This is a genomic window from Pseudomonas fluorescens (assembly GCF_000802965.1).
Taxonomy (GTDB): domain Bacteria; phylum Pseudomonadota; class Gammaproteobacteria; order Pseudomonadales; family Pseudomonadaceae; genus Aquipseudomonas; species Aquipseudomonas fluorescens_A.
Genome location: NZ_JSAK01000033.1, coordinates 1 through 204,079, shown reverse-complemented (window position 1 = coordinate 204,079; position 204,079 = coordinate 1). Strand labels below are relative to the sequence as shown.

Annotated in this window: 173 protein-coding genes, 1 tRNA gene and 4 pseudogenes; 108 read left to right on the top strand and 70 right to left on the bottom strand. The window is 59.0% G+C overall.

The window, feature by feature from the left end:
* Positions 1-143: 143 nt before the first annotated feature.
* The 4 genes from NL64_RS25660 to NL64_RS25645 are packed head-to-tail and all read right to left on the bottom strand — an operon-like array spanning position 144 to position 5,264.
* The gene (locus NL64_RS25660; protein WP_034150869.1) at positions 144-359 is read right to left on the bottom strand and encodes a formate dehydrogenase subunit delta; all 216 of its coding nucleotides are present in this window, start codon (positions 357-359) and stop codon (positions 144-146) included.
* Complete coding sequence (gene fdhF / locus NL64_RS25655; RefSeq protein WP_034150868.1) at positions 356-3,232, bottom strand: formate dehydrogenase subunit alpha; 2,877 nt, start codon at positions 3,230-3,232, stop codon at positions 356-358. Before fdhF ends, NL64_RS25660 begins: the two co-directional genes overlap by 4 nt.
* Entirely contained in the window at positions 3,229-4,788 is a 1,560-nt protein-coding gene (locus NL64_RS25650; protein ID WP_034150867.1) for a formate dehydrogenase beta subunit, read from the bottom strand. Before NL64_RS25650 ends, fdhF begins: the two co-directional genes overlap by 4 nt.
* Positions 4,788-5,264 carry a formate dehydrogenase subunit gamma gene (locus tag NL64_RS25645; RefSeq protein WP_034150866.1) on the bottom strand — a complete coding sequence of 159 codons (477 nt, stop codon included), beginning with the start codon at positions 5,262-5,264 and terminating at the stop codon, positions 4,788-4,790. The genes NL64_RS25650 and NL64_RS25645 overlap by 1 nt, the downstream gene beginning before the upstream one ends.
* An 848-nt stretch (positions 5,265-6,112) precedes the next feature.
* Here NL64_RS25645 and NL64_RS25635 point away from each other — a divergent pair.
* The 4 genes from NL64_RS25635 (at position 6,113) to NL64_RS29210 (ending at position 8,447) form a co-directional block, all read left to right on the top strand.
* Entirely contained in the window at positions 6,113-6,601 is a 489-nt protein-coding gene (locus tag NL64_RS25635; protein ID WP_034150864.1) for an Hcp family type VI secretion system effector, read from the top strand.
* Positions 6,602-6,608: 7 nt separating this feature from the next.
* Entirely contained in the window at positions 6,609-7,586 is a 978-nt protein-coding gene (locus NL64_RS25630) for a hypothetical protein (protein ID WP_034150863.1), read from the top strand.
* Positions 7,583-7,957: a hypothetical protein gene (locus NL64_RS25625; protein WP_034150862.1), complete on the top strand. Its 375-nt coding sequence runs from the start codon at positions 7,583-7,585 to the stop codon at positions 7,955-7,957. Before NL64_RS25630 ends, NL64_RS25625 begins: the two co-directional genes overlap by 4 nt.
* A gap of 124 nt (positions 7,958-8,081) precedes the next feature.
* Positions 8,082-8,447 (top strand): hypothetical protein, encoded by a 366-nt coding sequence (locus NL64_RS29210; protein WP_052321305.1) that lies wholly within the window; start codon positions 8,082-8,084, stop codon positions 8,445-8,447.
* 52 nt (positions 8,448-8,499) lie between these two features.
* Here NL64_RS29210 and NL64_RS25615 read toward each other — a convergent pair whose 3' ends face one another.
* The 6 genes from NL64_RS25615 to NL64_RS25590 form a co-directional block, all read right to left on the bottom strand.
* Positions 8,500-9,444, bottom strand: coding sequence for a PDR/VanB family oxidoreductase (locus NL64_RS25615; RefSeq protein WP_034150861.1), 945 nt, complete (start codon positions 9,442-9,444; stop codon positions 8,500-8,502).
* Positions 9,441-10,871, bottom strand: a complete 1,431-nt coding sequence (locus tag NL64_RS25610; protein WP_034150860.1) for an amidohydrolase family protein — start codon at positions 10,869-10,871, stop codon at positions 9,441-9,443. Before NL64_RS25610 ends, NL64_RS25615 begins: the two co-directional genes overlap by 4 nt.
* A gap of 40 nt (positions 10,872-10,911) precedes the next feature.
* The gene (locus NL64_RS25605) at positions 10,912-11,640 is read right to left on the bottom strand and encodes an ABC transporter permease (protein WP_172668708.1); all 729 of its coding nucleotides are present in this window, start codon (positions 11,638-11,640) and stop codon (positions 10,912-10,914) included.
* A gap of 96 nt (positions 11,641-11,736) precedes the next feature.
* The gene (locus NL64_RS25600) at positions 11,737-12,579 is read right to left on the bottom strand and encodes an ABC transporter ATP-binding protein (protein WP_034150858.1); all 843 of its coding nucleotides are present in this window, start codon (positions 12,577-12,579) and stop codon (positions 11,737-11,739) included.
* Between the two features lie 60 nt (positions 12,580-12,639).
* Positions 12,640-13,665: an aromatic ring-hydroxylating dioxygenase subunit alpha gene (locus tag NL64_RS25595; RefSeq protein WP_034150857.1), complete on the bottom strand. Its 1,026-nt coding sequence runs from the start codon at positions 13,663-13,665 to the stop codon at positions 12,640-12,642.
* 74 nt (positions 13,666-13,739) lie between these two features.
* Entirely contained in the window at positions 13,740-14,762 is a 1,023-nt protein-coding gene (locus NL64_RS25590; protein WP_034150856.1) for an ABC transporter substrate-binding protein, read from the bottom strand.
* 666 nt (positions 14,763-15,428) lie between these two features.
* Here NL64_RS25590 and NL64_RS25585 point away from each other — a divergent pair.
* Positions 15,429-16,241 (top strand): outer membrane protein OmpK, encoded by an 813-nt coding sequence (locus NL64_RS25585; protein WP_034150855.1) that lies wholly within the window; start codon positions 15,429-15,431, stop codon positions 16,239-16,241.
* Positions 16,242-16,426: 185 nt separating this feature from the next.
* Entirely contained in the window at positions 16,427-16,795 is a 369-nt protein-coding gene (locus tag NL64_RS25580) for a PH domain-containing protein (protein WP_034150854.1), read from the top strand.
* 279 nt (positions 16,796-17,074) lie between these two features.
* On the opposite strand, the gene NL64_RS25575 is transcribed toward NL64_RS25580, so the two are convergent.
* Entirely contained in the window at positions 17,075-17,386 is a 312-nt protein-coding gene (locus NL64_RS25575; RefSeq protein ID WP_034150853.1) for a DUF3077 domain-containing protein, read from the bottom strand.
* 593 nt (positions 17,387-17,979) lie between these two features.
* Between NL64_RS25575 and NL64_RS25570 the strand changes: the two genes are divergently transcribed.
* The 3 genes from NL64_RS25570 to NL64_RS30240 all read left to right on the top strand — a co-directional run bounded on the left by NL64_RS25570 (position 17,980) and on the right by NL64_RS30240 (position 20,870).
* A complete protein-coding gene (locus tag NL64_RS25570; RefSeq protein WP_052321304.1) occupies positions 17,980-19,044 on the top strand; it encodes a nucleoid-associated protein in 1,065 nt (354 codons plus the stop codon).
* Positions 19,037-20,371, top strand: a complete 1,335-nt coding sequence (locus NL64_RS25565) for a hypothetical protein (RefSeq protein ID WP_155292790.1) — start codon at positions 19,037-19,039, stop codon at positions 20,369-20,371. Before NL64_RS25570 ends, NL64_RS25565 begins: the two co-directional genes overlap by 8 nt.
* A 256-nt stretch (positions 20,372-20,627) precedes the next feature.
* Complete coding sequence (locus tag NL64_RS30240) at positions 20,628-20,870, top strand: hypothetical protein (RefSeq protein WP_155292789.1); 243 nt, start codon at positions 20,628-20,630, stop codon at positions 20,868-20,870.
* Positions 20,871-20,968: 98 nt separating this feature from the next.
* On the opposite strand, the gene NL64_RS25560 is transcribed toward NL64_RS30240, so the two are convergent.
* Positions 20,969-21,298, bottom strand: a complete 330-nt coding sequence (locus NL64_RS25560; RefSeq protein WP_034150851.1) for a hypothetical protein — start codon at positions 21,296-21,298, stop codon at positions 20,969-20,971.
* Between the two features lie 160 nt (positions 21,299-21,458).
* Positions 21,459-21,543: transfer RNA gene (locus NL64_RS25555), tRNA-Leu, on the bottom strand.
* Positions 21,544-21,648: 105 nt separating this feature from the next.
* On the opposite strand from NL64_RS25555, the gene queA reads away from it, so the two are divergent.
* From queA to NL64_RS25525, 6 genes are all read left to right on the top strand, one after another.
* The gene (gene queA, locus NL64_RS25550) at positions 21,649-22,713 is read left to right on the top strand and encodes a tRNA preQ1(34) S-adenosylmethionine ribosyltransferase-isomerase QueA (protein WP_034150850.1); all 1,065 of its coding nucleotides are present in this window, start codon (positions 21,649-21,651) and stop codon (positions 22,711-22,713) included.
* Positions 22,714-22,727: 14 nt separating this feature from the next.
* Positions 22,728-23,843: a tRNA guanosine(34) transglycosylase Tgt gene (gene tgt / locus NL64_RS25545; protein WP_162488928.1), complete on the top strand. Its 1,116-nt coding sequence runs from the start codon at positions 22,728-22,730 to the stop codon at positions 23,841-23,843.
* A 43-nt stretch (positions 23,844-23,886) separates the two neighbouring features.
* Positions 23,887-24,225, top strand: a complete 339-nt coding sequence (gene yajC, locus NL64_RS25540; protein ID WP_007916913.1) for a preprotein translocase subunit YajC — start codon at positions 23,887-23,889, stop codon at positions 24,223-24,225.
* A gap of 64 nt (positions 24,226-24,289) precedes the next feature.
* Positions 24,290-26,158, top strand: a complete 1,869-nt coding sequence (gene secD, locus NL64_RS25535; protein WP_034150848.1) for a protein translocase subunit SecD — start codon at positions 24,290-24,292, stop codon at positions 26,156-26,158.
* Positions 26,159-26,167: 9 nt separating this feature from the next.
* Entirely contained in the window at positions 26,168-27,082 is a 915-nt protein-coding gene (gene secF, locus NL64_RS25530) for a protein translocase subunit SecF (protein WP_034150847.1), read from the top strand.
* Positions 27,083-27,201: 119 nt separating this feature from the next.
* Positions 27,202-27,753, top strand: coding sequence for a glycine zipper 2TM domain-containing protein (locus NL64_RS25525; protein ID WP_034150846.1), 552 nt, complete (start codon positions 27,202-27,204; stop codon positions 27,751-27,753).
* Positions 27,754-28,003: 250 nt separating this feature from the next.
* Here the strand turns inward: NL64_RS25525 and suhB are convergent, their stop codons facing one another.
* A complete protein-coding gene (gene suhB / locus NL64_RS25520) occupies positions 28,004-28,822 on the bottom strand; it encodes a type III secretion system regulator SuhB (RefSeq protein WP_034150845.1) in 819 nt (272 codons plus the stop codon).
* Positions 28,823-28,968: 146 nt separating this feature from the next.
* Between suhB and trmJ the strand changes: the two genes are divergently transcribed.
* The 21 genes from trmJ (at position 28,969) to NL64_RS25415 (ending at position 47,967) form a co-directional block, all read left to right on the top strand.
* Entirely contained in the window at positions 28,969-29,739 is a 771-nt protein-coding gene (trmJ, locus tag NL64_RS25515) for a tRNA (cytosine(32)/uridine(32)-2'-O)-methyltransferase TrmJ (RefSeq protein ID WP_034150844.1), read from the top strand.
* Between the two features lie 2 nt (positions 29,740-29,741).
* Complete coding sequence (gene cysE, locus NL64_RS25510; protein WP_034150843.1) at positions 29,742-30,518, top strand: serine O-acetyltransferase; 777 nt, start codon at positions 29,742-29,744, stop codon at positions 30,516-30,518.
* Between the two features lie 238 nt (positions 30,519-30,756).
* Positions 30,757-31,248: a Fe-S cluster assembly transcriptional regulator IscR gene (gene iscR, locus NL64_RS25505; RefSeq protein ID WP_007903581.1), complete on the top strand. Its 492-nt coding sequence runs from the start codon at positions 30,757-30,759 to the stop codon at positions 31,246-31,248.
* A 51-nt stretch (positions 31,249-31,299) separates the two neighbouring features.
* Complete coding sequence (locus tag NL64_RS25500) at positions 31,300-32,514, top strand: IscS subfamily cysteine desulfurase (protein ID WP_034150842.1); 1,215 nt, start codon at positions 31,300-31,302, stop codon at positions 32,512-32,514.
* An 83-nt stretch (positions 32,515-32,597) separates the two neighbouring features.
* On the top strand, positions 32,598-32,984 hold the full coding sequence (gene iscU, locus NL64_RS25495; RefSeq protein ID WP_007916892.1) for a Fe-S cluster assembly scaffold IscU: 387 nt from the start codon (positions 32,598-32,600) through the stop codon (positions 32,982-32,984).
* A gap of 34 nt (positions 32,985-33,018) precedes the next feature.
* Positions 33,019-33,342, top strand: coding sequence for an iron-sulfur cluster assembly protein IscA (iscA, locus tag NL64_RS25490; RefSeq protein ID WP_034150841.1), 324 nt, complete (start codon positions 33,019-33,021; stop codon positions 33,340-33,342).
* 8 nt (positions 33,343-33,350) lie between these two features.
* Complete coding sequence (gene hscB, locus NL64_RS25485; RefSeq protein ID WP_034150840.1) at positions 33,351-33,872, top strand: co-chaperone HscB; 522 nt, start codon at positions 33,351-33,353, stop codon at positions 33,870-33,872.
* Positions 33,873-33,923: 51 nt separating this feature from the next.
* A complete protein-coding gene (hscA, locus tag NL64_RS25480) occupies positions 33,924-35,786 on the top strand; it encodes a Fe-S protein assembly chaperone HscA (RefSeq protein WP_034150839.1) in 1,863 nt (620 codons plus the stop codon).
* A 2-nt stretch (positions 35,787-35,788) separates the two neighbouring features.
* Positions 35,789-36,130 carry an ISC system 2Fe-2S type ferredoxin gene (gene fdx / locus NL64_RS25475; protein ID WP_034150838.1) on the top strand — a complete coding sequence of 114 codons (342 nt, stop codon included), beginning with the start codon at positions 35,789-35,791 and terminating at the stop codon, positions 36,128-36,130.
* A gap of 14 nt (positions 36,131-36,144) precedes the next feature.
* Positions 36,145-36,345, top strand: a complete 201-nt coding sequence (gene iscX / locus NL64_RS25470; protein WP_017123703.1) for a Fe-S cluster assembly protein IscX — start codon at positions 36,145-36,147, stop codon at positions 36,343-36,345.
* Between the two features lie 88 nt (positions 36,346-36,433).
* Entirely contained in the window at positions 36,434-36,859 is a 426-nt protein-coding gene (ndk, locus tag NL64_RS25465; RefSeq protein ID WP_007916882.1) for a nucleoside-diphosphate kinase, read from the top strand.
* Between the two features lie 28 nt (positions 36,860-36,887).
* Positions 36,888-38,030, top strand: coding sequence for a 23S rRNA (adenine(2503)-C(2))-methyltransferase RlmN (rlmN, locus tag NL64_RS25460; RefSeq protein ID WP_034150837.1), 1,143 nt, complete (start codon positions 36,888-36,890; stop codon positions 38,028-38,030).
* A gap of 16 nt (positions 38,031-38,046) precedes the next feature.
* Positions 38,047-38,805: a type IV pilus biogenesis/stability protein PilW gene (gene pilW / locus NL64_RS25455; RefSeq protein WP_034150836.1), complete on the top strand. Its 759-nt coding sequence runs from the start codon at positions 38,047-38,049 to the stop codon at positions 38,803-38,805.
* Complete coding sequence (locus tag NL64_RS25450) at positions 38,805-39,833, top strand: RodZ domain-containing protein (RefSeq protein ID WP_034150835.1); 1,029 nt, start codon at positions 38,805-38,807, stop codon at positions 39,831-39,833. The genes pilW and NL64_RS25450 overlap by 1 nt, the downstream gene beginning before the upstream one ends.
* 2 nt (positions 39,834-39,835) lie before the next feature.
* Positions 39,836-40,945, top strand: a complete 1,110-nt coding sequence (ispG, locus tag NL64_RS25445; protein ID WP_003185136.1) for a flavodoxin-dependent (E)-4-hydroxy-3-methylbut-2-enyl-diphosphate synthase — start codon at positions 39,836-39,838, stop codon at positions 40,943-40,945.
* Positions 40,946-40,982: 37 nt separating this feature from the next.
* A complete protein-coding gene (gene hisS / locus NL64_RS25440) occupies positions 40,983-42,272 on the top strand; it encodes a histidine--tRNA ligase (RefSeq protein WP_034150834.1) in 1,290 nt (429 codons plus the stop codon).
* Between the two features lie 42 nt (positions 42,273-42,314).
* Complete coding sequence (locus NL64_RS25435) at positions 42,315-42,956, top strand: tetratricopeptide repeat protein (protein WP_034150833.1); 642 nt, start codon at positions 42,315-42,317, stop codon at positions 42,954-42,956.
* Positions 42,949-44,100 (top strand): outer membrane protein assembly factor BamB, encoded by a 1,152-nt coding sequence (bamB, locus tag NL64_RS25430; RefSeq protein WP_034150832.1) that lies wholly within the window; start codon positions 42,949-42,951, stop codon positions 44,098-44,100. The genes NL64_RS25435 and bamB overlap by 8 nt, the downstream gene beginning before the upstream one ends.
* Positions 44,101-44,341: 241 nt before the next feature.
* Entirely contained in the window at positions 44,342-45,811 is a 1,470-nt protein-coding gene (gene der, locus NL64_RS25425; RefSeq protein WP_034150831.1) for a ribosome biogenesis GTPase Der, read from the top strand.
* A gap of 228 nt (positions 45,812-46,039) precedes the next feature.
* Positions 46,040-47,188 carry a pyridoxal phosphate-dependent aminotransferase gene (locus NL64_RS25420; RefSeq protein WP_034150830.1) on the top strand — a complete coding sequence of 383 codons (1,149 nt, stop codon included), beginning with the start codon at positions 46,040-46,042 and terminating at the stop codon, positions 47,186-47,188.
* Complete coding sequence (locus NL64_RS25415) at positions 47,176-47,967, top strand: amidohydrolase (RefSeq protein WP_034150829.1); 792 nt, start codon at positions 47,176-47,178, stop codon at positions 47,965-47,967. The genes NL64_RS25420 and NL64_RS25415 overlap by 13 nt, the downstream gene beginning before the upstream one ends.
* A gap of 204 nt (positions 47,968-48,171) precedes the next feature.
* On the opposite strand, the gene leuA is transcribed toward NL64_RS25415, so the two are convergent.
* Positions 48,172-49,851 (bottom strand): 2-isopropylmalate synthase, encoded by a 1,680-nt coding sequence (leuA, locus tag NL64_RS25410; protein ID WP_034150828.1) that lies wholly within the window; start codon positions 49,849-49,851, stop codon positions 48,172-48,174.
* Positions 49,852-50,240: 389 nt separating this feature from the next.
* Here leuA and NL64_RS25405 point away from each other — a divergent pair, with 389 nt between their 5' ends.
* Positions 50,241-50,597, top strand: a complete 357-nt coding sequence (locus tag NL64_RS25405) for a hypothetical protein (RefSeq protein WP_034150876.1) — start codon at positions 50,241-50,243, stop codon at positions 50,595-50,597.
* A gap of 131 nt (positions 50,598-50,728) precedes the next feature.
* On the opposite strand, the gene NL64_RS25400 is transcribed toward NL64_RS25405, so the two are convergent.
* Entirely contained in the window at positions 50,729-51,550 is an 822-nt protein-coding gene (locus NL64_RS25400; RefSeq protein WP_034150827.1) for a M23 family metallopeptidase, read from the bottom strand.
* Positions 51,551-51,553: 3 nt separating this feature from the next.
* Positions 51,554-52,933 (bottom strand): exodeoxyribonuclease VII large subunit, encoded by a 1,380-nt coding sequence (gene xseA / locus NL64_RS25395; RefSeq protein WP_034150875.1) that lies wholly within the window; start codon positions 52,931-52,933, stop codon positions 51,554-51,556.
* A 137-nt stretch (positions 52,934-53,070) separates the two neighbouring features.
* Here xseA and NL64_RS25390 point away from each other — a divergent pair, with 137 nt between their 5' ends.
* The gene (locus tag NL64_RS25390; protein ID WP_034150826.1) at positions 53,071-53,832 is read left to right on the top strand and encodes a sulfite exporter TauE/SafE family protein; all 762 of its coding nucleotides are present in this window, start codon (positions 53,071-53,073) and stop codon (positions 53,830-53,832) included.
* 162 nt (positions 53,833-53,994) lie between these two features.
* Here NL64_RS25390 and NL64_RS25385 read toward each other — a convergent pair whose 3' ends face one another.
* The 3 genes from NL64_RS25385 to NL64_RS25375 are packed head-to-tail and all read right to left on the bottom strand — an operon-like array spanning position 53,995 to position 56,378.
* Positions 53,995-54,390, bottom strand: a complete 396-nt coding sequence (locus NL64_RS25385; RefSeq protein WP_034150825.1) for a hypothetical protein — start codon at positions 54,388-54,390, stop codon at positions 53,995-53,997.
* Positions 54,391-54,398: 8 nt separating this feature from the next.
* The gene (locus NL64_RS25380; protein ID WP_034150824.1) at positions 54,399-54,827 is read right to left on the bottom strand and encodes a DNA polymerase III subunit chi; all 429 of its coding nucleotides are present in this window, start codon (positions 54,825-54,827) and stop codon (positions 54,399-54,401) included.
* A gap of 60 nt (positions 54,828-54,887) precedes the next feature.
* Positions 54,888-56,378, bottom strand: a complete 1,491-nt coding sequence (locus NL64_RS25375) for a leucyl aminopeptidase (RefSeq protein ID WP_034150823.1) — start codon at positions 56,376-56,378, stop codon at positions 54,888-54,890.
* 390 nt (positions 56,379-56,768) lie between these two features.
* On the opposite strand from NL64_RS25375, the gene lptF reads away from it, so the two are divergent.
* From lptF to pdxJ, 8 genes are all read left to right on the top strand, one after another.
* Positions 56,769-57,887 carry an LPS export ABC transporter permease LptF gene (gene lptF, locus NL64_RS25370; RefSeq protein WP_034150822.1) on the top strand — a complete coding sequence of 373 codons (1,119 nt, stop codon included), beginning with the start codon at positions 56,769-56,771 and terminating at the stop codon, positions 57,885-57,887.
* Complete coding sequence (lptG, locus tag NL64_RS25365; RefSeq protein WP_034150821.1) at positions 57,880-58,941, top strand: LPS export ABC transporter permease LptG; 1,062 nt, start codon at positions 57,880-57,882, stop codon at positions 58,939-58,941. Before lptF ends, lptG begins: the two co-directional genes overlap by 8 nt.
* A gap of 171 nt (positions 58,942-59,112) precedes the next feature.
* Positions 59,113-60,912, top strand: a complete 1,800-nt coding sequence (gene lepA / locus NL64_RS25360; RefSeq protein ID WP_034150820.1) for a translation elongation factor 4 — start codon at positions 59,113-59,115, stop codon at positions 60,910-60,912.
* 5 nt (positions 60,913-60,917) lie between these two features.
* Complete coding sequence (gene lepB / locus NL64_RS25355) at positions 60,918-61,772, top strand: signal peptidase I (RefSeq protein WP_034150819.1); 855 nt, start codon at positions 60,918-60,920, stop codon at positions 61,770-61,772.
* A gap of 184 nt (positions 61,773-61,956) precedes the next feature.
* The gene (rnc, locus tag NL64_RS25350) at positions 61,957-62,646 is read left to right on the top strand and encodes a ribonuclease III (protein WP_034150818.1); all 690 of its coding nucleotides are present in this window, start codon (positions 61,957-61,959) and stop codon (positions 62,644-62,646) included.
* The gene (era, locus tag NL64_RS25345; RefSeq protein ID WP_034150817.1) at positions 62,639-63,541 is read left to right on the top strand and encodes a GTPase Era; all 903 of its coding nucleotides are present in this window, start codon (positions 62,639-62,641) and stop codon (positions 63,539-63,541) included. Before rnc ends, era begins: the two co-directional genes overlap by 8 nt.
* Positions 63,542-63,661: 120 nt before the next feature.
* On the top strand, positions 63,662-64,351 hold the full coding sequence (gene recO / locus NL64_RS25340; RefSeq protein WP_034150874.1) for a DNA repair protein RecO: 690 nt from the start codon (positions 63,662-63,664) through the stop codon (positions 64,349-64,351).
* Positions 64,352-64,403: 52 nt separating this feature from the next.
* On the top strand, positions 64,404-65,150 hold the full coding sequence (gene pdxJ, locus NL64_RS25335) for a pyridoxine 5'-phosphate synthase (protein WP_034150816.1): 747 nt from the start codon (positions 64,404-64,406) through the stop codon (positions 65,148-65,150).
* A 208-nt stretch (positions 65,151-65,358) separates the two neighbouring features.
* On the opposite strand, the gene mltF is transcribed toward pdxJ, so the two are convergent.
* On the bottom strand, positions 65,359-66,819 hold the full coding sequence (gene mltF / locus NL64_RS25330) for a membrane-bound lytic murein transglycosylase MltF (protein WP_034150815.1): 1,461 nt from the start codon (positions 66,817-66,819) through the stop codon (positions 65,359-65,361).
* 285 nt (positions 66,820-67,104) lie between these two features.
* Between mltF and purL the strand changes: the two genes are divergently transcribed.
* Entirely contained in the window at positions 67,105-71,001 is a 3,897-nt protein-coding gene (gene purL / locus NL64_RS25325; protein ID WP_034150814.1) for a phosphoribosylformylglycinamidine synthase, read from the top strand.
* A 5-nt stretch (positions 71,002-71,006) separates the two neighbouring features.
* Complete coding sequence (locus NL64_RS25320; RefSeq protein ID WP_034150813.1) at positions 71,007-71,318, top strand: Nif3-like dinuclear metal center hexameric protein; 312 nt, start codon at positions 71,007-71,009, stop codon at positions 71,316-71,318.
* A 169-nt stretch (positions 71,319-71,487) separates the two neighbouring features.
* On the opposite strand, the gene NL64_RS25315 is transcribed toward NL64_RS25320, so the two are convergent.
* Together NL64_RS25315 and NL64_RS25310 are read right to left on the bottom strand one after the other, a co-directional pair.
* Positions 71,488-71,991, bottom strand: a complete 504-nt coding sequence (locus tag NL64_RS25315) for a L,D-transpeptidase family protein (protein WP_034150812.1) — start codon at positions 71,989-71,991, stop codon at positions 71,488-71,490.
* Positions 71,992-72,099: 108 nt separating this feature from the next.
* A complete protein-coding gene (locus NL64_RS25310; RefSeq protein ID WP_034150811.1) occupies positions 72,100-72,651 on the bottom strand; it encodes an NUDIX hydrolase in 552 nt (183 codons plus the stop codon).
* 147 nt (positions 72,652-72,798) lie between these two features.
* Between NL64_RS25310 and NL64_RS25305 the strand changes: the two genes are divergently transcribed.
* From NL64_RS25305 to guaA, 8 genes are all read left to right on the top strand, one after another.
* Positions 72,799-73,398 (top strand): CoA pyrophosphatase, encoded by a 600-nt coding sequence (locus tag NL64_RS25305; RefSeq protein WP_034150810.1) that lies wholly within the window; start codon positions 72,799-72,801, stop codon positions 73,396-73,398.
* A 55-nt stretch (positions 73,399-73,453) separates the two neighbouring features.
* Positions 73,454-73,978, top strand: a complete 525-nt coding sequence (locus NL64_RS25300; RefSeq protein WP_034150809.1) for a gamma carbonic anhydrase family protein — start codon at positions 73,454-73,456, stop codon at positions 73,976-73,978.
* Entirely contained in the window at positions 73,975-74,190 is a 216-nt protein-coding gene (locus NL64_RS25295) for a DUF1289 domain-containing protein (protein ID WP_034150808.1), read from the top strand. The genes NL64_RS25300 and NL64_RS25295 overlap by 4 nt, the downstream gene beginning before the upstream one ends.
* Positions 74,191-74,398: 208 nt before the next feature.
* Complete coding sequence (locus NL64_RS25290; RefSeq protein ID WP_034150807.1) at positions 74,399-74,866, top strand: VUT family protein; 468 nt, start codon at positions 74,399-74,401, stop codon at positions 74,864-74,866.
* Between the two features lie 87 nt (positions 74,867-74,953).
* A complete protein-coding gene (gene purT, locus NL64_RS25285) occupies positions 74,954-76,135 on the top strand; it encodes a formate-dependent phosphoribosylglycinamide formyltransferase (RefSeq protein ID WP_034150806.1) in 1,182 nt (393 codons plus the stop codon).
* A 115-nt stretch (positions 76,136-76,250) separates the two neighbouring features.
* Positions 76,251-76,799, top strand: a complete 549-nt coding sequence (locus tag NL64_RS25280) for a hypothetical protein (protein WP_034150873.1) — start codon at positions 76,251-76,253, stop codon at positions 76,797-76,799.
* A gap of 219 nt (positions 76,800-77,018) precedes the next feature.
* Positions 77,019-78,488 carry an IMP dehydrogenase gene (gene guaB, locus NL64_RS25275; protein WP_034150805.1) on the top strand — a complete coding sequence of 490 codons (1,470 nt, stop codon included), beginning with the start codon at positions 77,019-77,021 and terminating at the stop codon, positions 78,486-78,488.
* Positions 78,489-78,587: 99 nt separating this feature from the next.
* Entirely contained in the window at positions 78,588-80,165 is a 1,578-nt protein-coding gene (gene guaA, locus NL64_RS25270) for a glutamine-hydrolyzing GMP synthase (protein WP_034150804.1), read from the top strand.
* A gap of 84 nt (positions 80,166-80,249) precedes the next feature.
* Here the strand turns inward: guaA and NL64_RS25265 are convergent, their stop codons facing one another.
* The gene (locus NL64_RS25265; protein ID WP_034150803.1) at positions 80,250-84,986 is read right to left on the bottom strand and encodes a membrane-targeted effector domain-containing toxin; all 4,737 of its coding nucleotides are present in this window, start codon (positions 84,984-84,986) and stop codon (positions 80,250-80,252) included.
* Between the two features lie 189 nt (positions 84,987-85,175).
* Here NL64_RS25265 and NL64_RS25260 point away from each other — a divergent pair, with 189 nt between their 5' ends.
* Positions 85,176-86,552: a multicopper oxidase family protein gene (locus NL64_RS25260; protein ID WP_034150872.1), complete on the top strand. Its 1,377-nt coding sequence runs from the start codon at positions 85,176-85,178 to the stop codon at positions 86,550-86,552.
* Positions 86,552-87,049: a tRNA adenosine(34) deaminase TadA gene (tadA, locus tag NL64_RS25255; RefSeq protein ID WP_034150802.1), complete on the top strand. Its 498-nt coding sequence runs from the start codon at positions 86,552-86,554 to the stop codon at positions 87,047-87,049. The genes NL64_RS25260 and tadA overlap by 1 nt, the downstream gene beginning before the upstream one ends.
* Positions 87,050-87,184: 135 nt before the next feature.
* Here the strand turns inward: tadA and cmoB are convergent, their stop codons facing one another.
* The 7 genes from cmoB to NL64_RS25225 form a co-directional block, all read right to left on the bottom strand.
* Positions 87,185-88,141 (bottom strand): tRNA 5-methoxyuridine(34)/uridine 5-oxyacetic acid(34) synthase CmoB, encoded by a 957-nt coding sequence (gene cmoB / locus NL64_RS25250; RefSeq protein WP_034150801.1) that lies wholly within the window; start codon positions 88,139-88,141, stop codon positions 87,185-87,187.
* The gene (gene cmoA, locus NL64_RS25245; protein ID WP_172668706.1) at positions 88,138-88,917 is read right to left on the bottom strand and encodes a carboxy-S-adenosyl-L-methionine synthase CmoA; all 780 of its coding nucleotides are present in this window, start codon (positions 88,915-88,917) and stop codon (positions 88,138-88,140) included. Before cmoA ends, cmoB begins: the two co-directional genes overlap by 4 nt.
* Before the next feature lie 210 nt (positions 88,918-89,127).
* Positions 89,128-89,787: a hypothetical protein gene (locus tag NL64_RS30235; RefSeq protein WP_155292788.1), complete on the bottom strand. Its 660-nt coding sequence runs from the start codon at positions 89,785-89,787 to the stop codon at positions 89,128-89,130.
* 73 nt (positions 89,788-89,860) lie between these two features.
* Positions 89,861-90,529, bottom strand: coding sequence for a lysoplasmalogenase (locus NL64_RS25240; protein WP_034150799.1), 669 nt, complete (start codon positions 90,527-90,529; stop codon positions 89,861-89,863).
* 2 nt (positions 90,530-90,531) lie between these two features.
* The gene (locus NL64_RS25235; RefSeq protein ID WP_034150798.1) at positions 90,532-90,924 is read right to left on the bottom strand and encodes a protease inhibitor I42 family protein; all 393 of its coding nucleotides are present in this window, start codon (positions 90,922-90,924) and stop codon (positions 90,532-90,534) included.
* A gap of 284 nt (positions 90,925-91,208) precedes the next feature.
* The gene (gene lon, locus NL64_RS25230) at positions 91,209-93,626 is read right to left on the bottom strand and encodes an endopeptidase La (protein ID WP_034150797.1); all 2,418 of its coding nucleotides are present in this window, start codon (positions 93,624-93,626) and stop codon (positions 91,209-91,211) included.
* Between the two features lie 224 nt (positions 93,627-93,850).
* Positions 93,851-94,213, bottom strand: a complete 363-nt coding sequence (locus NL64_RS25225) for a DUF6124 family protein (RefSeq protein ID WP_034150796.1) — start codon at positions 94,211-94,213, stop codon at positions 93,851-93,853.
* Positions 94,214-94,246: 33 nt separating this feature from the next.
* On the opposite strand from NL64_RS25225, the gene NL64_RS30230 reads away from it, so the two are divergent.
* Positions 94,247-94,798, top strand: coding sequence for a hypothetical protein (locus NL64_RS30230; protein WP_155292787.1), 552 nt, complete (start codon positions 94,247-94,249; stop codon positions 94,796-94,798).
* Here NL64_RS30230 and NL64_RS25220 read toward each other — a convergent pair.
* Positions 94,768-97,179, bottom strand: a complete 2,412-nt coding sequence (locus NL64_RS25220; RefSeq protein ID WP_034150795.1) for a glucose/quinate/shikimate family membrane-bound PQQ-dependent dehydrogenase — start codon at positions 97,177-97,179, stop codon at positions 94,768-94,770. The two genes, NL64_RS30230 and NL64_RS25220, sit on opposite strands and share 31 nt — an antisense overlap.
* 189 nt (positions 97,180-97,368) lie before the next feature.
* The gene (locus tag NL64_RS25215; RefSeq protein ID WP_034150794.1) at positions 97,369-98,751 is read right to left on the bottom strand and encodes a carbohydrate porin; all 1,383 of its coding nucleotides are present in this window, start codon (positions 98,749-98,751) and stop codon (positions 97,369-97,371) included.
* Between the two features lie 344 nt (positions 98,752-99,095).
* Between NL64_RS25215 and NL64_RS25210 the strand changes: the two genes are divergently transcribed.
* Both NL64_RS25210 and NL64_RS25205 read left to right on the top strand, forming a co-directional pair.
* The gene (locus NL64_RS25210) at positions 99,096-99,326 is read left to right on the top strand and encodes a VF530 family DNA-binding protein (protein WP_034150793.1); all 231 of its coding nucleotides are present in this window, start codon (positions 99,096-99,098) and stop codon (positions 99,324-99,326) included.
* A gap of 2 nt (positions 99,327-99,328) precedes the next feature.
* Complete coding sequence (locus NL64_RS25205) at positions 99,329-99,982, top strand: Pr6Pr family membrane protein (RefSeq protein WP_034150792.1); 654 nt, start codon at positions 99,329-99,331, stop codon at positions 99,980-99,982.
* A gap of 160 nt (positions 99,983-100,142) precedes the next feature.
* On the opposite strand, the gene NL64_RS25200 is transcribed toward NL64_RS25205, so the two are convergent.
* Complete coding sequence (locus NL64_RS25200) at positions 100,143-100,928, bottom strand: siderophore-interacting protein (RefSeq protein WP_034150791.1); 786 nt, start codon at positions 100,926-100,928, stop codon at positions 100,143-100,145.
* Positions 100,925-101,500, bottom strand: a complete 576-nt coding sequence (locus NL64_RS25195; protein ID WP_034150790.1) for a PadR family transcriptional regulator — start codon at positions 101,498-101,500, stop codon at positions 100,925-100,927. The genes NL64_RS25200 and NL64_RS25195 overlap by 4 nt, the downstream gene beginning before the upstream one ends.
* Positions 101,501-102,005: 505 nt before the next feature.
* On the opposite strand from NL64_RS25195, the pseudogene NL64_RS25190 reads away from it, so the two are divergent.
* The 5 genes and pseudogenes from NL64_RS25190 to NL64_RS31015 all read left to right on the top strand — a co-directional run bounded on the left by NL64_RS25190 (position 102,006) and on the right by NL64_RS31015 (position 107,846).
* A pseudogene (locus tag NL64_RS25190) lies at positions 102,006-102,498 on the top strand (CS1 type fimbrial major subunit).
* Positions 102,499-102,606: 108 nt separating this feature from the next.
* Positions 102,607-105,129: a TcfC E-set like domain-containing protein gene (locus tag NL64_RS25185; RefSeq protein ID WP_034150789.1), complete on the top strand. Its 2,523-nt coding sequence runs from the start codon at positions 102,607-102,609 to the stop codon at positions 105,127-105,129.
* 112 nt (positions 105,130-105,241) lie between these two features.
* The gene (locus NL64_RS25180) at positions 105,242-105,982 is read left to right on the top strand and encodes a pilus assembly protein (protein WP_034150788.1); all 741 of its coding nucleotides are present in this window, start codon (positions 105,242-105,244) and stop codon (positions 105,980-105,982) included.
* Positions 105,983-106,051: 69 nt separating this feature from the next.
* The gene (locus tag NL64_RS25175; protein WP_034150787.1) at positions 106,052-106,540 is read left to right on the top strand and encodes a CS1 type fimbrial major subunit; all 489 of its coding nucleotides are present in this window, start codon (positions 106,052-106,054) and stop codon (positions 106,538-106,540) included.
* A 556-nt stretch (positions 106,541-107,096) separates the two neighbouring features.
* Positions 107,097-107,846 carry a hypothetical protein gene (locus tag NL64_RS31015; protein WP_367379624.1) on the top strand — a complete coding sequence of 250 codons (750 nt, stop codon included), beginning with the start codon at positions 107,097-107,099 and terminating at the stop codon, positions 107,844-107,846.
* 57 nt (positions 107,847-107,903) lie between these two features.
* Here NL64_RS31015 and NL64_RS25165 read toward each other — a convergent pair whose 3' ends face one another.
* The gene (locus NL64_RS25165; protein ID WP_034150785.1) at positions 107,904-112,553 is read right to left on the bottom strand and encodes a dermonecrotic toxin domain-containing protein; all 4,650 of its coding nucleotides are present in this window, start codon (positions 112,551-112,553) and stop codon (positions 107,904-107,906) included.
* Between the two features lie 153 nt (positions 112,554-112,706).
* Positions 112,707-115,826, bottom strand: a complete 3,120-nt coding sequence (locus tag NL64_RS25160; protein ID WP_034150784.1) for a transglycosylase domain-containing protein — start codon at positions 115,824-115,826, stop codon at positions 112,707-112,709.
* 582 nt (positions 115,827-116,408) lie between these two features.
* On the opposite strand from NL64_RS25160, the gene NL64_RS25155 reads away from it, so the two are divergent.
* Entirely contained in the window at positions 116,409-117,830 is a 1,422-nt protein-coding gene (locus tag NL64_RS25155) for an amino acid permease (RefSeq protein WP_034150783.1), read from the top strand.
* Positions 117,831-117,991: 161 nt separating this feature from the next.
* Here NL64_RS25155 and NL64_RS25150 read toward each other — a convergent pair whose 3' ends face one another.
* Positions 117,992-119,116, bottom strand: a complete 1,125-nt coding sequence (locus NL64_RS25150) for an OpgC family protein (RefSeq protein WP_034150782.1) — start codon at positions 119,114-119,116, stop codon at positions 117,992-117,994.
* 252 nt (positions 119,117-119,368) lie between these two features.
* On the opposite strand from NL64_RS25150, the gene NL64_RS25145 reads away from it, so the two are divergent.
* Genes NL64_RS25145 through NL64_RS25135 form a run of 3 tightly spaced genes read left to right on the top strand, consistent with a single transcriptional unit; the run spans position 119,369 to position 122,191 of the window.
* Positions 119,369-119,743, top strand: coding sequence for a GtrA family protein (locus tag NL64_RS25145; protein WP_034150781.1), 375 nt, complete (start codon positions 119,369-119,371; stop codon positions 119,741-119,743).
* On the top strand, positions 119,740-120,681 hold the full coding sequence (locus tag NL64_RS25140; protein ID WP_034150780.1) for a glycosyltransferase family 2 protein: 942 nt from the start codon (positions 119,740-119,742) through the stop codon (positions 120,679-120,681). The genes NL64_RS25145 and NL64_RS25140 overlap by 4 nt, the downstream gene beginning before the upstream one ends.
* Before the next feature lies 1 nt (position 120,682).
* Positions 120,683-122,191 carry a glucosyltransferase domain-containing protein gene (locus tag NL64_RS25135; RefSeq protein ID WP_034150779.1) on the top strand — a complete coding sequence of 503 codons (1,509 nt, stop codon included), beginning with the start codon at positions 120,683-120,685 and terminating at the stop codon, positions 122,189-122,191.
* A gap of 72 nt (positions 122,192-122,263) precedes the next feature.
* Here the strand turns inward: NL64_RS25135 and NL64_RS25130 are convergent, their stop codons facing one another.
* Entirely contained in the window at positions 122,264-123,883 is a 1,620-nt protein-coding gene (locus tag NL64_RS25130) for an FMN-binding glutamate synthase family protein (RefSeq protein ID WP_034150778.1), read from the bottom strand.
* Between the two features lie 164 nt (positions 123,884-124,047).
* Positions 124,048-124,173: pseudogene (locus NL64_RS30225) on the bottom strand (helix-turn-helix transcriptional regulator); the annotation flags it as partial.
* 96 nt (positions 124,174-124,269) lie between these two features.
* On the opposite strand from NL64_RS30225, the gene NL64_RS25120 reads away from it, so the two are divergent.
* From NL64_RS25120 to NL64_RS25110, 3 genes are read left to right on the top strand one after another with little or no spacing between them, the layout of a single operon-like run.
* Positions 124,270-124,683 carry an NUDIX hydrolase gene (locus NL64_RS25120; RefSeq protein WP_034150776.1) on the top strand — a complete coding sequence of 138 codons (414 nt, stop codon included), beginning with the start codon at positions 124,270-124,272 and terminating at the stop codon, positions 124,681-124,683.
* A 22-nt stretch (positions 124,684-124,705) separates the two neighbouring features.
* Positions 124,706-125,344, top strand: coding sequence for a LysE family translocator (locus NL64_RS25115; protein WP_034150775.1), 639 nt, complete (start codon positions 124,706-124,708; stop codon positions 125,342-125,344).
* 2 nt (positions 125,345-125,346) lie between these two features.
* The gene (locus NL64_RS25110) at positions 125,347-125,862 is read left to right on the top strand and encodes a GNAT family N-acetyltransferase (RefSeq protein WP_034150774.1); all 516 of its coding nucleotides are present in this window, start codon (positions 125,347-125,349) and stop codon (positions 125,860-125,862) included.
* A 159-nt stretch (positions 125,863-126,021) separates the two neighbouring features.
* Here NL64_RS25110 and metR read toward each other — a convergent pair whose 3' ends face one another.
* Complete coding sequence (gene metR / locus NL64_RS25105; protein ID WP_034150773.1) at positions 126,022-126,939, bottom strand: transcriptional regulator MetR; 918 nt, start codon at positions 126,937-126,939, stop codon at positions 126,022-126,024.
* Between the two features lie 108 nt (positions 126,940-127,047).
* On the opposite strand from metR, the gene metE reads away from it, so the two are divergent.
* A complete protein-coding gene (metE, locus tag NL64_RS25100) occupies positions 127,048-129,357 on the top strand; it encodes a 5-methyltetrahydropteroyltriglutamate--homocysteine S-methyltransferase (RefSeq protein WP_034150772.1) in 2,310 nt (769 codons plus the stop codon).
* Between the two features lie 106 nt (positions 129,358-129,463).
* On the opposite strand, the gene NL64_RS25095 is transcribed toward metE, so the two are convergent.
* Positions 129,464-134,680, bottom strand: a complete 5,217-nt coding sequence (locus NL64_RS25095) for a dermonecrotic toxin domain-containing protein (protein WP_034150771.1) — start codon at positions 134,678-134,680, stop codon at positions 129,464-129,466.
* A gap of 195 nt (positions 134,681-134,875) precedes the next feature.
* Here NL64_RS25095 and NL64_RS25090 point away from each other — a divergent pair, with 195 nt between their 5' ends.
* The 4 genes from NL64_RS25090 (at position 134,876) to NL64_RS25075 (ending at position 138,410) form a co-directional block, all read left to right on the top strand.
* On the top strand, positions 134,876-135,895 hold the full coding sequence (locus NL64_RS25090; RefSeq protein WP_034150770.1) for an alpha/beta fold hydrolase: 1,020 nt from the start codon (positions 134,876-134,878) through the stop codon (positions 135,893-135,895).
* Between the two features lie 151 nt (positions 135,896-136,046).
* Complete coding sequence (locus NL64_RS25085) at positions 136,047-136,712, top strand: DsbA family oxidoreductase (protein WP_034150769.1); 666 nt, start codon at positions 136,047-136,049, stop codon at positions 136,710-136,712.
* 97 nt (positions 136,713-136,809) lie between these two features.
* The gene (locus NL64_RS25080; RefSeq protein WP_034150768.1) at positions 136,810-137,505 is read left to right on the top strand and encodes a hypothetical protein; all 696 of its coding nucleotides are present in this window, start codon (positions 136,810-136,812) and stop codon (positions 137,503-137,505) included.
* Complete coding sequence (locus NL64_RS25075) at positions 137,502-138,410, top strand: hypothetical protein (protein WP_034150767.1); 909 nt, start codon at positions 137,502-137,504, stop codon at positions 138,408-138,410. Before NL64_RS25080 ends, NL64_RS25075 begins: the two co-directional genes overlap by 4 nt.
* Before the next feature lie 105 nt (positions 138,411-138,515).
* Here NL64_RS25075 and NL64_RS25070 read toward each other — a convergent pair whose 3' ends face one another.
* The 8 genes from NL64_RS25070 to NL64_RS25035 all read right to left on the bottom strand — a co-directional run bounded on the left by NL64_RS25070 (position 138,516) and on the right by NL64_RS25035 (position 147,565).
* A complete protein-coding gene (locus tag NL64_RS25070) occupies positions 138,516-138,854 on the bottom strand; it encodes a GlpM family protein (RefSeq protein ID WP_034150766.1) in 339 nt (112 codons plus the stop codon).
* A complete protein-coding gene (locus NL64_RS25065) occupies positions 138,854-140,182 on the bottom strand; it encodes a sigma-54-dependent transcriptional regulator (RefSeq protein WP_034150765.1) in 1,329 nt (442 codons plus the stop codon). Before NL64_RS25065 ends, NL64_RS25070 begins: the two co-directional genes overlap by 1 nt.
* A complete protein-coding gene (locus NL64_RS25060) occupies positions 140,179-142,083 on the bottom strand; it encodes a sensor histidine kinase (protein WP_034150764.1) in 1,905 nt (634 codons plus the stop codon). The genes NL64_RS25065 and NL64_RS25060 overlap by 4 nt, the downstream gene beginning before the upstream one ends.
* A 220-nt stretch (positions 142,084-142,303) precedes the next feature.
* Entirely contained in the window at positions 142,304-143,038 is a 735-nt protein-coding gene (locus NL64_RS25055; protein WP_007975082.1) for an amino acid ABC transporter ATP-binding protein, read from the bottom strand.
* Entirely contained in the window at positions 143,035-143,706 is a 672-nt protein-coding gene (locus NL64_RS25050; RefSeq protein ID WP_034150763.1) for an amino acid ABC transporter permease, read from the bottom strand. The genes NL64_RS25055 and NL64_RS25050 overlap by 4 nt, the downstream gene beginning before the upstream one ends.
* Positions 143,706-144,452, bottom strand: a complete 747-nt coding sequence (locus tag NL64_RS25045; protein ID WP_034150762.1) for an amino acid ABC transporter permease — start codon at positions 144,450-144,452, stop codon at positions 143,706-143,708. The genes NL64_RS25050 and NL64_RS25045 overlap by 1 nt, the downstream gene beginning before the upstream one ends.
* Before the next feature lie 195 nt (positions 144,453-144,647).
* The gene (locus NL64_RS25040) at positions 144,648-145,562 is read right to left on the bottom strand and encodes a glutamate/aspartate ABC transporter substrate-binding protein (RefSeq protein WP_034150761.1); all 915 of its coding nucleotides are present in this window, start codon (positions 145,560-145,562) and stop codon (positions 144,648-144,650) included.
* A gap of 377 nt (positions 145,563-145,939) precedes the next feature.
* The gene (locus NL64_RS25035; protein ID WP_034150760.1) at positions 145,940-147,565 is read right to left on the bottom strand and encodes a glucan biosynthesis protein D; all 1,626 of its coding nucleotides are present in this window, start codon (positions 147,563-147,565) and stop codon (positions 145,940-145,942) included.
* Between the two features lie 415 nt (positions 147,566-147,980).
* On the opposite strand from NL64_RS25035, the gene NL64_RS25030 reads away from it, so the two are divergent.
* Positions 147,981-148,166, top strand: coding sequence for a hypothetical protein (locus NL64_RS25030; protein WP_034150759.1), 186 nt, complete (start codon positions 147,981-147,983; stop codon positions 148,164-148,166).
* A 303-nt stretch (positions 148,167-148,469) separates the two neighbouring features.
* Here NL64_RS25030 and NL64_RS25025 read toward each other — a convergent pair whose 3' ends face one another.
* The 8 genes from NL64_RS25025 to NL64_RS24990 all read right to left on the bottom strand — a co-directional run bounded on the left by NL64_RS25025 (position 148,470) and on the right by NL64_RS24990 (position 158,682).
* Complete coding sequence (locus NL64_RS25025) at positions 148,470-149,954, bottom strand: APC family permease (RefSeq protein ID WP_034150758.1); 1,485 nt, start codon at positions 149,952-149,954, stop codon at positions 148,470-148,472.
* Between the two features lie 232 nt (positions 149,955-150,186).
* Positions 150,187-151,611 (bottom strand): gamma-aminobutyraldehyde dehydrogenase, encoded by a 1,425-nt coding sequence (locus NL64_RS25020; protein WP_034150757.1) that lies wholly within the window; start codon positions 151,609-151,611, stop codon positions 150,187-150,189.
* Between the two features lie 168 nt (positions 151,612-151,779).
* The gene (locus NL64_RS25015; protein WP_034150756.1) at positions 151,780-152,589 is read right to left on the bottom strand and encodes an ABC transporter permease; all 810 of its coding nucleotides are present in this window, start codon (positions 152,587-152,589) and stop codon (positions 151,780-151,782) included.
* Entirely contained in the window at positions 152,579-153,526 is a 948-nt protein-coding gene (locus NL64_RS25010; protein ID WP_034150755.1) for an ABC transporter permease, read from the bottom strand. The genes NL64_RS25015 and NL64_RS25010 overlap by 11 nt, the downstream gene beginning before the upstream one ends.
* Before the next feature lies 1 nt (position 153,527).
* A complete protein-coding gene (locus NL64_RS25005) occupies positions 153,528-154,565 on the bottom strand; it encodes an ABC transporter ATP-binding protein (protein ID WP_034150754.1) in 1,038 nt (345 codons plus the stop codon).
* A gap of 224 nt (positions 154,566-154,789) precedes the next feature.
* Positions 154,790-155,941, bottom strand: coding sequence for a putative ABC transporter substrate-binding protein YdcS (gene ydcS / locus NL64_RS25000; protein WP_034150753.1), 1,152 nt, complete (start codon positions 155,939-155,941; stop codon positions 154,790-154,792).
* Between the two features lie 223 nt (positions 155,942-156,164).
* Positions 156,165-157,622: a gamma-aminobutyraldehyde dehydrogenase gene (locus NL64_RS24995; RefSeq protein ID WP_034150752.1), complete on the bottom strand. Its 1,458-nt coding sequence runs from the start codon at positions 157,620-157,622 to the stop codon at positions 156,165-156,167.
* Positions 157,623-157,767: 145 nt separating this feature from the next.
* Entirely contained in the window at positions 157,768-158,682 is a 915-nt protein-coding gene (locus NL64_RS24990; RefSeq protein WP_034150751.1) for a LysR family transcriptional regulator, read from the bottom strand.
* Positions 158,683-158,879: 197 nt separating this feature from the next.
* Between NL64_RS24990 and NL64_RS24985 the strand changes: the two genes are divergently transcribed.
* The 16 genes from NL64_RS24985 to NL64_RS24905 all read left to right on the top strand — a co-directional run bounded on the left by NL64_RS24985 (position 158,880) and on the right by NL64_RS24905 (position 176,916).
* Positions 158,880-159,602: a tellurite resistance TerB family protein gene (locus tag NL64_RS24985; RefSeq protein WP_034150750.1), complete on the top strand. Its 723-nt coding sequence runs from the start codon at positions 158,880-158,882 to the stop codon at positions 159,600-159,602.
* A gap of 433 nt (positions 159,603-160,035) precedes the next feature.
* The gene (locus NL64_RS24980) at positions 160,036-161,163 is read left to right on the top strand and encodes an acyltransferase family protein (protein WP_080758124.1); all 1,128 of its coding nucleotides are present in this window, start codon (positions 160,036-160,038) and stop codon (positions 161,161-161,163) included.
* Positions 161,164-161,300: 137 nt separating this feature from the next.
* Positions 161,301-162,923 (top strand): methyl-accepting chemotaxis protein, encoded by a 1,623-nt coding sequence (locus NL64_RS24975; protein WP_034150749.1) that lies wholly within the window; start codon positions 161,301-161,303, stop codon positions 162,921-162,923.
* Positions 162,923-163,459, top strand: coding sequence for a chemotaxis protein CheW (locus tag NL64_RS24970; protein WP_034150748.1), 537 nt, complete (start codon positions 162,923-162,925; stop codon positions 163,457-163,459). Before NL64_RS24975 ends, NL64_RS24970 begins: the two co-directional genes overlap by 1 nt.
* Positions 163,456-164,727 (top strand): CheR family methyltransferase, encoded by a 1,272-nt coding sequence (locus NL64_RS24965; protein WP_034150747.1) that lies wholly within the window; start codon positions 163,456-163,458, stop codon positions 164,725-164,727. Before NL64_RS24970 ends, NL64_RS24965 begins: the two co-directional genes overlap by 4 nt.
* Complete coding sequence (locus tag NL64_RS24960) at positions 164,724-165,407, top strand: chemotaxis protein CheW (RefSeq protein ID WP_034150746.1); 684 nt, start codon at positions 164,724-164,726, stop codon at positions 165,405-165,407. The genes NL64_RS24965 and NL64_RS24960 overlap by 4 nt, the downstream gene beginning before the upstream one ends.
* Positions 165,404-167,692, top strand: a complete 2,289-nt coding sequence (locus NL64_RS24955) for a hybrid sensor histidine kinase/response regulator (RefSeq protein WP_034150745.1) — start codon at positions 165,404-165,406, stop codon at positions 167,690-167,692. Before NL64_RS24960 ends, NL64_RS24955 begins: the two co-directional genes overlap by 4 nt.
* Positions 167,689-168,699, top strand: coding sequence for a chemotaxis response regulator protein-glutamate methylesterase (locus NL64_RS24950; RefSeq protein ID WP_034150744.1), 1,011 nt, complete (start codon positions 167,689-167,691; stop codon positions 168,697-168,699). Before NL64_RS24955 ends, NL64_RS24950 begins: the two co-directional genes overlap by 4 nt.
* A 45-nt stretch (positions 168,700-168,744) precedes the next feature.
* Positions 168,745-169,746 (top strand): response regulator, encoded by a 1,002-nt coding sequence (locus tag NL64_RS24945; RefSeq protein WP_034150743.1) that lies wholly within the window; start codon positions 168,745-168,747, stop codon positions 169,744-169,746.
* Between the two features lie 214 nt (positions 169,747-169,960).
* Positions 169,961-171,056 (top strand): peptide chain release factor 2 gene (prfB, locus tag NL64_RS24935; RefSeq protein WP_155292786.1). Its coding sequence is split into 2 segments (ribosomal slippage): positions 169,961-170,032 and positions 170,034-171,056, totalling 1,095 coding nucleotides; the frame shifts between segments, so codons are not numbered across the junction.
* Between the two features lie 108 nt (positions 171,057-171,164).
* Positions 171,165-172,667 (top strand): lysine--tRNA ligase, encoded by a 1,503-nt coding sequence (gene lysS / locus NL64_RS24930; protein ID WP_034150741.1) that lies wholly within the window; start codon positions 171,165-171,167, stop codon positions 172,665-172,667.
* Between the two features lie 102 nt (positions 172,668-172,769).
* Positions 172,770-173,486, top strand: coding sequence for a TetR/AcrR family transcriptional regulator (locus tag NL64_RS24925; RefSeq protein WP_034150740.1), 717 nt, complete (start codon positions 172,770-172,772; stop codon positions 173,484-173,486).
* A 127-nt stretch (positions 173,487-173,613) separates the two neighbouring features.
* Entirely contained in the window at positions 173,614-174,168 is a 555-nt protein-coding gene (locus NL64_RS24920) for a hypothetical protein (protein ID WP_034150739.1), read from the top strand.
* Positions 174,169-174,202: 34 nt separating this feature from the next.
* Positions 174,203-175,480, top strand: a complete 1,278-nt coding sequence (locus tag NL64_RS24915) for a flavohemoglobin expression-modulating QEGLA motif protein (RefSeq protein WP_034150738.1) — start codon at positions 174,203-174,205, stop codon at positions 175,478-175,480.
* A 195-nt stretch (positions 175,481-175,675) separates the two neighbouring features.
* On the top strand, positions 175,676-176,590 hold the full coding sequence (locus NL64_RS24910; RefSeq protein WP_034150737.1) for an alpha/beta hydrolase: 915 nt from the start codon (positions 175,676-175,678) through the stop codon (positions 176,588-176,590).
* Entirely contained in the window at positions 176,587-176,916 is a 330-nt protein-coding gene (locus NL64_RS24905; RefSeq protein WP_034150736.1) for a hypothetical protein, read from the top strand. The genes NL64_RS24910 and NL64_RS24905 overlap by 4 nt, the downstream gene beginning before the upstream one ends.
* A 144-nt stretch (positions 176,917-177,060) precedes the next feature.
* Here NL64_RS24905 and NL64_RS24900 read toward each other — a convergent pair whose 3' ends face one another.
* The 3 genes from NL64_RS24900 to NL64_RS24890 all read right to left on the bottom strand — a co-directional run bounded on the left by NL64_RS24900 (position 177,061) and on the right by NL64_RS24890 (position 179,038).
* On the bottom strand, positions 177,061-177,858 hold the full coding sequence (locus tag NL64_RS24900) for an OmpA family protein (protein WP_034150735.1): 798 nt from the start codon (positions 177,856-177,858) through the stop codon (positions 177,061-177,063).
* Between the two features lie 47 nt (positions 177,859-177,905).
* Positions 177,906-178,319 carry a DUF4398 domain-containing protein gene (locus tag NL64_RS24895; RefSeq protein WP_034150734.1) on the bottom strand — a complete coding sequence of 138 codons (414 nt, stop codon included), beginning with the start codon at positions 178,317-178,319 and terminating at the stop codon, positions 177,906-177,908.
* A 374-nt stretch (positions 178,320-178,693) separates the two neighbouring features.
* A complete protein-coding gene (locus tag NL64_RS24890; RefSeq protein ID WP_034150733.1) occupies positions 178,694-179,038 on the bottom strand; it encodes a hypothetical protein in 345 nt (114 codons plus the stop codon).
* A gap of 202 nt (positions 179,039-179,240) precedes the next feature.
* On the opposite strand from NL64_RS24890, the gene ppc reads away from it, so the two are divergent.
* The 7 genes from ppc (at position 179,241) to NL64_RS24855 (ending at position 186,572) form a co-directional block, all read left to right on the top strand.
* A complete protein-coding gene (ppc, locus tag NL64_RS24885; protein WP_034150732.1) occupies positions 179,241-181,871 on the top strand; it encodes a phosphoenolpyruvate carboxylase in 2,631 nt (876 codons plus the stop codon).
* A 287-nt stretch (positions 181,872-182,158) separates the two neighbouring features.
* Positions 182,159-182,806 (top strand): adenylate kinase, encoded by a 648-nt coding sequence (gene adk, locus NL64_RS24880; protein WP_034150731.1) that lies wholly within the window; start codon positions 182,159-182,161, stop codon positions 182,804-182,806.
* A gap of 95 nt (positions 182,807-182,901) precedes the next feature.
* Positions 182,902-183,576: a tRNA (adenosine(37)-N6)-threonylcarbamoyltransferase complex dimerization subunit type 1 TsaB gene (tsaB, locus tag NL64_RS24875; RefSeq protein WP_034150730.1), complete on the top strand. Its 675-nt coding sequence runs from the start codon at positions 182,902-182,904 to the stop codon at positions 183,574-183,576.
* A 276-nt stretch (positions 183,577-183,852) separates the two neighbouring features.
* Complete coding sequence (locus tag NL64_RS24870; RefSeq protein ID WP_034150729.1) at positions 183,853-184,158, top strand: hypothetical protein; 306 nt, start codon at positions 183,853-183,855, stop codon at positions 184,156-184,158.
* The gene (locus tag NL64_RS24865) at positions 184,158-185,018 is read left to right on the top strand and encodes a DUF72 domain-containing protein (RefSeq protein ID WP_034150728.1); all 861 of its coding nucleotides are present in this window, start codon (positions 184,158-184,160) and stop codon (positions 185,016-185,018) included. Before NL64_RS24870 ends, NL64_RS24865 begins: the two co-directional genes overlap by 1 nt.
* A gap of 34 nt (positions 185,019-185,052) precedes the next feature.
* Positions 185,053-185,874, top strand: a complete 822-nt coding sequence (locus NL64_RS24860; RefSeq protein WP_034150727.1) for an isocitrate lyase/PEP mutase family protein — start codon at positions 185,053-185,055, stop codon at positions 185,872-185,874.
* A gap of 2 nt (positions 185,875-185,876) precedes the next feature.
* Positions 185,877-186,572, top strand: coding sequence for an extensin-like domain-containing protein (locus tag NL64_RS24855; RefSeq protein ID WP_034150726.1), 696 nt, complete (start codon positions 185,877-185,879; stop codon positions 186,570-186,572).
* 3 nt (positions 186,573-186,575) lie between these two features.
* Here the strand turns inward: NL64_RS24855 and NL64_RS24850 are convergent, their stop codons facing one another.
* The gene (locus NL64_RS24850; protein WP_034150725.1) at positions 186,576-187,196 is read right to left on the bottom strand and encodes a hypothetical protein; all 621 of its coding nucleotides are present in this window, start codon (positions 187,194-187,196) and stop codon (positions 186,576-186,578) included.
* A 93-nt stretch (positions 187,197-187,289) separates the two neighbouring features.
* Between NL64_RS24850 and NL64_RS24845 the strand changes: the two genes are divergently transcribed.
* Positions 187,290-188,072: a class I SAM-dependent methyltransferase gene (locus NL64_RS24845; protein ID WP_034150724.1), complete on the top strand. Its 783-nt coding sequence runs from the start codon at positions 187,290-187,292 to the stop codon at positions 188,070-188,072.
* A gap of 135 nt (positions 188,073-188,207) precedes the next feature.
* Here NL64_RS24845 and NL64_RS24840 read toward each other — a convergent pair whose 3' ends face one another.
* Complete coding sequence (locus NL64_RS24840) at positions 188,208-188,846, bottom strand: TetR/AcrR family transcriptional regulator (RefSeq protein ID WP_034150723.1); 639 nt, start codon at positions 188,844-188,846, stop codon at positions 188,208-188,210.
* 93 nt (positions 188,847-188,939) lie between these two features.
* Between NL64_RS24840 and NL64_RS24835 the strand changes: the two genes are divergently transcribed.
* Complete coding sequence (locus tag NL64_RS24835; protein WP_034150722.1) at positions 188,940-190,040, top strand: efflux RND transporter periplasmic adaptor subunit; 1,101 nt, start codon at positions 188,940-188,942, stop codon at positions 190,038-190,040.
* 6 nt (positions 190,041-190,046) lie between these two features.
* A complete protein-coding gene (locus NL64_RS24830; RefSeq protein ID WP_034150721.1) occupies positions 190,047-193,112 on the top strand; it encodes an efflux RND transporter permease subunit in 3,066 nt (1,021 codons plus the stop codon).
* Between the two features lie 113 nt (positions 193,113-193,225).
* Here the strand turns inward: NL64_RS24830 and NL64_RS24825 are convergent, their stop codons facing one another.
* The 3 genes from NL64_RS24825 to plsB form a co-directional block, all read right to left on the bottom strand.
* On the bottom strand, positions 193,226-193,915 hold the full coding sequence (locus NL64_RS24825) for a DUF4197 domain-containing protein (protein ID WP_034150720.1): 690 nt from the start codon (positions 193,913-193,915) through the stop codon (positions 193,226-193,228).
* A 137-nt stretch (positions 193,916-194,052) separates the two neighbouring features.
* On the bottom strand, positions 194,053-194,646 hold the full coding sequence (locus tag NL64_RS24820; RefSeq protein WP_034150719.1) for a hypothetical protein: 594 nt from the start codon (positions 194,644-194,646) through the stop codon (positions 194,053-194,055).
* Positions 194,647-194,737: 91 nt separating this feature from the next.
* The gene (plsB, locus tag NL64_RS24815; protein WP_034150718.1) at positions 194,738-197,245 is read right to left on the bottom strand and encodes a glycerol-3-phosphate 1-O-acyltransferase PlsB; all 2,508 of its coding nucleotides are present in this window, start codon (positions 197,243-197,245) and stop codon (positions 194,738-194,740) included.
* 234 nt (positions 197,246-197,479) lie between these two features.
* Between plsB and NL64_RS24810 the strand changes: the two genes are divergently transcribed.
* Positions 197,480-197,689, top strand: a complete 210-nt coding sequence (locus NL64_RS24810) for a cold-shock protein (RefSeq protein WP_017336686.1) — start codon at positions 197,480-197,482, stop codon at positions 197,687-197,689.
* A gap of 106 nt (positions 197,690-197,795) precedes the next feature.
* Here the strand turns inward: NL64_RS24810 and NL64_RS24805 are convergent, their stop codons facing one another.
* The 4 genes from NL64_RS24805 to NL64_RS24790 all read right to left on the bottom strand — a co-directional run bounded on the left by NL64_RS24805 (position 197,796) and on the right by NL64_RS24790 (position 202,992).
* The gene (locus tag NL64_RS24805) at positions 197,796-198,173 is read right to left on the bottom strand and encodes a hypothetical protein (protein WP_034150717.1); all 378 of its coding nucleotides are present in this window, start codon (positions 198,171-198,173) and stop codon (positions 197,796-197,798) included.
* A gap of 81 nt (positions 198,174-198,254) precedes the next feature.
* On the bottom strand, positions 198,255-199,064 hold the full coding sequence (locus tag NL64_RS24800; RefSeq protein WP_034150716.1) for a putative RNA methyltransferase: 810 nt from the start codon (positions 199,062-199,064) through the stop codon (positions 198,255-198,257).
* Positions 199,064-200,215 carry a succinyl-diaminopimelate desuccinylase gene (gene dapE, locus NL64_RS24795; protein WP_034150715.1) on the bottom strand — a complete coding sequence of 384 codons (1,152 nt, stop codon included), beginning with the start codon at positions 200,213-200,215 and terminating at the stop codon, positions 199,064-199,066. The genes NL64_RS24800 and dapE overlap by 1 nt, the downstream gene beginning before the upstream one ends.
* A 188-nt stretch (positions 200,216-200,403) precedes the next feature.
* A complete protein-coding gene (locus NL64_RS24790) occupies positions 200,404-202,992 on the bottom strand; it encodes a glycosyltransferase (RefSeq protein WP_034150714.1) in 2,589 nt (862 codons plus the stop codon).
* Between the two features lie 218 nt (positions 202,993-203,210).
* Here NL64_RS24790 and NL64_RS24785 point away from each other — a divergent pair.
* Positions 203,211-203,790 (top strand): annotated as a pseudogene (locus tag NL64_RS24785) (tRNA threonylcarbamoyladenosine dehydratase); the annotation flags it as partial.
* A 2-nt stretch (positions 203,791-203,792) separates the two neighbouring features.
* Positions 203,793-204,053 (top strand): annotated as a pseudogene (locus NL64_RS30715) (tRNA threonylcarbamoyladenosine dehydratase); the annotation flags it as partial.
* Positions 204,054-204,079 lie beyond the last annotated feature (26 nt).

Below are 204,079 nucleotides of genomic sequence, written 5' to 3'. Positions count from 1 at the left end.
TTGGCCCACCAAAAATAACGCCATGCGCAACCTGTAGGAGCCGGCTTGCTGGCGATTGCGGACATACAGTCGACACAGACGCCGCCTGACAAACCGCCATCGCCAGCAAGCCGGCTCCTACGTAATTTGCGTTTTTTCAGTCACTACCAACCCGCGCCACTCACCGCCGCCTGCACCAGCGGATGCAACTCCGCGCCCTTATGCTCCGTCTGCCAGGCCAACAACTCCTTGCGCATGCTCGGCGCCCAAAACATCTGCAGGTGATTGCGCACGCTGAGCACCGCCTGTTCCTGGTCCGGTTGACTGGCAAAATACTGGGCGATCTGGTTGGCCATCTTGATCAGGTTGTACGTACTCATTTGCGCACCTCGGCTTTCTCGGGGTGCCGACGTTCCTTCAGCAGGCGATGTTGTTCATCACTGAATTCCTGAAAGCGCTTCTGCCACTCCGAAGGGTGATACACGCGGCTGACCTCCACGGCCGTGACCTTGTACTCCGGACAGTTAGTAGCCCAGTCGGAGTTGTCGGTGGTGATCACGTTGGCGCCTGATTCCGGGAAGTGGAACGTGGTGTAAACCACACCCGGCGCAACCCGTTCGGTAATCCGCGCCCGCAACACCGTCTGCCCAGCCCGGCTGCCGATACCCACCCAATCACCTTCATTGATGCCACGGCTTTCAGCGTCAGTCGGGTGGATTTCCAGCCGGTCCTCATCATGCCAGGCAACGTTCTCGGTACGTCGTGTCTGAGCACCAACGTTGTACTGACTAAGAATGCGCCCGGTAGTCAGCAACAGCGGATAACGACTGTTGACCTTCTCCTCCGTCGGCACATACCCGGTGAGCATGAACCGCCCCTTACCACGCACGAATTCCTCAATGTGCATGGTCGGCGTACCGTCCGGCGCCGCCGCGTTGCACGGCCATTGCAGGCTGCCGTGACGCTCAAGTTCCGCGTAGCTGACATTGGTGAAAGTCGGCGTCAGGCTGGCGATTTCATCCATGATTTCTGATGGGTGCTGGTAGTGCATCGGATAGCCCAGCGCGTTGGCCAAAGCCACCGTGCCTTCCCAGTCAGCCTTGCCACCCAGCGGCTCCATCACCTTGCGCACCCGCGAGATCCGCCGCTCGGCATTGGTAAAAGTCCCGTCCTTCTCCAGAAACGAACTGCCCGGCAAAAACACATGAGCGAACTTGGCGGTTTCGTTGAGGAAAATGTCCTGCACCACGATGCATTCCATGGCCGACAGCGCCGCGGTGACGTGCTGGGTATTCGGATCGCTCTGGGCAATGTCCTCACCCTGGCAATACAAACCCTTGAAACTGCCGCCCAGCGCCGCCTCGAACATATTGGGAATGCGCAAACCCGGTTCAGGTTGCAGCGTGACGTTCCACGCCTGTTCAAACTGAGTCCGCACGACTTCGTTGGAGATGTGCCGGTAACCGGGCAACTCATGAGGGAACGAGCCCATGTCGCAGGAGCCCTGCACGTTGTTCTGCCCCCGCAACGGGTTCACGCCCACGCCTTCACGGCCGATGTTGCCGGTGGCCATGGCCAGGTTGGCAATGCCCATCACCGCCGTGCTGCCCTGGCTGTGCTCGGTGACACCGAGCCCGTAATAAATCGCCGCATTACCGCCAGTGGCATACAACCGCGCAGCGGCACGGATGGCCGCAGCGGGCACACCGCAGATCGCGCCGAGCACTTCCGGCGAGTTCTCCGGCTGGCTGACCAACTCGCTCCAACGGGCAAAATCAATGCCCTCGCAACGTGCATCAATAAAGGACTGATTGAGCAAACCTTCAGTGACAATCACATGCGCCAAAGCGTTAAGCATGGCGACGTTAGTCCCCGGCCGCAGGGCCAGGTGATATTCAGCGCGGGCGTGCACCGAGTCCACCAGATCAATGCGTCGCGGATCGATCACAATCAGCCGCGCACCTTCCCGCAGACGGCGTTTGAGCTGGGAGGCAAACACCGGGTGCGCATCGCTAGGGTTAGCGCCCATCACCAGAATCACGTCAGCCTGCATCACAGAATCAAAACTCTGAGTACCGGCAGATTCGCCCAACGTCTGCTTCAAACCATAGCCCGTCGGCGAGTGGCAAACCCGCGCACAGGTGTCGACGTTGTTGTTGCCGAACGCCGCGCGCACCAGTTTCTGCACCAGATAGGTTTCTTCATTGGTGCAACGGCTGGAAGTGATCCCACCGATGGAGTCGCGGCCGTATTTCTGCTGCAGTCGGCGGAATTCACTGGCGGCATAGGTCACCGCCTCATCCCAGCTGACTTCCTGCCACGGGTCGTTGATGTGCTGGCGGATCATCGGCTTGGTAATGCGATCCGGGTGGGTGGCGTAACCCCAGGCAAAGCGCCCCTTCACGCAGGAATGGCCATGGTTCGCCTGACCGTTCTTGTCCGGAACCATGCGCACCAACTGGTCGCCTTTCATCTCGGCGCGGAACGAACATCCCACACCGCAATAGGCACACGTAGTGATCACGCTACGCTCCGGCTGACCCAACTCAACCACGCTTTTTTCCATCAGCGTCGCGGTAGGGCAGGCCTGCACACAGGCGCCGCAAGACACGCATTCCGAATCGAGGAAGTTATCCCCACCGGCCGCCGCCACTCGGGATTCAAACCCGCGCCCGGTGATGGTCAGGGCAAACGTGCCTTGGGTTTCTTCACAGGCGCGCACGCAGCGGTTGCAGACGATGCACTTGCTTGGGTCGTAGTCGAAATAGGGGTTGGACGTGTCCTTCACGTCGGCCAGATGGTTGTCGCCTTCATAGCCGTAGCGCACCTCTCGCAGGCCAACCTGACCGGCCACGGTTTGCAGCTCGCAATTGCCGTTGGCCGAGCAGGTCAGGCAGTCCAGCGGGTGATCGGAAATGTACAGCTCCATGACATTGCGGCGCAGGGTCGCGAGCTTCGGCGTCTGGGTGTGCACGCTCATGCCTTCGCTGACCGGCGTGGTGCAGGACGCCGGGTAGCCGCGCATACCGTCGATCTCCACCAGGCACATGCGGCAGGAGCCGAAGGCTTCCAGGCTGTCGGTGGCGCAGAGTTTGGGGATGGTGGTGCCCAGTAGCGCGGCGGCGCGCATCACCGAGGTGCCTTCGGGCACGCTGATGCTGCGGCCGTCGATGTTCAGGGTGACTTGTACCTGGCTGTCGCGGTGCGGAGTGCCCAAGTCGATATCGGTTTTCGGGTCGAAGAGAGTAATCATTGCTCGGCCTCCGAGGCTTGCAGACCGAAGTCGGCAGGGAAGTACTTGAGGGCGCTGACCACCGGGAACGGGGCCATGCCGCCCAGCGCGCACAGCGAACCGTATTGCATCGTGTCGCACAGGTCCTTGAGGATGATCGCCTGCTCATCGCGACCGCGCGGGTCTTGCGCGGCCAGCATCCGGTCGATCACCTCCACACCCCGAGTCGAACCGATGCGGCACGGCGTGCACTTGCCACAGGACTCCTCGGCGCAGAACTGCAAGGCGAAGCGCGCCATGTGGGCCATGTCCAGCGTGTCGTCCGCCACCACCACACCACCGTGACCGAGCATTGCGCCGATGCCGGCGAAGGCTTCGTAATCCAGCGGCGTGTCGAATTGCGATGGCGGCACCCATGCACCGAGCGGGCCGCCCACCTGCGCAGCCTTCAGCGGTCGGCCACTGGCGGTCCCGCCGCCGTAGTCTTCCACCAGTTCTCGCAAGGTCAGGCCGAAGGCCCGTTCCACCAGGCCACCGCGACGGATATTGCCCGCCAGTTGGAAGGGCATCGTTCCGAGGGAACGGCCCATACCGTAGTCACGATAGAACTGCGCACCCTTGGCCAGAATCAGCGGCACCGAGGCCAGGGTCAGCACGTTGTGCACCAGGGTCGGCTGGCCGAACAATCCCTTCAACGCAGGAATCGGCGGCTTGGCGCGAACGATGCCGCGCTTACCTTCGAGGGAATCCAGCAGCGCGGTTTCTTCACCGCATATGTAAGCGCCGGCACCGACGCGTACTTCCATGTCGAAAGCCTGACGGCTGCCGCCGACATTGGCGCCCAAGTAACCGGCGGTTCGGGCGATGTTCAGCGCTGCGCGCAGTGTCGCCACAGCATCCGGATACTCCGAACGCACATAGATGTAGCCGTAGGTGGCGCCGACGGTGATGCCCGCGATCGCCATGCCTTCGATCAACAGGAAGGGATCGCCCTCCATCAGCATGCGATCGGCAAAGGTACCGGAGTCGCCTTCGTCGGCGTTGCACACGATGTACTTTTGCGCCGCTTCAGTCGCGCGCACCGTGCGCCATTTGATTCCGGCAGGGAAGGCCGCGCCGCCACGGCCACGCAGGCCTGAGTCGAACACCGCCGTCGCAGTTTGCTCGCCGCCAATGCTGACGGCCCTCGTCAAACCTTCGAAACCGCCATGGGCCCGGTAATCGTCCAGCGACAGCGGTCGAGTGATACCGGCGCGGGCGAACAGCAGGCGTTGTTGAGTCTTCAGATACGGCAACTCTTCCACCAGACCCAAGGCCAGGGGATGAGCGGATGGATCGCCTTTCAGCGCCTCAAGCACAGACGGCACATCAGCAGCCGTCAGCGGACCAAAGCCGATACGACCTTGCGGGCTGTCCACTTCCAGCAACGGCTCCAGCCAATACAACCCCCGCGAACTGGTGCGCTGCAATTCCAGTGGCAGATTGCGTTCGTGGGCCTGAGTGATCAGCGCCGTCGCTACCTCATCCGCCCCCACGGCGCGGGACAGCGAATCACAAGGCAGAAAGAGAGTCGGCATCACGCGTCCTCCCGGCAAGCATCAAGCAACGCATCCAACCGCTCGGCACTGAGCCGCGCATGCACCCGACCATCCAGCTCCAGCGCCGGCGAACAGGCGCAGGCACCCAGGCAATACACCGGTCGCAAACTGATGCTGCCATCGGCGCTGCTACCGTGATCATCCAGTTGCAGACGTTCACGCAACTGCGCGGCAAGCTGCTCGGCACCGCGACTCTTGCACGACTCAGCCCGGCACAGCCGCAGGATATGCCGCGCAGGTGGCGCAGTACGGAAGTCATGGTAAAAACTGATCACCCCACGAATCTCGGCCTGACTCTGATTGAGGGCGTGGGCAATCTCGGGGACGGCGGCATCGGGGATGTAACCGATGCGCTCCTGAATATCATGAAGAATGGGCAACAGCGCACCCGCAGAGCCCTTGTGGCGCTCCAGCAGACTGTTGACCACAGGCAGGTGCAACATCTCATCAGGCATTCAGCAATCCTCACGGTCACGGACAAACCAGATGGTTGTCGGTCGTCCGAAAGTGTCGGCTGCGGCACTCGTACCACGTCACGGCATCGTGGATTTTCAGGCCGTTGGCCAGGGCACCCTTGGCGGGCATCTTGTTGTGCCCGGCACGGTCTTCGCCGCACCTCTACTGGGCATAAAGGGCAGCTTGCCACGCCGCTATTGATCGACCTGCACCAAAGCGACGTGTTCGGTTCTGCCTACGACTATCCATTAAGTCTAGATGAGTGAGCCGGGGGCGTTCACTCACTGGCCTAATGCCCGGTGGGCTTGTCGATGATTGATGTATAGCAATCATTAAAGGTGAGAAGAAGCATCAGAACCGTGGGCAATTCTACGGAGCAGATGGGCTGATCGATTGCGCCGTAACCCAAAAGCCTTCCCCTCTGACCCAAACACAAAAAAAACCGAAAACCGCGAAGCCAATCCCAAATTCCAGCCACCCCACAATTCCCCCCGTGGGAGCCAGCCTGCTGGCGATAGCGCCAGCCAATCCACCACCAATACTGAAGCTGCCTTCCAAACCCACCCACACACCGCGGCCGAACAGTGCTCGAAAGCCCACCGCCATACCCTGTGGGAGCGGGCTCGCCCGCGATAGCGCCAGCCCAACCACCATCAACGCTGAAGATGCACCCAAAACTCACTCCAATGCCTGCTGCGTGGAAACGTCCTACATCCAGATGCCAAAACAGAATCGGAAGCATCTGATTCTGTTTTTTGACGATGGCTGAATGAGTCATCGCTGATCCCGAATGGCGTAGATTTTCTACTCCCTTAAATAGAACCAGCCACTGCCAAGGAGCGGTCTCATGGCGTTCGACGCTTTTATCAAAATCGAAGGTATTCCAGGCGAAGCGCTGGACGAAAAATACCGTAACTGGATCGAAGTGAGTGGCTACAGCTTTAGCACCTATCAAAGCACCTCAGCCACCGCCAGCTCTGCCGGTGGCGCTACCGCCGGCCGGACAACCCTGAGCCATTTCACTTTTACCAAATCGCTGGACAAATCGAGCTGCAAACTGATGGAAGCCAGTTGCGCCGGTGAGCACCTGAAAGAAGTCACCCTGGTGCTGAGCCGGGCGGGTACCGACAAGCTCAAGTACTACGAGATTGTGCTAGAGGAAGTCATCATCGCCGACTACACGCAAAATGCCGCAGCCGGCATTCCCGTTGAAATCGTGCAATTGAATTACGGCCGCATTAAAACCGTGTACACCCAGCAAAAACGCAGCGATGGTGCAGGCGGCGGCAACATAGCGGGTGGCTGGGATCGCATTAGCAATAAAAGATATTCGTGAGGTGTAGATGACAGAGCCTCTAGCGTTTATCAACTCCCGAACCCAGTCTTTCGAATCCCTCAAGGCCGAACTGCGACTGACCGGCATTGCAAGAAGCAAGTTTGATGCACTCAACAGCCATATCGCCAACACTGTGGTCTTGGCGGGTGAAGTGGTGATCATTGGCGATGTCACGACCTCATCCAGTACTCATCAAGAGGCGTACTTGATGAGCAAAGCCAGGGACATCCACATAGCCCTGCTGACTAATCAGGTCGACGCCGACGACTTCTTTCTCGACAACTTCGAACTGCTGCAGGAGGTTCTCGACTACGGCGCTATCGGCGCCGGGGCCGTCAGTGATGGGTGGAGCAAATACATGGTCGCGATCAAGGCCACGCTAGAGGAGATCGAACACGCCCATGAAAACTATCTGCGCAGCGGATCTATTGCCGCCAGAGACAAGTTCTACAGCGAGCGCGCCAGATTATTCATCAAGCTGGAAAAACAACTGGGCAATATTGCCTCTTACGGCTCGGGATTGCGTTCCCAAGGTTCGATCAAACGAATGTTGGGAATTTCGACCAAAAGCTACATGAGTACCGGCGAGATTACCGGTTACGCGCAGAAGGTCAGTGGCGTGGCCAGGGCGGCGAAGCTGATCAAGCGAGGAGTCTACATCGGTACTGCCCTGAGTGTTGCCTCTGCCGGGCTGAAGATCAAGCAGGCATGTGCGTTTGGACGGGAGGATGAGTGTACGACGGCGAAGTATGTTGAGGGTTCTTCTTTGGCGGTAAGCCTTGTTGGTGGAGCCGTTGGAGGAAGCCTTGGGGGGCACGCAACCACTTTTGCGTGCGTATTAGTGTTGGGTATCGCAAGTAGCGGGCCTGGTGCATTCGCGTGCGGCGTAGTTGGCGGCGCATTGGGTGGGATCGAAGGAGGGAAGATAGGCGAAATGGCAGGTGAATATATTGGTGAATATCTCTATGGAAAAATAGAGCAATGAATACCGATCACATCGGTTTGATATTTTTAATAATACTGAGTCCGCTTTTACTTGTGGCGGTATGGTTGATTTATGTTGTGCAAGCTCACACCGAAAAAGCGGAGGCGTTGTTGTGTAATAGTCATTTTGTAAGAGTTAACAAAGCCGCATTTTCTAATATGGGGGTTGTTGGAAGATTTATGCGCAGTGGGGTTCTCACTATGGTTTTGATTATGCCGGGGATTTCCGTGAAACGAGGTATAGTCAATGATGCTGAAGTCGAAAAATTTCCGAAAGTTTTAAAAAGAATGCTAGTTATCTCGTGGGGGTTGTTTTGGCTGTTAAGTCTTGTTTTTGTTATATTTGGGGTGTTTGTAAAGTATATTAAATGAATTGGGTGGGTGGCGGATATATGATGGCTGAGAATGGCTGGGGATGAAAATACCTATCGTTATCAATTTCTGTCGTATCGTATGCAAGATGGTCGGATATAATAATTTATGAGTTATTGCCCTAATGAGTGATATTGCTTTGGCAGGTGTCGCAATATTCATGATTTTTTCCTCTCTGGTGGTCTCTTGCTGGATATATGTGTTCTCTTATTTATTTACGGAGTTAATAGAAGGCTACTTAGATAGGAGTAAGTTTGTAGCAAGTAATCGTAAGGCTTTGTCTGGTTTGGGGTTGCTAGGTAAAGCGGTCAGAAATGGTTCGATAGCATTGATGTTTTTGTTTCCTGGGCTCTGTGAGAGACGTGGCCTAATAGAGAAGGGTGAGCTCCTAAATTTGCCGGTGCATCTGAAGTGGAAGTTGTTCGTGCCATGGATTATTGGTGTGTTCTTGTTTTTCGCAATGTTTATTTTTTGGCTTTTGGTCGTTTGATTTTATTATTGTTGATGCTGCATTCATTTCACAGGCTCCATGCCTGCCGGTTTCAGGCATCCAGCACCAACCGTTGGCCGCGACACCCGGACACACAGGCCGCGATCCATTCCCCGCTCTGGCGCTGAGCGTCACTCAGGCATTCATCCCGGTGCTCCGGTTCGCCTTCAAGCACCCGGCACACGCAAGCGCCGCACATGCCCATGCCGCAGGAAAATTCCAGATTGACCCCGGCCCGCGAAGCTGCCTGGATCAGGCTTTCCCCGGCTTGCACTTGCACCTCACAGCCACTGCGTCGCAGCTCCAGTGAAAAGCTCTGCGCCTCAGGGTTCGCGGGCTGCTGGGCCTGGAAGTGCTCGCGATACAGGGCTGAGGCCGGCCAGTTCGCCTTGAGCGCCGCCTGTTCGACGGTGTCCATGAAGCCGGTGGGGCCGCAGCAATACAAACCGGCTGCGCTTTGCCACGCGGGAAATTGCCTGGCCAACAGCTCGGCGATTTGCCCGGCGCGCAAGCCGCCGTACCACTGGACGTCGGCGCCCAGGCGCTGGATGAAAGGCGCCTGGCGTGTCTCCCGGGTGAAGTACAGCAAGCGCACGGGGCGGCCTTCGGCCAGGCATTGGCGATACATCGGCAGCAACGGCGTAATACCGATGCCCGCTGCCACCAGCGTCACCGGCCCGTTGCCCGGTTGCAGGGCAAACAGATTGCGTGGCGCACTGACTTCAATCTGCGCACCCAGGCGCAGTTGTTCGTGCAGCCAGCGCGAGCCACCCCGGGAGGTGGGCTCGCGCCTGATCCCCAGGTAAAGGTGACCATCTTCCGGCAGGCTCAGCAGCGAGTACTGGCGCACCGCGCCGTTGCCCAGGCGCAGGTCGACATGGGCGCCTGGGGTCCAAGTGAAGGGCAGGGGCGCGGCGTCGACGGGCGCCAGTTCAATACCCAGCACATCGTCGGCTTCCAGGCGCAGGCTGCGCACGTGCAGGGCAGACCAGCTCATGCGCGTACTCCTGCGGCCTGCTGCAAGCGGCGCACCGCGTCCCGGGCCTGGGCGCCGAGTTCGGCGAGGTCGAGGTCCGGCAACTGGTCGTTATCGACGGTCAACCGCCCGCCCACGAGCATGGCGCGCAAGGTCGGGCGTCCACCGCCTACCACCGGGCCGATCGCCGGGTCGTGCAGGCCGAAGTAGCGCGGCTGGTCGAGGCGGTAGATCGCGAGGTCGGCCGCCATGCCTACCTGCAGGCTGCCGACGGCGTCCAGGCCCAGCACCCTGGCCCCGCCGGCGGTCCCCCAGCGCACCACGTCTTCCACCTTGGCGGCGTGGGCGCCGCCTTCCTCGTCACCACCGGCATGACGCGGCCGGGTCCGTTCGCCGGCCTTGGCCCGCTGCATCAGCCAGGCGGCGTGGGTTTCGCTGATCATGTCGCAGGCCTCGTTGGAGGCGGCGCCGTCCACGCCGATCGACACCTGCATCCCGGCGGCTTCCATGGCCACCACATCGGCGATGCCGCTGCCCAGGCGGCCATTGCTTTGCGGGCAATGGGCGATGCCGGTGCCGCTGGCCCCGAGCATGCGGATTTCTTCGGCGTCGAGTTTCACCAGATGGGCGAACCACACGTCTGGCCCCAGCCACTCCTGCTCGGCACAGAACGCCACCGGTGACATGCCATGGCGTTGCTGGACCTCGTTCTGGTATTCGACGGTTTCGCTCAGGTGGCTGTGCAGGCGAATGCCCAGTCGCCGGGCGACCCGGGCGGTTTCGCGCAGATGTTCCGCCGGCATGGAGTAGGGCGGGCTGGTGGGCGCCATCACCACCCGGCGCCAGGCGTCGGCGGCCGGGTCGTGGTAACGCCGCACCAAGCGCTCAACGTCGTTCAGGTACTGCTCCAGAGTCTCCGGCCCGGCCACCGCGTTGCCTTCGGCTTGCCGCGCCTGCGTGGCGCCGCCACGGCACAGGACAAATCGCAGCCCCAGCCGTTCGGCTTCCTCGAACAGCACCTCGGCGCTGTCGAAGGCCATGCCCGGCAAATACAGGTAATGGTGGTCGGCGACGGTGGCGCAGCCGGAGCGGGCCAACTCGACCAGGCCAATGCGTGCGGCCAGACGAAAGCTCTGCTCGTCAAACAGGCCGCGATAGCGATAAGGCACGGCCCCCAGCCAGGCCCCCAGGCTCTGGTCGATACCTGCGGGAATGCCTTTGAGCAGCGACTGGAACAAGTGATGGTGGGTATTGACCCACGCCGGGTAGACCACGCAATCGGTGGCATCCAGAACGCGCTCCCCGGGCAGGGCTTGCAGCGCGCCGATGGCGGCGATGCGCCCGTCGGCGATGCGAATATCGGGCCCGGCATGGCGCGCCGCCGCGCCGGACAACCCGGTGAGAATGGCGCTGGCATTGCGCACCAGCCAGCTGTTTTGAAACGTCATGTGAGGCTCCATACGCCGCGCCTGCGGCGGACTCAAAGGGTTAGCCGATTTCGCTTTCGTGCCAGTTGCGCAGGCTCAACCGGGCCAGCACGGCCATCAGGCTGAACAATGCGACACCGGTCAGGGCGATCAACAGCAGGGCGGCGAACAGCCTTGGAATATTCAGTTGGAAACCGGCCTGGAGAATCTGGTACGCCAGCCCGGCGCCGGTGCCCCCGGTGCCCGCGACGAACTCCGCCACCACCGCGCCGATCAAAGCCAGCCCGCTGGCAATGCGCAGCCCGGCAAAAAAACACGGCAGGGCGCTGGGAATGCGCAGGCGCAGCAGTACCTGCCAGCGGCTCGCGCGGTTCAGGCGGAACAGATTGAGCAGGCCGGGGTTGACGCTGCGCAGGCCGAGTACGGTGTTGGCGATGATCGGGAAAATCGCCACCAGGGTCGCGCAAATCACCAACGCCAGCGTGGTGTTGCTGCACCAGATGATGATCAGCGGCGCCACCGCCACCACCGGCGTAACCTGCAACAGGATGGCGTAGGGAAACAGGCTGGCTTCCAGCACCCGGCTCTGCACGAAAACAAATGCCGCCAACGTGCCGATCAGCACCGCCAAGGCAAACGAGAAGAAGGTGATCTTCAAGGTCATCCATAACGCACCGAGCAACATCGGGCCATCGCTGATCAGGGTGCGGCCGATGTCGGCCGGGGAGGGCACCAAATACACCGGCACCTGCCAGGCCACGCAGGCCAGTTGCCACAGGCTCAGCAACACGGCGCCGAGCAGCAGCGGCGAGACGATGCGCAACACCGTGGGGTGACGCAACCAGGGAGTAAAGGATGGGCTCATGATTGGGCTCTCAAAGTGAAATCAGCAAGGGTCGCCATTGGCCTGGGCCAGCAGTCGGGACAGGCGTGCGCACTGCTCGATAAAGGCCGGGGAGGTGCGGTAGGCCTCGTCCCGCTCCAGGGGGCCGTCGATCTCGATGTCGGCGATCACCCGGCCCGGACGTGCGCCCATCACTACCACCCGCGACGACAGGTACACCGCCTCGAAAATGCTGTGGGTGACGAACACCACGGTCAGGTCGCGGCTGGCCCACAGCTGGCGCAAGTCGCTGTCGAGCTTGTTGCGGGTGAACTCGTCGAGGGCGCCGAAGGGCTCATCCATCAGCAGCAGATTCGGCTCCGTGGCCAGGGCCCGGGCGATGGATGCGCGCATTTGCATGCCGCCGGAGAGCTCTCGTGGATACACCTGGCTAAAGCGGTCCAGGCCGACCAGGGCCAGGGCCGCGTCGACCTTGGGCTGGCTCTGGGCCTTGGGCACACCGGCCAGATCCAGGGGCAGGCGCACGTTATCGCTGACCCGGGCCCAGGGCATCAGGGTCGCCTCCTGGAACACCATGGCCAGGCTTTGACCCTGCGTCGGGCTGGCCGGGCTGTCCTTGCCCCACCAGCGCACATGGCCGGCGGAGGGTTGTTCGAGGCCGGCGAACATCTTCAGCAAGGTGCTCTTGCCGCAGCCCGAAGGGCCGAGCAACGACACGAACTCGCCGCGCTGAATCGCCAGCTTCACCCGGCTCAAGGCCTGGGTGCCATTGCTGTAGGTTTTTTCCACCTGGTTGGCGAACAGCGGCGTTTGCACACCCACGCTGTCGGTGTCGGGCAATGCCTGTGGCCGGGCGTCGGCTGGAGTTATGGTTTGCATCAACATAGCGCTCTCCCCTGGGGTCATGAGCGACCGGATAAGCCCCGGCGTACCGGGGCGCTGAACTCAGTGGCTGAGGAACACTTCGCTTTCGCCATGGGCTTCGAGCAGGCCCAGCAGTTGCCGGCGAATCACCAGGCCAGGCTTGTCCGACGGCATGTGCAGTTCCACCCGGCGGCGAGTGTCGACACAGGCGTCGTAGTCGGTGGCTTCCAGAATGTCTCGGTCTTCGGCGGTGATCGCCGCGTCCCAGTCGATCAGCTCCTGGGTCGAGCATTGCTCCTCGCTGTCGTTGCGATACAGCCACTGGACCAGCATCAGGCGCCCGTCTTCCATGGGTGTCGCGCAGTTGTAGATGATGTGGTGGATGCCGCTGTCCGGGTACATGCAGCCAAAGCGCCGGGAGAAGGGCAGGTAATAACGGTTGATCAGGTGGCGCTGGGTGATCGGCTCGCGGGTGCCGGTGATGCGAAAGCTTTCCTCGGGGTTGCGGATCGGCACCCGGGTTTCGGCCTCGAAGCCGTAGTCGGTTTCGCGGAACTCGTAGCCGGCCGGCGCCGGCTGATCGAACAGGCCGAAGTTGGCCTTGTGGACGAAGGAAAAGTGGGAGTTGTCGAAGGAGTTTTCCATGACCCGCAGCGGGCTGGTTTTCCACTCTTCATAAAACTGGAAGATGCGCCGGTAGCCCGGGGCGCCGTCTTCGGGAAACTCAGGGATAGGCTGCAGCGGATCGTCGAGGGCGACCCAGGCGTAGCCGTATTTTTCCTGGCAGTGAAAGGCCTGGACCGAGGCGCCCGGCGGGATCATGCCCGCGGGGTTTTGCGGGATCTTCACGCAGGTGCCGGTGCAGTCGTATTCCCAGCCGTGATAGCCGCAAGCGATGTTGCCGTCCTCGCTGACAAAGCCTTTGGACAGTTTGGCAGTGCGGTGGCAGCAACGGTCGCGCATCGCCACCGGGGTGCCGTCGGGGCGCTTCCACAGCACCAGCGCCTCACCCAGCAGCGTGAAGGGCTGCGGGCCAGCGTCCAGCGCGGTCATGGGCAGCAGGGCATACCAGAAACGGCGCAGTACAGGTTGTTTGGTGACCAACATAAAAAGTGTCCTCACGGTATTCATTCAGCCGGCTCTTGGGCCCGGGCTTTGGGTTCAGCGTTGGGGCAATCGGCTTAGCGGCTGGCGGCCTGCTCGGCGGTAGGCAGCACCTTCAAATCCTGGACGAAGCGCGTGGTATAGGCCTTCTGCCAAGGCGCATCGGCACCGAGCAGGCCGGCCTCGACCATGAAATTGCGGGTGGCCTGCCAGCGCGCATCGCTCATCACGCCGATGCCCTGGGTGGCGGCATCACCACCGGTGACCAGGCGGTATTGCTTGAGGGTCGACAAACCCCAGGCGAGCAGTTCATCGCTCATGTTCGGGTTGTCGGCCTTGATCAGGTGGTTGGCGCTCGGGTTGTCCAGGTAGCGCTTCCAGCCCTCCATCGAGGCGCGAACAAAGCGCTGGACCCGGTCAGGGTGCTGATCAATCACGTCTTGGCGGGTGGCCAGGGTCGAGCCGTAAGGCGGGTAGCCGGCGTCGGCAAACAGGAAAAAGTTGGCTTTCTCGCCGGTCTTCAGCGCCTGGAACAACTCGGAACTGGCATAGGCCTGCTGCGTGGTGTTGGCGTCCGCGAGGAAGGGTTGCAGGTTGAAGGTGTAGGGCCGGGCCTGGCTGTCCTTGAGTTGGTACTTGCCCTTGAGCCACGGCCACCAGGTTTGCTGGCCCGAGGTGGACACCAGCACCTGCTTGTTCTGCAGGGCGTCCAGGCCACTGACATCACTATGGGTCAACAAGCCTTGGGGGTCGCCCTGAAACGGCGCGGCCACGGCCACCACCGGCAGGCCTTGCTCCACGCTCTTGAGGATCTGCAAGTCGTAGTTGACGATGAAGTCGGCCTGCTTGTTGACCAGCAACTGCATGCCATTGACCTGCGGCCCACCCATGCGAATGGTCACGTCCAAGCCTTCTTTCTCGTACAAGCCATCGGCCAGGGCCTGATAGAAACCACCCTGTTCCGCCTGGGCATACCAGGAAGTGAGCAGCACCACCTTGTCATTGGCCAAGGCCAGCGGAGACGCTATCAGGGAAGCGGGCACGAGGGCCATGGCCAGCAGCGAGCGAAGCGGTTGACCCAAGGCAAAGCGAATTTTCATGATGTGTTCTCCACAACGATTCGAAAACCGCCGCGCGCCAATCGGCACGCCAGCGAGGGACCGATTGGAGAGAACGTGGGAAGAGAGAGGGCGCCAAGGCGTATTCACGCGGCTAACACTTCTCTCTTGCCCGGGGCGTTGGCGCCGCGTTCAAGCATCCAATCGGACGTACGCCCATAGGGAAGGGCGCAAGAGCAATGCCCGGTGCCATGGCTGGCACTGACCGCTTCTACTCGGGAGGAGTCATAGCCAGAAGTGTGCCAAGTTGTTGCTACCGCGCTGTCAGGGGATTCGGCGTGTCAGGCACTTGGGGAGCAGTGGGGAGATGAATCGCGATGGTGCGAGTTTTTTGGGCGAGCCTCAAATTGGTGCGCAGCGCATTCGCGGATTGAGTGTGCAGTTTCAGGCGTGGATTGTGCTGAATGGGGCTTGCTGATTGTATTCGATCAGTTGGCACAACCCGTGCTAAGTCCCGTATCGAGTAGAAGCGGTCAGCACTGAGCGGCTCCAACAGGACCCAAGGTGCAGGGCATTGCTCTGGCGGCATTACGCCGCGTACCCGGCAAGGGGCGCCCCTCATTACGTTGAGGGCCAGAACAGTGGCTAACCCGCAGCTCGGGCATGCCTTGCCGGTGATATCCGCCAATCACCTGACAAGGGCAGCCCATGGAAACGTCTACATTACTTGCACCTCTTTTGCGCCGCAGCCTGCTGCCGCTGTTCGCCCTGGCCAGCGCCAGCGTCGAAGCCGGCCCGATGTTGTGGAACGACAACAGCCTGAGCTACCTCTACGGCCAGCACTTCAAAGTCGACGGCACCGGCGACGACACCCAGCAAACGGTGAGCTTCGAACACGCCAGCGGCTGGACCTGGGGCGACGTCTTCATGTTCGTTGACAACAAATGGTCCAACGGCCTCTCGGGTGACGGCGGCTATTCCTACTACGGCGAATTCTCCCCGCGCCTGTCCCTGGGCAAAATCAGCGACCGGTCCCTGAGCTACGGCATCGTCAAGGACGTGCTCATCGCCGCCACCTACGAACGCGGCAAAGACCGCAACCGCAAATATCTGCTCGGCCCCGCTGTCGACCTTGCCCTGCCGGGCGTTGATCGCTTCTCCCTGAACACCTACTACCGCAAACCCGACGGCATCACCGGCAAGGCCTCCGGCCAATGGCAGATCAACCCCACCTGGTCCATGACCCTCCCGCTGGGCCGCTCCGACATCCTCTTCGACGGCTACCTGGAGTGGTACGTCAACGACGTCGGCACCAAAGGCACCTCCGACTACGTGGCCAAGAGTTTGCACTTCAATCCACAGATCAAATACGACGTGGGCAAGGCGCTGGGGCAACGGCAGAAGCAGTTTTATGCGGGGATCGAGTGGGATTACTGGTCGAATAAATACGGGATTGAAGACACTTCAGGATTTGAAACAGACCAGAATGCGCTGAGCCTCTTGCTGAAGGTGCATTTCTGACGGGAAAGCGTGACGGGTAGGGCATTTGACCGGGGCGCGTAGTGCCCCGGTTTTACCCTGTCACAATTTTCGTCGCCGTTTTCTGTAGCGCTTGTGGGAGATTTCCCTGTCTTGATTCACCCCGATGCCCAGGTACGTCACGATCAGCCTGGATCTCACCGCCAGAAAACAGGGAAAAAAAGCAGATGATTGATTTCAACAACAAAGGCTTCTTCAAACTCAAGCAAAACGAAGAATACGCAGAACGCGTCAGTGCGCTGCTGCTGGACGGCGAGCAAGTGATCGACGCCTACAAATCCATGCGCGATGGCGTAGTGTTCACCAACAAACGCATCATCGCCGTCAACGTCCAGGGCATCACCGGCAGCAAAAAAGACTTCACCTCGCTGCCCTACAAAAACATCGTCGCCTACTCCGTAGAAACCTCCGGCACCTTCGACCTGGATTCGGAACTGGAAATCTACTTCTCGTCCCTGGGCAGAGTGAAATTCGAATTCACCGGCAGGACGTCCATGGTAGAAATCTCAAAACTCATCTCCCAACACCTGCTCTGACCCGCTCTAATCGAAACCCCTAAACCCAGGGCTGACGCGCACTCCCTGCTGATGCGCATCCCCCTGTGGGAGCTAGCCCTGCTGGCGATAGCGCCAGCCCAACCGCCCTCAATGCTGAGATGCACCGCAAACCCGCTCACACACCAGGGCCAACCGATGCCTGCCACTCACCACAACCCCTGTGGGAGCGGGCTTGCCCGCGATAGCGCCAGCCCAGCCAACACAAATGCTGAATCAGCGACCACCATCGCCAACAACCCACACCCCACAGGCCAAACACTAAGCCTCAGCTTTCTCTCCCGCCTTCTTGGGTACCGGCACACAAACCCGATCCCGCGTCAGCACCTTCACCGCATCATCCACCAACGCCTTACTCATCGAAGTCAGATAATGCGCAGCCCAGGCATGGCGGTCGGTGTCTCTGGCATAAGCCGCATCTTCAGTGAGCGTCTTGGCCAGGAACAGAAAATCGGAGGCCATGGACAAGGCATCGCCGAGAGGAGCGCCGCGAGTGACGTGGAACAGTGGTTGATCCGCGCAGTAGATGGCGGGTGTCAGGCCGATGGTTTTGAGTTCAGATTGTTCAGTCATTGGCCACCTCCGAGGATGGAGAGGCAATGGGGGAGGGGGCTACGCGATTGGGAATTGCGTAGAGGGGAAAGCCAAATTTCAAACGGATTGATACTGCGCATTATCCAACTCCTTGATATGAGGAGCTGCCACGTTCGTTACCACACGAATGGGTGACAGCTGTGCGCAGGGTGGTAAACCGGGTATCAAGGAAACCGGCACGCCCGAGGGCGTCCCACGCACAGCCGCCATAACTCACGCCGCAGGCATAAAAAAAGCGCCTGATGACGTGATTGGGGCGCTGTTGCGCCTTGAATAACTCGGGTTACCACACCCGGTCGCTGAATTGGCAGCGACAGGTGGGAGGGTAACGCGCAGATTTTCGTCTTGCAAGGGACTTTCTTTCGATATGTAGGCAAGTGGCTAAGCATAATCCGAGTTTGATCTGGGGGGCATGATGCAGGCGGTGTACTTCTAAGAACTTAAATGTGGACGGATCGACGACTTGATAGTAGCTTCGAGCCATTATTGCCCGGGTGCGCTACTCTGTTCTAGGCAATAGTTGTGTTTAGATTTAAAAAGACAGCTACATTCACTGGATTGATGGGGTATCTATGCAGATAGAAAAAGGACTTGAGGTAGTTAGGGATTTTGAGTTTGCTGCTGATGCCAATCTTGAGAGGATAATATTTCATATTGTTGGTCCCGACTTCCTATCCCCGAAAATATTACTTGAAGTCGAAGATCCTGGGAGTTTTTCCGATTTCTTTATCGCGCGTTTAAAGGAGACCTTGAAAGGTACGGCGTACCACTTTAATGCGGATGCCTGGGTAAAGCAGCAAGTGATTCAAGCATTAACTAGTGAGCATGCTTTTGTAGATGTTTCAGAACGGTTGGCGATTAAATTTCAAGAGTTATATGCTTCAGATAAACGGTTGGCTCCGGGTGTCCTAATGCTGCTTCAAGTGAAGAGTGGCAGTGATGTTTATGGCGCCATAATCAAGTATGATGATATGAGTGTTGTTTCATATAAAACGGAAGAGATGTCGGATGGGAAGGCTAAGCCAATACTGAGCCAGTTTTTGAATAATTTTGTTCAAGATAAAAAGGCTGTTCAAAAATCAGTTCTCATTAATACGATTGACTCAGAATTTTCAAAAGTCATATGTATAGATCGTAGTGGGGCACACGGCGATTTAACTGATAAATTTAAAGACTATCTAGAGGTGCATAGATCTTTTTCCACAGAAATGTTGACTGAGCGCCTTGTGGAAGCGTTAATTGAGGTAGGTAAAGCTCATGCTGGAATCATCCCGGCAGAAATAAGAAAAAAACTAACGGCTAGTGTTAATCAAGCGGTAAAGGATGTCGTAGATTTTGATCCTGAGAATCCTGAAAAACTCCTCGCTGCCGCTTTCGGAGAAGCACATGCTAATGCAGAATTGCAAAAGGCTTTTGAAGGTGCATTGAAGAAAAAGAAAATTTCAAATGAGAAGTTTTTGATATCTGTGGAAAGCCTAAAAATAGCGAAATCCAAGGTTAAGCAAACATTTGAAGGAATAAGGGTGATTTATAACAAAAAGCACGAAGATGAAAAATTTATCTCTTTTAGTACTGAGGGGGGAAGAAAGGTTATAAAAATCATTACGGATGACTACGTGGTTGATGATGATGAATAATCTATTCTCTAAACTGAAATTTAGAAGCGAGTCTATCGATTCGGCTGTATTCGAACCAATGGATGTGAGCGATGAATCTCTCCACTCAGATTTAAATTCTTTAGCTGCTACGGCTGAATTGAGTTTTAGTTTGGTGGCAACCGACGAAATTGGTGATGAAATTTCGTTTCCCGTGCACACTACCTTGGAGCTTCCCAAGTTAAGTCGAGTAATGTTTGTCAAGAAGAAGATAAAGGGAGTGGCGTTTTTCTTTTCACCCAGTGGCTTTTTGAGCTGTGCCTCGATTTCTGAGGTTTCCCAGTTTGGTGAGATTTATATTTTTGAACAGGATGTTTCATTTAGCTCTTTGCTTTGTGATTTTAAGAGTTGGGATTTTCCGGAGCCGCTGCATGCTTCTACCAAGAAATTGGTTGAAGAAGTCGATGCACGTAAAATAGTTAGGGATACGACTGGCGAAGTGGTGCACGCCCGACATGGATTCTGGATTGCACCAGTTATTCCTGATGTTAAAAATAAGCTATATGAAGAGTGGTTGAGGCTTGCAACGTTCAAAGCGTCAGCATTGTTGGCATCGGAAATATGGAGAAAAGATGAACAATTATTTTTAACGCTTAAAGGCGGGGGGAGCCTAGAAATTGGCTATGTGAATTCGGATGCTTCGTATAGCAGTGTAGATCTGCATCGGGTGCATATGGCGCTAGATTGGATTTATAGTCAATCTCGGGATGCGGAGGTGCGGCATACTCTAATATGTCAGCGGATTTCAACGCAGCGCCATAGAATTCGTGAAAGTTGGTTGGAATTTCTGCTGAGAACAGTGGCATGCTCTCACCAGTCGGCTAGAGAGGATTATCGAAGTCATATCCATATTAAGACAGTTGATTTGCTAAAGGCTGTAACAGATATAAGAAAAACGGTTTCTGAAGAGGTAAATAAGATTGTCGATAGGACTCAAACGTTAACCACTGGGCTTCTCCGGGATCTCAGTATCTCTTTCACTCTTATTGCGCTTCGACAAGTTTTGATGGCAAAAAATTTTCTATCGGGTGGAGAAACCAAGTTTTTGCTGTTGGCAAATATTTTTTGGTTGGTTGTTAGTGTTAGTCTCTCTGGTTATCAAAATAAGTTGTATTTTAGATCGCAGATAAAGTTTCGCTGCAATTGGAGTAAAAGGGTTATTGGACTTGTTTCTGCGGATGAGTTTTCAGCATTGTCTCGAAAGCCATTCAAGGACTCTATAAAGGCGTATAAGAATATAAAAAACATAGTTAATTTTATTTATGCTTTTTTGGTGATGATCTTACTCTTCATGATTGTTTTTAAGTGAGGGTGTGTTCACGTTTTTTTTGAAGGTTTCGTCTGGAACCTTGCCTGTAACCATGGCAATGTAAATTTGGCGTTAGCTTCACCGGTTTCGGGGTGGTTCGTAATCTGGAAACGCCGGTTTTGCTGCGTACCTGAGTACGAACTTTTCATGCCACCAGCTTCAAACCAATCATGCTTAAGCGCTGTAGAAAGGTTCGAGCATGCGAACCTGATCTTGTCTAATCTGAAAGGTTCATGAGATTTAAAGGCTGCATACCATGACCACGTATCGCCTGACGCAAGCAGGACACGATTTGAACTACGGCTATCGGCGTAATGCACGATTGGCTCTTGAGGCGCTTGGTCCTACCTTTACGGAGGGGGAGGCACTGAATGCACTACAACCACTTCAAGCATTGGGCCAGCTTGGTAAGGGTACCCCGAAAAGCTTCTGGCGCCGTTTCGCCACGTTGGGGGCGCATGCCAAAAGGAAAGCGTTCATTGAGCGGGCTGCTAGTTGATAGCGTTGATGAAGGGGCAGATTTTTATTGGGTAAGTCTGGAAGCAAACGTCGACTCGGCCAATTGGCGTTCCTGCATTTTATGCTGCTTACCTTCATTTACTGAATGTCTTTCAGGTAACCCTTGAGCGCAACGAGCGGTGCATCAAGCTGCTCCATCGCCCGAATCCTGGCAAACTCCCCCGCCAACCTCCCCAACTCCCGCCCCAACGGCTTATCCACACCCCCAACCGCCTCCAACGCCAACCCCACACACTCACCCACCTTCACCTGAATCGCCTCAACATCCCCCCGCCGCACCAGCAGCTCAAACACATCCCGCTGGTAATCACCCATGACCAGATCGTCACGCAAAATCGGGCTTGAATCTTCCGTTTCATAAGCCAGTTTGAGGGAGAAGAGGGCGACGGTTTCCAGGTGCAATTCCATGGGGGGAATCCTTGTGAAATGTTCCGGCGGTGCGGTTGGTGTGTAAGGGCAAGGGGCAAAAGCATCGCCAGCAGGCTGGCTCCCACAGGGTGTGTGGGGTGTCAGGGGCTTTATTGCGGGCGAAAAAAAAGGCCTTGCTAAGCAAGACCTTTCTTAATTTTGGTGCCCCGAGGGAGACTCGAACTCCCACTCCTTTCGAAAACGGATTTTGAATCCGCCGCGTCTACCAATTCCGCCATCAGGGCAATGGCCGCGGAGTATAGAGATGAGATAACCGCTGGTCAATCAGGTACATGGAGAATTTTTGATATTTCCGCTAGACTTCCCGGCCCTGCTAGACGAACCCCATCATGCGCGTTGCTGACTTTACTTTTGAGCTCCCTGATTCGCTGATCGCTCGCCACCCTTTGGCTGAGCGTCGCAACAGTCGCCTGTTGACCCTTGATGGGGTCAGCGGCGCCCTGGCACACCGTCAATTCACTGATTTGCTGGAGCATTTGCGCCCCGGCGATTTGATGGTGTTCAACAATACCCGGGTGATTCCGGCGCGGCTGTTTGGCCAGAAGGCTTCCGGCGGCAAGCTGGAAATCCTGGTGGAGCGGGTGCTCGACAGTCATCGTGTGCTGGCCCATGTGCGCTCCAGCAAGTCGCCCAAGCCTGGGTCGAAGATCCTCATCGACGGCGGTGGCGAGGCCGAGATGCTGGCGCGCCACGATGCGTTGTTCGAGCTGGGGTTTGCCGAAGAGGTGTTGCCGCTGCTCGACCGCGTCGGGCACATGCCGCTGCCTCCTTATATAGACCGCCCGGATGAAGGTGCCGACCGCGAGCGTTACCAGACCGTCTACGCCCAGCGTTTGGGTGCGGTGGCGGCACCGACGGCGGGGCTGCATTTCGATCAGGTGCTGATGGAGGCGATTGCCGCCAAGGGCGTCGAGACCGCGTTCGTGACCCTGCACGTGGGCGCCGGCACCTTCCAGCCGGTGCGCGTGGAGAAGCTCGAAGATCACCACATGCACACCGAATGGCTGGAAGTCGGCCAGGACGTGGTCGACGCCGTGGCTGCGTGCCGCGCTCGCGGTGGTCGCGTGGTGGCGGTGGGGACCACCAGCGTACGTTCTCTGGAAAGCGCCGCCCGCGATGGCGTGCTCAAGCCGTTCAGCGGCGATACAGATATTTTCATTTACCCTGGCCGGCCGTTTCATGTGGTCGATGCCCTGGTCACCAACTTCCATTTGCCCGAATCCACACTGTTGATGCTGGTTTCGGCGTTCGCCGGTTATCCCGAGACCATGGCGGCCTACAAGGCTGCGGTCGACAACGGGTACCGCTTTTTCAGCTACGGTGATGCGATGTTCATCACGCGTAATCCTGCGCCGACTGCCCCTAAAGAATCGGGCCCAGAGGAAACTGTATGAGTCGCACCTGTCGTATGTCTTTCGAGCTGCTGGCCACTGATGGCAAGGCTCGTCGCGGTCGTTTGACCTTCCCGCGCGGTACCGTCGAGACCCCGGCCTTCATGCCGGTGGGCACTTACGGCACGGTCAAGGGCATGCTGCCACGGGATATCGAGGCGACCGGCGCTGAAATCATTCTGGGCAACACCTTCCACCTGTGGCTGCGCCCGGGCACGGAAGTGATCAAGAAGCACGGCGACCTGCACGATTTCATGCAGTGGAAAGGCCCGATTTTGACCGACTCCGGCGGTTTCCAGGTGTTCAGCCTGGGCGCCATGCGCAAGATCAAGGAGGAGGGCGTGACCTTCGCTTCCCCGGTCGACGGCGCCAAGGTGTTCATGGGCCCGGAAGAGTCGATGCAGGTCCAGCGTGACCTGGGCTCCGACATCGTGATGATTTTCGACGAATGCACGCCGTACCCGGCTGATGAAGACGTCGCCCGTATTTCCATGGAATTGTCCCTGCGTTGGGCCAAACGTTCGAAAGAAGCCCATGGCGAGAACACGGCGGCGCTGTTCGGTATCGTTCAGGGCGGCATGCACCAGGACCTGCGCATGCGCTCCCTGGAAGGCCTCGACAAGATCGGCTTCGACGGCCTGGCCATCGGCGGTCTGTCGGTGGGCGAGCCGAAGCACGAAATGATCAAGGTGCTGGATTATCTGCCGGGCATGATGCCGGCTGACAAACCTCGTTACCTTATGGGCGTTGGCAAACCCGAAGACTTGGTTGAGGGTGTGCGCCGCGGTGTGGACATGTTCGATTGCGTGATGCCAACCCGTAATGCCCGCAATGGGCATCTGTTCATTGATACCGGCGTGCTGAAGATCCGAAACGCGTTCCATCGCCATGATGATTCGCCGCTCGATCCGACCTGCGATTGCTATACCTGCCAGAACTTCTCCCGCGCTTATCTGCATCACCTGGACAAGTGCGGCGAAATGCTGGGAAGCATGCTCAATACCATCCATAACTTGCGTCATTATCAAGTGCTTATGGCTGGTTTGCGCGAGGCTATTCAACAGGGTACATTGGCCGCCTTTGTCGATGCCTTCTACGCCAAACGCGGGTTACCTGTTCCGCCTTTGGACTGAGTTTTCTGACCCCAAGATTCAACATTTGCAACTGGAGTGCTAAATGAGCTTTTTTATCTCTAATGCCATGGCTGACGCTGCTGCACCTGCTGCTGCCGGCCCAATGGGTGGCGGTTTCGAGTGGATTTTCCTGGTCGGCTTCCTGGTCATCTTCTACCTGATGATCTGGCGTCCACAGGCCAAGCGCGCCAAAGAGCAGAAGAACCTGCTGAGCAGCCTGCAGAAAGGCGACGAAGTTGTGACCACTGGCGGCATCGCCGGCAAGATCACTAAAGTTGCAGACGATTTCGTTGTTCTGGAAGTTTCCGACACCGTCGAAATGAAATTCCAGAAAGGCGCCATCGCCGCCACGCTGCCAAAAGGCACGCTGAAAGCGATCTAAGTTTCAACTTCATATTCAATCGACGGGGCGCGCAAGGCGCCCCGCGTCATAAACGGGCGGCGTGATGCTGAACAAATACCCTCTGTGGAAATACATTCTGATCCTGGCGGTGCTGGCGGTCGGTCTGATTTATTCCGCTCCCAATCTTTATCCTGATGACCCGGCCATTCAGGTCAGCGGTGCAAGCACTGCGCTGCAGGTCAATCAGGCTGATCTGGACCGTATGAGCGCTGCGCTCAAAGAGGCCGGGATCAACGTCAAGGCAGCTTCGCTGACCGCTGGCGGCAAGGGCGGTCTGATTCGTCTGGTTAAAGCCGAAGACCAATTGCCTGCCAAAGATGTCGTGCGCAAGGCGTTGGGTGATGACTACGTCGTCGCGCTGAACCTGGCACAAACCACCCCGCAATGGCTGCGCAACCTCGGCGCGCACCCGATGAAGCTGGGTCTGGACTTGTCCGGTGGTGTGCACTTCCTGCTGGAAGTGGACATGGATAAAGCCCTCGACGCACGCCTGAAAGTCTACGAAGGCGACGTCAAGAGCCTGTTGCGTAAAGAGAAACTGCGCTATCGCAGCCTGCCGCAACTCAATGGCGCCATTCAGCTGGGCTTCGCTGATGAAGACAGCCGTGAACAGGCCCGTTCGATCATCCGCAAGAACTTCAACGATTTCGACATTGTTCCGGCCGACCTCAATGGTCAGGCGGTGCTGCGTCTGGCGATGACCCCAGCCAAGCTGGCGGAAATCCGCGAATACTCCATCAAGCAGAACTTGACCACGGTACGTAACCGCGTCAACGAGCTGGGTGTTGCCGAACCGATAGTCCAGCGTCAGGGCGCCAACCGCATCGTGGTTGAGCTGCCGGGCGTGCAGGACACCGCAGAAGCCAAGCGTATCCTCGGCAAGACGGCCAACCTCGAGTTCCGTCTGGCCGCTGAGCCTGGCGCTTCGAAAGCCACTTCCGAAGAATTCGAGTTCCGTGAAGGCAAGCGTCCTCCTGCGCTGATCGAGCGTGGCCTGATCATCACCGGTGACCAAGTCACTGACGCCAAGGCTGGCTTCGGCGAGCACGGCACGCCAGAAGTGAACATCCGTCTGGATGGTCACGGCGGCGAGCTGATGAGTCGTGCGACTCGCAGCAACGTCGGTCGCAGCATGGCGGTGATCTTCATCGAGCAGCGTCCTATTACCACTTACACCAAGCAAATGGTCAACGGCGTCGAGAAAGACGTCGCGGTTCAGACGTTTAAAGAAGAGAAGAAGATCATCAGCCTGGCGACCATTCAGTCGCCGCTGGGTGCTCAGTTCCGCATCACTGGTCTGAACGGCCAGGGCGAGTCGTCCGAACTGGCGCTGCTGCTGCGTGCCGGTGGTCTGGCTGCACCGATGTACTTCGCTGAAGAGCGCACCATTGGCCCGAGCCTGGGTGCGGATAACATCACCAAAGGTATCGATGCATCGCTGTGGGGCATGCTGTTCGTCTCGCTGTTCATCATCGCCATCTACCGCTTCTTCGGCATCATCGCCACCGTCGCACTGGCGGTGAACATGGTGCTGCTGCTGGCCCTGATGTCGCTGCTGGGTGCAACGCTGACCCTGCCGGGTATCGCCGGTATCGTATTGACCATGGGTATGGCGGTCGACGCCAACGTACTGATCTTCTCGCGTATCCGTGAAGAGATTGCGGCGGGCATGACCGTACAACGGGCAATCAACGAAGGCTTCGGCCGGGCATTCACCGCGATTCTCGACGCCAACCTGACAACACTGTTGGTCGGCGGGATTCTCTTTGCCATGGGCACAGGCCCGGTCAAGGGTTTCGCAGTGACCATGTCCCTCGGGATCTTTACCTCGATGTTCACGGCCATCATGGTGACCCGCGCGATGGTCAACCTGATCTTCGGCGGTCGTGACTTCAAGAAGTTGTGGATTTAAGGGGCTGCCATGTTACGTACAATCAACTTCATGGGCGTTCGCAACTTTGCGTTCGGCGTCACATTGTTCCTTACGGTCCTGGCACTGTTCAGTGTCTTCACCAAGGGCATGAACTGGGGCCTGGACTTCACCGGCGGTACGCTCATCGAGCTGACCTACGAGCGTCCGGCCGACGTCACCAAGGTGCGTGAGCAACTGGTGACTGCGGGTTATCACGAGGCGATCGTGCAGAGCTTCGGTGCGACTACCGATTTGCTGGTGCGCATGCCGGGTGAAGATCCGCAGCTAGGCCATCAAGTGGCAGAAGCGCTGTTGAAAGTCGGCGGCGAAAACCCGGCGACGGTCAAGCGCGTCGAGTTCGTCGGCCCGCAGGTGGGTGAAGAGCTGCGCGACCAGGGCGGCCTCGGCATGCTGATGGCGCTGGGCGGCATCCTGATCTACCTGGCTTTCCGCTTTCAGTGGAAGTTTGCGGTCGGTGCGATCGTTTCCCTGATCCACGACGTGATCGTGACCATCGGTATCCTGTCGTTCTTCCAGATCACCTTCGACCTGACGGTGTTGGCGGCGGTACTGGCGATCATCGGTTACTCGCTCAACGACACCATCGTGGTATTCGACCGGGTTCGTGAGAACTTCCGTGTGCTGCGCAAGGCCAACCTGATCGAGAACATCAACATCTCGACCACGCAAACCCTGCTGCGGACCATGGCGACGTCGATTTCCACCTTGCTGGCGATTGCCGCACTGCTGTTCTTCGGTGGCGACAACCTGTTCGGCTTCTCCATCGCCCTGTTCATCGGTGTTCTGGCGGGTACTTACTCGTCGATCTACATCGCGAACGTGGTGCTGATCTGGCTGAACCTGAGCACTGAAGACCTGATTCCTCCGGCGAATACCGATAAGGAAGTCGACGACCGTCCTTGAAGGAAGTTTCCTCCAGTGGCGTAGTCCAAAAAGGCGCGAGTTGAACTCGCGCCTTTTTTTATGCTCCAAGGCTGGGAGAAGCGCGGACATGTTCCGCATGTGATGGTCAGGAGGTTCATGTGAACAAGTCGATGCTGGTTGGTGCTGTATTGGGTGCTGTCGGTGTAACTGCCGGTGGTGCTGTGGCCACCTACAGCCTGGTTAAAGATAACGGCCCTGAGTACGCGCAAGTACTCGCCGTTGAGCCGGTCAAGACACAAATCAAGACTCCACGTGAAGTGTGCAAGGACGTCACGGTCACCCGGCAAGCGCCGGTGAAAGATCAACACCAGATCGCCGGTACAGTGGTAGGTGCGCTGGCAGGCGGTTTGCTGGGTAACCAGATCGGCGGCGGCACCGGCAAGAAGATTGCCACGGTTGCAGGCGCGGTCGGTGGTGGTTATGCCGGTAACAAGGTGCAGGAGGGCATGCAGGAGCGTGACACCTACACCACGACCCAGACCCGTTGTAATACGGTGAATGACATCAGTGACAAGGTCGTGGGTTACGACGTGCGTTATTCGCTGGATGGCAAGGAAGGCAAAGTGCGGATGGATCGTGATCCGGGCAACCAGATTCCGGTCGACAAGGAAGGCAAGTTGATCCTGTCTCAGAACGAACCGGCTCAATAATTAGCACCGCTTAAAAAGAAGCACCCTACGGGGTGCTTTTTTTTTGTGCCTGAAATACGGCTCCGAAAACACTGCAGAACCTGTGGGAGCGGGCTTGCCCGCGATGACGTATCACCTGCGCCAAATGCGGCGACTGACCCACCGCTATCGCGGGCAAGCCCGCTCCCACAGGGGGTCAGGGTGTTATCGAGGGTGAAATGCGGGCATAAAAAAAAAGCACCCGTAGGGTGCTTTTTCTGTCGCTGGAAGCTTAGCGCTTCAGCGAGGCCGGAAGGTGCGGCTGGATCGCCGTCAGCACTGCCTTGAAGCATTTGGTGTTGCCGGCAACAACGTGACCTTTCTCAAGGAAGTCGTGACCGCCGGTGAAGTCGCTCACCAAGCCGCCAGCTTCCTGGATCAGCAGGGCGCCTGCAGCCATGTCCCACTCGGACAGGCCCGACTCCCAGAAGGCGTCGAAACGGCCGGCAGCCACGTAGGCCAGGTCCAGGCTCGCCGAGCCAGCGCGGCGGATGCCGGCAGTCTGGCCTACCAGGGCGCGGAACATGCCCAGGTAGTTGTCGAGGTTATCCATCTGGTCGTCACGGAACGGGAAGCCGGTACCCAGCAGGGCGCCGTCCAGGCTGGTGCGGCCGCTAACGCGCAGGCGACGACCGTTCAGTTGAGCGCCGCGACCACGGCTGGCGGTGAATTCTTCCTGGCGAACCGGGTCCAGAACAACAGCGTGCTCAAGGCGACCGCGGTATTTGCAGGCGATGCTGACAGCGAAGTGAGGAATGCCGCGCAGGAAGTTGGTGGTGCCGTCCAGCGGATCGATGATCCACAGGTACTCTTCGCCTTCGATGCCAGAGCCGGCGTGCAGGCCAGTCTCTTCACCCAGGATCGAATGGTTCGGGTAAGCCTTGCGCAGCGCGTCGATGATTTTCTGTTCAGCGGCGCGATCTACCTCGGATACGTAATCCTTGGCGTCTTTTTCGTCGACCTTGATGGTATCCAGGCGCTCGATGGAGCGGAAGATCAATTCACTGGCGCTGCGGGCGGCGCGCAGCGCGATATTCAGCATGGGCTGCATGGATGTGTCACCTAAGGTTGTTAAAGAAAGCCGGGCATTCTATCAGAAAGTTTCTACAGGAGAAGGACGACGTTCGCTTTCATGGCTTAACGGTAGGATGAGCTGTAAGATTCTGCTCCCGATTATTGTGTTCGAGAGCGCCTCCCTTGCTGCAAAACATTCGTGTCGTCCTGGTCAATACCAGCCATCCGGGCAATATCGGCGGGGCTGCGCGTGCCATGAAGAACATGGGGCTGTCGCGGCTGGTGCTGGTCGAGCCTCGTGTGTTCCCGCATCACGAAGCCGATGCCCGTGCTTCCGGTGCCGGTGACATCCTTGAAAACGCGCAAGTCGTCGCCACCTTGGAAGATGCCTTGGTCGGCTGCAATCTGGTGCTCGGCACCAGCGCCCGCGACCGGCGGATTCCCTGGCCGCTGCTCGACCCCCGCGAATGCGGAACGAAAGTGGTCGAGGAAGCAGGGCAGGGTGCCGAAATCGCCCTGGTGTTCGGTCGTGAAGACTCCGGCCTGACCAACGAAGAGCTGCAGCGATGTCATTATCACGTGCACATCCCATCAGACCCTGAGTTCAGCTCGCTGAACCTTGGGGCCGCGGTGCAGGTGTTGAGCTATGAAGTGCGCATGTCCTGGTTGGCGGCCCAAGGTCAGCCAAGCAAGGTCGAGAAGGAAGAAGTGGCATCGGTCAAAAGCGCTGAGCTGGCGACCATGGATGAGCTTGAGCGATTCTATGAGCACCTGGAGCAAACCCTGGTGGCCATTGAATTCCTCGATCCGGAAAAGCCACGGCACTTGATGGCGCGCCTGCGCCGGTTGTACGGACGCAGCTCGGTCAGCCGGGCGGAAATGAATATATTGCGTGGCATCCTCACGGAAACCCAAAAAGCGGCCCGTGGTGAGCTTCTAAAGCGGAAGGATTAATGATGTTCGAGCGTTTGCGTGAAGATATCCAGAGTGTTTTCCATCGTGACCCGGCGGCGCGTAACGCTTTTGAAGTCCTGACTTGCTACCCCGGCATGCATGCCATCTGGATTCACCGTTTGTCGGCGATGCTGTGGCGCGCAGACCTGAAATGGCTGGCGCGGCTGGTGTCGAACTTCGGTCGCTGGTTGACCGGGATCGAGATCCATCCGGGTGCCAAGGTCGGTCGTCGTTTCTTCATTGACCATGGCATGGGCATCGTCATCGGTGAAACCGCTGAGATCGGCGATGACGTGACCATTTATCAGGGCGTGACCCTCGGTGGCACCAGCTGGAATAAAGGCAAGCGTCACCCGACGCTGGGTGACGGTGTGGTTGTCGGTGCCGGCGCCAAGGTGCTTGGTCCGTTCACTGTGGGGGCGGGTGCCAAGGTCGGCTCCAACGCCGTGGTGACTAAGGAAGTGCCACCGGGCGCCACGGTGGTGGGTATTCCGGGGCGGATCATCGTCAAACCCGACGAAGAGCAAGACGCCAAGCGCAAGGCCATGGCAGAGAAGATTGGTTTTGATGCGTACGGCGTGACTGAAGACATGCCGGACCCGGTGGCGCGCGCCATTAACCAGTTGCTCGATCATCTGCAGGCAGTTGATGGCCGTCTGGAGGGGATGTGCGGGGCGTTGAAGGATCTGGGCAGTAATTACTGTGCGAAAGATCTGCCTGAGTTGCGCGAAGAAGATTTCGCCTGTGTGAAGGACAAGGATCAGAGTCAGGCCGGCTAGACCGAGTTGGCCTTATCGCGAGCAGGCTCACTCCTACATTTGAAATGCGTACCCCTGTAGGAGTGAGCCTGCTCGCGATGAACGATGACTCGGTATTACTGGCTGTTCACCGCCAGCCTTTGCTATCATGCGCCCGCTCTTTTGCGGGTAAACCTGACTAAAGTACTAGGTCTTATAGTTGACTTAAATACTCGGGAATTGCATACTCGCCCCATTCCGAACTCCGTGGTAATTGTCCATGCGACTGACTACAAAAGGCCGATACGCCGTGACCGCCATGCTCGACCTGGCGTTGCACGCGCAGCACGGGCCCGTGTCCCTGGCCGATATCTCCGAGCGCCAAGGCATCTCCCTGTCCTACCTCGAACAGCTGTTTGCCAAATTGCGCCGTAGCAATCTGGTGTCCAGCGTCCGCGGTCCGGGCGGTGGCTACCAATTGTCCCGCGACATGCAGGGCATCCAGGTCGCCCAGGTGATCGATGCGGTGAACGAATCGGTCGATGCAACCAAATGCCAGGGCCAGGGTGATTGCCATCAAGGTGACACCTGTCTGACTCACCACTTGTGGTGCGATCTGAGCCTGCAGATTCACGAATTTCTGAGCGGTATCAGCTTGGCTGACCTTGTAACTCGCCGTGAGGTGCAAGAAGTAGCCCAGCGTCAGGATCAACGCCGTTGCAACAGCAAGGCGCCACGCCTGGACAAGATTGAAGCGTCCGCCGTCGAATGACAGCCAGAGAGCTAAGCGGCACGCCAGCCAGCCTGATTTAGGAGATAGTCCATGAAATTGCCGATTTACCTTGATTACTCTGCGACTACCCCGGTTGATCCGCGTGTCGCGCAAAAGATGAGTGAATGCCTGCTGGTCGACGGAAACTTCGGTAACCCGGCGTCCCGTTCCCACGTGTTTGGCTGGAAAGCTGAAGAGTCCGTCGAAAACGCCCGTCGTCAGGTCGCTGACCTGGTCAACGCCGACCCGCGTGAAATCGTCTGGACCTCCGGCGCCACCGAGTCCGACAACCTGGCAATCAAGGGTGCGGCACATTTCTACGCCACCAAAGGCAAGCACCTGATCACCACCAAGATTGAGCACAAGGCTGTCCTCGACACCATGCGCCAACTGGAGCGTGAAGGCTTCGAAGTCACCTACATCGAGCCTCGCACCGATGGTCTGGTCACTCCTGAGATGATCGAAGCCGAACTGCGCGACGACACCATCCTGGTTTCGGTCATGCACGTGAACAACGAAATCGGCACCGTCAACGACATCGCTGCGATCGGCGAACTGCTGCGTTCCAAGGGCATCCTGTTCCACGTCGACGCCGCTCAGTCCACCGGCAAGGTCGAAATCGACCTGCAGAAGCTGAAAGTCGACATGATGTCGTTCTCCGCCCACAAGACCTACGGTCCTAAAGGCATTGGCGCCCTGTACGTAAGCCGCAAGCCGCGCGTACGTATCGAAGCGACCATGCACGGCGGCGGTCACGAGCGCGGCATGCGTTCGGGCACCCTGGCCACTCACCAGATCGTTGGCATGGGTGAAGCTTTCCGCGTAGCCAAGGAAGACATGGCTGCCGAGAACGTGCGCATCAAAGCCTTGAGCGACCGTTTCTACAAGCAGGTCGAGCACCTGGAAGAGCTTTACGTCAACGGCAGCCTGACCGCCCGCGTCCCGCACAACCTGAACCTGAGCTTCAACTACGTTGAAGGCGAGTCGCTGATCATGGCGCTCAAGGATCTGGCGGTTTCGTCCGGTTCGGCTTGCACCTCGGCTTCGCTGGAGCCTTCGTACGTACTGCGCGCCCTGGGCCGCAACGACGAACTGGCACACAGCTCGATCCGCTTCACCTTCGGCCGTTTCACCACCGAAGAAGAAATCGACTACGCCGCGCAGAAAGTCTGCGAGGCCGTTACCAAGCTGCGCGCTCTGTCGCCGCTGTGGGACATGTACAAAGACGGTGTCGACATTTCGAAAATCGAGTGGGCGGCACACTGATTTCAAGTCGCCGCGAACCGGCCCCGCGCACGATAGTGACGGGGCTCAAAGAGCGACTCTCTGATGAGTGAGGATTAAGAATCATGGCTTACAGCGAAAAGGTCATCGACCACTACGAAAACCCGCGCAACGTCGGCAAGATGAACGCGGAAGATCCTGATGTCGGCACCGGCATGGTCGGCGCGCCGGCTTGCGGCGACGTCATGCGCCTGCAGATCAAAGTCAACGACGCCGGCATCATTGAGGATGCCAAGTTCAAGACCTACGGCTGCGGTTCGGCTATCGCTTCCAGCTCCCTCGCCACCGAGTGGATGAAGGGCAAGACCCTGGACGAAGCGGAAACCATCAAGAACACTCAGCTGGCTGAAGAACTGGCCCTGCCGCCAGTGAAAATTCACTGCTCCGTACTTGCTGAAGACGCTATCAAAGCGGCCGTTCGCGACTACAAGCAGAAGAAAGGCTTGATCTGACTTTCAAGATTTGGCGACGAGTAAGGAGTCACCGATGGCTATCAGCATGACAGAAGCGGCTGCTCGACACGTGCGGCGCTCCCTCGACGGGCGCGGCAAAGGTGAAGGGATTCGTCTGGGTGTTCGCACCACGGGCTGTTCCGGCCTTGCCTACGTGCTGGAGTTTGTCGACGAGGTGGTTGCAGACGATCAGGTGTTCGAAAGTCACGGCGAAAAAGTGATCATCGACCCGAAAAGCCTGGCCTACCTGGACGGCACCGAGCTCGATTTCGTCAAGGAAGGGTTGAACGAAGGCTTCAAGTTCAACAACCCCAACGTGCGCGGTGAATGTGGCTGCGGCGAAAGCTTCAACATCTGAGGCTTGTCGTGGGTACTCCTTGTCATTTCGCTTTATTTGAGCTGCAACCGAGTTTCAATCTGGACCTCGATCAGCTGGCTACGCGCTACCGTGAGTTGGCGCGCAGCGTTCATCCGGACCGCTTCGCTGACGCTTCCGAGCGTGAGCAGCGGCTGGCGCTAGAGCAATCCGCGAGCCTCAACGAGGCCTACCAGACGCTCAAGAGTCCACCCAAGCGCGCGCGTTACCTGCTCGCCTTGAATGGGGGCGAGCTGCCGCTGGAGGTCACGGTGCATGATCCGAAGTTTCTTCTGCAACAGATGGAGTTGCGTGAAGAGCTCGAAGACCTGCAGGACAGCGCAGACCTCAATGGCGTTGCCGTCTTCAAGCGTCGCCTGAAGGCTGCCCAGGATGAACTGAACCAAAGCTTCGCAGCTTGCTGGAACGATGCCGCGCACCGTGAACAGGCCGAACGCCTGATGCGGCGCATGCAGTTCCTCGACAAGCTCACCTACGAAGTGCGCCAGTTAGAAGAGCGCCTCGACGATTAACCCAGTGCCGCTCCGGTCGCACGCCTGATATACAGATAAGTCCTGATAACGATGGCCCTACTGCAGATCGCCGAACCCGGCCAAAGTCCTCAACCGCACCAGCGTCGTCTGGCTGTGGGGATCGACTTGGGCACTACCAATTCGCTGGTCGCTGCATTGCGCAGTGGTCTTTCCGAGCCTCTGGCCGACGCAGAAGGGCAGGTTATCCTGCCGTCTGCGGTGCGCTATCACGCTGATCGCGTCGAAGTGGGCGAATCCGCCAAGCTGGCTGCCGCAACCGATCCCTTGAACACCGTGCTGTCGGTCAAGCGCCTGATGGGTCGTGGTCTGTCCGACGTCAAGCAATTGGGTGATCAACTGCCATACCGCTTTGTCGGCGGCGAGTCGCACATGCCGTTCATCGACACGATCCAGGGCCCGAAAAGCCCGGTGGAAGTGTCCGCCGATATCCTCAAGGTTCTGCGTCAGCGCGCTGAAGCGACCTTGGGCGGCGAACTGGTGGGCGCGGTAATCACCGTTCCGGCCTATTTCGATGACGCTCAGCGTCAAGCCACCAAGGATGCGGCCAAACTGGCCGGTCTGAACGTGCTGCGTTTGCTCAATGAGCCGACGGCTGCCGCTGTGGCTTATGGTCTGGATCAACACGCCGAAGGCCTGGTCGCGATTTACGACCTGGGTGGCGGCACCTTCGATATTTCGATTCTGCGCCTGACCGGCGGTGTCTTCGAAGTCCTGGCTACCGGTGGCGACAGCGCCTTGGGCGGCGATGACTTCGACCACGCAATCGCTGGCTGGATCATTGAAAGCGCAGGCCTGTCTGCCGATCTCGATCCGGGTGCGCAGCGTCAACTGCTACAAACGGCCTGCGCTGCCAAAGAAGCGCTGACCAATGCCTCGTCGGTCGAAGTGGCTCACGGCGACTGGAAAGCCGAGCTGACCCGCGAAGCCTTTGATGCGTTGATCGAGCCGATGGTCGCGCGCAGCCTTAAAGCCTGCCGCCGCGCGGTGCGTGATTCCGGTGTTGAGCTGGAAGATGTGCATGCAGTGGTCATGGTTGGTGGTTCGACTCGCGTGCCGCGTGTTCGCGAAGCTGTCGCTGAAGCCTTCGGTCGCCAGCCGCTGACTGAAATCGATCCGGATCAAGTGGTGGCCATTGGTGCCGCGATCCAGGCCGATACCCTGGCCGGCAACAAGCGCGATGGCGATGAACTGCTGCTGCTCGACGTGATTCCGTTGTCCCTGGGGCTGGAAACCATGGGCGGCCTGATGGAGAAGGTGATTCCGCGTAACACCACCATCCCCGTCGCTCGCGCCCAGGACTTCACCACCTATAAAGACGGCCAGTCGGCCATGGCGATCCACGTATTGCAGGGTGAGCGCGAGCTAATCAGCGACTGCCGCTCCCTGGCACGTTTCGAATTGCGCGGCATTCCAGCGATGGTGGCCGGCGCGGCGAAAATTCGCGTGACCTTCCAGGTCGATGCTGACGGTCTGCTCAGTGTCTCGGCCCGTGAGTTGGGTTCGGGCGTTGAAGCCAGCATCCAGGTCAAGCCTTCCTACGGTCTGACCGACGGCGAAATCGCCAAAATGCTCAAGGATTCGTTCCAGCACGCCAATGACGACAAGGTTGCCCGCGTATTGCGTGAGCAGCAGGTCGATGCCCAGCGCCTGATCGAAGCGGTGCAGGCAGCTCTGGAGGCTGATGGCGAGCGTTTGCTCGACGCCGAAGAGCGCATGGTTATCGATGCGCAGGTGCAGGAACTCACCGAACTGATGAAAGGTACCGATGGTTTCGCCATCGAGCAGCAGACCAAGCGTCTGTCGCAAGTCACCGACGCCTTTGCTGCCCGCCGCCTGGACTCGACGGTGAAAGCCGCGCTGGCGGGGCGCAACCTGAATGAGATTGAGGAATAACGATGCCGCAGGTCATTTTTCTGCCACATGAAAAGTTTTGCCCGGACGGCATGGTCGTGGAAGCTGAGACGGGTGTTTCCATCCTCGAACTGGCACATGAACACCATATCGAGATGGAAAGTGCCTGCGGCGGCGTCTGTGCCTGCACCACTTGTCACTGCCTGATTCGCGAAGGGTTTGACTCGCTGGAAGAGGCTGACGAGCTGGAAGAGGACTATCTTGATCGGGCCTGGGGGCTGGAGCCTGTGTCCCGCCTGGGTTGCCAGGCCAAGGTCGGTACCGAAGACCTGACCGTCGAAATTCCGAAATACTCGCTCAACCACGCAGCCGAAGCGCCGCACTGATTCAAGGAATTGTCATGAGTCTCAAGTGGACTGATGTGCTGGAAATCGCGATCCAGCTGGCTGAAAGCAAGCCCGACGTGGACCCTATGTCGGTCAACTTCGTCGATCTGCGCAAATGGGTGATGGAACTGCCCGAGTTCGACGACAAGCCTGAGCATTGTGGCGAGAAGATCCTGGAGGCCATTCAGGCCCACTGGATCGAAGAACGCGACTGAGCCACGCTGCAGGTTAGGCAATACCCAAGAACCCGCGTATAATTCGCGGGTTTAATTTTTCGCAAATTACCGTTTCTGGAGTTACACCATGGCTGTTCAACGTACTTTCTCCATCATCAAGCCTGACGCTGTTGCAAAAAACGTTATCGGCGAGATCACCACTCGTTTCGAAAAAGCTGGCCTGCGCGTTGTAGCTTCGAAACTGAAGCAACTGTCCAAAGCTGAAGCTGAAGGCTTCTACGCTGAGCACAGCGCTCGTGGTTTCTTCGGCGACCTGGTTGCTTTCATGATCTCCGGTCCGGTTGTCGTTCAGGTTCTGGAAGGCGAAAACGCTATCGCTCTGAACCGTGAGCTGATGGGCGCTACCAACCCTAAAGAAGCTGCTGCCGGCACCATCCGCGCTGACTTCGCTGATTCCATCGACGCCAACGCTGTACACGGTTCGGACTCCGAAGCCGCTGCTGCTCGCGAAATCTCGTACTTCTTCGCAGCTACTGAAGTAACCACTCGCTAAGCATTGGCTTAAGAGTGAAGGTGAATCCATGACTACATCGACTGTAAAAACTAACCTGCTGGGTCTGACTCAGCTGGAAATGGAAAAATTCTTCGACTCAATCGGGGAGAAGCGTTTCCGTGCCGGTCAGGTAATGAAATGGATTCACCACTTTGGCGTCGATGATTTCGACGCCATGACGAACGTCAGCAAGGCCTTGCGCGAAAAGCTCAAGGCTGTTGCTGAGGTCCGTGGTCCGGAAGTGGTCAGCGAGGACATCTCCAGCGACGGCACCCGTAAGTGGGTGGTGCGCGTGGCGTCCGGCAGCTGCGTCGAGACCGTTTACATTCCCCAGGGCAAACGCGGCACCTTGTGCGTTTCGTCCCAGGCAGGCTGTGCCCTGGATTGCAGTTTCTGCTCCACCGGCAAGCAAGGCTTCAATAGCAACCTCACCGCCGCCGAAGTCATTGGCCAGGTGTGGATTGCCAACAAATCCTTTGGCAGCGTCCCGGCGACCGTCGACCGTGCCATCACCAACGTGGTGATGATGGGCATGGGTGAGCCGCTGCTGAACTTCGACAACGTCGTTGCGGCCATGCACCTGATGATGGACGACCTGGGCTACGGCATTTCCAAGCGCCGTGTGACCCTGTCTACTTCGGGCGTGGTGCCGATGATCGATGAGCTGTCCAAGCACATCGACGTCTCCCTGGCGTTGTCCCTGCACGCACCGAATGACGCATTGCGTAACCAATTGGTGCCGATCAACAAGAAGTATCCGCTTAAGATGCTGCTCGAGTCTTGCCAGCGCTACATGTCGTCCCTGGGCGAAAAGCGCGTGCTGACCATCGAGTACACCTTGCTCAAAGACATCAATGACAAGGTCGAGCACGCGGTCGAGATGATCGAGTTGCTGAAGAACATTCCGTGCAAGATCAACCTGATTCCGTTCAACCCGTTCCCGCATTCCGGTTACGAGCGTCCGAGCAACAACGCCATTCGTCGGTTCCAGGATCAGCTTCATCACGCCGGTTTCAACGTCACTGTCCGCACCACTCGTGGTGAAGACATCGACGCGGCCTGTGGTCAATTGGTAGGGCAGGTGCTGGATCGCACCCGTCGCAGCGAACGTTATATCGCCGTGCGTGAACTCAACGCTGACAACGATATAGCGCAGAACGCCGCGAAATAATTAAGAGAGGATCTCTATGTCCCTGCGCTTTGCGCTGCTTTTGCTGTTGGCCAGCCTGTGTTCCGGCTGCGTGCTTTCGGGTGATTACAACCCGATGAAGACCAGCAAGGGCCGTGACGAAGCGCGTGATGCGTACGTGCAGCTCGGGATCGGCTATCTGCAGCAAGGCATGACCGAGCGGGCAAAAGTGCCGTTGAAAAAAGCACTGGAGCTGGATGACGCAGATCCGGACGCCAATGCGGCACTGGGCTTGGTATTCCAGGCCGAAATGGAGCCGGAACTGGCTGACCAGCACTTCCGCAAGGCGCTGTCTTCTCGTCCCACCGATGCGCGCATCCTCAACAACTACGGCAGTTTTCTTTTCGATCAGAAACGTTACAAGGAAGCCTACGAGCGCTTCGAACAGGCCGCTGCCGATACCCTGTATCCTGAGCGTTCGCGAGTGTTCGAAAACCTCGGTATGACCGCTTCAATGCTCGGCCAGCGTGATTTGGCCCAGCAGCAACTCGAAAAAGCCCTGCGCTTGAATCGTCAACAACCTCGCGCCTTGCTGGAAATGGCTGAGTTGTCTTACGAAGACAGGCATTATGTGCCCGCGCGTGACTATTACGATCGTTTTAGCCTGCTTGCCGAGCAAAATGCACGTAGTCTATTGCTCGGCGTTCGGCTTGCAAAAGTGTTCGAAGATCGCGACAAGGCCGCCAGTGCAGGCCTGCAATTAAAACGACTTTATCCCGGTACGCCGGAATATCAGCAATACCTGTCGGAGCAATGATGAAAGCGGCGCATCCTGAAGTTGTAGCAGCGAATCGCGTAAATCCCGGTGAGACCTTGCGCCAGGCCCGCGAAAGCAATGGCTGGTCGCTGGCCGAAGTGGCCCTCAAGCTCAACCTTACCGTCAATTCCCTGAGTAATCTGGAAGCCGGCGCTTTCGACAAGCTGCCTGGGCACACCTTTGCTCGCGGCTACATCCGTGCCTACGCCAAATTGCTCGGTATGGACCAGGCCGTTCTGGTCCAGCAGTTCGACCAATCCACCGGTACCGATTCCAAAGGAAGCAGTGTCCATAGCCTGGGTCGTATCGAAGAACCGGTCCGGGTTTCCCACACGATTTTGCGAATTGTCAGCCTGCTGTTGCTGGTTGCTGTGATTGGTGGTGGTTTTGTCTGGTGGCAGGACCAGACTTCACTGCGCACCAAAGACCTGGTTAGCCTGAGTCCGGAACACGTCGAAGTCGAAGGCGCTGACGGCACCACCCAGATCCATCCGCTGGACGAGCCGGAAGATCAGGCCGTTGCCGAAGGTCAGGCTGAAGGTACAACCGCCCTGGCATTACCGCAGGCTGAAACCTCGACAGAAGCACCGGCCGCAGCTTCAGAAACGGCACCTGCCGTAGCGCCGACGGCTCCTGCTCCGGCAGCACCGACGCATAGCGCTGCTCCAGTTGTTGCTACCCCTGCGACCCCGGCTCCAGCTGCTCCTGCCGTTCCAGCCCCGGCTGTGACTGCACCGGTTGCTCCGACTGCTCCCGCACCGGCTGTGCCAGCTGCTCCGGTTGCCGGCCAAGGCCAGGTTCAACTGCAATTTACTGCCGATTGCTGGACACAAGTCACAGACGGCACCGGCAAGGTGCTGTTGAGCGGCCTCAAGCGCAAGGGCGACAGCGTTTCCGTCAGCGGCAAGCCGCCGTTCGCCGTTCGCCTGGGCTACGCCCGTGGCGCGCAGGTCAGTTACAACGGTCAGGCAGTCGATGTTGCTCCGTTCACCAGTGGCGAGACTGCTCGCCTGAAGTTGGGTCAATAGTCATGCACGGCGAATCTCCAATCAAACGTCGCGAATCGCGCAAGATCTGGGTCGGCAACGTACCGGTGGGCGGCGATGCGCCTATCGCTGTGCAGAGCATGACCAACAGCGACACCAATGATGTCGCAGCCACCGTCGCCCAGATCAATCGTCTGGAAGCGGCCGGCGTCGATATCGTGCGGGTTTCCGTCCCGGACATGGACGCTGCCGAAGCGTTCGGCAAGATCAAGCAACTGGTCAAGGTGCCGCTGGTTGCCGATATCCATTTCGACTACCGCATTGCATTGCGCGTAGCCGAGTTGGGCGTGGACTGCCTGCGGATCAACCCAGGCAATATCGGTCGTGAAGATCGCGTGCGTGCTGTAGTCGACGCTGCCCGTGACCGCGGTATTCCGATTCGCATCGGTGTCAACGCCGGTTCCCTGGAAAAAGACCTGCAGAAGAAATACGGCGAGCCGACGCCTGCCGCGCTGGTCGAGTCCGCGTTGCGCCACGTCGAGCACCTTGAACGCCTGAACTTCCAGGACTTCAAGGTCAGCGTGAAAGCCTCCGATGTGTTCATGGCCGTCGAAGCGTACCGCTTGCTGGCCAAGGAAATCGTCCAGCCGCTGCACCTTGGCATCACCGAAGCTGGTGGTTTGCGCTCCGGCACAGTGAAATCTGCCGTGGGCCTCGGTATGCTGCTCGCCGAAGGGATTGGCGATACTATCCGCATCTCGTTGGCGGCCGACCCGGTCGAGGAAGTGAAAGTCGGCTACGACATTCTCAAGTCCCTGCACCTGCGTTCCCGTGGCATCAACTTCATCGCCTGCCCGAGCTGCTCGCGGCAGAACTTCGATGTGGTCAAGACCATGAACGAGCTGGAAGGGCGCCTCGAAGACCTGCTGGTGCCGCTGGATGTTGCGGTGATCGGTTGCGTGGTCAACGGCCCGGGCGAAGCCAAGGAAGCCCATATCGGCTTGACCGGCGGCACGCCAAACCTGATTTACATCGACGGCAAGCCGTCGCAGAAACTGACGAATGACAATCTGGTGGATGAGCTCGAACGCTTGATCCGCCAGAAAGCGGCCGAAAAGGTCGAAGCTGACGCTGCCGTCATTGCGCGCGGTTGAGACTGACTGAAGAGCCGAACGAATTTAAGGATTTATTGTGAGCAAGTCTCTGCAAGCCATTCGTGGCATGAACGACATCCTGCCCGAACAGACTCCCCTGTGGCGTCATTTCGAGGGCACCGTTTCGCGTCTGCTGGATAACTACGGTTACAAGCAGATCCGCATGCCGATCGTCGAGTTCACCGAGCTGTTCAAGCGCTCCATCGGTGAAGTGACCGACATCGTCGAAAAAGAGATGTACACCTTCGACGACCGTAACGGTGATTCCCTGACCCTGCGCCCTGAAGGCACGGCGGCTTGCGTGCGTGCGGTGCTCGAGCACGGCATCACCGGCGGTGGCCAAGTGCAGAAACTCTGGTACATCGGTCCGATGTTCCGTCACGAGCGTCCGCAGAAAGGCCGTTATCGCCAGTTCCACCAGATCGGCGTCGAAGTGTTCAACCTCGACGGTCCGGACATCGACGCCGAGCTGATCGTGTTGACCTGGCGCCTGTGGGGCGAGCTGGGTATCCGCGATGCGGTCAAGCTCGAACTCAACAGCCTGGGCACCAGCGAATCCCGTGGTCGTTATCGCGAAGCTCTGGTCGAGTTCCTGTCCGGGCATCTGGACAAGCTGGACGAAGACAGCCAGCGCCGCCTGAAAACCAACCCGTTGCGGGTACTGGACACCAAGAACGCCGACACACAAGCGATCCTGGTCGACGCGCCGAAGATGGCCGACTACCTCGACGATGAATCCCGCGTGCACTTCGAGGGCCTCAAGGCTCGCCTGGACGCCGCCGGCATTCCTTATGTGATCAACCCGAAGCTGGTGCGCGGGCTCGATTACTACAGCAAGACCGTTTTCGAATGGGTCACCGACAAACTGGGCGCCCAGGGCACCGTGTGTGCCGGTGGTCGTTACGACGGCCTGGTCGAGCAGATGGGTGGCAAGCCCACCGCTGGCGTCGGTTTCGCCATGGGTATCGAGCGTCTGGTTCTGCTGCTGGAAACCCTGGAGCAGATCCCGGAAGAGATCTCCCGTCAGGTCGACGTTTACCTCTGTGCCTTCGGTGAAGCTGCCGAACTCGCCGGCCTGACCCTGGCGGAGCGCGTTCGTGATCAGTTGCCCAACCTGCGCCTGCAAGTGAATGCCGGCGCCGGCAGTTTCAAAAGCCAGTTCAAGAAAGCTGACAAGAGCGGCGCGCTGTATGCGCTGATCCTCGGTGACGACGAAATGGCCCAGCAAGTGGTAGGTTTCAAACCCCTGCGTGGCCAGGGCGAACAACAAAGCATTGCCTGGGATGCGCTTGCCGCTCACCTGGCCACCTGCGTCGTGCAGGGTTGAAGCTGTCTTAAACAGCCGATTTAGTGATTAAGGAGTATTGGGGTGTCGAGTACCGAAGACGAACAGCTGGCGGATTTGAAGGACTGGTGGTCACGCAACGGCAAGCCCCTGGTCACTGGCGGCCTGTTGGCGCTGGTTATCGTGTTCGGCTGGCAAGCCTTTCACAAGTATCAGAACAACCAGTCGCAAGGCGCCTCGGTGCTCTATCAGCAACTGCTGGAGACCACGCTGACGCCTGACGGCAAGCCTGATGCGGCCCGTGTCTCCGACCTGGCCGGCAAGCTCAACAGTGAGTTCGGCGGCAGTGCCTATGCGCAGTACGGCAGCCTGTTCGTAGCGAAAGTCGCTGTCGACAGTGGCAAGCTGGATGACGCAGTCACCGAGCTGAAAGCCATCGTCGCCAAACCTGCCAACCCGGCACTGGGCGAAATCGCCCGTCAGCGCCTGGCGCAGGTACTGGGCGCGCAGAACAAGGCCGATGAAGCCCTGAAACTGCTTGAAGGCGATGCCGACAAAGCGTTCCTGGCCACTCGCGAAGAACTTAAGGGCGACCTGCTGGTGCAGTTGGGTCGTACCGATGAAGCACACGCGGCGTATCAAAAAGCCAAGGCGGCACTGTCGGATGAAGCGGCGGTCGGTGGCCTACAAATCAAGCTGGACGATCTGGCCAAAGGGGATGCGTGACGTGATCCGTTGGAAACATGCAGCATTGCTGGCTCTGGCCGTTTTGGCCGCGGGTTGCAGCAGCAACAGCAAAAAAGAACTGCCGCCGGCCGAGTTGACCGACTTCAAAGAAGAAGTGGTTTTGCAAAAGCAGTGGAGCCGTTCGATCGGTGACGGTCAGGGCGATAGCTACAACATGCTGGTTCCGGCAATCGATGGCGATACCATCTATGCCGCCGACGTGACCGGTGTGGTGATGGCGATGGATCGCAGCAACGGCGACGTGAAATGGAAGAAAGATCTCGAACTGCCTGTTTCCGGCGCCGTTGGCGTGGGTTATGGTCTGCTGACGATCGGTACGATCAAGGGTGAAATCGTTGCCCTGGACACCATCAACGGCGAAGAGAAATGGCGCGCTCGCGTGTCCAGCGAAGTCCTCGCACCACCGGCCAACAATGGTGATGTGGTGGTGGTTCAGACTCAGGACGACCGTCTGATCGGTCTGGATGCCGCGACCGGCAACCAGCGCTGGTTGTATGACAGCACGCCTGCGGTCCTGACCCTGCGCGGTACCAGCGCACCGATCGTTACCAACCGCCTCGCTGTGGCTGGTTTTTCGACCGGTAAAGTGGTCGCTCTCGACATTTCCAACGGCGTGCCGGTGTGGGAGCAGCGTGTAGCAATCCCGCAAGGTCGTTCGGAACTGGAGCGCGTGGTCGACATCGACGGCGGCTTGCTGCTGTCCGGCGAAACGATTTACGTCGCCAGCTACCAGGGTCGCGTAGCGGCACTGGACCTGCAAAGCGGTCGTCAGCTCTGGCAGCGTGATGCTTCCAGCTATGCCGGTGTCGCCCAGGGTTTCGGCAGCGTCTACGTGAGCCTGTCTTCGGGCACCGTTGAAGGCGTCGACGAGCGTTCTACCTCAGCCTTGTGGAGCAACGATGCTTTGGCCCGCCGTGAACTGTCGGCTCCGGAAGTGTTCTCCAGCTACGTTGCAGTCGGTGACCTGGAAGGTTACCTGCACCTGCTGAGCCAGGTGGACGGTCGTTTCGTCGGCCGCGAGCGCATCGACAGCGACGGCCTGCGTGCCCGTCCGCTGGTGGTGGGTGACACGATTTATGTATATGGCAACAGCGGCAAACTGGAAGCCCTGACCATTAAGTAAAGGTTTGACTATGCTTGGGGTTAACCCCCCAGGCTGCTTCACTTGTGGGTATGAAATGTGGGAGCGAGCCTGCTCGCGATGGACGTCAACGATAACGTTTGCGGCCTGAATGAATGCGGTGCCTTTGCGTTTATCGCGAGCAGGCTCGCTCCCACAAAAACAGCCACGGTGATGCCCCGAGCACCAGCCGCTGCCTCGCAGCGGCTTTTGTATTTTCTGAAATAACGAAGTGGAGAGCCGCATGGTTCCCGTAATCGCCCTGGTGGGCCGACCGAACGTCGGCAAGTCCACCTTGTTCAACCGCCTGACCAGGACTCGCGACGCCATCGTCGGCGACTTGTCCGGTCTGACCCGTGATCGCCAATACGGTGAGGCCAAGTGGCAAGGGCGTTCCTACATTCTGGTCGACACCGGCGGTATCTCCGGTGACGAGCACGGTATGGACGAAAAAATGGCCGAGCAGTCGCTGCTGGCCATTGAAGAAGCGGATGTTGTGTTGTTCCTGGTAGATGCCAAGGCCGGTTTCACCGCCGCCGACCAGATGATCGCCGAGCATTTGCGCAAACGTAACAAGCGTTCCTACGTGGTGGCCAACAAAGTCGACAACATCGACCCTGAAATGGCCCGCGCCGAATTCGCTCCGTTGGGCATGGGCCACGCGATTCCGATCGCCGGTGCTCACGGCCGTGGCATCACCCAGATGCTGGAAATCGCCCTGAGCGACTTCCCGAAAGACGAAGAAGAGCCGGAAGAAGGCGAGGAAGAGATCGTTGCCGAAGGCGAGGAAGCCAAGCGCATTCCTGGCCCGAGCGAAAAAGACGGGATCAAGATCGCCATCATCGGCCGTCCGAACGTTGGCAAGTCGACCCTGGTCAACCGCATGCTCGGTGAAGACCGGGTTATCGTCTACGACCAACCCGGCACCACCCGCGACAGTATCTACATCCCGTTCGAACGGAATGAAGAGAAGTACACGCTGATCGACACCGCCGGTGTGCGCAAGCGCGGCAAGATCCACGAAGAAGTTGAAAAGTTCTCCGTGGTTAAAACCCTGCAAGCGATCAAAGACGCCAACGTGGTGATCTTCGTGATGGACGCCCGCGAAGGTGTGGTGGATCACGATCTCAACCTGCTGGGCTTCGCCATTGAGTCGGGTCGTGCACTGGTTATCGCGATCAACAAGTGGGACGGCATGACGCCGAGCGAGCGCGACTTCGTGAAGGTCGAGCTGCAGCGTCGCCTGTTCTTCGTTGACTACGCCGACATCCACTTCATCTCGGCGCTGCACGGCACTGGCGTGGGCAACCTCTACGCTTCCGTACAGAACTCGTTCAAGTCCGCGGTCACCCGCTGGCCAACCAACCGCCTCACCCAGATCCTGGAAGATGCGGTTGGCGAGCACGCGCCACCGATGGTCAACAACCGCCGGATCAAGCTGCGTTATGCCCACTTGGGTGGTGCTAACCCGCCGATCATCGTGATTCATGGTAACCAGATCGAGAAAGTGCCGAAGTCGTACGTTCGTTATCTGGAAAACACTTACCGTCGTGTGCTCAAGCTGGTCGGAACGCCGATCCGCATCGAGTTCAAGGGCGGCGAGAACCCGTACGAAGGCAACAAGAACTCGCTGACGGACCGTCAGGTCAACAAGAAGCGTCGCTTGATGTCGCACAACAAGAAGGCCGACAAGAAGCGCCGCGACAAGCGTTGATTCCTGAAGGCCGTCGTCCGCTCTTGTAGGAGCTGCCGCAGGCTGCGATCTTTTGATCTTGATCTTAAAAAAAACAAGATCAAAAGATCGCAGCCTGCGGCAGCTCCTACAGGGCTCGGTCATAAAAAGGGTGCTCACCAGAGCGCCCTTTTTTTATGGGCGCCGGATGGGCTATCCTCGGGCTCTCCCGCGCCGACGTAGAGCCGGGTGTAGAGCAGGGAATCACCAATGATCAGCAGTAAGCTGCCGAATGTCGGCATCACTATCTTCACTCAGATGTCTCAACTCGCGGCGCAGACCGGGGCAATCAACCTGTCCCAGGGTTTCCCCGATTTCGATGCCCCGCAGGCCCTGTGCGATGCAGTCGGCCGGCATATTGCCAGTGGCCACAACCAGTACTCACCGATGACCGGCCTGCCGGCGCTGCGTCAGCAGATTTCTGCGAAGATCGCGCGCAGCTATGGCGTCAACGTGGATGCCGACCATGAAGTGACGGTCACTCCTGGCGCCACTCAAGCGATCTTCTGTGCGATTCAGGCGGTTATCCACAACGGCGACGAAGTGATCGTGTTCGATCCTTGCTACGACAGTTACGAGCCCTCGGTGGAACTGGCCGGTGGTCGTTGCGTGCATGTGCAACTTGGGCTGAATGACTTCTCCATCGACTTCCAAAAGTTGGCTGACGCGATCACACCGCGCACGCGGATGATTGTGCTCAATACGCCGCACAACCCAAGCGGTGCGCTGATCAGCCGTGCCGAGCTGGATCAGTTGGCGGATTTGATCCGCGATCGCGAGATTTACATCGTCAGCGATGAAGTCTACGAACACCTGGTGTTCGACGGTGTGCCTCACGTCAGCGTGCTGAATCACGAAGAACTGTACCAGCGCGCGTTCGTAGTCAGTTCCTTCGGCAAGACTTACCACGTCACCGGATGGAAAACCGGCTATGTGGTCGCGCCGCCAGCCCTGACGGCGGAGCTGCGCAAGGTGCATCAATACGTCAGCTTCTGCGGCGTGACGCCGCTGCAATATGCTCTGGCTGATTTCATGGCCGAGCATCCGGAACACATCGATGAGCTGCCGGGTTTCTATCAGGCCAAGCGCGATCTTTTTTGCGATCTGCTAGCGCCTTCGCGTTTCAGTTTTACCCGGGTGACCGGCACGTATTTCCAGTTGGTCGATTATTCGCAGATCCGTCCGGACCTTAATGACGTGGAAATGGCGTTGTGGATGACCCGCGAACACGGCGTGGCAAGCATCCCGATCTCGGTGTTCTACCAGACGCCTCCCGAGGGCCAGCGCCTGGTGCGGCTGTGTTTTGCCAAACGCGAGGAGACGCTGCGTGAAGCAGCGGAAAAGCTATGCGTGATCTGAGTGCGCTGCCGAACCTGACCGTTGCGCTGATCCAGACCTCGCTGGCCTGGCATGACCGTCAGGCCAATCTGGAGCATTTCGAACCGTTGCTGGAACAGGCTCGGGGCGCTGATCTGATTATCCTGCCGGAGATGTTCACCACTGGATTTTCCATGGAGTCCGAGACCCTCGCCGAGCCGGAAAACGGTCCCACCAGCAAATGGCTGCGGGCTCAGGCAGCGAAGCTTGATGCGGTGATTACCGGCAGCGTCATCGTCCAGGCCGCCGACGGCAGCCATCGCAATCGTCTGTTGTGGGTTCGGCCGGATGGCGAGGTGTTGCACTACGACAAGCGCCATCTGTTCCGCATGGCCGGCGAACACAATCACTACACCCCCGGCGAGCGTCAGGTGCAGTTCGAACTCAAGGGCTGGCGCGTGCGGCCGTTGATTTGTTACGACCTGCGTTTCCCGGTGTGGAGTCGCGACGCCCAAGACACTGATTTACTGCTGTACACGGCGAACTGGCCGGGTGCACGGCGTCAGCACTGGAACCGCTTGCTGCCGGCTCGGGCGATTGAAAACCTCTGCTATGTGGCGGCGGTGAATCGCATTGGTACTGACGGTAAAGGCTTTGCGTATACCGGTGACAGTCAGGTACTGGATTTTCAGGGTGAAACGTTGCTCAGTGCGGGGGAGGCGGACGGGGTGTTCAAGGTAGTGCTGGATGCGGCGGAATTGGCGGCGTACCGCACAAGATTTCCGGCGAACCTGGATGCCGACACCTTCGAGTTCACCTGAGATTTTCGCTGCCTGACATGGCCTCATCGCGGGCAAGCCCGCTCCCACAGGGTATGTGGGTGTACATAAAACTTGTGTTCACAACGGTCAACTGTGGGAGCGGGCTTGCCCGCGATGGGGCCAGAACAGGCAACGCATAACCCGCAGACAAACAAAAAGGCCCCGAGATTCGCATCCCGGGGCCTTTTATATTTCTGCGAAGGCTTACGCCGCTTTCGCTTCCGGCTGGCTCAGCGAACGGTTCAGTGCGCTGAACAGCGCCTTGAAGCTGGCGGTGGTGATGTTTTCATCGATACCCACGCCGTGCACCGCACGTTCACCGTTCACACGCAGTTCAATGTAGGCCGCCGCCTTGGCATTGGTGCCCGCGCCGATGGCGTGTTCGTTGTAGTCCATGATTTCCACCGGGATCGGCAGGCCGGCCACCAGGGCCTCCAACGCGCCGTTGCCCTTGCCACGCCAGTGCAGGTTGGTTTCGCCCTGACCCTTGCTCGCCACTTCAACTTCGACGGCGCTGTTGCCGTTTTCTTCCTGCAGGCGATGGCTGACCAGCGCGTACGGGGTGTTGGCCTGCAGGTACTCGCTGATCAACAGCGAGTGAATCTGCTTGGCGGTCATTTCCAGGCCCAGGCGATCGGTTTCGCGCTGCACGACCTGGCTGAATTCGATCTGCATGCGACGCGGCAAGCTGATGCCGTATTCCTGTTCCAACAGGTAGGCGATACCGCCCTTGCCCGACTGGCTGTTGACGCGAATCACTGCCTCGTAGCTGCGGCCGATGTCGGCCGGGTCGATCGGCAAGTACGGCACTTCCCACAAGGCATCGGATTTCTGCTGGGCGAAGCCCTTGCGGATCGCATCCTGGTGGGAGCCGGAGAACGCGGTGTGCACCAGGTCGCCGACGTACGGGTGACGCGGGTGAACCTGGATCTGGTTGCACTCTTCGACGACTTTGCGCACGCCGTCGATGTCGGAAAAGTCCAGTTGAGGGTCGAGACCCTGGGTGTACATGTTCAGCGCCACGGTCACCAGGTCGACGTTACCGGTACGCTCGCCGTTGCCGAACAGGCAGCCTTCGACACGGTCCGCGCCAGCCATCAGGCCCAGCTCGGTGGCGGCCACGCCAGTGCCACGGTCGTTGTGGGTGTGCAGGCTGATGATCACGCTGTCACGACGGTTGATGTGACGGCCGAACCATTCGATCTGGTCGGCATAGATGTTCGGGGTCGCGCATTCCACGGTGGCCGGCAGGTTCAGAATCATCTTGTGCTCAGGCGTCGGGTTCCAGACCTCGATCACCGCGTCACAGACTTCCTTGGCGAATTCCAGCTCGGTAGCGCTGAAGGTTTCCGGCGAATATTCGAAGGTCCACTCGGTTTCAGGCTGCTGGGCCGCATATTTGACGAACAGCTTGGCTGCGCTGACAGCGATTTCCTTGATCCCGTCTTTGTCCTGGTTGAAGACAATGCGGCGGAAGGAAGGGGAGGTCGCGTTGTACAGGTGAACGATGGCTTTCTTCGCCCCGCGCAGGGATTCGAAAGTGCGCTCGATCAGGTCTTCACGGCCCTGGGTCAGCACCTGGATGGCGGTGTCGTCCGGGATGTGGCCGTCTTCGATCAGGGTGCGCACGAAGTCGAAGTCGGTTTGCGACGCGGCCGGGAACGAGGCTTCGATTTCTTTCACGCCGACCTGCACCAGGGTTTTCCAGAAGCGCAGCTTCTTGACGGCGTCCATCGGTTCGATCAGCGACTGGTTGCCATCACGCAGGTCGGAGCTGCACCAGATCGGCGCGGTGGTGATGGTTTTCGACGGCCAGGTACGGTCCGGGATATCGATGGTCGGGAACGCGCGGTATTTTGAAGACGGGTCTTTGAGCATGCTCATCGGGATAATCCTTATTGTGTGGGCCGAAAAAAGGCGGCCTGCCGGTGGATCAAAATGTTCTGGGGTGGAGCGTAAGACGAGGCGCTGCGATTCAGCCCGGCAGTCGTGCGCTGACTAGGCACAAACTGCGGTGCTGGCGAAGCTGAATGAGGGTGTGAGAGGTTTTCATGCCTTCAACCCTAACCGCGAGGGGGAAGGATGGCAAGCAGTCGAAAAAAATTGAGAGGAATACTCGTGACGCCGTATTTATCGAGATTTTATTGCTCTGGTTCATGGCGATCGTTCGGTTGTTTGCGCAAGGTTTGAGCGATGCGCAATCGAGGGTTTCGGCGCCGGACGGTGTCAGTGAAGCTATTCTTAAAGCCTCGATTGGCAAGCAGGAGTCGGTGATGAACGAGTCCGATTGGAAGCTCTATTGCGTGTTGCGCCCGTTGGCCCGTGAGCGGATGTGCGTGCGGATTCTGGCGGATGTGGAAAAAACGGTGCTGGACAAGAGCATTGCGCCCTACGAACGGATTGATGCCAGCGAGGAAACACTCAAGGCGGGGCAGAAGGAGCTGTATTGGGCGTTTGGCGTGTTCAGGTTTTCACGTCACGAAGCGCGTTCGCATCTGCTCGGGTTGTGTGCCCGGGAGTTGATCTCGGGTGAGGAATTGATGGGTTTCTCGCAGGAAACTCAGGAGTGGATCAAGCATTGCCTGGCGGATCGCGAGGTGCATGGGATTGAGGATTTGGAGGCGGAGTAAGTGCCTGTGCAATCGCCATCGCGGGCAAGCCCGCTCCCACAGTTGGCGATGGTGTTCATAACATTTATGTACGTCGCCGAACCTGTGGGAGCGGGCTTGCCCGCGATGGGGGAATCCGCTTCACCCAATAACTAAGGCTGAAACGCCCCGATAAAAATCGCCGGATCCACCCGCGCGTCATTCAGGCTGACATTCCAGTGCATATGAGGCCCGGTCGCCCGGCCGGTCGCGCCGACCTTGCCCACCACACCACCGCGAGCCAATTGCTGCCCGACCTTCACGTCGATTTTCGACATATGGCAAAACATGCTGATAAAGCCCTGGCCGTGATCGACAAACACCGTGTTGCCATTGAAGAAGTAGTTGCCGATCAGGATTACTTTGCCGGCGGCCGGGGTCTTGATTGGTGTGCCAGCGCCCACGGCGAAATCCAGGCCGGAGTGAGGATTGCGTTCTTCACCGTTGAAGAAGCGGCGCACACCGAACTTGCTCGACAGCGGGCCGTTGACCGGTTTGTCCAGCAACAGGTTGCTCGGGGTGTTCGGGCTGAAGGTGCGATAAGCGGCAATCTGTTCGGCCAGTTCACGCTCGATGCGCTTGAGGTTGTCCGGGTCCGGATTGACTTGCTGGGTGTTCTTCAGGGTAATGCGTTGTTCCGGATACTTCTTGTTGCCGACGGTGAAACTCAGGTTGCGGCCGCCGCTGCTAATGGACTGGGCACCCGGTTTGACCGTCAGCGGTACGCCGACAATCGCCAGCCAGTTGTTCTGCTCCTTGACCACCAACACCGGTTTGCCCTGATAACTGGCCTTCGGCGCTTGCGCGGAAGCGCCCAGGTCGACGACGACCACGCCGCCCGGCACCGGTTTATTCAACAGGCGGGTGATGTAGCTGTCGGCATGGGCGTTGAAAGTCAGGCACAGCAACAGCAGCGAAGCGAAAAAACGCGGCATGGATCAATCCAGTAAAGAAAGGGTGACAGGCGTCAGGTGATTGTCTTCGACCCGTACTTGCAGCTCGCCTTCGCCGAGTTTGGCTTTCAGGCGCTGGCCGGTATGAGTCTGCGCGGCGTTGCGGATCGCGTTGCCGCGCTCATCGAGCAAAATGCTGTAGCCACGGCCGAGGGTCGCCAGCGGGCTGACTACGTGCAACGTCTGCATCTGGCTTTGCAGTTGCAAGCGACGGCTTTTCAGTCCTTCGCGGATGGCGCGGGGCAGGCGTTCGGCGAGGCTGTCGAGGCGTTGGCGCAGCATCGCCAGTTGCCGACCGGGATGTTGCCCGGCCAAACGCGTCTCCAATCGGATCAATCGTTCGCGGCGGGTATTGAGACTGCGCTCGAAGGCGCGGCGCATGCGCATGTCCAGATCATCCAGACGCTGCGCTTGCTGGCGCAGGCGTTCGCCGGGATGGCGCAGGCGACGGGAGATGCCTTCCAGACGTAGCCGATCACGCATCAGGCGGTCGCGCATGCGCATCACCAAGCGGCGATGCAAGCTTTCGACCCGGCGCACCAGGTCGCTGGAATCCGGCGCGAGCAGTTCGGCAGCGGCGGACGGTGTCGGCGCGCGAACGTCGGCCACGAAATCGCTGATCGACACATCCGTTTCATGGCCGACGGCGCTGACGATCGGCGTCACGCACGCATCCACAGCGCGGGCCACGGCTTCTTCGTTGAAGCACCAGAGATCTTCCAGAGAGCCGCCGCCACGGGCCAGGATCAGCGCGTCGAAACCACGGGCATCCGACAGTTTCAGGGCGCGGACAATTTGCGCGGTAGCTTCACGGCCTTGCACGGCGGTGGGGATCAGCGTCAGTTGAATCTGCGGCGCACGGCGGCGGAACACGCTGATGATGTCGCGGATCACCGCGCCGGTCGGCGAACTGATGATGCCAATGCGTTGCGGATGGGCCGGCAAGGGCACTTTGCGCTCGGCGCTGAACAGGCCTTCGGCGCTGAGTTTTTCCTTCAAGGCATCGAAGGCCAGACGCAAGGCGCCATCACCGGCCGGCTCCACGGTGTCGAGGATCAACTGGTAATCGCCGCGCCCTTCGAACAGCGAGACCTTGCCGCGCACCTTGACTGCCAGACCGTCCTTCAGCGCCTGGCGGACTCGCGCGGCGTTCTGCCGGAACAGTGCGCAACGTACTTGGGCGCCGCTGTCCTTGAGGGTGAAGTACACGTGGCCGGACGCCGGGCGGGCGAGGTTGGAGATTTCGCCCTCGACCCAAATGTTGCTGAACACGTCTTCGAGCAACACCCGCGCACGGCCGTTGAGCTGGCTGACGGTCAGGACTTCGCGGTCGAGGCCGAGTCTTGCAAAGGGATCTTTAATCATGGGGCGCATGATAAAGGCATTCTCCAGCTGAATGCACGATCCCTTGTAGGAGCTGCCGAAGGCTGCGATCTTTTGATGTTCAAAGGGCAAGATCAAAAGATCGCAGCCTGCGGCAGCTCCTACAGGGATTGGGTGAAATGTTCGATTTGTTGGGTCAATGGAATTTTGGTGGGGTGGGCTGGCTGGTGATCGGGGCGGGGATCGCCCTGGCGTATATCGTGTTTGGCATTGCCGGTTTCGGCACGGCGTTGGTGGCCGGGCCGATTCTGATTCTGTTCATGCCGTTGTCGAAAATCGTACCGCTGCTGGTGTTGCTGGATTTCGTCGCGGCGTTCGGCAATCTGTTGCCCTCACGGCGCGATGTGGCCAAGCCGGAGTTGCTACGGTTGCTGCCCTGCATGGCGGTGGGTTGTACCTTGGGCGTGATTTTCCTGCTGAACCTGAAATCCGATCTGTTGCTGTTGTTGATGGGGCTGTTTATCAGCGCCTATGCGATTTACAGCTTGTGGATAAAAGTCCGGCCGGAGCAGTTGTCCGCAGCCTGGGCGGTGCCGATGGGAACAGTGGGTGGGATGTTCGGTGCGTTGTTTGGCAGTGGTGGGTTTTTGTATGCGATCTATCTGAACAGTCGTCTGCCAAAAGATGAGGCGAGGGCGACGCAAAGTGCGTTGATCAGCTGCAGCACGGTGGTGCGCTTGAGCTTGTTTGCGATAGCGGGCGTGTATGCCGAGTTGCCCTTGCTGGTGTTGGCGCTGTGCTTGTTGCCGGTGATGGCGCTGGGGCTGTGGGTCGGTCGGCGGCTGACGATGCGTTTGTCCCGGGAAGCGTTTGTGCGATTGGTGACGTGGTTGGTGTTGGCTAGCGGGATTGCCCTGATTGGCCGCTATCTGAGCGCTTGATCACCATCCCTGTGGCGAGGGAGCTTGCTCCCGCTGGGTCGCGTAGCGACCCCAAAAGGATTGATGCCGGATTTCAGAAAAAAATGGCTGACAGGTGATTGGGCTGCTGCGCAGCCCAGCGGGAGCAAGCTCCCTCGCCACAAAGATTTTTTCGCGCTTGGATCAGTCGTTGTACTGGCTCAACAACCGTTCCATCCGCGCACTGAGGCGGCGTTTGATTTCGGTTTCGATGTGCGGCGCGAAGTCGTCGATCACGTCTTGCATGATCAATTGCGCTGCGGCGCGCAGTTCGTTGTCGAGGTACAGCAGGGCGTCGGCGTTTTTGCTGGCGCTCGGTGCCGGTGCCGGTTCGGCAGCAGGCTTGGGGGGGGGCGGTGCGACAGTCGGCGCAGGTTCGCTGACGGTATCGAACAGCATTGGAATCTGTTCCTGGTCACCGTCCTCGACCGTGTCGGTCAGCAGCGGTGGTTGCAGGTTGTCATCGCCGAGCAATTGGCGGATCGACTCAAGGTCGTCCAGCAGGTGCGCGGAATCTTGCAGCGGTTTTGGAGTGTCCATCGGAATGCTCAGAGTCGCTGTAAACGGTGATCTTGCAGAGGATAGCCCTGTTCGCGGTAGAAACGGAAACTCTCCCGCGCGGCCTGGCGTATCACCGGATCTTCGACCACCACTTCCGCCACGCGGGCAAAGCGTTGGGCAAAGGCCGGCACTTTCAGGTCGAGGTTGACCAGCAGGTCCTGATGCTGACCGCAGTCATCGCCTAAACCCAGCACGATCAGGCTGTCCGGTTCGCTTTCAGCAGGAGCGTGGGGCACGAAGCTTTCACCTTTGAAGGTCCACAGGCGCGCATCGAGATCGTCGCGTTGAGCCGCATCACTGCAATGCAGGTAGACGCGGTGGCCCATGCGCCAGGCTTTCTCGGTGAGCTTGCAAGCAAAATCCAGACGTGCCGAAGGATCGGCGCTGGGCAGGATATAGAAGTCGACTTTGGTCATTGCGGTTCCTGAGCCTTTGGCGGCGTTACTCGAAAGCGACGCCGCCAAAGGTCATTGGTTTCAGGCTTTGGCGCGGTCCAGCAGGTATTGGGTCAGCAGTGGAACCGGACGGCCAGTGGCGCCCTTGTCCTTGCCACCGCTGGTCCAGGCAGTGCCTGCGATGTCCAGGTGCGCCCAGTTCAGGTTCTTGGTGAAGCGCGACAGGAAGCAGGCAGCGGTGATGGTGCCGGCTTTCGGGCCGCCGATGTTGGCGATGTCGGCGAACGGGCTGTCCAGTTGCTCCTGATACTCATCGAACAGCGGCAGTTGCCAGGCGCGGTCGTCGGCAGCCTTGCCGGCGCTCAGCAGCTGGCCGATCAATTCGTCGTTGTTGCCCAGCAGGCCGGAAGTGTGGGAGCCCAGTGCAACCACGCAGGCGCCGGTCAGGGTCGCAATGTCGATGACCGCTTGCGGTTTGAAGCGCTCGGAGTAGGTCAGGGCGTCGCACAGCACCAGACGGCCTTCGGCGTCGGTGTTGAGGATTTCCACGGTCTGGCCGCTCATGGTCGTGACGATGTCGCCCGGGCGCGAAGCGTTGCCGCTCGGCATGTTCTCGGCGCAGGCCAGGATGCACACCAGGTTGATTGGCAGCTTCAGCTCCAGCACGGCACGCAAGGTGCCGAATACGCTGGCAGCGCCGCCCATGTCGTACTTCATTTCATCCATGCCGGCGCCCGGTTTCAGGCTGATGCCGCCGGTGTCGAAGGTGATGCCTTTACCGACCAGCGCGTATGGCTTCTCGGATTTCTTGCCGCCGTTGTATTGCATGACGATCAGGCGCGGAGGCTGGGCGCTGCCCTGGCCAACGGCGTAGAACGAGCCCATGCCCAGCGCCTTGATTTTCTTCTCGTCGAGGACTTCGACTTTCAGGTCCTTGAACTCTTTGCCGAGGTCTTTGGCTTGCTCACCGAGGAAAGTCGGGTGGCAGATGTTCGGCGGCAGGTTGCCCAGGTTGCGGGTGAAAGCCATGCCGTTGGCGATCGCGGTCGCGTGGTTCACGGCGCGCTGCACTTCAGCCTGTGCAGCCTTGATGGTCACCAGGGTGATTTTCTTCAGGGCGCGCGGCTCGGCTTTCTGGCTCTTGAACTGATCGAACTGGTATTCGCCATCGACCAGGGTTTCGGCCAGCAGACGGGTCTTGCCGTAGCTGTCACGACCCTTGACCACCACTTCGTCCAGCGCCAGAACAGCATCGCTGCCGGCCAAGCCTTTCAGCGTGTTGAGCACGCCGGCGATGATTTTGCGGAAAGGGCGGTCGCCCAGTTCTTCATCCTTGCCTACGCCGACCAACAACACACGTTCGGCTTTCAGGTTCGGCAGGCTGTGCAGCAACAGGCTCTGGCCGACTTTGCCGGCCAGGTCACCGCGCTTGAGCACGGCGCTGATCGCACCACCGCTGAGTTCGTCGAGTTGTTTGGCAGCGGCACCGAGCTTGCGGCCTTCGCTAACGGCGACGACCAGCGTGGCGGTCTTCAACGTTTCCGGGTTAACGCTTTTTACAACCAGTTCCATGTCCGGGTCCCTGAATTGATGGTCATCACGCAAGCGCTCGACAAGTTAAAGGCGTCGCTTGCTTATAAATAGGAAGGCGCCAGTACCTGCCGGCGACAAAGGCCGCAGTTTGAACCTCGCCAGCGGCGCCTGACAACCCTCGGTTGTACGATTGTAGGAGCGAGCCTGCTCGCGAGAAACCTGAGGCCACCGTGGGGTTTCAGACTTCCCGCGTTATCGTTGACGACCATCTCGAGCAAGCTTGCTCCTACACCCCCGCACCAATGCGCAGTGACAGGCGCACTCAATCACAGGATAATGCGCCATCTTTTTCGGCGGCTCTGCCTTGCGGGCTGTCTGATGTGTTTGCTTGTTTGGCCGCCTTAGCCTGACAACCCTGGAGTGTCTGGTTTGATCGTCTTCCGTTATCTATCCCGCGAAGTCCTGTTGACCTTGAGCGCCGTCAGCGCCGTGCTGCTGGTCATCATCATGAGCGGGCGTTTCATCAAATACCTCGCCCAGGCGGCGTCGGGTCTGCTGGACCCGGGCTCGCTATTCCTGATCATGGGCTTCCGTCTGCCCGGTTTTCTTCAGCTGATCCTGCCGCTGGGGCTGTTTCTCGGGATCCTGCTGGCCTACGGTCGCTTGTACCTTGAAAGCGAAATGACTGTGCTGTCGGCCACCGGCATGAGCCAGCAACGCCTGTTCCGCATGACCCTATTCCCGGCCACGCTGGTGGCACTGGTCGTGGCCTGGTTGAGCCTGAGCCTGGCACCACAAGGTGCCAATCAGTTTCAACTGCTGCTGAACAAGCAAGATGCCCTGACCGAGTTCGATACCCTGGAGCCCGGCCGCTTCCAGGCCCTGCGCGACGGAACACGGGTGACGTATACCGAACAGCTGTCGGATGACCGTGTCAATCTGGGTGGCGTGTTCATCTCGCAAAAGAACGTCAATTCCGACAAGAAGGATCGCGGGATCTCCGTGCTGGTGGCCGAGAAGGGCCGTCAGGAAATCCGCCCTGACGGCAACCGCTACCTGATCCTCGACAATGGCTACCGCTACGACGGTAATCCCGGGCAAGCCGATTACCGCGCGATCAAGTACGAAGAATATGGCGTGTTGCTGCCAAAGCCTGATGTCAGCGACGAAGTGACCGACCGTGACGCGATGACCACCGCTTCCTTGCTGGGCAGTGACGACATCCGTTCCCGCACCGAGCTGCAATGGCGCCTGTCCTTGCCGTTGCTGGTGTTCATCGTCACCTTGATGGCGGTGCCGCTGTCACGGGTCAATCCGCGTCAGGGCCGTTTCCTCAAGCTGCTGCCGGCGATTCTCCTTTACATGGCTTACCTGACCATCCTGATTGCCGCTCGCGGCGCCCTGGAAAAGGGCAAGATCCCGCCGGCGTTGGGGTTGTGGTGGGTGCACGGGATCTTCCTGGTCATTGGCCTGGGCCTGCTCTATTGGGAACCTTTGCGCTTGAAGATGGCGAGTCGCCGTAGCGCGCAGGAGGTGGCCCGTGGTTAAGCTCGATCGCTACATTGGTAGCAGCGTATTCATGGCGATCCTGGCGGTACTGGGGATCATTCTCGGTCTGGCGACACTGTTCGCGTTCATCGACGAGATGAGCGAAGTCAGCGATACCTACACCTTGGTCGACGTGGCAAGTTACGTACTGCTGACCGCGCCGCGACGTCTGTACGACATGCTGCCGATGGCGGCATTGATCGGTTGCCTGATCGGCCTCGGCAGCCTGGCCAGTAACAGCGAGCTGACCATCATGCGTGCGGCTGGCGTCTCGATCGGACGGATCGTCTGGGCCGTGATGAAGCCGATGCTGATCCTGATGGTCGTTGGTGTCTTGATCGGTGAATACGTCGCGCCGGCCACCGAAGTGACTGCTCAGGCCAATCGTTCCCTGGCTCAGGGCGGGGGCGATGCACAAAGCGCCAAGCATGGTCTGTGGCACCGCCAGGGTGACGAGTTCATTCACGTCAACTCTGTCCAGCCTAATGGCCTGCTGTACGGCGTCACCCGTTATCGTTTCGATAATGAGCGTCATATGCTGTCCTCCAGCTTCGCCAAGCGGGCGCAGTTTGACCAGGATCACTGGCAGTTGAGCGACGTCACCACAACGCTGTTCCATGAGAAGAGCACCGAGGTGGTTTCCGCGCCTGTTGAGCGTTGGGATGTGGCTTTGAGCCCGCAACTGTTGAGTACGGTGGTGATGTCGCCGGACACGCTGTCGATCAGCGGCTTGTGGGGTTACATCCACTACCTGGCGGACCAGGGGTTGAGCAATGGCCGCTACTGGCTGGCATTTTGGGTCAAGGTGTTGCAGCCGTTGGTCACCGCTGCACTGGTACTGATGGCGATTTCATTCATCTTCGGTCCGTTGCGTTCGGTGACCCTTGGTCAGCGAGTGTTTACTGGCGTGCTGGTGGGCTTCACGTTCCGTATTGCCCAGGATTTGCTGGGGCCTTCGAGCCTGGTGTTTGGCTTCTCGCCGCTGTTTGCGGTGCTGGTGCCGGCCGGTATCTGTGCCTTGGCCGGATTCTGGTTATTGCGTCGCGCCGGTTAAGGGCGGGGCTTTCCCGACTTCACTGGTCATAAAAAACGCCCCTGTCGCAAGACCGGGGCGTTTTTGTACGTGCCGTCTGACCTGCGAACGTGACGCTTGCGCCGTGGATCAGGTACAATTCCCGGCTATTTTTCGGCGGGCTATGCCTGCAGCCTTTTTGAGTGTTGATCCGTGAGTGATTTGAGTCATATCCGCAATTTCTCCATCATCGCCCACATTGACCATGGCAAGTCGACGCTGGCCGACCGTTTCATTCAGATGTGTGGCGGCCTGGCCGAGCGCGAAATGGAAGCCCAGGTCCTCGACTCCATGGACCTTGAGCGGGAACGCGGCATCACCATCAAGGCGCATAGCGTTACCCTGTATTACAAAGCCCGTGATGGCGTCACCTATCAGCTGAACTTCATTGATACCCCCGGCCACGTTGACTTCACCTATGAAGTCAGCCGTTCGTTGGCGGCCTGTGAAGGCGCGCTGCTGGTGGTCGATGCCGGTCAGGGCGTTGAAGCCCAGTCCGTAGCCAACTGCTATACCGCGATCGAGCAGGGCCTGGAAGTGATGCCGGTGCTGAACAAGATCGACCTGCCACAGGCCGATCCGGACCGCGTCAAAGAAGAAATCGAAAAAATCATCGGCATCGATGCCACCGACGCGGTCACTTGCAGCGCCAAGACCGGTCTGGGCGTCGATGAAGTGCTGGAGCGCCTGGTTACCACCATTCCTGCGCCAACCGGCAACATCGAAGATCCGTTGCAAGCGTTGATCATCGACTCCTGGTTCGACAACTACCTGGGTGTTGTGTCCCTGGTTCGCGTGCGCCACGGCCGCGTGAAGAAGGGCGACAAGATCCTGGTCAAATCCACCGGCAAGATCCACCTGGTGGACAGCGTGGGTGTATTCAACCCGAAACACACCGCCACCGTTGACCTGAAGGCCGGCGAAGTGGGCTTCATCATCGCCGGTATCAAGGACATCCACGGTGCACCAGTCGGTGACACCCTGACCTTGAGCTCGACGCCAGATGTCGACGTCCTGCCAGGCTTCAAACGCATCCAGCCGCAGGTTTACGCCGGCCTGTTCCCGGTCAGCTCCGACGATTTCGAAGATTTCCGTGAAGCGCTGCAAAAGCTCACCCTGAACGATTCGTCGCTGCAGTACACCCCGGAAAGCTCCGACGCCCTGGGCTTCGGCTTCCGTTGCGGCTTCCTCGGCATGCTGCACATGGAGATCATCCAGGAGCGCCTCGAGCGCGAGTACGACCTGGACCTGATCACCACCGCGCCGACAGTAATCTTCGAGCTGCTGCTCAAGACCGGCGAGACGATCTACGTCGATAACCCGTCGAAACTGCCGGATCTGTCTTCCATCGAAGACATGCGTGAGCCGATCGTGCGGGCCAACATTCTTGTGCCGCAAGAGCACCTTGGCAACGTCATTACGCTGTGCATCGAAAAACGTGGTGTGCAGGTCGACATGCTGTTCCTCGGCACCCAGGTCCAGGTGACCTACGACTTGCCGATGAACGAAGTGGTCCTGGACTTCTTCGATCGCCTGAAGTCCACCAGCCGCGGCTATGCTTCGCTGGATTACCATTTCGATCGTTACCAATCGGCTAGTCTGGTGAAACTGGATGTGCTGATCAACGGCGACAAGGTCGACGCCCTGGCGCTGATCGTGCACCGTGACAACGCGCACTACAAAGGTCGCCAGTTGACCGAGAAGATGAAAGAACTGATTCCGCGGCAGATGTTCGACGTGGCAATCCAGGCCGCCATTGGCGGGCAGATTGTGGCGCGGACAACCGTCAAGGCGCTCAGAAAGAACGTATTGGCCAAATGCTACGGTGGTGACGTCAGCCGTAAGAAGAAACTGCTGGAGAAGCAAAAGGCCGGTAAAAAACGCATGAAGCAGGTCGGCAACGTGGAAATTCCACAAGAAGCCTTCCTTGCCGTGCTCAGGTTGGATAGTTAGGTCCTATGTCACTAAATTTCCCGCTGTTGCTGGTCATCGCCGTATTTGTCTGCGGCCTGTTGGCGTTGCTTGATCTGTTGATCCTGGCACCGCGTCGGCGTGCCGCCATCGCTTCCTATCAGGGCAGCGTCAGCCAGCCTGATGTGGTGGTGGTCGAGAAACTGAACAAAGAGCCGCTGCTGGTTGAATATGGCAAGTCGTTCTTCCCGGTGTTGTTCATCGTGCTGGTGCTGCGTTCGTTCCTGGTGGAACCGTTCCAGATTCCTTCCGGCTCGATGAAACCAACCCTGGACGTCGGCGACTTCATTCTGGTGAGCAAGTTTTCTTACGGGATCCGCCTGCCGGTGATCGACAAGAAAATCATCGAAGTCGGTGAGCCACAACGCGGTGATGTGATGGTGTTCCGCTATCCGAGCGACCCGAACGTCAACTACATCAAGCGTGTAGTGGGCTTGCCGGGTGATCAGGTTCGCTACACTGCTGACAAGCGTCTGTTCGTCAACGGCGAGTCGATTGCTGAAAAACTGGTCGGCTCCGAGCCGGGTACGCTGGGCAGCGCCGAGCTCTACAAGGAAAAACTCGGCGCTGCCGAGCACTTGATCCGCAAGGAAATGAGCCGCTACCGCGCAACGCCGGACCGTACATGGACCGTGCCGGCCGGGCACTATTTCATGATGGGCGACAACCGCGACAACTCCAACGACAGTCGCTACTGGGATGATCCGAGCATTCCCAAGGATCTGCTGGGCATGGTTCCCGACAAGAATATCGTCGGCAAGGCCTTCGCAGTCTGGATGAGCTGGCCGGAACCCAAACTCAGTCACCTGCCGAATTTCTCGCGGGTTGGCCTGATCCAGTAATCACACACGGCGCTGTTGAACACAGCGCCGAATGCATTTCTGGAACCGGCACATTCGGGACTGGAAGCATGAAGCCAATGATATTCAGGACGTTATTTTTGAACACAGCGTTAATTGTCCCAAGCCTGCGCCCAATCCCGGCGATGGCGGTGGAATCCAACCACGAACTCAGCGTGGGTAAACCGTGAGCGTCTCCTTAAGCCGTCTCGAGCGTCAGCTCGGTTACACCTTCAAGGATCAGGAACTGATGGTCCTGGCCCTGACTCACCGCAGCTTTGCCGGGCGTAACAACGAACGCCTGGAATTCCTCGGTGATGCCATTCTCAACTTCGTCGCCGGCGAGGCTTTGTTCGATCGCTTCCCGTTGGCTCGCGAAGGCCAATTGTCGCGTTTGCGCGCGCGCCTGGTGAAAGGTGAGACCCTGGCCGTACTGGCCCGTGGTTTCGATCTGGGCGAGTACTTGCGTTTGGGTTCCGGCGAATTGAAAAGCGGCGGGTTCCGTCGCGAGTCGATTCTGGCCGATGCCCTGGAAGCGCTGATTGGTGCGATCTATCTGGACGCCGGCATGGAAGTGGCGCGCGAACGCGTGCTGGCCTGGCTGGCCGGTGAGTTCGAAGGCCTGACACTGGTCGACACCAACAAGGATCCCAAGACCCGTTTGCAGGAACACCTGCAATCGCGCGGTTGCGATCTTCCTCGTTACGAGGTGGTGGACATCCAGGGTGAGCCGCACTGCCGGACCTTCTTCGTCGAATGCGAAGTTGTCTTACTGAATGAAAAAAGCCGAGGTCAGGGTGTGAGCCGTCGTATTGCCGAACAGGTAGCGGCCGCCGCAGCACTGATTGCCCTGGGCGTGGAGAATGGCAATGACTGATACAAACGCAACTCGCTGTGGCTACGTTGCCATCGTCGGCCGTCCCAACGTGGGCAAGTCCACACTGCTGAATCACATCCTCGGCCAGAAGCTCGCGATCACCTCACGCAAGCCACAGACCACTCGGCACAACATGCTCGGCATCAAGACCGAGGGTGCCGTGCAAGCGATCTACGTTGACACCCCTGGCATGCACAAGGGTGGCGAAAAGGCGCTGAACCGCTACATGAACAAGACCGCTTCGGCGGCGTTGAAAGACGTCGACGTGGTGATCTTCGTGGTGGATCGCACCAAGTGGACCGAAGAAGACCAGATGGTCCTCGAGCGCGTGCAATACGTGACCGGCCCGTTGATCGTGGCGCTGAACAAGACCGACCGCATCGAAGACAAGGCCGAGCTGATGCCGCACTTGTCCTGGTTGCAGGAACAGCTGCCGAACGCGCAGATCATCCCGATTTCGGCCCAGCACGGTCACAACCTCGACGCGCTGGAGCGCGTGATTGCCGAGCATCTGCCGGAAAACGATCACTTCTTCCCGGAAGACCAGATCACCGACCGCAGCAGCCGTTTCCTCGCCGCCGAACTGGTACGCGAGAAAATCATGCGCCAGATGGGCGCCGAGCTGCCGTACCAGATCACCGTCGAAATCGAAGAGTTCAAGCAGCAGGGCAAGACCCTGCACATCCATGCCTTGATCCTCGTCGAGCGTGACGGCCAGAAGAAAATCATCATTGGCGACAAGGGCGAGCGCATCAAGCGCATCGGCACCGAGGCGCGCAAGGACATGGAGTTGCTGTTCGACTCCAAGATCATGCTGAACCTGTGGGTCAAGGTTAAGGGTGGCTGGTCCGATGACGAGCGTGCGTTACGTTCGCTGGGTTATGGCGACCTGTAACTGATTCAAAGATCAAAAGATCGCAGCCTTCGGCAGCTCCTACATGGGTTTTGTGTTTACCTGTAGGAGCTGCCGAAGGCTGCGATCTTTTTGCAATTCCTGACAGGTAAATTCTTCACCATGTCGCAAACTCCGGCACTCGGCCAACCCGCCTACGTCCTCCATTCCCGCGCCTACCGCGAAAGCAGTGCGCTGGTGGACTTCCTCACGCCGCAAGGTCGGCTGCGGGCGGTGTTGCGCAGTGCGCGGGGCAAGGCCGGGACGCTGGCGCGGCCGTTTGTGCCGCTGGAAGTCGAGTTCCGCGGACGCGGCGAGCTGAAGAATGTCGGTCGTATGGAAAGTGCCGGCGTTTCCACCTGGCTCAATGGCGAGGCGCTGTTCAGTGGCCTGTATCTCAATGAATTACTGATTCGCCTGCTGCCTGCCGAAGACCCGCATCCCGCCGTGTTCGATCACTACGCCGCGACCTTGCTGGCCCTGGCCGAAGGGCGTGCGCTGGAGCCACTGCTGCGTTCGTTCGAGTGGCGGCTGCTGGATGATCTGGGCTACGGCTTTTCCATGAATACCGACATTCACGACGAGCCCATCGCACCTGACGGCCTCTATCGCTTGCAAGTGGACGCGGGGCTGGAGCGGGTTTACCTGCTGCAACCCGGCCTGTTCAACGGTACGGAATTACTGGCCATGGCCGATGCTGACTGGAGCGCTCCCGGTGCCTTGTCGGCGGCCAAGCGTTTGATGAGACAGGCGCTGGCCGTTCATCTGGGCGGTCGGCCGCTGGTTTCCCGAGAGTTGTTTCGAAAGCCGTAAATTCCCCGTGTATGCTGTGCACCGAACTTTCTCTTCTTCTGGAGCGCTTTCCGTGACCACCAGCACCCGTATTCTTCTTGGCGTGAACATCGACCACGTTGCCACCCTGCGTCAGGCCCGGGGCACTCGCTACCCGGATCCGGTCAAGGCAGCACTGGACGCGGAAGAGGCGGGCGCTGACGGCATCACCGTGCACCTGCGTGAAGACCGTCGGCACATCCAGGAACGCGATGTGCTGCTGCTCAAGGACGTGCTGCAAACCCGCATGAACTTCGAAATGGGCGTCACTGAAGAGATGATGCAGTTCGCCGAACGGATTCGTCCGGCGCATATTTGCCTGGTGCCGGAAACCCGTCAGGAGCTGACCACCGAAGGTGGCCTGGACGTGGCGGGGCAGGAAGCGCGGATCAAGGCCGCGGTGGAGCGCCTGTCGAAGATTGGCTCCGAAGTGTCGCTGTTCATTGACGCCGACGAGCGTCAGATCGAAGCGTCCCGTCGTGTCGGCGCCCCCGCCATCGAGTTGCACACTGGGCGTTATGCCGATGCCGAGACGCCGACTGAAGTGGCGGAAGAACTCAAGCGCGTGGCTGATGGCGTGGCGTTTGGTTTGGCCCAGGGTCTGATCGTCAATGCAGGCCACGGTCTGCACTATCACAACGTTGAGGCCGTGGCGGCGATCAAGGGCATCAACGAGCTGAATATTGGCCATGCACTGGTGGCTCATGCGTTGTTCGTCGGGTTCAAGTCGGCTGTTTCGGAGATGAAAGCGCTGATTCTGGCGGCGGCTTTGAAGGGTTAAGATCAAAAGATCGCAGCCTTCGGCAGCTCCTACAGGGGATCGCATTCCAATGTAGGAGCTGCCGCAGGCTGCGATTCTTGCTTTAAAGCGGCGTTGATTCTGGCGGCGGCTTTGAAGGGTTAAGATCAAAAGATCGCAGCCTTCGGCAGCTCCTACAAGGTGAACACAAATCCCCTGTAGGAGCTGCCGAAGGCTGCGATCTTTTGCTTTAAAGGGGAGCCGGTTCCTGCGCAGGCTTGCTCTTGTCGATCCCCGGCACGTGCAGGTTGCCCTCGGCGACCTGGTCGCCTTCAAGCTGCGGCTGCGTGACCCAGGTCAGGATGTCGTAGTAGCGGCGGATGTTCGCCACGAAATGCACTGGCTCGCCGCCACGGGCGTAGCCGTAACGGGTTTTGCTGTACCACTTCTTCTCGGACAGACGCGGCAGCATTTTCTTCACGTCCAGCCACTTGTCCGGATTCAGCCCTTCCTTGGCCGCCAGTTTGCGCGCGTCGTCCAGGTGACCGCTGCCGACGTTGTAGGCGGCGAGGGCAAACCAGGTGCGATCCGGCTCCTGGATCGAATCGTCCAGCTGTTCCTTCATATAGGCCAGGTACTTGGCGCCGCCCATGATGCTCTGCTTGGGGTCGAGGCGGTTGGACACGCCCATGGCCTGTGCGGTGTTCTGGGTCAGCATCATCAAGCCACGCACGCCGGTCTTGGACGTGACGGCCGGTTGCCACAGGGATTCCTGATAGCCGATCGCCGCCAGCAGGCGCCAGTCGACTTTTTCTTTCTTGGCGTACGCCTTGAAGTGCTGTTCGTACTTGGGCAGGCGCTGCTGCAAATGCTGGGCGAACGTGGTGGCGCCCATGTAGCCGAGGACGTCGACATGCCCGTAATAACGGTCTTTAAGGCGTTGCAGGGTGCCGTTTTTCTTGACCTTGTCGAGGTAGTCGTTGATCTCGTTGAGCAGGCTGTTGTCGTCACCGGGCGCCACCGCCCAACTCTGGTTGCTGGCGTCACCCAGGTCAAAGGCGACCCGGATGTTAGTGAAGTAGACCTGGTTCATCGCCACTTCATTGGAGTCGACCAGTGTCAGGTCGATCTGACCTTCGTCGACCATGCGCAACAGATCGACCACTTCAACCTGGTCGGACTCTTCATAATCAATGCCGGGAAATTTCTTTTTCAGCTCCGCCAGTTGTCCGGCGTGGGTGCTGCCCTTGAGTACCATGATCTTCTTGCCCACCAGATCCTTCGCATCGGTCGGCCGTGATTTGCCGTTGCGGTAGATGATCTGCGGGGTGACTTCCAGATAGGAGTGGGAAAAACGCACCTGCTTCTTGCGTTCTTCGCTGCTGACCAGGCCGGCGGCGGCCAGCACCGGGCCGTTGGGCTTGCCGACCTGATTGAACAGGTCGTCGAGGTTGTCGGCGGTCTCGATCTTCAGCTCGACTCCCAGATCGTCGGCAAAGCGCTTCACCAGCTCGTATTCGAAGCCGGTTTCACCGTTACGATCCTGAAAGTAGGTGGCGGGGCTGTTACGGGTGACCACCCGCAGCACACCATCCTCCTTTACGCGCTCCAGCGTGTTGGGTTTATCAACACAGCCACCGAGCATCAGGAAGAGTCCGGTTGCGATCAGCCATTTGGCGTACCGCGGACGCAAAGCCGTTGGGGAAAACATGTGCGCAGTATACGCAAAGGACCACGGGCGCCATATCTCGACAGCGAAGGGGTTGTCTGCTAGCGATCACAAAATCGGCCGAAACCCCGCAGGAATGGGCTTTGTCTGCATTTTGATACAGTAAAAATAAGCTGTTGTTATGTGCCCGTTTAACCTGACTTTCGAGGCAGAAACACAGATCGACACTCGAGTGCAACCGTGCGTAGCGTTTCGGGTGATGTCGCGGGCTGTTTAGGCTAGAATGCACGGCCTCAAAGCACACCCCTTCCCGAGGCTGTCCCGAAGATGTTGATCCTGCGCGGCGCTCCTGCCCTTTCTGCCTTTCGCCACAGCAAGCTCCTTGAGCAACTGAGCCAGAAGGTTCCGGCTGTCAGCGGCCTGTATGCTGAATTCGCTCACTTCGCCGAAGTTACCGGCGTCCTGACCGGCGACGAACAGCAGGTGCTCGCGCGCCTTCTGAAGTACGGTCCAAGCGTTCCGGTACAAGAGCCGACCGGTCGTCTGTTCCTGGTGTTGCCGCGTTTCGGCACCATCTCGCCATGGTCGAGCAAGGCCAGCGACATCGCTCGCAATTGCGGTCTGACCAAGATCCAGCGCCTGGAGCGCGGCATCGCCTTCTACGTTGCCGGCCAGTTCAGCGATGCTGAAGCACAGCTGATTGCTGATGCGCTGCACGACCGCATGACCCAGATCGTCCTGGGCAACCTCGAACAGGCTGCCGGCCTGTTCAGCCACGCCGAACCCAAGCCCCTGACCGCGATCGACGTGTTGGGTGGCGGCCGCGCCGCGCTGGAAAAAGCCAACACCGAGCTGGGCCTGGCCCTGGCTGAAGACGAGATCGATTACCTGGTCAACGCCTTCGTCGGCTTGAAGCGCAACCCGCACGACATCGAACTGATGATGTTCGCCCAGGCGAACTCCGAGCACTGCCGTCACAAGATCTTCAACGCCAGTTGGGACATCGACGGCGAGAGCCAGGAAAAAAGCCTGTTCGGCATGATCAAGAACACCTACGTGATGCACAGCGAAGGCGTTCTGTCAGCTTATAAGGACAACGCTTCGGTGATCGTCGGCTCGGTAGCCGGTCGTTTCTTCCCGGACCCTGAAACTCGCCAGTACGGCGCGGTGCAGGAGCCGGTGCACATCCTGATGAAAGTCGAGACTCACAACCACCCGACCGCGATTGCCCCGTTCCCGGGCGCATCCACCGGTTCCGGTGGCGAGATCCGCGACGAAGGCGCTACCGGTCGCGGTGCCAAGCCTAAGGCTGGCCTGACCGGTTTCACCGTGTCCAACCTGCAGATCCCAGGTTTCGAGCAGCCGTGGGAAGTGCCGTACGGCAAGCCCGAGCGCATCGTGACCGCGCTGGACATCATGATCGAAGGCCCGCTGGGCGGCGCCGCGTTCAACAACGAATTCGGCCGTCCGGCCCTGACTGGCTACTTCCGTACCTTCGAACAATCGATCACCACCCCGCACGGTGACGAAGTTCGCGGTTACCACAAGCCAATCATGCTGGCTGGCGGCATGGGCAACATCCGTGAAGAGCACGTCAAGAAAGGCGAGATCCTGGTCGGCTCCAAGCTGATCGTGCTCGGCGGCCCGGCGATGTTGATCGGCCTGGGCGGCGGCGCGGCTTCCTCCATGGCCACCGGTACCAGCTCGGCAGACCTGGACTTCGCTTCCGTACAGCGTGAAAACCCTGAGATGGAGCGTCGCTGCCAGGAAGTCATCGACCGTTGCTGGCAGCTGGGCGACAAGAACCCGATCAGCTTCATCCACGACGTGGGTGCAGGCGGTCTGTCCAACGCCTTCCCGGAACTGGTCAACGACGGCGACCGCGGTGGCCGTTTCGAACTGCGCAACATTCCAAACGACGAGCCGGGCATGGCCCCGCACGAAATCTGGTCCAACGAATCCCAGGAACGTTACGTTCTGGCGGTCGGTCCGGCTGACTTCGAGCGCTTCAAGGCGATCTGCGAACGTGAGCGTTGCCCGTTTGCCGTCGTCGGCGAAGCCACTGCCGAACCGCAGCTTACTGTCACGGATAGCCACTTCGGCAACAGCCCGGTGGACATGCCGCTGGAAGTGTTGCTGGGCAAAGCCCCGCGCATGCACCGTTCGGTGGTTCGTGAAAACGAGCTAGGCGACGATTTCGATCCGTCTACCCTGGACATCGGCGAGTGCGTCGAGCGCGTGCTGCATCACCCGGCCGTGGCGAGCAAGAGCTTCCTGATCACCATCGGCGACCGCACCATCACCGGCCTGGTGGCCCGTGACCAAATGGTCGGTCCGTGGCAGGTTCCGGTGGCCGACGTTGCCGTCACCGCCACCAGTTTCGACGTCTACACCGGCGAAGCCATGGCCATGGGTGAGCGTACTCCGCTGGCGCTGCTGGACGCTCCGGCGTCGGGTCGCATGGCCATCGGCGAAACCCTGACCAACATCGCGGCCTCGCGCATCGGCAAGATCTCCGACATCAAGTTGTCGGCGAACTGGATGTCCGCTGCCGGTCACCCGGGTGAAGACGCACGTCTGTACGACACCGTGAAAGCGGTCGGCATGGAACTGTGCCCTGAGCTGGGCATCACCATTCCGGTGGGCAAGGACTCGATGTCCATGGCTACGCGCTGGAACGATGAAGGCGTCGACAAATCCGTCACGTCGCCAATGTCGCTGATCGTGACCGGTTTCGCGCCAGTGACTGACATCCGTCAGACCCTGATCCCGCAACTGCGCATGGACAAGGGCACCACCGACCTGATCCTGATCGACCTCGGCCGTGGCCAGAACCGCATGGGCGCCTCGATCCTGGCCCAGGTTCACGGCAAGCTCGGCAAACAGGCTCCGGACGTCGATGACGCCGAAGACCTGAAAGCCTTCTTCGCCGTGATCCAGGGCCTCAACGCCGACGGTCACCTGCTGGCTTACCACGACCGTTCCGACGGTGGTCTGCTGACCAGCGCCGTGGAAATGGCCTTCGCCGGTCATTGCGGCCTGAGCCTAAACCTCGACGGTCTGGCTGAAACCTCCGCTGACATCGCCGCGATCCTGTTCAACGAAGAACTGGGTGCCGTGATCCAGGTTCGCCAGGACGCTACGCCGGACATCCTCGCGCAGTTCAGCGCTGCCGGTCTGGGCGAGTGCGTGTCGGTGATCGGTCAGCCGATCAACAACGGCCAGATCAACATCACCTTCAACGGTGACACCGTGTTCGAAGGCCAGCGTCGTCTGATGCAGCGCCAGTGGGCGGAGACCAGCTACCAGATCCAGCGTCTGCGTGACAACGCCGACTGCGCCGATCAAGAGTTCGACGTGTTGCTGGAAGAAGACAATCCGGGCCTGAGCGTCAAGCTCAGCTACGACGTCAACCAGGACATCGCTGCGCCTTACATCAAGAAAGGCATCCGTCCACAGGTTGCCGTGCTGCGTGAGCAGGGCGTCAACGGTCAGGTGGAAATGGCAGCGGCGTTCGACCGCGCCGGTTTCAACGCGATCGACGTGCACATGAGCGACATTCTGGCCGGCCGTGTCGACCTGAACGAGTTCAAGGGCCTGGTTGCTTGCGGCGGTTTCTCCTACGGCGACGTATTGGGTGCCGGTGAAGGCTGGGCGAAATCCGCGCTGTTCAACAGCCGTGCCCGCGATGCGTTCCAGGGCTTCTTCGAACGTAACGACAGCTTCACCCTCGGCGTGTGCAACGGTTGCCAGATGATGTCCAACCTCCACGAGCTGATCCCGGGCAGCGAGTTCTGGCCGCACTTCGTGCGTAACCGCTCCGAGCAATTCGAAGCGCGCGTAGCAATGGTGCAGATCCAGGAATCGAACTCGATCTTCCTGCAGGGCATGGCCGGTTCGCGTATGCCAATCGCCATTGCTCACGGTGAAGGTCATGCCGAGTTCGCCAGCGAAGAAGCTCTGCTGGAAGCCGATCTGTCCGGTTGCGTGGCGATGCGTTTTGTCGACAACCACGGCAAGGTCACCGAAACCTACCCGGCCAACCCGAACGGCTCACCGCGCGGGATCACCGGTTTGACCAGCCGCGACGGTCGCGTAACGATCATGATGCCGCACCCGGAGCGTGTGTTCCGCGCCGTGCAGAACTCGTGGCGTTCGGAAGACTGGAACGAAGACGCACCTTGGATGCGCATGTTCCGTAATGCCCGCGTCTGGGTTAACTGATAGCTGTGTACAAGCTCAGCTTTTTCGTTCCTGACAGTCATGTCGAGGTGGTCAAGAGCGCCGTATTCGCTGCCGGTGGCGGGCGGATCGGGGCTTATGACCATTGCGCCTGGCAGGTGTTGGGCCAAGGCCAGTTTCGTCCGTTGGATGGCAGTTCGCCGTTCATTGGCGAAGCGGGGCAGGTCGAGCAGGTCGAGGAATGGAAAGTTGAGCTTGTGGTAGCGGATGAGTTGATTCGTTCGGTGGTGGCGGCTTTGAAACAGAGTCACCCCTACGAGACACCAGCTTATGAAGTGTGGCGGTTGGAGGATTTCTGATCTTCTCGTCGCTTAAACAAAAAACCCGCTGAAAGCGATTTCAGCGGGTTTTTTATTGCCTTTAACGCACCCCCTGTAGGAGCTGCCGAAGGCTGCGATCTTTTGATCTTAAAAAATCAAGATCAAAAGATCGCAGCCTGCGGCAGCTCCTACAGGGTGCGTGTCGAACTTATGGGCGGATTTCGATCATCGTGCCATCCGGCACCAGGTTCCAGATTTCGCGCATGTCCATGTTGCGCATGGCGATGCAGCCATCGGTCCAGTCCAGGGTGTGGAACAGGTCTTCCGGAGTGTCTTCGGTGTCCGGGGTGCCGTGGATCATGATCATGCCACCAGGCTCGACGCCTTCGCGGCGGGCGCGGGCGGAATCGCTGATGTTCGGGTAGGAGATGTGCATCGCCAGGTTGAAGCGGTCACTGACTTTGCGCCAGTCGACCCAATAGAAACCCTCCGGCGTGCGCTTGTCACCCTCCATCAGCTTCGGCCCCTTGGGGCGTTTGCCCAGGGAAATGCGATAGGTCTTCAGCGGCTTGCCGTCATTGATCAATTGCAATTGATGAGAGGACTTGAGAACCAGAATTTTCTCGATGGGCTTGCCGTTGAGCGTTTCCACGGCGGAAGCCTGGGACAGCGCTACAAACGACAAGCAAAACAGGGCAAGCAACCAGCGCATTGAAACGATTCCCCAAGAGGTGTCGCGACTATTTAGTTATAGATGTTTTTGCAAGGAGCTGCCGCAGGCAGCAATCTTTAAGCGCCTGCGACGGTGCCGAATTTGTAATCAAATAATTGCAGGCTGAGCCAGCGGCGGGATCGATTCTGACCGCACGGGGTAGACCTCGGTCCGACGGTCAGCGAAGAAGCATTCTAAGGTACGGCCCACCGTGCGGAAAGCCAACTCGGACCAAGGAATGTCGGCTTCGTCGAATAGTTGCACTTCCAGGCTCTCCGGACCGGCAGAAAAGTCCAGGTCCGCCAGTTCGGCGCGGAAAAACACGTGCACCTGGCTGATGTGCGGCACGTCGATCAGCGTATAGATGCTCAGGTTGCGCACCCGGGCGCAGGCTTCCTCGGCGGTTTCGCGGATGGCCGCCTGCTCGATGGTCTCGCCGTTCTCCATGAAACCGGCGGGCAGGGTCCAGTAGCCGAGGCGCGGCTCGATGGCGCGTCGGCACAGCAACACCTTGGAGCCCCAGGTCGCCACGCACCCGGCGACGATATTGGGGTTCTGGTAATGAATGACGTGACAGCTGTCGCAGACGAAACGCAGGCGCGAATCGCCTTCTGGAATGCGCTGGGTCACCGGGTTGCCGCACTGACTGCAAAATTTCATGCTTGGGTTCCTGAATGCTGCGCCTATCTTGGCGTGCGGCGGTGTCTGACGGCAAGTTGTCGTTTCGCGACACGCCGCCATTCGGGGGGTTGGGCGACCGATGCGATTGGTGCATGATGCAGGGTAAGGTACAGATCGAGAACACTCATGCTGGACGAGCTACTGCATCGGGTAAGTAACCACACACCGCGAACGCTGGAGACCGACCGACGTTTCCCCGAGGCCGCCGTCCTGGTGCCCATCACTCGCAGTGATGAGCCGGAGTTGGTATTGACCCTGCGTGCCAGCGGACTCTCGACCCATGGCGGCGAAGTCGCTTTTCCCGGCGGCCGACGCGACCCCGAAGACCCGGACCTGATTTTCACTGCCCTGCGCGAAGCCGAAGAAGAGATCGGCCTGCCGCCCGGATTGGTCGAGGTGATCGGCCCGTTGAGCCCGCTGATTTCCCTGCACGGCATCAAGGTCACCCCTTATGTTGGGGTGATTCCGGACTTCGTCGAGTACCAGGCCAATGATGCCGAGATCGCCGCGGTTTTCAGCGTGCCGCTGGAATTCTTCCGCAAGGACCCGCGTGAACACACCCACCGCATCGATTATCAAGGCCGCAGTTGGTACGTGCCGAGCTATCGCTATGGCGAGTACAAGATCTGGGGCCTGACAGCGATCATGATCGTCGAGTTGATCAACCTGCTCTATGACGCGAAAATCAGCCTGCACCAACCCCCGAAAAGCTTTATCAATACTTGAAGCCATCATTCGAATGGCCTGAACACGCCGCTGCCTGAGCCTTGAGGACAACACGATGAAATACCGCCTGGGCGACGCCCGTGTCGAGACCCACCCACAGAGCTGGGTCGCACCCAACGCCGTGCTCGTGGGCAAGGTCAAGCTGGAAGAGGGCGCCAACGTCTGGTTCAACGCCGTGCTGCGCGGCGACAACGAGTTGATCCTGATCGGCAAGAACAGCAACGTCCAGGACGGCACCGTGATGCACACCGACATGGGCTACCCGCTGACCATCGGCACCGGCGTGACCATCGGCCACAATGCCATGCTCCATGGCTGCACTGTTGGGGATTACAGCCTGATCGGGATCAACGCTGTCATTCTCAACGGCGCGAAAATCGGCAAGAACTGCATCATCGGCGCCAATTCGCTGATCGGCGAAGGCAAGGAAATTCCCGACGGCTCGCTGGTGATGGGTTCGCCCGGCAAGGTTGTGCGCGAGTTGACCGAACAGCAGAAGAAGATGCTGGAAGCCAGTGCCGCTCACTACGTGCATAACTCCCAGCGTTATGCCCGTGATCTGGCCGAGCAAGAACAATGACCGCTACCGAACGCCCAGTGGCATCGCCCTGCGTGAACATCTGTGCGCTGGACGACGATGACATCTGCACCGGTTGCCAGCGTACGGTAGAAGAAATCACCCGTTGGAGCCGGATGGACAACGAGGAGCGCCGCAAGGTGCTGGGGTTGTGTCATGAGCGGGCGAAAGCCAGTGGGTTGATCTGGATGTTGCCGACCAAATCCAATAATTGAATAGAGCGGGCTTTTGTGGCGAGGGAGCTTGCTCCCGCTGGGCTGCGAAGCAGCCCCAATCTGGTCAAGGTCATACATTTGACACACCGCGTCTTCCGGTTTTGGGACCGCTTCGCGCTCCAGCGGGAGCAAGCTCCCTCGCCACAGGTTATTTGTGTCCGAAGATGAAGTAATCTGTGCGCAAAATTGACAGGTGTTCCCACGCCCCATGCTCTTCCTGATCGCCTACATCAGCAGCGTCGTGCTGATCAACTACGCCTTCTCCACAGCCCCGCACCTGGACATCATCTGGTCGGCCTGGGGCGGGTTGGTGTTCATCCTGCGCGACATGGTGCAAACCCGTTTCGGCCACGGTGCCATCGCGGCGATGCTGGCGGCGCTGGTGCTGTCTTATGTCACGTCTGATCCGTCCATCGCCCTGGCCAGCGCCACGGCGTTCGCAGTCTCCGAGTGCATCGACTGGCTGGTGTTCAGCATCACCAAACGTCCTTTGCACGATCGCCTGTGGATAAGTTCAGCCCTGAGCATTCCCCTCGACACCTTTATCTTTTTCGGCATGATCGATGCGCTGACTCCCGGCGTGATCCTCACCGCCCTGGGCTCGAAGTTCGCCGGTGTGACTGCCGTGTGGCTGATCATGGCGTGGCGCCTGCGCAAACAGGCTGTCGTCGGCTGAAGTTCATGTAAAATGCCGCGCTTTCTCCCCATGGGAAGCGCGCATGGCGACGCATCCCTCGATGATCCGCTTCTTGAGGACCTGCAGATGACCCGTATCGGAACTCCATTGTCGCCGACCGCGACCCGCGTATTGATGTGTGGCTGTGGCGAGTTGGGCAAGGAAGTGGTGATCGAGCTGCAACGCCTGGGCGTTGAAGTGATTGCCGTGGACCGCTACGCCAACGCGCCGGCCATGCAGGTTGCGCACCGCAGCCACGTCATCAACATGCTCGACGGCGCCGCCCTGCGTGCCGTGATCGAAGCCGAGAAGCCGCACTTCATCGTGCCGGAAATCGAAGCCATCGCCACCGCGACCCTGGTCGAACTGGAAGCCGAAGGCTTCACCGTGATCCCGACCGCGCGCGCCGCGCAGTTGACCATGAACCGCGAAGGCATCCGTCGCCTGGCCGCCGAAGAGCTGGACCTGCCGACCTCGCCGTACCACTTCGCCGACACCTTCGAGGACTACAGCAAGGCTGTCGAAGACCTCGGTTTCCCGTGTGTGGTCAAGCCGGTGATGAGCTCGTCGGGCAAGGGCCAGAGCCTGCTGCGCAGCGTCGATGACGTCAAAACAGCCTGGGACTACGCGCAAGAAGGCGGCCGCGCCGGTAAAGGTCGGGTGATCATCGAAGGCTTCATCGATTTCGACTACGAAATCACCCTGCTGACCGTGCGTCACGTCGGCGGCACTACCTTCTGCGCGCCGGTCGGCCACCGTCAGGAGAAGGGCGACTACCAGGAATCCTGGCAGCCTCAAGCCATGAGCCCGATTGCCTTGGCTGAATCCGAGCGTGTTGCCAAAGCGGTGACTGAAGCGTTGGGCGGCCGTGGTCTGTTTGGTGTTGAGTTGTTCATCAAGGGTGATCAGGTGTGGTTCAGCGAAGTCTCGCCGCGCCCGCACGACACCGGCCTGGTGACCCTGATTTCCCAGGACCTGTCGCAATTCGCCCTGCATGCACGCGCTATTCTCGGTTTGCCGATCCCATTGATCCGTCAGTTCGGACCATCCGCTTCGGCGGTGATCCTGGTGGAAGGGCAGTCGACTCAGACCGCTTTCGCCAACCTCGGTGCTGCGTTGAGCGAGCCGGATACCGCGCTGCGCCTGTTCGGTAAGCCTGAAGTCAACGGTCAGCGCCGCATGGGTGTTGCATTGGCGCGTGACGAGTCGATCGAAGCTGCTCGCGCCAAGGCGACGCGTGCTTCGCAGGCGGTTGTCGTCGAGCTGTAAAAACCTTTTCGCGGGCAAGCCCGCTCCCACAGGTTCCGTGTCCGACCCGGCTTTACGGGTCCGCCTATAATTTGTGGATGCTGAAAATCCCTACTTCAACGCTCCGGGCCTGAACATGAATTCGCAAAGCATCATCGTCCCGAAAATCTCCACGCTGCCGGTGCACGAGCCCCGAGCCCGGGCGATCGTGCGGTGGCTGGTGCGCAAGAACATCATCGAGGAAGAGCTGACCACCTGCGGCCGCACCGGCAATCGCATGGCCCACGCCATCGCCGATGGCGCCCGCGCGGTGGTGCTGCACCCGGAAGCCTTGCCGTTTGGCGAGCCGGTCAATGGCCTGGAAATCGTCACCAAGCGCTGCATCTATACGCCGGCCAAGGGGTTCCTTGAGGAAGCGGGCTGCGCCGAGTGCCGCAAGGAAATTGGCGAAGCGCTGTTCGAAAGCCTCGAAGACTGGATGCCGGGGCGCACCGACAACTTCACTTGCCCGGAATGCGGGCATGAAGATGACATCAACGGCTTCTTGTATCTGCAGGAATGCGGCTTTTCCAACCTGGGCTTCATTTTCAACAACTGGGCCGAAGCCGGGTTCAAGCAGAGCTTTCTCGACGAGTTTGCCGACTGGCTGGATCAACCCGTCAGTTGGGTAAAGGTCGAACTCTAAAAAACGCCGCATCCCCCTGTAGGAGCTGCCGCAGGCTGCGATCTTTTGACCTTGATGTTCAAAAACAAGATCAAAAGATCGCAGCCTGCGGCAGCTCCTACAGGAAGCGAAATTCCCGTATATCTGTAACATCGATAATAGACAGAGTTTTACATTGAACCCGAGGGGGTGTCTGACTATAATGGCGCGCTTCCATTTTCCCGCTCGGGAGCCCCCGCGATGCTGCGTATCAGCCAAGAAGCTCTGACATTCGACGACATTCTCCTAGTGCCCGGTTATTCCGAGGTGCTTCCTAACGAAGTCAGTCTCAAGACCCGCCTTACCCGTGGCATCGAGCTGAATATTCCACTGGTTTCCGCTGCCATGGACACCGTCACTGAAGCCCGTCTGGCAATCGCCATGGCTCAGGAAGGTGGCATCGGCATCATCCACAAGAACATGACCATCGAGCAGCAAGCTGCCGAAGTCCGCAAGGTCAAGCGTTACGAAGCCGGTGTGGTCAAGGACCCGATCACCATCGACGCCGACGCTACCGTGCGCGAGTTGTTCGAACTGACCCGCATGCACAACATCTCCGGCGTCCCGGTGCTGCACAATGGCGACCTGGTCGGCATTGTCACTTCCCGTGACGTGCGTTTCGAAAATCGTCTGGAAGCCACTGTCCGTGAAGTCATGACGCCGAAAGAGCGTCTGGTCACGGTCAAGGAAGGCGCCGACAAGAACGACGTTCGCGAGTTGCTGCACAAGCACCGCATCGAACGCGTGCTGATCGTCGACGACAAATTCGCCCTCAAAGGCATGATGACCGTCAACGACATCGAAAAAGCCAAGGCTTACCCGCTGGCCAGCAAGGACGATCAAGGTCGTCTGCGCGTTGGCGCCGCCGTCGGGACCGGTAAAGACACCGGTGACCGCGTCGCTGCCCTGGTCAACGCCGGCGTTGACGTGGTGGTGGTCGACACCGCCCACGGTCACTCCAAAGGCGTGATCGACCGCGTTCGCTGGGTCAAACAGAATTTCCCTGAAGTGCAGGTCATCGGCGGCAACATCGCCACCGGCGCTGCCGCCAAGGCTCTGGCCGAAGCTGGCGCTGACGCGGTCAAGGTCGGTATCGGCCCGGGCTCGATCTGCACCACTCGTATCGTCGCCGGTGTCGGCGTCCCGCAAATCAGTGCCATCGCCAACGTTGCCGCTGCCCTTGAAGGCACTGGCGTTCCGTTGATCGCCGACGGCGGCATCCGTTTCTCCGGTGACCTGTCCAAGGCCATCGTAGCCGGTGCTTCCTGCGTGATGATGGGCTCGATGTTCGCCGGTACTGAAGAAGCACCGGGCGAGATCGAACTGTTCCAGGGCCGTTCGTACAAGGCTTATCGCGGCATGGGTTCGCTGGGCGCCATGTCCCAGGCTCAAGGCTCCTCCGACCGTTACTTCCAGGACTCCTCGGCAGGCGCCGAGAAACTGGTTCCGGAAGGCATCGAAGGGCGTGTTCCTTACAAGGGCACCCTGAGCGCGATCATCCACCAGTTGATGGGCGGCCTGCGTTCCTCGATGGGTTACACCGGCAGTGCCGACATCGAAGAAATGCGCACCAAGCCTGAGTTCGTGCGGATCACCGGCGCTGGCATGGCCGAGTCCCACGTTCACGACGTGCAGATCACCAAAGAAGCGCCAAACTACCGCGTAGGTTGAGCCTTCAAGCAACAAGCTAAGCAACCGGGGCTGTTTTATTCAGCCCCGAGTTGTTTCTGAATCACGACTGTTTCTGAATGACTTAGACGAGACTGAATCATGGCCCTCGATATTCACGCTCACCGCATCCTGATCCTCGACTTCGGTTCCCAGTACACCCAACTGATCGCCCGCCGCGTGCGTGAAATCGGCGTGTACTGCGAACTGCATCCATTCGATATGGACGAAGATGCGATCCGCGAATTCGCTCCTAAAGGCGTCATCCTCGCTGGCGGCCCAGAGTCGGTCCACGAAGCCAACAGCCCTCGCTGCCCGCAAGCCGTGTTTGACCTGGGCGTTCCGGTCTTCGGTATCTGCTACGGCATGCAGACCATGGCCGAACAACTGGGCGGCAAGGTTGAAGGTTCCGAGCTGCGTGAGTTCGGTTATGCCCGCGTAGACGTGGTCGGCAAGAGCCGCCTGCTCGACGGCATCGAAGACCACATCGACGCTGACGGCCTGTTTGGCCTCGACGTATGGATGAGCCACGGTGACAAGGTCACCAAGATGCCGGAAGACTTCCACATCCTGGCCAGCACCCCGAGCTGCCCGATTGCCGGCATGTTCAGCGACGAGCGTCGTTACTACGGCGTGCAGTTCCACCCGGAAGTGACCCACACCAAGCAGGGCGGTCGCATCCTGTCGCGCTTCATCCTCGACATCTGCGAGTGTGAAGCCCTGTGGACGCCGTCGAAGATCGCTGAGGACGCCATTGCCCAGGTTCGCGCCCAGGTTGGCACCGACAACGTCCTGCTCGGTCTGTCCGGCGGTGTGGATTCGTCCGTGGTTGCCGCGCTGCTGCACAAAGCCATCGGCGACCAGCTGACTTGCGTGTTCGTCGACAACGGCCTGCTGCGCTTGCACGAAGGCGAGCAAGTGATGGCCATGTTCGCCGAGAACATGGGCGTCAAGGTGATTCGCGCCAACGCCGAGGACCAATTCCTCAACAACCTGGCCGGCGAAGCCGACCCGGAGAAGAAGCGCAAGATCATCGGTCGTACCTTCATCGACGTATTCGATGCCCAGTCCAACAAACTGGACAACATCAAGTACCTGGCGCAAGGCACCATCTATCCAGACGTGATCGAGTCGGCTGGCGCGAAAAGCGGCAAGGCCCACGTGATCAAGTCGCACCACAACGTGGGCGGCTTGCCGGAAGAAATGAACCTGAAACTGGTTGAACCGCTGCGTGAGCTGTTTAAGGACGAAGTCCGTCGTCTGGGCCTGGAACTGGGCCTGCCGTACGACATGGTCTACCGTCACCCGTTCCCGGGCCCGGGCCTGGGCGTGCGGATCCTCGGTGAAGTGAAGAAAGAATACGCCGACCTGCTGCGTCGCGCCGACCACATCTTCATCGAAGAACTGCGCAAGGCCGACTGGTACCACAAGGTCAGCCAGGCATTCGTGGTATTCCAGCCGGTGAAATCGGTTGGCGTGGTCGGCGATGGCCGCCGTTACGCTTGGGTTGTGGCCCTGCGTGCCGTGGAAACCATCGACTTCATGACCGCGCGTTGGGCACACCTGCCTTACGAACTGCTGGAAACTGTCAGCGGCCGCATCATCAATGAAATCGAAGGCATCTCCCGCGTCACCTACGACGTGTCGAGCAAGCCGCCGGCGACCATTGAGTGGGAATGATCCTGCACAAGCTTTGATGGCTAGATCGCAGTCACAACAAAAGCCGTGTGAAATCAGATTTCACACGGCTTTTTTGTCGGCGGGTTACAGCGGTTTCGACCAGCCGCCCAGCCTCAGGCCCATGTTGTCGAGGCCCTGTAGCAGTTCTTTGATGCTGTCATAGCGTTTTTCATTCACCGATGGCCAGTTCGGGCGCTCGATGTAGTAACGACCTGCATCGTCAATCTCGATGAGCGTACGCACGAGGGCTTTGGTGCGACTGCGATGCACCAGAAACAACAGCCCGGGTTGTTGCTTTAAGGTGTACATGCCGTAGCGCGGTAGCAGGGTTTCGATTTCCGACATGGATTGCGCCGTCCAGGGTGTTTCCATTTGCAGGCGCAAGTCTCCTTTGACCAGGGCAGCCTTACCGCTGAGGTTATCGCCAAAGTGCAGGACCTTGCCCGGATCGGGTTCGATCCCCGTGGAGGAGCCTTCGGCGACGTCTTCAACGCGAATACCAATGGCTTCTTCCAGCTCGCTGACGCCGGCAATGTTTTTGAAGGTGTTGGAGTGGGAGTTGCCCATCAGGGCCACCCATTTGTGAGCGCCGCGCATTGCCTGGTCGCTGCGAATGGTGGATCTGGCAAAGAAGTTCATCATTTTCTGCCGCGCTGTTTCATCGATGATGCTTTGCGCGCCGTTGGTGATCTCCATGCCCGTGACCCTGTAACTCGCCATGCAGTCGATGGCTTGCACGTTGACTCCCTGTTTTGCAGCTTCCCTGACCAGTTCAGTAAACGTGTAGCGTCCCAGCGGATCCGTCATGTTCCCGGCGTCGAGCGTCTTGAGGTAGCTTTGCAGTTCCCTGGACATCACCCCTGTTTTGAAGAGCGAATTCAGCGCGGCCTGATGGAAGTCGGTCAACAGGTGTTCCATGTACAGCGTCTTCACGTTTTTACTGGCCAGCAGCTCCATGTTTTCGATCAGCCATTGTTTGCTGCCGATACCAGCATGGCTTTCACCGATGATCAATCCGCGGGCATGTTCCAGACTCTTCTCGATGATTTCCTCGGCGCTGGCTTCGGGATTCAATGTCGGGGTGGGTGGGCGCTCGGGCAGTTTGAGTTCTGCATAAAAACTCACGGCGTCCTGATACAGGCGCTTTCTGATGACCTTGAAATCCCTGTGGGCGTCGACCTCGTTCATGTTGTCGTAAAAATCCCGCAGCGAGTCATCGTCCAAACCCACCGCGCTTCTTTCAAGTTCCGGTTTCAATGGCTCGGGGACGTCATATTCCGAGGCCGGCAGTGGCCGCCTCGTGGGGCGCTCCGGCCAGCGTGGTGCGCTCGTGCCCGCCGTCGCGGTTGACTTGCCTCCACCCTGGAGACCATTGCGCGGCAGGGTTTCCCATTCACCCTTGGCGTTCAGGCGTACCGGAATCGAGTTGGTGAAGCTGTTCGGGTTTTCAGGGTCGATGATGGCCCAATGTCCTGCGCCATTGAGATCGCTCTCAAAGCGAACGTAGTACGCAAGATCGTTCATCAAAATAGCGGATGATGGGTTCGAATCGAGTTGATAAATGCCCTGGAATTTTCCGGCGTCACTGATCGGCGTTCGACCCTCCAGCACTTCATTAGCTTGCCAGTGGCTCGGTACTTCGATGCGTGGTGAGGTTTCTGACACGGCTGAATCGAGTTCACCCGCCAGTTCGCTGGGCCAGCCCATGGGCTTCATGCCCTTTGCGATCAATGCCTCTTTCAATTCGTCGAGGCTATTCACCGTCATGGACTCGTAGGCGGGCCGAAGCGGGGTATCCAGGTTGAGTCTTCCGCCGGGCGTCATCCTGATGACGCTGTCCGCCATTCGACCTTCGGCGTTGCGATAAACCACCAGAATGCTGCTTCTGTAGCGCTGGAAGGTGAACATCCCGGGTTCGGGCAATAGTTGCTTCAGGTCTCGTGGGGTTCGGTACGCCCACGGGGTTTCCATCTGAACGCGCCAGTCACCTTTGATCAGATCATGAATGCTGTCGAAGTCGGTCCCTTCCGACACGTCATAAACGGGGGAGTCCGGGTAGTCTGCGTATTCCACCGCTAACCCCGGGTCGGCTCCAATGGATCGCGCCTGTCCTGGTGCCACGTCGTCAATGCGGATGCTCAAGGCGTCGGTCTGTTCGCTGATGCCTTGATAGCCTCTGAACGTCGCCATGTTCTCTTGATTGACCAGGCCCACCCATTTAGCCGGCGCTTTTAACGCCTCATTGAATTGAACGACCTCGCGCGCAAAAAAGCTCCGCGACGACTGATAATCCGACTCCCAGGCGAATGCGTCTTTATTAATGTTATAGGTCGTCGACGTATCGATGGCTTGAACCCGGATGCGCTGGGCATTGGCGGCTTTCACCAAAGCCATCAGGTTGAATTTGCCAGTTGGATCGTTGCCGGCCTTGATATCGAGTCGCTGCAGGTAGTTCTTCAACTCGGCGGGCATTTCACCGGTTCGCGCGAAGGCGTCCAGTTCGGGTTGATTGACGTTCACCAGCAGTTCCTGCAAGTAAAGCGTCTTGACGCCACGTTGAGCGAGCGCGGGCATGTTCTCGATCAGAAACTGTTTGCTACCGATACTGCCTTGGCTTTCGCCGATGACCAGCCCCGGCTTTTGCGCAAACGCCGTTTCAAGCAATTCGCTGGGCGACGCAATCGACTGCGCAGACGAAACCGGCAGGCGGGGTATCGGCGGGTGAGCGTCGTACCATGCCTTTGCATCACTGACGAGGTTTCGGCGAGGTTCTTCCTGAGCTATCTCGAACTCGCTGAAGCTGGTTTCCTCTTCCACGACTGGAAGCCTGAGCAAACTCTGGATGTTTGCCCTGACTTCAGGCCCCACGATGCTCTCGACGTCGATTCCGCCAACCGACCATACTCGTCTGAATGGGCTGCGTACGTCGGCTCCCCCGAGTGCCCATTCCCTCATCGCCGGGTCTTCAAGGCCCGGCAGATGAATGCCAGGCGATTGTGCCCATTCTTCAACAGCAGGCCCACCGCTTGCACCTTCGGCAATCTCGATGGGGGCCTCCATGCCTCCTTTCAGACCCAACTTGGGAACGACCTCCCATTCCTCAGTGGCAGTCAAAAATCGCACTGGAATCGAACCTGAGAAGGAGTCCGGGTTGGCCGGGTCGATGATTGCCCAGTGACCACGGCCACTGAGGTTGTTTTCGTAGCGCACGTAATAGCCATTGCCCTTGAGTTTGATCGCACTTGAAGGGTTGGACGCGAGGCGATGGATACCCTGGAATTTGCCCGGTTCACGGACCATTGTTGCATCGTCTACAGCCACATCGACCTTGTAGGCTTCGGGTATCGATGACGGTGAAGGGCTTGGTCCGGTGTTGTCGGGCGTGCCCGTTGCAGGCTCAGATGGTTCCGGCGACTGCGCCGGTTCGCTGTCTGACTCGCTGCTCTCGTCCGGCGTTAATGCTTCACGATACTCGGCCATCTCACTCGCTTCGGCAGCATCGATCTCGGGACCGACTTCTTCCATCGAGCCAGGTCCCGCGAGAACGAGCAAGTTGAACAGCAAATCAATGCTGGCGAACACCGCGCCAAGGACACCGGCCTTGCGCTCTTCGGCGGTCTTGGCGTTTTGCGCCTGATCGATATTCAAGCCGAGGTTGGCGATACTCGCCCCGACCACGGGCAGCGCAATCGGCCAGCCGACGACCGCCATCGGCCCGAACACTTTGACCCCGGCGCTGAGGTAGCCGATCCAGAGTTTTTTGCGCAGGTCGCCATTGGACGTCAGCGAGAGATCGGCCTCGGCGAACATCACGTCTTTGGTGGAATCGCGCATCCAACTGAAGGCGTCGCCGCTGATGATCCGGTTTGTCTTGTTGATCAGGTGATGGTCGTACTTGCCCCAAGTGCTGACCAAGCGGTTCATCAGGTCGGTAATGTTCTCGGCGATGGTCTGGCGATCGACCATGGAAAAGTGCGTCATGAACGCCTGGCGTGCAGCGTCCTTGTTCAACTGCAGCAGTATCCAGTAGTGCATGTCCGTCTCGGTTTCCAGCACCTTGAAGGCAACCGGTTCACCGGGCAGGTAAACAATCTGCCGGCCTTTGGGCGCCGCAAAACGAAGGATGTTGGTGGCGACGTAGCCGTCGACATCCAGCGCCCGAACGATATCGACGCAAGGGTGCTGCGCTTGCAGCAACTGCAGGTTGACGGGCCAGGTGATCGGGCCAATGACGGCGTTGGTGATGAGCTGGAAATCGTCGTCGCTCAATTGGCGCTTGTCTCGGGCCTTCACAGCCGCAATGAGGAAATTGCACTTGGCCAACGTACGGAAGTCGTCGGCGGATGTTTCCCAGTAGCTGGTCAGGCGCTCGCGGTACATCGAGCTGAAATCGATGCTCCAGAACTCCTTTAGCACTTCGTTGCCATGCAGGCGTACTTCGTTGGTTTCGTTGAAGGTCCCGGCGTTCGGGCCGGCGGTATAGAAGCCGGCATAGACGTCCAGCAGGTCAGCGTTGTCCTGATCGCTGGCGCGAAAACGGTGGATGACCAACTGGGTCAGGGTCATGGAGGACGTCGGCGTGGCGTTGACATGCTCCCAGCCGGTAAAGGTTTTCGAGCTGCTTTGCGAGGTGTCGAAACGATGGAAGTACACCTTGTCCGGATCGAGGCCGGTAATGCCGGTTTTTTTCAGCAGGTCACTGGCTACCTCGTGCGCAGTACCTTGCAGGCTGGGGCAGGTCTGGATGACGCTTTTGGCGATGTCCTTGAGCGCGGCTTTGTCGGCGGCGTTGGGCAGTGGACGTGTTTCGTGCGGGTTCATGCACTCTCTCTCCTTGAGAAGAACGGGATGTCGAGCATGGCCCGTTCGTGCAAGGCCTGTGCACTACATAGTTATACCTGGGCTGATGTGCGGCCACAGGTCGCCCTTACCGTTTCGCAGTTGCAGGTGTATCGTATTCGCCTTTTGCAGGCTCCAGGCCTGACGCTGATTCGTGAGGTAGTTGAGTTCATGTCCTTTTCCCGTCGACAAATACTCGGTGGTCTGGCCGGTCTTGTGGTGGTTGGCGTGGGGGCGGGCGGCGCGTCGCGGTACTGGCTGGGCAAGATGGCCGACGCGGATGCCGGTCACGACTATGAACTGATTGCCGCACCGCTGGACGTCGAATTGGTGCCAGGACACAAGACAGAAGCCTGGGCATTCGGCCCTTCGGCGCCGGGCACCGAGCTGCGCGTGCGCCAGGGCGAATGGCTGCGGGTGCGCTTCATCAATCACCTGCCGGTCGCCACCACCATTCACTGGCACGGCATCCGCCTGCCGCTGGAAATGGACGGCGTGCCGTACGTCTCGCAGCTGCCGGTGCTGCCGGGTGAATACTTCGATTACAAATTCCGCGTGCCTGATGCTGGCAGCTACTGGTATCACCCGCACGTGAGCAGCAGCGAAGAACTCGGTCGCGGACTGGTCGGCCCGCTGATCGTCGAAGAGCGCGAACCCACCGGTTTCAAATACGAAAAAACCTTGAGCCTGAAGAACTGGCACATCGATGAGCAGGGCGCTTTCGTCGACTTCAGTATTCCTCGGGAGGCGGCCCGTGGCGGCACGGCGGGGCGTCTGTCGACCATCAACGGCGTCCCGCAAGCGGTGATTGAATTGCCTGCCGGGCAGATCACTCGCGTGCGTTTGCTTAACCTCGACAACACCCTGACTTATCGCCTGAACATTCCCGGCGTTGAAGCGCAAATCTATGCGCTGGACGGCAACCCTATCGAGCCGCGTCCGCTCGGCAAGGAATACTGGCTCGGCCCCGGCATGCGCATTTGCCTGGCGATCAAGGCGCCGCCGGCCGGTGAAGAATTGTCCCTGCGCAACGGCCCGGTGCGTTTGGGTACATTGCGCTCGGTGGCCAATAGCGACGCCCCGACCGAATGGCCACCCGCGCTGCCCGCCAACCCGGTGGCCGAGCCGGACCTGGCCAATGCCGAGAAACTCAACTTCAATTTCGAATGGGTCGGTTCGGTGTCGGTGAACGTCGACAACGGCAAACCGCCGAGTCTGTGGCAGATCAACGGCCAGGCCTGGGACATTACCGACAAGACCTGCGCCGACCGCCCGATCGCCAAGCTGGAAAAGGGCAAGAGCTACATTTTCGAGTTGAAAAACATGACTCAGTATCAGCACCCGATTCATCTGCACGGCATGAGCTTCAAGGTCATCGCCTCGAACCGGCACAAGGTGATTCCGTACTTCACCGACACTTACCTGTTGGGCAAGAACGAGCGCGCGCAAGTGGCGCTGGTGGCGGATAACCCGGGTGTGTGGATGTTCCATTGCCATGTGATCGACCACATGGAAACCGGCCTGATGGCCGCAATCGAGGTGGCGTAATGCGTCAGATCCGACCCGCGGCCATTATCGACCGCAGCCGTGATCGCGACTTCATGCACGAAGCGCTGGCGCTGGCCGCCCAAGGTGCACGACTCGGCGAAGTGCCGGTGGGCGCGGTGCTGGTGCAGGACGGTGAAATCATCGGCCGCGGCTTCAATTGCCCGATCAGCGGCAACGACCCCAGCGCCCATGCCGAGATGGTCGCGATTCGCGCGGCGGCCCAGGCTGTCAGCAACTACCGGCTACCCGGCAGCACGCTCTACGTCACGCTGGAGCCGTGCAGCATGTGCGCCGGGCTGATCGTGCATTCACGAATTGCCCGGGTGGTGTATGGCGCGCTGGAGCCGAAGGCGGGGATTGTGCAAAGTCAGGGGCAGTTTTTTACCCAGGGTTTTTTGAATCACCGGGTGTTGTATGAAGGGGGGGTGTTGGCGGAGGAGTGTGGGGCGGTGTTGAGCGAGTTCTTCAAGGCCCGGCGCGCAAAACCAACAATCTAAACAACTACATCAATCCCTGTGGGAGCTGGCTTGCCAGCGATAGCGGCGGTTCAGTCGACATAAATGTTTGATGTGCCGCCGCCTTCGCTGGCAAGCCAGCTCCCACAGGTTTTTGCAGTGTCTTGAAGTGATCAATTACTTCTTCGCCACAATCACCGCCCGCATCGGCGCCGGCAGCCCTTCAATCGTCTTGCTGTGATCTTCCGGATCGAGGAAGTCACTGAGCGACTGATACTTCATCCACTCCGTCCCACGCTGTTCCTCGACCGTGGTCACGCTGACATCCACGCACTTCACATCGGTGAAGCCGGCCCGCCGCAACCACAACTCCAGCGCTGGCACCGACGGCAGGAACCACACGTTGCGCATCTGCGCGTAACGGTCTTCCGGCACCAGCACCTGATGTTTGTCGCCTTCGACCACCAGGGTCTCCAACACCAGTTCACCGCCCTTGACCAGGCAATCCTTCAGTGCCAGCAAATGCTCGATGGGCGAGCGACGGTGGTAGAACACGCCCATGGAAAACACCGTGTCGAACCCTTCGAGATTCGGCGGCAGGTCTTCGAACGGGAAGGGCAAGTGCCAGGCGTTGGGCTCTGACAAGTAACGTTGCACAGCCTGGAACTGGCAAAAGAACAGCCAGTTCGGATCGACACCGATGACACTGTTGGCACCGGCGCCAAGCATGCGCCACATGTAGTAGCCATTGCCGCAGCCGACATCGAGGATGCGTTTGCCCTTGAGGTCCAAGTGCGGTGACACCCGCGACCATTTCCAGTCCGAGCGCCATTCGGTGTCGACGTGCACGCCGAACAGGTCGAACGGGCCTTTGCGCCACGGCGACAAGCCCATTAGTGCACTACGCATTTGCGCGCGGGTTGCGTCGTCGCAATCGGTATCGAGCTTTAGGCCGTTGAGCAAATCGACTTCGCTCGGCTGAATCTTCGGCAGAGCATCCAGCGCACTCTGCCAACGCTCCAGGTCGCCGTGACCCTTTTCCATTTTCTTGTCGAGTTGCGCTTGCAGGGTGTTGGCCCATTCGGCCAGTGGAGTACCGGCCAGACGGCGGGCGAGGGGGGACAGATCAATCATGGCAAGGCAATCAACGAGGCAAAGTTAAGACACTGGAACCACGGCACGACTTTCGAGAACCCGGCGGCCAGCAGGCGTTCGCGGTGTTCTTCGAGACTGTCGGGCTTCATGACGTTTTCGATGGCGCTGCGCTTCTGGGCGATTTCCAGTTCGCTGTAGCCGTTGGCGCGTTTGAAGGCGATGTGCAGGTCGGTGAGCAGCGCGTGTTCCTGCTCGTCTTCGAAGCGCAGTTTTTCCGAGAGAATCAGCGCACCACCCGGCAACAGCGACTGACGGATGCGCGACAGCAATGCCGTGCGTTGCTCCGGGGCGATGAATTGCAGGGTGAAGTTCAGCGCCACCACCGAGGCTGGCTGGAAGTCGAGGGCGAGGATGTCGCCTTCGATCACTTCCACCGGCAGCAACTCCTGGAACATCGAATCCTGACCGTTGAGGTACTCGCGGCAGCGCTCGACCATGGCCGCTGAGTTATCCACAGCGATCACCCGGCAACCGTCGGTGCGTACGTGACGGCGCAGGGCCTGGGTCACGGCGCCCAGCGACGAGCCCAGGTCGTAAAGCACGCTGCCAGGCTGGGCGAACTGTGCGGCGAGCACGCCGAGGTTCTCGACGATGGTCGGATAACCCGGCACCGAACGCTTGATCATGTCCGGGAACACCCGCACCACGTCCTCGTTGAAGGCGAAGTCAGGCACCTGGGCCAAAGGCTGGGCGAAAAGGCGATCGGGTTCTTTGCTCACGGCGGTTCCAGCGGTGTAGGTGGAAAAGGCCGGCATTTTAGCCAAGTTGACGCGGGGATGCGCGGGTTGTCTGATAAAGAGGCAGGTCAGGAAACTTCGCCGTCAGTGATAGTGCTATCACGAACAGGCTCGCTCCCACAGGTTGATCACCGTCTCCTGTGGAAGCGAGCCTGCTCGCGATGCCGTAATGCCCCGCTACCTCCATAGCCGAGAGATAAAAAACAGCGCAATAACCTGGTGAGTACTTTATGGAAAGTAGGCAGGATGAGTGGATTGGGTCCAATCTGAAATGTATTCGCCAAATTCTCCCCATGTTTGTCTTATCTTCAAGGTGTAAATACCTCTACTTAAACTCCAGTTTGTAACTATCCTCCAGTCAAGACCCCATTCTCCCGAATTCGTGACACCGGACCCTAAGTGGACTTGGTTTGGCGTATGTTCATGGAATGCTTCAATTTCGATAATGGAATTGGCAAGTGCTTTACCTGCGAACTGCTGATATCTGTCAAAAATAGGAGCCTCGTTAATGGGCGTATATATAAAGGGTGGGGAGGCATAAACGCTGTATGTTACTGAGTTGGAGAACTCATCTGACCCAAGATGGCGTGCACGAATGGTGAGTGCAGGGTGAGGGAAACCGTCTATTTTTCCACTCCAGTTTCCTGAGGGGTCAACATCGGCAGCCCAATGCCATATACCCGGATCGATAGATCTTTCGATATATACAGCTTTTCCAGGTGTGCCGCCTGTTCCAGCCCAATAGACGTCTTCATCACCAATGGATTCGTTATGTTTTGGCGAAGTTATAGTTAGCGCAGAAATACCGGTGGGTTTGTCTTTTGTTGGAATAACGTCGTCGAAACCCTTAATGGGCTTTCGGCCTTTTTTGTTAGATAGAAATTCCATAATTATTAACTCCGTTTTTACTGGAGTCATTAAGCTAGCAAAGAGAGTGAGGGGTTCTTAACTGGTATAAATACTAGTTCCGACAGGTGGTGTAAGGGTCATGGGGTGAGCGAACGCTTGGGGTGAATGCCGAGGCAGTAATTCCCCACTGTCCAATCCAATAGCTGAGGATAATCACATAAGGCGCGGCATCGAACGGCATTACAAACCGACTGATTCCAATCACGCTATCAGAAAACACAAACGCCACTGCGCCAGCGGCAGCCAGCAATGCCGAACGCTTGGGCACGTCGGTGCCGAGTCGCGCCAGCGCACGCCAGAGCATGGCGCTGATCGCCAGACCATAGACAATCACCGGGATCAACAACGGCCCGAGTCCGTGGGAGATCAGAATCCCCAGCAACACCGCGCCGACACCGAGGGCCAGGATCAGGGGCAGCGCAGCCAACCGCCGGCAATCGCTCAAGTACGCTTTCAAATACGCCAGATGCGCCACCAGAAACGCCCCCAGCCCAAACACAAACAAATCCCCCGGCCACGCCAGCAACACATCGCCGAGCAGGGAGAAAATCAATCCGAGGCTGATCCAGCGCCGATATTCGCTGGGCGGTGCATCGTGCAGCCAGCCGAGCAGGGCCAGCACGGGCAGCGGCTTGACCAAAAGGCACAGCAGCGCGGCGTGCACGCTCAGGCCATAAAGAAAGGTCACCGCGCCCATCAGCGCCAGAATCAGCCAGCCCACGGTCAGTTGACCGAGATGTTGCAGTCGAAAGAATCCACCGGCAGCACTTCCGGCGCCCATGGTTGTTGTGAAGTCAGGCGCAAACGCCCGGTTCCGGCCGCGAAGGCTTGAAAGCGCCAGGTCGAGACCCCGGCCGCGCCGACGATGCCGGCATCTTCCGGGTTGCGGTAAACCTCTGGCCCCAAGGCGTGCAACACGCCACCGGCCGAATCCTGAATGGCCCAGCGATAGCCTGTGGTCGGATTGCTCGGCAGGGTCAGAATCAGGTTTTGCCCGTTGGTGAGTTTCACCGGGCATTCGCTTTGTTTTTCCACGGTCACATTGTGCTTCGGTTGCGTGGCGCAAGCGGCCAGCAGCGCGAGGGCGAGGGGGATAAACAGGCGAGTGGGGGACATAAGATCAGTGGCTCCGGCGGTCACGACGAACGGCGAGCATAACCGAGATGAGACAAAGTGTGACAGCCGTGGAGGCGGCGTTGTCAGTGCCGACGCCATCGCTGGCATGCCAGCTCCCACAGTGGTTGGGGGTGTGAACAAAATTTGTGTTCACTGCAAATCTGTTGGTGTTGGCAAGCCAGCCTCCACAGTGGTTGTGTGTCGATCGAAAAATATGTGAACGACGCATACTCTGTGGGAGCTGGCTTGCCAGCGATAACGGCGGTGCAGCCGCTACAAAAAGGTCAGAACAACACCTTCGCCACATCCGCAAAACGCTTGGCAAAATGCACGGTAATGCCTTCCTTCAGATACTCCGGCAACTCCTCGAAATTCCCCCGGTTAGCCTCCGGCAAAATCAGCTCGAAAATCTTCTGCCGCCGCGCTGCAATCACTTTCTCGCGCACCCCGCCAATCGGCAGCACATGCCCGGTCAGCGTCAGTTCGCCGGTCATGGCCACGCCTTTTTTCGGCGGCTGGTTGCGCGCGAGCGAGAGCAGGGCGCTGGCCATGGTCACGCCGGCGCTCGGGCCGTCTTTCGGAGTGGCGCCTTCCGGTACGTGCAAGTGCACGAAGGCTTCGTCGAAGAACTTCGGATCACCGCCAAACGACTTCAGGTTGGAGCTGACGTAGCTGTAGGCGATTTCTGCGGATTCCTTCATCACATCACCCAATTGCCCGGTGAGCTTGAAGCCACGGTTGAGCGTATGGATGCGTGTCGCTTCGATCGGCAGGGTCGCGCCGCCCATGCTGGTCCAGGCCAGGCCGGTGATCACGCCCGTTCCCGAGAGCACTTGCTCGTTGCGGAACACCGGTTTGCCGAGTGACGGTTCGAGGTCTTTCGGGCCAAGCTTGATCACCGCGCCCGGGTCGTCGAGCAGTTTCATCACTGCTTTGCGCACCAGTTTGCCGAGGTTTTTTTCCAGCTGACGCACGCCGGCTTCACGGGCATAACCGTCGATCAAGGCTTTGAGCGCGCTGTCGCTGATGCTCAGGTTGCCTTTCGAGACGCCGGCCTTCTCAAGCTGTTTCGGCCACAGGTGACGCTTGGCGATGGCGACTTTTTCTTCGGTGATGTAGCCCGACAGGCGAATGATTTCCATCCGGTCCAGCAACGGGCCGGGAATCGAATCCAGGGTGTTGGCGGTGCAGATGAACAGCACTTTCGACAGGTCCATGCGCAAGTCGAGGTAGTGGTCGAGGAATTCGACGTTCTGCTCCGGATCGAGGGTTTCCAGCAGCGCCGAGGCCGGGTCGCCCTGGTAGCTTTGGCCCATCTTGTCGATCTCGTCGAGCATGATTACCGGGTTCATCACTTCGACGTCTTTCAACGCCTGCACCAGTTTGCCCGGCTGCGCGCCGATGTAAGTGCGACGGTGGCCCTTGATCTCTGCTTCGTCGCGCATGCCGCCGAGACTGAAGCGATAGAACGGCCGCCCGAGGGATTCGGCGATGGATTTGCCGACGCTGGTTTTACCCACGCCCGGCGGCCCCACCAGCAATACGATGGAACCGCTGATCTCGCCTTTGTAGGCACCGACCGCAAGGAATTCGAGGATGCGGTCCTTGATGTCGTCGAGGCCGGCGTGGTGGTTGTCCAGCACCTTGCGCGCATGCTTGAGGTCGAGTTTGTCCTCGCCGTACACGCCCCACGGCACCGAGGTCGCCCAGTCGATGTAGTTGCGGGTCACCGCATACTCCGGCGAACCGGTCTCGAGGATCGACAGTTTGTTCATTTCTTCTTCGAGGCGCTTCTGCACCTGCGCCGGCAGGACTTTGCCCTCCAGCCGCTGTTCGAATTGTTCGAGGTCGGCGCTGCGATCGTCCTTGGTCAGCCCCAGCTCCTGCTGGATGACCTTGAGCTGTTCCTTGAGGAAGAACTCGCGCTGATGTTCGCCGATCTTGCGGTTTACTTCGGCGGAGATCTCTTTCTGCAGGCGCGCGACTTCGACTTCCTTGCGCAGCATCGGCAGGACTTTTTCCATGCGCTTGAGCATCGGCACGCAGTCGAGCACTTCCTGCAACTCGCTGCCGGTGGCCGAGGTGAGCGCGGCGGCAAAATCGGTCAGCGGCGACGGATCGTTGGGGCTGAAGCGGTTGAGGTAGTTCTTCAACTCTTCGCTGTACAACGGATTAAGCGGCAGCAGTTCCTTGATCGCATTGATCAGCGCCATGCCGTAGGCCTTGACCTCGTCGGTGGGCTCGGTGGGCTGGTGCGGGTATTCGACTTCCACCAGGTACGGCGGGCGATGGTGCTTGAGCCAGGTTTTCAGGCGGACGCGGGTCAGACCCTGGGCAACGAATTGCAATTTGCCGTTTTCGCGGCTGGCGTGGTGCACCTTGACCAGCGTGCCGTACAGCGGCAGGGCCGAGGTGTCGAAATGACGCGGGTCTTCCTGGGGCGTGTCCATGTAGAACAGGGCCAGGGAGTGGTGATCGGACTTGCTGACCAGGTCGAGGGTCTCGGCCCACGGTTCTTCGTTGACGATGACCGGCAGCACTTGGGCCGGGAAGAAGGGTCGGTTGTGGATCGGGATGATGTAGACCTTGTCCGGCAGGTTCTGGCCGGGCAGGGCGAGGCCTTTGCCGGTGGAGTGGTGTGTGGCGCTTTCCGGGTCGGCGTATTCACTCGGGTCTTCGGGGAATTCTTGCTGGTCGCTCATTTGGGCACCTGCGCAATGGGTATGGGTCTTAGATGGGGCAGGTTGGCGGTGGTTTCAATGATGCCTTGGCGTTAATGGATCATTCGAAGGTGTGTTCAGCAGGGATTCAGGTTAGCTGGATCTTGAGGCGCTGTAGGCGCCGGCTTGCTGGCGATGGTGTGTCAGCTGCGGTGATGTCGCCTGAAACACCATCGCCAGCAAGCCGGCTCCTACAGGGGCAACGTCTACGCCGGGGGATCGATTTGATCCAGCACCCGGTTCGCCGTGATCTCGGCCAGCATGATGCTGTTGGAAATACCCAGCAAAGCATTACGCGACCCACCGTCGAGATGGTCCACCAGGTGATGGACCATGACATCGACCGAGGCCAGCGTCTCGACCAGATAAACCACGAGGGTTTCGGTCGTGGCCTCTGGGTCCACGGTGAACAGCGTGCTGGGGGTGCGCGGGGTGGCTTTGATGTCGGCAATCGATGTGAAGTGGAAATCGAGGGCGCGTTCGGCGGCTTCGTTGAGTTTGTTCGAATCGGCGGATTCGTAGGGGGAAACGTCGTCGGTTTCGGGGGGATTCGGTGACTGTTTGAACATGGTGAAGCTCCATTCGAGGACAGGGAGTTCGCCATGACTGCGACCAAGCAGTTGGGTGGCGAACCGTACGCAGGTTGGTCGACCAGGGAATGGAACCCGGCAGGGCCGAAGCCCTCCCACGCACAGCTCGCCATGAAGCAAGCACGAAAAGTGCGCCATTCTAAACCTGGGCGACCAAACCCGGTCGCTGAATTTGCAGCGACCCCGAAAGCCTATCGTTTCGGCTTCCGACGCGACAACCGCCAGAACTTGTCGGAATCCTCCCTCGGAACTGCCAAATCTGTAGGACGTTCGCAGAGTTTTCCAGACCAGCCGAGATCAAAACGTGGGAGCCTGCTCGCGATGGCTGCGCAAAGTCTGCAACCGATCAAGGTCACTGTGGGAGCGCGGCTTGCCCGCGATGAGGCCAGCACATTCAACAATGACGCTGGCAGGCAGGCCGCCATCGCTGGCAAGCCAGCTCCCACAGGAGTATGTGGTGCGGGCGGTCAGTCCAAAGAAAAAAAAGGCGACGCCTGTGAGGGCGTCGCCTTTTGTTTTACTGCCGTTACAACTTACTCGGACAGTTTGTACGCAATCACATAGTCACCCTGTTTGGTGCCCAGCGAGCCGTGACCGCCGGCGACGACGAGCACGTATTGCTTGCCGTCCTTGCCGGTGTAGGTCATTGGCGTGGTTTGCGCGCCGGCCGGCAGGCGGCCTTCCCACAGTTGCTTGCCGTTTTTCACATCGTAGGCACGCAGGTACTGGTCGAGGGTACCGCTGAGGAAACCGACGCCACCGGCGGTGGTGAAGGTGCCGCCCAGGCTAGGTACGCCCATGCTCAGCGGGATCGGAACCGGCGAGCTGTCGCGCACGGTGCCGTTCTTGTGCTTCCAGAGCACTTGGTGAGTGGTCAGATCGACCGCCGCCACGTAGCCCCAGGCTGGCGCCTGGCACGGCAGGCCCATGGGCGACAGCAGCGCTTCGAGGACGACGCCGTACGGCGCGCCTTTGTTCGGCTGCACGCCTTCGGTTTCGCTTTTGCGCGGGCCTTGGGCAGCGATTTCGGCGGCCGGGATCATTTTCGATTTGAACGCCATGTAGCTCGGGTTCACGAAAGCGATCTGACGCACCGGGTCAACCGAGATACCGCCCCAGTCGAACACGCCGAAGTTGCCCGGATAAACGATCGAACCTTGCAGCGACGGCGGGGTGAACGGACCGTCGTAGCGCATGGATTTGAAGTCGATCCGGCAGATCAACTGGTCGAACGGCGTGACGCCCCACATGTCGCGCTCTTGCAGCGGCGGCGGCATCAGGTTGAGGTCGGACTTCGGTTGAGTTGGCGAGGTGTGGTCGCCTTCCACCGCGCCTTGCGGCACCGGGATTTCATTGATTGGCACGATGGCCTGGCCGGTGCTGCGGTCCAGCACGTAGATGCTGCCTTGCTTGGTGGACGCAAGAACCGCTGGCTTCACGCCGTCAGCGGTTTTCAGGTCCATCAGGGTTGGCTGGCCGCCCACGTCCATGTCCCACAGGTCATGGTGGGTGAACTGGAAGTGCCAGCGCACTTGACCGGTGGCGATGTCCAGGGCGGTCAGGCCGGCGGCGTGCAGCTCCGACTCAGGGGTGCGAGCGCCACCGAACTGGTCCGGCGTCTGGTTGCCCATCGGCAGGTAAAGCATGCCGAGTTTTTCGTCGACGGCGAACATGGACCACATGTTCGGCGAGTTGCGGGTGTAGACCTTGCCCTCAGCGATCGGCGTGGTGTCGTCCGGGTTGCCGCTGTCCCAGTTCCACACCAGTTTGCCGGTATGCACGTCGAACGCGCGGATTACGCCGCTTGGCTCGTCGGTGGAGACGTTGTCGGTGACGTGGCCGCCGATGACCACCAGGTCCTTGGTGACTGCAGGTGGCGAGGTGGAGTAGTAACCACCGGCGGTGAAGCCGCCGATGTTGGCGCGCAGGTCGACCTGGCCTTTGTCGCCGAAGTCTTCGCACATCTTGCCGGTGTCGGCGTCGAGGGCGATCAGGCGGGTATCGGCGGTCGGCAGGAAGATCCGGCGCGGGCAGACGCTGCTGACAGGGGCCGGGCTGGCGCTGCCGGTCGGGCTCTGCTCGGAGGCGTAGACGGCGTCATCGTGATAGGTCACGCCACGGCAGGTCATGTGCGCCCAACCCTTGAAGTTCGCCGCGTTTTGCGTCGAGAGCTTCGGATCGAACCGCCAGATTTCCTTGCCGGTGTCCGGGTCCAGCGCGATCACCTGGCTGTGCGGCGTGCACACGTAGAGCATGCCGTTGACTTTCAGCGGGGTGTTTTCGGCAGTGGTTTCGCCCGGGTCGTTCGGCCCTGGCAGGTCGCCGGTGCGGTAGGTCCAGGCCGGAACCAGTTTGTTGACGTTCTGCGGGGTGATCTGCGCCAGCGGCGAGTAACGATCGCCATGGGCGCTGCGGCCGTAGGAGTTCCAGTCACCGTCCGGCATGGCGGGGGCGGTGTTGGTCATGCCCGGCACGCTGTCGCGGTCCAGTTGGCCTTTGATCTCACCCGGATTGGTGAACTGGCTGGCCAGTGCGGCAACGCCGGCAATGACCACGGCCACGCTCAGCGCGCCAGTGCCCATCGGTGCTGCGCCATCACGCAGCAGCGGACGACGGAACCAGGGCAGCAGCATCACCAGGCCCAGCGCAAACAGCATCGCCAGGCGCGGCACCAGTTGCCACCAGTCGAGGCCGACTTCCCACAGGGCCCATACGGTACTGGCGAACAGTACCAGTGCGTACAGGCCCAGCGCTGCGCGGCGGGCGGCAATCAGCAAGACGCCGGTCAGCGCCAGGCCGATACCGGCCAGCAGGTAATACAGCGAGCCGCCCAGCATGCTCAGCTTGATCCCCCCGGCCAGCATGGCCAGGCCCATCAGCAGAAGCAGAATGCCGAGCAGGCTCGGCAATAGACGGCTTCGACTCAAGGCACCATCAGTGCTCATAGTGTGATTCTCCGTGACGTTTCAAGTAGTCCCGCGCAAGTTCACTGTAGATGACGATCCTGTGCGGGCAGGGTTCAGATAAAACCGATTGGGTTAATGCCTGCCCTGTGGGAGCTGGCTTGCCAGCGATGGCGATCTCTCGGACGCCATCGCTGGCAAGCCAGCTCCCACAGGGTTTTATGGTGTCGTTTAGAACGATGACTGGATCTTGATCCCGCCAATCAGCGCGTCATCGACCTCGTTCACGCCACCGGGGTGGCGGATGTATTGCAGGTTCGGGCGCACGGTCAGCCAGTTGGTGACGTGCACGCCGTAATAGAGTTCGGCGCTGTATTCGGTGTCTTGCGGCGGCAGGAAGGCCGGGTCGTCGTAGTCGAAAACCGCGTGGGCCTGATTAGTCGCCTCGGCGTTTTTGCGATAGGCCGGGTTGACGTGCACGCGGGCCATGGCGAAGCCGATATCGTCTTTGGCGCGGGCATCAAACAGGCCTTTGTAAACGACGCCAGCCTGGACATAGTTGTCGATGGCGTTGGTTTTCTTGTCGTGCATCGTGCCGTTGGCAAACACGCTCAAACCGCGACTGTTATCGCTGGCGACGCTGGTGATTTGCTGCTGAATCCCCAGCCACACACCGTGTTTGCTCGACGCACTGCGATAGGCCTCGCCACTCAGGGCAGCGGGTTGGCCGTTGCTGTCCTTGTAGGCATCGGTGGCGTTGGCGTTGCTGTAGTAGTAACCGGCACGGTACTCGCCCGGCAGGCCATTGAGCTTGGGCGTCCACACCAGTTCCACCGGCAAAATCGCACCTTGCGTACCGCTGCCGCTGAGCTTGAAGCCGTTGTCGCGATCAAGGTTCGACGGGTTCTGTTCATACACGCCGACCTGCGCGTACAGCTCTGGCGTCAGGTGATACTTGACCCGCATCGCCCACTGGCTGACCGGCCAGTTGTACCAGATGCCACCCACCCAGTTGCCGACCTGGGAGCCGCAGAACGCCAGGTTCTGGAAGTCGCAAGGGAAACTGTTGAAGTCTTCGCCTTCGCCGAAGCGGCCGACCTTGATGTCGAGTTTCTGATCGAAGAATTTCTGCTGATACCACATCTGCGTCAGGCGCCAGGTCTGGCCACGGCCCCAGACTTCCTGGGCCGAAGTGAAGCCGCCGACACGCGGGTCATTGATGCGGTCGTTGCTGATGTTGTTGCCGCTGCGTTCGGTGACGGTCAGCTGAAATTCGGCATCGTTCCAGCCGAGGATTTTCTGCAAGTCCAGATGTGTGCCGAGGGCAAACTGATCGCTGTAGCGCGCGGTGCGGTCGTGATCGTAACCACCGTGCAGATTGCTGCCCATTTCGCCGGTGTAATCGACTTTGAAATCGTAGCCTTTTTCCGCAAGTTCTGTGCGAGTGCCGTTCCAGTCGCCGAGCATCCATGGGGAGTCGCTGTCGAAGGCCGGGGCGGCGTGGGCGCAGGTGGCAAGGCTCAGCGCGGCATAGCCGCCAAGGACTTTCAGGGCTTTTCGGCAGGCGATCGACATAGAGACAGCGCTGTCTTGCAAAAATGGTAAATCAGGCATAGAAGGAAATTCTTGATCTTTTTCTGGGGGATGAACGTGAGCAGCAGGCGTGAACCGGGTTGGCAGAAGCGTTTCAGCTGAATCGGGCTCAAGGATAATGTTCTGTTACAAATAGAGAAAGGACTTTTCCTGACATGCATCCTTTCAGTTTCTGTAACAGTGACAAAAGATCGCAGCCTTCGGCAGCGCCTACATTGAAATGCGTATTCCTGCAGGAGCTGCCGAAGGCTGCGATCTTTTCTGTTTCACCTACATTTAATCGAGAGCACACAGATCGCTTCCCCCCAACGAAGCCCTCGGCTAAGGTGCGCGGCTTCCCAACCCTCTTCGTTCAAAGGCCCGGCATGACCGAACAGAACACTGACCCGCTGCACGGCGTAACGCTGGAGCAAATCCTCAACGCCCTGGTTGAACACTACGAATGGTCGGGGCTGGCCGAGCGCATCGATATCCGTTGCTTCAAGAGTGATCCGAGCATCAAGTCGAGCCTGACGTTTTTGCGTAAAACGCCTTGGGCGCGGGAGAAGGTCGAACGCCTTTATGTGAAGCTGATGCGCACCAAGCGTCCGCTCTGAACATGCTCAATCCATCGACGTCAGCAGCTGCTACGCGGCGTCGTTTTGTTGCCGTGGCGGCTGTTCTCGGCTGGGCTGGATTGAGCATTCAGCTGTACTTGATTTTCTATTCGCGCTGGACGCTGGAAGCCAGTCTGATCGGCGGGCTGGTGAGCTTCTTCAGCTACTTCACGGTGCTGAGCAATACCCTCGTGGCGACGGTGCTGACCTGTGAACTGACGTCCCGCGAGTCGGCGACGCGACGCTGGTTTTTGCAACCGTGGGTCAGCAGCGGCATTGCCGTGAGCATTGCGATAGTCGGCCTGGCCTACAACTTGTTGTTGCGCCATTTGTGGCATCCCGAAGGCTGGCAATGGCTGGCCGATGAGCTGCTGCATGACGTCATGCCGCTGCTGTTTCTGGGCTATTGGTGGTGCTGCGTGCCGAAGGGTACTTTGCGATGGCGGCACATCGGGTTGTGGGTGATTTATCCGCTGGTGTACTTCGCCTATTCGCTGCTGCGCGGACATTTGCTGGCGGCGTATCCGTATCCATTCATTGATGTGGATAAGCTGGGTTATCCACAGGTGTTTATCAATGCCGGGGGATTGTTGGCGGGGTTTGTACTGATTTCATTGGTGTTGATCGGGTTGGATCGGTGGCGTGCCCGAATCTGAACGTTGATGAGCGCTTCTGTGGCGAGGGAGCTTGCTCCCGCTGCGCTGCTCAGCAGTGCTAAAACCTGCGACCGGGTTGTGTCTGGATAACTTCGGTTGCTGATTTTGCGACTGCTTTGCAGTCGAGCGGGAGCAAGCTCCCTCGCCACAGGTGCGGTGGTTACTCCTCGTCGGTGTCGTCCAGCCGCCAGTAGCCCACAGCTTTGACGAACTGCTCATCCAGCCCATGCTCATCGAGCAACACCCGGCGAATCTGCCGCGACACTTTGCTCTCGGTCGCGACCCAGGCATACAGATTGCCGGCAGGCACTTGCACCTGCTTCACAGTGTTCAGCAAATGATCCTTGCCACCCTCGCGCAGCACCCAGATCACATTGACCTCGGCCGCGCTCTCCAGCACCTGCTGCTCCTTGCCGTTCTCCACTTCGATAATCACCAATGCACGGCGATTGGCCGCCAGGCCTTCGAGTCGCCGGGCGATAGCGGGCAGGGCGGTTTCGTCGCCGATCAGCAGGTAGCTGTCGAACATGTCCGGCGCGATCATCGAGCCCCGTGGCCCACCGATGTGCAGGAACTGTCCTGGCTTGGCCTGTTCCGCCCAGGTCGAGGCAGGGCCGTCGCCGTGCAACACGAAATCGATGTCCAGCTCCAGAGCATCGAGGTCGTAGCGGCGTGGCGTGTAATCGCGCATGGCCGGCTTCGGGCCGTCGTCCTTGCCGGCGCCGAGCTTCATGGTTTCCATCGCCGCTTGTTCCGCCGCGTTCTGCGGGAACATCAGCTTGACGTGGTCGTCGGTGCCGAGGCTGACGAAACCTGCCAGCTCTGGCCCGCCCAAGGTAATTCGGCGCATGCGCGGGGTCAGGTCGACGACCCGCAACACTTGCAGACGACGGCGTTTGATTTCGTGCATGACACGGTGAATGGATTGCGTGATCACTTCAGTCATTCGGCTTTCTCCTGGGCAGCTTGAACGGCGGGGCCGTCGACGATGGCTTTGGCGGTGTCGTTGAGCAGGGCGGCGACGCGCTGGATTTCTTCGGCGCTCCAGCGGCCGTGGTGCAGTTGCAGGGCATGACGCAGGTTATGCACCGCTTCGTGAATTTCCGGCGGCCGATCATGGCCACGCAGTGAGCGTTTGCTCACATCGATGCGCACCCGCACGCCTTCAAGGGCGACGGCTTGTTCGGTCAGCGACTGGCGCCCGGCGTCGGTCACGCTGTAGCGCTTTTTCCCGCCTTCGGCATCGCCCTGAATCATTTCGCTTTCTTCGAGAAAGGTCAGGGTCGGGTAGATCACGCCGGGACTCGGGCTGTAGGCGCCGTCGAACATGCCTTCGATCTGGCGGATCAAGTCATAGCCGTGGCAGGGCTGTTCCGCGATCAACGCCAGCAACAGCAGTTTCAGGTCGCCGGGGGCGAATACCCGTGGACCGCGACCACCGCGTTCGCGGCCGGGGCGTTTCTCGAAGCCGTCGCGACCGTCGCTGTGTTCGCGGTGGGGGGAATGATGGTCTCTCATTTTTCCTTCTCTCTGTCGTGTTTAGATACAACTTAAGATATATCTTATGGTGAAGGCAAGACCACCCGACCAGCGGACGTCCCCAGGCGCCCCCCCAAAAAAACACGTCAGATCGAAAAAAAAGTGATTTTTAATGCGGGTTAAAAGTGCGAAATTAGTGTTAACTCTCTAATGTTGTGTTTTCGTCCATTGATTGCTGAACATGTAGTATTGGTCTTACAGAAGTCACTTCGTTAGTATCTGCTTCTCATTGCTTATTGCGTGCGGTTTGTAGTCTGTCTCTTACAGTCAAACATTGATTTTGATCTTTTTTCACGTTTTTTCTTTCCGGGGCGATAGCACTTTGGCTACGCGCTTGCAGGAACTTGCCTGCTTACTTTCCAGATAAATTGGTCGATCATCTTCCGGCGTTGAAAGTTCAGCTGAGTAAATAACTGCTCGTGACTGTTTTTACTCATCAGGAACTTTCAACTCTTCGACCATTTAAAAAAACAGGTACTGAAAGATGTTCAAGAAAATCGCGTTCGCTGCACCTTTGGCTGTTCTGGCACTGAGCTCCTCGATGGCGTTTGCTGTGGAAGAATCGCGCACTTCCATCAATATCAGCGCCACCATTCCCAAGCAAGGTATTTCACGCCCAGCCACGGGATCCAAACTTTGGTAAAGACGAAAAGATGGCTTATGTTTTGGGGGCTGGTACCTTGACTCCTTTGCGTGCTACCTACGATGTTCAGCACACCAATGGCTCGGTTGGCGCTTACGTAGAGGGAGGTCCGCAGCCGTTGTCCAATGGCAATAGCACTATTCCACTAACCTACACTTTTAATGGGAAAACTCTCTCGGGTATCTCACAGGAAGTGGTCGGTGATACCGAGTCGAACGGCGGCATGCAGGCGGACCTGGTGATCGCAGCAGCCAAACCGGCTGACGGTCAGAACGGTCTGTTTACCGCCACGCCAGTGGTTATATTTGACGCAATTCCTAGAATTACTCAGTAATACTGGTTATTAATTAAGGTTAATCCTTTTTTGATAATAGCTTCCGGTCGGCAGGAGGGGATCCTGTCGATCGGGGTCTTGTGTATTTATATCTAGAGTATTTTTTTCATGTTCACGATGACTCCCATCGCGACGGCACTTGCATTTTTTTTCTGTGTGTCGTCTTTGGCCGTGGCGGCGGATGGTCGCTATACACCTCGAAGTTTATTGGCGCAGGCTGAAGGTTTGCCGGGTGAATTTGAAGCGCACTTTTTTGATGTGCCATTGGCGGTGCGGATGGAACTTGACCAACAGTTTTTAGGTGAAGCATTGGTGGTATTAACCCGCGACGATCGCATCACCCTTGTTGATTTTTCTGATGTCAGCGACAGCACGATCAAAGCCAGCGACCGGGATACTTGGTCAAATTATCTGAAACAGGGTGTAGCACTCGGCGGCTGTCAGTCTAAATGCCCTGAACAACTACTGGCCGTGCACTACAGCCTTGAAAACTCTTCGGTCTCGATCATCACGGAAAACGCTGAACGTGATGACCAGGCGCAGCTTTACTATGCGCTGCCTGAAGGTGGCAGCACTGGGCTGATAGTGCGTAACCAGTTGAATCTCAACGGTGGCCAGAACCAGGACCTTGGTGGGCGCTATGGTCTTGAGGCCAGCAGCAGTTTGGGTAACTGGACTCAAGCAATCAATATTCAGTTGTCTCGCTTGGGTGGCATAGATAACACGCTCTATCACTCAGTGAATGAGTTTTACACTCAGCGCGAACTGGAGGGCAGCTTCCTTCGCCTCGGTCTTTTCACACCCTCGTCCGAAGGGTTGACTCGTCAGCCGCGGGCTTTCGGTACCAGTCCAGACACTGCGATAGGCGCCATGTACGGCAGCTCCGACAGTCTGGCCATCAATAATCCGAAACCGGCGGTCTATCCGATCTACGTTACAGCCAATCGCCAAGGCTCAGTGGAGATCTATCGCGATGGCTTGTTGATTAATACCCAGGCAATGCCGGCAGGATTGCAGACCCTCGATACCCGGCAGTTGCCAGGAGGGATCTATGAAGTAGAGGTACGCCTGATCGAAGATGGTCAGATCACCTCCAGCACCCAGGAACTGGTCTATAAGCCCAGCAATTGGCGCAATCACGACGAGCGTTGGCGCTACAACCTGTTTGCCGGCCGTGAATCCAAGGTACTCAGCAACTGGGATGAACAGGACGATGGCGACATGACCGCCGGCGCGGCGTTCAATTACCTATTGCATCCACGGGTCATACTCGGCTTGAGCGGGCGGCAGGTACGAGACACCTTACAATACGGTACCTCGATTGATTGGACGATCGTCAACAATGCCAGCCTGTTTGCCAACGTTTATCAAACTGAAGACTACGGCACCGGTCTCGACATACAGGGGCTTTATTCCTACGGCAGCGGCAGCATCGTCGCCAGCCATAACCGCAGCTGGCTCGACACAACCCGCCTCTATGACACCCTGCCCGATGGTACGCGAGTGCGGCAGCGTAATGTCTTTGTCGGTCAAACAAGTAACTCTTCGCTGTCGTTCAATCATCGGCTGACCAGCAAAAGCTCGATCAATGCCAGGGTTTCCCACAGCGAAGGCAACGCCGAAGGTACGGGAATTGACCTTGGCTGGACCCAGCGAACCCAACTGTTTGGCAGCGACGCTAACTGGCGATTGGCACTGTTTGACCGGCCAGGGAGTTTCAGTTCGGGTGACGACAGAAATCGAGGCATCGACCTCAGCGTCAACATTGCCTTGGGCGGTCCGGGCGAACAGATATCCGGCAGCATCGGCACCCGTACAGCCCGTGATGGTGGACGGGATAACAATGCGTCAATTACCTATCGCAAAGACCTTCAGAGCCACTTGCTGCAAAGTGTCTCTGCTACAGCGATTACAGATACCTTCGGCGTTGGTTTGAATGCCATGGCAACAATGCAATCGGAAGTGGTGAACGGCGACGGTTTTGTTCAGCGTTCTTCTTACAACAACGATCTCACCGGCGGTCTCAACCTGGAAAGTACGGTAGCCGTCGGCGCGCGCAGGATGGTCATGACCAGTCAATACCACCGTAATGGTGCCGGCATGATCATCGATGTGGAATCGGATATCGATGGCATCGTCCTGCGCGCCGATGACTTGAGTGGCGGCGACGCGGTACTGCGTCCGGGGCGTAACTTCGTGCCCATCACCGCTTACAAAAGCAGTTCGGTGAGCTTCGATTTCGAAGGCAATCATGTGCCTGCCGCGACCATACAGCCGCCTCGTTACAGCTATCACTTGAATAAGGGCGGTGTGGAGTACCGCAAGATCACCGTCAGCAAAACCGTCACAGTGCTCGGTCGGTTGCTCGACCCCGAGGGCAAGCCGCTCAAGGGGCATCACATCATCAACCACGCTAGTCGTGGCGTGAGTGAAGTCGATGGTTTTTTCTCCATGGAGATGAACGCCGGTTCACCCACCCTGGAGGTTCGTTCCGGCAATCAATTGCTCTGCCAGTTCCGCCTCGACCCGAACAATACCCGTCGGGAAAACGATGTCCTGATGATTGGCGATTTGCGCTGTTCGCCGGATACGTTGGCGGATGCGGCTAGCAATGTTGAGACGGCTGGTTGAGGGAAGATTCAGAAATTTACACGGACGATGTCACGGCGATCTGGCATCCGGAATTTTGAATCTTGTTCATTTTGTCCGATTCGTCTGTTTTAAAAAAATGAGGTGGTACGTAATGAAACGCCTGTTGGCACTGTTTGGTTTTTCTCTGTTTTCCCAAGTTACTTTGGCCGGGCCGCAAATCAATGTTGGTGTTGTTTACGATTATCTGGATGGCAATAAAAGTTCTTATTTGAAACGCTTATTCAACGGCGGTGAGAGCACGGCGTTCGTAAAGATCAATATTCTCGAAATTATCTATGACACCGATGGCACGACCCGGGAGGTTCCGTTGGAGAGCCAGTCCGATGGCACTTCCCGCAATGGCCTGATGGCCAGCCCGGCACGATTGATCGTGCCTGCCAATGGCATGCAGGGTTCGCGTTTGCTGTTCATGGGCGAACGGGAGAAAGAACGTTACTTCCGTGTGCGTTATGTGCCCGTAGTGCCAGAGAAGGAAGATGAGTTTGCCGTGTCAGCCGAAGAGCGTGAAGATTACAAAAAGAACCTGTCGGCCGGAGTCAACGTGCTTGCCGGTTATGGCACGGTGTTTTTCGTGCGCCCGAAAGAGACTCGTTTCGACAGTGTGGTCGAGAACGACGCCAGCCAATACCGGATCCGCAACAACGGCAACAGTGTGGTAGTGGTCGATGAGTTTAAGGACTGTTCGCTGAAGCACGAACAGGAGTGCCAACCGACCACTAAACATCACATCTTGGCTGGTCGTACTTTCAAGTTCGATAAGCAGATTGGCCGTGAATACCGTTTTACCTTGGTTGAAGGTTCAAAAATCACGAAGCTGGACGTAAAGGGTTAGTCCTGGGTGGAAGTTGTATTTAGACTTTTCATTTTATCTATTGCGTGCAGCGCCTTAGTAGGTGACACCATGTTTAAATCATCAATGGCCGGAATTTCGATGATGTTGCTGACGTTGGCAAGCGTCTGTGCACATGCCGTCGTAGAGCGTGCGATATTTGAAGTCAGAGTTACCATCCCGACGGCGGACTTTTATGTATTGCCGACCGATCCGGACTGGATTGGACGAGAGCAGAAATTGAACTGGGATTTGACTGCGCAGGAACTAAGCCCGCTGCGCAAACACTTCGATGTCAAGAATAGTAATGGCGGTATCACGGCACGATTGAATGAAGAGCCATATTTGAGCAATGGCAGAGCTGTAGACAATATTGCTTTGGATGTTCAGTTCAACCGGATAAAGCTCAGGGTAAATGATGCATCCGTCATTTCGGAAATAGATGGCAAAACCGGTAAACGCGTGGAACTGGTGATTTCTGCAGTCAAGCCAAATGACGGTTATAAGCCTGGTGAGTACTACGGTAGCGTACATATGATTTTTGAGGCGGTGGTTCCCTGATCCCATTTAGTGGGTGTTTTCGTTGTTTGTAATTTTAGGTTGAACAATGATGAAACTGTTTTTTTCGTCCAGAGCGATTGCAACGTTTTCCCTCGCGGGAAGTATATTATTGGGGGGGTATGCCCCATCCTCCAAAGCGGTAGTTCAGGAAATTCGGGCGGAGTTTGTGCCTGATCCGGCGAATCCGATGCTCAACAGGTTTATTAATACGACACCGGAAAGTGGTGTGTGTGTTAGTTGGATTACTGCTCGATGCAGGAGTCTAGGTATTTTCAGTCTGAGGATACCCGAACTACGATTCAATTCGTCGCAACCTATTCTTGGTGATCATGCTGACCCCAGAAAGGGCGCAACTTTTAGTGTTCCCTCCAGTTGGCGGAGTTTGGAGGTCTTCCACAGTCGCACAGGCGAGAGTGAGACTGTTCAGATGCGAATCGCAGGAATTGGTGGTGGCTGGAATATTGCGAGACCTCCGGGAGTCAGCGCATGGGCTCGACCAGGTGTCGGTTGGTTTAGTCAGTGGAAGAACGCTCCGGCCCCGTGTACAGGTGTGAACGTGGGGGTTGCCGGTGTCGCTTGGTCGCCCTTTTTCTGGCTGGTACCCGAAGGTGCGGGGGCTTGTGGTAGAACACCTTCGGTCGACATTCCTTGGTTTAATTACAGTGCGGTTGAATATGTCTACGAACTGAGGACGCCCAATCCCCTGAGGATGTCATCAGGAGAATACAAAGGTTCACTGACCTACACCGCAGGTCCGGGAATGGACTTCGATATGGGCGATGTTCTGATCCCCAACGACAACTCCATTACGCTCAATTTCACCCTGGATGTCATGCATGCGCTAAAAGTCGACATCCCGCCGGGGGGGAATCGCATTGAGCTCGTGCCTCAGGGCGGTTGGCAGGCATGGCTGAGTCAAGGGCGCAGGCCGGTGCGGCTGTACCGGGACCAGACGTTCAATGTCTCGGCTTCTTCGCGGTTCAAGATGCAGCTCGAATGTCAGCATTCTGCCGGCAATAGCTGTGCGTTACGCGACGCTGCCTCCGCTGATCTTGTTCCCTTAAATATAAGCGTGACGCTGCCCAACGGCCTGACGGATGGGACAGGGCAGCCAGTTCATCGTCGTCCTCTCCGCCTCGATGGCAGTGGTACCGAGTTGTTTCAACCCGGCTTTTATGTCGAACGCAAGCCTGGAATCATGCACTTTGAAGTGGCTAAGGAACACGTCGAACAGATGTTACGTGACGGTGTTTCAAAAACCTATTCGGGGGATGTCACGGTGATTTGGGATTCGGAAGTAGGTTGAAGGACTACCCCTGAAGTTCCTATCGAGCATTCAGGGGTAGTGCTGTGTGTCGCGCAGTTACAGGCTAGCTTTTTTCAGTGCCTCACTGGTCAGTCTTCGCGACAATTCTCTTTCGTCATACCCAAGATCGTTGAGCAGTCTGTCGTGAAATTCATCACTCATTGGTTCTTCTGTAAAGATCACAGTCTCCGGAATCGGCAAATCGTTCATCAGTTCTTTGAGCCTGTTTTTAAGGTCGGTGCGTTGAGCCTCCGTTAATTGGGTCGAGTTGGTCCACTCGTGCTGAGTGGTTCGCAACGTCTCAAGTCGTTCGAATTTACGCAAGTAAAGTGTTTTGTTTTCTTCGAACTGCGAAAGGTATGTTTCACGGAGAAAATGCTCCCAGAAGTTGAGTTCAAGCATTTTGTTAACCAGACCATCGCCATTTTCCCTCGACAAAACCGTCTCGTATGCATCGTCGATCATGGCATCGGTAACACCGGAGACTGGCCTGTAAAGCATGCCCTCGGATTGCCATGGCAGACTCAAGCGTTTTGCTAAACCAGTCTGATAAGCCAAGTAAACCTCAACTTCGTCCGGGTTGCCTTCTCGGCTACTCATGTCAGCCCTAGCGATATCATTGACCAGTTCCAAGCGTGCCGAACCTTTGGTCAGCGTTACCAATTTAATTTCGAGCTGCGCAGGATCGGTGGCACTGGAATATGCCTCGAAGGCGAGTACTTCGATACCCATGTTGTTGAACAATTGCGCACCAGCATCGGCACATCTCACTGGATCCGCCGCCATAGCGAAAAGTTTTTCTCTGAGGCGAGTATCGATACTGGCAGCATCAAGTATGCGCCAGAGGCGCTCTAATAGATTTGTCCGTGCTTCGCCACCAGCCCGATAGTCGGCGAAGCCCGGTGCTCCATTTATGAATGACATAAAAGGCTCAGAGTTGGGTTCGAGTTTCAATTCCTCCCAACGTTTAATCCGTTCGGAGTCCAATCCTTGCACAATGCCCCATATTAATGTTCCGGATGTAGCGTCGGTTGGAAGCGGCCCGCCAATTTCATTGGGAAGGCCGACTCGCTGACGGATTTCATTGAGAATAAATCGATTAATAGTCGATAAGTTTTCGATATCGAGGCGTGCTCGACCTATTGTCAATGCTTCAGAAGGACTAAGACGCATAGTCGGCACCCTATCGATTGAGTTGCCCCGCATATCCAAAACAAAATTCTGAGGTCTGTCTACGGCTAAAATTCCTATGGGCCAACTAGTGATTCTGGTATTTCTAAGACCTAGGAACTTTAGTCTAGGCATGGCCGCAATATCGGGCGGTATGGTCAGTGGGTTGTCGTCTAATTCAATTACTTCCAGATAGGTCAGGCTACTCAGTCTCCTAATACTTCTGTTGTTCAAGGTAATCGAGTTTGAATTCAACCGGAGGTGCTCTAGACGATGCATCTTTTCGATGTCGGTGGGCAGGTAACTCAGCTCACAACGGTTGGCGTTAAGTTCCCGCAGATTTGGAAAATCGCGCAATACCCCGGCTTCGGGTGAAAATCTTGTGTTATCGAGTTTAAGAGTCGTCACCTTGTTGAGATGTTTTCTTAACGTCCTCTGGTTTGGCCACCAAGTTTCCAAGTTTATAGGCAAAAACTCTCTTGAGAGATCAAGCGAGTAGGATGATGGATCCGTGCGGCTTCCGAATTCTGTGTTTTTTCGCTCGAAACAGTCACTTAGGCGTTTGATGATGTGACTTCCTCCACCGCCTTGGAATCCATTGCTATCCGAAACTGGGGTAAAGGGTTGTTGCCGCTCCCACTCGTCCAGCAACCCCCGTAACTCAACCAGATCCTTTTCATGTTCCTCCATAGCCTTGAGTGGCTCATCTCTAGCGCTCAAAGCATCAGCAAATGAATCAACCTCGGCCTCGCTGAAGTGAGGATGAAGATCCTGAATGCGCTCGTGCAGTGTTTTTCCTTCCTTGCTGAGTCCGCCTCCACGAACCAATAACATCGTTTCATGCTCGGCAACCGCGCGAACAGGTGGCGTGGCAAGCACTGTTCGACGCTCACTGGGTGGAGCTGACTTGGCAATCACCCATTGCCTGAACCACTCGCCATTCCCCGGCCTGTAGCCCAGCGCATTTCGTCCGTTCCTTTGCGTGGCATGGATCAGGGCTTCGAAAAAACCATCCGGCTCATGAATCGGCTGATCCATACCATCACGCACCTCATATTTCCCTGTATCGTCCCGAATCAATACCCGCACCTGCGTCGCATCTTCGGGTCCGGCGCTGCAACGCAGTTCGCCATCGAATGCACCCTGACGGATTTCCAGGCGCAGGTTGCCGAAGGTGTCGGTGTTGATACGCAATGCGCCCAAGGTCAGGCGCTCGGTGTCGATGTTGCTCAAGGCATCGTTGTACAGACCTTGGGCCGCACGGACTGATTGCACCTCGAACTGAAGCTCTCGCGCCTGGGTTTTGAGACGTAAGGGGAGGCGAAGTTTTCGCGAAATATATTGATGCTCCGAGGGTGTTGCGCCAGCCATGATGTTTTCCATAACTCGGGCAGGGAGTTCAGGGAAATCGCTGAACAGTAAGGTGATTTCCGGGGACAGCGCGACCGGGGTGATTTCCGCTGTGCCGAGACGTTGCAGGGTGTCGGTCAGCAGCACCGGAGGAGGGGTATTCTCGACATGCACCCGGCGCAATTCGGCGTCTTGGGTGCCACTGATCTGACGAACCTGTTCGAGCTGTCGGTCGCTGAAACCATCGGTGGTGTGGCCGATGCGCCTCATCAATGTCGAGCCTTCCCACTCCCGCGGGTTTTCCGTTTCGCTGACCCAGGCGCCCTGGCCGTTGTGTCGCAGGCTCGGCGCATAGGCATCGGCACGCTGTGGATGCTGGATGCGGTACTGCCCGGTGGCGGCGTCTTCTGTCACTTTGAAATGCTGGTTTTCCAGTCGCAGAATGGGTTGGCCCTGATGCTGGTAAATACCGAGTTCGTTGGGCCTGGCGTCGGCTGGCAGGGTAAGGCCCGGCTGTTGGTACGGCGTCAGGTCGGGGTTCCACAAATGTGTTCTGCCATCGGCCAATTGCACCGGTATCAAGCCTTCGAAAAATGGCGGCAGCTTCGCTACTGCGGCGCTGCCCAGCGAAGCGCCCGCCGCGAAAATGCCCAACTGCACGATACTTTCCAGCACGCCGATCGCCTGTGCGCCCGCTTCGAGCAAATGGCCTTCGGCAAGGTCGACAATCCCCTCGACCACCTCGTCGGTCACTTGATACGCGGTATACGCCAGCATCAACACACCCAGTTCGGGCACGAACGGAATCGCCACCAGCAAGGCAATATTGAAGATGTCCGAGAGCATTTTTTCCAGGTTGTCCCACCAGGCCCAACGGGCCATGCGGTCGGCGTATTCGGTGGAAATGGCTATTTCCCGAGCGTCGTTGAGAATCTTGTTGAGTTTTTGCTGGTAGAGGTAGAGCCACAGGTCACCGGTAAAGCGGGTCTCACGGTCGTCCTGAATCCTCGATACACGGAATTGCAGGTTGGGGTTATCCACAGGTGTTTCGCGCCAGCTCGGCAAGTCGGTGCCCGGTGGTACCGGTTGCCATTTCACCTGGGTAAGACGGTCATTGAGCCGCGCAAAAAAATAGCCTCGTTGTTGATGGGGCACGAATTGGCTGAAGTACCGTTGATACGAAGCGTCGGGTTGGTTGTCGCGCAGTTGGCGAGTCAGCTCGGCCATGAGCTCCAGTGACGACGGGTACTGCTTGAGTGGGTGCTCCGGGTCATGGGGAACGTAGGCAATCACCGGGAGGGGGCGAGTGGCGGTGGTGAAGTCTGCGCTGATCAGGACAATGCCCGTCAGGGTCGTGTCCATCATTGCCAGGTTGTAATAGCTGACGACCTGACCGTTCCAGCGTACTTGGACGCGATCTTCGAGCATCCCCTGAACGGCATCGAAAGCATGCTGGTCGATGTCTTTTTTTTGCAGGGCCATATGCGCTGAAACACGTAGTGCCTGCTTCTGGCTTTCAACAACCTTGATGCGCAGGTAATTACTGGCCACGGGATTTTGCGAAAGCAAAAACTTTTTCAGGTGCTGCTGATAGCGAGCCCCGATGTCCAGTTCACGGCACAACGACTTGAACTGATTGATGCTGATTTTGTGCTTGAGATGTTTCACGTCGAAGTGCCCGCGGAAATCGGGGCGGGTGATGAACCCGGAGTCAGCCGTGAATGCTTCGTTATGTGAAAAGTTATGCAACGCGGCATCGAGCAAGGAAACCGTTCGGCTCTGCGTCCCCTTGGCGAAATCATGCACCCACCACGAGGTTTTGACCGGCATGTACAGTCGCAACCAGGTGTCTTCGACGTCATCGTCGACACCGTATTGGTCTTTCAGCGCCTGTTGCAGCAATGGCTTGGCGAAGGTGTAGACATCCTGCAATTCGCTCAACGCCTTATCGACGTCGTTCTGCGCGGTCCAGGCCAGTTGCATCTGGTTTTTCAGTTGTTGATGGGTGCTCGGTGAAGCGCTGCGGTGCCAGTCGGGCAACGTCAGCGGGACGCTTTTCAACGCTTTGACCCGTGACGGCGAGGCGGTCAGCAGCCAGGAAGGGATGGCCTTTTTGACCAACTCATAATGAACACTTTTATCGGCAGACTGCTCTGGCCGATGAAGCGTCAGGGGAGGATTGGGCATGGTTCGATCGTCCATTGATCAAGAGTGGAGCACCCAGACTAGGGACGCGCCTTGCCCAAAAAAAGCTCAAAAATGTGTTTGAAAGGCAGCGTGTTTCGCCTCGAACCTCGCAAAATTCGAAGGTGAAAAATACATAGTTACCGCCACTCTCCATTAACGTTCAGCAGCCGCCAAAGTAGGTTGGCACATCGTGTGAGTACCCGGTTGCAGGTACGGCGTCAGAATCGGCGCCATGCCCTTGAGCACCTGCACCGGCAGCGCCGAGGTGAAGGTGAAATTCTCGGCCGAGCGACCCGGCACGAAAGCGGTCAGGGTGCCGAAATGGTTATCGCCGATGTAGAACACGAACGTCGCCGTGCGGTTGAGCGACTTGGAGCTCAGAATCCGTCCGCCGGAACCGACGGCTTCGATGCGGTTGTCGCCCGTACCGGTCTTGCCGCCCATGGCCAGCGGGGTGCCGTCCGGCAGTTTGAAGCTGCCGGCCACGCGCTTGGCGGTCCCGGCATCCACGACTTGTGACAGGGCTTCGCGCATCGCGGTAGCCACTTCGGAAGGCATCACCCGTTTACCGGCATCCGGGTCATTGTTCAACTTGGTTTCATAAGGCGTATTCGCCGCAAAATGCAAACTGTCGATGCGCAAGGTCGGCATCCGCACACCATCGTTGAGGATGGTCCCGATCAATTCGGCCAATGCCGCCGGGCGGTCGCCGGAGCTGCCAATGGCGGTCGCCAGCGATGGCACCAAATGGTCGAACGGATAGCCGACTTTCTGCCAGCGCTGGTGAATATCGAGGAACGCTTCGATTTCCAGGATGGTGCGAATACGGCTATCACGGGCGCCCTTGTGACGACTTTTGAACAGCCAGCTGTAAACCTCCTGGCGCTCGAACTGACTGGCCTTGACGATATCCTTGAACGTGGCGTCCGGATGCTTGAGCAGGTAACCCATCATCCACAGGTCCAGCGGGTGGACCTTGGCGATGAAGCCTTGGTCAGGCAGGTCGTATGCGCCGGGGCCGTAACTTTCGTAGAGCCGTTTCAGGCGTTCGTCCGTGAGTTTCTCGGTGAGTTTTTCGTTGGTCAGGTGCGAGCGCACGAACGTGTTGAAGCTCTCCTGACTGGCGTGCGGCAGCAGGTAACGGTGCACGGCGGCCATGCGGATCGGCGTCGGGCGCATGCTGTCGAGGAAGGTTTCAAGGCGCGCCTGGGTGTCCTTGTTCTTGTACTTTTTCCAGAACTTGAGCAGGAACGAAGTGCCTTCGCGATCGGCGAACGAGGCCAGGTATTCCTGACGCCTTGGGTCGCGGTCGTCCTTGAGCAGTTCAGAGCTGTTGTTGGGGCCGGAATAGGTGGTGTAGCGCACCAGGTCGCGCATCAGGCGGATGAACGGCAAGTTGATCGACTCACGCAGAGAGTCGCGCAAGGTGGGATTGCGACCGTTGTCTTCCTTGCGGAAGTTATGGAACGTGTGCAACCCGCCACCGGTGAAAAACGCTTCACCGGGGCTGGCCGAGTACTTGCGGTCCAGCGCAGCACCGAGCAGGGGCGGCAGGCTGCGGTCTTTGTTCTCGATCAAGTAATCGACGACCCAGCGGCTCAGGCGATCCTGTTCCGGCACCTCGAGTTTCTTCAGTTCCGGGATGCTCAGGGCGGCATATTTATCGTGAATCTCGGCAATGATCTGCAGGTAAGTGGTCAGCACGCGCATCTTCGCGGTGGAGCCCAGTTCCAGTTTGCTGCCTTCATTGATGTCGAACGGCTGGTCGGTGCTGTCGGTCTGCACCCGCACCCTCGAACCATCCGGGGTCAACTCGAACAAGGTAAAGCTGTAGCGCACCTGGGTGGTGCTGGTGGGGGTCAACAGGCGTTCGCCGAGCAGGCCGATTTCTGCGGCATAGGCCGGGTCGGCGAGTTTTTTCAGGTACGCCGTGGCCTGGGTTTGCAGGTCGCCTTGCAGGGTGCTGGTGGCCGAGAGATCGAGGCGGTCGAGGTCGTACAGCGGCCGATTGAGCAAACCGCCCAGGCGGCTGCGCGCGACGCTGATGCCTTTGTTGGTTTCGATCGGTTGAATGGTCGGTTGAGTGGCCCAGTCGCGGTACGTCACCTTGCTGGCCAACGCAGCGGCGGCGAACGGTGCATCGATCACGCCATTCTGCGCCAACAGGCGAATGTGGCTGTCGGTGAGTTCGGCCAATTCATCGCGGCCCTTGGTCAGGTAATGGGAAGGGCGGCGCTGAGCGATCATCAACGACAGCATCTCACGCAGGGCCAGGCCTTTGTCCGCAAGGCTTTTTGGATCCGTGGCGTCGCTCGCCAGCGTCGTGTTGGCCTGATTGAAATCGGCGCCGTACCACACGCGCAAACCTTCGGCCATGCCATGCACTTCACCGTGGCCGGGCACGGCCGACAGGGGCACGCTGTTGAGGTAGTCGCGCACCACGTTTTGCCGGGCCTTGAGTGTTTCCGGCCCGTCCTGATAGGCCCGCACGCTGGCGGAGATCATCTGGCGGATCTTTTCCCCGCCCGACACGGTCAAGCCATCGGGCGAGTGCCGGTACTTCTCAAGTTGCGTCGCCAGGGTACTGCCGCCCGCCGATTGGCCGGGCAGGTGCAGCAGTTTGGCGACTTGCGTATAGGCCGCCATGCCGAACCGCGGCCAGTCCACGGCAGGGTTGGCCAAGGGTTGGCGAGGGTCGAGCAAAAAGCGGTTTTCGATGAACAGCAAACTGCTGACCACCACCGGCGGAATCGCCTCGAAGCTGGCATAGAGCTGTTGCGGATATTTGAACTGGTACAACGGCGCCGCGCGGCAATCGGTGATCGACAACCCGGCCTGGATTTTCTCCGAGTAGGGCACGAAAAAGCCCTTGTCGGTGTAGCTCATCAGCGCCGGAGAAAAGCGGGTTTGTTCAGAAATCACGTAATCGCGCTTGATCAGCCGTGGCAGAAAGTCACCCAGCGAGCTGTAGCCCAGGCGCAGGTCGAACGGGCCGGCGCCAGGATAGCGAATCGAGTCGCTGGGACCGGAGTGCAGTTCATAGCTCAGGGTTTTGGCGAACTTGCTGGCTTCGCGGGCTTGAAACCTCGACGTGCGCATTTCCTTGGACGCCGCCAGCCCCACGACAATCGCAATGATCACCAGCAGCAACCAGAACGCCTTCCACCCGTGCTTCACGCGAGTGCGACGGGGTTTTTCAGGTGTAGGCGCTTCATCCACTCGTTCAGTCGGGACCACGGTTTTACTCGAATCGGTTTGCCATAAAGCGCCCATAGTCGACTGATCCATTCACGCAGATTGATCGGACTTGTCTGAAGCTTAGACGGTGGTTGGCGTTGGTGAAAAAATTGTGAGGATCCAAAAGGGTGATTTGGGGTATCGGTTTGTGTACATATCCATTTCTGCGGTAACGGCCGCTTAAAGATCGCAGCCTTCGGCAGCTCCTACAGTAAATCGTGCGCAAAGGGGAACATGCGTTCGCCCATCGAAACGGCATCCGAAACCACCGATTTAGAGCCATCGCAAGCAAAAATAAGACCTACGTCGGGGCATGACGACGCACCAATACCGTGCAATACTCGCCACCGCTTCAAAAGCGAAAAATCCTACAAAACCCAGACAATCCATCTCCGCGAGTAGCGGTTTTACCGGGATTTACGCCTGATTTTTGTGATTTATAGAGTGAAAAACTCTGACGCGAGCTTTTTATACTGCACGCCCCGCTGATCTTGCAGGTTTTACCCGGCAAGACGGTCCCGCCCACGAAGCAGGCCCGGTTTCGCGAAGCACTGGCTTATCGGTCGGCACTTCGACACTCGGTGGTCATATCCAATAACAAGACGAGGTTGTACCCCCATGTCCGTAGGCAATCATCTGCCCCACGGCGAAACCGCTCAGGGCGGTCCGCTCAAACGCGAACTCGGCGAACGGCATATTCGCTTGATGGCACTCGGTGCCTGTATCGGCGTCGGTCTGTTTCTCGGTTCGGCCAAGGCCATTGAAATGGCGGGGCCGGCGATCATGCTGTCCTACATCATCGGCGGTCTGGCGATCCTGGTGATCATGCGCGCCCTCGGTGAAATGGCCGTGCACAACCCGGTGGCCGGCTCGTTCAGCCGTTATGCCCAAGACTACCTCGGCCCGCTGGCGGGCTTCCTGACCGGCTGGAACTACTGGTTCCTGTGGCTGGTGACCTGTGTCGCCGAAATCACCGCTGTGGCGGTGTATATGGGCGTCTGGTTCCCCGATGTGCCGCGCTGGATCTGGGCGCTGTCGGCATTGGTCAGCATGGGCACCATCAACCTGATCGCCGTGAAGGCGTTCGGTGAATTCGAATTCTGGTTCGCCCTGATCAAGATCGTCACCATCATCGCCATGGTGCTCGGCGGTGTCGGCATCATCGCTTTCGGTTTCGGCAACGACGGCGTGGCCTTGGGGATTTCCAATCTCTGGACCCATGGCGGCTTCATGCCCAACGGCGTGCAAGGCGTGTTGATGTCGCTGCAAATGGTCATGTTCGCCTACCTCGGTGTCGAGATGATCGGCCTGACCGCCGGTGAAGCGAAGAACCCGCAGAAGACCATTCCCGATGCGATCGGCTCGGTGTTCTGGCGGATTCTGTTGTTCTACGTGGGTGCGCTGTTCGTGATCCTGTCGATCTACCCGTGGAACGAAATCGGCACCCAGGGCAGCCCTTTCGTGATGACCTTTGAGCGTCTGGGTATCAAGACGGCCGCCGGTATCATCAACTTCGTGGTGATCACTGCGGCGCTTTCGTCCTGCAACGGCGGCATCTTCAGCACCGGGCGCATGCTCTACAGCCTGGCGCAGAATGGCCAGGCTCCGGCCGGTTTCGCCAAGACCTCGAGCAACGGCGTGCCGCGCCGCGCGTTGCTGTTGTCGATGGGCGCCTTGTTGCTGGGCGTGTTGCTCAACTACCTGGTGCCGGAAAAAGTCTTCGTCTGGGTGACCGCGATTGCCACTTTCGGCGCGATCTGGACCTGGGTGATGATCCTGCTGGCCCAACTCAAGTTCCGCAAAAGCCTGAGCGCCAGCGAACGTGCCGGCCTGAAATACCGCATGTGGCTGTACCCGGTCAGTTCGTATCTGGCGCTGGCGTTCCTGGTGCTGGTGGTCGGCCTGATGGCCTACTTCCCGGATACCCGCGTGGCGCTGTATGTCGGCCCGGCGTTCCTGGTTCTGCTGACGGTGTTGTTCTATGTGTTCAAGCTGCAACCGACCAATGTGACGCAGGGTGCGGTGCATTCGGCGTCGTAAGTCTTAACGCCTGAAACGAGAAAGCCCCGGTCCATTTGGCCGGGGCTTTTTCATGTGACCCTTGTGGCGAGCGAGCTTGCTCGCGCTGGACTGCGCAGCAGTCCCGTTTTTGGGGCCGCTTCGCGACCCAGCGGGAGCAAGCTCCCTCGCCACAAAAGCGCTCAGGCGGGCGCGACTTGAGGCGAACGATTCAAACGCTTGTTGAACTCCAGCCAAACTGCCAGCAACGCCATCACTCCAGCCCCCACCAACGCCGTAAACACCTGCATGGTGAACGCATCGTCGGTCAGCGCATTGATCATGTCCGCCAGTGGCGCCAGCAACACGCCGAGGCAGAAGATCTCCAGGGAAAAACGCCCCATGCGACAGCTTTGCTGCGCCAGCCAGTTTTGCGTCCAGCCGGTATCGGGCAGCAGTTTCGCGGTGACGTAGGCCAATGCCAGGAAGTGAATCAGGCGCACGGGCGAAAGGTCGGTTTTGCTGATCGGGTACAGCCATTCGCTCAGGCTGGCCGGCATCAGTGCGTCGTGGATGTGCGGCCAGCGCCACGCGACGGTAATCACCCCGGCAGCCACTACGTACAGCGCCGCACCGACAAACAATGGCTGGCGCATCAGTGGACGGGTTTCCGGCAATCGCGGCCGCTGACTGTGAATCGCCGCCGCACCACCGAGTATAAATAGCAGCTGCCAGGCCACGGGGTTGAAGTACCACACGCCGTCCTTGATCGCGGCCAGGTTCCAGCCAAACAACGGCACGGTCAGGTACAGCGCAAAGGACACCGCCACCACCGCCCAGGCCTTGCGCACCAGCATCGGCAACACCAGCGGCAAACCCGCCAGCAGCACGATGTACAGCGGCAACGGGTCCATCAGGTTCGGCTTGAAGCGCAGCAGCAGCTCATCGATCAAGGCCTGCTGTGGGTCGCTGATGAAATGGTGCATGCCCATTTCTTCCACCAGATCGCGGGTTTCCACGTGGCTGTTGGCGAAGAACACAATGCCCATCAGCATCGCCAGCAGGAAGATATGCACCACGTACAGCACCCAGGCGCGCCGGAGGATTTTCACGCAGGCGATCAGAAAGCCTTCTCGCGCAAGGATTTTGCCGTAGGCCAGCACGGCGGCATAACCGGCCAGGAACACGAAGATTTCGGCCGCATCGCTGAAGCCGAAGTTACGCAGGGTGATTTGACCCAGCGGGTTGTGGGGCACGTGATCCCAGAAAATGAAGATCAGTGCCAAGCCACGAAAAAAGTCGATCCGGTGATCGCGCGCTAACGTCATGACGGCAGGCTCGTAAACGGTTGTTGAACAAAGGAGTCGTCGACAGCGCAAAGAGTGGCGCGCCGCTCATCGGCGGCGCGCAGGGTGGCCCGATTCGCCGGCAATTGCAAAGTCGGGATATTACGGAATGTCTCCTCGCATTGTCGTCGCGTTTAACCGCTGGTCTGAAAGGCTGGTGAATCTGCGATTTCTGACAGTAGACAAGCTCAAATGCTTAGGGAAGAGGACGCGTTCTAACCCGGGAGCTTCAGCATGAGGCGGTTGTGGAAAGGGTTGTCCAGTTACACGGTGATCGGGGTCGCCAACACCCTTATTCACTGGCAGATTTTTTTCCTGCTGAGTGTGGCGGCGGGTTGGCGTCAGGCTGTCAGCAACCTGGCAGCCTTCTGCGTCGCAGCCTCGTTTTCCTTCTATATGAATGCGCTGTACACGTTTGACGGTAAGTTGTCGGTCGGCGGGTATTTGCTGTTCATGGCGGCGATGGGGGCGCTGAGTTATGGCGTCGGCTATCTGGGCGACGTATGGCGCCTGCATGGTTTGCTGACCGTTGCGCTGTTTTCGGCGTTGAGCCTGGTGCTCGGCTTTCTGTTTTCCAAATACGTGGTGTTTCGCGAGCGTGACGCATGAAAGTCTCGCTGATCGTTCCGGTGTTCAACGAAGAACAGGCGGTCGAGCTGTTTTATCGGGCTGTGCGACGTGAGTTGACGCTCGATGGCGTCGAATTCGAAATCGTCTTCATCAACGACGGCAGCACCGACCGCACGGCGGAACAAGTCACGGCGCTGGCGCAGGCAGACGAGCTGGTCACGCTGATCAATTTTTCGCGCAACTTCGGCAAGGAACCCGCGCTGTTCGCGGGCCTGGAATACGCCACTGGCGACGCTGTGATTCCGATGGATGTCGACCTGCAAGACCCGATCAACGTCATCCCCCTGTTGATCGAACAATGGCAAAAAGGCGCCGACGTGGTGTTGGCCAAGCGCCGCAACCGTAGTGCCGACGGTTATTTGAAACGCCACAGTGCGGCGCTGTTTTATCACCTGTTGAATCGAATTTCCTATACACGGATCGAGGAAAACGTCGGGGATTTTCGCCTGATGGATCGCAAGGTGGTGGATGTGATTCGCGCGTTGCCCGAGCATCAGTTGTTCATGAAAGGCGTGCTGTCGTGGGCCGGTTTCAACAGCGTGGTGGTGGAGTACGAACGGGCCAGGCGGGTCGCGGGGAGCAGCAAGTTCAACGGCTGGAAACTGTGGAACCTGGCGCTCGAAGGTGTGACTTCGTTCAGCACGGTGCCCCTGCGTTTATGGACGTACGTCGGCGGGTGTGTGTCGATCTTCGCCGTGTTGTATGCGGTGTACATGGTGCTGGACAAAGTCTTCTTTGGTAACAGCGTGCCCGGTTATCCGTCGTTGATGACCGCCATTCTGTTTCTCGGCGGCGTGCAACTGATCGGCATCGGCATCCTCGGCGAGTACATCGGGCGTATCTATATTGAAGCCAAGCACCGCCCGCGCTATGTGGTCAAAGACATCGTCGGCGGCAAAGCCCGGCACGAGCTTTAGCATGGGGCGGTTCAGCGATTTCTTCATCAAGGAGCTCGGGCGCCGTCAGGTTTGGTTGTTTTTCCTGCCGGCGACCCTGGTGTATGTCCTGCCGCTGATCCTCGCGGACTATCCCTACATCGATGACAACTGGCGCTCGCTGTCGGCCGGCATGGCTTGGGCCAAGGAAGGGCGGTTGTTCGCCGAGCTGTTCTACAACGCACTGACCTTCAGTAATGCCGCGCCGGACATCTTTCCATTGCCGTTGTTGATCGCCACTTTAGCGATGTCCTGGGCACTGGCCAGCCTGACCTTTCATTACTTCCGTGAGCCCACCATCGCTTGTTGCCTGGTGCTGTTGCCGCTCTGGTACAACCCGTTCTTCCTGCAAAACCTGTCGTATCAATACGACGGTCCCGTCATGACCCTGAGTGTGGTGGCGGTGATCTATGCGATCACCTTTCGTCACCCTTCGCGCAGCGTGCAATGGCTGGTGCCGGCGTTCCTGATAGCGCTGGCGCTGGGGCTTTATCAGGTCAGCATCAATGTGTTTCTGGGCCTGTGTTGTCTGGACTTGCTCAGGGCCGCCAATGACAAAGCGCCCTGGCCGCAGTGGGGCGTTTTGATCGGAAGGAGAATCGCGCAGATCGTGCTGGGCTGGTTGATTTACTGCGTCACGGCCTATCCGTTCATGGGCGAGGGCCGCACGCTGTTGCTGGATTGGTCGGCGCAGCCTTGGCTGCAAATCGACATCAACCTTGCGCGAGTGCTGGAGAAAATCCTGCTGTTGTTTCACGGCGGATTCGCTTGGGTGTTTGCCGGGTTGTTGCTGTGCGCCATTGTGGGTGCTGTTCGCCTGGGTTTAAACGTCGTTAAGCACAAGGATGGTCGGGCGAGGCAATGGTTGATCGGCCTGATGTGCCTGCTGACAGTGCCGGTGGTGATGCTGTTGGTGTCTGGTGTCGCGTTGTTTTTCCGCGACTTCAACGAAGGCGCCAGAACCTTGATGGGATTTGCGGTGCTGCTGGTGCTGCTGTTCTATTTGAGCTATCTGGCGCTGGCACCGCTGCATGAACGACTGCCGCTGCTGTTGCTGGTACCGCTGCTGGCGATGCTGTCGCTGTCGTTTGCTTACGGGCGCGTGCTGACGGTGCAGAAAACCTTCGCGACCAGCGCGTTGTTCAGCCTTGAACGCGACATTACCAGCCATCAAGCACTGCGCGAGGCCAAGCGCATTTACCTGTCGGTGACCTATTCCGATCACTGGCTGGTGGGGGCGGCGGGGTCGTTCAAGCAGATGCCGGTGTTGCACTATCTGTTGAACATCGACTTTTACATGCTGGCCGAAAACCTGCCCAAGGTGGGCATCACCAACGTCGTCGCGGAGAAGGAGCGGCGCAATGCGACGCGGGTGGGTTATCAGCAATATCCGGCGTTGGTGGAGAACCAGTTCTACCGGATTTATCTGATTGGCGATTACGGTTTTATCGTCATCAAGGAACCCGCCCCGATCAAAGCACTGCGTTGGTGAAGATCAAAAGATCGCAGCCTGCGATGCGATCCATGTAGGAGCTGCCGCAGGCTGCGATCTCTTGATCTTTGATCAGGCCGCCGCTACTTCATTAGGCTCAAAACTGTCGGCCCGCGCCATCTGCCACATCCGTGAGTAGAACTCGCCATTCACTTCACCGGTCAGCAACTCACCCGGTTTCAGGAACACATGCAGCTGCGAGAACAGCTTGATTTCGGTCGCCGACATCCGTCGCACCAAATGCTTGGCCGACAACTGCGACGGATGTTCGAGGCCGGCGGCGGCGAGCATCTCCGCCAGGCCTTTCAGGGTGTTGCGGTGGAAGTTGTAGACGCGCTGAGCTTTGTCCGGCACCACCAGCGCGCGCTGGCGCAGGGTGTCCTGGGTGGCGACGCCGGTCGGGCATTTGTTGGTGTGGCAGCTTTGCGACTGGATGCAGCCGATGGCGAACATGAAGCCGCGCGCCGAGTTGGCCCAGTCGGCGCCGATGGCCAGGACACTGGCGATGTCGAAGGCACTGACAATCTTGCCGCTGGCGCCGAGTTTGATCTTGTCCCGCAGATTCAGCCCAATCAGCGTGTTGTGCACAAACAGCAGACCTTCACGCATCGGCACGCCGATGTGGTCGGTGAACTCCACGGGTGCCGCGCCGGTGCCGCCTTCCTTGCCGTCGACCACGATGAAGTCCGGAAGGATGCCGGTTTCGAGCATGGCTTTGGCGATGCCCATGAATTCCCACGGATGACCGAGGCAGAACTTGAAACCCACCGGTTTGCCGCCAGACAGTTCACGCAGTTGCTGGATGAAATGCATCAGTTCAATCGGCGTGGAAAACGCACTGTGGCGTGAGGGCGAGATGCAGTCTTCACCCATCAAAATGCCGCGGGTGTCGGCGATTTCCCGGGTCACTTTGTGCTTGGGCAGGATACCGCCATGACCGGGTTTGGCGCCTTGCGACATCTTGATTTCGATCATCCGCACTTGCGGCGTCCGGGCTTGCGCGGCGAAGCGTTCCGGGTCGAAACGGCCGTCGCTGGTGCGGCAACCAAAATAGCCGCTGCCCAGTTCCCAGGTCAGGTCGCCACCGTGTTCGCGGTGATAGGCGCTGATGCTGCCTTCGCCGGTGTCATGGGCGAAGTTGCCAAGTTTGGCGCCCTGGTTCAATGCGCGAATGGCGTTGGCGCTGAGCGAGCCGAAGCTCATGGCCGAGATGTTGAACACCGAGGCTGAATAGGGCTGAGCGCATTGCGGGCCGCCGACCGTCACGCGGAAACCGCTAGGGTCGCTCAATGGCGCCGGGCGCATGGAATGACCGATGAATTCGAACCCCGACTGATACACGTCGATGAGCGTGCCGAACGGTTTGTCGGCGCTTTCGTTCTTGGCCCGGGAGTAGACCAGCGAGCGCTGGGCGCGGGAGAAGGGCAGGGCGTCGCTGTCGGATTCGAGCAGGTACTGGCGGATTTCCGGGCGGATGGCTTCGACCAGATAGCGGATGTTGCCCAGGATCGGATAGTTGCGCCGCACCGCGTGGGGGCTTTGCAGCAGATCGAAAATGCCGATCAGGCTCAGAACGCCGGTGACGGCGGTGATCGGCCAGAGCCAGTCGTGTTCGAGGAAGGGCAGGCTGGCGAGGGTGAAAATTACGCAGACGGCAAAGAAGGCGTAGCGGCTCAGGAGGGACAGGCTCATACGGTTTCCTTGGGTTCGGACTCAATGGTTCGGTGCAGATAGCTTTTGTGGCGAGGGAGCTTGCTCCCGCTCGGTTGCGAAGCAGCCGCGAAACCTGCGGGCGGATTTGGCCTGACTGAACGCGGTGCTTGTTGTGGGACCGCTTCGCGGTCCAGCGGGAGCAAGCTCCCTCGCCACAGGCACAATGTGCGGTCGCCTTCGAGCTGACAATTAAACTGGATTTTGTCGGCCACGACATTCACACGAAAGTATCGTTGATAGTACACGGTGAGAATGAAATGTTCGGTGGCTCGATAACCTGCGAGGCTGCTCCTGCACACCGCGGTTTTGATCATCCGCGAAAGACATGTGATCCTTGCAGCCTTTGAGTCAAAGGCCTTTTGTTTATGTCGACACTTATCCACATCGCCGCCGCCCTGCTGATCGGCCCCGACGGTCGAACCCTGCTGGTGCGCAAGCGCGGCACCACGGCCTTCATGCAACCGGGCGGCAAGATCGAAGCCCATGAGCAACCGGTGCATGCCCTGGCCCGAGAACTGGAAGAAGAGTTGGGACTGGTTATCGACCCGGCGCACGCCACCTTCCTTGGCCAGTTCTCGGCCCCCGCCGCCAACGAACCGGGTTTTGTCGTACAGGCCGAAATCTTTCTGCTAACCATTGATGCAGACGTCACCCCGGCAGCCGAGATCGAAGAAGTGCTCTGGATCGATCCGGCCACCGACGGCGATGTCACGCTGGCGCCATTGACACGCGACCTGATCCTGCCGTTTTATCGAGCTTCGCTGACCGCGACCGCCTGATCATTCACGCAAAGGACCCGCCATGATCCCGCTTCAAGACTTGCTGATTTTCGCCGCTGCCGCGTTGCTGATGGTCCTGACGCCGGGGCCGAACATGATCTACCTGATCTCCCGTTCGATTTGCCAGGGGCGCAAGGCTGGCGTGACGTCGTTGCTCGGTGTGGTCGCGGGTTTTTTCGTCCACCTGTTCGCCGCGGCGGCCGGTTTGACCGCGGTGTTCCTTGCGGTGCCGATGGCCTATGAAGTGTTGAAGTGGGCCGGTGCGCTGTATCTTTTGTGGCTGGCCTGGCAGGCGGTGAAACCCGGGGCGCGTTCGCCGTTCGAAGCCCAGCAGTTGCCGCCGGATTCGTCACGCAAACTGATCACCATGGGGTTTCTGACCAGCGCCCTGAACCCGAAAATCGCCGTGTTTTATCTATCGGTGTTTCCGCAATTCATCAGCCCCGAGCACGGTTCGGTGTTCACCCAAAGTATTGTGTTGGGCCTGACCCAGATCAGCGTCAGTTTCTGCGTCAATCTGCTGATCGCCCTGTTTGCTGCGGGCATCGCCTCGTGGTTCGTCAACAACCCGACCTGGCTGGCGCTGCAGCGCTATTTCATGGGGTTCGTGTTGGGTGGCCTGGCGCTGCGCTTGATGCTTGAGCAACGCAGGACCGCGTGAGCATGTGGATCGAGCGGCTGGATGCCAGTCACGCCCTGGCTTACCGGGAATTAATGCTGGAAGCCTATGACCGTCACCCGCAGGCGTTCACCTCCAGCGTGCGCGAACGGGCGGCCATGCCGCTGAGTTGGTGGGAGTCGCGCCTGACCAGCAAGCTGGATGCAGTGTTTGGCGCGTTCGAAGAGGGCAGGTTGGCCGGCATCGTTGGCCTGGCCTTCGAACCTCGGGAAAAGGCACGGCACAAGGCGACGCTGTTTGGCATGTACGTGTCCGCCAACGTCCGGCAGCGCGGGCTGGGTTATCAGCTGGTGCAGGCGGTTTTGACCGAGGCGCAGGCGCATCAAGGGTTGCGGTTGATCAAGTTGACCGTAACCGCCGGCAATGATGCGGCGTTCAAGCTCTACCAGCGCTGCGGCTTCATCCAGTTCGGCCTTGAGCCGATGGCGGTGCGAGTGGGCGAGGAATACTTCGACAAAATCCATATGTGCCGCGAAATCACCGCTGATCCTCAGGCATAAGGCATTTTGTGGCGAGGGAGCTTGCTCCCGCTGGGCTGCGCAGCAGCCCCAAATCCGGCAACCATTTTTCTTCGGATACACCGCATGCGCAGATTTTACGACTGCTGCGCAGCCGAGCGGGAGCAAGCTCCCTCGCCACATGCTGTAGCGTTTGGGCTATCAGCGAACGGCACCAACCCCATCCAGGGTCGAAAACGACGTGTCTTTCGCCGTCAGCAAGAAGTCGCGCATATACGGCGCATCCAGCATGTCTGCCCGAATCGCCGCATACAGCGTCGCAAACAATCCTTTCTCACCGAGTCGCTTGGCCTTCACATAACCCCGTGAGCTGTACTCATGCAGCGCCCAATGGGGCATGCCACACACGCCGCGTCCGCTGGCCACCAGTTGCATCATCATCACCGTCAGTTCCGAGGTGCGGACCTGGGCCGGTTCGATGTCGGCGGGTTCGAGGAAACGAGTGAAGATGTCCAGCCGATCACGTTCCACCGGGTAAGTGATCAAGGTTTCCGTGAGCAGATCTTCCGGGACGATGTAGGCCTTGCTCGCCAGTTTGTGCTGGTTGGCCACGGCAAGCATCGCTTCGTAGGTGAATAGCGGCACATAGGTGATGCCAACCAGTTCCACCGGATCGGAGGTCACCACCAAATCAAGATCGCCACGCGCCAATGCCGGCAGCGGCGCAAAAGAGAAACCCGACGCCAGGTCCAGTTCGACTTCCGGCCAGGCATCACGGAACTGGTCGATGGTCGGCATCAGCCACTGGAAGCAACTGTGGCACTCGATCGCCATGTGCAAACGCCCGGCGGTGCCGCCGGCCAGCCGCGCGATGTCGCGTTCGGCGGCGCGCAGCAGCGGCAGGGTGGCGTCGGCCAGTTGCAGCAAGCGCAGACCGGCGCTGGTGAAACGCACCGGTTTGGTCTTGCGCACGAACAATGGCATGCCCATGCGCTCTTCCAGTTCCTTGAACTGGTGGGACAGCGCCGATTGGGTCAAGTGCAGGCGATCGGCCGCGTCCACCAGGCTATCGGCTTCGCGCAAGGCGTGCAGTGTCTTCAAGTGACGGATTTCAAGCACCGTGGGGCTCCATGAGGAAAACTTGTGATCAACACGAAAAGGTTGAGTTTGTCTCATGTTGCCTTGGCTGTCGACAATAGCGCCATCTTTTACAGGAGCACATTCGACATGGCCGTGGCCCACACCCTTGGTTTCCCGCGCATCGGCGCCGACCGCGAACTGAAAAAAGCCCTCGAAGCCTACTGGAAGGGCGACATCGATCAGGCCGCGTTGAACAGTGTCGGCCGCCAATTGCGCGCCACCCACTGGCAATTGCAGAAAGACGCCGGTATCGACTTGTTGCCGGTCGGCGACTTTGCCTGGTACGACCAGGTGCTGACCCATTCCCTGACCTTCGGCGTGATCCCCGAGCGTTTCGACAGCGCCAGGGATGCCAACGGCCTGCCGACCCTCGACACGCTTTTTGCCATGGCCCGTGGCGCCACCGCGAGCTGCTGCGGCGAGCATGGTCAGGCGCAATACGCTCAAGAGCTGACCAAGTGGTTCGACACAAATTACCATTACCTGGTCCCGGAATTCAGCTCGGATCAACAGTTCAAGCTGAGCTGGGAACAGCTGTTCGATGAAGTCGACGAAGCCCTCGCCCTCGGTCACAACGTTAAGCCGGTGATCATCGGCCCGCTGACTTACCTGTGGCTGGGCAAGGCTAAAGGCAACGACTTCGACAAGCTCGACCTGCTGGAACGCCTGCTGCCGGTCTATAACGAAATCCTCGGTCGCCTCGCCGCCCAAGGCGTGGAGTGGGTGCAGATCGACGAACCGATCCTGACGCTCGACCTTCCACAATCGTGGAAAAGCGCATTCGAACGCGCTTATCACATCCTTCAGTACTCGCCGCTGAAAAAGCTCGTGGCGACCTACTTCAGCGGTCTGCAAGACAACCTCGGCCTCGCAGTCGGCCTGCCGGTACAAGGCCTGCACATCGACGCGGTACGGGCGCCCGACCAATTGCTGCACGTGCTCGATCGCTTGCCGACCTACAAGATTCTTTCGGTGGGTCTGGTCAACGGCCGCAACGTCTGGCGCTGCGAACTGGAGCCGGTGCTCGCGCAACTGCAACTGGCCCAGGAACGCTTTGGCGACAACTTGTGGGTCAGCAGTTCCTGTTCGCTGCTGCACAGCCCGGTGGATCTGGAGCGCGAAGACAAACTCGACCCGGAACTGAAAAGCTGGCTGGCGTTCGCCGTGCAAAAGTGTGGTGAGATCGCCGTACTGCGCGATGCCCTGAACGATCCGCAAGCGCCCAAGGTGCAAGCGGCCCTGGCCGAAAGCCGCGCGATTCAGATCAGTCGCGCCGAGTCGCCGCGCATTCACAAAACCGACGTGCAAGCCCGAATCAATGCGATTGGGCCGACGGACAGCCAACGCCAATCGCCCTTTGCCAAACGCATCGAGCAACAGCGCGCACGCCTGAAACTACCGGCGTTCCCGACCACCACCATCGGCTCGTTCCCGCAGACCGGATCGATCCGTCTGGCGCGCCAGGCCTACAAGCAAGGCAAGCTGTCGGCCAACGACTACACCGACGCCATGCACCACGAAATCCGCCACGCCGTACAGATTCAGGAACGCCTCGGGCTGGACGTGCTGGTGCACGGTGAAGCCGAGCGCAACGACATGGTCGAGTACTTCGCCGAGCAGCTTGATGGTTATGCTTTCACCCGTTTCGGCTGGGTGCAGAGTTACGGTTCGCGCTGCGTGAAACCGGCGATCATTTACGGCGACCTGAGCCGTCCGAAAGCCATGACTGTCGATTGGATCAGCTATGCACAGAGCCAGACCGACAAGGTCATGAAAGGCATGCTCACCGGTCCCGTGACCATGCTGATGTGGTCGTTCCCCCGTGAAGACGTGTCGCGCAAAGTCCAGGCGCAACAACTGGCCCTGGCCCTGCGTGACGAAGTGGTGGATCTGGAAGCCGCCGGGATCAAGATTGTGCAAATCGACGAAGCTGCCCTCCGCGAAGGCCTGCCGCTACGCCGGGCGCAATGGCAGGAATATCTGGACTGGGCGGTGCAAGCGTTCCGCCTGAGTGCCAGCGGTGTGCGGGACGAAACCCAGATCCACACCCACATGTGCTACAGCGAATTCAACGACGTGATCGAAGCCATCGCAGCGATGGATGCCGATGTGATCACTATTGAAACTTCGCGTTCGGACATGGAACTGCTGGAGGCTTTCGAAGCGTTCGATTACCCGAACGACATCGGCCCGGGCGTCTACGACATCCACTCGCCACGGGTGCCGGACACTGCCGAAATGGTCAAGTTAATGAGCAAAGCGGCGAAGCGCATTCCCGCCGAACGCTTGTGGGTCAACCCCGATTGCGGCCTGAAAACCCGTGCCTGGCCGGAGACCGAAGCGGCGCTGGTGAACATGGTCGCGGCGGCCCGTCAGTTGCGCAGTCAACTGGCCTGAGGTGTAGGAGCCGGCTTGCTGGCGATCGCGCGGGTACAGGCGAAACGTGTGTTGCCTGACACACCGCCATCGCCAGCAAGCCGGCTCCTACAGGGTTTTGTATTTTTCAGAGCTCGGAGAAGTGTTTGACCCCCAGCGGTTTGCCGATGTCGCCGCGCCAGATCGGTTGTACATGGGCACCACTGGCAGCCTGAGCCTGTTGCCATTGCAGCCCCAGGTTGCGTTGCTCCGGCAGTTTCAGATGACCTTTGACGAAGTCGTTGAATGCAGGCTTGGCCGAGGTGTAGTGGAAGTGTGCGTACCACAAGGTTCGCGCATGCTCTTGGGTCAGATCGCGCACTTCGTACTCTTGCAGAAAATCCCTGCGTCCATCCGGGCGTTTACCCAAGTCCCGTAGGCCGCCTTCCTTGCGGATGTCCACTACATTCTGCTCAAGCAGATAATCCAGATAACCTTCGGAAGGGGTTTTGCTGTTCAGGGTCTGGTCAATCCTCAGCGTACGGCCGGCGCGCAACAGTTCAGCCGCGCGATTGCGCAATTGCACAGCGACCGGCTCCGTGGGCGACAGCCGTTCGATGGCCTGGGCACGCATGTTCAGTTCCGCTGCCTCGCTACTCATCATGTGCTCAAGGTCGACCGGCAGCATGTCTCGTCGGGTGTGACCTTCAACTTTGCTTTGGTAGGCGTCGACGGTACCGAGTCGTTTCCTGGCCTCCACCAGCATCGGCGTGACATCGGTTGGAAGCGGTGTTTGTGCGGCAGCCACGGGTTCACTGAGGTGATATTTGCCGCTTGAGGAACGGGGTAGCCAGGTTTCCGTATGACCATCGACACCCTCGATGGTGAAGCGTTTTTGCCGGGTCACGGCATCGTTACTGGCGACACCGATGAGCAGTTGGTTGTCTTCGGTCTCGAACAGTTGCTTCCTTGAACGTCCCGCGTTCGGCGTGGTGGAGGGGCGTGTCTTGATGGCATGGCGAGCGAACTCTTCCACTTTTTCCAGGTTGTCGAGAAACGCAGCGACTTGCTCCAGATCCAGATGCTGCGGATAGCCCAACGACCAGGCGCCAAGATTGCGGCGAAACTCGGCATACGTCGCCAGACAGTCTTGCAGCACCTTGTTGCGCTGGGTAAAAATGGCCTGTACTTCAGGCAAATGATGCTGGGTCAGCAAGGCACGCCCGAGCTTGTTGCGGGCCTGTTTCAACTGCACGTGAAAGTAAACCCAGGACTGGTCGGTGACGGCGGTGTAGTGGGTGATGATCTCCAGCTCATGCGCCGCTTTTAGGTAGTAATGATTGGTGTCGCTGAACTTTTCATTGACGGTGGCCAGGTCCGGGGCCATCTTCGATTTTTGCGCACGATTGGTGATTCTGCCATTCCATCGATTCGCTGCGGCGACGTGCGAGTGAAGCAGATCAAAGTCCTTGAGAAAGTCTTTTCGTATTTCCTTGCGTTGCGCCATCAGTTGCACATGTGTGGCGGTATCGCTGAACGGCGTGGCATCCGAACGGGCAACCAAATGATCGATACGGTCGAGATGTTCCACTAGACGCTCCTTGGCCAAACCGATCCGCCGCACGGTGCGATCGACAACGATCCAGGCGCAGCGACTTTGAATGTCTTCGATCATCACGCGTTTTCGGCCATGACTGAACAGCATCAGTTCCTCAAGGTTCAGGTATTGGGCCTGTGCAAGATCGATGTCGTTGGCGCAAGCGATGTCGGCATTGGCACGAAGGGGCTGACGCTGGTTCGGTTCGAGACCGAAATAATGTTCAAGGGTCGCGTTGGAGCTGTTGGTCTGGGTTTCGAGTCGTCGGGTGTAGGCATCGGCGGTGTTGGTCAGGGTCATTTGCCGACGCAAGGCGCGATCCGTCCACCAGCGCGGCAGCCAGCGGCGAATCGCGGCGGGCCAGAGTGGGTCGAGGCCGTCGGCCATATGACCGAGCACCGCGCCGCCGCCGACACCACCTCCTGCCGTCACGGTGCCGTACACGGCGTAATGGGTGTTCCAGTGGCCGGCTTCATCGAGGGCGACAGGTTGTTTGTAGGTTCGCGTGCTCGTTGCGCTCAAACGCCATTGCGGCGGATTGTTGGCCAGTTCGATACGGTAGATGCGACCCTGGCTGAGCATGAAGTCGCCGTCGGCGTGTCGATACACATTGCGATAAATGCCTTCGGTGCCCGGTTGCAGGCCGGCAAGGGAAATCTCCTGTTCATACTCATAACCCTTAAAGCGTTCCAGGGTCCGCCGGGCCTGCCGTTGCGTTGAAGTTTGCAAACCGCCCGGGCTTTTGGTCGCGGCTTTCAAGTGGCGCAAACGTGTGAGAGAACGCGCTCCGCCGGACGTGGCAGCAACGCTGGGAAGAATGTCCATCGCCGCATCAATGAAAGACAACAACACCGCTTCCATCTCGGCCAGGCCATGGCCGACATCACCACGCAGAAAACCCGCGACCGCGAGGTTGGCACTGTTCCAGGCGTCATACAGCGAAATGGCGGAACCGACGAAGGGCACCATGCCCAGCGCCATCTTCAGGTAGTTGAACAACGCGCCGGATTTCAACGCGACACCCTCCAGGTACAACGCATCGTTGGAGCGTGATGTCCCCCGATGCGCTTCCAGCAATCGACCCATATGTACATTGAGCAAGTGGGTCGCCAGGGAGGTGGTTGCCGGCCAGGCCGTACCCGCGCCAATGAGGGCGTCGAAATTCTTCAACAGCGCCTGATTGATCCGGCTGACGTGACGGGAGAAATCCCCGTTCAAGGCTCGGTCAGCCAGGTAGTTGACCGTTCGGGTGTGCAGGCACTGGTTGTACAGCGCCATGCGCGCCTCTTCCAGGTTGTCGTACTGACGCAGGAATGTTCCGTCAGGGCTGTCGGGCAGGTAGAGCAGGGTCAAGCCGCTGATTTGTTCTTCAATGAACGTGACACCGGCGAGGGTGGTCGGTCCCTGATGTTGCGTGTCCTCACCACCCACCGTCAGGTTCGCCGGCAATAACACGATACGTTTGCCATTGGCCGCGTAGGCGTCGCGGCTATTGGCGTCGATGGCGATCTCCAGTACTTGCTGGCCGTCAGCCTTGATGTCCCGTTGCAACAGGGCGAACTCGCCTTGCAGTTTGAGCATCAGGCGCCACGGTTCGCTCAGGCATTCCCGGCGGTAGGCGTTTTTGAACGCGGACTCGCCCGACGGCCCGAGGAACGTCTCGCGGATCAGCGTTTCATACTTCCCGGCCAGATCCAGTTCAGTGATCACTTTGCGCAGCCAGGCTTGCTTGATGCCGTTTTTCACCTTCTGGCTCTGTGCTTCATCGCCGCCACTGACCTCAACCTGCATCAACGACAATCGCCACCACATCGCCTGGTTGATGTTGCTTTGCGCCAGTTCGGCGAGAGAAAGCTTGCTCCATTGCGCGCTGGCGATCAGCGTATTTTGCTGGGGTGTGCCGGGCGCAGCGCCCTCGGTAACCACTTTGCGCCATGTCGTGGAGTCGGGAACATCAAGCATGACCTCAACGTTCTGCGTGAGGCCGAACTCCTGACGCAGGTGCGCGTCGATGGCCTTTTGGCTGAAGGCGTCACGGTGAGGCAGTTCGCGTTCCAGCATTTCATTGGATCGTTTCATCGCTTTGATGTACGACGTGAACAGCGACTTGAGGCGATTGCGTTTGTCCTCGGTCAGAGCGCTCAACGTCGACGGCAGTCGGCTTGCCAGTGCGGCACTGTGGTTTTGCTCGACGACCTGCGCGTAAGCCAGTTCCCGGGCTGTGACGATGGGGACGGTCAGGCGGGCGAGGGTCAGTTCGCGCAGCTTTTCCAGTTCCACCGCGCGTTGGCGGGTGTGAGAAGGCACGGGATTGGCGGTGAGCAGCCGGGTTGCCAGTTGTTCACAGGTATAGAGCTGGGTTTGCAAGGTGTATTCGAAGGGGTTACCGCGCAGCGGCAAGAGGTGCAAGGCTTGCGTAGTGTCGTTGGCCGGGAGTTTGAACAGCGTTTGTTCCAGTGCCTGGCGCGAGGCGAACCGTTGCAGGCCGCCGAAACGTCCGGGCCAGTAGAGCAACAGACTTCGGGTCGAGGACGCCAGCAACGCGTCGGGATGGGCAAACAGCAATACACCGTCCAGTTCATGGGTTTGAGTCCGGAGAGTGTCGCCCTCGGTCTCCGTCGCCGACAGCATCAGCCGGGCGACGACCACATCGGCCGGCCGGGGTTGATCAGGTGCATCCAGTGCGGTTTTGAGCCATTGATGTTCATCGCTGCTGATCTGGCTCAGGCTCAATTGCAGCTCGGCTTCGGCAAGCAAACCGTTCTGGCGAGCCTGGTAAAGGGCGGTGTAATGCGGATTCGGCAGGCGACGCAGCTCCAGCATTTGGTCGGTCTGCAGAAGCGCTGTCGCGGCATTGTTGCTGGCTTGTTCGGCGGCCGTGAGGGCATCAAGTTGTTGTTGCAACCGTAGCAGGCGCGGATCGTTGTGATCGCCCTGGAAGTCTTTGCCGAGCAGGTTCTCCAGCGCTGTTTGTTGTTGCGCCAACGCACTGAGCCGAAGGCCCAATGGGATATCAGGGGTCAGTTGGCCGAACGGGGCGGGGCTGTCATGTGCATCTGCCATCGGCAGGTCGGGTGGCGCGGCAAACACAGCGTCGTTGGCATGCCGATCCGCAGGGGCAATGGACAGTCGGGACCGCAGGGATTCGGCACTTGTCTGCAGCGCAGGATCGCGTGGAACGGTGTAGTCGACGCTAATGGTGTTTGCTTGAAGTCGCGGCTGATCGAACAGTGGGGGCTGCTGTTCGATCAGCCAGCGTTCCAGATCATTACGTTTTTCAAAGGTCATCCACGGCGATGGTCGAGACGGCAGATACAGCAATTGAGTGACCGGTTGATCGGTATTCAGGGTGATGACCAGCGCGCCGGATAGTTCGACATAGAGGCCGTTGTTGCCCTTGAGCTTGAGTTGTTCGACATACACCTGAAACTCGGGCGTTGTTGCCGGATTGACGAGTGCATGTAACGCGTTCATCTGCTCGACACTCAAGCCGCCCTGGGCAAACGTCCACTGGCTGGACGCCTCGAAATGTTGGCGATACAGGCGGATGGCCTGTGCCTTGCGGGAAACATCCGTACCGCGCGCACGAGCGCTCCACCAGTCTGCATCGAGTGGCGATTGCGGGTTCTGCGCCATAAGGTCGAGCCACTGATCGCGACAATCATTCCAGTGCGCCGAGGCACTCAGGTTGAGGTTTTCGTCCAGTTTTTGCGCCAGTGAGTGGCTCAAGCCGAAGTCGGCGGGCGGTGTGGTGGGGGCTTCGAGCATGAAGTGAAGGACTCCAATGGGTGAGTGAGTCGGGCCATTAGAGATCAGTCGATAGTGGGGTTGGTGGTACATAGTTATCGCGTCCGAATGACCGCCCGGCGCTCTTCATCAAACTGTCATGGAACTGTGGCAGCGCGCTTGAACAAACTTCATCAGACTCGCGCTCTACTGGGGTTCTGCGTTTCGGTGTTTTTCATGCGTGTATTTTTTCTTCTGGCCGCGTTGTTATTCGGCCTGCCGTCGTTGGCGGCGTCTCGGTGTGACGTCAATGTTCCGACCGAACGGGTCGATCTGGCGCAGGTGAGCCTGGCGTATCAGAGCATCGGCCGCGCGTCTGACCCGGCGTTGTTGCTGGTGATGGGCCTGGGTGGCCAGTTGATTCACTGGCCTGACGAGGTGGTGGTCGCGCTGTGTCAGCAAGGCTTTCGAGTGATTCGTTATGACAATCGCGATGTCGGCCTGTCGACGTGGCGGCAAATGCCGGTGGAGGCCAACCTGACCTTCGAAGTGCTGCGTTACAAACTCGGCTTGCCGGTGTCGGCGCCGTATTCGCTGACCGATATGGCCGAAGATGGCCTCGGGCTGATGGATGCCCTGCACATCGAGCAATTCCACGTGCTGGGCGCGAGCATGGGCGGAATGATCGCCCAGCACATGGCGGCCATGGCCCCGCAACGGGTCGAGAGCCTGACCCTGATCATGACCAGTTCCGGGGCCGAAGGCTTGCCGGCGCCGAGTGCCGCGTTGGTGCAATTGCTCGCGCGTCGTGGCGCGCCCAATCGCGAAATTGCCCTGGAACAACAAGCTGATTTGTTAGCGGCGTTGGGCAGTCCGACGGTGACGGATGATCGCCAGGCATTGCTGCATCAGGCGGCGCTGTCCTATGACCGAGCGTTCAATCCCGAAGGCGTGAAGCGCCAGATCATGGCAATCCTCGCTGAGCCGAGCCGAGTGTCGCTACTTAACCAGTTGCGCGTGCCGGCGCTGGTGGTGCATGGCACCGCCGATCCGTTATTGCCGGTGATGCATGGCGTGCACCTGGCGGCGCATTTGCGCGGTAGTCAGTTGAAGTTGATTCCGGGACTGGCCCACCGTTTTCAGGAGGAATTCAAGGCGCCGTTGCTGGCAGCGGTATTGCCATATTTGCGCGAGCACCGCGAAGACACGTCCCATTGGGCGCAGATCGAGCCGGTGGCCGACCACAATCTCCTCTAACCCCCAATCCCCTGTAGGAGCTGGCTTGCCAGCGATGGCGGCTTGCACGATATACCGTGTTGTCTGGTTCGCCAGCAAGCCGGCTGCTACAGAGTGAGCTACAGGTGTATCGTTCGGACTTTGCGACGCATTTCAGTCAGCGAGGTGTGTAATGAGTACCCCTTTGAAAATCGATTTCGTCAGCGATGTGTCTTGCCCCTGGTGCGTCGTGGGTTTGTATGGCCTGACCAGGGCGTTGGATATCTTGCGTGATGAAGTACAGGCCGAGATCCGTTTCCAGCCGTTCGAACTGAACCCGAAGATGGGCGCCGAAGGGCAGAACATCACCGAGCACATCACCGAAAAGTACGGTTCGACGCCCGAGCAGTCACAGAAGAATCGCGAGGCGATCCGCGCCCGCGGTGCCGAGGTCGGATTCGCGTTTCGCACCGACGGCAACAGCCGCATCTACAACACTTTCGATGCTCACCGCTTGCTCTATTGGGCCGGACTGGAAGGGTTGCAACTGCAACTGAAGGAAGCGCTGTTCAAGGCGTATTTCACCGACGGCGGCAACCCTTCCGACCCTGCTCAGTTGGCGCAAATCGCTGAAAGCGTCGGCCTGGAGCGGCAGCGGGCCGAGGCGATTCTGGCCTCGGATGAGTTCGCCAAAGAGGTTCGCGAAGAAGAACAGTTGTGGCTGTCGCGCGGGGTGAGTTCGGTGCCGACCGTGGTTTTCAACGGCCAGTACGCGGTCACGGGCGGGCAACCGGTGGAAACTTTTGTCGGGGCCATCCGGCAAATCATGAGTGAAGCAAAGGGTGGAACCGTCAGCTAACGGGTAACAGCGGTAAAAAATATATCAATGTGCCACTATTGTTTGCGCCGTCGCTGTCGATACAGACAGCGACTTTCAAATCATAGGGACTTGATCCATGTCTTTTCACGCTTTACGCACTCTTGCTGCACTGACTTTGCTCGCCTGCCTCACCCTTACCGGCTGCGCCAACGTACAACCTCCCGTACCGCTGGACCAACAATTCTGGGATGCCAAGGAGCCGACCATCGGCGTCGCGATCAGCGAATTGCCGCCGCCGGTACTGGCGTTGACCGGTAACCAGGGAATTCTCGACTACGCGATAAACGCGGGCGTCAACAGCAAGCTCAGTGACAACGTCAAAACCTGGCAAGTACGCGATTTCGACACCCTGCCGGACGTGATCGTCGCCAAGTTGCAAGCCAAGGGCTACAAAGCCAAGCGCATCGACGAGAAGGTTGACCTGAAGACCTACAAGGAAACCAAATTCCGCGAAGGCTACACCATCAAAGACCTGACCCCGATGAAGACCAAATACGGCGTCGATCGCCTGTTGCTGGTGTATGTCACCGCCACCGGTGCGACCCGCAGCTACTACAGCATCGTGCCGACCAGTGTGCCGATGGCGCAGGTGGGCGGGCAGGGCATGGTGGTTGATCTGGCCGACAACAAACTGCTGTGGTTCCAGCCTTTTGTTGCGGTCCAGGCCGCGCAGGGCGAGTGGGATGAGCCGACCTACACCAACCTGTCCAACGCGTTCTACCAGGCTGTGGATAACAGCCGTCAGCAAATGATCACCCCGTTCGCCAAATGAAGCGTGCAATCGTAGCGGCCAGTGCGCTGGCCCTGCTGATGGTGGCTGGCTGCGCGCAGAAACCGGCTCCTGAAGCCGGTTTCAAGGATCAGGGGGCATTGCCTTACGTTCAGGCCCACGGGCTCAAGGTTGATGTGCAAGTGCCACAAGCGTTCGTCGGCGCCAGCACGGTGATCGATAGCAAGGACGCCTTGAAGGCTGCCTCATCCAGTCAGGCTCTGCTGCTGAACTCGGGCACCAGTGCCGGGTTGGCCGGAGTGTTGGTGGCCAGTCTGGTCAACACCCAGATGGGCAGTGGCACCTTGCAGCGCGATGCGGAAAAAGCCGCCGTCAAAGACTCTCGACCGATGGCCGATCTGCTTGGTGGCGTGCCGTTGCAGGAGCGCTTGCAGCAGCGCTATCAACAGGCGTCGCAAAGTGCCGGGCTGAAGCAGGGCGAGGGTCAGGTCACGGCGCGTTTGTTGATCGAGCCGAAGCTGATGCTGACTCCGGATCGCGGCAGTTTTGTGCTGATCAATCAGGTGCAGGTTCAGGACATCGCCGGTTCGCCGCTGTACCGCATGCGCATCGAGGTGGCCAGCCAGCCGGTTCGCCGCTGTGGTCAGCAGTGCATTGATGACGGCGGTCTGGAATTGGCCAAGGTCACCGCCGTACTCGACGAGTGCATCGACGAATCCATGCGCGTATTGGCCACCGATCTGATGCAACCGACACCGCCGCCGGCCGCTCAGGAAACCTTGCGGTATGTGCTCGATGGTCAGCGCGTGGTCGAGCGCGGTTATCAACTGACCAACAACGGCAACTATTGGCGCTACCGCAACCTCTACGGCGCGGTGAAGTCGGTGCCGGTGCCGTTTGAGGATGCGTTGACCCAGGCGCAGCTCGAAAAAGTGTACGGACGCTAACGCAAAACCTGTAGGAGCCGGCTTGCTGGCGATGGCGGTGGATCAATCAACATTGATGTGACTGACACACCGCTATCGCCAGCAAGCCGGCTCCTACGGTGTTGGTCAGGCGTGCAGGCGAACCCACACGCTGACCAACACCGTCGCCGCCATCAACCACGCGACCGTCGCCACGGCCAGCGACGCCTCCAGGCGCATCCGGTCGACCATCACGTACAACGTCGCCAAATAGATGAAGTAGGGAATGATCGACCACATGCCAAACACGATGGTGGTCTTCAGGTCATCCACCGAACGGCCCTTTCCGACGATGTAATGGGCAATCAGCGCAAAGGTCGGAAACAGCGGCACCAGCCCGGCGATGTAGTAGTTTTTGGTCTTGGCCAGCATCGCGAGAATCACCACCACGCCCGCGCCGAGAATTGCTTTGAGAAACAGGTCCATCAATGGCTCAGTCCGTACTTTTTCACTTTGTCGAACAGCGTGGTCTTGGCCATGCCTAGTTCCTGGCTGGCCTGGGTCAGGTTGCCGCCGCTGCGCTGCAAGGCGTCGTTCAACAGGTTGCGTTCGAACGCTTCCACGGCTTCGGCGAACGCCAGGCCTTGCGCGCTGCCCCCCGCGCCGGGTTTCTTGAACGCCGGCAGGCCCAGGGCAAAGCGTTCGGCGACGTTGCGCAGTTCGCGCACATTGCCCGGCCAGTCGTGGCTCATCAGGTTCGATACGGTCTGGTTGTCCAGTTCCGGCGCGATCCGGTCGAAGCGCAAGGACGACTGCTGCAAGAAGTATTCGAACAGTTGCAGGATGTCTTCGCGGCGCTCACGCAACGGCGGTAGTTCGAGGGTCACCACGTTCAGCCGGTAATACAGGTCGCTGCGAAACTCGCCGGCCTTGCTCGACTCGTCGAGGTCAGACTTGGTCGCGGCGATTACTCGGCAATCCACCGCCACACTCTGGTTCGAGCCGAGGCGTTCGAGGGTGCGCTCCTGCAAGACCCGCAGCAATTTGATCTGCAAGGGCAGGGGCATGCTTTCCACTTCGTCAAGGAACAGCGTGCCGCCGTCGGCGTGTTCGATCTTGCCGATGCGCCGCTTGCCGGCGCCGGTGAAGGCGTTGGCTTCGTGGCCGAAAATTTCGCTTTCGAACAGGTTCTCCGGCAGACCGCCACAGTTCAGCGCCACGAACTGCTTGGTATGGCGACGGCTGAAATCGTGCAGGCAACGGGCGACGAGTTCCTTGCCGGTGCCGGTTTCCCCTTCGATCAGCACGTTAGCTGAAGTGTCGGCGACATTGGCGATCAGTTCGCGCAAGTTCTGCATGGCCGGCGAACGACCGATGATTCGTCCTTCAAGGGAATCGCGTTCAGCCAGTTGCCGCCGCAACGACGAGACTTCCCGCGCCAGGCTGCGTTGCTCCAGGGCACGCCGTGCCACGTCCACCAGACGCTCCGGGGAGAACGGTTTCTCCATGAAGTCGTAGGCGCCTTTCTGCATCGCGCCGACAGCCATGGAAATGTCGCCGTGACCGGTAATTAGCACCACCGGCAGGCTGCGGTCGCGGGCCTTGAGCCGGGTCAGCAGTTCCAGGCCGTCGATGCCCGGCAGGCGAATATCGCTGATGACGATGCCGGCAAAGTTGTCGCCGACCCGTTCCAAAGCCTCTTCGGCACTGCCCACGCCGATGCAGGGAATGTCTTCCAGGGTCAGCGCCTGTTGGCAGCCGAGCAGCACATGGGGGTCGTCTTCGACGATCAAAACACTAAGGTCGTTGTTCATATTGGCTCGGCGGGAGTGGGGCTTACCAACGGTAAACTGAGGACGAAAGCGGTACCACCGCTGGCCGGGTGCTCGACACCCAAGTGGCCGCCAGTGGCGGCGGCCAGGCTCGCGGAAAGGGTCAGGCCAAGGCCCAGGCCCTGCTCACCGGGTTTGGTGGTGAAGAACGGTTCGAACAGGTGCTTGCGCGCTTCGGCGTCGATGCCGTGGCCGTTGTCCCGGACGCGCAAGCGATATTTGCCGTCGACCACTTCGCCTTCCAGCCACAACTCCGGTTGCGGCTGCGCCTGCATGGCATCGAGGGCGTTGCCGATCAGGTTGACCAGAATCTGTTCGAGGCGGGTCTGGTCGATCTGCACCTGTACATCGTCAAAGTGGCGGTGCAGTTGCAAATGGGCGTTTTCCATTCTTGCGCCGAGCAACTGCAAGGCCGCATCCACGCCTTTACCGAGACAGGCCTGGCCTTTGTCGTCACCACGGCGGGCGAACGAGCGCAGGCTGGCGGTGATCCGGCCCATGCGGTCGATCAATTCGTTGATGGTCTTGAGGTTGGTACTGGCCACGTCCAGCTGACCGCGCTCCAGGAAGCGCACAGTATTGCCGGACAGCGTGCGCAGTGCCGCCAGTGGCTGATTCAATTCGTGGGCGATGCTGGTGGACATCTGGCCTATTGCGGCGAGTTTTCCGGCCTGTACCAGTTCATCCTGGGCGCGACGCAAGGTCTCTTCGGCGTGACGCCGTTCGCGGATCTGACCCTTGAGCCGTTCGTTGCTGGCGCGCAGGTCGACGGTGCGTTCGGTAATCCGACGCTCCAGTTGATTGTTGGCTTCCTGCAAGGCTTCCCGCGCGGCGAGGCGGGTGGCAATGACCTTGCGCCGCTCGTTCCAGGCGATCAACAGGAACGCGACGAGGGCAAACGCCACGGCCACGAGCATCCCCTGATTGATCGCTTCGCGGCGCAAATCCTGCAACGGCGTGAGCAGGGTGAAATTCCACGGGGTATCGCTCAACGGGCGGGTCTGTGCCAGGTAGCTGATGTTTTCATCGTCGTCGGACGCCAGTTCGCTGTTGGCCGGGAACGTGAGTTTCTCCACGCCCTCGGACAGGGTTTCCCGGGCCAGCGGCTGCAGTTCGTTCAGCGGGAACCAGTAATACTGCAGGCTGCGGGCGAGTTTTTCCTTGGTCTCTTCGCTCAGCGGCACCACTGATTTCAGGCGCCGAGCCGGATCGCTGGAGAGAATGATGATGCCGTTTTCGTCGCTGACAAACGCTTCGAGACGCGCCCGCTGCCAGCGTTCTTCCATGGCTTCGAGGCGCACTTTGACCACTGCGACGCCGATGATCTTGCCGTGTTCTTCCAGGCCATGGGCCAGGTAGTAACCGGGTTCGCCGTTGGTGCTGCCAATGCCGTAGAAACGCCCCGGCTGGCCGCGCACGGCGTTCTGGAAATAGGCGCGGAAGGACAGGTCTTCACCGAGGTAACTGTCGACATCGCGCCAGTTGCTGGTGGCCATGACGCGCCCGGTGGTGTCCATCACATAAATGGCCCGACTGCGACTGCGCCGGTTCAGGCCTTCAAGGTAATCATTGACCGTTTGCCGGTGCTCCGGCGACGGATCGGCCAGCAGCTTCGAAACACTGGTTTCGAGCTCCAGCAGGCTGGGCAGGTAGGTGTATTTGCTGATTTCGCTTTCGACGGCACGGGCGTGCAATTCGAGCTGGCGCTGGCCGTTTTCGCTGAGGCTGCGAATGCCGTAGTGCTCACTGACCCAAAAGCCGATGTAACCCAGTCCGATCATCAACGCGATGATCAGCGGCGGCAGGAACAGATGGCGAATCAGACGGGGTTTCACGGCGAGTGATGGCGGTGCGGCGCGATAGAGAGAGGAGTCGCATTTCATCACAGATGCCTTGGGTCAACCAGCGTGGCAATGGGCTTGCTCTGGTTTCCAGTGGAGCGCGGAACCTGTGGCGAGGGAGCTTGCTCCCGCTCGGCTGCGAAGCAGTCGTAAAACCGGAAAGTGCGGTGTGTCAGAAAAATTGCATTTTCCGGTTTCGGGGCCGCTGCGCGACCCAGCGGGAGCAAGCTCCCTCGCCACAAGGGACGTAATCAGTTGCTTATCAGTGCTGCAGAATCTTGTTGAGGAAGTGCTGCGTACGCTCGGCGCGGTGGCTGATGTCGCCGAAGAACTCTTCCTTCTTGCAGTCTTCGATGATCTTGCCGGCGTCCATGAAGATCACGCGGTCGGCCACTTTACGGGCGAAGCCCATTTCGTGGGTCACGCACATCATGGTCATGCCCTCGTGGGCCAGTTGCACCATCACGTCGAGCACTTCGTTGACCATTTCCGGGTCGAGCGCCGAGGTCGGTTCGTCGAACAGCATGACGATCGGGTCCATCGCCAGCGCACGGGCAATCGCCACGCGCTGTTGCTGACCACCGGACAGTTGGCCCGGGTGCTTGTGGGCATGGGCCGAGAGGCCTACACGCTCAAGCAATTGCAGGCCTTTTTTGGTGGCCTCTTCCTTGCTGCGGCCCAGCACCTTGATCTGCGCGATGGTCAGGTTTTCGGTGATGGTCAGGTGCGGGAACAGCTCGAAATGCTGGAACACCATGCCCACGCGCGAACGCAGTTTCGGCAGGTTGGTCTTCGGGTCGGCAATGGAGGTGCCATCGACCACGATGTCGCCTTTCTGGAACGGTTCCAGGGCGTTGACGCATTTGATCAGGGTCGACTTGCCGGAACCCGAGGGCCCGCACACCACGATCACTTCGCCTTTTTTGACCTCGGTGCTGCAATCAGTCAGTACCTGGAAGTCCCCATACCACTTGTTGATGCTTTTGATAGAGATCATACGGCGAACCTTTTTTGCAGACGCTTGACCAGCTGAGAGGCGGCAAAGCTGATGATGAAGTACACGAGACCCGCGAAAATCAGGAACTCATTGGAGCGGCCAATGATGTCGCCACTGGCGCGCGAAGCATTGAGGAAGTCCACCAGACCGACGGCATAAACCAGCGAGGTGTCCTGAAACAGGATGATGCTCTGTTGCAGCAGCAACGGCGTCATCTTGCGGAACGCTTGCGGCAGGATGATCAGGCGCATCATCTGGCCGTAGGTCATGCCCAATGCCTGGGCAGCGCCCATCTGGCCCTTGGGAATCGACTGCACACCGGCACGGACGATTTCGCAAAAATACGCCGCTTCGAACATCATGAAAGCCACGATGCACGAGGCAAACGCACCGATCGGCGTGTCTTCGCCGGTGATCCAGCGCAATACGAACGGTACCGCCAGGTAGAACCAGGTGATCACCAGCAGCAGCGGGATCGAGCGGAAGTAATTGACGTAGGCACCGGCCAGGTTGGACAGCAGTTTGTTGTGCGACAGACGGCACAGCGCCAGGATGGTGCCGAGGATGATCCCGCCGATCACGCCCATGACCATCAGCTTGAGGGTCATGACCATGCCGTTCCACAGGCCGGGAATGGCCGGGACGATGCCCGAGAAGTCGAATTCCATCATTTACCCCCTACGGAAATCAGACCCGGTACGGCGACTTTCTTCTCGACCAGACGCATCAGCAACATCAGGCTCATGTTCAGGGTGAAGTAGATCAGCGTGGCCAGGGTGAAGGCTTCGAACAGGTTGGCGGAGAACTCGGCGGTCTGTTTGGTCTGCGCGAGCAATTCCATCAAACCGATCAGCGAGGCCACGGAGGTGTTCTTGAAGACGTTCAAAAATTCCGAGGTGAGCGGCGGAATGATGATCCGGTAAGCCTGGGGCAGCAGCACGTTCCAGTAGATCTGCGGCAGCTTGAAACCCATGGCGCGGGCCGCGGATTCCTGGCCTTTTGGCAGCGCCTGGATACCGGTGCGCACCTGTTCGCAAACACGGGCGGTGGTGAACAGGCCGAGGCAGACGACGACGCTGATGAAGGCCGACGTGGTCGGGTTCAGGTCCTGCTTGTACCACTCTTGCAGGTCCGCTGGCAGCAGGTCGGGCACCAGGAAGTACCAAATGAACAGTTGCACCAGCAGCGGCACGTTACGGAAGAGTTCGACGTAGCAGGTGGCGATGCCCGATACGATGCGGTTCGGCACGGTGCGCATGACGCCCAGGATCGAGCCCAGTGTCAGGGCGATGATCCAGGCCGCGATGGCGATGCCGATGGTCCAGGCCAGACCGGACACGTACCAGTCGAGATACGTCTCGCTGCCCACGCCGGTGGACTTGAAGAACACGCCCCAGTCCCAGTTGTAATTCATTAGGGTCTCCCCTCGGATTCGATCGATGTACAAGTACCCGCTTGGGGGAAGCTCCGTTCCCGCCCGAACCTTGACGGTCAGGCACACACGAACGGCTCGACAGCCACCGGTTCGAGTGTTTCCAAAAGTGCCAGCAGGGAGTGACAACCTCCTGAAAGGGCCGAAGCCCTCTCAGGAGATAAGGTTAGTCAGAAATCAGGATTTCTTGTCGTCAGCCGCTTTGTCGGTCGGATTGGCGATCAGGGCCTTGAGTTCGTCGCTCATCGGGAAGTTCAGGTTCAGGCCTTTAGGCGGGATTGGCGCCATGAACCATTTTTCGTAGATCTTGTTGATCTCGCCCGACGCGTAGGTGGCCTTGATGGCGTCATCCACAGCCTTTTTGAACGGCTCGTCGCCTTTGCGCACCATGCAGCCGTAGATTTCGTAGGACTGTGGAGTACCGGTCACGGCCCAGTCAGTAGCCTTCTTGGCTTTGGCGGCTTCGCCGGCCAGCAGCGCGTCGTCCATCATGAAGGCAACGGCACGGCCCGATTCCAGCATCTGGAAGGATTCGCCGTGGTCTTTGGCGGAGATGACGTTCATGCCCATTTGCTTGTCGGCGTTCATCGCCTTGAGGATGCGCTCGGACGTGGTACCAGCGGTGGTCACGACGTTCTTGCCGGCCAGGTCCGGGAAATCCTTGTACTTGGAATCTGCCTTGGACAGCAGGCGAGTACCGATTTCGAAGATGCCGACGGAGAAGTCAACTTGCTGCTGACGCTCGACGTTGTTGGTGGTGGAGCCGCACTCGAGGTCCACGGTGCCGTTCTGCACCAGCGGGATACGAGTCTGCGAGGTGACCAGGTTGTATTTGACCTGCAGGTTCGGCAAGTCCAGGTCTTTTTTGATGGCTTCGACGACTTTCAGCTGGATGTCGTGGGAGTAGCCGACCGGTTTGCCGGAAGCGTCCGCGATGTAGGAGAAAGGAATGGAAGCGTCACGATGCCCGAGGGTGATGACACCGGACTCTTTGATCTTCTTCAGGGTGCCGGTGAGTTCGGCGGCGAAAACTGGCGTGCTGATCAGAGCGGCAGCAATGGCTGCGCCCAGGATATGGGGAACGATGCGCATCAAATTTTCCTCGACATTGTTTTTTTTATGGAGCCAGTTTATCGGCCCTTTTGTGCTTCGAATGCCTGACGGCTCCTGAAGTGTTGGCGCAACAGGCATTCGTCGAAGAAGTGTAGAGCATGACTCGTGCCAGGCCAGGCTTGATGAATCAAGTAGTTGATTTATAAGGGAATTAAATATTTATGGCGAGTTCTGTACCACCGAATAATCCGGTTAACCGAACCGACCGTCAGGTCGCGTTCGGAAAACCGAATGGTGGGTTAATTCTCATCGTCATTTGTAGGAGCCGGCTTGCTGGCGATAGCGGTGTATCAGTCAAATCAAGCTGACTGACAGATCGCTATCGCCAGCAAGCCGGCGCCTACAGTGAGGGTATGTCAGGGATATTTGCGCTTGTCCGGTGCCGGTGGGAAGTATTGGTACAACCAGGTTTCACTCAGCGTCCGGTCGTTAGTGCGGATGAACAAGCGCAGCTCAACCGGCTCGACGCTGTCATTGGTCGGGTACCAGTCAAACAGGATGCGATAGCCCTTGATGTCATCGAGCTTGAGCACGCTGAAATCCTTGACCTCACCGTTTGAGCACGTGACCACCGGCTCGATACCCGTGCCTTCAGGCAAACGGTCCAGGCCGCCACCGGTGAAGTCTACGGCGAAGCGACGGGCCCAGACTTGCGGATAATGCTCGCCCGGTGCCCAGCCCTCGATAAAGCCGCCCATGCCTGAACGTGTCGCGTTGACCCGCGCCAGCGGTGTGCCAACCGGCGGCAGGGCGCTCCAGTAGAGTTTGTAGCCGTAGTTCAGCGAATCGCCGGCCGCGACTGGTTTTTTCGGCGTCCAGAAGGCGACGATGTTATCCAGCGTTTCGCCGGTGGTAGGGATTTCCAACAGATCGATCGAGCCTTCGCCCCACGCCGTGGTCGGTTCGACCCACAGGCTCGGGCGGCGGCTGTACCAGTCGACGGTGTCTTGGTAATTGGCGAACTCGTGGTCGGTCTGCACCAGGCCGAAACCTTTCGGATCCTTGTCAGTGAAGGCGTTGAATTGCAGAGTGGCCGGGTTGTTCAGCGGGCGGCAGATCCACTCGCCGTTGCCACGCCACATCGCCAGGCGATCCGAATCGTGGATTTGCGGGTGAATGGTGTCGCACATCCGGCGTTCGTGGGTGCCGCAACTGAACATGCTGGTCATCGGTGCGATGCCCAATTGTTCGATGGCGGTACGCGCGTTGACGTGGGCGTCGATTTCCATCACCACGCGCTCGGCCTGACAATCGATGTCAAAACGGTAGGCACCGGTGGCGCTTGGCGAATCGAGCAGGGCGTAGACCACGAAGCGGGTGCTGTCCTTGTCCGGCGTCTCGAACCAGAACTTGGTGAAGTCGGGGAATTCTTCGCGCTTTTTGGCGTAGGTGTCGATGGCCAGGCCGCGAGCCGACAGGCCGTACTGGCCGGTGGCGTCCACTGCGCGGAAGTAGCTGGCGCCGAGGAACGACACCACGTCGTGTTTATCCAGCTCGGGCGCCTTGAACAGCTTGAACCCGGAAAACCCCAGGTCGCCGGTGAGCTGCTTGGTGTCGACCGTGGTTTTTTCATAATTGAACAGCGACGGGCGGAAATGTACCTCGCGCGACATCCGCGTCTTGGGATCGACGCTGTACATACGCACCGGCTGCTTGAAACCCATGCCGACATGGAAAAACTGCACATCCAGCTGACCTTTGAGTTCCTTCCACAACGAATGGTCGCCGTCATAGCGGATCGCGTTGAAATTCTGCGGAGTCATGGTCGCCAGGGTCGGCGGCAACACTTGCTTGGTGTCCTGATAGCGACTGCTGGCGAGCTGCTTGGCCTGAATCTTCAATGCATCGAAATCGAAGGCCTGGGCTTCACCATCAGCGGCTCCGGTGGCGGCCCAGGCACGGGCGGCGAGCAGGCCGGTGGCGGATAAACCGGTGTAGGCAGCGATGGCCATGGAGGCTTTGAGCAAATTCCTGCGATGCATAAGTACAACCTGTCGTGAACGATCCCGCGCCGTTCCTGGCACGTGCTGGATCAGAAATAACGGTTCGGACATGCCTTCGGCCAAACGTGACGGACTTTAAACAGATGCCGGATAGCTTAAACCGTTCGGTTGCAGAGCAAAATTGATTGATGGCACCGCGCTAGTTCGGCAATGAAACAAGACATGTCGGGAAACAATTCCGACAGCGCTTTCTGATTTACAGGGCATTTCTGCTTTTTTCGACTAATTACTCTAAAAACCGCTTTTCAGCGGCCGGATAGTTTCTATTCTGTGGGCATGACCGGTTTATGCCCTTCGGGCCGGTGCGGTTCAGTGAGCACCAGACAGCTGCTGAAAAAAGGTTAGGGCGATGCGGTTTCTGAAGTTTTCTTTGACGTAGAGAAGGACATCGTCCATGTCGAAAGTACAAGGCATCACCGAAATACTGGGAATCTTTCCGTGCCTGGCTACAGGGCGACGCAGGCGTCGGCTCAATTCGGAGGAAATGAAACTGTTGGAGCGCTATCGGGAGTTGTCGGAGAGCGACCGGATTGCGATGAGGTATCTGGTGGACGCGATGCGGAGTGTTTCGCGGTTTTGAGCAGGGCTGGTTACCGTGGGAGCCATGGCTTTCACGGTGGCCAGACTGCTCAATTTGCCTGCATCGGGCGTTGGGCGAAACAGGTGTAAACCTGTTTCAGGACTAGACGGTTTTCACTAATTTGGAGGGCACTTGATTTTCGCGCGCTGGCTATCAATGGCCGTCTGCGGGCTCATGTATGAGCGCGTTTCCCTGTGAGAGCTGCCGCAGGCTGCGATCTTTTGATCTTGTTTTTTAAAATCAAAAGATTGCAGCCTGCGGCAGCTCCTACAGGTTTTGCGTTCGATCAAAAGACAAATACCCTTACCGACTAACCTTCCACGCATCCCCCGCAGGCGCCGTCCCGTGGTCATACGGCTTGGCAATCCACATATAGAGCAAGCCCAAGCCAATCACGATCGCAGTGCTCAGCACCATCGCATAGTTGATGTACCACGCCGCATCAGGTGTACGCGGCCAGGCCATGTTGATGATCGCACTGACACCGTAGGCCAGCGCGCCGATGTTGACCGGCCAGCCCCAGGCGCCGAGGGTGAATTTGCCGCTGGGTTTCCAGCCCTTCATGCGGGCGTAGAGAGCGGCGAGGACGATCATCTGGAAGGCCAGGTAGATGCCGATTGCGGCGAAGCTGACGATGGTGGCGACGGCGTCCTGCAGGAAGAAGCCGAGGATGATGATCAGTGCCGGCAGGACGCCGGAGACGAACAGCGCGGCAACCGGAACCTGGGTCGTAGGAGAAATCTTTTTCAGCAGTCGGCTGCCGATGACCATTTCGTCACGAGCGTAGGAATACAGCAGACGACTTGCCGCTGCTTGCAGGCTGATGACGCAGGAGATGAAGGAAATCATCACCACGCCCATCACCATTTTCGAACCGACCGGGCCGAAGGCGTTGTTGAGGATGGTGCCGACCGGGTCCTTGTCGGTGCCGTCGATCACGGCTTGCATGTCCGGCACGGCGAGGATCAGCGCCAGGCAGGCGAACATCGCCGCGATGCCGCCGATGTAGATGGTCATGCGCATGGCAATCGGGATCTGCTTGCTCGGGTTCGGGGTTTCTTCGGCCACGTCGCCGCAGGCCTCGAAGCCGTAGTACAGGAACATCCCCGCCAATGAAGCGGTCAAGAAGGCCGGCAGATACGAGCCGTTGACGCTGATATCGAAGGTGTTGAACAACACGCTGATCGGTTGATGACGCTCGAAGACCAGCAGGTAAACGCCGACGATCACCGCGCCGACCAGCTCGCAGAGGAAGCCGAACATGGCGATGCGCGCCAGCACCTTGGTGCCGCTGAGGTTGACCAGCGTGGCGAACAGCGTCAGCACCAGGGCGATGACAATGTTGGTGTTGTTACTGGGCTCAAAGCCGAGCATTGCAGCGAGGTAAGGTCCGGCACCCACCGCAACGGCAGCGATGGTCACGCACAGGGCGATGGAGTAAATCCAGCCGACCATCCACGCCCAGCGTTTGCCCACCAGGCGACGGGCCCACGGGTATACGCCACCGGAAATCGGGAACTGAGAAACCACTTCACCGAAGATCAGGCACACGAGTAATTGGCCGCAACCGACCAGCAAGTAGGCCCAGAACATCGGTGGCCCACCAGCGGCGAGGCACAGGCCGAAGAGGGTATAAACCCCTACGACCGGGGAGAGGTAGGTGAAGCCCAGGGCGAAGTTTTCCCACAGGCTCATGCTGCGGTTGAAGTTTGAGGTGTAACCCAGTTTGCGCAGCTGCTCGGCGTCGCTGTCGGCAACGGCTGCTGAGAGATCGGGTGATGCACTCATGTGTGTTTGCTCCATGAAATCGGCAGATTTCGGGTGTCCGAAACCGTGGCGGGGCTTTGGGAGCGCCGTCCGGATCGGTGGTTATTGTTTTGACTTCTATGGTCTGGAACCTGGTGGTGCCTAATGCCAGTTTCGGCCTTGAAACCGAGGTGACACCATCGCTGGCAAGCCAGCTCCCACAGGGACTGCGGAAATCATGTGGGAGCTGGCTTGCCAGCGATGCTTTTGCTTTTTAATGCTTGAACATCACATGCCGCACAATGGTGTAATCCTCCAATCCATACATCGACATGTCCTTCCCGTACCCGGACAATTTCTGACCGCCGTGAGGCATTTCGCTGACAAGCATGAAGTGCGTATTCACCCAGGTGCAGCCGTACTGCAACCGCGCGGACAGGCGATGGGCGCGGCCCACGTCGGCAGTCCACACCGATGACGCCAGGCCGTAGTCCGAATCGTTGGCCCAGCTCAGCACCTGCGCTTCATCAGTGAATTTGGTCACTGACACCACCGGGCCGAACACTTCGCGACGGACGATTTCGTCGTCTTGCTGCGCATCGGCCAACACGGTCGGTTCGAAGAAGAAGCCGTCGCCGTCCACCGCTTTACCGCCGGTGATCAAACGGATGTGCGACTGCGCCACGGCACGCTCGACGAACCCGGCCACGCGGTCGCGGTGTTGTGCGGTGATCAGCGGGCCGAGCTCAGTCGCCGGATCATCCTGCAAGCCGTACTTGATGCTGCTGACCGCCGCGCCGAGCTTCTCCACGAATTTGTCGTAGATGCCTTCCTGCGCGTAGATGCGGCAGGCGGCGGTGCAGTCCTGGCCGGCGTTGTAGAAGCCGAAGGTACGGATGCCTTCGACGGCGGCGTCAATGTCGGCATCGTCGAAGATGATCACCGGGGCCTTGCCGCCCAGTTCCATGTGCATGCGTTTGACGGTGTCGGCGGTGCTGGAAATGATGTTCGAACCGGTGGCGATCGAGCCGGTCAGCGACACCATGCGTACTTTCGGGTGCGTGACCAATGGGCTGCCGACCGTAGGGCCACGGCCGAACACCAGATTGAGCACGCCGGCCGGGAAAATCTCCGACGCCAATTGCGCCAGGCGCAGGGCGGTCAGCGGTGTTTGTTCCGACGGCTTGAGCACCACGGTATTACCAGCGGCGAGCGCCGGGGCGATTTTCCAGGCGACCATCATCAGCGGGTAGTTCCACGGCGCAATGGAGGCGATCACGCCCACTGGGTCGCGGCGGATCATCGAGGTATGGCCGGGCAGGTACTCGCCACCGGCCGAGCCGCTCATGCAGCGGCTGGCGCCGGCGAAGAAACGGAACACGTCGGCAATCGCCGGGATCTCGTCGTTCAGCGCGGCGCTGTAGGGTTTGCCGCAGTTGTCCGATTCCAGTTTGGCCAGCTCTTCACCGTGGGCTTCGATGGCGTCGGCGAGTTTGAGCAGCAGCAGCGAACGTTCTTTCGGCGGAGTCTGCGACCAGCCGTCGAACGCGGCATCGGCGGCGCGCACGGCGGCATCGACCTGGGCTTCGCTGGCTTCGTTGATTTCCACCAGCACACGGCCCAGCGCCGGGTTGAACACCGGTTGGGCGGGGCCTTCACCGTTCTGCAGTTGGCCGTTGATCAAGAGTTGGGTTTGCATGGCATGTGTCCTCTTCGAAGCTGTTTATTTTTATCTGTAGAAACCGATCATCTGTAGGAGCCGGATTGCTGGCGATTGCGATGGGTCAGTCAACCTGATCGTTGAATGTGAACCCGCATCGCCAGCAAGCCGGCTCCTACAGGTTCGGTTTCTTCAGTGGATATTTGGTTATTTCCCGCCACTCCCCGCCACGCTCTCACCGCCCCGCGTCAGGTAATAAGCGCCAAGGATCGGCAGCATGGTCACGATCATCACCAGCATCGCGACGACGTTGGTCACCGGCACATCCCGTGGGCGGCTGAGCTGGTTGAGCAGCCACAGCGGCAGGGTGCGTTCATGGCCGGCGGTGAAGGTGGTGACAATGATTTCGTCGAACGACAGTGCGAACGCCAACATGCCGCCGGCCAGCAGCGCCGAGCCGAGGTTGGGCAGGATGATGTAGCGGAAGGTCTGCCAACCGTCGGCGCCGAGGTCCATCGAGGCCTCGATCAAACTGTGCGAGGTGCGGCGCAACCGGGCGATGACGTTGTTGTAGACGATCACCACGCAGAAGGTTGCGTGGCCGACGATGATGGTGAACATCCCCGGTTCGATCCCCAGTGTCTTGAAGGTCGCCAGCAAGGCGATCCCGGTGATGATCCCCGGCAGGGCAATCGGCAGGATCAGCATCAGTGAGATGCCTTGCTTGCCGAAGAAGTCCCGGCGGTACAACGCCGCCGACGCCAGCGTGCCGAGGACCATGGCAATCAGGGTGGCAATCGAGGCGATCTGCAACGACAGCTTGATCGCTTCCAGCACGTCCGGCCGCGAGAACGCCACGCCGATCCATTTCAGGGTGAAGCCCTTGGGCGGAAAGCTGAACGCTGCGTCTTCGGTGTTGAAGGCGTACAGGAAGATGATCAGGATCGGGAAGTGCAGGAACACCAACCCGCCCCAGGCTGCGATTTTCAGGCCAAAAGAGGCTTTCTCAGAGTGCATCGAAGGCCCCCAGACGTTTGACGATGGACAGGTAAATGGCGATCAACACAATCGGCACCAGCGTGAACGCGGCCGCCATCGGCATGTTGCCGATCGCACCTTGTTGGGCATACACCATGCTGCCAACGAAGTAGCCCGGCGGGCCCACCAGTTGCGGCACGATGAAGTCGCCCAGCGTCAGTGAAAATGTAAAGATCGAGCCGGCGGCAATCCCCGGAATCGACAGCGGCAGAATCACTTGCATGAACGTCTGGCGCGGCTTGGCACCGAGGTCGGCAGAGGCTTGCAGCAGCGATGGCGGCAAGCGTTCCAGCGAAGCCTGGATCGGCAGGATCATGAACGGCAGCCAGATGTAGACGAACACCATGAAGCGTCCCAGGTGCGAGGTCGACAAGGTGCTGCCGCCAACGCCCGGAATGCCCAGCACTAACTGCAATACTGGCTCCAGCCCCAGATGCTGCACGAACCACTGCGCCACGCCGCCCTTGGCCAGCAGCAACGTCCAGGCGTAGGCCTTGACGATGTAGCTGGCCCACATCGGCATCATCACCGCGATGTAGAAAAACGCCTTGGTCTTGCCGGTGGTGTAGCGCGCCATGTAGTAGGCAATCGGGAACGCGACGATGGCGCTGGCGATCGACACGACGATGGCCATGCTCAGGGTGCGCAGGATGATGTCGAAGTTCGACGGCTGGAACAGCGCGGCAAAATTCGCCAGGGTCAGGTCCGGCGTGACCGCCATGGTGAAGTCATCGAACGTGTAGAAACCTTGCCACAACAAGGTCAGCAGCGAACCCAGATAGATTGCGCCGAACCACAGCAGCGGCGGCACCAAGAGCATCGACAGATAAAGGTTAGGCCGGCGATACAACAGGTTGGAAAACCTGCGCAACGGCGAGCCGTTGGCCGGGGTGTGAGGGATAGCCACGCTGGTCATGTCACACCCCACCGACGATGGTGTCGTGCAACGGGATCATCGCTTCGCGCGCCCAGCGTGCGCTGAGGCGTTGCCCGGTCTGATGTTGCGCGCTGCTGTCGATCCACTGGTTATTGGCCTGGCTGATGTTCAAGGTCTGGCCGTTTTCCAGTTTCAGTTCATAGCGCGTGGCACTGCCCTGGTACTGGATGTCATGCAGCAAACCGCTGACTTCGATCTCGTGTGCAGCCAGCGGGCCTTCGCCGAAACGCACGTGTTCCGGACGAATCGAAAATGGTTGTGGATTACCGCTCAACTGCTTCGCCAGATCACCGCGAATCACGTTGGAAGTGCCAACGAATTCCGCGACGAATGTGGTCGCCGGTTTCATGTACAGATTGCGCGGGGTGTCGACCTGTTCGATGCGGCCCTTGTTGAACACCGCCACGCGGTCGGACATCGACAGCGCTTCGGTCTGGTCGTGGGTGACAAAAATGAAGGTGATGCCGAGTTGGCGTTGCAGTTTCTTCAGCTCGCTTTGCATTTGTTCGCGCAACTTCAGGTCCAGCGCGCCGAGTGGTTCGTCGAGCAGCAACACACGCGGGCGATTAACCAGTGCGCGAGCCAGGGCCACACGCTGACGCTGACCACCGGAGAGCTGCACCGGTTTGCGCTCGCCGTAGCCGCCGAGAGCGACCATGTCGAGGGCTTCTTCGGCGCGTTTGTGGCGTTCGGCTTTGCCGACGCCTTTGACTTTCAAACCATAGGCGATGTTGTCACGAACGTTCATGTGCGGGAACAGCGCGTAATCCTGGAACACGGTGTTCACGTCACGCTGATAGGGCGGCAGCCCGGCGGCCTCTTCGCCATGAATACGGATCGAGCCCGCGCTCGGTTGTTCGAAACCGGCGATCAGGCGCAGACAAGTGGTTTTGCCCGAGCCGGAAGGCCCCAGCATGGAGAAAAACTCGCCGTCCTGGATGTCGATGGAAACCCGGTCTACGGCTTTCACTTCGCCGAAAAGACGGGAAACGTTGGTGAACTGGACTGCAAGCGTCATGGTGCGGTGCTCCCAAAAGGCGAGGGCCGTCGCAGCGGCCCCGCCTGGACTTCTGAAAAATCTGAATCAAAGTGCTGTTGTGGCGAGGGAGCTTGCTCCCGCTGGAGAGCGAAGCTCTCCCAAAAAGGGTTGATGCGGTTTACCTGTCAGACCGCATTGACTGGTTTTGGGGTGGCTTCGCCACCCAGCGGGAGCAAGCTCCCTCGCCACAGGTGAGCGGTGTGTTACCTGCCGCCCATGATCGCGATGTAATCCTGGGTCCAGCGGCTGTACGGCACGAACTTGCCGCCTTCAGCCTGCGGGGTTTTCCAGAAGGCGATCTTGTCGAACTGGTCGAAACCATTGGTCTTGCAGCCTTCGGCGCCGAGCAATTCGCTGCCGGTGCAGGCTGCCGGTACGGCTGGCAGCGAACCAAACCATGCCGCCACGTCACCCTGGACTTTCGGTTGCAGCGACCAATCCATCCACTTGTAGGCGCAGTTCGGGTGCTTGGCTTCGGCGTGCAGCATGGTGGTGTCGGCCCAACCGGTGGCACCTTCTTTCGGGATGGTCGAAGCGATCGGCTGTTTCTCGTTGACCAGACCGTTGACCTGATACGGCCAGGCGCCGGACGCGACCACGCCTTCGTTTTTGAAGTCACTCATTTGCACGGTAGTGTCGTGCCAGTAGCGGTGGATCAACGGCTGCTGGGCGCGCAACAGATCGAGCACGGCCTTGTATTGCGCTTCGGTCAATTCGTAGGGGTTCTGGATGCCCAGTTCCGGCTTGGCGGACTTGAGGTACAGCGCCGCGTCGGCGATGTAGATCGGGCCGTCGTAAGCCTGCACACGCCCCTTGTTCGGCTTGCCGTCCGGGAGGTTTTGCGCATTGAACAACACGCCCCAACTGTCGGGTGCAGTCTTGAACACGTTGGTGTTGTACATCAGCACGTTCGGCCCCCACTGGTACGGGGTGCCGTAGGTTTGTTTGTTGACCACGTACCACGGCGCATCGTTGAGGCGCGGGTCGAGGTTCTTCCAGTTCGGGATCAACGCGGTGTTGATCGGCTGCACACGCTTGCCGACGATCAGGCGCAGGGAGGCGTCGCCGGATGCGGTCACCAGATCGTAACCACCCTTGGCCATCAGGCTGACCATCTCATCGGAGGTCGCAGCGGTTTTCACGTTGACCTTGCAGCCGGTTTCCTTCTCGAAACCGGTGACCCAGTCGTAGGCCTTGTCGCTTTCGCCACGTTCGATGTAGCCAGGCCACGCCACAATATCCAATTGGCCTTCGCCCGCCCCGACAGCTTTCAGCGGCTCGGCGGCCTGGACACTGGCACTGGCCAGCAGCGCGGTGGTGATTGCACTGAGCAGTGCGGTCTTGTGCACGAACATGGGATTTCCCTCTTTTTTAAATTATGGTCGGGGCAGTTTTTGAACGTGGGTTTCAACGTTGCAAGCACGATCCTGTAGGAACCGGCTTGCTGGCGAAGATGCCTTCAAGCCTTGCGTTGTCATTGCTGACGTCTTCGCCGGCAAGCCAGCGCCTACAAGGGGCGCGGTGTTCTAACGTTTCAACTTCAATGCCTTTACGGCTAATTGTTAGCGTAGTGCTCTTTTATAAATGCTGTCCGTGGCGCGCCATGATGTGCCGCACCACGCTGTAGTCCTGAAGCGAATCGCTGGACAGGTCCTTGCCATAGCCCGAACGCTTGAGGCCGCCGTGGGGCATTTCGCTGACCAGCATGAAATGGCTGTTGATCCAGGTGCAGCCGTACTGCAACCGCGCGGCGACCTGCATCGCCTTGTCGAGATTTTGAGTCCACACCGAAGACGCCAGGCCGTATTCCGAATCGTTGGCCCAGTCCACCGCTTGTTCGAGTTCATTGAAACGGGTCACGGTGACGACCGGCCCGAACACTTCGCGCTGGACGATTTCATCGTTCTGTTTGCAACCGGCCAGCAGGGTCGGCTGGTAATAGAAACCGGCACCGGAATGCACCGCTGCGCCGGTCACTCGTTCGATGTGCGGCTGGCCGAGGGCGCGCTCGACAAAACTGGCCACGCGGTCGCGTTGGCGGGTGCTGATCAGTGGCCCGATTTCGTTGTCCGCATCGCGCTTGCCAGCGAAACGCAAACTGCTGACCGCCGCGCCGAGTTCGGCCACCAGACGATCGTGAATCCCGGCTTGTGCATAAACCCGGCACGCGGCGGTGCAATCCTGGCCGGCGTTGTAATAGCCGTAGGTGCGCACGCCTTCGACCACCGCTTGAATGTCCGCGTCGTTGCACACGATCACCGGTGCTTTGCCGCCGAGTTCGAGGTGAGTGCGCTTGAGGGTTTTCGCGGCGGCCTGGAGGATTTTCTGCCCGGTGACGATATCGCCGGTCAACGACACCATCCGCACTTTTGGGTGGCTGACCAGATGACTGCCGACGCCTTCACCGCCACCACAGATGATGTTGATCACGCCACGTGGCAGGATTTCGGCGAGCGCTGGCGCGAGGGCCAGAATCGACAACGGTGTGTGCTCGGAAGGCTTGAATACCAGGGTGTTGCCAGCAGCCAGGGCCGGGGCGATTTTCCACGCGGCCATCATGATCGGGTAGTTCCACGGCGCAATCGATGCCACCACGCCAATCGGGTCGCGGCGGACCATGCTGGTGTAGCCCGGCAGGTATTCGCCGCTGAGCTGGCCGTTCTGGCAGCGCACGGCGCCAGCGAAGAAGCGGAACACGTCAACGGTGGCGGTCAAATCGTCCTGGCGGGCCAGGTGCAACGGCTTGCCGCAGTTGAGTGCTTCGAGGCGGGCGAGATGATCGGCGTTTTTTTCGATGGCGTTGGCGATGTCCAGCAGCAGGTTCGAGCGTTGCTGTGGCGTGGTCCGTGACCAACCGGCGAAGGCGCGGTGGGCGGCAAGGATGGCGGCTTCGACTTGCTCGGTGCTGGCTTCGGCGATCTGCGTCAGGATTTCGCCCGTAGCCGGGTTGAGGATCGGTTCGACAAAACCCTGACCGGCGACCAATTCTCCATCGATCAACAACGCGGTGAACAACGGGGTCTGCGCGCCAGCCATTTTTCGGATTCTCTTTTTTTGTGTGGCGTCTTGTAACGACATAGCGGCACTCCCTGTGACTGGGGCCCGCGTCTTATATAGATGCAACAAGACTAGTGCGCGGACCCGAGGTCGACAAATTCTAAATACTGAAGGTGGCGTTCGATTAAATAGATGGCTTGCGCCCGCCATGGGGTTGTTCCCGGGCAACGGTCAAAAACGGATCCACCAGCACCGGTCGCGCGGTGCCGCGTCGCCAGGCCAGACCGACATCGAGGGTCTGGCTCAAGTCGGCAATTGGCCGCGCTTCGATGATGTCGCCCTCCAGTGACCACGGGCGATAGGTCATGTCGGGCTGGATCGACACGCCCAGTCCGGCGGCCACCAGGCTTCGCACCGCTTCGGTCGAGGCGGTGCGCAAGGTAATGCGCGGTTGCAGGCCCGCGCCGGTCCACAGGCGCTGGGCATTGCGATCCATTTCATCGACGTTAAGTTGAATCAGCGGCTCGCGGGCTACGTCGGCGAGGTTGATGCTGTCGTGTTCCAGCAACGGATGCTGGGCCGGCAGCCATAGACGGTGGGGCGAGTGGGTCAGCACTTCGGTCTGCAAGGCGTGACGGTCTTCGAGGTTGGAGAGGATCAGCACACCGACATCGATTTCGCCACTGACCAGTAGATGCTCGATGTACGGGCGCTCGTCTTCCATCACGCGAATTTCGACGTTGGGGTAGGCGCGCTGGAAACGGGTGAGCAAATCCGCCAGGTAATAACCGGCCACCAGGCTGGTCACCCCGATAATCAACTGCCCGGCGACCTGATCGGTGCTCTGTTGCAGGCTGCGTTTGGCATTGTCCACGGTGGCCAGGATCAGGTGCGCTTGACGCAAGAACTGATGACCCTGATGGGTCAGGGTCATGCCCTTGGCGTGGCGGCTGAACAGGCTGACACCGATTTCCTCCTCCAATTGCTGGATCGCCAGGGTGAGGGTGGATTGGGAAATGAAAGCGGTTTGCGCGGCGGCGGAGATTGAGCCGGTCTCGGCCACGGCGATGAAATGACGGATCTGACGCAAGGTCATCATGGGAAGCGTATCCGGTGGGCGGTTTTTATCGATTGGTTCGAGTGTATATCGGAATTTTAGAAGGAGGCTGTGAGCTTCAAGCTTTAAGTAAAAGCAGGAGCAACATCTGGAAGCACTCTCGTCGGCAGGCCTTGGGCACTTTCGATCTAGGCTGGAGGCCTTATGGTCCGATTGAACCCTTTTTGTGGAGGCGGAAAATGAACACCCGTGGATTGCTCGATCAGCTACTCAAGTCTGGCCAGGACATGTTGCAGAACAAGGCGGGCGGGTCGCAGAACAAATCCTCCGGCGCAGGATTGGGCGGATTGCTCGGCGGTAGCGGTGGCTCGGGAGGCCTTGGCGGTTTGCTCTCTGGCGCGAGCGGCGGTGCATTGGCGGCCGGTGCCATGGGCCTGTTGCTGGGCAGCAAGAAGGCGCGCTCGGTCGGCGGCAAAGTCGCGGTCTATGGCGGCCTCGCCGCGTTGGGTGTGCTGGCCTACAAGGCCTACGGAAACTGGCAGGCCCAGCAGGGCACGGCGCCTAGGACTGAGCCGCAAACCCTCGATCGCTTGCCCGCAGCCCAAGTCGAGCAACACAGCCAGGCGATTCTCAAGGCGTTGGTGGCTGCGGCCAAGGCTGATGGTCATATAGACGAACGCGAACGCGAGCTGATCGAAGGTGAGTTCACCAAGCTCGACAATGATCAGGAGTTGCAACACTGGCTGCATGCCGAACTCAACAAACCGCTGGACCCAAGCGACGTCGCCCGTGCTGCCACCACGCCGGAAATGGCTGCGGAGATGTACATCGCCAGTGTGATGCTGGTGGACGAGGAGAGCTTTATGGAGAAGTCCTACCTTGATGAACTGGCGCGGCAGCTCAAACTTGAGCCGGGGCTGAAGGCAGAGTTGGAGAAGCAGGTGCGACAAACTTTCCTGTAATTTTTCATATCATCACGGTGTCAATGGCGACAAGTCATTGACCTTCGCGAGTGTGATGCTCGTTGGCTACTCAGGGTTTGCATCCCTGAGTAGTCGTGCCCGGTTCGGGGCCTGATATTCATTGCGAGCCGGTCAGCGACTGGTGTCTCGCGCTACGTCCTAGAAACCTGAGACCGAGGGATAAATCCTCAGGTAAACTTTCTGCGATTTTTTGGGTTCATCAGAATAATAAAATTTGCCAACTCAGTTCGCGGAGTAATTATCCATTGGAGAGAAAACTTGCAGGCAGTCCGATTAGTACTACGCTCGTCCTCTCAACGATGGGTTGTTTCCTGATAGAGAAACAGCGGAGCCCGGTCATCGTCGATGATCATTGGGGCTTGAGCCCATTGAAAACGTTACCCTTCGCATGTATCTACTCAGGACTTGCCGCATGACTTCACAAGGCCGGCTGGCGCATCTGGATGTCCTGAGAGGCATCGCAGCGATGATGGTCGTTTTGGCACACTTCATCGAAAGAACGCCACTCAAGGATAATGTTTTCTTTACCTTCGTGAACCTTGGGCAAATAGGTGTTGTGTTGTTCTTTTTGCTAAGCGGGATGGTAATACCGTATAGCCTGAAAGAGGGAAAACATGCACTAGCCGCTTTTGCAATCTCTCGATTTTTCAGGCTGTATCCGGCCTACTGGTTTTCTATTGCATTGGCGGTTATAAGTTCGTATTGGTTTTTATCGACGGGTGTATCGCTTAAAGTGCTCGCTGCTAATCTAACGATGTTTCAGGCGGTATTCAGAGTTCCGGATTTGTTTGGGGTCTATTGGACCCTGATTATAGAGATGTTCTTTTACATTTTGTGCGCGGGGCTTTTTGGTTTTGGTTTGCTCAGTCGAGCTTCTGTGCGGTTTAAAGCAGCTGTCGGGTTGCTGGTTTTAGCCTTAATATTTTCAGTGGCAAGATATTATTTGGCAAAAAAAATCCCCGTGGCAGTGCCGTTGTGTATGTCAATCATGTTTTTCGGCAGTTTCTGGCGAGAGGCCAGTTTGGGATATGCGAGCAAAGAAGTTCGTCGGTATATTTATATTTGGATGGCGTTGTTCGTTGTTTTTCTGCCGCTTATCTGTTTGCTCTCTTACAGTAATAATTACGGGTACAACGAGAATCCTTATGCCTATTTTGTTAGCTATGCGATAGGCATGATGTTTGGTGTTGTTATGACACTGTACTTTCGACTATCAATAAAAATTCTGAGCTATTTGGGTGCTATTAGTTACTCGACTTATTTGATACATCCCTTCTTTCTGGAATGGGCTGCGCATTGGGTGGACTTGAGTGCAGAGTTTAACGTTGGCGTTTTTTTGATTTACATCCTGGCGACGCTTACGCTATCGAGTATTAGTTATTCATTGATAGAGAAACCCTGTGTAAGTCTTGGGCGGAGACTCAATCTACGACTTCAGGCCGGTTTCGAGAATGAGTTGGAACTGAGACAAGAGCCCGCCGACGCGGAGGCCTCCGTTTCTGATGGAGGACGGCTGCCGCAGCTTCACAAGCGACTTTGATCCATTGGGCAAAAACACGGTGCCACAGCGGGGTCTGGGTTTTTTTTGCGAAGGAAAAGTAGTGCTCTGTGTCTTATAAATGAAACACCGCCCTCGGCTATACTCCCCGCATTTCGAAACAAGCCCGAGGATTGACTGTGAAGAACTGGACGTTGCGCCAACGCATTTTGGCGAGCTTTGCGGTAATCATCGCCATCATGCTGTTGATGGTGGTCGTCTCGTATTCCCGGCTGTTGAAGATCGAAACCAGCGAAGCCAGCATGCGCGACGACGCGCTCCCAGGCGTTTATTACAGCTCGATGATTCGCGGCGCGTGGTCCGACAGCTATCTACGAATCCAGGAAATGCTCGGCCTGAAAGAAGGGCAGGGTTTCAGCGCCGAGGACGAGAACAACTTCAAGGCCTATGCCGCTCGCCTGCAAGAGCAGATCGGTCATTACCGCGAGACCATCACGACGGACGAGGATAAGGTCGAATACTCAGCCTTCGACGAAATCCACAAAGAATACGACCGGATTCTGGCGACAGTTATCGACTTGCATAAACGCAACCAGGAAGTCGAAGCGATCAAGATGTTCAACGAACAACTGACGCCGACCTGGACCGAAGGCCGCAAGAAGATCAACGACATCCTGGTTCACAACAAATCAGTGGCCGACGCGGCAGTAGCCGCCATCGATGACGCCGTCGTCACCGCCAAAGTCATCATGGGCATTTCCCTGATATTTGCCGTACTCGCCGCCGGCCTCTGCGGCCTGCTGCTGATGCGCGCGATCATGGCGCCGATGAATCGCATCGTGCATATCCTCGAAGTCATGCGTACAGGCGACCTCAGCCGTCGCCTGAACCTGGAACGCAAGGACGAGTTCGGCGCCGTGGAAACCGGCTTTAACGACATGATGGCTGAGCTGACATCCCTGGTGTCCCAGGCCCAGCGTTCCTCGGTGCAGGTCACCACATCGGTCACCGAGATCGCCGCGACCTCCAAGCAACAGCAAGCCACCGCCACCGAAACGGCTGCCACCACTACGGAAATCGGCGCGACATCCCGCGAAATCGCGGCAACATCCCGTGATCTGGTGCGCACCATGACTGAAGTGTCCACCGCTGCCGATCAGGCTTCGGTGGCTGCCGGTTCCGGGCAGCAAGGCCTGGCGCGCATGGAAGAAACCATGCACTCGGTGATGGGCGCGGCCGATCTGGTCAACGCCAAACTGGCGATCCTCAACGAGAAGGCCGGCAACATCAACCAAGTGGTGGTGACCATCGTCAAGGTCGCTGACCAGACCAACCTGCTGTCGCTCAACGCCGCGATCGAAGCCGAGAAGGCCGGGGAGTACGGTCGCGGTTTTGCCGTGGTTGCCACTGAAGTACGACGCCTGGCGGACCAGACTGCCGTCGCCACCTACGACATCGAACAGATGGTGCGCGAGATTCAATCGGCGGTGTCGGCCGGTGTGATGGGCATGGACAAGTTTTCCGAAGAAGTGCGCCGGGGCATGTCCGAAGTGCAGCAGGTCGGCGAGCAGTTGTCGCAGATCATCCATCAGGTTCAGGCGCTGGCGCCGCGGGTATTGATGGTCAATGAAGGCATGCAGGCCCAGGCCACCGGCGCCGAACAGATCAACCACGCGCTGGTGCAATTGGGCGATGCCAGCAGCCAGACCGTGGAATCCCTGCGCCAGGCCAGTTTCGCCATCGACGAGCTAAGCCAGGTGGCCGTCGGGCTGCGCAGTGGCGTTTCGCGATTCAAAGTCTGATGAGCGAACTCACGGCCAAACGCACTGCGGTGAAGCAGGCGTTGCACGCGTTGTTTCTGGTGTTCCGCATCGGCAGCGAGCGTTATGCCTTGCAGGCCATCGAAGTCGCGGAAGTGCTGCCGCGTGTGCCCCTGAAGCCGATTCCCCACGCGCCCGATTGGGTCGCCGGGGTTTTCGCCTATCGCGGTGCGGTGGTGCCAGTGATCGACCTGTGCGCGTTGACCTTTGGTACGCCTGCGCAAGCGCGTACCAGCACTCGGTTGGTACTCGTCCATTACCGTGCGGAGGAAAGTGCAGACGTGAAATTGCTCGGGTTGATTCTGGAGCAGGCCACCGACACCTTGCGCTGCAATCCGACGGATTTTAAGCCCTATGGCTTGGACAATCGTCAGGCGCCATACCTCGGGCCTGTTCGTGAAGATGCCCAGGGCTTGCTGCAATGGGTGCGGGTCGCCGATCTGCTGGATGAGCGAGTTCGCGCACTGTTGTTTCCAACTCCGCCGCTGGATCTGGCATTGCTTGAGGAGCAGCGATGAACAGCGATCAGCGGTTTTTCGATTTTCTCAAGGAGCGCATCGGCCTCGACGTGACCTCGGTGGGCCCGGCGATCATCGAGCGGGCGGTGCGCCAGCGCAGTGCCGCGTCGAATGCGCAGACGGCCGACGAATACTGGCGCACCTTGCAAGGATCAAGCGACGAGCAACAAGCGCTGATCGAAGCGGTGATCGTCCCGGAAACCTGGTTTTTCCGTTACCCGGAATCCTTCTTCACCTTGGCGAAACTGGCGAGTAAACGCCTGGCCGACATCAACCACATGCGCGCCCTGCGGATCCTCAGTCTGCCGTGCTCCACCGGTGAAGAGCCGTACTCGATTGCGATGGCGCTGCTGGATGCCGGGTTCAAGCCGCATCAGTTCAAGGTCGAAGGCATGGATGTCAGCCCGCTGTCAGTGGAAAAGGCCCGGCGTGCGCTGTACGGCAAGAACTCCTTTCGCGGCCAGGACCTTAGCTTTCGTGACCGGCATTTCATTGCCGAACATGAGGCTTATCGACTCAGCGGCCGGGTCCAGGAGCAAGTGCGTTTGCAGGTCGGTAACCTGCTCGATCCGACATTGCTGGCCAACGAGCCCGCCTATGACTTCGTGTTCTGCCGCAACCTGCTGATTTATTTCGACCTGCCGACGCAAAAACAGGTGTTCGAGGTGCTCAAGCGCCTGACCCATGTCGATGGCGTGCTGTTTATCGGTCCGGCCGAGGGCAGTTTGCTGGGGCGTTTGGGCATGCGCTCGATTGGCATCGCGCAATCCTTTGCCTTCAGTCGCCAAAGCGCGCCAGAGCCCGAACCTCTGCCGGCATTCGTTCCCACACCATTGCCAACGCCACAACCCGTGCGCAAGATCGCACCAGTACCGACTCAACGGCGCCCGTTCGCCAGCGTTGCGCAGACATCGCACTCGGCTAAGCCGAACATATCCGACGCCGCCGCGCTGCTAGCAAACATCGCCGCGCTCGCCAACGAGGGCAAAAGCGCCGAAGCCCGCGCCGCCTGCGAAAGTTATTTGCGCCACCACGAACCGCTCGCCCAGGTGTTTTACTGGCTGGGACTGCTCAGCGATGTCGCCGGCAGCCTCCTCGAAGCCCAGGGGTTTTATCGCAAGGCGTTGTACCTCGAACCGCAACATTCGGACGCGCTGATGCACCTGGCCGCCTTGCTGCAATCCCAGGGTGACACGGTCGGTGCCAGACGATTGCAGGACCGCGCCGCCCGCAGCCAGCGCGCCGCTGACAGTGAGCGTAAACGATGATCGCCTCCGACACCTTTAGCGTCACCCGTGAAGATGCCCAGGCCATCGACGACTGCTGGAACCGCATCGGTATTCATGGCGACAAATCCTGCCCGCTGCTGACCGAACACATTCATTGCCGCAATTGCGCGGTGTACTCGGCGGCCGCCACGCGTCTGCTGGATCGTTACGCGTTACAGCAGGAGGATCGCGCGCAAGTCTCCACTGCGGTCGAGGTCGAGGTTAAAACCCGCTCGCTGCTGATGTTTCGCCTCGGCGAAGAGTGGCTGGGTCTGGCCACTCGCAGTCTGGTGGAAGTGGCGCCGTTGCAAGCCATTCACTCATTGCCGCATCAACGTTCCCGGGCGTTGCTCGGTGTGGCGAATGTGCGTGGAGCGCTGGTCGCGTGCCTGTCTTTGGTTGAATTGCTGGGACTGGATGGCATCAGCAGCGTGGCCTCGGGCGCGCGGGTCCTGCCGCGCATGCTGATCATCGCCGCCCACGGTGGGCCGGTGGTGGTGCCGGTGGACGAAGTGGACGGCATCCACGCCATCGACGAGCGCATCCTCGATGCGGAGTCTCGCTCCGGCCCGCAGGCCAATGCCAAATACACCCGTGGCGTGCTGCAGTTCAAAGGTCGTAGCCTGCGTTGGCTGGATGAAGAACAGCTGTTGTCCGCCGTGACCCGGAGCCTCACATGACCCCCGAGCAGATGCGCGACGCCTCTTTGCTGGAGCTGTTCAGCCTGGAAGCCGAGGCTCAGACCCAGGTGCTGAGCGCCGGTCTGTTGGCGCTGGAACGTAATCCGACCCAGGCCGATCAACTTGAATCGTGCATGCGCGCGGCGCATTCGCTCAAAGGTGCGGCGCGAATCGTCGGCGTCGATGCCGGTGTCAGCGTCGCCCATGTCATGGAAGATTGCCTGGTCAGCGCTCAGGAAGGGCGGCTCTACCTGCGCCCGGAACACATCGATGCGCTGCTGCAAGGCACCGATTTGCTGATGCGCATCGCCACACCGAACAGCGCGCCGGGGTCTGCGGAAATCGAAGCCTATGTGACATTGATGGGGCGTTTGCTCGATCCGATGGCCGCTGCCATACCCAACATGACACCGGCCGCGCCGGTGATGGCAGAGCTACAACTCGAAGCACCAGCCGCGCCCGTTATTGAAGAGCCAGCCCCTGTCACTGAACCGCTATCGGCGTCTCCGAAGCAGACCAAGCGCACCACCGAAAATGGCGAGCGCGTATTGCGGGTCACTGCCGAGCGCCTGAACAGCCTGCTCGATTTGTCGAGCAAATCCCTGGTGGAAACCCTGCGGCTCAAACCGCACCTGGCGACCATGCAACGGCTCAAGCGCATCCAGAACAACAGCCTGCGCGCGCTGGAAAATCTCAACGTCCATCTCAAGGATCACACCCTGAGCCTCGAAGCCCAGGAAGCCCTAGAAGATGCGCGTCGTCTGCTGGCGGAATCCCAGCAATTGCTGGTGGAAAAAAACGCCGAACTGGATGAATTCGCCTGGCAGGCCAGTCAGCGCGCACAAGTGTTGTACGACACCGCGCTGGCTTGTCGCATGCGGCCGTTCGCCGATGTCTTGACCGGACAGGTGCGCATGGTTCGCGATCTCGGCCGCAGTCTCGGCAAGCAAGTGCGCCTGGAGATCGAGGGCGAGAAGACCCAGGTCGATCGCGACGTGCTGGAAAAGCTCGAAGCGCCGTTGACGCATCTGCTGCGCAACGCCGTCGATCACGGCATCGAAACCCCGGAACAACGCCTGTTGGCCGGCAAACCGGCGGAAGGCCTGATTCGCCTGCGCGCCTCCCATCAGGCCGGTTTGCTGGTGCTGCAACTGAGCGATGACGGTAACGGTGTGGATCTGGAAAAAGTCCGCCGCAGTATCGTCGAACGCCAGTTGTCCCCGGCCGAAACTGCTGCGCAATTGAGTGAAGAGGAGCTGTTGACGTTCCTGTTCCTGCCCGGTTTCAGTTTGCGCGACACGGTCACTGAAGTTTCCGGTCGTGGCGTCGGCCTCGATGCGGTGCAGCACATGGTCCGCCAGTTACGTGGCGCAGTGGTGCTGGAGCAGACGGCGGGCGAGGGCAGTCGCTTCCATCTGGAAGTGCCGCTGACCCTGTCGGTGGTGCGCAGTCTGGTGGTGGAAGTAGGCGACGAAGCCTATGCCTTTCCGCTGGCCCACATCGAGCGCATGTGCGATCTGGAGCCGGCGGACATCGTTCAGGTCGAGGGCCGCCAGCATTTCTGGCACGAGGGCCGGCATGTCGGGCTGGTCGCGGCCAGTCAGTTGTTGCAGCGTCCGGCGAGTCAGGGCAGCCAGCAAACCCTGAAGGTCGTGGTGATCCGCGAGCGCGATGCGGTTTACGGCGTGGCGGTGGAGCGTTTTATCGGTGAGCGGACGCTGGTGGTGTTACCGCTGGATGAACGTCTGGGCAAGGTCCAGGACATTTCCGCCGGCGCCTTGCTCGACGACGGTTCGGTGGTGTTGATCGTCGACGTCGAAGACATGCTGCGTTCGGTGGACAAACTGCTCAATACCGGGCGTCTGGAGCGCATTGCCCGGCACGGTAACCAGGCCGTCGAAGCGGCGCGCAAGCGGGTTCTGGTGGTCGATGACTCCCTCACCGTGCGCGAACTGCAACGCAAGTTGTTGCTCAATCGCGGCTATGACGTGGCCGTGGCGGTCGACGGCATGGATGGCTGGAATGCCCTGCGCTCTGAGGATTTCGACCTGCTGATCACCGACATCGACATGCCACGCATGGACGGCATCGAACTGGTGTCGTTGTTGCGTCGGGATAGCCGTCTGCAATCGCTGCCGGTGATGGTGGTGTCGTACAAGGATCGTGAAGAAGATCGCCGTCGTGGACTGGATGCCGGAGCCGACTATTATCTAGCCAAGGCCAGTTTTCATGATGATGCCCTGCTCGATGCAGTGGTTGAGCTCATAGGAGGAGCGCGGGCATGAAGATCGCAATCGTCAACGACATGCCCATGGCGGTGGAGGCTCTGCGCCGGGCGCTGGCTTTCGAGCCGGCGCATCAGGTGATCTGGGTTGCCAGCAATGGCGAGGAAGCGGTGCAAAAGTGCGCCGAACAGACGCCGGACCTGATTCTGATGGATCTGATCATGCCGGTGATGGACGGCGTGGAGGCCACCCGGCGGATCATGGCGCAAACGCCGTGCGCCATCGTCATCGTCACCGTGGATCGCCAACAGAACGTGCACCGGGTGTTCGAAGCCATGGGCCATGGCGCCCTGGACGTGGTCGATACCCCGACCCTCGGTGCCGGCAACGCCCAGGAGGCGGCGGCGCCGTTGCTGCGCAAGATCATGAACATCGGCTGGTTGATTGGCGATAAAGGTCATCGGGAGCGGTCGGCCCCCGGTCCGGCACGTAGTTCGGGCTCGCGTCAGGGTCTGATCGCCATTGGTTCATCCGCTGGCGGACCGGCAGCGCTGGAAGTCCTGCTTAAAGGGCTGCCGCGCGATTTTTCTCCGGCCATCGTTCTGGTGCAGCACGTTGACCAAGTGTTCGCCGCCGGCATGGCCGAATGGCTCGGCAGCGCCAGCGGGCTCAATGTGCGCCTGGCCCAGGAAGGCGAAACGCCGCAAAGCGGAACCGTGTTGCTGGCCGGCACCAACCACCATATTCGTTTGTTGAAAAACGGCACGCTGGCCTACACCGCCGAACCGGTCAACGAGATCTATCGGCCCTCGATCGATGTGTTTTTCGAGAGCGTGGCCAATTACTGGAACGGTGATGCGGTAGGCGTTTTGCTTACGGGCATGGGGCGAGATGGTGCGCAAGGGCTTAAACTCATGCGCCAACAGGGTTACCTGACCATCGCGCAGGACCAACAAAGCAGTGCGGTGTATGGCATGCCGAAGGCGGCTGCGGCCATCGACGCCGCCGTGGAAGTACGCCCGCTGGAAAAGATAGCGTCACGATTGCTGGAGATTTTTCCCAAATGACCACCCTTGGCAATCCTGGCTCAAGTAGTAATCAGGTGATCGCACATGAATGATTTACAGCTCGACGACTTCAAGACTGACGAAAACGCCGCCATGGTGTTGCTGGTGGACGATCAGGCAATGATCGGCGAGGCAGTGCGACGCGGGCTGTCGAACGAAGAAAACATCGACTTCCATTTCTGCGCCGACCCGCATCAGGCCATAGCCCAGGCGGTTCGTATCAAGCCGACGGTGATCCTGCAGGATCTGGTCATGCCCGGCCTTGACGGCCTGAGCCTGGTGCGCGAATACCGCAATCATCCGGCGACCAAAGACATTCCGATCATCGTCCTGTCGACCAAGGAAGACCCGCTGATCAAAAGCGCGGCGTTCGCGGCCGGGGCCAACGATTATCTGGTCAAACTGCCGGACAACATCGAGCTGGTGGCGCGCATTCGCTATCACTCGCGCTCCTACATGACCTTGCTGCAACGAGACGCGGCGTACCGCGCCTTGCGCGTCAGCCAGCAGCAATTGCTCGATACCAACCTGGTGCTGCAACGCCTGATGAACTCCGACGGCCTGACCGGGCTGTCGAACCGCCGGCATTTTGATGAATACCTGGAGCTTGAGTGGCGCCGCTCGCTGCGTGAGCAGAGCCAGTTGTCGTTGTTGATGATCGACGTCGATTACTTCAAGACCTACAACGACACCTTCGGTCACCTGGAGGGCGACGAAGCCCTGCGTCAGGTCGCCGCGGCGATCCGCGAAGCCAGCGCCCGACCGTCGGACCTCCCGGCCCGTTATGGCGGCGAAGAGTTTGCCCTGGTATTGCCTAATACTTCACTAGGTGGTGCGCGGCTGGTGGCGGAAAAACTGCGCATGACCGTGGCGGCGCTGAAGATCCCCCACATTTCCCCGACCGAAGGGTCAAGCCTCACCATCAGCATCGGCCTGTCGACCATCACCCCGACACCCGGCAGCAACTGCCGCGAATTGATCTCGGCGGCGGACAAAGGGCTGTACCTGGCGAAGCACAATGGGCGTAATCAGGTGGGCATCGCCTGATTTGGCGAACACCCCCTGTAGGAGCTGCCGAAGGCTGCGATCTTTTGATCTTGAAAAACAACATCAAAAGATCGCAGCCTTCGGCAGCTCCTACAAATGTTTGCCTCGATCCCCCAAACCATTCGCCGCTAAAGCCGCCAGGCGGGCTGCCGTGACAGTCTTATTACGTTATACTCGCCGGCTTTCAAAAGTTCGCCAACGAGTGCTGCCCGCCATGGAAATCAACCCGATCCTTAACACCATCAAGGACCTGTCCGAGCGCTCCGAAACCATTCGGGGGTATCTTTGACTACGATCAAAAGCATGAGCGTCTGACCGAGGTCAATCGCGAGCTTGAAGATCCGAGTGTCTGGAACAAACCTGAGTACGCCCAGGAGCTGGGCCGCGAGCGCTCTGCGCTGGCGCAGATCGTCGAAACCCTGGACGAACTGACCACCGGTCTGGCCGATTGCCGCGACCTGCTGGACATGGCCGTCGAAGAAAACGACGAAGGCGCAGTCGACGATGTCGTCGCCGAACTGGCCCGTCTCGAGGAAAACCTCGCCAAGCTTGAATTCCGTCGCATGTTCAGCCACGAAATGGACCCGAACAACGCGTACCTGGACATCCAGGCCGGTTCCGGCGGCACCGAAGCCCAGGACTGGGCCAACATCCTGTTGCGCATGTACCTGCGCTGGGCTGACAAACGCGGTTTCGACGCGACCATCATGGAGCTGTCCGCCGGTGAAGTCGCCGGGATCAAGGGCGCCACCGTGCACATCAAGGGCGAATACGCCTTTGGCTGGCTGCGGACCGAGATCGGCGTGCACCGTCTGGTGCGCAAGAGCCCGTTCGACTCCGGCAACCGTCGCCACACCTCGTTCTCCGCGGTGTTCGTCTCGCCAGAGATCGATGACAAGGTGGAAATCGAAATCAACCCGGCAGACCTGCGGATCGACACCTATCGTTCCTCCGGTGCCGGTGGTCAGCACGTAAACACCACCGACTCGGCCGTACGTATCACCCACGTACCGACCAACACCGTAGTCAGCTGCCAGAACGAACGTTCCCAGCACGCCAACAAAGACACCGCCATGAAAATGCTGCGGGCCAAGTTGTACGAGCAGGAAATGCAGAAGCGCAACGCGGCCTCCCAGGCCCTGGAAGACACCAAGTCCGATATCGGCTGGGGTCACCAGATTCGTTCATATGTGCTGGATGCCTCGCGAATCAAGGATCTGCGCACTAACATCGAACGCAGCGACTGCGACAAGGTGCTCGATGGCGACATCGACGAATACCTGGAAGCCAGCCTGAAATCCGGGCTGTAAGCAACGCAATACGGGATCGCCCACGATCCCGTTGTAGGAGCCGGCTTGCTGGCGATCCCCAGGCCGCAGGCCCGGGGGCAACGAACCTGTGATGGAATATTTAAAGACATGAGCGACCTAGAACTCGACCCGCAAGCCCTGCAACAGGAAGAAAACTCCCTGATCGCCCTGCGCAAGGAAAAGCTTGCTGCCGAGCGCGCCAAGGGCAATGCCTTCCCGAACGACTTCCGCCGCGAAAACTACTGCGATCAACTGCAGAAACAGTACGCGGACAAGACCAAGGAAGAGCTGGCAGAGGCTGCAATCCCGGTCAAGGTTGCCGGTCGCATCATGCTCAACCGTGGCTCGTTCATGGTGATCCAGGACATGACCGGTCGCATCCAGGTCTACGTCAACCGCAAGACCCTGTCCGAAGAAACCCTGGCCGCGGTGAAAACCTGGGACATGGGCGACATCATTGCCGCCGAAGGCACCCTGGCCCGTTCCGGCAAGGGCGACCTGTACGTTGAAATGACCAACGTGCGCCTGCTGACCAAATCCCTGCGCCCGCTGCCGGACAAGCACCACGGCCTGACTGACACCGAACAGCGCTATCGCCAGCGCTACGTCGACCTGATCGTCAACGAAGACGTGCGCCAGACCTTCCGCGTGCGTTCGCAAGTCATCGCCCACATCCGCAGCTTCCTGATGAAGCGTGACTTCCTGGAAGTGGAAACGCCGATGCTGCAAACCATTCCGGGCGGCGCGGCAGCCAAGCCGTTCGAAACCCACCACAACGCGCTGGACATGGAAATGTTCCTGCGTATCGCGCCTGAGCTGTACCTCAAGCGCCTTGTTGTCGGCGGCTTCGAGAAAGTGTTCGAGATCAACCGCAACTTCCGTAACGAAGGCGTTTCGACTCGTCACAACCCTGAATTCACCATGCTGGAGTTCTACCAGGCCTACGCCGACTACGAAGACAACATGGACCTGACCGAAGAACTGTTCCGCGAACTGGCGCAGCTGGTTCTGGGCAGCACCGACGTGCCCTACGGCGACAAGGTGTTCCACTTCGGCGAGCCGTTTGTGCGTCTGTCGGTGTTCGACTCGATCCTCAAGTACAACCCTGAGTTGACTGCCGATGACCTGAACGACATCGACAAGGCTCGTGCCATCGCCAAGAAAGCCGGCGCCAAGGTGCTGGGCTTCGAAGGTCTGGGCAAGCTGCAAGTGATGATTTTCGAAGAGCTGGTCGAGCACAAGCTGGAACAGCCGCACTTCATCACCCAGTACCCGTTCGAAGTGTCGCCGCTGGCCCGTCGTAACGACGACAACCCGAACGTCACCGACCGTTTCGAGCTGTTCATCGGTGGTCGTGAAATCGCCAACGCCTACTCCGAGTTGAACGACGCGGAAGACCAGGCCGAGCGTTTCATGGCGCAGGTGGCCGACAAGGACGCTGGCGACGACGAAGCCATGCACTACGACGCCGACTTCGTGCGTGCGCTGGAGTACGGCATGCCGCCAACGGCGGGTGAAGGTATCGGCATCGACCGTCTGGTGATGTTGCTGACCAACTCACCGTCGATCCGCGACGTGATCCTGTTCCCGCACATGCGGCCGCAAGCGTAAGTGTTTTAAATAAAAAAGCCGCCTGACATGGGCGGCTTTTTATTGCCTGTCTGGTACAAACGTATCAAATGGTTACTTTGAAGTATGAGAGGAATACCGGTCGTGAACTCTGCAATTGCTCAAGAAGGTGCAGCGGGCATCGCCACTGCGGTCGCTGAAAGCGTTCAGTACCAAGGCCGCAAGGCCAGCCGACAGGGCAGCGAGCAGCGTCGTCAGGAGATTCTCGACGCAGCGATGCGCATTGTCGTGCGCGATGGCGTGCGCGCCGTGCGCCACCGCGCTGTCGCCGCCGAGGCCGGTGTGCCGCTGTCGGCCACGACCTACTACTTCAAGGACATCGATGACCTGCTCACCGATACCTTCGCCCAGTACGTGGAACGCAGCGCGGCCTACATGGCCAAGTTGTGGGTGGACAACGAAGGCTTGCTGCGGGAAATGATCGACCGTGGCGACGGCAGTCCGGCGGCTCGCTCGCGGCTGGCGGACGAAATTGCCCGGCTGATGACCGACTATGTTCACCGGCAACTGGTGACCCGACGTGAACACTTGATGGCCGAGCAAGCGTTCCGTCAGGAGGCGCTGTTGAACCCGCGCCTCGCCGGGTTGGTGCGCTCGCATCAGCAGATTCTGCTGCAGGGTTCCTGCCAGCTTTTCCAGGTGTTGGGTTCCCGCGAGCCGCATCAGGATGCCAAAGTGTTGACGGCGATAATCGGACGGATGGAATATCAGGGCCTGCTCAACGACGCCGAACCTGACGCCGAAGAGGAAATGCTCGGCATACTCACGCGTTATATGCATCTGGTGCTGGCTTCGGTTTAATCCGATTCTCTGTAGGAGCTGCCGCAGGCTGCGATCTTTTGATCTTGTTTTTGGAAAGATCAGGATCAAAAGATCGCAGCCTTCGGCAGCTCCTACAAAGGCGGTGCGATCTTCAAGGGAGTGTTGAATGAAAGCCTGGCGTGTCGTGGTGATCGCCTTGTCGTTCCTGCTGCTCAGTGGCTGCCTGGTGACCTTCAAGGAGCCGCTGCCCGAAAGCGACCCCGCGCCCAAAGGGTTGCTCGGCAAGTGGACCAGCACCAATGCCTGGGGTGAACCGCTGAGCCTGGAACTGACGCGCCTGGGCGACAATCGCTATCAGGCGGTCAGCTACTTCAGGGCCAAGCCCAAAGAGCGCGAAGCCTACCCGTTCACGGTGTCACGCCACGGCAGTCGCTGGTATTTGTCGGCGAAAGTCCCGGCGCAGTTCGGCGGGCACTTCACCATTGCCGGATTCGAACTCACCGACAAGCATGAACTGGTGGTGTACAACCTCGACCTCGAACAAATCAAACAGGCCCTCGGGCAAAAAGTCCTCAGTGGCGACAGCTTTCAGACTGACGACGGTGATGGCGTGTTGATCAACAGCCACATGGAACAGGTGTCCGCCTACCTCGACGACCCGGCCAATACCGATGTGTTCGTCGAAGTGGTGCGATACCAGCGCCAGCCCAAGGCCAAATAAACCCAGCACATAACGCTTTCTACAGGAGTTTCGGGTGGACGATTACCAGCAGTCGATACGCATTTTGTCCGATCGCATTGTGCTGGCGCAGACGCCGATCCGCGTCCTCGATGCGGTCAAATGGGATGACAACATTCGCAAGGGTTTCCTCAAGGCCAAGGGCAAGGAAATGCCGGCGGTCGACCGCGACTATTACCTCAATCGGCCGCTGTCGTTCGACTCCAGCAAAGTGAAGCTGGAGTTCCAGAACATCGAACGCGACATCACCCGCCAGCTCGGTCAGTTCAATCCGGTCGGGCAGATCATGCGCCGCATGTGCAAGGAATACCGGATGGTGGTGCGCATGCTCGAAGCGCGCGGCACCGAGGATTTCGGACTGATTTCCCAAGAGTTGTATGGCGCCGCGTCGGATGCCTTCCACGCTGGCGACCCGACCCTGTCCGACCTGGGCCTGATGCTGTCCGATTACCTGAACAACATCGACGGCCGTGGCGACCTGAAGGACGAACCGAAAACCCTCACCGCCAAAGACGCCGTCAGCATGTTGCAGCATCGTCTGAGCAAAGTGTTTGGCGAGGCGGAGGAAACCATTCGCGTGTTCGAGTCCGACGGGATCGTTGCCGATGCGGCGGCCGGCGCCGACTACATCAAGATCCGCACCGACGCGATGTTCAACGAGCGCGACGTGCGTGCCCTGGAAGTCCACGAAGGGCTGGTGCACGTTGGTACCACGCTTAACGGCCTGAACCAGCCAATCTGCACCTTCCTGTCCAAGGGCCCGCCCTCATCGACGGTGACCCAGGAAGGCCTGGCGATCCTGATGGAAATCATCACCTTCGCTTCCTACCCGAGTCGCCTGCGCAAACTGACCAACCGCACCCGCGCCATTCACATGGTGGAGGAGGGCGCCGACTTTTTGCAGGTGTTTGAGTTCTTCCGCGAACAAGGCTTCGAGATGGCCGAGAGTTATAGCAACACCAGTCGCGTTTTCCGCGGCTCGGTGCCGACAGGTCTGCCTTTTACCAAAGACTTGTCCTACCTCAAGGGCTTCATCATGATTTACAACTACATTCAGTTGGCGGTGCGTAAAGGCAAACTGGAGCAGATTCCGCTGCTGTTTTGCGGCAAAACCACACTGGAAGACATGCGCACCTTGCGCCAGTTGGTCGACGAAGGATTGGTGGTGCCACCGAAGTACCTGCCAGAGCAATTCCGCGACATGAACGCGTTGTCGGCGTGGATGTGCTTCTCCAACTTCCTCAACCACCTGAGCCTGGACCGGATCGAGGCGGATTACTCAAACATTCTGTGAGTATCACGGACCCTGTGGCGAGGGAGCTTGCTCCCGCTCGGCTGCGAAGCAGTCGTAAAACCGGTAAACGCGGTATGTCAGGTCGAACGCGGTTGCAGGTTTGGGGCTGCTCCGCAGCCCAGCGGGAGCAAGCTCCCTCGCCACAACGATTTGCTCGGTTCACGAATTTCTAATATCACCGCGAGGTTTCAACGGATGAGAATCCTCGGCATCTTCTGCCTAATCCTGGCCCTGAATGGTTGCAGCTCGCTGCTGTTCTACCCCGAACCCGGCCAGTTGTTCACCCCGGAAAAAGCCAAGCTCGAATACCGCGACGTCACGCTGATCACCGCCGACGGCCTCAAGCTGCACGCCTGGTGGCTGCCGGCGAAAAAGGGTGTCGAGGTCAAAGGCACGGTGCTGCACCTGCACGGCAACGGTGGCAATCTGCCGATGCACTTGGGTGGCAGCTATTGGTTGCCGGAACAGGGCTATCAAGTGTTGCTGGTGGACTATCGCGGTTACGGCTTGTCCGAAGGCGAGCCGAGTTTGCCGGCGATCTATCAGGACATCGACGCTGCGTTCAAATGGCTCGACCAGGCGCCCGAGGTCAAGGGCAAACCGCTGATCCTGCTGGGGCAAAGCCTTGGCGGTTCAATGGCGGTTCATTACCTGGTGCAACACCCCGAGCGACAGAAACAGCTCAAAGCATTTGTGATGGACGGCGTGCCCGCCAGCTATCGCAGTGTCGGCCGCTATGCGCTGAGCAATTCATGGGTGTTCTGGACGTTCCAGGTGCCGCTGTCGTGGCTGGTGCCAGACGGCGACAGCGCGATCAACTCCATGGCACAGCTCAATGGCGTGCCGAAACTGATCTACCACAGCATCGACGATCCGATCGTGCCTCTTTCCAACGGCATCCTTCTGTATCAAGCTGCGCCGCCGCCGCGAGTGCTGCAACTGACCCGTGGCGGTCACGTGCAGACGTTCGCCGACCCGGTCTGGCGCAAAGTCATGCTGCGCTTTCTTGAAGACCCGCAGCATTTCAACGGTCTGCGCCGCTTGGGCGAAATCCCCAATTACCCGGCGCCGCCGAATTCTGAAGATGAACCACCAGAGAGCCCGCAATGAGTGAAGAACGTAACGCCATCCCGCTGATCATCACCGGTATCTGCAGCATTCTCGGCACTGTCGCTGCCCTGTGGTGGTACGGCTACCTGCACTTCGCCAAGCCCGAGGATGCGTTGCTGCTCAACGAATTCACCATGCTCAAGACCGTGCCGGGCGAAGACTACAAAGTATCGCTGGAACCGGCGGCGCAAGTGGCCCAGTGCATCGATGGCGTGCTGGTGCTGTTCGACACCGAACAGAAAGGCCTGACCGGCGTGCTGATCAACGACCGCAAAAAAGCGGTGCGTTGCATGGGACAGGAAACGCCGCAGAAACTGGAGCCGTAGCGCGTCCGAAAAGATCGCAGCCTGCTGCAGCTCCTACAGGGGATCAATGTAAGAGCTGCCGAAGGCTGCGATCTTTTGATCTTGAAAAAACAAAGCCCCACCTGATCAAACCAGGTGGGGCTTTTTATTTGTCACCGCGAAGCGTTATTGCGTGTTGGCACTCACCGCCGAACGCGGAATCACCGGTTGGTTATCGTTGGAAATCGTCACCTCCACCCGACGGTTTTGCGCCCGGCCCGAGGTGCTGGTGTTATCCGCCACCGGGTATTCCTTGCCATAACCCTGAGCAACGATGCGCGCCGGATCGACACCCATTTTCACCAGCGCGGTGCGCACGGAGTTCGCGCGACGTTCCGACAGCGACTGGTTGTGCGACGCCGTACCGGTGCTGTCGGTGTAGCCCTCGACGATTACTTTGCGGTCCGGGTTTTCCTGGAGGTACTGTGCCAGTTTGTTGATGTTCATCAACCCGTTGGATTTCAGTTCGGCCTTGTCGGTAGCGAACAGCACGTCACCGAAAGTCACCAGCGTGCCGCGATCGGTTTGCTTGGCGTTGAGGCTGTCTTGCAGCTGTTTGATCTGCTGGTCACGGGCATCCAGGCGAGCCTGGGCGCGTTGCGCGGAAGCGTTTTCCAAATTGGCTTCAGCGGTGCGCAGGGCGATGGTCTGTTTCGCCACTTCGACACGCTGATTGGTCAGGTAAGCCAACTGATCGACTTTGGCCGGGTCTTCCTTGTCCAGGTAGGCTTTGTCGGCCTTGTCGAGGTAATCGCTCGCTTCCTTGGTTTCCAGAGCCGCAACCTTGCTCGCTTGCGGGTTGGCTTGCAGACCGGAATAGTTGGTGCGGGCCTGTTCAAGGTTGGCGTTGGGCGGCGTGGAGCAGGCAGCCAGGGCCACACTTGCGGCGAGCAGGGCAGGGATCATCAAATGTTTGGAATTCATGGTTTCGTCCTTTTAGTCGAGTAAGAAATACGTCGTGCCGCGTCCGTTTACTGAACGGTACGCTGGCTTTCCTGACGCAGTTCCTGAACCCCCTTCTGAGAGTCCTTGACGGTCTGTTCGGCTTTCATCGCCTGGGCTTTGCGCTCGGCTACGCGGGCGTCCCATTCGGCTTGCTCGGCCAGGGTTTTGGCCTGGTCATACTTCTTGTCGTGCATGGCAATTTCGGCTTGTTTGAGCTTGTCCTGCGCCGCCTTCATTTCCACTGCGGCGAATTCGGTGCCGCCCGCGCTGACCGCGTCTTTGACGGCCGATTCGGAGACAGCGAACTGCTCGGTGGGTGGATTGCCGGCGCAACCGGCCAACACGAGGCTCGCGCCGATGGCGAGCGCTGCCACTTTCAGGCCGTGCAACGGGGTAGACGAAGATTTGCCAGTTCGGGTTTTCATAGTGTTCAACTCCATGGGGCTAACTCCTGAACAACGTGAATATCCATCCTGGGCAAGGAGCCGAGAGCTACCGTTTCGGGGGGCGTTTTGATACGGCCGTCCCAGGCGTGGTTACGGGGTTGACCCGAGGCGTTTTTTGAAAGTTCAGAGAAATTAGCGTGCTATCGAAAAAAACTGTGACGGAGTAGACAGGGCTCTATGTCGGGAACTTTGGCGATGCGTAGCGGTATTTCCGACCTTGACAAGCCCGGAAAAACGAACTTTTTGAAGTGGAATACAGGCCACTGTGGGAGCGGGCTTGCCCGCGAAAGCGTCGTACCTGCCAATACTTATGTTGAATGGCAAACCGCCTTCGCGGGCAAGCCCGCTCCCACAGGTTTTGCGAATACTCAGTGCTTCTGCTTGTCGTTACCCGCCGACAAATCGTGCAGATGGCGTCGCGACAACGCGAGAAAACGCGGGGTCGGACCGACGTCTTCGTACAGTGGATCGCCTTCTTCGTCGGTGGCGACCACGGTCGAGCCCTTCACGTAGGGGAAGCTCTTTTCGAGTTCTTCCAGGGCGGCGCCGATCAGTTCGCCGAGCAGTTCTTCAGGTTGCCGCTTTGGGTACATCTCGGTGATGGCCGCCAGGCGTGCGGCGGCTTCCACGTCCAGATGAATCGTGTAGCCCGTTTCGGTCAGGCGACCTTTGGCGTTTTCTTCCCAATGCTGGGCAAGTTCACGAATTTTCATAATGACCTCATTGCGCTCCTGCTCGTGGCAGGCCGGGTAAGTGGCCGGCAGTGGCCGGCGAAAGCCGTTGTACGGCTTACTGTTCAGACTAGCTTCAACGCACAAGGTTTAAAGTCCCTTCGTCGTCTTGCTTGTAAGAAGCGGTCTGGAGCGGCACTCTTGAAGTTCTTGGCCGCCCGGATTTTTTGCTGGAGAACTGCTGATGACCGATATTGATGCACGCTTGCGCGAGGACGTTCACCTATTGGGTGAGCTATTGGGCAACACCATTCGTGAACAGTACGGGGACGGCTTCCTCGACAAGATCGAGCAGATCCGCAAAGGCGCCAAGGCTGATCGTCGCGGTTCCATGGACGCCGAACTGAGCGCCAGCCTCAATCAGCTGACCGAAGACGAGTTACTGCCGGTGGCGCGGGCGTTCAACCAGTTCCTCAACCTGGCCAATATCGCCGAGCAATACCAGTTGATTCACCGTCGTGAAGAATCCCAGGCTGCGCCGTTTGAAGCGCGGGTGCTGCCGGAATTGCTCGCACGCTTGCGCGCCGAAGGTCACGGTGCCGAATCTCTGGCCCGGCAATTGGGTCGACTGGAAATCGAACTGGTGCTGACCGCGCACCCGACCGAAGTCGCGCGCCGTACGCTGATCCAGAAATACGACGCCATCGCCGCGCAACTGGCGGCCCAGGACCACCGTGACCTGACCAATGCCGAGCGCGAGCAGATCCAATCGACCTTGCAGCGTTTGATCGCCGAAGCCTGGCACACCGAAGAAATCCGCCGCACGCGCCCGACGCCGGTCGACGAAGCCAAATGGGGTTTCGCGGTGATCGAACACTCGCTGTGGCAAGCCATTCCCAATTACCTGCGCAAGGCCGATCAGGCGCTGCACGCTGCTACCGGCCTGCATTTGCCACTGGAAGCGGCGCCAATTCGCTTTGCCTCGTGGATGGGCGGAGATCGCGACGGCAACCCGAACGTGACGGCCGCGGTCACCCGTGAAGTGCTGTTGTTGGCGCGCTGGATGGCGGCCGATTTGTACCTGCGCGACGTCGATCAACTCGCCGCCGATTTGTCGATGCAGCAAGCCAGTGACGAACTCAAGGCCAAGGCTGGCGACAGCGCAGAACCGTATCGCGCCGTGCTCAAGCAACTGCGTGAACGCTTGCGCGCGACGCGCAACTGGGCGCACACCGCGTTGACGACGCCGACGCCGGCAACCGCCGATGTGCTGCAAAACAACCGCGAGCTGCTCGATCCGCTGGAGCTGTGCTACCACTCGCTGCACGAATGCGGCATGGGCGTGATCGCTGACGGTCCGTTGCTCGATTGTCTGCGCCGGGCGGTAACTTTCGGCCTGTTCCTGGTGCGTCTGGATGTGCGACAGGACTCGTCGCGGCACAGCGCGGCCATGACCGAAATCACCGATTACCTGGGCCTCGGTCGCTATGAAGACTGGCGCGAAGAAGAGCGCATCACCTTCCTGACCCGCGAACTGAACAATCGTCGACCGTTGCTCCCGGCTCACTACAAACCTTCTGCCGACACTGCCGAAGTCTTGGCTACGTGCCGCGAAATCGCTGCTGCGCCGGGAGCATCCCTCGGCTCGTACGTGATTTCCATGGCCGGCGCTGCTTCCGATGTGCTGGCCGTGCAACTGCTGCTCAAAGAGTCTGGCGTAGTGCGGCCGATGCGCGTGGTGCCGTTGTTTGAAACCCTCGCCGACCTCGACAACGCCGGGCCGGTGATCGAGAAACTGTTGCTGCTGCCGGGCTATCGCTCGCGCCTGCAAGGCCCGCAGGAAGTGATGATCGGCTACTCCGACTCGGCCAAGGACGCCGGCACCACGGCGGCGGCCTGGGCGCAGTATCGGGCGCAGGAGCGCTTGGTGGATATCTGCCGCGAGCAACAAGTGGAACTGCTGTTGTTCCACGGTCGCGGCGGCACTGTGGGCCGTGGCGGCGGCCCGGCCCACGCGGCGATCCTGTCGCAGCCACCGGGTTCGGTGGCGGGGCGATTCCGCACCACCGAGCAGGGGGAAATGATTCGTTTCAAATTCGGCCTGCCGGACATCGCCGAGCAAAACCTCAATCTGTACCTGGCGGCTGTGCTTGAAGCAACCTTGCTGCCACCGCCACCCCCGACGCCTGAATGGCGCCACTTGATGGACGAATTGGCAGCAGACGGTGTCAGCGCTTACCGCGCCGTGGTGCGGGAAAATCCGCAGTTCGTCGAGTACTTCCGCCAGTCCACACCGGAACAGGAGCTTGGCCGTTTGCCGTTGGGCAGTCGTCCGGCCAAGCGACGCGCCGGCGGAATCGAAAGCCTTCGGGCGATTCCGTGGATCTTCGGCTGGACCCAGACGCGGCTGATGCTGCCGGCCTGGCTCGGCTGGGAAGCGGCGCTGAGCAAGGCGCTGGAGCGCGGCGAAGGCGAACTGCTGGGGCAAATGCGCGAACAGTGGCCATTCTTCCGCACCCGCATCGATATGCTGGAAATGGTCCTGGCCAAGGCTGACGCGGACATTGCCCGCTCCTATGACGAACGTCTGGTCGAGCCGGACTTGCTGCCATTGGGCGCGCACTTACGCGACCTATTGTCGCAGGCGTGCGCCATCGTCCTCGGGCTGACCGGTCAGTCGCAGCTACTGGCACATAGCCCAGCCACCCTGGAATTCATTCGTTTGCGCAACACCTACCTCGATCCGCTGCATCTATTACAAGCAGAGTTGCTCGCCCGTTCCCGGCAACAGGATGTGGCGCAAGGTAGCCCGGTAGAACAGGCGCTGCTGGTGTCTGTGGCGGGGATTGCCGCCGGTTTGCGAAATACCGGCTAAGGTTTTCGCCGTGGGGTCAGGCCTTCGACGCAAGCGCCGAAGGCCGATGAATGGCGCATCCAAAAGTGCGGCCAGGCGACAGTTAATGATGGGGTTGCGACTAGGGGAACCGCGCCGAATGCACACAAGAGGCGGCGGTTTCTCCGACTTTTGGCGGCTTGTGTGGGCGCAGCCTGCTGTGTATCTTGATCAGCCTTTGGCCGTTTGGGCGGTCACGACCCTTTTTTGAGATTGGCCCCACGAGGCGAATCTGACGTTATCTATATAAAAAATTGAGGAGCACATCGATGCGCGTCATTCTGCTGGGAGCTCCCGGGGCCGGTAAAGGTACTCAGGCAAAGTTCATCACTGAAAAATTCGGCATTCCGCAAATCTCCACCGGCGACATGCTGCGTGCTGCGGTCAAGGCCGGCACCGAGCTGGGCATCAAAGCCAAGAGCATCATGGATGCCGGCGGCCTGGTCTCCGATGACCTGATCATCGCACTGGTCAAGGACCGCATCGCCCAGTCCGACTGCGCCAACGGTTTCCTGTTCGACGGTTTCCCGCGCACCATTCCTCAAGCTGAAGCGCTGGTGACTGCCGGCGTCGAGCTGGACGCAGTGGTTGAAATCGCCGTTGAAGACGAAGAGATCGTGCAGCGTATCGCCGGTCGCCGTGTTCACGAGGCCAGCGGCCGCGTGTACCACATCGTCTACAACCCGCCGAAAACCGCCGGCAAAGACGACATCACCGGTGAAGAGCTGGTACAGCGCAAGGACGACACTGAAGAAACCGTGCGTCATCGCCTGTCGGTCTACCATTCGCAGACCAAACCGCTGGTGGCTTTCTACCAGAATCTGTCGGCTGCCAATGGCAAGCCGAAGTACAGCCATATCGAAGGCGTCGGTTCGGTAGAAGCGATTACCGCCAAGGTACTTGCAGCGCTGAGCTGAAAAGTCTGAACCGCTGCATCATCCACGGCCCGCTTGCGGGCCGTAGTTGTTTATACTGACGCACTTTTTTCTGACCTCTTGTTACGGAAACATCGATGAGCACCTTGCTGGCCCTGGACACCGCGACTGAAGCTTGCTCCGTTGCCTTGCTGCATGACGGCAAAGTCACGAGCCATTACGAGGTGATTCCGCGCCTGCATGCGCAGAAGCTGTTGCCGATGATCCAGCAATTGCTGGCCGACGCCGGCACCACGCTGCAAGCGATTGATGCCATCGCCTTCGGACGTGGGCCGGGTGCGTTTACCGGTGTGCGCATTGCCATTGGTGTGGTGCAAGGCTTGGCCTTTGCGTTGGATCGCCCGGTGTTGCCGGTGTCGAACCTGGCCGTATTGGCGCAACGCGCCTTGCGTGAGCACGGCGCCAATCAAGTCGCAGCCGCCATCGACGCACGCATGGACGAGGTGTACTGGGGCTGCTACCGCGAAACGGCGGGGGAGATGCGGCTGGTCGGCGCTGAAGCCGTTTTGCCACCGGAAGTCGCGGCACTGCCGGCGGACGCCAGCGGCGATTGGTTCGGCGCGGGCACCGGTTGGGGTTATGCCGAGCGCATCGGCGTCAACCTGATCGGTCAGGACGCCGGCATGTTGCCTCATGCTGAAGACTTGCTGACGCTGGCGCGGTTTGCCTGGGCGCGTGGCGAAGCGATTGTGGCCGATGAGGCGCAGCCGGTTTATCTGCGGGACAAGGTTGCCACCCCCAAGGCACGTTAAACGCGGTCCCCTGTGTCGAGGGAGCTTGCTCCCGCTCGGCTGCGCAGCAGTCGCAAAGATCAGGCTGTAGGGTGTAACTGACGATCGTTGGGGCCGCTTCGCAGCCCAGCGGGAGCAAGCTCCCTCGCCACAATGCGTACCACCTCGAGCCAATCGTCGTTTTCTAACCTCAGCTTTTAAACCTTTTGCTCTTTATGTGTTCTAGTTATCACTCGGCGGTTTGCGAAGTGGGTTATGTGCCACTAGACTGCCACCACTGATACCGAGCATGCATTTATGCGTATAGACGGCATTTCCTCTCAGTCCTACCCCATCAAGCGCAAGCCTCGCAAAGGCCGTGTGGCGCAAGACGAATCCGTCGATATCGAAGGCGAGCTGGAATTTCCGTCCGAAGAGCAACTGGCAGCTCAAGCCGCCAGAGCCTCTGCGCAAAAACTGAGTAATCTACCCGCCCGCCAACAAGACATGCTTTATCACCGCGCCATGAGCAAAAGCGTGGCGATGGCCCTGGCCAGCTACCTGAGCACCGCCGGTTTTGTCGATCTGGATGCGCAAGTGCTGGGTCTCGACCTGTACATCTGATGCTGCTGCCGTACTACCTCGGCTGCCCGTCATGGAGCGAAAGCGCCTGGCGCGAATATCTCTATCCGCCAGACGCCAAGCCCGCCGAATTTCTTAATCTTTATTCTCAAGTTTTCAACGCCGTGGAAGGCAATACGACCTTCTACGCGAGCCCGGCTGCCAGCACCGTGCAGCGTTGGGCCGAAAGCATGCCTGAGCATTTTCGCTTCACCGCCAAATTCCCCGGCGACATCAGCCACAGCGGTGACCTGCGGGAACAATTGACCGCCGCCGAAACCTTCACCCAATTGCTCGGTCCCCTCGGTGGACGGGTGTCGCCATTGTGGCTTCAGCTGTCGAAAAGCTTCACGCCACAACGATTGCCCGAACTGGCCGGTTTCATCGATGCCCTCGACCGGCCGTTGGCGGTGGAAGTGCGGCACGGCGATTTTTTCGCCAAGGGTGACAGCGAGCGGATGCTCAATCGGTTGTTGCTGGATCGCGGGGTGGAGCGTATTTGCCTCGATCCGCGCGCCCTGTTCAGCTGCACCTCGACCGATCCCTCCGTGCTTCACGCGCAATCGAAAAAGCCCAGAGTCCCCACGCGTCCGGCAGCGTTCACCCAGTTCCCGCAGGTGCGCTTCATCGGCCATCCGCAACTCGAAGCCAACGACCCGTTTCTGCTGCCGTGGGTAGAGAAAATCGCCCTGTGGATTGAAGAGGGACGCACGCCGTACATCTTCCTGCACACCGCCGACAACGTGCTGGCGGCGAAACTGGCGCAGCGTTTTCACGCCCGATTGATGCTGCGTTTACCTGGCTTGCCGCCGCTGCCTGAGCTATACAGAGAGCCCGCCGCCGAGCAACTTGGCCTGCTCTGAAGCGGATTCGTTCGCCTTTTCAGGAGCCTGCCAAATGGATGCGCAAACCCTTCGAGCCCAAGCCTTCAAAGCCCTGCACGAACGCGAGGGGGCTTTTGTCATTCCCAACCCGTGGGATGCCGGTTCGGCAAAAATGCTCGCCAGCCTGGGCTTCGAGGCGCTGGCGACCACCAGCGCCGGGTACGCTTTTTCCAAGGCGCGTCCCGATGGCGGGCTGAGCCTGGACGATACCCTGATGAACGTTCAAGCGATTGTCGCCGTCAGCGATTTGCCGGTGGCGGTGGATCTGGAAAACGGTTTTGCCGACAACCCGGCCGATTGCGCGAAGAGTATTTTGCGTGCGGCGGAAGTCGGCGCTGTTGGCGGTTCGATCGAGGACGCCACGGGCCGCGAAGAGAGTCCGATCTATTGCTTCGACCATGCCGTAGCGCGCATCGAGGCCGCCGTCGCCGCCGCGCGCAGCTTGCCATTCCCTTTCACGCTGACGGCCAGGGCCGAGAATTTCCTGCATGGCAATCCGGACCTGGCCGATACCATTCGCCGCTTGCAGGCGTTCGCTGAAGCAGGCGCCGACGTGCTGTACGCGCCGGGTTTGCGCAGCGCTGAAGACGTGCTGGCGGTCGTGCGCGCCGTGGCGCCGAAACCGGTCAATGTGTTGATGTCCGGCGGCTTGAAGTTGACGGTCGACCAGCTCAGCGAAATGGGCGTCAAGCGCATCAGTGTCGGCTCGGCGCTGGCATTGGCGGCCTATGGCGAATTTTTCCGCGCCGCTGCAGAGATCCAGAAATCCGGCACGTTCGGCTTCACCTCGCGCTCCATGCCTTACGCGCAGGCCAATCAATTGTTCAAAGGCTGACGATGCGGTTTCGCGGGTGGCTTTTGCTGGTGCTGTTGATCATCGCTGCGACAGGAGCGGGCATCTGGCGCGGCTGGATCTCACTGCCGCCGCAGTGGAATCCCTGGGCGCCGCTGGACGTGAAGGCTGCGCCGAACCTGCTGACCCGCTACAAACTGATGCGTCTGCGCGATGATCCGCTGTTGTGCAACCAGGCGTTGAGCAGCTCCGGATTGCGCGTGGCCCGTCAGGCCGACAGCCCGGACGCGAAATGCCCGCTGACCGACGCCTTGCGTGTGCAGGGCGGCGACGTGGCGCTGAGCAGCAGCTTCCTCGCCAGTTGCCGGCTGGCCGTGTCGTTTGCCCTGTTCGAGCACCACGCCCTGCAACCCGCCGCCCAGGCGGTGTACGGGCAAGCGGTCGCGCGGGTCGATCACCTCGGCAGCTTTGCCTGTCGCAATGTCTACGGTCGCGAGAATGGTCGGCGCAGTCAGCATGCGTCGGCCAATGCGCTAGATATTGCCGGTTTTCGCCTGGCTGACGGCCGGACCATCAGCGTGCTCAAGGATTGGCCGAAGGATAACCTGGACGCACAGTTTTTAAGGCAGGTCCGCGATGGCGCCTGTGGACTGTTCAGTGTGGTCTTGAGCCCGGACTACAACGCCGCTCATCGCAATCACTTTCATGTCGATGTCGGGCCGTGGTGGCTTTGTCGCTGATAATCAGGCGGCGAGGCGCAGGTTCTGCAGGATGATCGGGCGTGCCCAGCCATTATCGAAGTCGAGTTGTTTCTGTTGCTCGATCAGCTCTTCAGGCGAGAACGGAGGGAACGGCTTGTCCAGCAGGTCGAGTTCGAACTCGGCGATCGGCAAATGCAGTGGACGCGGTTGCGGGGCAGGTCCGGCTTCTGGCAGTGGCTGACTTGCGGTCAACACGATTGGACGTACCCAGCCGCTTTCGAAGTCTTGCTGTTTCTGCTGAGCGACGATTTCTTCAGGCGGGAACGGTGGGAATGGCTTGTCGGCCAGGTCCATTTCGAACTCGGCAATCGGCAGGAACAGCGGTTCTGGCGGGCGGACCGGAGTCTCCGTCACATCGCATTCGCGCTGGGAAACGATGTGCGCCAGCAGGTCGCTGCCGACGGTAGGTTCGACCGGGCTGTCGAGGTCGACGGGTGGAAAGTTGAGAGATTCAGGCAGCACCTCACCCGACTGATCGGCCAGCGCACGGGCAAAGAAATCCTGCCAGATGTGACTGACGCCGCTCAGTGCCTGGGTGTTTCGCAGGTTGTAATTGCCGTAAGGCGAGATAAAACCTGTGATTGTGGGTTGAATGTCTGACATTTCTCTCGGTCGACGCTCAGCTCTGGCAAAATGCTCGATAGTTTTGTTATCGGCCGTTTTTGCCGATCATTAATTTTTTGAGTGTGTTTTCCGATGATTGAGCAACCGGCGGCGTGCCGCATCCATGTCGAGGCCTTGGGCGCGACCTTTCAGCCACAGGCCGAGCACTGGGCCGAGCGCTTGGGCTTGCCGTTGCAGGTGGATGACGGTGAGTTTGCGTTGCAGGTGGGCGAGCAGGGGTTGCAGTTGCAACAGCTGGGGCCGGACGCACCGGGGCCGGTGCGGGTGGACTTCGTCGAGGGCGGCGCGGCGCATCGTCGATTGTACGGTGGTGGCAGCGGGCAGATGATCGCCAAGGCTGTCGGCATTGCCCAAGGCGTGCGTCCGCGGGTGCTGGATGCCACGGCCGGGTTGGGCAAGGACGCGTTCGTGTTGGCCAGCCTCGGTTGCGAGATGAGCCTAATCGAGCGTCAGCCGCTGATCGGTGCCTTGCTGGAAGATGGCCTGGCCCGTGGCGCGGAAGATTTCGACGTAGCGCCGATTGTGGCCCGCATGCGGTTGCTCAAGGGCAATTCAATCGAGGTGATGCGTAACTGGGAGGGCGAGCCGCCGCAGGTGATCTACCTCGACCCGATGTTCCCGCACCGTGAGAAAACCGCGTTGGTGAAGAAGGAAATGCGCCTGTTCCGGCCGCTGGTGGGCGATGACCAGGATGCGCCGGCATTGCTCGAAGCGGCGTTGGCTTTGGCGACGCACCGAGTGGTGGTCAAGCGCCCGCGCAAGGCGCCTTGTATCGAAGGGCCGAAGCCGAGTCATGCGCTGGATGGCAAGTCGAGCCGGTATGACATTTATCCAAAAAAAGCGCTTAAGCCGTAAGATCTAGTCGCCGCCATCGCGGGCAAGCCCGCTCCCACAGTATTTGTGTCGAACACAATATTTGAGAACACTCCGGACCCTGTGGGAGCGGGCTTGCCCGCGATGGCGTCAGGCCAGATACTCTGAGCCTATGACTCACTCAGGCCGAAAAGCCCGCATAAACAACCCCACCACTTCCTGCACATGGCTCTCGGCCGCATCCCCGGTCAGCGGATCTCCGCAGCCATACAGCAAGCGAAAATTCCCCGCGCCCTTGAGCAGGCAGAAGAAATGCTCAGCCGCATTGTGCGGTTTGTCGATGCTCAACGCGCCGCTCTGATCGATCTTGCTCAACAAGCGCTCCATGCCATGCAGCATCCGTTGTGGGCCGGCCTCGAAGAAGATCTGCGAAAGTTTCGGGTCCTGGCTGCCGAGGGTCATCATCAAGCGGTGCAGGTTCACCGATTCATCGCTGTTGATCAGCTGATGAAACCCGCGCGCGATGTTCAATAGCACCGCTTCCACTGCAACGCCTTCCGGCAATTCAAAGAACAGTGGCGGCAGTTGCTCCTCGCACTTGGCCATCACGGCGGCGGAGAACAGCGTTTCCTTGTCGTTGAAATGGCTGTAGACGGTCAGCTTCGACACACCGGCCTCGGCCGCCACGGCGTCCATGCTGGTGTTGGCGTAACCCTTGGTCAGAAACAGCGTTTTCGCCGCGTCGAGGATCGCCTGGCGCTTGGCCAGATCCTTAGGACGGCCGGGGCCGTTAGGTGCTGAAAGATTGTTCGGCATATGCGCTTTTATTACTGGACTGGTGAGTTTGCTATTAATACCATACCGGTCAGTATAATTATTCCAAGCACCATTAGCGAAAGGTCGTTCACCATGTTCCGCTATGCCTTGCCCCTCGCGTTGCCAGTCAGCCTGGCGTTTTTATTGACGGCGTGTGGTCACGAAGAGGCGCCTCAAGTCAGCATTCGACCGGCCATGGTGGTTCAGCCAGAGCCTTCGGCGCAGGCGACCGAAAGCTATCCCGGTGAAGTCCGCGCCCGTTACGAGCCGGACCTTGCGTTTCGCATCGGCGGCAAAGTCAGCCGACGACTGGTCGACGAGGGGCAGCGGGTCAAGGCCGATCAACCGTTGGCCGAGCTCGATCCGCAAGACGTGCGCCTGCAACTGGAGGCCACTCGCGCCCAGGTCGCGGCCGCCGAGGCGAATCTGAGCATGGTGCGTGCCGAGCGTGATCGCTATAAAACGTTGATGGATCGTCAACTGGTCAGCCGCTCGCAGTACGACAATCACGAAAACCTTTACCGTTCCGGTGAAGCGCGTCTCAAACAAATCAAAGCCGAATTCAACGTTTCGACCAATCAGGCCAGTTACGCGGTATTGCGTGCGCCGCAGGATGGCGTGGTCGCCAAGCGCTCGGTGGAAGTCGGGCAAGTGGTCGCGGCCGGGCAGACGGTGTTTACCCTGGCCACCGATGGCGAGCGCGAAGTGTTGATCAGCTTGCCGGAACAGAGCTTCGGCCGTTTCAAGGTGGGTCAGCCGGTGTCGGTGGAACTGTGGACGCAACCGGATCAGCGCTTCGCCGGGCGCATCCGTGAACTGTCGCCTGCGGCCGATCCGAAGTCCCGCACCTTCGCCGCCCGCATCGCATTCACCGGTGGCAAGGTCCCGGCCGAGCTCGGCCAGAGCGCCCGGGTGTTCGTGCAGACGGCCGAGGCGGTGCCGTTGTCGGTGCCGCTCTCTGCACTGACGGCGGAAAACGGCGTGACCTACGTCTGGGTCGTCAGCGCCAATAACACCTTGAAGAAAACCCCGGTGCGGGTCGGCGCTTTCGGTGAGAAAACCGTGCCGGTGCTCGAAGGCTTGAACGCCAGCGACTGGGTAGTGGCTGCCGGCGTCCATGTCCTTCTCGACGGGCAATCCGTGCGCCCGGTGGATCGCTCCAACCGCGTGGTCAATCTGGCGGACAAGGAGTAATCCCCGATGGGCTTCAATCTTTCCGAATGGGCGCTGCGTAATCGCCAGATCGTACTGTTCCTGATGCTGTTGCTGGCCATCGTCGGCGCAATTTCCTACACCAAACTCGGCCAAAGTGAAGACCCGCCTTTCACCTTCAAAGCCATGGTGATCCGCACCAACTGGCCGGGGGCGACGGCGCAGGAAGTCTCGCGCCAGGTCACTGAACGCATTGAAAAGAAGCTGATGGAAACCGGCGAGTACGAACGCATCGTGTCGTTCTCCCGTCCGGGTGAATCCCAGGTGACGTTCATCGCCCGCGATTCCATGCACTCGGTGGAAATCCCGGAACTCTGGTATCAGGTGCGCAAGAAGGTCAGCGACATCCGCCACACCTTGCCGCCGGGTATTCAGGGGCCGTTCTTCAACGATGAATTCGGCACCACGTTCGGCAATATCTACGCCCTGACCGGCGACGGTTTCGACTACGCCGTGCTCAAGGATTACGCCGACCGCATCCAGATCCAGCTGCAACGCGTGAAGGATGTGGGCAAGGTCGAGTTGCTCGGGTTGCAGGACGAAAAGATCTGGATCGAGCTCTCCAACGTCAAGCTCGCCACCCTGGGCTTGCCGTTGGCGGCGGTGCAACAGGCGTTGGAAGAGCAGAACGCGGTGTCCACCGCCGGCTTCTTTGAAACCAGCAGCGAGCGTTTGCAGCTACGGGTTTCGGGGAATTTTCAGACAGTCGATGAGATAAAAAACTTTCCGATACGGGTCGGTGATCGCACGTTCCGTATCTCCGATGTGGCGGATGTGCGCCGTGGTTTCAACGATCCTCCCGCACCGCGCATGCGCTTCATGGCCGAAAACGCCATCGGGCTGGCCGTCGCCATGAAGGACGGTGGCGACATTCTGGTGCTGGGCAAGGCGTTGGAAGTCGAGTTCGATCGCATCCAGAAAAACCTCCCGGCCGGCATGCAACTGCGCAAGGTTTCCGATCAACCAGCGGCGGTGAAAACCGGCGTCGGCGAGTTCGTGCAGGTGCTGGTGGAAGCGCTGGCGATTGTGCTGCTGGTGAGCTTCTTCTCCCTCGGCATGCGCACTGGGATGGTGGTCGCACTGGCGATTCCGCTGGTGCTGGCCATGACGTTTGCCTGCATGTATTACCTCGGCATCGGCCTGCACAAGATTTCCCTCGGCGCGCTGGTGCTGGCGCTGGGTTTGCTGGTGGACGACGCGATCATCGCCGTGGAAATGATGGCGATCAAAATGGAGCAGGGCTTCGACCGGATCAAGGCCGCGAGCTATGCCTGGACCAGCACCGCGTTCCCGATGCTCACCGGTACGCTGATCACCGCCGCCGGTTTCCTGCCGATTGCCACCGCACAATCGGGCACGGGCGAATACACCCGTTCGATCTTTGAAGTTGTCACCATCGCGCTGCTGGCGTCCTGGGTGGCTGCCGTACTTTTCGTACCTTATCTCGGGGAAAAACTCCTTCCGGACCTGGCGAAAATTCACGCAGCGAAACACGGCACAGGCCAACCCGATCCTTACGGCACGCCGTTCTATCAGCGCGTCCGGCGCCTGGTGGAGTGGTGTGTGCGCTGGCGTAAAACCGTGATCACGGCGACGGTGGTGCTGTTCATTGCGTCCATCGTGCTGTTCCGTTTTGTGCCACAGCAGTTTTTCCCGGCATCGGGCCGACTGGAGTTGATGGTCGATTTGAAACTGGCCGAAGGCGCGTCGCTGAGCAACACCGCCGAAGAGGTCAAACGCCTCGAAGCATTGCTCAAGGACAAAGCCGGAATAGACAATTACGTGGCCTACGTCGGAACCGGTTCGCCGCGTTTTTACCTACCTCTGGATCAGCAATTGCCTGCGGCGAGCTTCGCCCAGTTTGTCGTCCTGGCGAAAACCATCGAGGAGCGCGAAAGCCTGCGCACCTGGCTGATCGCAACGCTCAACGAGCAATTCCCGGCCCTGCGCTCGCGGGTCACGCGCCTGGAAAACGGCCCGCCGGTTGGCTATCCGGTGCAATTCCGGGTGACCGGGGAACACATCGAGGAAGTCCGCGCGCTGGCACGCAAAGTCGCGGCCAAGGTTCGTGAGAACCCGCATGTGGTCAACGTTCACCTGGACTGGGAAGAACCGAGCAAAGTCGTGTATCTGAACGTCGATCAGGACCGCGCGCGGGCACTGGGCGTCAGCACGTCGAACCTGTCGAAGTTCTTGCAGAGCTCACTCACGGGTTCCAGCGTCAGCCAGTACCGCGAAGACAACGAGTTGATCGAGATCCTCCTGCGCGGCACCTTGCATGAGCGTACCGAACTGTCGTTGCTGCCAAGCCTGGCAGTGCCGACCGACAACGGGCGCAGCGTGGCCCTGTCGCAGATCGCGACGCTGGAATACGGCTTTGAAGAAGGCGTGATCTGGCATCGTAATCGCCTGCCCAACGTGACGGTGCGTGCGGACATTTACGGCAAGGAACAACCGGCGACCCTGGTGCAGCAGATCATGCCGACCCTTGATCCAATCCGCGCCGAGCTGCCGGACGGGTACTTGCTGGATGTCGGTGGCACCGTGGAAGACTCGGCACGCGGGCAGAACTCGGTGAAGGCTGGCGTGCCGCTTTTTATCGTCGTGGTGCTGACATTGCTGATGCTGCAACTGCGCAGTTTCTCACGCACGGCGATGGTGTTTCTGACGGCGCCGTTGGGGTTGATCGGGGTGACGTTGTTCCTGATGGTGTTCCGTCAGCCGTTTGGTTTTGTCGCCATGCTCGGGACCATCGCGTTGTCGGGGATGATCATGCGCAACTCGGTGATTCTGGTGGATCAGATCGAGCAGGACATTGCGGCCGGGTTGAAGCCTTGGCAGGCAATTATCGAGGCCACGGTGCGGCGGTTCCGGCCGATCGTGTTGACCGCGCTGGCCGCTGTTCTGGCGATGATTCCGCTGTCGCGCAGTGTGTTTTTCGGGCCGATGGCGGTGGCGATCATGGGCGGGTTGATCGTGGCGACGGCGTTGACGTTGCTGTTCTTGCCGGCGTTGTATGCGGCCTGGTTCCGGGTCAAGAAAGAGCCGGCCTGAGCCGTAAGCGATCTCTTGTAGGAGCTGCCGCAGGCTGCGATCTTTTGATCTTGATTTTTTAAGATCAAAAGATCGCAGCCTTCGGCAGCTCCTACAGGTTTTTGCGGTTTTGGTTAGAGCGTGCCAAACACTTTTTTCGCGAGACTGGTCGCCGCAGCCGCCGGGTTCTTGCGGATGGTTTCTTCCTGTTTGCCGATCATCTCGAACAGGCCGTTCAGCGCCTGCTCGGTGACGTAGTTTTCGACATTGGCATTCTTCGCGTCGACCACGCCCAGAGTGGCGGCTTGGCCGGCGAACGAGTTGTATTGCTTGGCCAGGCCGACCTGGTCGGTGGCTTGCTTGACGATTGGCAGGAACTTGGCGCGGATCTGTTCGCGGCTGGTTTTGTTCAGGTACTGCGTAGCCGAATCGTTGCCGCCGCTGAGAATGCCCTTGGCATCTTCCACCGTCATTTTCTTCACCGCGTCCACGAGGATCGGCTGGGCCTGGGTCACGGCGGTTTCCGCCGCTTTGTTCATGCTGGTTTCCAGTTGATCGACCTGATCCCCCATGCCGAACTGTTTCATTTTGCTGGCGACCTTGCCCAGTTTACCCGGCAGTTCGATCTTCACGTCTGGGTTGTTGCTGAAGCCGCCCGGTGCGCCGAGTTGTTTAACAGCCAGTTGCGCACCTTGGGTCAGCGCGTCCTTGAGTCCGCCGGTGGCGTCGTTTTGCGACAGGTCGCTGAGGGACAGCGCCAGGGCGCTGGCGGAGATCATCAAACCTGCGCACAGGCCGGCGAAACGGAGGGTAGGGCGAAACATGGAGGCTTCCTTGGTCGAAAGGCGAATTTAGCGAAACGCGTCGATGCGGATTTTCAGTGGCTGCGGGTCGCGGCCAGCGGCGACAATCTAGCGGTTTTTTTCAGCAATTTCGCCCCGCTTAATATGAAAAGATCTTTTCAGGATCTGCTAAAGGGTTTCAATACAACGGTGCCGGGGTAGACCTCTATGGCATTGCGATATTCATTTTCAGTGGCCGCCAGGGTATAGCGGTTACCCGGTACAACAGTATCTGGATCGTATTCCAGATAGAACGCCTCTGCCATTTTTTTACTGATATGTATTTGAGTAAGTTGCATCTGCGCATTGTCGTGCTCATGGGCGACGATAGTAACTGCATGTTCAGGTTCGACCGCTTCAGGTTCTTGAGCCTGAACGTAGAGGCGACCAATAGGACTTAAGTGCAGGGTTTGGCGGTGGGGTGCACGGTGGGCGATTACGAAGTAGTCCAGGTCAATCAGCAGTGGGGAGCCGTTGTGGGACATGCTGACGTTCACGCGGTATTTGACGCTGACATCTGAATAGGTGTGTGCAAAATAATAATTCCAGCGTCCGCTGCGCAGTATCGGCTCTTTGTATTGTGCGACATTGACAGGGTTTGAGGAGTTTGCAGTTTGAATGCTTATATACGTTTCACCTTCGCCGTCGCTGGGAGGGAGAAAGTCGTCTGGCAAACTAAGAGTAAGGGTAATGTATTGATCTGAAAAGTTCATGGCGATATCCGTATCTGGACCATTTATATGGAGTGGTCTATTAATTCATAACTCAATAGATATAAGAACATCCTTGTTCTTATAGTCGTTATCAGGAAGTAACAGTCGGCTTCGATTGAGCCTGATCCGCCGCATCTTCACTGCGATGCAGAGCCACTTGGCGAATCGACAAACGAATATCCGCCGGCAATACCCGTTTCGCCGCGCCTTCGGCCAGTTCGCCGAGCAGTTCGTGATAGCTCAGCTTGCCGGCTTCATCGCGCTTGAGCACGTCGAGGTCGAGCATGGTCTGGATGAAGTGGCGGAACAGGCTCTTGTCGAAGAATTCCGGGGCGTTCAGGCCGTGCAGGATCGACAGGCGCTGGGCCATGACCGTGCACAAGTCCTCCAGCTCTTCGGCGCTGATGCTGTTCTGGCCGCTGTTGAGCAGCAGCGAGACGGTCATGTAGAAACGCTGCAGGGTCTGGGCAATGCTTTTCGACAGCAGCGTCAGCAGCACAAAGTGCCGCGAACTCGGCGCCGGACGCAGGTAGACGTCGTTCTCGACGCGCAGCAGGCCTTGCTCGACGAACGCTTCGAGCCATTGATCGATCACCGCATCCAGTTCGTCCAGCGACCAGCGAATGAACAGCTCAGCTTGCAGGTACGGATACAGCGCGCGGGTGTAGCGCAGGATCTGTTCGCGGCTCATGCGCGAGGCGCTCTGGAAGAAGCTCGCCAACAGTGACGGCAGCGCGAAGATGTGCAGCACATTATTGCGGTAGTAGGTCATCAGGACGGCGTTCTGCTCATCCAGATAGAGAATCTTGCCCAGGGCATCGCTCTGCTCGGACAGCAGGTCCATGTCCTTCACATGCTCGATCAGCGCCCGGCCATCACCCTCCGGCAGCGTGGTGTGCGGCGAGTAAGGCACTTTGCGCAACAGCGCCAGATACAGGTCGAGCACCCGCGCCATTGCACGATCGTCAAGGGCCAAACGGCTAGTGGACAGCAGCGCCAGCGCCACCAGATTCACCGGGTTGATCGCCGCTGCTTCGTTCAAGTGCTGCGCGACTTTTTCGCCGAGGCGGTTGGTGGTTTCGTTGAGCCAGGCCGGCTTGAACTGCGGACCGAGTTCCTGCTTGCGCCAGTCGGGCTGTTCGCTGTCGAGGAATTCCGCCAGTTTGATCGGCTCGCCGAAGTTCACCGCCACCTGACCGAAGCGCTGCTTGAGCGCGCCGATGACTTTGAAAATGTCGAAGATCGATTCTTTCTTCTTGGTGGCGCCACGCAGTTCGCCTAGGTAAGTGCGGCCTTCCAGCACGCGCTCATAACCGATGTACACCGGCACGAACACGATCGGCATGCGCGAGGAGCGCAGGAAGCTGCGCATTGTGATCGCCAGCATCCCGGTTTTCGGTTGCAGCATGCGTCCGGTGCGCGAACGGCCGCCCTCGACGAAGTACTCCACCGGGAAACCCTTGGTGAACAGGGTATGCAGGTATTCGTTGAACACCGAGGTGTAGAGCGGGTTGCCTTTGAACGTGCGGCGCATGAAAAACGCGCCGCCACGCCGCAGCAGGCTGCCGATTACGGGCATGTTCAGGTTGATCCCGGCGGCAATGTGCGGCGGGGTCAGGCCGTTGCGGAACAGCAGGTACGAAAGCAACAGGTAGTCGATGTGGCTGCGATGGCACGGCACGTAGATCACTTCGTGACCCTGGGCGACCTTCTGCACGCCTTCGATGTGGTTGACCTTGATGCCGTCGTAAATCTTGTTCCAGAACCAGCTCAAGACCACTTCGAGGAAGCGGATTGCGGTGTAGGTGTAGTCCGAGGCGATCTCGTTGCCGTAGCGCAGAGCCTGGGCCTTGGCTTTTTCCGGCGAGATGTTCTCGCGCTCGGCTTCGTCGAGGATGGCTTGCTTGACCAGAGGCTGGTTGATCAGGCCCTTGACCAGATTGCGACGGTGGGAAATGTCCGGGCCGATGACGGCGGCCTTCAGATTGCGGAAGTGCACCCGCAGGATGCGCTGGGCCATGCGCACGGTGCGTTCGTGGCCCTTGTTGTGGTCGATCAGCTCGCGCAGATGGATCGGCGCGGAGAATTGCACACGGGTCTTGCGTCCCAGCACGATGATGCTGAGCAATCGGCGCAGGCGCCCGGTGACGGCCCAGCTGTCGGCGAACAGCAGTTTCCAGGGGCTGTTTTCGCTGTCCGGCGACTGGCCCCAGAACACGCTGACCGGAATGATCTGCGCATCTTCGGCAGCGTTCTGGCTCAGGGCGCTGACCAGGCGGGTCAGGGTCGGCGGCGCACCGCGCTTGTCCTGGCGACCGAGCCAGTCGGGGTCTGGCGTCAGGTAGAAGAACGCCGCCGGTTCCAGCAGGTTGCCGACCGAGACCGGCAGCACCGGGCGTGGCAAACCAGCCTTGCGGCACTCGGTGTCGACCACGGCGAGGTCGGTCAGCGAAGGGTTTTGCAGGACATAGAACACCGGACGACTGCGGTCGAGGTTGAGGGTGAACGACGACTGGTTGATCGTCTCCGAGCGAACCCAGAGGTACAACAGTCGGCGCAGGGTGCCAAACACAAGACGGCGGAACGGGGAACGGGTCATACGGCTTCTGCGTGAGTGAGTAAACCGAGCGTTTTCTCGGGGGGCTGACAGTGTGCCGGATTCATCGAAAATCGGCAAAAAAGCACTTAAGTAAACTCCGTTTGAGAGTTTTAACGCCTGGCATATACTCGGCGAGCCCGCACTGGCCAGACAGTGGCACCGATCAGTGCAAGCAACGTTCCCGAGGCTTTCCTGCGAAAAGCCCGATCAATAATAAAAAAGGAGTATGAACAGATGGCAACACGTGAAACCGGCAACGTGAAGTGGTTCAACGACGCCAAGGGCTACGGTTTTATTCAGCGCGCGGACGGGGTGGATGTGTTCGTGCACTACCGCGCGATTCGCGGCGAGGGGCATCGCTCGCTGACTGAAGGCCAGCAGGTTGAATATGCTGTGGTGACGGGAGAGAAGGGTTTGCAGGCCGAAGACGTCGTCGGCTTGTAAGAAGACCTTGTAGGAGCTGACTTGCCAGCGATGGCGGAGTGTCAGGCAGACCGCGTCGGCATGATCGCCAGCAAGCCGGCTCCTACAGGTTCAGATTGCTCTCGGATTACGCGGTTTTCCAGGTGATCTCTTCTTCACCATCGGCACTGATACGAATCCAGCGATCAGCCGTCTCTTCGCCTTCTTCCTCGACCCAGGTGCCCGGCGCGCAACGTACTTCCACGTTAAGCGCGGCAAACGCAGCGCGGGCGCAGGCGATGTCGTCTTCCCAAGGCGTCTGGTCACTTTCCAGGTACAAGCTGTTCCACTTTCCTACGGCTTTCGGCAGCCAGGTCACCGGCACGTTGCCGGCCTTGCACTTGTAGGTCTGGCCTTTCTGGACCCAGTCGGTGCACGGGCCCAATGCCGAGCCAAGCCAGGCGGAAATGGCTTTGTGGTCGACGTCGGCGTCTTTCAGGTAAATCTCGATATCGGGTTGGCGCATGGATGTCCTCATTGCGGGTCTGAAAAATCCATTCGCGGATTTAGCCGGCCTTGGGTCATTGCCCAAGACCAAAATTGAACATTATTGAAGAACGAAATAATCGTAGCGCATCGAGACGGTGACCTCGAACGGCTCTGCCTGTTCGATGACGGCTGCCCGACGTTCAGCGCTGGCGCGCCAGCCGTGGGGCGTCATGGCCAACAGGTTGGCGCGGTCCTGACCACTTTCCAATACCAGTTTGAATGTCAGGGTCTCGCTGTGTTGCAGCGCCATACCGTCAGGCACCAGGTCCAGATGCTTGTCGTCAATGTACTCGCGGACTTCGTCGTACAACCGCTCGCGCAATTCCATCAGGTGGCCGCTGGTCGGTCCGACTTTCATCAGGCCGCCGCCGGGGCTGAGCAGGCGTTTGGCTTCTTCCCAATCCAGTGGGCTGAAGACGCTGGCCAGAAACTGGCAACTGCCCGGGGCCAATGGCACACGGGCCATGCTGGCGATCAACCAGGTCAACCGAGGGTTGCGTTTGCAGGCGCGTTTGACCGCTTCCCGGGAAATGTCCAGGGCATAGCCGTCCGCATCCGGTAAAGCATCGGCGATTTGCGCGGTGTAGTAACCCTCGCCACAACCGATGTCGAGCCAGCGTTGCGGCGCATAACCAGCGGCGAGTTCCGCCAGGCGCTTGGCCACCGGCGCGTAATGGCCGGCATTCAAGAAGTCGCGACGGGCTTCGACCATCGCCTGGTTGTCCCCAGGGTCTCGGCTGTTCTTGTGCTGCACCGGCAACAGGTTCAGGTAACCCTGGCGCGCACGGTCGAAACGATGCCCTGCGGGGCACACCACGCCGTTGTCCACCGCGTTCAGCGGTTCGCTGCAGATCGGGCAAGCCAGCATCAGGCGAGCAACTTGATCATGGTCTGGTAGTAGATCTCGGTCAGCACGTCGAGGTCCGCGGCCAGCACGCGCTCGTTGACCTGGTGGATGGTCGCGTTGACCGGCCCCAGCTCAACCACTTGCGTACCCATGGTCGCAATGAAACGACCGTCGGAGGTGCCACCGCTGGTGGACGCCTTGGTTTCGCGACCGGTGATGTCCTTGATGCTCGACGACACCGCATCGAGCAGCGCGCCCGGCTCGGTGAGGAAAGGCAGACCGGACAAGGCCCAGTCGATGTGCCAGTCCAGGCCATGCTTGTCGAGGATGTCGGCCACGCGTTTTTGCAGGCCTTCGACCGTGGACTCGGTGGAGAAACGGAAGTTGAATACCGCCACCAGATCACCCGGAATCACGTTGGTCGCACCGGTGCCGGAGTTGACGTTGGAGATCTGGAAACTGGTCGGCGGGAAGAAATCGTTGCCGTGGTCCCAATGCTCGGCGGCCAGTTCGGCCAGCGCCGGGGCGGCGAGGTGGATCGGGTTTTTCGCCAGGTGCGGATAGGCCACGTGGCCCTGCACGCCGCGGACGGTCAGTTTGGCGCCGAGAGAACCGCGACGGCCGTTCTTGACCACGTCGCCGACCAGCGTGGTGCTCGATGGTTCGCCGACGATGCACCAGTCCAGACGCTCCTTGCGCGCCGCCAGACGTTCAACCACAGCCTTGGTGCCGTGGTGTGCCGGGCCTTCTTCGTCGCTGGTGATCAGGAAGGCGACCTTGCCCTTGTGGTCCGGGTAGTCGGCGACAAAACGTTCGGCGGCCACGGTCATCGACGCCAGGCTGCCTTTCATGTCCGCCGCGCCGCGGCCGCAGAGCATGCCGTGTTCATCGATTACTGCGTTGAACGGGTCGATCTGCCAGGCGGTGACCGGGCCGGTCGGCACCACGTCGGTGTGACCGGCGAAGCAAAGCACCGGGCCGTCGTGTTTACCGTGGGTGGCCCAGAAGTTATCCACATCTTCGATGCGCATTGGCTCAAGCGCAAAACCGGCATCGCCCAGGCGCTGCATCATCTGCTTCTGGCAATCGGCGTCGACCGGCGTCACGGACGGACGGCGGATCAGGTCGATGGCGAGTTGAAGGGTCGGCGAAAGGTCGGCGTGGGCCGTCATGTAAAAGCTCCGAGGTGCGCACGATAAACCTGCAGGAGCTGCCGAAGGCTGCGATCTTTTGATCTTGATTTTGAACAGCAAAGATCAAAAGATCGCAGCCTTCTGCAGCTCCTACAGTGCAAAAGGGCGATCATTCTAAAGCAAAACGGCGGCCCGAAGGCCGCCGTTTGACGTTAACCAGTAACGGATTATGCCGTTGCCGGTTCCGCTTCCACCGACGGTTTCGGCAGCGACGACAGGAACGCCATGATCAGCGCCGCCAGGTACGGCAGCGACTGCACCAGCAACATGGTCACCCAGAAGCGCATGTCGTTGCTCGGCAAGCCGTTCACCAGGAAGATCCCCAGCGCCGCGCTCCACAGCAGCAACATGATGAACACTTCTTCGCGAGCCTCCGAAATTGCCACCCAGAAGCCGTGGTTATCGGCGTTCTTCGGTGTGCGGAAAAACGGAATGCTGCTGGTGAAGAAACCGTACAGCACCGCTTTGGCGATGGTGTGCGACAGCGCCAGCCCGGCCAGCGCCGCGCAGAACGCGTCTTTCAGGTTCACACCCACCGCACGACGGTAGAGGAAGATGATCTTGCCGACCTTGAACACGAACAGCGCCAACGGCGGGATCGCGAAAATCAGCAGCGGCGGATCGACCCGCTGCGGCACGATGATCATCGCCGCCGACCACAACAACGCGCCGACGGTGAAGAAGATGTTCATGCCGTCGGCCACCCACGGCAACCAGCCCGCGAGGAAGTGGTAGCGCTGGCCGCGAGTCAGTTCGGTGTCCTTGCCGCGCAGCAGGCTGCGGGTGTGACGCTTGATGATCTGAATCGCACCGTAGGCCCAGCGGAAGCGCTGTTTCTTGAAGTCGATAAAGGTATCGGGCATCAGGCCCTTGCCGTAGCTGTCGTGGTAATACGCCGCCGACAAGCCTTTTTCGAATACCCGCAGACCCAGCTCGGCGTCTTCACAGATGCACCAGTCGGCCCAGCCCAATTCTTCGAGCACCGAGCGGCGGGTCATGGTCATGGTGCCGTGCTGGATGATCGCGTCACGGTCGTTGCGAGTCACCATGCCGATGTGGAAGAAGCCTTTGTATTCCGCGTAGCAGAGCTTCTTGAAGGTGCTTTCGTTCTGGTCGCGATAGTCTTGCGGCGACTGCACCACGGCGATTTTCGGATCGGCGAAGTGCGGCACCATGTGCTTGAGCCAGTTCGGGTGCACACAGTAATCGGAGTCGATCACCGCGATCACTTCGGCATCCTTGGCGGTGTGTGGAATCAGGTAATTCAGCGCGCCACCCTTGAAACCGGCCAGCGGCGCGACGTGGAAGAACTTGAAGCGCGGGCCGAGGGTTTCGCAATAATCGCGGACCGGTTCCCAGACCGCCGGGTCCTTGGTGTTGTTGTCGATGATCAGGACTTCGAAGTCCGGATAGTCGAGGTTGGCCAGTGCATTGAGGGTCTGTTTGACCATCTCCGGCGGCTCGTTGTAGCACGGCACGTGGATCGACACTTTCGGGCGATAGCTCGAATCGCCGACCACCGGCAGGAATTCCCGGCGCCGCTTGTGAATCCACACGGCCTCGGCCAGCTCATGGGCTTCGGTCAACAACACGATAAACACCCCGAGTGCCCCGAGGGCAAGCAAGAAGCCCACCGTCAAGCTGAACCAGGTGCTGTATTGCTGGCTGTAGTCATAACCGATCCACACCAGCACCGAACCGCAGAGGAACGCGATAAAGGTCAGGAAGGTGCGACCGCGCTGGCGCAAGGCCGAGCCGTCGATCATCAGCAAGGTCAGCGACAGCAGCGCCAGTACCACCGAACCGATGGCCAGCACGCGCCATTGCGGAATCGCTACCACCGGGCCTTCAAAGTTGAATTTCTGCTGGCGCGCGGCGTTGAACACGCCCCAATACGCGCCCACCGAACCTTCGTCGCTGGCTTTCCAGGGTTGGTCAAACGCTTCGATCACGAAGTAGTTGAAGCCCTGGCGGTTGAGCTTGTTGACCAGGGTCCGCAGGTAAATCGCCTGGTCTGCCGGTGAAGCATCGGCGCCACCGCGCATGCGACCGTTGCTCGGCCAGCCCACTTCGGACAGCAGCAGCGGTTTTTTCGGGAACATTTTTTTCAGGTCGCGGGCACGGTCGAGGACGAACTGGCCGGCCTTGTCCATTGGGACAAATTCCCAGTACGGCAGGACGTGCGCGGCGATCAAGTCAACGTGTTTGGCCAGTTCCGGGTGTTCTTCCCAGACGTGCCACTGCTCGGATGTGGTGACCGGCACCTTCACGGCGGCGCGGACACGATCGAGGATCACGCTTAGATCTGCAGCGGTAATTTCCTTGCGAAAGATTGCCTCGTTACCGACCACCACGCGAACCACGCTTCGCGAGGAGTTGGCGATTTCGATGGCGCGGGTGATTTCCCGTTCGTTGCGTTCCTGGTCCGGGCTGATCCAGATCCCCAGCGTCACCCGCAGGCCGAACTCTTCCGCCAGTTTCGGGATGTTTTCCAGCGTGCCGTCGACCGAGTAAGTACGGATGTTGTCCGTCAGCTTGCTCATGATCTCCAGGTCGCGCCGCATTTGATCGTCGGTTGGATACTGTTCTTTCTGTGGGAATTGGCCTTGCTGGAACGGCGAATACGAGAAGCCGGAGATTTGTTCAGGCCAGTTGGGAGCGGTGACCGGGCGATTGATCAGCGCCCAGAAGCCGGTAAACAAGGCAGCGATGGCGAGCACCACCACCAGGTTGAGTCCAAATTTACGCGATGACATAGCTATTTCGGGTTCCAAAGACTGTGGAACAAATGAACGGTCGGCGGCCGCAGAAGGGCGCGCATCCTACACTGGCAGTTCACTGAACGTACACCGGACAGGGAAATACCGGACATTGGGCAATGTGCTTTCACATAAGTTCTTACACTTGTAGCTTGAAACTTAAAACTTGCCGCTGCTAAGCCCTATAATGCGCGCCGGTTTTTGAGGTGATGGTCATGAGTGCAGAAGATCCACGGTTTGCTGGTATCGCCCGTTTGTATGGCATCGAAGGCCTTGAGCGCCTTCGCGCAGCCCATGTGGCGATCGTTGGCGTCGGTGGCGTCGGTTCCTGGGCGGCGGAAGCCATGGCCCGTTGCGGCGTGGGCGAGATTTCCCTGTTCGACCTCGACGACGTCTGCGTCAGCAACGCCAACCGTCAGTTGCACGCGCTGGACAGCACGGTCGGCAAACCCAAGGTCGAAGTGATGGCTGAGCGCCTGCGCGGGATCAACCCGGACTGCACGGTGCACGCGGTGCCTGATTTCGTCACCCGCGACACCATGGCCGAATACATCACGCCGAACATCGACTGCGTGATCGACTGCATCGACAGCGTCAACGCAAAAGCGGCGCTGATCGCCTGGTGCAAACGCCGCAAGATCCAGATCATCACCACCGGCGGTGCGGGCGGGCAGATCGATCCGACGTTGATCCAGGTCTGCGACCTCAACCGTACGTTCAATGACCCGCTAGCCTCGAAAGTGCGTTCCACTTTGCGCCGCGACTACGGCTTCTCCCGCACCGTGACCCGCCATTNNAGCTTCCCCCGCCCCGTGCCCCGCCATTACAGCGTGCCGTGCGTGTTTTCCACCGAGCAACTGCGCTACCCGAAACCGGATGGCAGCATTTGCTTGCAAAAGAGTTTTGTCGGCGATGGCGTGAAGCTCGACTGCGCGGGCGGGTTTGGCGCGGTGATGATGGTGACGGCGACCTTCGGCATGGTCGCGGCGACCAAGGCTGTGGACAAGATTGTGGCGGGCGTGCGCCGGCCGGCGGAGCGGGTCAAACCCAACGCTTGAACACAATCCTTGTAGGAGCCGGCTTG

Excerpts from the sequence above, each read along its gene's own strand:
- NL64_RS25020 (WP_034150757.1), bottom strand. The coding sequence starts at position 151,611 with ATGCAAACCCAACTCTTGATCAACGGCCAACTGCAGAACGGTGAAGGC.
- NL64_RS25185 (WP_034150789.1), top strand. The coding sequence starts at position 102,607 with ATGTTCACGATGACTCCCATCGCGACGGCACTTGCATTTTTTTTCTGT.
- NL64_RS24995 (WP_034150752.1), bottom strand. The coding sequence starts at position 157,622 with ATGGCTGGCGCGCAGACCCCGTTGTTCACCGCGTTGTTGATCGATGGA.
- NL64_RS24860 (WP_034150727.1), top strand. The coding sequence starts at position 185,053 with ATGGATGCGCAAACCCTTCGAGCCCAAGCCTTCAAAGCCCTGCACGAA.
- NL64_RS24950 (WP_034150744.1), top strand. The coding sequence starts at position 167,689 with ATGAAGATCGCAATCGTCAACGACATGCCCATGGCGGTGGAGGCTCTG.
- mltF (WP_034150815.1), bottom strand. The coding sequence starts at position 66,819 with ATGTTTTCCCCAACGGCTTTGCGTCCGCGGTACGCCAAATGGCTGATC.
- NL64_RS24790 (WP_034150714.1), bottom strand. The coding sequence starts at position 202,992 with ATGTCATCGCGTAAATTTGGACTCAACCTGGTGGTGGTGCTCGCCATC.
- NL64_RS24960 (WP_034150746.1), top strand. The coding sequence starts at position 164,724 with ATGATCGCCTCCGACACCTTTAGCGTCACCCGTGAAGATGCCCAGGCC.
- NL64_RS24850 (WP_034150725.1), bottom strand. The coding sequence starts at position 187,196 with ATGTCAGACATTCAACCCACAATCACAGGTTTTATCTCGCCTTACGGC.
- NL64_RS24980 (WP_080758124.1), top strand. The coding sequence starts at position 160,036 with ATGACTTCACAAGGCCGGCTGGCGCATCTGGATGTCCTGAGAGGCATC.
- ppc (WP_034150732.1), top strand. The coding sequence starts at position 179,241 with ATGACCGATATTGATGCACGCTTGCGCGAGGACGTTCACCTATTGGGT.
- cmoA (WP_172668706.1), bottom strand. The coding sequence starts at position 88,917 with ATGCCGGCCTTTTCCACCTACACCGCTGGAACCGCCGTGAGCAAAGAA.
- NL64_RS25630 (WP_034150863.1), top strand. The coding sequence starts at position 6,609 with ATGACAGAGCCTCTAGCGTTTATCAACTCCCGAACCCAGTCTTTCGAA.
- NL64_RS25145 (WP_034150781.1), top strand. The coding sequence starts at position 119,369 with ATGAGGCGGTTGTGGAAAGGGTTGTCCAGTTACACGGTGATCGGGGTC.
- NL64_RS25050 (WP_034150763.1), bottom strand. The coding sequence starts at position 143,706 with ATGGAATTCGACTTCTCGGGCATCGTCCCGGCCATTCCCGGCCTGTGG.
- NL64_RS25590 (WP_034150856.1), bottom strand. The coding sequence starts at position 14,762 with ATGAAAATTCGCTTTGCCTTGGGTCAACCGCTTCGCTCGCTGCTGGCC.
- iscA (WP_034150841.1), top strand. The coding sequence starts at position 33,019 with ATGGCTATCAGCATGACAGAAGCGGCTGCTCGACACGTGCGGCGCTCC.
- NL64_RS24910 (WP_034150737.1), top strand. The coding sequence starts at position 175,676 with ATGAGAATCCTCGGCATCTTCTGCCTAATCCTGGCCCTGAATGGTTGC.
- iscU (WP_007916892.1), top strand. The coding sequence starts at position 32,598 with ATGGCTTACAGCGAAAAGGTCATCGACCACTACGAAAACCCGCGCAAC.
- NL64_RS25085 (WP_034150769.1), top strand. The coding sequence starts at position 136,047 with ATGAGTACCCCTTTGAAAATCGATTTCGTCAGCGATGTGTCTTGCCCC.
- NL64_RS25610 (WP_034150860.1), bottom strand. The coding sequence starts at position 10,871 with ATGACGTTTCAAAACAGCTGGCTGGTGCGCAATGCCAGCGCCATTCTC.
- NL64_RS25055 (WP_007975082.1), bottom strand. The coding sequence starts at position 143,038 with ATGATCTCTATCAAAAGCATCAACAAGTGGTATGGGGACTTCCAGGTA.
- ndk (WP_007916882.1), top strand. The coding sequence starts at position 36,434 with ATGGCTGTTCAACGTACTTTCTCCATCATCAAGCCTGACGCTGTTGCA.
- NL64_RS25210 (WP_034150793.1), top strand. The coding sequence starts at position 99,096 with ATGACCGAACAGAACACTGACCCGCTGCACGGCGTAACGCTGGAGCAA.
- NL64_RS24855 (WP_034150726.1), top strand. The coding sequence starts at position 185,877 with ATGCGGTTTCGCGGGTGGCTTTTGCTGGTGCTGTTGATCATCGCTGCG.
- NL64_RS25090 (WP_034150770.1), top strand. The coding sequence starts at position 134,876 with ATGCGTGTATTTTTTCTTCTGGCCGCGTTGTTATTCGGCCTGCCGTCG.
- ydcS (WP_034150753.1), bottom strand. The coding sequence starts at position 155,941 with ATGTTCGTGCACAAGACCGCACTGCTCAGTGCAATCACCACCGCGCTG.
- NL64_RS25205 (WP_034150792.1), top strand. The coding sequence starts at position 99,329 with ATGCTCAATCCATCGACGTCAGCAGCTGCTACGCGGCGTCGTTTTGTT.
- NL64_RS25580 (WP_034150854.1), top strand. The coding sequence starts at position 16,427 with ATGATTGATTTCAACAACAAAGGCTTCTTCAAACTCAAGCAAAACGAA.
- NL64_RS24835 (WP_034150722.1), top strand. The coding sequence starts at position 188,940 with ATGTTCCGCTATGCCTTGCCCCTCGCGTTGCCAGTCAGCCTGGCGTTT.
- cmoB (WP_034150801.1), bottom strand. The coding sequence starts at position 88,141 with ATGATTGATCTGTCCCCCCTCGCCCGCCGTCTGGCCGGTACTCCACTG.
- NL64_RS25155 (WP_034150783.1), top strand. The coding sequence starts at position 116,409 with ATGTCCGTAGGCAATCATCTGCCCCACGGCGAAACCGCTCAGGGCGGT.
- guaB (WP_034150805.1), top strand. The coding sequence starts at position 77,019 with ATGCTGCGTATCAGCCAAGAAGCTCTGACATTCGACGACATTCTCCTA.
- NL64_RS24900 (WP_034150735.1), bottom strand. The coding sequence starts at position 177,858 with ATGAATTCCAAACATTTGATGATCCCTGCCCTGCTCGCCGCAAGTGTG.
- NL64_RS25265 (WP_034150803.1), bottom strand. The coding sequence starts at position 84,986 with ATGAACCCGCACGAAACACGTCCACTGCCCAACGCCGCCGACAAAGCC.
- NL64_RS25135 (WP_034150779.1), top strand. The coding sequence starts at position 120,683 with ATGGGGCGGTTCAGCGATTTCTTCATCAAGGAGCTCGGGCGCCGTCAG.
- cysE (WP_034150843.1), top strand. The coding sequence starts at position 29,742 with ATGTTCGAGCGTTTGCGTGAAGATATCCAGAGTGTTTTCCATCGTGAC.
- NL64_RS24955 (WP_034150745.1), top strand. The coding sequence starts at position 165,404 with ATGACCCCCGAGCAGATGCGCGACGCCTCTTTGCTGGAGCTGTTCAGC.
- NL64_RS25305 (WP_034150810.1), top strand. The coding sequence starts at position 72,799 with ATGCTGGACGAGCTACTGCATCGGGTAAGTAACCACACACCGCGAACG.
- NL64_RS25165 (WP_034150785.1), bottom strand. The coding sequence starts at position 112,553 with ATGCCCAATCCTCCCCTGACGCTTCATCGGCCAGAGCAGTCTGCCGAT.
- NL64_RS25500 (WP_034150842.1), top strand. The coding sequence starts at position 31,300 with ATGAAATTGCCGATTTACCTTGATTACTCTGCGACTACCCCGGTTGAT.
- NL64_RS25060 (WP_034150764.1), bottom strand. The coding sequence starts at position 142,083 with ATGAAATGCGACTCCTCTCTCTATCGCGCCGCACCGCCATCACTCGCC.
- NL64_RS24970 (WP_034150748.1), top strand. The coding sequence starts at position 162,923 with ATGAGCGAACTCACGGCCAAACGCACTGCGGTGAAGCAGGCGTTGCAC.
- NL64_RS25040 (WP_034150761.1), bottom strand. The coding sequence starts at position 145,562 with ATGCGCATCGTTCCCCATATCCTGGGCGCAGCCATTGCTGCCGCTCTG.
- NL64_RS25220 (WP_034150795.1), bottom strand. The coding sequence starts at position 97,179 with ATGAGCACTGATGGTGCCTTGAGTCGAAGCCGTCTATTGCCGAGCCTG.
- NL64_RS25560 (WP_034150851.1), bottom strand. The coding sequence starts at position 21,298 with ATGGAATTGCACCTGGAAACCGTCGCCCTCTTCTCCCTCAAACTGGCT.
- secD (WP_034150848.1), top strand. The coding sequence starts at position 24,290 with ATGCTGAACAAATACCCTCTGTGGAAATACATTCTGATCCTGGCGGTG.
- NL64_RS25115 (WP_034150775.1), top strand. The coding sequence starts at position 124,706 with ATGATCCCGCTTCAAGACTTGCTGATTTTCGCCGCTGCCGCGTTGCTG.
- NL64_RS25650 (WP_034150867.1), bottom strand. The coding sequence starts at position 4,788 with ATGCCGACTCTCTTTCTGCCTTGTGATTCGCTGTCCCGCGCCGTGGGG.
- NL64_RS25215 (WP_034150794.1), bottom strand. The coding sequence starts at position 98,751 with ATGCCTGATTTACCATTTTTGCAAGACAGCGCTGTCTCTATGTCGATC.
- NL64_RS24845 (WP_034150724.1), top strand. The coding sequence starts at position 187,290 with ATGATTGAGCAACCGGCGGCGTGCCGCATCCATGTCGAGGCCTTGGGC.
- NL64_RS24820 (WP_034150719.1), bottom strand. The coding sequence starts at position 194,646 with ATGAACTTTTCAGATCAATACATTACCCTTACTCTTAGTTTGCCAGAC.
- NL64_RS25025 (WP_034150758.1), bottom strand. The coding sequence starts at position 149,954 with ATGAGTGCATCACCCGATCTCTCAGCAGCCGTTGCCGACAGCGACGCC.
- secF (WP_034150847.1), top strand. The coding sequence starts at position 26,168 with ATGTTACGTACAATCAACTTCATGGGCGTTCGCAACTTTGCGTTCGGC.
- era (WP_034150817.1), top strand. The coding sequence starts at position 62,639 with ATGACTGATACAAACGCAACTCGCTGTGGCTACGTTGCCATCGTCGGC.
- fdx (WP_034150838.1), top strand. The coding sequence starts at position 35,789 with ATGCCGCAGGTCATTTTTCTGCCACATGAAAAGTTTTGCCCGGACGGC.
- NL64_RS25380 (WP_034150824.1), bottom strand. The coding sequence starts at position 54,827 with ATGACCAAAGTCGACTTCTATATCCTGCCCAGCGCCGATCCTTCGGCA.
- NL64_RS24985 (WP_034150750.1), top strand. The coding sequence starts at position 158,880 with ATGAACACCCGTGGATTGCTCGATCAGCTACTCAAGTCTGGCCAGGAC.
- NL64_RS25290 (WP_034150807.1), top strand. The coding sequence starts at position 74,399 with ATGCTCTTCCTGATCGCCTACATCAGCAGCGTCGTGCTGATCAACTAC.
- NL64_RS25635 (WP_034150864.1), top strand. The coding sequence starts at position 6,113 with ATGGCGTTCGACGCTTTTATCAAAATCGAAGGTATTCCAGGCGAAGCG.
- NL64_RS25045 (WP_034150762.1), bottom strand. The coding sequence starts at position 144,452 with ATGAATTACAACTGGGACTGGGGCGTGTTCTTCAAGTCCACCGGCGTG.
- NL64_RS25120 (WP_034150776.1), top strand. The coding sequence starts at position 124,270 with ATGTCGACACTTATCCACATCGCCGCCGCCCTGCTGATCGGCCCCGAC.
- NL64_RS25400 (WP_034150827.1), bottom strand. The coding sequence starts at position 51,550 with ATGCCGCGTTTTTTCGCTTCGCTGCTGTTGCTGTGCCTGACTTTCAAC.
- NL64_RS24800 (WP_034150716.1), bottom strand. The coding sequence starts at position 199,064 with ATGCTGGCTTGCCCGATCTGCAGCGAACCGCTGAACGCGGTGGACAAC.
- NL64_RS25375 (WP_034150823.1), bottom strand. The coding sequence starts at position 56,378 with ATGGAACTGGTTGTAAAAAGCGTTAACCCGGAAACGTTGAAGACCGCC.
- NL64_RS25110 (WP_034150774.1), top strand. The coding sequence starts at position 125,347 with ATGTGGATCGAGCGGCTGGATGCCAGTCACGCCCTGGCTTACCGGGAA.
- iscR (WP_007903581.1), top strand. The coding sequence starts at position 30,757 with ATGCGACTGACTACAAAAGGCCGATACGCCGTGACCGCCATGCTCGAC.
- NL64_RS25595 (WP_034150857.1), bottom strand. The coding sequence starts at position 13,665 with ATGTTGGTCACCAAACAACCTGTACTGCGCCGTTTCTGGTATGCCCTG.
- NL64_RS24990 (WP_034150751.1), bottom strand. The coding sequence starts at position 158,682 with ATGATGACCTTGCGTCAGATCCGTCATTTCATCGCCGTGGCCGAGACC.
- NL64_RS25625 (WP_034150862.1), top strand. The coding sequence starts at position 7,583 with ATGAATACCGATCACATCGGTTTGATATTTTTAATAATACTGAGTCCG.
- recO (WP_034150874.1), top strand. The coding sequence starts at position 63,662 with ATGTCGCAAACTCCGGCACTCGGCCAACCCGCCTACGTCCTCCATTCC.
- NL64_RS25035 (WP_034150760.1), bottom strand. The coding sequence starts at position 147,565 with ATGCATCGCAGGAATTTGCTCAAAGCCTCCATGGCCATCGCTGCCTAC.
- NL64_RS25095 (WP_034150771.1), bottom strand. The coding sequence starts at position 134,680 with ATGCTCGAAGCCCCCACCACACCGCCCGCCGACTTCGGCTTGAGCCAC.
- NL64_RS25260 (WP_034150872.1), top strand. The coding sequence starts at position 85,176 with ATGTCCTTTTCCCGTCGACAAATACTCGGTGGTCTGGCCGGTCTTGTG.
- NL64_RS25570 (WP_052321304.1), top strand. The coding sequence starts at position 17,980 with ATGCAGATAGAAAAAGGACTTGAGGTAGTTAGGGATTTTGAGTTTGCT.
- NL64_RS24945 (WP_034150743.1), top strand. The coding sequence starts at position 168,745 with ATGAATGATTTACAGCTCGACGACTTCAAGACTGACGAAAACGCCGCC.
- NL64_RS30230 (WP_155292787.1), top strand. The coding sequence starts at position 94,247 with ATGACTGCGACCAAGCAGTTGGGTGGCGAACCGTACGCAGGTTGGTCG.
- NL64_RS25390 (WP_034150826.1), top strand. The coding sequence starts at position 53,071 with ATGTTCGATTTGTTGGGTCAATGGAATTTTGGTGGGGTGGGCTGGCTG.
- NL64_RS24810 (WP_017336686.1), top strand. The coding sequence starts at position 197,480 with ATGGCAACACGTGAAACCGGCAACGTGAAGTGGTTCAACGACGCCAAG.
- NL64_RS24830 (WP_034150721.1), top strand. The coding sequence starts at position 190,047 with ATGGGCTTCAATCTTTCCGAATGGGCGCTGCGTAATCGCCAGATCGTA.
- NL64_RS24825 (WP_034150720.1), bottom strand. The coding sequence starts at position 193,915 with ATGTTTCGCCCTACCCTCCGTTTCGCCGGCCTGTGCGCAGGTTTGATG.
- lon (WP_034150797.1), bottom strand. The coding sequence starts at position 93,626 with ATGAGCGACCAGCAAGAATTCCCCGAAGACCCGAGTGAATACGCCGAC.
- ispG (WP_003185136.1), top strand. The coding sequence starts at position 39,836 with ATGCACGGCGAATCTCCAATCAAACGTCGCGAATCGCGCAAGATCTGG.
- NL64_RS25280 (WP_034150873.1), top strand. The coding sequence starts at position 76,251 with ATGAATTCGCAAAGCATCATCGTCCCGAAAATCTCCACGCTGCCGGTG.
- NL64_RS24920 (WP_034150739.1), top strand. The coding sequence starts at position 173,614 with ATGAAAGCCTGGCGTGTCGTGGTGATCGCCTTGTCGTTCCTGCTGCTC.
- NL64_RS25070 (WP_034150766.1), bottom strand. The coding sequence starts at position 138,854 with ATGGACCTGTTTCTCAAAGCAATTCTCGGCGCGGGCGTGGTGGTGATT.
- bamB (WP_034150832.1), top strand. The coding sequence starts at position 42,949 with ATGCGTGACGTGATCCGTTGGAAACATGCAGCATTGCTGGCTCTGGCC.
- NL64_RS25310 (WP_034150811.1), bottom strand. The coding sequence starts at position 72,651 with ATGAAATTTTGCAGTCAGTGCGGCAACCCGGTGACCCAGCGCATTCCA.
- NL64_RS24965 (WP_034150747.1), top strand. The coding sequence starts at position 163,456 with ATGAACAGCGATCAGCGGTTTTTCGATTTTCTCAAGGAGCGCATCGGC.
- NL64_RS25600 (WP_034150858.1), bottom strand. The coding sequence starts at position 12,579 with ATGTTGATGCAAACCATAACTCCAGCCGACGCCCGGCCACAGGCATTG.
- NL64_RS25295 (WP_034150808.1), top strand. The coding sequence starts at position 73,975 with ATGACCGCTACCGAACGCCCAGTGGCATCGCCCTGCGTGAACATCTGT.
- NL64_RS24865 (WP_034150728.1), top strand. The coding sequence starts at position 184,158 with ATGCTGCTGCCGTACTACCTCGGCTGCCCGTCATGGAGCGAAAGCGCC.
- tgt (WP_162488928.1), top strand. The coding sequence starts at position 22,728 with ATGTCTTTCGAGCTGCTGGCCACTGATGGCAAGGCTCGTCGCGGTCGT.
- xseA (WP_034150875.1), bottom strand. The coding sequence starts at position 52,933 with ATGATTAAAGATCCCTTTGCAAGACTCGGCCTCGACCGCGAAGTCCTG.
- purT (WP_034150806.1), top strand. The coding sequence starts at position 74,954 with ATGACCCGTATCGGAACTCCATTGTCGCCGACCGCGACCCGCGTATTG.
- lysS (WP_034150741.1), top strand. The coding sequence starts at position 171,165 with ATGAGCGACCTAGAACTCGACCCGCAAGCCCTGCAACAGGAAGAAAAC.
- NL64_RS25015 (WP_034150756.1), bottom strand. The coding sequence starts at position 152,589 with ATGCACTCTGAGAAAGCCTCTTTTGGCCTGAAAATCGCAGCCTGGGGC.
- NL64_RS25075 (WP_034150767.1), top strand. The coding sequence starts at position 137,502 with ATGAAGCGTGCAATCGTAGCGGCCAGTGCGCTGGCCCTGCTGATGGTG.
- NL64_RS24905 (WP_034150736.1), top strand. The coding sequence starts at position 176,587 with ATGAGTGAAGAACGTAACGCCATCCCGCTGATCATCACCGGTATCTGC.
- plsB (WP_034150718.1), bottom strand. The coding sequence starts at position 197,245 with ATGACCCGTTCCCCGTTCCGCCGTCTTGTGTTTGGCACCCTGCGCCGA.
- NL64_RS25405 (WP_034150876.1), top strand. The coding sequence starts at position 50,241 with ATGAACGAGTCCGATTGGAAGCTCTATTGCGTGTTGCGCCCGTTGGCC.
- queA (WP_034150850.1), top strand. The coding sequence starts at position 21,649 with ATGCGCGTTGCTGACTTTACTTTTGAGCTCCCTGATTCGCTGATCGCT.
- tsaB (WP_034150730.1), top strand. The coding sequence starts at position 182,902 with ATGAGCACCTTGCTGGCCCTGGACACCGCGACTGAAGCTTGCTCCGTT.
- purL (WP_034150814.1), top strand. The coding sequence starts at position 67,105 with ATGTTGATCCTGCGCGGCGCTCCTGCCCTTTCTGCCTTTCGCCACAGC.
- NL64_RS24870 (WP_034150729.1), top strand. The coding sequence starts at position 183,853 with ATGCGTATAGACGGCATTTCCTCTCAGTCCTACCCCATCAAGCGCAAG.
- leuA (WP_034150828.1), bottom strand. The coding sequence starts at position 49,851 with ATGAGCATGCTCAAAGACCCGTCTTCAAAATACCGCGCGTTCCCGACC.
- NL64_RS25660 (WP_034150869.1), bottom strand. The coding sequence starts at position 359 with ATGAGTACGTACAACCTGATCAAGATGGCCAACCAGATCGCCCAGTAT.
- NL64_RS25065 (WP_034150765.1), bottom strand. The coding sequence starts at position 140,182 with ATGAACAACGACCTTAGTGTTTTGATCGTCGAAGACGACCCCCATGTG.
- suhB (WP_034150845.1), bottom strand. The coding sequence starts at position 28,822 with ATGCAGCCCATGCTGAATATCGCGCTGCGCGCCGCCCGCAGCGCCAGT.
- NL64_RS29210 (WP_052321305.1), top strand. The coding sequence starts at position 8,082 with ATGAGTGATATTGCTTTGGCAGGTGTCGCAATATTCATGATTTTTTCC.
- NL64_RS25415 (WP_034150829.1), top strand. The coding sequence starts at position 47,176 with ATGCGTGATCTGAGTGCGCTGCCGAACCTGACCGTTGCGCTGATCCAG.
- NL64_RS25195 (WP_034150790.1), bottom strand. The coding sequence starts at position 101,500 with ATGAGAGACCATCATTCCCCCCACCGCGAACACAGCGACGGTCGCGAC.
- NL64_RS25005 (WP_034150754.1), bottom strand. The coding sequence starts at position 154,565 with ATGACGCTTGCAGTCCAGTTCACCAACGTTTCCCGTCTTTTCGGCGAA.
- NL64_RS25385 (WP_034150825.1), bottom strand. The coding sequence starts at position 54,390 with ATGGACACTCCAAAACCGCTGCAAGATTCCGCGCACCTGCTGGACGAC.
- yajC (WP_007916913.1), top strand. The coding sequence starts at position 23,887 with ATGAGCTTTTTTATCTCTAATGCCATGGCTGACGCTGCTGCACCTGCT.
- adk (WP_034150731.1), top strand. The coding sequence starts at position 182,159 with ATGCGCGTCATTCTGCTGGGAGCTCCCGGGGCCGGTAAAGGTACTCAG.
- NL64_RS25200 (WP_034150791.1), bottom strand. The coding sequence starts at position 100,928 with ATGACTGAAGTGATCACGCAATCCATTCACCGTGTCATGCACGAAATC.
- tadA (WP_034150802.1), top strand. The coding sequence starts at position 86,552 with ATGCGTCAGATCCGACCCGCGGCCATTATCGACCGCAGCCGTGATCGC.
- NL64_RS25150 (WP_034150782.1), bottom strand. The coding sequence starts at position 119,116 with ATGACGTTAGCGCGCGATCACCGGATCGACTTTTTTCGTGGCTTGGCA.
- fdhF (WP_034150868.1), bottom strand. The coding sequence starts at position 3,232 with ATGATTACTCTCTTCGACCCGAAAACCGATATCGACTTGGGCACTCCG.
- NL64_RS24890 (WP_034150733.1), bottom strand. The coding sequence starts at position 179,038 with ATGAAAATTCGTGAACTTGCCCAGCATTGGGAAGAAAACGCCAAAGGT.
- metE (WP_034150772.1), top strand. The coding sequence starts at position 127,048 with ATGGCCGTGGCCCACACCCTTGGTTTCCCGCGCATCGGCGCCGACCGC.
- pilW (WP_034150836.1), top strand. The coding sequence starts at position 38,047 with ATGTCCCTGCGCTTTGCGCTGCTTTTGCTGTTGGCCAGCCTGTGTTCC.
- NL64_RS30235 (WP_155292788.1), bottom strand. The coding sequence starts at position 89,787 with ATGGAATTTCTATCTAACAAAAAAGGCCGAAAGCCCATTAAGGGTTTC.
- NL64_RS25180 (WP_034150788.1), top strand. The coding sequence starts at position 105,242 with ATGAAACGCCTGTTGGCACTGTTTGGTTTTTCTCTGTTTTCCCAAGTT.
- NL64_RS24895 (WP_034150734.1), bottom strand. The coding sequence starts at position 178,319 with ATGGAGTTGAACACTATGAAAACCCGAACTGGCAAATCTTCGTCTACC.
- dapE (WP_034150715.1), bottom strand. The coding sequence starts at position 200,215 with ATGACGGCCCACGCCGACCTTTCGCCGACCCTTCAACTCGCCATCGAC.
- NL64_RS25225 (WP_034150796.1), bottom strand. The coding sequence starts at position 94,213 with ATGTTCAAACAGTCACCGAATCCCCCCGAAACCGACGACGTTTCCCCC.
- NL64_RS25010 (WP_034150755.1), bottom strand. The coding sequence starts at position 153,526 with ATGACCAGCGTGGCTATCCCTCACACCCCGGCCAACGGCTCGCCGTTG.
- NL64_RS30240 (WP_155292789.1), top strand. The coding sequence starts at position 20,628 with ATGACCACGTATCGCCTGACGCAAGCAGGACACGATTTGAACTACGGC.
- NL64_RS25300 (WP_034150809.1), top strand. The coding sequence starts at position 73,454 with ATGAAATACCGCCTGGGCGACGCCCGTGTCGAGACCCACCCACAGAGC.
- NL64_RS25160 (WP_034150784.1), bottom strand. The coding sequence starts at position 115,826 with ATGGGCGCTTTATGGCAAACCGATTCGAGTAAAACCGTGGTCCCGACT.
- NL64_RS25420 (WP_034150830.1), top strand. The coding sequence starts at position 46,040 with ATGATCAGCAGTAAGCTGCCGAATGTCGGCATCACTATCTTCACTCAG.
- rlmN (WP_034150837.1), top strand. The coding sequence starts at position 36,888 with ATGACTACATCGACTGTAAAAACTAACCTGCTGGGTCTGACTCAGCTG.
- NL64_RS25140 (WP_034150780.1), top strand. The coding sequence starts at position 119,740 with ATGAAAGTCTCGCTGATCGTTCCGGTGTTCAACGAAGAACAGGCGGTC.
- NL64_RS25235 (WP_034150798.1), bottom strand. The coding sequence starts at position 90,924 with ATGTCCCCCACTCGCCTGTTTATCCCCCTCGCCCTCGCGCTGCTGGCC.
- NL64_RS25645 (WP_034150866.1), bottom strand. The coding sequence starts at position 5,264 with ATGCCTGATGAGATGTTGCACCTGCCTGTGGTCAACAGTCTGCTGGAG.
- NL64_RS25315 (WP_034150812.1), bottom strand. The coding sequence starts at position 71,991 with ATGCGCTGGTTGCTTGCCCTGTTTTGCTTGTCGTTTGTAGCGCTGTCC.
- NL64_RS25565 (WP_155292790.1), top strand. The coding sequence starts at position 19,037 with ATGAATAATCTATTCTCTAAACTGAAATTTAGAAGCGAGTCTATCGAT.
- NL64_RS24805 (WP_034150717.1), bottom strand. The coding sequence starts at position 198,173 with ATGCGCCAACCCGATATCGAGATTTACCTGAAAGACGCCGACGTCGAC.
- NL64_RS25030 (WP_034150759.1), top strand. The coding sequence starts at position 147,981 with ATGTCGAAAGTACAAGGCATCACCGAAATACTGGGAATCTTTCCGTGC.
- NL64_RS25575 (WP_034150853.1), bottom strand. The coding sequence starts at position 17,386 with ATGACTGAACAATCTGAACTCAAAACCATCGGCCTGACACCCGCCATC.
- NL64_RS25080 (WP_034150768.1), top strand. The coding sequence starts at position 136,810 with ATGTCTTTTCACGCTTTACGCACTCTTGCTGCACTGACTTTGCTCGCC.
- hscA (WP_034150839.1), top strand. The coding sequence starts at position 33,924 with ATGGCCCTACTGCAGATCGCCGAACCCGGCCAAAGTCCTCAACCGCAC.
- NL64_RS25615 (WP_034150861.1), bottom strand. The coding sequence starts at position 9,444 with ATGAGCTGGTCTGCCCTGCACGTGCGCAGCCTGCGCCTGGAAGCCGAC.
- NL64_RS25130 (WP_034150778.1), bottom strand. The coding sequence starts at position 123,883 with ATGAGCCTGTCCCTCCTGAGCCGCTACGCCTTCTTTGCCGTCTGCGTA.
- NL64_RS25585 (WP_034150855.1), top strand. The coding sequence starts at position 15,429 with ATGGAAACGTCTACATTACTTGCACCTCTTTTGCGCCGCAGCCTGCTG.
- NL64_RS25175 (WP_034150787.1), top strand. The coding sequence starts at position 106,052 with ATGTTTAAATCATCAATGGCCGGAATTTCGATGATGTTGCTGACGTTG.
- NL64_RS24840 (WP_034150723.1), bottom strand. The coding sequence starts at position 188,846 with ATGCCGAACAATCTTTCAGCACCTAACGGCCCCGGCCGTCCTAAGGAT.
- der (WP_034150831.1), top strand. The coding sequence starts at position 44,342 with ATGGTTCCCGTAATCGCCCTGGTGGGCCGACCGAACGTCGGCAAGTCC.
- guaA (WP_034150804.1), top strand. The coding sequence starts at position 78,588 with ATGGCCCTCGATATTCACGCTCACCGCATCCTGATCCTCGACTTCGGT.
- iscX (WP_017123703.1), top strand. The coding sequence starts at position 36,145 with ATGAGTCTCAAGTGGACTGATGTGCTGGAAATCGCGATCCAGCTGGCT.
- NL64_RS25450 (WP_034150835.1), top strand. The coding sequence starts at position 38,805 with ATGAAAGCGGCGCATCCTGAAGTTGTAGCAGCGAATCGCGTAAATCCC.
- lepB (WP_034150819.1), top strand. The coding sequence starts at position 60,918 with ATGTCACTAAATTTCCCGCTGTTGCTGGTCATCGCCGTATTTGTCTGC.